The organism is Herbaspirillum sp. NPDC101397 (assembly GCF_044767325.1).
Taxonomy (GTDB): domain Bacteria; phylum Pseudomonadota; class Gammaproteobacteria; order Burkholderiales; family Burkholderiaceae_D; genus Herbaspirillum.
In genome coordinates this window covers 1-230686 of the sequence record NZ_JBIWNS010000007.1, presented here as the reverse complement: position 1 = coordinate 230686, position 230686 = coordinate 1, and the positions used below count along the sequence as shown (strand labels likewise).

The following is a 230686-nucleotide window of genomic DNA, read 5'->3' as shown; positions in this document are numbered from 1 at the left end:
CGCTGAACCGCTCGCACGTGGTCATGTATGGGCTGATCAACGGCCTGCCGGGATTCATCACGCGCGAAGCGGATGACATCTTGCAGAGCACGGCGTTGCGGATTGAGGAGGGAAAGATCGCGGAGGTGTATGTGGTGCGGAATCCGGATAAGCTCAGGCATCTGCAGGCGGATGGGACGATGCACTGAGCAGGCGATTCCTCAACCGGGATCGCGCTGAACGGCAGCCTCCCCTTGAGCCGCCTGCGCCACCACCTCCTGCGCACTGCGATTCTGCCGATGAAAGGCCATGAAGGCCTCCGCCGGCATCGGCATCGCATACAGCCAGCCTTGCGCGTAGTCGACTTTTTGCCGGCGCAGGTACTCGGCCTGTTCTTCGGTCTCCACGCCTTCGGCGACGATCTTGAGGAACAGCGTGCGCGCCATGCCGATGATGTGGGGCGTCACGCTGCTGATGGCGGAGTCGGTGCCGATGGTGTCGATGAAGGATTTGTCGATCTTGAGTGCGTCCAGCGGCAGGCTTTGCAGGTGCGACAAGCTGGAGTAGCCGGTGCCGAAATCGTCGATCACCACGGCGTGGCCGAGGGCGCGCGCGTTGCCCAGCGTGAGGCGCGCCGGCAGCACGTTGATGAAGCCGCGCTCGGTGGCTTCCAGCCAGATCTGCTGAGCTTCGACGCCGCTGCGGGCGAGCGCGTGCTGCAACACATCGATGACGCGGCCGGTGCGGATGTCGTCGGCGCCGAGGTTGATGGCGATGTGCACGCTGCGGTCGTTGATCAGCAGTTCGCGCAGGTCTTCCATCACGTGGTCGATGACCTGGTCGGTGATGGCCATGATCAGGCCGCTGTCTTCGGCCAGCGGGATGAACAGGTCGGGTTGCACCAGGCTGCCGTCGGGACGCAGCCAGCGCACCAGCGCTTCGGCGCCGACGCAGCTTCCGCTGGCCAGTTCGATGATGGGCTGGTAGTGGACGATGAATTCGCGTTTCTTCACGGCGATCTCCAGTTCGCCCAGCGGCGACAGCCGGCGCCGCAGGCTCCACATCACCAGGCCGACCATCAGCACGCTGAGCACCACGCCGATGGGCACCAACCGCAGTTCTTCCTCGCGCATGCGTTCAAACAGGAAACTGCGCGGCTCCATCGCCACCGCGACCAGGCTGTCGCCGCGCGCCACTGCAATCAGGCGCTCGTCGTCGATGCCGTTGACCGGATTGGCGACCACGCGGCGCACCACCTCGGGGTCTGGCGCATTGAGGTCGCCCAGGATGAGGCCGCTGCCGGTGGCGACCGCCAGGCGCATGCCGGGGTCGACGATCACGTCGGAGAACCGCGACGGCACGGTGAGCACATTGTGCGAGCGGTACTGCAGCGCCATCATGGCGTTGCCCTGGGTGATCAGCGGCTGCATGCGCAGCGTGACTTCAAGGCCGTCTTCGGTAACGAAGTCGGCCGGCGTCTGCTGGACGCGCTCGTTCACCAGGCCCCAGGAAGTGCATTTGAGCAGGCCGTTTTCGAAGTAGCCGATTTCATCGACCGAGCGGGTGTTGATGGTCAGGCGGCGCATGCGGGCGATGTGGTCGGGCGAGCAAGGCAGCAGGTTGAGCGGCTCGACCGCGTAGAGCGCCGAGCGGATCTCGCGCAGGGAGATGGTGGCGCGCTGGATGGCGCGCCGGGCGAACAATTCGAGGCGGGCCTGCTCCTCGTTGACGGCGCGGGTCCAGGCCAGGTACATCACGCTGCCCAGTGGCGCGGCGATGGAAACGATGACCAGCACGGTGGCGATGACGATGGCGCGGGAACGGTCCAAGATAGGCTCCTTCCATGGACATGGCAGGGGCGAATGTCCCTGCTGTCTCCCAGTGTAGGCACAAATCCCGGGTGTTGTCTTGTTGGCAACATCGATGTGTTGTTAAACCACCGACGAACCGCGCATGCCAGGCCGGTCAGGGCCGCGCCAGGCCGTCGTCGTCGTCGTCCACGACTTCCGGCGCCTGGGCGCGGTTGAGCCGGTAATAGGCGATGAAATCCGCTGCCGGCATCGCCTTGGCGTACAGCCAGCCTTGCACGTATTCGACCCGGTGCTTGCGCAGATAGTCGGCCTGTTCCCGTGTCTCGACGCCCTCGGCGACGATCTTCAGGCCGAGCGTCTTGGCCATGCCGATGATGTGCGGCGTGACGCTGCTGGTGGCGGAGTCGGTGCCGATGGTGTCGACGAAGGACTTGTCGATCTTGAGCGTGTCCAGCGGCAGGCTTTGCAGATACGACAGGCTGGAATAGCCGGTGCCGAAATCATCGATGGCGACCGCGTAGCCGGTGTTGCGCGCATTGGTCAGCGTGACGCGCGCCGAATTGACATCCATGAAGCCGCGTTCGGTGGCTTCCAGCCAGATCTGCCTTGGCTCGATGCCGGTGTGCTTGAGTACCGCCGCGACCGAGTTCAAGGCTCGTCCGCTCTTGATGTCGTCAGCGCTCAGGTTGACTGCGATGTGCAGGCCGCGATCAGCCACCAGCAGCGCATTGAGTTCGCTCACCACGCTGCGGATCACCTGGTCGGTGATCGGCAGGATCAGGCCGCTTTCTTCCGCCAGCGGGATGAACAGGTCGGGCCGCACCATGGTGCCGTCCGGACGGCGCCAGCGCACCAGCGCTTCGGCACCGACGCAGCGGCCGCTGGCGAGTTCGATGATGGGTTGGTAATGCACCACGAACTCGGCGCGCTTGACCGCGAGGCTCAGTTCGCCCAGTGGCGACAGACGCCGGCGCACCCCCCAAATCAGCACACCGACCAGCAGCGCCGCCACCAGGATGCCGACCGGCACCAGTAGCAATTGCTCCTGGCGCAGCCGCTTGAACAGGAAATTGCGCGGCTCGATGGCGATGGCGATCAGCCCGGCGGAATGGGCGGTCGCAACGAGATAGCTGTCATCAACGCTGTTGACCGGGTTGGCGATGATGTCGCGCACCAGCATCGGATCGGGCGAATTCTGCTCGCCCAGCACGAAGCCCTGGTCGGTCGCGGTCGCCAGCTGGATGCCCGGATCGACGATGACGTCGGCGAAGCGCGACGGCACCGTCAGCACATTGTGCGAGCCGTACTGCACCGACATCATCGCGCTGCTCTGGGTGACCACGGGCAGCATGCGCAATGTCACCTGCAGGCCGTCCAGGGTGACGAAGTCGGGCGGCGTTACCGTCACGCGCACATTGGTGCGGCCCCATGAGGTGCATTGCAGCAAACCGTTGCGGAAGTAGCCGATCTCTTCCACCGAGCGCGTGTTGACGGTCAGCTGGCGCATGCGCGCGATGTGCGCGTCGGAGCAGGGCGGCAGGTTGAGCGGCTCGATCGCATGCAGCGCCGAGCGAATTTCAGTGAAGGAAATGTTGGCGCGCGCAATGGCGCGCTCGGCATATTGGGTCAGGCGGGTCTGTTCTTCGCTGACCGCGCGCGTCCACGACAGGTACAGCATGCAGGCCAGCGGCAGCACGGCGCACAGGATGGTCAGCACCATGGTGATAAGGATGACGCGCGATCGTTTCAAGGCCGCTCTCCCCGCTGTTGTTGTCTGGAGCTGCTCCGCTTTGAGATGAGTGTAGGGCAAATTCCCGCGCGCGTGGCGACGTCCGTGGCGGCCGGAACACGCGTTTGCCTATTCTTGCATTTAACTCATGGATGAAATGACATTGATGCTGTTTTAATGCGGGCACCGAAGCGCCACAATCCACTCCGTCAATCAATTCATCAACGGATCAACGGAGAACACCATGTACGCAATTACCGGAATCACAGGCCAGGTCGGCGGCGTCGTCGCGCGCCAATTGTTGGCGCAGCACAAGGGCGTGCGCGCGGTCGTGCGCGATGCCGCCAAGGGCGCGCAATGGGCGGCGCAGGGCTGCGGCCTGGCGCTGGCCGATATGAACGATGCAGCCGCGCTGGAACGCGCCTTCCACGGTGCGCAGGGCGTCTTCATCCTGCTGCCGCCGACCTTCGATCCGACGCCGGGCTTCCCGGAAGCGCGCGGCTGTATCGCCGCCATTCGCCAGGCCTTGCTGGCCGCGCAGCCGAAAAAGGTGGTCTGCCTCTCGACCGTCGGCGCCCAGGCCAGCCAGGAAAACCTGCTCAACCAGCTCGGCCTGCTGGAAGAAGCGCTGAGCGACTTGCCGATGCCGGTGGCCTTTCTGCGCGCCGGCTGGTTCATCGAGAATGCCTTGTGGGATGTGGCCGCCGCGCGCGCAGGCGCCATGCCGAGTTACCTGCAGCCGCTCGACAAGCCGGTGCCGATGGTCGCCACCGCCGATGTCGGTCGCGTCGCGGCGGAGTTGCTGCTGGAAGACTGGGCGGGCAAACGCGTGATCGAACTGGAAGGACCGAAGCGCATCACACCGCTGCAACTCGCAGCAGGCTTCGGCAAGTTGTTCGGCCGCGAGGTCGAAGCGCAGATCGTGCCGCGCTTCACCTGGGCCGACCTCTTCCGCGCGCAGGGCATGGGCAATCCCTTGCCGCGCATGCAGATGCTGGACGGTTTCAACGAAGGCTGGATCGAGTTCGAAGGCGGCCGCGCCGGTTCGCGCAAAGGTGAAGTCGAACTGGATACCGTACTGCGTGAACTGATTGCCCGCGCAGCTTAAGAGCGGCTAACAAAACGCCGCTGGCGGCGTTGCTTCTCCCGGTTCAACTTAACTGAGGTACTTTCGTACTGTCTTCGTCGGCGCGCCTTGCCATCGACGTTTTGGTAGCCGCACCAGGTCGCCTCAGCGCGCGCTGCGCTGGCCCCAGATCACTCCGGCCAGCACCAGCGCACCGGCCAGCGCATGATAGGCGTGCAGCTGTTCGCCCAGCAGCGCCCATGCCGCCAGCGCCACCAGCAAGGGCAACAGGTTGGCGAACAAGGCGCTGCGCGGCGCGCCCAGGTGCTTGATGGCGTTCATCCACAGGAACGGCGCACCGATCGACGCCAGCAGGCCGGCGTACATCACCATCGGCAGGTTCTGCGCCGTCAGCGGCGAGGCCGGCGCCGCCAGCCAGAACGGCAACAGGATCAGGCTGCCGAAGATGGCCTGCACGTACAGCTGCGTCCACGTCGTCAACGGCAGCGACCAGCGCTTCAGCAATACGCCATACAAGGCATTGGACGCCACCGCGATCAGCATGAGCGCGTCGCCGGTATGCAGGCCGCCGCTGAACAGTTTGGCCGGCGCACCGTGCGTGCTCAGCACGATCAGACCCAGCAGTGACACCAGGCCGCCCGCGATGCGCGCCGTCGACAGCCGTTCGCCGGACAGCATGCTGCTCAGGCATGCAGAGATCAGCGGCATCAGCGCCACCGTCACGCCCATGTTGACGGCCGAGGTGCTGTGTGCCGCTTCATACGCCAGTCCCTGATACATCGCCATGCCCAGCGCGCCGAGCAGCATCAAGCGCGCCCAGTTCCAGTCGGCGGCAATCGCCGCGCGCTGCCGCCATGCGGCGCGGCCGAGGAAGGGCGTCATCACCAGCACCGCCAGCACCCAGCGATAGAAGGCGATGGCGGCCGGCTCGATCGCCGTCGAGGCAGCCTTGGTGACGATGGTGTTGCCGGACCAGATGCAGACGGCCAGCAGGGGCAGCAGGTAGAACTTGCCGCCGGCGTTCGCGGATGGAGCGGAAGCGGCGGAGGTGTTTTGCGCAGGCGCAGCCAGCGCGGAAGTGCGATTCGACATGATGGCTCCTTGGAAGTGTTGCACCATCGTGCGCGTTTTCCATGCATGCATAAAGTGATATTGTTGCAGTTCATCAGTGCAATTGATGCAGCATTTCATTCAGCATCATTACCGCGGCAGCATTCACTTTTTGCAGGAGCATCTCTCATGCGCGATCTCGACTTCAACATGGTGCTCGACCTCGAAGCATTGCTGCGCGAAGGCAGCGTGGTCGGCGCCGCGCGTCGCCTTCATCTGTCGGCGCCGGCGATGAGCCGGCGCCTGGCCAACCTGCGCACTGCGGTCGGCGATCCCCTGTTCGTCCCGGCCGGGCGCGGCCTGGTGCCGACCCAGCGTGCGCTGGAACTGCGCGAGAAAGTGGACGCCCTGGCGCAGGAAATGCGCAAGGTCTTCATGACCGATCAGGTCGACCTGTCGACGGTGGAACGCACCATGGTGTTGCGCACCAATGACGGCTTTGCCGGCGCCTGGGCGGCCAAGCTGGCGCAGCGCGTGGCGCAGGAGGCGCCGGGTATTTCATTGCGCTTTTCGCCGCGCACCGACAAGCACGTGGCCGGCCTGCGCGACGGTCTCATCGATCTGGAAGTGGGGGCCCTGCATGAGGGCGACGACACCTCGGAAGAGCTGCATCGCCAGGTGCTGTTCCGCACGCCCTTCGTCGGCGTGGTGCGCGCGGATCATCCGCTGGCAGGCAAGAAAATCAGCCTCGCCAACTTCATCGCCTGGCCGCACATTTCGGCCTCGCGCCACGGCCACGACAGCGGTCCGATCGACGATGCGCTGGAAGCGCGCGGCCTGCAACGCAAGGTCAGGCTGGTGGCGCCGGGATTCCAGTCGGCGATGATGATGGCAGCCTCGTCCGACATGGTCGCCGCCGCGCCCGAACTGTTCGCTCGCTGGGCCATGCAGCATTTGCGCCTGCATACGTTCCGCTTGCCGCTGGCGACGCCGGAAGTGGAGGTCTCGCAGAGCTGGCATCCGCGCCGCCACGCCGACCCGGTGCATAAATGGCTGCGCGGGCTGGTGCGGGAATTGTGCAGCGATGTTGAAGGTGCCGGCTAATCAGGCCCGCAGCAGCAGGAAAATCAGGCGGACGGTGTTTCCCACGCAGACGGGAGACTTGCGCCGGCCGCGTGGTCAATCATATACAGCCATGATCCGTCGGCTTGACGCCGCACCACTTCGACAGAGCTGGCTGCGAAGGTTATTTCGCCCTCATGCCGTCCAATGCAATCGCCGCGCACCACGGCGATGTCGCCGTTGACCGCGCAAAAATTGATCCTGGTTTCAATCTTGCCGGGCATCTCCACCAATGGGGTCAGCGCCTTGCGAATCGCCTCATGGCCGACCACCGGGTCCGGACCGCCGAAGTAAAGAATCGCATCAGGCTCGTACAGGGAAATCCAGGCGTCCAGGTCGCGGCCGTTGTTGAATATCTCCGCAAAAGCCATGCTCATCTGAGTGGGATCGGTCACTTTTTTATATCGGGTATCGGGCATCTGCAATTCCTCGGGTGGTGAGAGATTATTCTTTGCACAGCGTTGTCAAAGCGGAGCCAAGCGACCATCCGGTACGAACGTCGCTCATTCAGCCCTGGAGCCAGAGAAAGCATCGCTTTGCCAGCTGCTGCGGATTCTAATGTTGCATCCCTGGTCAGGCTAGTACGCACATTTTTGTACGTGTGGCCATGGTCGGAAGAAACCGTCGCATCTGGATAAAATTCAGTCTGCATGTACGCCCAATGCGGCCAACGCAATGGAGTTTTATCCGGGATTCGGTGGATTTTTATCGAGGCGAGCCGCCGGCATCGGAATGCCAGCGGCTGTGGGATGGAGGTTCTTGCTTCAATACGACGGTCGCTACAGGAGCGGTATCAGGCCAGCGTGGTGGTGACTTCCGTCTTGACGCTGGTCATCAGTTTTTGCACCGGGCATTTCTCCGCCACGGCCAGCAATTCCTGGCGCTGCGCTTCGGTGAGGTCGCCGCCCAGGCTGATCGATGCCGCCAGGCGGTAGACGCCCTGGCGCTCTTCGCTATTGTCGCGGTCGATGCTGATCTGGATGTCTTCCACCGGGATGTTCTTGCGCTTGGCGTACCACACCATCGTCAGCGCCTTGCAGGCACCGAGCGCGGCGTCGTACAGGTCATGTGGATTGGGGCCGGCGTCAACGCCGCCTTCGTCCACCGCGCCGTCGACCGAAATCACGTGGTTGCGCACGTGGACGATGTGGCGCATGGCGAGCGACTGGTCGCGCTTGATCTGGATGGACATGGACGTTCCTTGCAATGAATTGGGGGAACGCCAAATGTAGCGCAGTTTTTAACGCTGCGGCATTCCTTCCTCAGGCGCGATAGCGGAACGGCGCCTTCAGCAGATCCTCGATCTTTACCGGCAAATCGCGCACGCGCACGCCGGTGGCGTGATACACCGCCGCCGTCACCGCCGGCGCCAACCCGGCGATGCCGATCTCGCCGATGCCGCGCGCGCCGAGTTCGTCCAGCGCCTTGTCCGGATAGTCGAGGAACACCACGTCCATGTCCGGCGAGTCGGCATTGGTCACCATCACGTAATCGGCGAGGTTGTTGTTGACCGGCTTGCCGTTGCGCTGGTCGTAGTGGGTCTCTTCAAACAGCGCCATGCCCAAGCCCATCACCACCGCGCCCTCGATCTGGTTGCGCCCGGTGCGCGGATTGATGATGCGGCCGGCGTCGATTACGGTCACCACGCGGCTCACGCGCAGGCGCGCGATGTCGGGTTGCCAGCGGACCTCGACGAAATGCGCGCCGTAGGAGTGGATGGAAATCTTGTCGGCGCCCGGATCGCTGCTGCTGGCGCCGGACTTGCCCTTGCCTTCGACGCCGCTCAGCTGCGCCGCGCGCAGCACGTCGGCGAACGCCACGCCGCTTTGCGGCGACTGGCCGCGCCGGTGGATGCGGCCGCCGGAGAAGGTCAGTTCTTCCGCACGGGTCCCGCGCAAGGGCGACGACGGATGTTCCGCCGCCACCGCTACCGCCTGCTGCATGGCGGCGCGCGCGGCTTGCGCCACGGCCGGCACCATCGATGCGGTGGCCATCGAGCCGCCCGACATCGGCCCCGGCGGCAGCTTGGTGTCGCCGATGGCGACGATGATGTTGGACATCGGGATGCCGGTGGTTTCCGCCACCATCTGCGACACCACGGTATAGGTGCCGGTGCCGATGTCCTGCACCGCCGACGACACGCGCGCGTTGCCGTCGCTGCCCAGCGTCACCGATACTTCCGCGCCAAGCCGTTTGGCCATCCACGAACACGCCGCCACGCCCCAGCCGATGATTTCGCCGTCCTGCTGCATGCTGCCCACGGCAGGATTGCGGCGCTCCCAGCCGAAGCGTTCGGCGCCGGTCTGCAAAGCTTCGCGCAGATGACGTGATGAAAACGGCGCGTTGATGCTCTGGTCGGTGGCCGGTTCATTGAGCAGGCGCAACTGCACCGGATCAATGTTGAGTGCAATGGCCAGCTCATCCATCGCCGATTCGGTGGCGAACAGACCCGGCACCGCGCCCGGGCCGCGCATGGAGGTGTTCGGCGCGATGTGGCGCTTGACCGGCGCACCGGTGACGCGCAGGTTGTCCGTGCCGTACAGATAGGCGGTGGCTTCGCCGCAGTGTTCGACGCTGGCTTCGACCTGCGCCACGTGGAACAGGTAATCCTGCTGCACCGAGGTCAGCTTGCCGCCCGCTGTGGCTGACAGGCGCACGCGTTGCTGGGTGTTGGTGCGATGGCCGACGTTGTGGAACATCATGTCGCGCGACACCACCAGCTTGACTGGCCGGCGCAGGTTGCGCGCCGCCTGCGCCGCCAGGAGGCTATGCCCCCACGGCCACAACTTGCCGCCGAAACCGGAGCCGAGGTATTCGGTGATGATGCGCATGTTTTCCGGCGGTACGCCCAGCATCTGGCTCATCACGCCGCGATGGTTGACGATGGCCTGCGAGGTCTCGTACAGCGTGAACGATTGCGACAGGCTGTCGTACAGCGCCACCGAGGCGTGCAGCTCGATCGGATTGTGCGTCTCCACCGGCGTGGTGTAGACCTGGTCGATGCGCACCGCCGCATTGGCAAAGACCGCATCGGGACTGCCGCGTTCGCTGTCGACCTTGGGTTTGCCGTCGGCCGTCAACTCCTTGCGCACATCGTGTGCTTCCTTGCGGTAGTCGACGCGCACTGCGGCGGCGGCGGCGGTCGCCTGCTCAAAGGTATCGGCCAGCACCAGCGCCACGTATTGCCCGTAATAGCGCACCGTCGCGTCTTCCAGCGGCGGGCGCTTTTCGTCGGTCTTGACGCCCGAGGACGGATTGATGTGAAAAAAGCGGCCGATGTTGTCATGCGTGTAGATCATGCGCACGCCTGGCATCTTCGCGGCCGTCGCGGTATCGATGGCGCGGATGTCGCCGTGGGCGATGGTGGCGCACACCGGCACCGCGATCAGCATGTCGGGATAGCGATGGTCCGAGGTGTAGCGCGCTTGGCCGGTGACCTTGAGCGGGCCGTCGATGCGCGGCAGCGCCGCGCCGACGCCGGTCTGGAGAGAAGGATTCTGGGACTGGACGGGTGAGGGCATCATGCGCTCCTTCGATTGGCGTCGGGGGTGGCGGCCGTGCAGGTACGGAGAGCCTGCACCAGGCAGCGTTGGATCAGGTCTACCTTGAACACGTTGTCGCGCAGCGGACGCGCATCGCGCACCGCGGCGGCGGCTGCGCGGGCGAACACGTCCACCGTCGGCGCGGCATCCTGCAGCACGGCTTCAGCTTCGAGAGAACGCCAGGGTTTGGTGCCCACGCCACCGAGCGCCACACGCGCCCGCGAAATGCGACCGCCATCGATGCTCAGCTGCACCGCCGCCGAAGACAGCGCAAATTCATACGAAGCGCGATCGCGCAGCTTGAGATAAGTCGATCCGGCGTTGGCCGGCGGCGGCCGCAGCGTGACATGCGTCACCAGTTCGCCCGGCGCCAGCACGGTCTCGCGCTGCGGCGTGCTGCCCGGCAGCAGATGGAATTCATTGATCGGCACGATGCGCGCGCCGTTCGCACCCTGCAGGTGGATGATGGCTTCCAATGCGACCAGCGCGACGTTCATGTCGGACGGATTGGAGGCGATGCACTGCGCGCTGGTGCCGAGGATCGCCAGGTTGCGGTGGAAGCCTTCCTGCGCCGCGCAACCGCTGCCGGGCTGGCGCTTGTTGCAGGCCGTGGCGGTATCGCGGAAGTAAACGCAACGGGTGCGCTGCAACAGGTTGCCGCCGGTGGTAGCCATGTTGCGCAGCTGCGCCGACGCGCCCGAGAGCAGCGCCATGCTCAGCATCGGATAACGCTGCACGATCAGCGGATGATTGGCGAGGTCGCTGTTGCGTACCAGCGCGCCGATCTTGAGGCCGCCGTCGGCGGTCTGCTCGATCTGGTTGAGCGGCAGGCGATTGATGTCGATGACTTGTTGCGGCTGCTCGACGTCGAGCTTCATGAGGTCGACCAGCGTGGTGCCGCCGGCAAGGAAACGCACCGGCTGCGGCGCTGTATCCATCGATGATGAAGCGAGGCGCACGGCCTCGTCGGGACTTTGTGCGCGCAGCATCTGGAAGGTGTGCATGGCGGCTCCTGAATGAGGTGGTGAGAAGGGTGTGGCGAGAATCAGCCGGCGTCGCGCACCTGGCGGATGGCGGCGACGATGTTGGAGTACGCGCCGCAGCGGCAGATGTTGCCGCTCATGGCTTCCTTGACGTCGGCATCGGCGCGCCCGCACGGTTCGGTCAATAGCGCCGCCGCCGACATGATCTGACCCGAGGTGCAATAGCCGCATTGCAAACCGTCGTGGGCGACGAAGGCCGCTTGCAGCGGATGCAGGCGATCAGGCGTGCCGAGGCCTTCGATGGTGGTAACGCTGTCGCCCTCGTGCATCGCCACCAGGCTCAGGCAGGAGTTCACGCGACGGCCGTTGACGTGCACCGTACAGGCGCCGCACTGGCCGTGATCGCAGCCCTTCTTGGTGCCGGTGAGCTGGAGGTTTTCGCGCAGGTAGTCGAGCAGGCTGGTGCGCACGTCGACCTTGGCTTCCTGCGCGATGTCGTTGACGGTCAGGCGCACCGTGACCAGTGAGTCGTCCACTGCACCGACCGGCGCCGAGGCCGCGACCGGGGCCGCCAGCGCCGCCGCCGGCAAGGCTCCCAGCGCGCCGCTGGAGCCGACCCACATCAGGAAGGAGCGGCGCGTGAGTTGCGGTGCGCCGTTTTCATCCCGGTGCGCGCTTGTGGATTCGACAAGTACGGAAGGGGAATTGCCTTGAGGGGAGGAAGAGGGGGAAGGGCGGCGATCGGACTCGCCGCGGGCTTCTTCTTGCTGGTTTTCATTCATGATGGACTCATCGAAAATTGGCTGGAAGCAGACCAGTTTGGCCGCATGCTTACAACGAAAGTTCAACCAGGCCCTGTAAAAAACAATGCTGCGCGATAGGGCATTGCGCTGACGTCAAGATGCTGTTTTGTCTGACTGCGCACCGCTGCCGGAGGGCGCGTAATGGCACGTTAACGGCATCGCTATATTTTTATAAATATCACGCGATGCGAACGTAATCTCCTCCGCCGACAATCCCGTACGCTTACGCCGCCAGAGCCTGCTGGTGGAACGGATAGTCGGTGTAGCCGACTTCGGTGCCGCCAAAGAACGACGGACGGTCGTAGGCGTTGAGCGGCCAGCCGTTGCGCAGGCGTTCCGGCAGGTCGGGATTGGCGATGAAGTCGCGGCCGAAGGCGACCAGGTCGGCGTCGCCGGCTTGCAGGATCGCTTCGGCGCTGTCCCGCTTGAAGCCGCCGGCGGCGATGATGAGGCCGGGATAGTGACGGCGCATCAGTTGCGCGGCCACCGGCGCCGGATCTTTGCTGTCGTCGTCGACGTTGCCCAGCACGCGCGGCTCGATCAGATGCAGGTAGGCGAGGTCGAGCGGCGCCAGTTGGCGGGCGACGTAGGAAAACAGTTCCTGCGGATTGCTGTCGGACATGTCGCCCCAGGTGCCGCTCGGCCCGAGTCGCACCGCCACGCGCTTGTTGCCCCACACCCCGATCAGGGCACGCGTGACCTCAAGCAGGAAGCGGCTGCGATTTTCGTAGGAGCCGCCGTATTGGTCGGTGCGCCTGTTGCTGCCGTCCTGCAGGAACTGGTCGAACAGGTAGCCGTTGGCGGCGTGGATTTCAACGCCGTCGAAACCGGCGGCGACGCCGCGCACGGCTGCGTTGCGGAAGTCTTCCACCAGGCCGGCGATTTCTTCCGTGCGCAATGCGCGCGGCGGCGTGTTCGGCACCCATCCCGATTCGGTGTAGGCGACGCCGCCGTGTTCGATTGCAGATGGCGCGACCGGTTGTCCGCCGCCTGGCTGCAACTGGCTGTTGGACTGGCGTCCGGCATGGTAGAGCTGCAGGAAGATGCGGCCGCCCTTGGCGTGCACGGCGTCGGTGACCAGTTTCCAGCCGGCGATCTGATTGTCGTCATACAGGCCGGGTGCGCCGAGGTAGCCGTTGCCGTTGGCGGCGGCGATGGTGGCTTCGCCGATGATCAGGCCGCCGGCCGAGGCGCGTTGCGCATAGTAGTCGGCCATCAGCGGACCGGGTATGGCGCCGGCTTCGGCGCGCATGCGGGTCAGCGGCGCCATGACGACGCGATGGGACAGGCGGAGCGGACCGATGACGAGCGGGGTGTGCAGGGTGGACATGATGTTTTCCGTAAATGAGATTGAAGAGGCTACGAAGGCGAAGCAATCTGTTTCGCCGGTGTAGCCAATATAGGTCTTCGTCCTCACAAGAAAAATAGCCCGCAGTTCGCAACATATCGGACAAGCATTCCGCAATCGACAGGTGTTGATCGGAACATGCAGTGAAATTGTGGGCCGGCGATAAATCGGCTAAGGTGCGCTCAGGGCAGGTAAATCATTTAAAACAACAGGGAATCATGGATAGCCTCAGTGGCATCGCAATGTTCGTGCAGGTCGCGGAAACGCGCAGTTTCACCGAGGCGGCGCGCCTGCTTGGCGTGTCGTCGTCGGCGGTCGGCAAGAGTATTGCCCGTATGGAAGAGCGCCTGCACGTGCGGCTGTTCCATCGCAGCACGCGCAGCATCACGCTGACGTCGGAAGGCGCCCTGTTCCTCGAGCGTTGCCGCCGCATCCTCAGCGAAGTCGACGCCGCCGAGGCCGAACTGTCGGACGTCGCCGGCAATCCGCGCGGCCGACTCAAAGTCGGCGCGCCGCAACTGACCGGTTTGCTGATGCCGGTGTTCGACAGCTTCATGCAGCGCTATCCCGACATCGATCTCGACATCGACATGTCGGACCGTATGGTGGACGTGATCGAAGAAGGTTTCGACATCGTCATCCGTACCGGCGAGCAACATGATTCACGCTTGGTCGCGCGTCGCATCGGCGCTTGTCCGCATGTGCTGGTGGCCACGCCCGGCTATCTGGCGCGCCACGGCGAACCGGCCCATCCGAGCGAACTCACGCATCACGCCTGCCTGCAACATCGCTTTCCCGCTACCGGCAAACTGGAGCGCTGGCCCTTGCGGCGCGAAGAGTCGGAACCGGAACTGGCGCTGCCCGAGACCATCACGGTCAACACCATCGAGCCGCTGGCCTATTCGGCCCTGCAAGGACGCGGCATCGCCTTCCTGCCGACCTTCCTGGTGCGCGAGGCGCTCAGCACCGGGCAGCTGCGCACGGTGCTGGACGATTACCTTGAGCGCACGGTCACGTTCTGGATGCTGTGGCCGGCCAGCCGTTATGCGTCGCCCAAGTTGCGCGTCTTCATTGACCACCTGAGCCAGCACTTGCGCATCTGACCATCCGGGCGCCGGCCACTGGCACGCAAGTCAAATTGCCACGCCCAAAGTTCATGGGCATAATGGGCCGGATAAGGGGCAGAGCAGGGCCGGCGTCTTGGCGCAATATCCACAAAGCCTCAGGCTTCCGCCATGGCCATACCCGCAGCCGAACCCCGCCACAGGATTGCCGACAGGAGAATGCATGCGCAGGGCGAAGGGAAATCCGCATTACTTTTTGGCGCAATTCCTGCCCTTGGCAGCGCTGGTGCTGGTGGCCGCCGGTTTTCTCTATCACAACCGCATCGACGCCGAAATGCGCCGCCTGCAACTGGAGCAGCGCGAACGCGTATCGCTCGGCGCCGCCTCGCTCGCCAACGACCTCGACGCGCCGCTGCGCCATCTCAGCATCCTCACCAGCGAAGCGCCGATCGCGCGCGCCATCAACAATCCCACGCCCGAGAATCTGGCGCTGATGGCGGAGAATTTTTCCACATTGATGCTGCGCAACCCCTATTACGACCAGGTGCGCTGGATCGATCAGGACGGCATGGAAAAGGTACGCATCAACATGACCAGCATGGGGCCGGCGGCGTTGCCTGCGACGCTGCTCCAGAGCAAGAAGGACCGGCCGTATTTCAACGATACCGTAGCGCTCCAGCGCGGCCAGATGCTGGTGTCGCCGATGGACCTCAACGTCGAGAACAACCGCATCGAAGTGCCGCACAAGCCCACCGTGCGGATGTCGGTATCGGTCGCCGCCGCCGACGGCACGCCCCGCGGCATCGTGATCATCAACGTGCTGATGGCGCCGCTGCTGGATCGATTTTCCAATCAGGTGGAACGCGGCGCCAATCGCGCCATGTTGCTCAACGGTGACGGCTACTGGCTGTACAGCACCAATTCGGCCGATGAGTGGGCCTTCATGTTCAAGCGTGAAGAGACTCTTGCCAAACGCACTCCCAACGTCTGGAAAGCCATTTCCGCCCAAGCGACGGGCACCATGGTCGAAGACGGCATCTGGTCGTGGCAGCGTGTCGACCTCGACGCCAGCACCGGCCGCTACGGACTGCATCAGCAATCGCCCTGGACGGTGGTGCTGTACCTGCCCGAGAAGCGCGTCCAGGTCGACAACTCCAACATCCTGCTGCGCCTGTGCCTGTTTGTTGGACTGATCCTGCTGGCGTTGGCCATGCTGAGCTGGCAACTGGCGATCAACCGCCGCCGTCGCGAGGCAGCCGTGCACGACCGGCTCAAGACCGAGGCCGAGCTGAGCGCCAGCGAGGAGCGCGTGGCCGATTTACTGCGCCATCAGGAAACCCGCTCCATCCTGGCCTCGATCGTGGCGTCGTCGGAAGACGCCATCATCGGCAGCGGCCTCGACGACGTCATCAACAGCTGGAACCCGGCCGCCGAAAAACTGTTCGGCTACCTGTCGCGCGAGGTGCTCAACCAGTCGGCCTACATCCTGGTCCCGCCGGAGCGCAACGGCGAGGCGCGCCACATCACCGACCAGATCATGGAAGGCAAGACCGTCGCCAACTTCGAAACCGTACGCTGGCACAAGGATGGCCGCCTGCTCGACATTTCGGTGACGGTTTCGCCCATCCTCGACGGCGACAAGAAGATCGCGGGCATCTCCTATATCGCGCGCGACATCACCAATCACAAGCGGCTCGAGAAAGAGCTCAGCCAGTACCGCCAGCATCTCGAAGGCCTGGTCGAGCAGCAGACCCGCACGCTGCGCGACACCAACAAGAACCTCGAACTGGCGCTGAGCAAATCGGAGTCGGCCACGCGCGCCAAGAGCAGCTTCCTGTCCAACATGAGCCACGAAATCCGCACACCGATGAACGCGGTGCTCGGGCTGACCTACCTCCTCGAGAAGACGTCGCTGCAATCCGACCAGCGCGACCTGGTGCGCAAGATCATCGTCGCCGGTCATTCACTGCTGGGCATCATCAACGATATCCTCGACGTTTCCAAGATCGAGGCCGGCCGGCTGGAAGTCGAACACGTGCCGTTCCGCCTCAGCGCGGTGCTGGAAAACGTCGTCAACGTCACCGCGCCGAACATCGGCGACAAGGACGTCGAGCTGGTGGTCGGCTTCAACGATGTCGGCGTTGAGCATTTGTACGGCGACGCGCTGCGGCTGGAACAGATCCTCACCAACCTGACCAGCAACGCCATCAAGTTCACCGCGCGCGGCGAGATCAGCATTCATGTCTCTGTTGTCAGCGAAATCGGCGACAAGGTGATGCTGCGCTTCGCCGTCACCGACAGCGGCATCGGAATCCCGCCGGAACGCCAGCAAGACATCTTCCAGGCCTTCACGCAGGAAGACACCTCGACCACGCGTCGCTACGGCGGCACCGGACTCGGCCTGACCATCTGCCGCCACCTGGTGCAACTGATGAACGGCGAGATCGGCCTCACCAGCGAGCCGGGCAAGGGCAGCCAGTTCTGGTTCATGCTGCCGTTCCAGGCGATGCCGCCCGCCGCCGTCCAGTTGCCGGCGGACGGCCCGCTTTGCGTGCTGGTGGCCGACGACAACGCCACCGCGCGCGCCATGCTGTCGGACACCATCAAGTCGATGGGCTGGCAGGTCGACGTGGTGGACTCGGGCCAGGACGCGGTGTCCAAGACCATGACGCGGCTGCGTCACAACCTGTATTACGACCTCTACCTGCTCGACTGGAAGATGCCCGGCATGGACGGGCTGGCGGCGGCCAGGGCGATCCGCGAAGCGTCCTCGCCGCAAGGCCAGCCGCCCATCGTGATCATGGTCACGGCGCATGCGCGCGACGAGGTGCTCAATGCGCCCGACGCCGAAATGGTCGACGCCGTCATCACCAAACCGGTGACGCCGTCGACCTTGTACAACACGATCATCCACGTGCGCCGGCACCGCAGCGAAGCCAAGGACCGTGGCAATAATGAAGCCGCGCCGCAAGCGTCTGCCGCGCGCGACAACCGCATCACCGGCGTGCGCGTGCTGGTGGTCGACGACAGCGAAATCAACCGCGAAGTCGCCAAGCGCATTCTCGAAGCCGACGGCGCCGAAGTGTTCGCCGCCGCCGACGGCCAGGAGGCGGTCGACTGGCTGCGCGAACGCCCGCAGGGCGTTGACCTGGTATTGATGGACATTCAGATGCCGGTCATGGACGGCTACACCGCCACCTATGAAATCCGCGATACGCTGCAACTGCGCGAGCTGCCCGTGATCGCACTGACCGCCGGCGCCTTCAAGGCGCAGCAGGAAGCGGCGATGGCGGCCGGCATGAACGGGTTCCTGTCCAAGCCTTACAACGTCGAACAGATCATCTCGGTGGTGCGCCAGCACATCGCGCACTTGTCTGCGGATGAACTGGAACGACGCCGGGCCGCGCCGGCCGCGTATCCGTCGGCGACGGTCTCCACCGTCTTCCCAAGCGCCACCGTCGGCATGGGAACTGCCGGAGTCGCCGCTGCATCGGCGCAAGACCTGTCCGGCATCGACGTCGCCGTCGGCCTGGAAGCCTGGGGCAGCGAAGACATCTACCGCAAGTTCCTCGGCAAGTTCGCCGAGCAATACGGCAAGACCGGCAGCGACATCCTGGCCCATCTCCAGGCCGAGGAATTGCCGCAAGCCAAAACCCTGGCGCACAAGCTGCGCGGCAGCGCTGGCACGCTGGCGCTGATCGACGTTCACCGGCTGGCCGGTGAACTGGAGGGCCTGCTGTCGGGCGCTGCTTCCGCCTCCGATTGCAGGGTCAAGGCGGCCGAACTGGACGCCGCCCTGACCATCGCCCGGCGCGCCATCGCCAGCTATGCCGGGACCGCCTGACGCCATTTTTTACCGTGGAGATGGTCCGGCACTGTCACGGATTTGCCGATTCGATTAAGCTGGCGCACGTGCGCAGAAGTTCGTCTGCGACGTTGAATCAGGGAAGAAAGGGATGCACGTTGTCCGCCATTGAAGACCATACATTGCTAGCCGACATTGCAGCTGTCGCCAGAATCGACGCCGTGCCGATGATTCTCGACGTCGTGTGTCGCACCACCGGCATGGGTTATGCCGCCGTCGCACGCGTGACCAAGGATCGCTGGATCGCCGCCGGCGTGCTCGACAAGGTCGCCTTCGGTTTGCCGGTGGGCGGCGAACTCAAGGTCGACACCACCATCTGCGACGAGATCCGCGACAGCGGCGAACTGGTCGCAATCGACCATGTGGCCGAGGATGCGCGCTTTTGCAATCACCACACGCCCCGCATGTACGGCCTGCAAAGCTACATCTCCGTGCCGATCTACTGGCGCGACGGCGAATTCTTCGGCACGCTGTGCGCCATCGATCCGAAACCGGCCAAAGTCAATACGCCCGAAGTGATCGACATGTTCAAGCTGTTCGCGCAACTGATCGGCACGCATCTCGACAATCATGAGCGTACGGTCGTCAGCGAAGCCGCCTTGCTCAGCTCGCAGGAAGCCGCCGACTTGCGCGAGCAGTTCATCGCCATCCTCGGTCACGACTTGCGCAATCCCTTGTCGGCGATCCTGTTGGCGACGCGCCTGCTGCGCGTCCAGGCGACCGAGCAGGGACTCAAGACCGTGAGCCAGATCGAGCGCAGCGCCACGCGCATTTCCGGCCTGGTCGACAACATGCTCGATTTTTCGCGTGCGCGGTTGGGCGGCGGGTTCGTGCTGGACCAGACCGTCGACAATACGTTGCAAGAGAGTCTTGAAGAAATTCTCACCGAAATGCGCCAGGTCTGGCCCGGCCGCGACATTCGCGCCGATATTGCGCTGGCCGAACCGGTCTGCTGTGACAGTGCGCGCATCTGCCAGCTGTTGTCCAATCTGATGTCCAACGCACTGACCCACGGTGCGCGTAATGGCGTGATCACGGTCACGGCGACCAGCCGTGACGGCGAGTTCGCGCTGAGCGTGCGCAACCAGGGTGTGCCGATCGCGCCGGACATCCAGCGCCGCCTGTTCCAGCCGTTCGTGCGCGGCAGCGACCGCACCGAAAAAAACAGCCTCGGTCTCGGCCTTGGCCTGTACATCGTCGCCGAAATCGCGCGTGCCCATGGCGGCACGCTGAACGTCGAATCGACGGCGGAACACACGACGTTTTCATTCAGGATGGCATCGGGCGGAGCTGCTTGAAATTGATGGGATCAAGGTAAGTACGATATGAGCACAACAAGGCAATCGCAGCCCGTTCCAAAGCAAACTTCCTCCGGCATTACCAGAACCACCCGCACCATCGGCGCCGCCCTGGTCCTGATTGCCTTGTCCTACGCCGCCACCGGCGTGGCGCGCCTGCCATCGCCGCCGGCATTGATCGGGCTGGCGCTGGACTGGCAGCCGCCTTCGCGCAGCTGGGAATATTTCGACGCTGCGCCGGTGGCGGCCGCCCCCGTGCCGGCCGTGTTTGACGAGCGCAAGATCGATCTTGCGCCCGAAGTGGCGTGGCGCGACGGCGGTCGCATCGACTTTGCCGGCTTCCTCCGCGACACCCATACCAATGCCTTGCTGGTGGTGCGGCACGGTCGCCTGGTCTACGAGCACTATCCGCTGGGCGCGCAGCGCGCCACGGTGTTCCCGTCGTATTCGGTGGCCAAGTCGATGCTGTCGGACCTGGTCGGCGTGGCGCTGGCCGAAGGCAAGATCACGGCGTTGTCGGATCCGGTGCGCAAGTATGTGCCGGACCTGCCGGAGAAATTCGCGACGCTCACCGTCGACGACCTGCTCAACATGCGTTCCGGCGTGCGCGTCGAAGAGAAGTACGACAGCGTGTTTTCGCAGATCGCCTTCATGTACATCACCACGGATCTGAAGCGTTTCGTGCGTGGGCTGGACAAGACTGCGTTCACGCCGGGACAGGGATTCACCTATCGCAGCGTCGATTACCTGCTGCTCGGCATGGTGCTATCGGCGGCCACCGGCGAGCCGGTTACGCGCTATCTTGAACGCAAACTATGGCAGCCGATGGGCGCAGCCTACGGCGCCAGCTGGAGCGTCGACAACAAGAAGCATGGCGTGGAAAAAAGCTTTTGCTGCGTGAATGCCCGCGCCGTCGATTTCGCCCGTTACGGCCTGCTGCATTTGCGCCAGGGACGCGCCGGTGGCGTCCAGGTATTGCCGGCGGCATGGATGCAACGGCCGCCGGAAGTCGGCGCGGCCGATGCCGATTTCGCTTACGGCCGCGGATGGTGGCTGCCGCGTCAACCCGCCGCGCGTGATGGCGGCAGCGCACCGCGCGACTACACCGCGATCGGCATTCACGGCCAATACGTCTACATCGATCCGGTCAGCGACACCATCATCGTCAAGCTCAGCGACCACGGCAACGAGCAGGACGAGGCACTGACGGTAGCGGCCTTCCGCAGCATCGTCGCGGCGCTGCCGGCCGGCGATTGAACGACTGAGCAGGGTCAGGCCGCCCAGGCCGAGCCGCGGATCACGCCGCAGAAATTGCCGGGTGCAAATGCCGGTTCCTTGTCGGCGATGACGTCGCCTTTGACGTTGCCGAAAGTGGTGGCGGGTTTGTGGCGGATGCCGTCGTAGAAGGTCTGGATGATGTCTTCCTTGAAATTGTCGCCGCGCGGGTGCGCCAGCACGACCGCCTCGCGTTCGGCATCGCTGTATTCCTCGTACTTCATGCCCAGCACGTCCATTTCCACGCCGGCCGTCACCAGCGCCACCACCGGGTGCATGTGCTGCGGGATGCCCGGCGTGGTGTGCAGGGCGATGGCGTTCCACACGGTGTCGATGTCGCCTTGCCCGATGCCGCGGCTGTCGAGGAAGTCGCGCGCGGCGTTGGCGCCGTCGACTTCAAAGCGCTCGCAGGCGCTGCTGTGTTTGTGGCTCAGGCCCATGTCATGGAACATGCAGCCGCAATACAGCAGTTCCGGGTCGAACTTGAGGCCGCGCCGGCGTCCGGCCAGCGCCGCGAAATAGAACACGCGGCTGGAATGGTGGAACAGCAGCGGCGACACGGTGTCGCGCACGGCTTCAGTGATTTCGCGGGCCAGCTTGCTGTCGGGAATGGCGACGTCGCCGATGTTGAGGGTCATGATGTGCTCCGGTTAAAAAGTCAGGTTGAGTCGGACGGGCTTTGGAGATTTCATTCTCGGCGCTGGGCCGCGCCTGCTCAAGCAAGGCCTGGCGCGGATTGCTGCCATTCTGGCGCGCTATACGGACAGCGGCGGCGGCAAGTTTTTCTGAGTGGGCGCAAGGGCGGGAAATGGCGGTGGTTTGGCAGGATTTGGACGCCGATGACCGCTTCGTCGGGCAACCGGACGCCAAAGATGCAGTCCGGCAAGGCATTCTTCGAAGCCTTCAGGCCCGGTCTTCAACGGTTTTCGACGGTTTCGGGCTAAAATACCGGTTGTTTTTGTGTTGGTGCTCAGGCAGTGGCAGCAGGAAACGCCCTTGCTTCCTTACAGGTTCATGAAAGGAAGTGCCAATACAATATGAAGTTGTTGCAACATCAATCCGACGCATTGCGCCGTCGGGCAGGCAAGCCAGGTACTACCCGTATCGTCCGCTTCGCCTCGTCCGGCCCCCTTGATGGTGCGGCAGCCTCCCAGACGGCTCATCAAACACCAACCCCGCAAGGACATCACCGTGACTACTGATAATTCCACCATCATCTATACGCTGACTGATGAGGCGCCACTGCTGGCGACCTACTCTCTGCTGCCCATCATCAGAACGTTCACCGCGCCGGCCGGCGTCAACGTTGTTGAAAGCGATATCTCGGTGGCCACGCGGATTCTGGCCGAATTCCCGGACCGTCTGACACCTGAACAACGCGTTCCCGACAACCTCGCCGCACTGGGCAAGCTGACCCAGGACCCAAGCGCCAACATCATCAAGCTGCCGAACATCAGCGCCTCGGTGCCGCAGTTGCAAGCCGCCGTGCGCGAACTGCAATCGCGCGGTTACGCCATTCCTGATGTGCCGGAAGATCCGAAGACCGACGAAGAAAAAGAAATCCTGAAGAGCTACTCCAAAGTGCTCGGCAGCGCCGTCAACCCGGTCCTGCGCGAAGGCAATTCCGATCGCCGCGCACCAGCATCGATCAAGCGCTTCGCCCGCAAGCACCCGCACAGCATGGGCGAATGGAGCATGGCATCGCGTTCGCACGTGGCGCACATGACCCACGGCGACTTCTATCACGGTGAAAAGTCCATGACCATCGGCGCCGCACGCGACGTCAAGATGGAACTGATCGGCAAGAGCGGCAAGACCACGGTCCTGAAGGCCAAGGTTGCCCTGAAAGCCGGCGAAATCATCGACAGCATGTTCATGAGCAAGAAGGCGCTGTGCGACTTCTATGAAGAGCAGTTCGAAGATGCACGCAAGACCGGCGTGATGCTGTCGCTGCACGTCAAGGCGACCATGATGAAGGTCTCGCACCCGATCGTGTTCGGCCACGCCGTCAAGATTTTCTACAAGGAAGCGTTTGCCAAGCACGGCAAGCTGTTCGACGAACTGGGCGTGAACGTCAACAACGGCCTGGTCAACCTGTACGAAAAGATCGAGTCCCTGCCGTCGTCGAAGAAGGAAGAAATCATCCGTGACCTGCACGCCTGTCACGAACACCGTCCGTCGCTGGCCATGGTCGACTCGGCCAAGGGCATTTCCAACCTGCACGCGCCGAACGACGTGATCGTTGACGCATCGATGCCGGCCATGATCCGTATCGGCGGCAAGATGTGGGATGCCAACGGCAAGCCGCAAGACACCAAGGCGGTGATCCCGGAAAGCACCTTCGCCCGCATCTACCAGGAAGTCATCAACTTCTGCAAAACCAACGGCAACTTCGATCCGACCACCATGGGCACCGTGCCTAACGTCGGCCTGATGGCGCAAAAGGCGGAAGAATACGGTTCGCACGACAAGACATTTGAAATCGCCGAAGACGGCGTGGCCAACATCGTCGACCTGGCAACAGGCGAAGTGCTGCTGACGCAAAACGTCGAGCAAGGCGACATCTGGCGCATGTGCCAGGTCAAGGACGACCCGATCCGCGACTGGGTCAAGCTGGCCGTCACCCGCGCCCGCAACTCCGGCATGCCTGCCGTGTTCTGGCTCGACCCGTACCGTCCGCACGAAGCTGAACTGATCAAGAAGGTCGAGACTTACCTGAAGGATCACGACACCAAGGGCCTGGACATCCAGATCATGTCGCAAGTGCGCGCCATGCGTTACACCCTGGAACGCGTCATCCGCGGTCTCGATACCATTTCGGTGACCGGCAACATCCTGCGCGACTACCTGACCGACCTGTTCCCGATCATGGAACTGGGCACCAGCGCCAAGATGCTGTCGATCGTGCCTCTGATGGCCGGCGGCGGCATGTACGAAACCGGCGCGGGCGGTTCGGCGCCGAAGCACGTCAAGCAACTGGTGGAAGAAAACCATCTGCGCTGGGATTCGCTGGGCGAGTTCCTGGCCCTGGCGGTGTCGCTGGAAGACATGGGCATCAAGACCGGCAACAAGAAGGCGCAAGTGCTGGGCAAGGCGCTCGACGACGCGACCGGCAAGCTGCTGGACAACAACAAGTCGCCTTCGCCGAAGACCGGCGAGCTGGACAACCGCGGCAGCCATTTCTACCTGGCGATGTACTGGGCGCAGGAACTGGCAGCGCAAAAGGAAGACGCCGAACTGGCGGCGAAGTTTGCGCCGCTGGCCAAGACACTGACCGAGAACGAAGCCAAGATCACCGGCGAACTCAAGGCAGTGCAAGGCAATCCGGTCGACATCGGCGGCTACTTCCTGGCCGATCCGAAGAAGGTCAGCGAAGTCATGCGTCCGAGCGCCACGCTCAACGCGGCACTGGCTTCGGTGAAGTAAACACGTTTGAAACAAGCCTGACATCAGCCCGAAGCCGGGCTGAAGCAAGGCGAAAAAAAGCGGATCTGCGCAGTACGGCAGATCCGCTTTTTTATTCTCTCTGCGTTATTCGCTGCGCCGGCTTGTTCACGCCGCGAGGGCGAACAATTCCTGCGGCGTTGCATTGGCCGGACGCGGACGACCGTACAAATAACCCTGCACTTCATCGCACGACCACTGGCGCAGCCATTCGCGCTGCTCGGGCGTCTCCACGCCTTCGGCGATCACTTCGACGCCGAGGTTGTGGCCGAGGCCGATCACGGCCTGGACGATGGCGGCGTCTTCCGACTGCGGGCGCAGTTCGCGGATGAAGGACTGGTCGATCTTGAGCTTGGTGATCGGGAAGCGCTTCAGGTAGGCCAGACTCGAATAGCCGGTGCCGAAATCGTCGATCGACAGTTTCAGGCCCAGTCCGCGCAACTTGCACAGCAGCTCGATGGAGCGCTGCACGTTGTCCATCATGACGCCTTCGGTGATTTCCAGTTCCAGGTTGTGCGGCGCGATGCCGGTGTCGGCCAACGCGCGCCGCACCATGTCGAAGAAGCCGGGATGATTGAACTGGCGCGGCGAGATGTTCACCGCCATGGTCAGGTCGTTGCCGGTGATGCGCTTCCACAGCTGCCCTTGCAGGCAGGCTTCGTAGAGGATCCATTCGCCGATGCCGATGATCAGGCCGGTCTCTTCGGCGAGCGGGATGAACTTGTCCGGCGCCACCAGCTCGCCGTTGCGGCGCCAGCGCACCAGCGCCTCGAAGCCGACCAGACGGTTGCTGCTCAGCGATTGCTGCGGCTGGTAATGCAGTTCCAGTTCGCCGCGCTCGACCGCGTGCCGCAGTTGCGCTTCCAGGTCGAGGCGCAGGTCGGCCTGGGCGTTGAGGTCTTCCGAATAGCCCACCCGCGCATCGCCGCCCGACTGGCGCGCCGCCTGCAGAGCGGCATCGGCGTTCTTCAGCAGGCGCGCGGCCTCGGCGCCGTGGCGCGGATATTCGGCGTAGCCCAGGCTCAGGCTGGACACCACTTCATGGCGCTCGCTGATGAAGGGTGTGCGCATCTGTACCTGCAAGGCATGCAGCGCTTCCTCGAACGAGGGATGACTCTGCGACGTGCGGAACAGGATCGCGATATTCGCGCCATCGAGCCGATAGACTTCGGCGCCGAAGTTCTCGGCGCACACGCGTATGCGTTCGGCCACGTCCTGCATCATGCGGTCACCGAAGGCATGGCCGAAGCCGCCGACCACGCGTTCGAAACGGTCGATGGTGCCCAGCACCACGGTGTGCGCATGCGCCGGCAACTGGCGCAGGCGGCGTTCGAAGGAACGCCGGTGGGCGAGGCCGGTGAGCGGATCGTGATCGGCCTGGTGCGCCAGCTGCGACTCGGTGCGCAGGCGCGCGCGGATGTGATAAATCATGAAACCGGCAGTCAGCACTGCGAGCAGGTCGAACAGATGCACCAGGCGCGTGATGCGCATGACGTCATTGGCGGTGCCCATCATCAGGGCGCTGGCGCTGTTGTCTTCCAGGCTGGCGCCGTCCGGCGCATGGTCTGCGGCGATCTGTTCGGTGCGGTGGCGGATGTCGCCGACGGTGCGCTCCATCACCACCGACAAGGCGATGCTGGCGCCGATTACCAGCAGCAGCAGCGCGTAGATCGACCAGCGCGAATGACGCCGCAGGAACTGCCATGACAGTCCGGCGGCGGCCGCCTGAAAACGTTGGCCGGGCAGGCGTCGCGGCGCCAGAGTAGTGGACAGGAAACTGCGCGCCTGGACGTCGAAAGTCATGATGGATCCTTGTCATGTTGCCGGTCCGGCGCAACTGTATCTGCAACTGTATCTGCGGCCAGTGCACGTTCTATGCAACTGACCAGTTCGCCGGCGTTGAAGGGTTTGCTGAAAAATCCGCTGGCGCCGGCCGCCATGGCGCGCCGGCGTATGCTGTCCTCGGGAAAGGCGGTGATGAAAATCAGCGGCAGCCGGCAGCCGTCGGCCAGCAGCTGGTCCTGCATCTCGAGGCCGCTCATGCCGCCCATCTGGACATCGGTGATGGCGCAGTCGACGATCTCGAAACCGCGCTGCTGCAGGAATTCCTCGGCCGAAGCGAACGCCTGCGCCTGCATGCCGAGCGAGCGCACCAGGCGGGAAACGGCAGTGCGCACAAAGGGATCGTCATCCACTATGCCGATGGTACGTAGGTTGGGTGTGGTCAATTGAAGCATCCGGTTGCATGGACGGAGCTGAAGAGCTCCATCGCTTGCAATCAGAATAGAGGGTTTGCTACGGCGGCGAAATCATACGATGGTATTAGGGCCGAAAAGCCGCTTCCGGCGTGGCTTTGCGGTGGGCCGTGCTGGTCAGGAAGGCAGTCCCAGCGCCTGCGCCATCTTCACCAGATCGGCGAAGCTCCTGGCCTGCATCTTCTTCATCGCATTGCCGCGATGGATCTTGACCGTGATTTCGCTGGTGCCGAGTTCGCCGGCGATCTGCTTGTTCATCAGGCCGGAAGCGGCCAGGCCCATGATTTCGCGTTCGCGCGCGGTCAGCGTGGCGAAGCGCCCGCGCAGGTCGGCGCTGTTCTTGTCCTCGGCCAGGCTGGCGCGGTTGCGCTCAAGAGCGTGGTTCACGGCGTCGAGCAGATCTTGGTCGCGGAAGGGCTTGGACAGGAAGTCGACCGCGCCGGCCTTCATCGCTTTCACGCTCATCGGGATGTCGCCGTGGCCGGTCATGAAGATGATCGGCAGGGCGTTGCCGCTGCGCTGCAATTCCACCTGGAAGTCGAGCCCGCTGACGCCCTGCAGGCGCACGTCGAGCACCAGGCAGGCCGGGCCAGGGTAGGGCTTGCGCTGCAGGAACTCGGCGGCGGAAGAAAAGGTTTCGGCCTGCAGACCGCACGAGCGCAGCAGGTTGCTGACCGCCTTGCACATCGCGGCATCGTCGTCGACCACGAACACCATGGCGCTGTCGGCAAGCTTGTCGGAGGTAGTCACGGCGGTCATGGCGGTCAGGTTAACAATGAAATCAGATGGACGGCAGCGAAAACTGCAGCGCCGCGCCGTGGTCGACGCCGTCGATCACCTTGATGCGCCCGCCGTGCGATTCGATGATCGAGCGGCAGATCGGCAGGCCCATGCCCATACCTTCGGCCTTGGTTGAGAAGAACGGATCGAACAGCTTGTCGCGGTGTGCCGGCGCGATGCCGTGGCCGCAGTCGAGCACCGTGACGGCGACGCGGTCGTCGCCGATCAGCGAGGTTTCCAGCACCAGTTCGCGCTGAGGCGCGGGGATGTCTTCCATGGCCTGCATGCCGTTCATCATGAGATTGATGATGACCTGTTGCAGCTGCACGCGGTCGGCGTGCACCAGCGGCAGGCCGTTGGTCAGGCGCTGCGTCAGGCGCACGTCGTGGCGCGCCAGTTCGCGCTGCACCAGGGTCGCGCTTTCGGCGACGATGGCGTTGATCGCCAGCGGCGCGTAACTCGGCTCGCTCTTGCGCGACAGCACGCGCACGCGGCGGATCACTTCGCTGGCGCGGGTGGCGTCTTCCAGCATGCCGACCACCGAGGCGCGCACTTCCTGGAGTTCCGGCTGGGGCCGGTCGATCCAGCGCAGGCAGGCTTCGCCGTTGGCGTTGATGGCCGCCAGTGGTTGATTGACTTCATGCGCGATCGAGGCCGCCAGTTCGCCCAGCATGGTGACGCGCGTGACATGGGTCAATTGCGCTTGCGCGCGACTCAGCGCCTCCTCGCGCAACAGCAGGCGGCTGGTGGCGGCCTGGCCTTTGAGCGCCAGGAAAGTGGTGACGGCGATGGCGACGATGCTCACCAGCATGCGGGCGAAGGAGCCGCCGACAATCGCGAAGCCGTAGGAAATGACATAGGCCGCCACCGTCAGCAACATGCACCCGGCCATCACCACCAGCGTACCGCGGCGCGGCCAGGCGGTCACGGCGATCAGCATGACGGCGACGTACAGCACGGCAATGGCAATATCGAGCGGCGTCAGCGCGTCGACCAGGAAGATCGCCAGCGCGAGCACACCGGCCATCAGCTGCAGCAGCGACATACGTTCCGGTTCCGACATGGAGGAGACTCTCTGGGATTTATTGTTGTCTGCACGCTTGCGAAGCTGGCGCTGCTCTTGGGAAACACGAGTCAGGAGTCCGCCGGCGGTCAGTGTTGCGGGCCAGTATAAAGCAAGCAATTCGCCGGCGATAGACGACTTAAACCAAAGTATAGGTAGCCGGAATCCGGATTGGATCGGGAGGCATGTTTGTGATTCTGTGACGCCGTGACCGGCAGGCGACGGTCAGGATGGATGATGCGGCCGGCGCGCGCTGATGTCTACCCATCACGCGCGCCACAGCCGCTGGTGTTGCCTTTGCCGGTTTCGCATCACGTACCGCGAAGCCGGAGTCTTCCGTTACTGATCAGTCATCAGGCGCCGGCGTACGTGGCGTCGTCATGCATGTTCTGCGCGTGCTGCAAATCCTGGCGCACGTCCTGGCGGCTCAGATGCGATGACGCTTGCGTGGTGGCGGGATAGTTGTCGCCGTCCGCAATCTGGCCTTGCTGCTCGGCCTGGATCAGTTCCTGTTTGACCTGGGCGCGGCTGACGCTGGAAACGAAGGGCTGGTCGACCGGATAAGGGGCTTCGGCGTAGGCGCCGGCAGCGGTAGTGAGGGCCAGGGCGGCGAAGGCGAGGGATAATTTACGCATGGTGTGTTCTCCAAAAAGTCAGGCGACGACCGCAGTCAGCCATGCAGACTGCAGGGCTAGAGGGGGTAATGTGAAGGGGGGCCGCGGTCATCGTGGAACACATTCTGCGCCGCGCTGTCGGACAGAAGCATGACGAACATATGACAATCCGGTCATGCGGGCGTCAGGTTTTTCTCAGCATGTGTTCAGCTTGGGGATGCCGTCCGGAATCATGCGATCCGCCGCAGCCGCCCACGCGGCGCATGGTGTCCGCGACACGGCGGTGTACCATGGCCCGACGGTGTTGCAAGCAAAAAGTGTCAGCCTCGGAGGGCCGGCATCCAAAAAGGGGGAGTCAACGATGATGGAATTGTTTTATCAGATCAAGCGATCTCATAGGCGCGTTCAAACGGCCTTGCTGCCGTTCTTGTTGGTTGCCGCCGCGTTTGCGGCGCCTTCTGCACGCGCCGCCGAACCGAGTTGCGATTGCCAGCAGAGCGTGGGCACGTGCTCCGCTTCAATTGCGGTCAAGCCGGTGGAGGCGACCACCCTCGGTTCGTATGCGTCGGAGTTGCGCTTTACCTCGTCCGCACCGGCTTGTTCGAAGGTCAACTATTACGTCGACGGCACGCCGTATTTCAACGTGCTGGTCAACGGCAATACCGGCGTCGACACCATCTGGGGCCAGAAGCAGATCAGCCGCGCCAACATCACCGAGATCACTTGCCAGGTATGCAAGCAGGTCGCGATGACGCCCGTGCCGGTGGAAAAGAAGCCCGAGAACCCCGAACTCAAGCCGACGCAGTTTGACGGCCAGTGGGCCGGCGCCGGCAACAATTCATTCGGCTCGGCGCAGCGCTGGACGCTCAGCTTTGCCACCACCGCGGCGGGCAAGGCCGCCATCACCGGCACCATGGAAGGCAACTTCCCGACCGTGCCGATCAGCGCCAGCGGCACCGTCAGCGGCAGCACGCTGAGCTGGCTCGACCAGCAGACCACGTGTACTGCCAAGCTGCTGACCGACGTCTCGCTGGCGTTCGAATGCCACGGCCAGGGATCGGTGCAGATGGTGATGCGGCGGCAGTGAATCGCATGAACGAGCAGGGCGGTCGCGTCCGCACATTTTTCTTCATCGCGGTGTGCCTCCTGCTCAGCGTGCTGACCACGCTGGCCGGCGTGTGGGCCGGCTTCGCCTTGTGGTATCAGTTGCAGGCGCCGGCGCAGATCCGGACGGTCGCGGTCGTCGTTCTGGTGTTGGCGGTGCTGGCTGCGCTCAATGGTTTGTGGCGGCGACGCTGGCGGCCGCTGCTCGGCTTTGCCGTGCTGTTCGCGGGCATGCTGGGCTGGTGGAGCACGCTCAAGCCCTCGCATGAGCGCGTCTGGGCCGACGACGTTGCGCGCCTTTTGCACATCGACATCGACGGCAACCACGCGCGCCTGACCAACGTGCGCAACTTCGACTGGCGCAGCGAGACCGATTACACCGTGCGCTGGGAAACCCGCGACTACGATCTCAACCGCCTGGTCACGGCCGATCTGGTGCTGTCGTACTGGATGGGACCGGCGATTGCGCACACGCTGGTGTCGTTCGGTTTCGACGACGGCCGCTACCTGACGTTTTCGGTGGAGATCCGCAAGGAAAAGGGCGAGAGTTTTTCGGCGCTGGGTGGCTTCTTCCGCAAATTCGAGACGGTGCTGGTGGCCAGCGACGAGCGCGACATCGTGCGCGTGCGCAGCAATGTACGCGGCGAGGATGTGTATTTCTATCGCCTGCAGGTCGAGCCGGCCACCTTGCGCAAGCTGTTCGTCGGCTATGCCGGTGAAGCCGCCAAGCTCGAACGCGAGCCGGCCTTCTACAACACCCTGACCAGCAATTGCACGACCATCGTGTTCGATCTGGCGCGCGCCATCAATCCGCAATTGCCGTTCGACTATCGCCTGCTGGCTTCAGGCTACCTGGCGGAATACGCCCATGACGTCGGCGGTCTGGCGCCGGGATTCGACTACGCCACGCTGCATGCGCGCGGCCGCATTACCGAGCGTGCGCTGGCGGCAGGGAACGATGCGCGCTTTTCGGAATTGATCCGCGTCGGCATTCCAGGCGTCCCATCCGTAAAAAAATAACTCAGCGCGCCGGCCAGCGTGCCGCGCTGCCCACCGCCGCCGGCATCGCCTCGCGCATGGTGTCGATGAAGTAGCGCAGCCGCGCCGGATAGAAGCGCGCATACGGATAGATGATCGAGACCGGCAGCGGCGCCGCTTCCCACTCGGGCAAGAGCGGCACCAGCCGGCCGTGCTCCATGTGCTCCGCCAGCAGCCAGGCCGAGCCGAGCAGCAGCCCCACGCCTTCGACCGCCGCGTTGGTCAGCGCATACAGGCTGTCGGAACTGAGGCGCGGCTGGAACGCCACCTCGGCGACTTCGCCGGTGACGGTATTTTTCAGCGTGACGTCGCGCCGGTAGAACTGCGGGATCGCCAGCCACGGCATCGCCGCCAGGTCGCGCGGGTGAGCCGGCGCCGGATACTGCGCCAGCAGCGCCGGCGCGATCGCCATCATGCGCGGCACCTCGGCCAGCCGGATTGCCACCACCGAAGGATCGCTGACTTCGCCGACCTGAATCGCGCAGTCAATGCCGTGCGCGATGAAATCGGCGACGCGGTCGTACAGCAGCCATTCCACCGTGATGCCGGGGTGGCGCCGCATGAATTCGGCCAGCGGCGCGATCAGCTGCCGTTGCCCGAAGGCGTTGGGCACCACTACGCGCAGCGAACCCTCGGCCTCGACGCCGGCGCCGCGCACGTCGAACTGGAAGGATTCCCAACCGGCCAGCAGGTCGAGCGCGCGCTCATAGCAACGCTCGCCGTCCTCGGTCAGCTTCATGGCATGGGTGGAGCGTTGCAACAGACGCACCCCCAGCGAGCGCTCCAGCAGCTGCAGGCGGCGGCTGATGGTCGGCTGCGTGGTGCCGAGCTGGCTCGCAGCGGCCGACAGGCTGCCGGCCTGGACGATGCGCACGAAGGTCTGGATCAGCTCGATGCGGTCGGCGGTGCTGGAAGACGGCGGAAGGGCGGCCGAAGCCGAAAGGGTCGCTTTGCTCATACGTAGAGCGTATAACAATTCTGCATGCGATGCCACTACCGCAGCGCAGCAATGGCGCGCAAACTCCACTCCGTCAAACCAATAAAGGGGTAGCCATCATGTCTTCCATTCAGAACACGCATACAAGTCACAGCGCGACGGCCGTGCCCGCCGCGCCTGTCAACCAGCTGCCGGCCTCGCTGATGCTGCTGTTGTCGTCCGGCGCCGGCCTGGCCGTGGCCTCGCTGTATTACTCGCAGCCCATGCTGGGCATCCTCGGCGCCGACATCGGCGCCTCCGACCGCGCCATCGGCATGGTGCCGATGCTGACCCAGCTCGGTTACGCGCTCGGCATCCTGCTGCTGGCCCCGCTGGGCGACCGCTACGATCGCCGCCGCATCATCCTGATCAAGGCCGCCGTGTTGACCGGCGCCTTGCTGCTGGCCGGCGCATCCTCGGGTATCGCGGTGCTGCTGGTCGCCAGCCTGGCGATCGGCTTGTCGGCCACGCTGGCGCAGGACATCGTCCCGGCCGCCGCCACGCTGGCTTCGGAGCAACATCGCGGCAAGGTGGTCGGCACCGTGATGACCGGTTTGCTGCTCGGCATCCTGCTGTCGCGCGTGCTGAGCGGCTTCGTCGCCGAGCATTTCGGCTGGCGCAGCATGTTCGTGGCCGCCTCGGTCAGCATCGCCCTGATCGGCGTCGCCGCATGGCGCGGCCTGCCGCGCTTCAAGGCCACCACGCACCTGTCGTACGGCGCCTTGCTGGGCTCGCTCGGCAAGCTGGTGCAAAAGCATCCGGCGCTGCGTCGTGCCGCACTGGCGCAGGGTTTGCTGTCGGTCGGCTTCAGCGCCTTCTGGTCGACGCTGGCGGTGATGCTGCATGCCGCGCCATTCCATCTGGGCAGCGCCGCCGCCGGCGCCTTCGGCCTGGCAGGCGCGGCCGGTGCGCTGGCTGCACCGCTGGCCGGCCGCATCTCGGACAAGAAAGGTCCTGAGCTGGTGACCCGCCTTGGCATCGGCCTGGCGATCCTGTCCTTCGTGGCGATGGCGTTCGGACCGGCCTTCTCGACCAGCGGTCAGTTGTGGTTGCTGGCGCTGGCGGCAATCGGCTTCGACCTTGGCGTGCAGGCCACCCTGGTGGCGCATCAGACCATCGTCTACAGCATCGAACCGGGCGCCCGCAGCCGTCTTAACGCCGTGTTGTTTGTCGGCATGTTCGTCGGCATGGCGGCCGGTGCGGCGCTGGGCAGCCTGCTGCTGGCGCAATGGGGCTGGATCGGCGTGGTCGGTCTGGCAACGGTGGCCTCGCTGGGCGCCTTGCTGGTGCGCATGCTGCCGGGCAAGAATCGCGACCGTTGAGCGGTTCCATACAGTGGTGAAGCAAGCGCGGCCTTCGGGCCGCGCTTGCGTTTACAACAAAAAACGCCGCTCCGGGCTTGAAGAACCGCGGGCCAGCCTGAAATAAACGGAGCCCCGTTGTAAGATAGGCGGTTGCGCCAAATTACGGCGCCAGGCAATTACATAGGTTCATCATGTCGTCACCAGAAAACATCGAAACAGACGTCGTCATTCCGGAAGAAAACCTGGAATTCGTCAGCTCCTGCGCATTACCGATGCCGTGGGCCACTTTCCAACTGCACGCCTTCGTCGACCACGTTTCCGGCAAGGAACACCTGGCCCTGGTGCTGGGCGACGTCGGCAACGGCGAACCGGTGCTGGCGCGCGTGCATTCCGAATGCCTGACCGGCGACGCCTTGTTCAGCCAGCGCTGCGATTGCGGCGCGCAACTCGAAGCCGCCCTGCGCCGCATCGCCAGGGAAAAGCGCGGCGTGGTGTTTTACCTGCGCCAGGAAGGCCGCGGAATCGGCCTGCTCAACAAGGTGCGCGCCTACCATCTGCAGGACGGCGGCGCCGACACGGTCGAAGCCAACCTGCAGCTGGGCTTCCCGGCCGACATGCGGCGCTACACCATGGTGGTGCCGATGGCCGAACATCTCGGCATCAAGGGCCTGCGCCTGATGACCAACAACCCGCGCAAGGTCAACGCCCTGGTGGAAAACGGCATCGAGGTGCTGGAACGCGTGCCGCTGGTGGAAAACCGCAATCCGTTCAACATCCGCTACCTGCGCACCAAGGCCACCAAGCTGGGCCATTTGCTGCCGTCGCACGACAATGACTGAAGCGGACCCGCGCATGACACAAACGACCCAAGACACGCCCGCACTGATCCCGATTTCGCTGCTGACCGGTTTTCTCGGCAGCGGCAAGACCACGCTGCTGAACTATCTCGTGGCCCAGCCCGAGTTGAAGGACACGCTGGTCATCATCAACGAGTTCGGCGAAATCGGCCTCGACCATTTGCTGGTGGCGCACAGCCAGGATGAAGTCGTGGTCGAGATGAGCAGCGGTTGCCTGTGCTGCACCATCCGCGGCGACCTCAAGAAAACCCTCAAGGACATCACCTGGCGTTTTGCCGAAGGCGGCAAGCGCAAGTTCAACCGCGTCATCATCGAAACCACCGGACTGGCGTCGCCGATCCCGATTTTGCACACCTTGATGACCGACAATTTCATTGCGTCGAAATACCGGCTCGATGGCGTCATCACCACCGTCGATGCGGTCAACGGCGACGCCACGCTGGACAACCATATTGAAGCGGTGCAACAGGCTGCCGTTGCCGACCGCTTGCTGCTGACCAAGAGCGATTTGGCCAATGCGGCCGCGCTGCAAGATCTGCAGGCGCGCCTGAAGCAGATCAATCCCGGAGCGCAACAAATCCTGTCGCAGCAAGGCCAGGTGGCGCCGCAGCAACTGCTCGACGCCGGCCTGTTCCGCGCCGCCGACAAGACCCCCGACGTCGAACGCTGGCTCAGCGAAGAAGCGTACGAGCCGCCGCATGCGCACGACCACGATCATGCGCACGGCCATCATCACCATGGCCACGACCACGGTCACGACATCAACCGCCACGACGATCACATCCGCGCCTTCTGCTTCAGTTTCGACCAGCCGATCGCGCCGCATCTGTTCGACGAATGGCTGAGTCTGCTGGTCGGTTTCAAGGGCCAGAACATCCTGCGCATCAAGGGCATCATCAATCTCGAGGGCGAAGACAAGCCGACCGTGATCCATGGCGTGCAGCACATCTTCCACCCGACCGTGACGCTGCCTGCCTGGCCGTCGGAAGACCGCCGCACGCGCATCGTGTTCATCACCAAGGACATCGAGCGCGCCACCATCGAACGTTCCTTCACGGCATTCATGCAGGCGCAGGCGATTGAGCAAGAACAACGGCAGACTAGGGCCTGATAACAACCCTTCGGGAACGGTTGCAGGCGTCGCCTGCCGAAGTTGCAACTCCAAGGTGTTGCAACTTCGGTAGCACCGCTACGACGCGTCGCTGCGCCCAGGCAGTCAACGCCTGCCGCGCGTTCGCATTCGTAAATTGATTGTTAACAGGCCCTAAGGCAAGCACGCTGCGTGGTAAAAATGCCGCAGTTGCAGCATTGCGCCTGTCAGTAAACTTTCCTGCAGGACACAACAGCGCGCCGCATTTTGTGGCGCGTTTTGCATTGCGGCGCGCCCCGTTCTGGTGAGGTGCTGCACCGGCCCGGAGTTTTCTCTGTAGGACAGCCCTGCGCAGTTTTAGTGAAGCCTTCCGGCGCTCCCATCGCGGTAAACTTTCCTTCAATAAAGTTGGAAAAAAATTAATCAATAATGCGTCTGCGCAGAGGGTGGCGCGTTTATGATGGCTTCATACCGGTCACGAAAAATGTCATCCCCGCATGTACAAAGCGATCAAACGCGTAGGAGCCTCGATCTCGGTGTCGCTGACACTGGTCATCGGCTTTGGCGTGACCGCCTTGCTGTTCCTCGCGACATGCAAGCTGGAAGATGATGCCTTCAATCTCGACTTCGAGCGGCGCGCGCTGCTGCGCGTGACCACGCTGCAACGCGGACTGGAAGAAGCGGTACAGGTGCTGACCGTCATCAACCGCCTGTTCGCCACCGTCGACAATCCCACCCGCGAGCAATTCCACACCTTCACCGCGCCGTTGATCGAGAAGTACTCGCACGTGCAGGCGTTCAGCTTCCAGCGCTTCGTCACACGCGGCGAGCGCGCCGGTTTCGAGAACGCCATGCAGGCGCGCTACCCCGGGTTCGGCATCAGCGCGCTGGTGGAAGGCAAGACTGTGCCTTCGCCGATCCGCGAGCGCTACCTGGTGGTCGACTACCTCGAACCGCTGCAAGGCAACCGTCCCGCGCTCGGCCTCGACATGTCGGCCAACGCCACCGTCATGCAGGCGTTGCAGCAAGCCATCGACAGCGGCAAGCCGGTATCGACCGGCGCGTTCCGGCTTGCTCAGGCATCCACCAATGAACGCGGCCTGCTGGTGCTGATGCCGGTGTACCGCGCCGGCATGCCGCTCGACACCCTGGCGCAGCGCCAGGCGGCGGTGATCGGCGACACCACGGCGGTGTTTCATGCACGCGTGTTGCTGCAACGGATTTTCAGCGCGGTCGGCCCGCTGCGACGCGAAGACGTCGACGTCAGCGTCTACATCGGCGAGCACGCCGATCCGGCCGACCTGGTCTACCGCAGCGACAGCACCGCCGCCAAAACATTGCTGCCGTCGTGGCTCGGTTACCGCAAGCCGGTGCGCATCCGCCGCACCTTCAACATCGCCGGCCAGCCCTGGCATCTGGAAGCCAAATCGGCGCCGATCCCGCTGACCGCCAATCATTCCAGCTCGCTGCTGATCCTCGGCGCCGGTACCTTGCTCACGCTGCTGGCGGCGGCCTATTTGTACACGCTGTCGATGCGCTCGCGGCGCATCCAGCGCACCGTCGACGAACGCACCGCCGAGCTGCGCCTGACCAATGTGCTGCTCAAGGAAGACATTCAGGCGCGCCAGCAGGCTGAGCACGCGCTGCAGCTGCGCCAGCGCGCCATCGAAGCGAGCGCCAACGCCATCATCATCATGCAGGCGACTGCGCCCGACTATCCGATCGAATACGTCAATCCGGCGTTCGAGCGCATCACCGGCTACAGCGCCGGCGAAGTGATCGGGCACAGCATCCGCCTGCTGGAAAGCGACAACGCCGATGGCCATGCCCACGGTTTCGAGGAAATCTGGAGCGCCATGCGCGAGCAGCGCGAAGGCAACGTCGTGCTGCGCAACCACAACAAGAGCGGCGCCGAGGTGTGGAATGATCTGTACATCGCGCCGGTGAAGAGCGAGCAGGGCACGGTCACGCATTTCGTCGCGGCGCTGTACGACATCACCTCGATGAAGCGCTATGAGGCGGAGCTGGAATTCCAGGCCAACCGCGACGTGCTGACCGGCCTGGTCAATCGCAACATGCTGCGCAAGGTGCTGGAAGAAGCGATGGCCTACGCCGAGCGCTACCAGCGTTCGCTCTGGGTGGTGTTCGTCGACCTCGACCGTTTCAAGTTCGTCAATGACACGCTCGGCCACAAGGCCGGCGACCTGCTGCTGAAAACCATCGCCGGTCGCCTGCGCGCCGCGGTGCGCGACACCGACACCATCGCGCGGCTGGGCAGCGACGAGTTCGTCATCGTCATGTCCGAATACACCGGCATCGGCCTCGACACGCGCCACCTGCATCGCATCCAGGAGGCCGTGGCGGCGCCGATGACGATCGAGGGCCATACCTTCTTCCCGACCTGCAGCATCGGCGTGGCGGCCTATCCCGATGACGGCCGCGAAGCCGAGGTGCTGGTCAAGCACGCCGACATCGCCATGTACCGCGCCAAGCAAAGCGGCCGCGACAACTATCAGTTCTACACGCCGGCCATGAACGCGCAGGCGCTGGAGCGCTTGCGCATCGAAGGAGATTTGCGCATCGCGCTGGACCGTAATGAATTCCTGCTGCATTACCAGCCCAAGATCAATCTGCGCAGCGGCCGCATCGTCGGCATGGAGGCGCTGATTCGCTGGAACCATCCGGAGCTGGGCATGGTGTCGCCCGCGCGCTTCATCAGCCTGGCCGAAGAGACCGGCCTGATCCTGCCGATCGGCTCATGGGTGATCCGCACCGCCTGCGCACAGGCGCGCGCATGGCAGGAAGCCGGGCTGGGAACTCTGCGCGTCTCGGTCAATCTGTCGGTGCGCCAGTTCGTGCAGAAGGACCTGGTCTCGTCGATCGCCAAGGTGTTGCAGGAGACCGGGCTGGACGCTGACTTCCTTGAACTGGAACTGACCGAGAGCCTGGTGATGACTGACGTCGAACACGCCATCGGCATCCTGCGCGAACTCAAGGACCTCGGCGTGCATCTGTCGATCGACGACTTCGGCACCGGCTATTCAAGCTTGTCTTACCTGAAGAAATTCCCGATCGACGTGCTCAAGATCGACAAGTCCTTCGTGCGCGACATCACGCTCGACGCCGACGATGCGGCGATCACGGTGTCCATCATTTCGCTGGCGCACAGCCTCAAGCTGCACGTGATCGCGGAAGGCGTGGAAACCGAGGAGCAGCTGTCCTACCTGCGCCAGCACGGCTGCGACGAGATGCAGGGTTATCTGTTCAGCCCGCCGGTGCCGGCCGAGCGCTTCGCCGAGCTGTTGCAGGAAAAGAACGACACGCTCGTCACCACGCTGGAGTTCAGCGCGCGCTGAGTCCGGCCATCCGCTTCTTCTTCTTCTTCTTCTTCTTCTTCTTCTTGCCTAGATCTCGACCACCAGTTGCGGATTGAAGGCCGGATTCTCCCACTCAATATCTTCCAATGTCGCCGCCTGCTTCAGGTTGAGCGCATAGCCGCGCGGGTTGGTCACGACGCGGCAGCCTGCCACCGTGTAATCGAAACTGTCATGCACATGGCCGTGCACCCACAGATCCGCCCGCGCCAGCAGCGGCGTCAGATCGCTGATGAAGCCGGGGTTCAGCGCCGAGCCGGCGAAGCGCTCATGGATGGATTGCGGATGCGGACCATGGTGCGTGATCACCACGGTCTTGCCGTCGAAAGGCTGCGCCAGTTGCTGCTCCAGCCAGGTGCGCGAACGCCGGTGCAATTGCAAGGCATCCTGCGGCGTGAACAACGCGCCGCCCGGCATGGTGATCACGCGATGGTCGAACAGGATCTTGCCGGCTTGTTCCATCGCCGCGTCCAGCGTCAGCGATGGCGTCCCTTCTTGTTGCAGGGCATAGTCGGTCCACAGGCAGCAGCCGAGGAAGCGTATGCCGTCTTCGATCACAACCGAATTTTCGAGATGCCGCACGCGCCCGTCCGAGGCTTGCGCGCTGCGGCCGATATCTTCGACCACTTGCGGGTACTGTGCGTCATAGGCCTCGTGGTTGCCGTGCACATACAGCACCGGCACCGGCCAGCCGGCGAAGGCGGCAATCGCTGCATCGCCATTGTGGATGTCGCCGGCGATGATCAGCAGGTCGGCGTCGGTCGGCTCTATGGCGCGATAGCCGGGGAACGACGGCGTCATGCGTTCGAGATGCAGGTCGGAGGCGATCTGGATTTTCATGCGAAAGAAATTCCTCAATGTGCTATCCACGCCAGGATCAGCGAGATCGTGAGCAGCGACGTGGTGGTGGAAATCAGGATGGCGCGTGACATCAATGCCGCTTCGCGCCGGTACAGCTCGGCCAGCATGAACGGGCCGGTGCCGATCGGCATGGCCGACAACAGCAGAGCGGTGTCGGCCCACATCTTCGGCAGCGGCAAAATCCAGTAGGCGAACAATGCCGTGATGGCCGGATGCAGCAGCAACTTGAAGCCGACCAGCAGGCTCACCGAACCGGTCTGCTTATTGTCGATCGGCTGCGCCAGGAACAGGCCCAGCGACACCAGCGCACAGGGACTGGCGGCGGCGCCCAGCAGCTTGAACAATTGCTGCACGCCGGTCGGCAAGACATAACCGCCGGCCGCCACCAGGCTGCCGAGGATCGGCGCGATCAGGATGGGATTGCGGATCAGCGAGTGGCCGGTCTTGAGCAGGCTGCGGCCGATGTGCTTTTCGGCGTGCAGGCAGATTTCCAGCAGCACGATGGCGATGGCGAACAGCAGGCAGGCGGTCATCACCATGGCGATCACGGCCGGCGGCATGCCGTCGCGGCCGAAGGCCAGCAGGCACAGCGGAATGCCGATGAAGCCGACGTTGGCGTACGACGTGCCGAGGCTGTCGATGATGATGTCGCCGGCCGCCGCGCCCTGGCGATACTTGATCCAGGCGGTCAGCACGAACACCACCGCAATGCCGATGGCGAACACGGCGATAAAGCGCAGGTTGCTGAAGTCGGCCGGCGTCAGCCGCGCAATCGAGTCGAACAGCAGCGCCGGCAAGCCCAGGTAGATGACGAAGCGGTTCAGCTCGCTGGCGGCGTTGACGCTGAGGATATTGCGCTTGCGGCACAAATAGCCGAGGAAGATCAGCGCAAAGACCGGGAAGACGACATTGAAGATGGCGAGCATGAAGTGAACGCAGGGCGGCTGGCTGCATGGATGACGGGTGCGGACGATTTTAAAGGGTTTTGCCGCACCCGGTTTTTCCACCGCCGCGCAAGTACCTTGCGAGTACTGCGCGCACTGCATTTCTACAAGCCTGCTTTCAGCTGAGCGCCGCCGTCAGCATGCCCGGGCTGTTATCGGCCGGCTTGTCGTTGATGGCGAAGTGCAGCAGCGCCGCCAGCAAGCCGGCCGCCACCGTCGCGCCCCACACCATCGTGTACGAACCGGTCAGGTCAAACATGTAGCCGCCCAGCCAGGCGCCAAGGAAGGAGCCGATCTGGTGGCTCAGGAAGCACACGCCGAACAGCGTGCCGAGGTGGCGCGTGCCGAACACCTTTGCCACCAGTCCGCTGGTCAGCGGCACCGTGCCCAGCCAGGTCAGGCCCATCACGGCGGCGAACACCATGACCGAGGCGCTGGTCTTGGGCAAGGCCAGGAACGCGGCGATGGCGCCGCTGCGGATCAGGTATAGCCAGCCCAATACATACTGCTGGCGGAAATGTCCGCCCAGCCAGCCGCAACCCCAGCTGCCGGCCATGTTGAACAGGCCGATCAGCGCCAGCGCGGTTGCGCCCAGGCCGAGCGGCATGTGGCACAGCGTCAGGTAGCCGGGCAGGTGGGTGCCGATGAAGGCCAGCTGGAAACCGCAGGTGAAGAAGCCGATGGTCAGCAGGCGATAGCCGCGGTGGCGGCCGGCCAGGGCCAGCACTTCTTTCAGCGATGACGTGGCCGGCTCGGCGGCGGTGTGCGCTGCTGATACAGGCGCACAGGATTTTTTGCGACCCCGGTCCAGGATCACGCCGGCCGGCGCAATCGCCAGCGCGATGGCAGCCAGCACGAACAGCGAGACCGATACGCTTGCGCTTTCGCGCAACGTTTGCGCCAACGGCACCAGCAACACCTGGCCGAGCGAACCGCCGGCGCTGGCGATGCCCATCGCCATGCTGCGCTGCTGCGGCGTGGCGACGCGGCCGACCGAGGCCAGCACCACGCCGAAGCTGGTGCAGCTGATGCCGATGCCGACCAGCAGGCCCAGCCCGATGATCAGCAGCAGGCCGGACGGCGCCACCGCCGCCAGCGCCAGGCCGGCGGCAAAAGTGACGGCGCCGAACGCCACCACCGGCGTGGCGCCGTAACGGTCGGCAGCGGCGCCGGCGAACGGCTGCGCGAAGCCCCACACCAGATTGTGCAGAGCGATGGCGAAGGCGATCACCGTCACCGGCAAGCCGCGATCGTAGGAAAACGGATTGATGTACAGACCGAAGGTCTGGCGCGTGCCCATGACGACGCTGAGCACCAGTGCGGCAGCGATGACGACCCACAGCGCGGGATTGCCGGCGCGGGAAAGGGGAGCCGGGGTTGGCTCGATTGGCCCGATGGATGCTGACATGATGGATGTCTCCGTTGCGATCACAGAACCGCACATTAGCAGCGGCGCAATCCGGCGACAAAGGAAAGGATTTTGACGATGAGTGAGCGGGGCTCACTCATGCCGCGCACCCTCGTTCAGTGAGGTGAATCCGCGTGCGCCGCCCCCTGCGCCTCGGCCAGCAGCCAGCGCCGGAATCCGACCACGTCGGCACGCTCAGGGGCGTCCTCGGCACTGACCAGCCAGTAGGCCGTTTCGGCGTCGACCAGTCCGGTGTGCAGCTCCTTGCTCAGCTCCACCAGAACGCCGCTGGCGAGATCGCGGTCGACCAGCGGACGCCGGCCGAGCGCCACGCCGAGGCCGCTGATGGCCGCTTCGAAAGCCAGCTGGATGGTGTCGAGATGCAAGCCGCGAAGGGCGTCGACGCCGCCGGCGCCGGTAGGTGTGCCGGTGCGGGCGAGCCAGGTTTGCCAGTCTTCGCTGGCCTGGGTGACGTGGATCAGCGTGGCGCGGCGCAGGTCGATTTTGCCGTCGTGTCCGCGCAGGCTGTCGCGACAAGCAGGACTGCAGACCGGCACCAACTGCTCGCCGAACAGTTTGCGCCATGCCGGATCGGCGACCGGCGCGCGGCTCATGCGGATGGCGAAATCGAAGCCGTCGGTCGGCAGATTGACCTGGCGCGGCGAGGTGTCGACGGTGACGTTGGTGTCCGGCCACAGCGTGCGGAAGTCCTGCAGGCGCGGCAGCAGCCAGCGCGACGCCAGCGTCGGCGCGCAGCTCACCGAGATGCTGCGGCCGTGGCGGTCGGGCAGGCGTTGGGTGCCGGTGGCGATCAGCTCGAAGGCCTTGGAGATGTAGCGCAGGTAATCGGCGCCGGCCGGGGTCAGCGTCAGGCGGCGCGGCGCGCGGATGAATAATTCCACGCCCAGGGTTTGTTCGAGGCTGACGATGCCGTGGCTGACGGCGCTGGGAGTGACGTTGAGTTCGGCGGCGGCGAGCTTGAAACTCTGGTGGCGGCCGGCGGCTTCAAAGAAGCGCAGGGAAGAAAGCGGTGGCAGGCGAAGCGGCATGACAGGTGTCCCCAACGGCGGTCTGGCGGAGGCGAAGGTGATAGACCCGGCCGGCGCCTGCCGCAACGTGATGGAGGGACAGCGTATCATATTGCTGCTGCGGCCGATGGCCGCTCCCGAACCGTGAATGCCTGCATGACTCCAGTCGCTTTTCCCTCCGCCGGTTTTACCGATGACGCTTTGCGTGGGCATTGGTGCGGGCATGCGATTTATACAATTTTGCAGACCGGTTACAGCAATGCTTTCCTGCAAGCCTGGGCGGCGTTGCGCGAGCAGGCCGGCCGTGCCGATGGCGCTGATGCTCCGCAGCGGCTGCACTATGTGCTGATCGATGCTGCACCGCCGACGGCGCAGCAATTGCGTGTGATGGCGCCGACCAATGCACTGGCCGACCAACTGGCCAACGCCTGGCCGCCGTTGACGCCCGGCTATCACCGGTTGTTGCTGGAGCAGGGCCGCGTGGTGCTGACCCTGATTATTGGTGACATCGCTGCGAGCCTGGCGCAGCTCGATGCACGGGTTGATCTGTTCCTGTTGCATGACGATGCCATGTGGACCGCGCCGCAGTTGAAACGACTGGCGCGACTGGCTACGCCGCGCGCGCAATTGCGCGTGGGCGCGTGGCATGCGACATCCATCGAGTTGGTTGCCGCAGGTTTCACGGCCGATGAAGACGACAAGTCGGTCGCGCATTTCACCCCACGCTGGAAGGTAACCGAGCGCGCCGTTCCGCAAGACCGCCACGCGCTCGTGATCGGCGCCGGCCTGGCCGGCAGCGCCGCCTGCGAAGCGCTCGCCGCACGCGGCTGGCAGATCACGCTGATCGAGCGGCATGCGCACGCTGCGCAGGAAGCTTCCGGCAATCTGGCCGGCGTCGCCATGCCGGCAATTTCACGTGACGACAATCCGACCGCGCGCCTGACGCGAGCAGCCTTCCTGTTTGCGCAGCAAGCATGGGCACGCGCCGGCGTGTTTGACGGTGAGCAAAACAACGGCAAAGCCTGCGGCGTGCTGCAGGTGGCGCGCGACGCCGAACAGGCCGAGGCATTCGTGCAGGCGGCGCGACACTGGAATTATCCGCATGACTACGCGCAGTGGTTATCGGCAGAGGAAGCAAGCTTGCGACTCGGCATGCCGACCGGCAGCGGCTGGTTCTTTCCACGCGGCGGCTGGCTGCGTCCGGCGGCGGTGTGCGACGCCATGCTGCGTGCCTGCGGTGATCGCCTGCAACGTCGCTTCGGAAAAGAAGTAAATTCTTTGCGCCGCGTTGAGGGGCAATGGCAGGCGCTCGACGCCGACGGCAAGATTATCGCCGCCGCGCCGGTGGTCATCCTCGCCAACGGCATGCAGTCGACCGGACTGGCTCAGGCGGCCGCGTTGCCGTTGCACACGATACGCGGACAGGTCAGTCATTTGCCGGCGGCGTCGTTGCCGGACTTGCCGTTCGTGCTGTGCGGCGACGGTTACCTGACCGGCGCAGTCAATGGGTTGATCAGCGTCGGTGCAAGTTATGATCGCGACGATCACGATACGGCCTTGCGCGCCGACAGCCACGCCGGCAATCTCGACAAGTTGCGGGAATTGCTGCCGGGTGTGTCGCCTGAGATCGACCCGGATACCTTGCCGGGACGCGTCGGTTTCCGCTGCGTCTCGGCCGACCGGTTGCCGCTCGTGGGCGCCTTGCCCGATCAGGAAAAACTCGCAGCGGGCGGCGAAGTCCAGCTGCGCGATGCCCCGCGCTGGCCGCAGCTGTACGGCTTGCTGGCTTACGCCTCGCGCGGACTGATCTGGGCGCCGCTGGCGGCAGAGATCGTGGCCTGCGCGCTGGAGGACGAACCGGCGCCGCTCGGCAAGGACTTGCTGGCCTTGCTGGATCCGGCGCGATTTGCGCTCAAGGCGCACAGGAAGAATTAAGCACAGGAAAATCCAAGTACAGGGAGAGCCGCATCATGTTGGCAGACGCGCAATTCGACATCACTTCCGTGGCCGCGCTGGAGGCGCTGTTCGGCCAGCCGGCCCAGGCTTCGCTGGCCAAGGAACTGGACCACATCAATGACCACTACCGCCGCTGGATCGCAGCCTCGCCGTTCCTGGCGCTGGCGACGGTGGGCGAGGGCGGCCTCGATTGTTCGCCGCGCGGCGATCCGCGCGGTTTCGTCGACGTGGTTGATGCGCATACGGTGGTGATTCCGGACCGGCGCGGCAACAACCGCATCGACAGCCTGCGCAACCTGGTGGCCGATCCGCGTGTGGCGCTGCTGTTCCTGATTCCGGGCCAGGGCGAGACGCTGCGCATCAACGGCCGCGCCCGCATCAGCAGCGATCCGGCCCTGCTGGCGCGCTATGCGGTGGACGGCAAAGCGCCGCGCGTGGCGCTGGTGGTGGCGGTGGAAACGGTGTTCTTCCAATGCTCGCGGGCGGTGGTGCGCGCGGGTTTGTGGGATGCCGCGCGCCACGTCGAAAAGGGCAGCCTGCCGACGCCGGGGCAGATCCTCGAACAGGCCAGCCGCGCCGCCATTGATGGCGCCGCTTATGACAGTGCGTTGCCGGAGCGGGTGCGCACGACCTTGTATTGATCTTCTGAAATACGTCCTGAAGAATAAAAAAAGGCCTGCAGTAAAAGCAGGCCTTTCTTCTTTCTTCATGGGTGATGCCGACTCAACGACCCCAGCCGCCGCGGTTGAAGCGCCAGCCGTCCGGTTCCTGGTGCCAGCCCGGCGGCGCGTAATGGCGACCGCGACGTACGCGTTCCCAATGACCGCCGACCCAGACGTGGCGATGGCCGTTCCAGGCCCAGTAGCCCGGCGCCCAGACGTAGCCGCGGCGCGGCGGCGGCATGCGTTCATAGCGCGGCGGTGGCGGCGGCGTGCCGATGCGAATGTCGACCGAGGTGCGTGCCTGCGCTTGCGCGACCGGCGCCACCAGGACCGATGAGGCTGCGCCGGCGGCGATGACGACGGCGAGGATGATGTTCTTGTAACGCATGATGTGCTCCCTTGTGAAGCGACGTGTGCAAGCATGTCGCGATGGCTTCAATGTAGATCAGGGTGCGCGCGGCAACTGTAATTTTGTGTTTCGCCGCAGGCGCGAAACCGCAAAACGGAAACGCCTCGAAACAAATTCGCCTTCAGCCGTCTGTCAGATATAAGCAACTGTCGCAGGTCGTTACGGCGTTTCGGAAGCCGTGCGCCTTGTCCATAGCCGAGTGCGTGTGCGACGATAGATGCATCTGATCCAGGGAGGGAACATGAACAAGTCATCGGCAAAAAAGCCGCTCACCGGCCTGCTGCGCGTACGCGACGGACATGAGGCGCGCGTCTCCTTCGTGGAATTGTTCTTCGACCTGATCTACGTCTTCGCGGTGACCCAGCTGTCGCACCGGCTGCTGGAAAACCTCACCCTCGCCGGCGCCGTCGAGACGCTGGTGCTGTGGTTCGCGGTGTGGCTGGCGTGGCAATACACTTCCTGGGTCACCAACTGGTTCGATCCCGAAACGCTGCAGATCCGCGTGCTGCTGTTCGCCATCATGCTGGTCGGCCTGCTGATGGCGGCGGCGATTCCCGAAGCCTTCGCCGGGCGCGGCCTGGTGTTCGCCATTGCTTATGCTGCAATCCAGGTCGGGCGCACGCTGTTCGTGCTGTGCTGCCTCGGCAAGGATCACGCGTTGACGCCGAATTTCCGCCGCATGTTCGGCTGGCTGTTCATCTCGGCGGCGTTCTGGATCGCCGGCGGCCTGTCGCAGGAACACCGGCTGGCGCTGTGGATCGTTGCCGTGGCCTGTGAATACTTCTCGCCGATGATCGGCTTCGCGCTGCCCGGACTGGGCCGTTCGGACACGCGTGAATGGACCATTGAAGGCGGCCACCTGGCCGAGCGTTGCCAGCTGTTCGTCATCGTCGCGCTGGGCGAAGCGCTGCTGGTCACCGGCGCCACCGTGGCGCATGCGGCGCAGTGGGAGGCGCCTGTGATGGTGGCGTTCGTGGTGACCTTCGCGAGTGCGCTGGCGATGTGGTGGCTGTACTTCGACACCAGCAGCAAGGACGGCAGCGACGCCATCGTGCATTCCAGTGATCCGGGCCGCATCGGCGCGTATTTCCACTACGTCCACGTGATCATCGTGGCCGGCGTGATCGTCTCGGCGGTCGGCGCCGAACTGGTGATCGCGCATCCCGACCAGCGCATCGCACCGACTTCGCTGCTGGTGCTGATCGCCGGACCGGCGCTGTACCTGCTGGGCAACGCGGTCTACAAGAAAGTGGTGTATCGCCGCCTGCCGCTGTCGCATCTGGCCGGGATGGTGCTGCTGGCCTTGCTGGCGGCATTCGGCTTCGTGACCGACCTGCTGATGGTGGGCGGCCTGGCGGCGGCGATCCTGATCCTGACCGCCGCCTGGGAAAGTTGCTCACGCCGCAAGACGGCGCTGGCATATCAGGACGAGCACGCCTCTCAATGGTGATGTGGTGATCTGCTGATTCGCCGGAATTAGACACCGCTGAACCAGTTGTAGCCTTGGTCTTCCCAGTAGCCGCCCGGATTCTGATTGGTCACGTAGAGGGCGACGACGTGCTTCGGGTTCTTGAAGCCGAGCTTGGTCGGCACCCGCACCTTGAGTGGAAATCCGTAGGACGTGGGCAGCGCTTCGTTGCCGAAGTCGAGCGCCAGTATCGTCTGCGGATGCAGGGCGGTCGGCATGTCCAGGCTTGAGTAATAGCGGTCTGCGCATTTGAAGCCGACGTACTTCGCCGTCATGTCGGCGCCGATGGCCTGCAGGAAGGTCCGCAGTGGTATGCCCGACCACTGGCCGATGGCGCTCCAGCCCTCGATGCAGATGTGGCGGGTGATCTGGGCCGCCTGCGGCAGCGTGCGCAGACGTTCCATGGTCCATGGCTGCTTGTCGCTCACCATGCCCGAGACCTCGAGGCGCCAGTCGGCGACGTCGATGTCGGGCGCGTTGACCTCGTCATAGAAAGCATTGAAGGGGAAGGGATTGGTGATCTGGCTTGCGGCGTACGTCGGCGCCAGCTTGTCGCCGCGGAAGAGTGCGGCCTGCACCCGGTCGTTCCAGCGCGACATGGCCCACAAGACCTTGTCCACCTGGTCGTTGTCCTGCAGATCGCAGCCGGACAGCATCGACAGCGCGCCCACCGACAACGAGGCCCGCAGGGACGATCGCAAAAACAAACGCCGTTCGAGTTTTACCAGCGCGGTACGGTGGTCCGCCAGGCGGATGCCGTCAGGCTTGCGCGGCGGTTTGTCATCCTGTCGGCTCATGGCAGATTCTCCGCGTGCCCGTTGACACGTCCCCGCCCGGTGATCATGGGCAGCAGGGTTTTGGGGACCAGCGCCACCAGCAGCAAATGAATCACGACGAACGCCGCGATGCCTGCCATGGCGGCAAAATGCACCTTGCGTGCGAAGTCGAAACCACCGAGCAAGTCGCACAAGGTATCCAGTTGCACCGGCTTCCAGATGGACAGTCCCGATAGCACGGCCAGCAGGCCCAGCGCGATCACGCCCCAATACAGCAACTTCTGGACGGCGTTATAGACGCCCGGCCGGTGCGGCAATTTGAAGCGCAGCGCCTGGCGTGCATCGCCGACCACGTCGCGCGCATGCAGCGGCAGCAAATGCCTGCGGAAGTGCCCGCTGGCCACGCCATAGACGACATAGAACACGCCGTTGGCGAACAGCAGCCACATCGCCGCGAAATGCCAGGCAATCGCACCGCCCAGCCAGCCGCCCAGGGTGGCCCACAGTGGAAACTTGAAACCGAAGAGCGGCGAGGCGTTATAGATGGCCCAGCCGCTCATCAGCATGCAGCCGATGGCAAAGGCGTTGAGCCAGTGCGCGATGCGCACGGCCAGCGGGTGAAGCAGCACGTTCTTGCGCATCGGAGACCTTCTTACATTGGCGGCGCGACGCCGTTCTTGCCGGCGCTGATCGATGCGGCGGTCAGGCTGCCGTCCGGATTCTTGCGCGCGCGCACGACCACCTTGGCGCCCACCACCAGCAGGGAGCGGTCGCCGGCTTCGATGTTGACGATAGGCACGTCTTCAGGAACGATGATTTTCTTTTCGCCGCCCTTGTACTTGAGCGTGAGCGTGCGGCCGTTGCTGGCGACCACATCGCCGACGGTGCCGTTGGTCATGGTGCTGTTGGGCGCCAGGTCGAACGGACGATGGCCGTCGCCGGTGCCGGCCAGGGCCGGCGGGAACACGTGCACTTCCAGCGCCTTTTGCGAACCGTCCGGCTGCGGAATGGCGGCCGCGCCGATGTAGCTGCCGGGCTTGATGTCGTTGATGTTGGCCAAGGAAATCGCCGCGACGCGGGTGTCCTTGTCGAGCTTGACCGCCTGTTCGGCGCCGCGATTGGTCTTGACGACCAGGTTGTCGCCGCTGACCGAGATAATCGCACCGCGCACGCCGGTCGGCGCCGGCGTCTGTGCGAAGACGGCGGGGGCGATGAAACCAGCTGCAAGGATGGAGACTGCCGCGCCGCGAAGACGCTTCTGGAGGGAGGCATTCATAGGTGGGAGTGGGACCGGTGGGTTGAGATAAGGTCATGGTAGGCAAGCTGGCTGCCAATCTGATGACATTTGCATGACAAAAATGTCAGATTGCGGCGATCCCATGGCGCCGCGCGATGCCGGCAGGGCAAGGGTGGATGGGGCCCTTGGAGTAAAATGCCGGCTGCTGCAAAAAAAGCCTGAAGCGACGGCCATGCAGCGTTTCTCAACTGAAAGACTGCACATGCTGCGAATAAGCGAAATACAACTCCCCCTCGACCATCCCGAAGCCGACCTGCGCGCCGCCATCCTCGCGCGCCTCGGCGTGCCCGACGCGGACCTGTTGAGCGTGAGCCTGTTTCGCCGCAGCTATGATGCCCGCAAGAAATCCGCCGTCACCCTGAATTACACCGTCGACGTCGAAGTGCGCGACGAAGCGGCCGTGCTGCAAAAGCAAAGCCTCAAGGACAAGTCGCCGATCGTGCCGACGCCCGACACCAACTACCATTTCGTCGCGAAAGCACCGGCCGGACTGAGCAAGCGCCCGATCGTCATCGGCACCGGCCCGTGCGGGATTTTCGCCGGCCTGATCCTGGCCGAGATGGGCTTCAACCCGCTGATCCTGGAACGCGGCAAGACCGTGCGCGAACGCACCAAGGACACCTGGGGCCTATGGCGCCAGCGCGAACTGAAGCCGGAATCGAATGTGCAATACGGCGAAGGCGGCGCCGGCACCTTCTCTGACGGCAAGCTCTACAGCCAGGTCAAGGACCCCAAACATTACGGCCGCAAGGTGCTGACCGAGTTCGTCGCCGCCGACGCGCCGCCGGAAATCATGTACGTCAGCAAGCCGCACATCGGCACTTTCCGCCTGGTGAAGATGGTGCAGCTGATGCGCGAAAAGATCGTGTCGCTGGGCGGCGAATTCCGCTTCGAGCAAAAGGTCGACGACCTCGTCATCGAAGACGGCCAGGTGCGCGGCGTGACGCTGGCAAGCGGTGAACACATCGAAGCCGACCACGTCGTGCTGGCGATCGGCCACAGCGCGCGCGACACCTTCCAGATGCTGTACGACCGCGGCGTCTACATGGAAGCCAAGCCGTTCTCGGTCGGCTTCCGTGCCGAACATCCGCAGTCGCTGATCGACAAGTGCCGCTTCGGGCCCAGCGCCGGCCATCCGATTCTCGGCGCGGCCGACTACAAGCTCGTGCATCACGCCTCCAACGGCCGGTCGGTCTACAGCTTCTGCATGTGCCCGGGCGGCACCGTGGTGGCGGCGAGTTCGGAACCGGAGCGCGTGGTCACCAATGGCATGAGCCAATACTCACGCAATGAGCGCAACGCCAACAGCGGCATCGTGGTCGGCATTTCACCGGCCGACTATCCCGGCCATCCGCTGGCCGGCATCGAATTCCAGCGCAAATGGGAGTCGCGCGCCTATGAACTGGGCGGCCGCAACTACGACGCGCCCGGCCAGCTGGTCGGCGACTTCCTGGCGAAGAAACCATCCACCCAGCTCGGCAGCGTGACGCCGTCGTACAAGCCGGGCGTGCTGCTGGGTGAGCTCGATCAGTCGCTGCCCGACTACGCCATCGACGCCATCCGCGAAGCGCTGCCGTTCTTCGACAAGCAGATCCGCGGCTATGCGATGCACGATGCGATGCTGACCGGAGTCGAGACGCGCACCTCTTCGCCGGTGCGCATCCGCCGCAACGACGACACGCTGCAAAGCCTCAACACCAAGGGTCTGTATCCGGCCGGCGAAGGCGCCGGTTATGCGGGCGGAATCATGTCGGCCTCCATCGACGGCATCAAGGTGGCCGAAGCGGTGGCGCTGGCGATTGTGGGGAAGGTGGGCGCGTAATCTCGCAATGAGATTACGCCGGGGCCTTGCCTAAGTCAGTGCAGCGCCGATTGCAGAATTGATTGCAGACTCGCGTCGAGTTCATCGACGGAGACATAACCCGGACTGAGGTTCATCAGCTCGCCGTCCTTTTCCAGGAACAGCGTCGGGAAACTCTGCACGCCCAGCGCACGGGCCTGGCGGAAATCGCTGCGCGCAGCGGCGATGGTGCTTTCCTCCGACCACACGCGATAAAACGTCCCGGCATCGATCGCATGGCCGTCGAGCGCCAGCGCATCCGTGGCCAGCCGGCTCAGGATCGGGCCGTCGGTGGTGTCCACCGCTTCCACATAAAAGCCATGTTGCAGCGCCCGGAACACCGCCAGCAGATCAGCCTCGGGCGCAAGGATGCGGGCGGCAACCACGGCGCGGCAGATCGGCTCGGTGTCGTACACGAAGTTCTCGCGCGCCAGCAGGCCCTCGCGATTGAACGGCAAGCCGCTGGCGGCTTCCACACGCGCCCAGTGCATCAGGCGGAATTGCTTGCCGGCTTCGTCAAGCACATCGGTGGCGCCGGCGCGCAGGCCGCCGACCACGATTTCGACCGGCAGATCGGGATGGCGTTCGGTCAATGTGGTGAGCTCCTTGCCGAAGCCATAGCACCATGAGCACATGGGATCGCCTACATACACGAGCTTCATTTCTTGTCCTGATTTTCGATGGACTTTGCGGCTTTTTCGGCGGCCTGGCGCTGGCGCAAGCTGGTCACGTTTTCCATGCCGACACCCCAATTGTCGGTATCGACTTCATCGATGACGACAAAGGTTGAGGAGGGATGCTTGTTGAGCACGCGTTCGAGCAGCGCGGCGGTGCCCTGGATCAGTTCCAGTTTCTGTGCGGCGGTGATGACGCCTTCGCGGGTGACGCGGATGTTGACGTAGGGCATGGCGGAACTCCTTGGGTCGTGAGGTGATGGGAATCATCAGGTTCACGACGGACTATACCGATGCCCTCCGCATTGATAAATACGGAGCACTGCAATTGAGTTAATACACAGTGTAATGAATGCCTGAATACGCACCGCCGGGACCGGCAGCAAGAGGAGAGGGAGGCAGGTGATATAGCCTTAGCGCGGCTGCCGGTACAACTGCACCAGCATCAGTTCCGCCGCATCCGAGATCAGCAGGCGTTCTTCGTCCGCATCGCGGAACAGCACGGCGTCGCCGGCGTGCACCCTGGTCTCGTTGGCCAGGCTGCAATTGCCGTTGACGACGTAGACCAGCGCGGTGTCGCCCGTCGCCGAGAGCACCGTGGTTTTGGTGATGGTCAGCTGTTCCACCGTGTGGGTGAACGCGGCCCGGCGCGTCATGACGTTGAAGTCGACGATGCCGCCGCCGATCAGCGTACAGTGGATCGCGGTCTCGCCGTCGAAGCGGTAGACCGGATCGCGCGGCGTCAACTCGCGTTGCTCGACCCCAAGCTCGCCGGCGACGTCGAGCAGGATGCCTTTGCCTTCCAGGATCGCCAGCGAGCGATCCACGCCCGGGAACAAGGAAAACTCATTGGCCTGCTGCACCGTGGCGACGCTGATGCGCCAGTCGAAGGAGTCGAGCGAGCTGTCCTGCGGAAAGCGCTGGATCTCGCACGTCATGCCGCCGCCGTTTTTCCAGCGCATCAGGCGTTGTTGCGATTGCGGGATCAGGACGGACATGGATGAGGCCGGTTGGAAAGAGGGTAGGCGATAGGTGGAACAGGGGTGCTGCGGCCGCAAGGCGCGCAGCACGCTCTATTCTATGCCGGTTGCAGGATCAGGTGGGCCAGTCGTGCCGCGACCTTGGCGGTCATGCCGTCGCGGTCGTAGACCGGATTGCATTCGGCGATGTCGGCAGCGATCAGTTTGCCGCTGGCGCGGATGGAGGAGACCAGCTTTTCGACCTTCTCCAGCGCCATGCCGAAGGCGGCCGGGGCCGACACGCCGGGCGCCTTTTCACCGGGCAAGACGTCAAGGTCGATGGTCAGGTAGACGTCGGTGACGTCTTCCAGGCGCAGGCGCAATTGCGCGTCGAGTTCGGCCAGGCTGCGGGTGGCGACGTCGGTGTCGCTGACGTAGTCCACGCCCAGTTGCTGCGCGCGCGTGAACAGCGCCGGCGTGTTGCCGAGCTGGCTGATGCCGAAGCACATATAGTGGAAACCGACGTCGGCCCATTCGCACCATTCGGCGATCTGCTTGAACGGCGTGCCCGAGGTCGAGCGTTCGGCTTCGCGCAAATCGAAATGGGCGTCGAAGTTGATGATCAGCAGCTTGCGCTGCGGCATCGAGCGGCCGAGGTGGCGCATGATGCCGAGGAAGCTGCCGTACGCCACTTCATGGCCGCCGCCCAGCACCAGCGGGAACACGCCTTGCGCCATGACGTCGGCGATCTTGCCGGCCAGCCGTTGCTGCGCCTGTTCGAGGTCGCCGTCGTTGCAGTCGATGTTGCCGGCGTCAGCCAGTTGCGTGATGCGATGGGCCGGCAGATTCGCCAGCATGCGGCGGATCGCGTCCGGACCTTGCGCGGCGCCGACGCGGCCGTGGTTGCGGCGCACGCCTTCATCGCTGGCGAAGCCGATCAGCGCGCCGCCGCCCTTGACGTCATTGCTGAACGGCACCACCAGTTGATGCAGGCGGCGGGTGTCGCCGGCGCTGTCATGATCGATGCGGCCGTTCCAGAGAGTGTGATCCATGCTCAGATAAATCCTATGCTGCCGTTGAGTTATTGCGGGTCAACACCGCCTGCAGGAAGCCGCGGGTGCGCTCCTGCACCGGATTGACGAAAATCTGTTCGGGTTTGCCGGCCTCGACGATGCGGCCCTGGTCCATCACCACGACGACGTCGGCGACCTCGCGCGCGAAGCCCATTTCATGTGTGACCACGATCATGGTCATGCCTTCGTTGGCCAGCGCCTTCATGACTTGCAAGACCTCGCCGACCAGTTCCGGATCGAGCGCCGAAGTGGGTTCGTCGAACAGCATGACCTTCGGTTGCATCGCCAATGCGCGGGCGATGGCGACGCGCTGCTTCTGGCCGCCCGACAGGGTGGCGGGCATGGCGTCGGCCTTGGCGGCCAGGCCGACCTTGGCCAGCAGTGCGCGCGCCAGGTTGTCGGCTTCGTCCTTGGGCGTGCCGCGGATCTTGCGCGGACCGACCGTAACGTTGTCCAGCACCGACAGATGCGGGAACAGGTTGAACGACTGGAACACCATGCCGACCTGCGTGCGCAGCTCGTTCAGGGCGTGGTCGGCGATCATCTTGCCGTTCACCAGCAGGTCCTGATTGCAGATCGAGATGCTGCCTTCTTCCGCTACTTCGAGACCGTTGCAGCAGCGCAGCAGCGTGCTCTTGCCGGAGCCGCTGGGGCCGATGATGACGACCACCTGCGAGGTCGCGACCTCCAGGTCAATGCCGTGCAGGATGCGATGGCCGGAGAAGGATTTGCCGAGTTTGGAGACGTTGATCATGGGTGCAGACATAGGCGTGGACATCAGACGGCTCCCCCTGCGCGCAGGTGTTTCTCGACCCGCTGCAGGGCCATGCTGGTGAGGCTGGTCAGCACCAGGTAGACCAGCGCGACGGCGATATAGACTTCCAGCGAACGGTAGGACACGCTGATGATTTTCTGGCCTTCGTGCATCAGGTCGGCGATGGTCAGCAACGACACCAGCGCCGAGTTCTTGATCAGCGCGATGAACTCGTTGCCCAGCGGTGGAATCATGCGCACGATGGCTTGCGGCAGGATGATGGTGCGCATCGCCTTGCCCGACGACATGCCAAGCGAGCGCGCCGCTTCCATCTGGCCCTTGTCGATCGACTGGATGGCGCCGCGCACGATTTCCGACACGTAGGCGCCGGAATAGATGCCCAGGCCCAGTACGCCGCACAGGAAAGCCGGCAGCAGGATGTCGAATTGCGGCAAGCCGAAGAACAGCAGGAACAACTGCACCAGCAGCGGCGTGCCGCGGATGAAGGTGACGTAAGCAGTACAGATGCCGTAGACCAGGCGCTTGCTGCGATCCAGCCGGCCGAGGCCGACCAGCAGGCCGAGGAAGCAACCGAGCACCAGCGAGATGGCGGTAATTTCCACCGTCACGATGGCGCCATGCAGCAGGTCCGGCCAGCCCTCGAATACGGGCACAAAATCTAAACTCATCTGATCTCCTTACGTCTTTTTTATTAAATTACTTGGCCGACGACGACAGCCACTTCTGCACCAGCTTGTCGTAGCTGCCGTCGAGCTTGACCTTCTTGAGCGCGGCGTTCATTTCTTCTGTCAGCTGCGGCAGGTCCTTGCGCACGGCGTAGCCGTACAGCTCAATGCTGACCTGCTTGTCGAGCACCTTCATGCCGGGACGGGTCTTGGCGTATTCGATGGCGGCCGGCTTGCCGGTGACGGCGGCGTCGGCGCGGCCGATTTCAACCAGGTTGAACATTTCCTGGTTCTTCTCGACTTCGATGCGCTCGGCTTGCGGGTAATACTCTTTCAGGTAGTTCGCGGACTTGGTGCCGACCTGCACCGAGACCTTCTTGCCGGCCAGATCCGACGGCTGCTTGATCGCGGTGTTGCTGGCCTTGGTCAAGACCACCAGGCCGCCCGGATAGTACGGATCGGTGAAGTTGACCACGCGGCGGCGTTCTTCGGTGATGTAGATGGCCGACGAGGCGACGTCGAAGCGGCGCGACACCAGGCCGGGAATCAGGCCCTTGAAATCGATGTCGGTCCATTCGACCTTCTTTCCCATGGTCTTGCCGAGCAGCTCGATCAGTTCGATGTCGAAGCCGGTGCGCTTGCCGTCCTTGAAGAACTCGAACGGCGGGAAGGTGGCATCGGTGGCGACGCGGATGACGTCAACGGTCTGCGCACAGGCCAGCGCCGGGGCAACGGTAAAACCGGCGGCGAGACTGACGGCGGCGAGCATGCGGATGAGGCGGCGGCGGTGGTTCATGGTTTCTCCCTCAGATGGACAACTTATGGACGACTTAATGGACAACTTGTAATGGACCTGCAACAGACTTCTGGTGAACGGATTAAAACAAGGCAAGACGTTCGCTGATGGTCGCCGCCGCCTGGACCGTGGCGGCAATCAGCTCGCGCTGCCGCTCTTCGGCCCGGATCGCCGGGGCCATCAGGGTAATCGCGCCGGCCGCCTGGCCGGGCTTGTAAAACACCGGGGCGCTCACGCCCCACACGCCCCAGTCGACTTCGCCTTCGCTGACCGCATAACCCTGGTTGCGGATGGCGGCGAGTTCGCCGTGCAGGCGCGCGATGTCGTCGTCCTTGCCGTGCAGCTGGCGCTCGACGATGTTCTCGGCCATGGCTTGCGGCAGATGCGCCAGTACCGCCTTGGCCGAGGCGCCGCGCGACAGCGGGTGCGAGCGGCCCTTGGAGAACGAACAACGCAGCGATTGCTCACTGTCGACCATGTCGAGGCAGGTGACCTGGTCGTTGACCGCCACCATCAGGCCGACGCTCTCGCCGCACTTCTTGGCCAGCTGCAGCATTTCGGGCTGGGCGTTGCTGACCAGGTAAGAGGTATGGTCGAAGCCCCAGGCCAGCTGCACGCTGAGCGGGCCGGGCGCGTAGAAATTGTCCTGCTCCTGCACCAGGCCCCATTTTTTCAGCGGCAGCAGATGGCGGTACAGCGTGCTCTGCGGCAAGCCGGTCAGTTCCTTGAGCTTGCGCACCGCGATCGGCTTGCCGTGACGGGCAATCACCGACAACACCATCAGCGAACGTTCGCTGGTGGCGACGGCGGGCGGCTGCGTCAGATGAGATGAGGCGGGAGAGTTCATGGCCGGATGATTCCTCATTTTTCTCATATTCAGAAATTGAATTCTCACAAAACGGGAATTTAATTGTAAATCCGGGGAAGGCGATGTGGTGTGGAAGGTTGGTTAAAAGCGAGAAATTTCTCATAACGACGAGATGTCATTCGCAGATTCGACGAGGAAACCGCCATGCCGCAGGTTTAAGAGGACGCGCCGGCACCAGTCGCTTCACGCGGGGGGGGGGGCCACGAGGGATCCTGCCTCTCTCCGAGACAAGCTTGGGGGGCGGCCAACATGAGGAGAGATTCTGTTGCGGCTTGGCTGACGACTGCTTACCAGACCGTCAACATCCGTGCGTTTTAATGGAGATACATCTTTGACGCCAGCCAAAGAATGCTAATCTCGTAACTGCAAATTACGTCAACGATGTACAAAAAAATAAATGTTGCCGCATCCGGGAAATGCCGTGGAGGGAAGGCGTTTCGTTGCCACTTCGATAAGCGCATCTGTTCATTTACAAGTATCTCGATATTGCATCACCGTGGGGAATCCTGGGCAGACCGGGCGCGGCGCCTGCGAAAAATGCAGGAATATGAATAGCTACATCACGTCACCTTTTGGGGGCAACATGAAACTCTCACAGTTAAAAATCTCCGCGCGCCTGGCAATCGGATTCACGCTGGTCTGCGTGTTGCTTATTGTCGTGACACTGCTCGGCATCATCCAGATGGCGCAACAGAAGCAGCGCATGGATGAGATCACCAAGATCAACAATGTTGAAGCCAGCGAAGCCTCGTCGATGTACCTTTCCATCACCGAACGCGCGCTGGCTTTGCGTAACATGATCCTGCTTGGCGAGAATCCACCGGAAATCGACGCCGAAATGAAGCGTGTCGATACGCAGGCAAAGAAATATGCCGCGGCGGAGAAAAAACTGGAGGCGATGCTCAAGAGCGAAAGCACGACAAGCCCGGAAGAGCGACAACTGTTCGCCGCCATCAGCGAAACCGCCAAGGTCGCCAACGGCTATGTCAAACAGGTAACGGAACTGATCCTGGCGGGCAAGCGAGAGGAGGCGTACGCGGTCCTGCGCAATGAATTCCGGCCTGTCCAGCGGAAATGGTGGGATCAGCTCAATAACTTCATCGTACTGGAAAACAAGCAGAACGAGGACGCTTCGAACAATGCTGATATTGCCTACGTCAACGCACGTTTCATGATGCTGCTGTTCGGCGGACTTGCGCTGGTCGTCAGCATCATGGCGGCCTATCTGATCACGCGCAGCGTATTGAGCCAGCTCGGCGGAGAGCCTTCCTATGCGAATCAGATCGCGACCCAGATCGCGCATGGAGATCTCACCGTCAACATAGAAACGAAGCCGAGCGATCAGGACAGCCTGTTGTTCTCAATCAAGAGCATGCGTGACGCGCTGGCGCAAATCGTCGGCCAGGTACGCGCCGGGACCGATACGATTGCGACCGCGTCCAGCCAGATTGCCAAAGGCAACCTGGACTTGTCGTCGCGCACGGAGCAGCAGGCAAGTTCGCTGGAGGAAACGGCATCGTCCATGGAAGAACTGGCGTCGACGGTGAAACAGAATTCCGGCAGTGCTTTCCAGGCGCACGAACTGGCGGTGTCGGCATCGGACGTCGCGTCCAAAGCCGGCGAAGTCGTTCAGCAAGTCATCAACACGATGGGTTTGATCAACAACTCGTCGCACAAGATCGTGGACATTATTTCGGTCATTGACGGCATTGCCTTTCAGACCAATATTCTCGCGCTGAATGCCGCCGTGGAAGCGGCGCGCGCCGGCGAGCAGGGGCGTGGTTTCGCCGTTGTCGCGTCGGAAGTGCGCAACCTTGCGCAACGCAGTGCGACTGCGGCAAAGGAAATCAAGATGCTGATCACCGACTCCGTGAAGCAAGTCGATATCGGGCGCTCTCTGGTTGAACAGGCCGGTACGACGATGGGCGAGGTCGTCGGCAGCGTCAGGAAGGTCAATGGCATGGTGGCCGAAATTTCACAATCCAGCCGCCAGCAAAGCGAAGGCATTGAACAAATCAACGATGCCGTCGCACAAATGGACAATGTCACCCAGCAAAACGCTGCGCTGGTCGAGCAAGCCGCCGCAGCCGCACAATCCTTGCAAGAGCAGGCGGCAAAGTTGTCTGCTCTGGTCGGCATTTTCAAACTGGGGACGTTGCCGATGTTGAAGGGGAGTATCGATATCACGCCGGGTCGTCTGGAGCTTACCTGACGGGCCGGGAGAGCAGAAAATCCTGCCTTGCTGAAACAATGATTGGAATGAAAAAAGCCGGCGTCAGGCGCCGGCTTGATTGATGCTCCTGCGTATTTAGCAGGCGATCCCTTTATCAGAATGCACTTTTGATCACGCCGCCATCGACACGCAGCGCCGCGCCGGTGGTGGCGGATGCCAGCGGACTGACGACGTAGGCCACCAGCGACGCCACTTCCTGCGGCGTGCCGAAGCGCTTGATCAGCGATGTCGGACGAACGTGGTCGAAGAACTCCGCCTCGACCTGTTCGAAGGTCTTGTCGCTCGCGCGCGCCATGTCTTCGACGAAGTCGCCCACGCCGCGCGATTTGGTCGGACCGGGCAGGATGCTGTTGACAGTGATGCCGGTGCCGGCGACGGATTCCGCCAGCCCGCGCGACACCGCGAGTTGCGCGGTCTTGGTCATGCCGTAGTGGATCATTTCGGTGGGGATCTGCACCGCGCTTTCACTGGAAATGAAGATGATGCGGCCCCAGTTGGTACGCTTCATTTCCGGCAGCACCAGGCGCGCCAGGCGCACGCCGCTGAGGACATTGACGTCGAAGAAGCGCAGCCAGTCTTCGTCGGGAATATCTTCAAAGGCCTTGGGCTCGAAGATGCCGAGGTTGTTGACGAGGATGTTGATGCCGGGATGACGCTGGATGACTTCATTTGCGGCTTCGGCTTTGCTCAGGTCGCCGGCATAACCCTGCACCGTGCCGCCGGTTTCCGAACGGATGCGCTCCGCCGCTTCGTCGACGCTTGCCTGCGACCTGCCGTTGACGATCACGTTGGCGCCTTCCCGGGCCAGCGTCTGTGCGATTGCGTAACCGATGCCGGCCGTACTGCCGCTTACCAGGGCCGTCTTGCCTTTCAATTGCAAGTCCATGTCGATCCTTCCAGGTTGGTTGCGAAAAATGCTGCCACGCCACTATATCAAGAAGTCTTGCCCGGCATCCGCCATGGAAAAAGCCGGCAACACATGCCGGCCTGGAGAGTGGATTTAGCGCTTCAGATCCGGCGTGTCGGCGTTGGCCGCATCGGACAACGCACGGGAAAAATCGCTTTCCCCGACGTGCGGCTCTTGCGGCGCCTGCTGCTGTTTTCTTGCGCGCCGGTCGGCGGCCTGAACCTCGGAGACCAGCCGCCACTGATCCAGATGACGAAAGTAGGTGGAGCCGCTGTCGACGCGTCTGATCGCGCCGACAGCGTCGACGGGTTGAACCGGTGTTACGGGATTGCGTGCCATCTGTTTCTCCTCAGGCAAAACCGACGCCGCACGGCGTCAGCTTGATTATGCTCGTATGCGTGCGGCCTTGCCTTGCCTGCGCAAATACACGATCTGGATGATCAGTCCGCCGACCAGCATGGCGAACAGCGCGCCCTGGAAGCCAAGCAGCAGCGGCGACTTCAGGTCGGTCACGAACGGATGGCCGTCCGGCACCCGGCGCAGCGTTTCCGAGACGGTCGGCACCATGAGCAGGAACGCCGTGACGCTCAGGAAGATCGTTTCCGCATAGACCGCTGCGCTGCGCGACGTCGGCAATCTTCCGACACCGTAGCCGGCAAGGAGAAAGACCAGCGTGGCCACGGCGATGCCGTAACTGACCGCCTGATGCGCGACCAGGAAAACGCTGACGGCGCCGATCAGCATTGACACGAAATAAATGCCGCCGGCGGTGGAACGCGGCACGATGCGGCCATGGCGCGCGAACATGTACACCGCCGCCGGAATGGCCGGCAAACTGCCCAGGGTGTGCACCCAGCCGAGATGAGAAATTCCAAACATGGAGCTATCCTTTATTAAAAATGGTTGAGGAGTGCATCGACCTTGTTCCGGAAGTGCAATTCCTGCAAATTAACTACCTACTAATCGGTAGGCAAAATGGCCGAACGTTGAAACAGTCAATGCGCTTCTTAAACTCTATCCGTCAAGTTTGATTCATCCAGCCTTCAGCCTTCAGCCTTCAGCCATCAGGCCTGATGTGCGACGCGCGCCAACACCGGATTGACGATGGCGCCGAACATTTTTGCATCTCCGTAGGCTCGCGCCGACAACATGGCGCCGTGGACGGTGGCCATGAAGATGTCCGCCTCGGCTTCGGCCGATGCGGTCAGCGCAAGGCGGCCTTGCTCTGCGCCGCGTGCGAAGACGCCGGTCAGCCAGGCCGCCAGCGCCTTGAAATGCGCGCGCACTTCGAGCGCGATTTCCTCGGGAAGAATCGGCATCTCACTTGCCAGCAGGGCGCAGACGCAAAATGAAGACGCCGCGTCGGCGATGCAACCCTCCCAGAATCCGGCATAGGCGCGCAGCAGTTCCAACGGATCGGAGACGTGCTGCTCCAGCTTAGCGACGCCGGCCTGCATTTCCTCGCGATACCGCGCCACCAGCGTGCGAACCAGCACCGCCTTGCCGGGGAAGTGGTGATGAATGCTGGCGTTGCGGATGCCGATGACCTTGGCGATGTCGGCATAGCTGAAGCCGTTGTAGCCGCCGGCGATGATCAGGGTTTGCGCGCAGCGCAGGATGCTGTCGGCAGTGTTGGGAGAATCAGTCATGTGCATAGCCTACCTTTTAGTAGGTAGATCGTCAAGCGATGATTGGCAATCCGATGGGAGGGATACTGCCGCCCTGCAAGCCGGGTGCGGTGAGCGGCGTTAAAATAGCCGGGCCCCTTTTCACCAAGTCTCTTTGGGCAAGCTTAAGCACCCCTCGTTATCCATGGCACTCGATCCCTCCAGCATCCTCATTCTTACCACCGCCCTGTCTGCGGCGGCCGCCTTTTACCTGACCGTGGAGTGGAACAGCGTGCGCGAAAAATCGCTGCTGTTCTGGAGCGCCGGCTTTGCGGTCATCACCGTGGGTTCGGCGCTGGCGCTGCTGCGCTCCAGCGGCTTCTTGCTGATCGGCATCTGGTTTGCCAACGGCCTGCTGATCGTCGCGCATTGGTTGTTTCTTGCAGGCGTGTCCCGCTTTACCAACACCCGGCTGTCGCGCGGCTGGTGGTTGATCGGCGTGGTCTGGCTGGCGATGTTGCTGGTGCCGGCCGAGCCTTGGTGGTCGAGGGCCATGCTGTGTATTCAGTCATTGCTGGTTGCGGGCGTCACGCTGCGCGCGAGTTTCCTGCTGCGTCCGCATGGCGTGTCGCTGAGCGTGGGCGCGGTGCAGTTGCGCTATGTCCTGCTGGTGCACGGACTGTTCTATGTCGCCAAGGCCGGTTCCACCGTGGCGCTGGGTGCGTTCGTCGACCTGGCGGCCTTCCGCGGCGAAGTGATCCAGATCTCGCTGGTGGAGGGCGCCATGGCGATCATGCTGATCGCCTTGTCCATGACCGGGACCGAACGCCACCGCCGCGAAGAGCGCATCGAACAACTGGCCGCGCGCGACCCGCTTACCGCGCTGTACAACCGCCGCGCGCTCGACATGCGCGCCCCCGCCTTGCTGGAGCAGGCCACGCCGGCAAGTCCCGGCGCCTTGCTGCTGATCGATATCGACAATTTCAAGCAGGTCAACGACCTGCACGGCCACAGTGCCGGCGACCGGTTGCTGGTGGCGCTGAGCGAGATGATCCGCGACGCTTTGCCGCGCGGTTCGCTGGCGGCGCGGCTGGGTGGGGACGAGTTCGTGATTCTGCTGCGTGAGACCAGCGGCGACAGCGTCGTGGCGCTCGGCAACAGCTTGCGCGAAGCGTTCGGGCGAATGGCGCGCGAGACGTTTGCGACGCCGTCGGCGGTGACGCTGAGTGTGGGCGCAACGCTGTTCGGCCAGCCACCGGCGGATCTGGCGACCTTGCTGGAACGCGGGGATACGGCGCTGTATGAGTCCAAGCGCGGCGGGCGCGATAGTGTGAGGGTGGCGCCTGCAGTTTAAGCGGGCGGTTCGAGCTTGCAGTTCCAGCCTGCATTTTCAGGCTCGACATGAAACCGGCCGGCCAATAAAAAACGGACCGCATGGCGGTCCGTGAATGCTTGCTGCTGGTGCTACTGGTACTGCTGATTACTTCTTGCGGCCGGCAGTCTTTTCAGCGACTTGAGTGAACTGCTTGGCAGCGTTGCTCAGGTGACCTTCCAGTGTTTCCACGGCTTGCTTGGTGTTCTTGGTCAGTTGCTCGTAGCTGGCATTGGCGTTGCCGATGGCCGACTTCAACAGGGCGACTGCGTTTTCCGAACCGGCTGGTGCGTTCTTGGCGATTTCTTCAACCAGGGCGGTGACCTTGCGGCTGGTTTCAGCGACTTGCGCTTCAGTAGCCTTGGTCAGTTCAGCTTGGGTAGCCGACACGATGCTGGCCAGGTGACGACCGTAAGCGGCAGCCTTTTCAGCTGTCGGTTGGGCTTGCGCTTGCGCCAGGGCCAGCAGTTCTTGCGGGTCCTTGATGGATGCGAATTGCTGGGCAGTAGCGGCGGACTCTTCCAGCGATGCCTTGGCGGCGCTCAGGTTCAGTTCAACAATCTTTTCCAGACCTTCGAAAGTCTTGGTGGTGATGGTGTTGATCAGATCCAGTTGAGCTTGGAAGTGGGTCTTGGTTGCGGCGGAAAATTGATCTTGGTACGAAAACATGGACTTCTCCTTTGGTTTCAAAAACAGTGATGGACTGGCGGCTTACGTCTCGAATTACTATTTTTGTGCGCCGCAACAATTACTATTTTACGCACTTATTTGGTGAGGTCAAGAACTTTTTGTGCGGCGCACAAAATGTCGGGGAATTGCAATTTTAACAATATAATTTGTTATTGCACAGCACCAATTGTTTCCCCCTTGCAACGGCGTCCTCAACCCGTCGCAACCTCCACCACGGGCGGCAATTCGTGCACCACCACACCGGTGTCAGATACCTTGAACGGACAGCCCTGGCTGACTTCAATGCCGCGCAGGGCGTCCTGATAGCCTTGTTCCCAGCGCCATTCAATCGAACCGCGCGAGAAATTGACGTCCTTGGACGCCATGTTCCAGTCGCGCCCGGCATATGGCAGGCGCACGATATGGATGGTGGTGTCGGCACCCAGCTCGGCTAATTGCTTGCGGTCGGACGGCTTGCGCAAATCCGCCGGCATGCGTTCATACAGCTCACGCGCCATCTTGCGCAGCTGGTGCTGCTTCAGGTAAGCGTCGATGTGGCGCTGCGAACGCGAGGCGAAGGTGACGTCTTTCTGGCGCGTCTGCACTTCTTCATAGGTGCGCGGCTCCGGGCCGTCCGCATGCCACAGGTCGACCATCATGCACAGCGTATCCTGGCGCGGCTCGTCGCTGAGAACCGCTTCCAGCGGCGTGTTCGAATACAGGCCGCCGTCCCAATAGAGGTCGCCGTCCACCCGCACCGGAGGAAAGCCCGGGGGCAACGCGCCGCTGGCCATCACGTGCTCGGCGCCCAGGGTCTGCAGCGAGGAGTCGAAGCTGACCAGCGAGCCGCAGGTCACCTTGACCGCGCTGACGGTCAGGCGGACGCCATCGGACTTGTCATTCAGATAATCGAAGTCGACGTACTTGTTGAGCGTGGTGCGCAGATCCTCGGTGTTGTAGAAGCTGGCTTCCTCGGGCGGCACCGGCAAGCCGATGGCGAAAGGACTGAACTGGCGCGGCGCGAAAAAGCCTGGAACGCCGCGGACGAACGTGTCCATGGTGGTGGCCCAGGTCATCAGCTGGCGGGTGGCGTCGGGCACGGCACGCATGTCGATGGCGTCGTCGTGCGACACGCTTTCCCAGAACGCACGCAGGCGCGGGATGCGGTCTTCGCGGCGGTTGCCGGCGATGATGGCGGCGTTGATGGCGCCGATTGAGGTACCCACCACCCAATCGGGCGTCAGGTCGTGTTCATGCATGGCCTGGTAGACCCCGGCCTGGTAGGCGCCCAGCGCACCACCGCCTTGCAGCACCAGCGCAATACGCGGCTTGGGCGAGGAGGAGGAAGAGGAACGCGAAGAAGAACGCGGAGAAGGGAGACTATTGGCGTCGGGTTTGCGTCGCATCGGGATCCTTGCGGTGAGAGTACGGAGAGACTGCGCGCCGGAAAGATCGTTCCGCAGCGCGTCATGCAAAAATCATACGCCACAAATGCGACGGGCGCGTTGCGGATGCAGGGTGGGGGATCAGGCGCCCTGGCCGGCCCGCGCCTGGCGCCATGCGTCGAGCAGCTGGCGCGGCTCCTGGCCGATGACCTCGGCGGCGATGCTGTGCAGATGCTCGATGATCATCACCGCGTAGACGTCGGCCAGCGCATTGACTTCAGGCGACAGCGCACATTCCTCGCCGGTGGCGGGGCGCTGGATACGCCAGTAGTTGATTGCTTCTTCCAGTTCCGTCAGGGAAATAGTGGGTTCGCTCATGCCGGTCATTGTACGCCCGCCGCCATCGGGCTCAAAAACACAGCACGATCCGGTTGGCGACGTCGAAGATGAAATCAGGCCGCAGGTACGCGAGGAAGGTCGCGCCCAGCACCACGCCCAGCGATGCCAGGATGGCGATTCGCTTGAGGCGCGGACGGAGGAAGGCGTTCATGGCGCGAGAACCTTAAGATGCCGCCAGCGGCGCGCGCCGGATGGCCTTTTCACTGATCGGCAAATTCATCACTGTGGCGAACAGGCCGAGCCCGATGGTGATCATCCAGACCGTGTTGTAGCTGCCTTCGCGCGTGAACAGATAACCACCCAGCCAGACGCCCAGGAAGCTGCCGACCTGATGCGACAGGAACACGAAGCCCGATAGCATCGACAGATGCTTGAGCCCGAAAATGCCGGCGATGATGCCGTTGGTCAGCGGCACCGTCGACAGCCACAGCAAGCCCATTGCCGCCGAGAAGATATACACCGACCACGACGACAGCGGCGCCAGCAGGAACAGGCTGATGGCGATGGTGCGCGAGAAATAGATGGTCGAGAGCAGATAGCGCTTGGGCAGGAAGCCGCCCAGCTTGCCGGCATAATACGAACCGAAGATATTGAACAGGCCGATCAGCGCCAGCGCCGCTACCGCAATATTGGGATCCATCAGACCCTTGTCCTTGAGATAGGACGGCAGATGCGCACCGATGAACACCACCTGGAAGCCGCACACGAAATAGCCGGCGATCAGGAACTGGAAGGGCCGGTACGCGAATGCCTCGCGCGTGGCCTCCCAGATGCTTTGCTCATGCTTGCCGCTGTGCACCAGCTTCGGCTCGCGCAGGCGGAACGCCATCGGCACCATCACTGCCACCACCAGCGCGGACAACCAGTAGAACGCCTGTTGCCAGCCGGTCACGGAAATCAATTGTTGCTCGACCGGCATCATCACGAACTGGCCGAAGGAACCCGCCGCCGACGAAATCCCGAACGCCAGCGAGCGCTTCTCCGGCGGCGCGCTACGGCCGACGATGCCGCTGATCGCGCCGAAGGCGGTACACGACAGAGCTGCGCCGATCAGCACCCCGGAGCCGACCGCGAACAGCATCGGCTGATCCACCAGCGCCATCCACAGCAAGCCGGACATGTACAGCAGCGCGCCGAGGATGATCACCCGCGCGGTGCCGTAGCGATCCGCCGCCATGCCGGCGAACGGGCCGAACACGCCCCACATCAGATTTTGCAGGGCGATCGCCAGCGAGAAGGTTTCGCGCGTCCAGCCGTGCGCCTGCGAAATCGGCTGCAGCCAGAAGCCGAGGCCGTGACGCACACCCATGGCCAGCGTCAGCACCAGGCCGCTGGCAAGCAAGACGGTTTTGAAATCGGGCGCGCGCTCGGAATGGAACATGATGTCGTCTCTCGGCTATCTGTTATTAAAATAATTTCGACAGTTTAGCGCAAGGATTCGGCCGTCGCCGGACGCCCCGATTTTTAGCAAACGATAAATATCCCGAGACTCGTCGCGGTCCATGTCGATGACTTTCGAGCGGTCGCTTGGCATCCGTCAAGGAAAGCGGAATATCTGCACAATCCGGCCCGAAAGCATTGCCTCACACCATGCCGCAAAACTATATTCGCAGCGCCGATCACCGCATCGCGATGTTCCCGTCCGCAGCAGCCCGCCCCTCTATCCAGACAGCCAGTCAGTTTCGCGCAGCGCGCCATCGTTCCGGCGTAATCGGTCCTGATCGTCACTTACCACTGGGATTTCCATGTCTATCTACATCAAGAGCAAGAAATACGGCGCCGCCGGCCGTCTGGTCACTTTACGTTCGTCATTGGCGGTGTCGACGCTGGCGCTGGCCGCACCATTCAACGTCGCCGCAGAAAGCCTGCCCGAGGTCAATGTCAACGAGCGCAACGAGTCTTACAAGGCCGAGCGCGTGAGCTCACCCAAGTTCACGCAGCCGCTGGTCGATACTACGCAGACCATCACCGTCATCAAGAAGGAACTGCTGCAATCGCAACTGGCGACCACGCTCACCGAAGCACTGCAAAACAGCGCGGGCGTCGGCACCTTCAGCACCGGTGAAAACGGCAGCACCGCCACGGGCGACTCGATCTTCATGCGCGGCTTCAGCACCGCCAACAGCATCTTCGTCGACAACATCCGCGACCTCGGCGGCGTGTCGCGCGACCTGTTCAACATCGAGCAGGTCGAAGTGGTCAAAGGCCCGGCCGGCGTCGACAACGGCCGCGGTGCACCGACCGGTTACATCAACATGGTGACCAAGCAACCGATGCCGGAGAACGCCTATTCCGGAACCGCGACCTACGGCACCGGCGACCAGAAGCGCATCACCGCCGATCTCAATCGCCATATTGAAGGACTCAACGGCGCGGCGTTTCGGCTCAATTTGCTCAAGCAGGACAGTGGCGTGCCGGGACGCGACCGTGTACAGAACAATCGCTGGGGCATCGCGCCGTCACTCGCGATCGGACTCGGGACGCCGACACGTATCTTCTTGAACTATGTGCATTTGGACAGGGACAACGTACCGGATGCCGGCATCCCGACCATCGGCACACCGGGCTTCTTCAACGCATCGACTGCGGGTAAACCGATGCGGCCGGTGGCCCGTAGCAACTACTACGGCATGGCCGGCGACTACGACAAAAGCACTACCGACATGTTCACTGCCATCTTTGAGCACGATCTCAGCGCCGGCGTGACGATTCGCAACATCACGCGCTACGGCAAGACCAAGCAGAATTATCTGATCGGCAGCCCGTACACCATCGATGGCAGCAATGCCAATCCCGCCAACTGGACCGTAAGCAGACTTCTGCAAACCAGGGATCAGGAAAATGAAATCTTCACCAACCAGACCAATGCCCTGATTAAGTTCAACACGGGGCCCGTCAAGCACGCCATCACAACCGGACTGGAGTTCATCCGGGAAAAACAGACCTCGATTCTCTACACAGGTCCGACACTTGCCAACGCCAATTTGTACGCGCCAAATCCGTATGCCCCTGCAAGCGTCCAAGTGCGTCCAAGCGGTGCCCGCAACGACGGTACAACCAATACCATCGGCGCGTATCTGTTCGATACGCTTGAATTGACTCCTGCCTTCCAACTGAATGGCGGCGTGCGACTGGATCGTTACACCACCGACTTCAGCGGCATCGGTTTGTCGACCGCTACCAGCAATCCGACCTTGCCCGTCGGCACCTTGGTGCCGACTACGCTGAGCAAATCCGACACCCTGCTTAACTGGAAGGTCGGCGCGTTGTACAAGCCCGCGCCCAACGGCAGCATCTATGCAGGCTACGCCACTTCTCAGCAGCCGCCGGGAGGCGCCGCGTTCGCGCTGAGCAGCAGCGGCAGCAGCGCCGACAATCCCAACTTCACGCCGCAAAGAACCAAGACCGTGGAAATTGGCAGCAAATGGGAGGTGTTCGATAAGAAACTGCTGCTCTCGGCGGCCTTGTTCCGCACCGAAGTCAGCAATGAAATCAAGCAGGACGCGGTCACCGGAAACTCGTTCACGCAAACCGGTAAGAAGCGCGTCGACGGCATCGAGCTGGGTGCCTCCGGTGAGATTGTGCGCGGATGGTCACTCAACGCGAGCGCAGCACTGATGAATGCAAAAGTTTCGGACGGCACCACCAACGCGTCGGCAACCAGCAATCAGAACAATGCCGCAATGAGCTTCTCTCCGAAAAAAACCATGACCTTGTGGAGTACCTATCAACTCCCCGCCGGCTTTACTGTCGGTGGCGGAGTACGTTATATCGATACGATGGCGCGCACTGCGAGCACCACCATCAACGGAGCTACCAACACGCCGTACGCGCAAAGCTATTGGATCGCGGACGCCATGGCGGCGTATCAGTTCAGCAAGAACGCCACGGTGCAGCTGAACTTGTACAACCTGGCCAACCAGCGTTATGCGGCTTCCATCAACAACAGCGGTGCGCGGTACATCCCCGGGACGGAACGCTCCGCAAAGCTCAGCCTGAATCTGGCGTATTGAGTCGCCTATCCGTTTCGGGAGCAACAGCCCCGCCGGTGACGGCGGGGTTTGTCATTAAACCGCCTCTTCTTCAATCACGATAAAAGGAGCACAGCGTGCTGCTGCACATCCCGCAAGTTCTCAGCGCCGATCAGGTGGCGTTGATCCGCAAGCAACTCGACGCCGCTGACTGGAGCGACGGGCGCGCCACGGTCGGTTCGCAGGGCGCGCGCGTCAAGCGCAACCGGCAGTTGCCCGAACAATCCGCCGTCGGCAGGGAACTGGCGCGCATCGTCATGGCGGCGCTGGCCGCTCATCCGACTTTCTTCGCCGCTGCCTTGCCGGCGCGCACCATGCCGCCGCTGTTTAACCGCTATGAAGGCGGCGAGCAGTACGGCGTGCACATCGACGGCGCCGTCCGCAACGTGGCGGGCACGGCGCCCGGCATTGACTATCAATTACGCACCGACGTCTCGTCGACGCTGTTCCTGAGCGAGCCTGAGGACTACGACGGCGGCGAACTGGTGGTGCATGACACCTACGGCGCACATGAGGTCAAGCTGCCGGCCGGCGACCTGATCCTGTATCCCTCAAGCAGCCGACACGAAGTTACTGCCGTCACGCGCGGCTGCCGCATGAGTGCTTTCTTCTGGACCCAGAGCATGATCCGCGACGACCAGCGGCGCGGCATGCTGTACGAACTGGATCAGGCCATCCACACGTTGCGGCAAAGGCATGGCGATAGCGATGAAACCGTGGTGCTGGCGGGCCACTATCACAACCTGTTGCGCCTCTGGGCCGAAACGTGAGCGTTCGGAGATTGACCAGGCGGTCGGTCAAATCAGCATGATGATGCGCGTGTTCATGCAATTTACGAACTAAGAAATGCGAAATGCTTCGTTCTGCAAAAACACGGATTTTGATTTAATGGCCCATCATTAATCTTGTCTGCGCTCGCCGCGCTCTGTGCAATTTTCTGCGGCGCGGTCAATCTCGCGGAGCCATTCCATCATGTCAGCGGTCATCGACCAGTCGATCGCGGGCGCAGCCGTCTCTACTTCCCGTGCGCCGGCGCACCGCATACTCAGTGAAACAGAAGCCATCGAGACCGCGCACAAGCTGGCGCAGGAATTTGCCGTCGAGGCGGCTGAACGCGACCAGCAACGGCGTCTGCCGCATGCGGAGATCGAGCGCTTCTCTTCCAGCGGACTGTGGGCCATCACCGTGCCCAAGGCCTACGGCGGCATCGGCGCGTCGTGGGTGACACTGGCCGAAGTGGTCAGGATCATCTCCGCCGCCGACCCGTCCATCGGGCAGATTCCGCAAAACCATTTCGGCATCCTCAACGTGCTGGCGCAAACCGCCACGGAAAGCCAGAAGCACTACTTCTACAGCGAAGTCCTGAACGGCGCACGCTTCGGCAACGCCGGGCCGGAGCGCACCAGCAAGAACGTGCTCGACATCCGCACCCGCATCACCAAGGATCCCGGCAGCGTCGACTATCTGCTCAACGGCACGCGCTTCTATTCCACCGGCGCGCTGTACGCCGACTGGGTGCCGACACGTGCGCTCGACGATGACGGCAAGAGCGTGTTCGTGTTCGCCGGACGCCATGCGCCGGGCCTGAGCGTGGTCGACGACTGGTCCGGCTTCGGCCAGCGCACCACCGCCAGCGGCACTGTGATTTTCGACAACGTGCGCGTGTCTGCGGGGCACGTCGTGCCTCTGCATCAATTGGCTGAACAAGCCAACAACATCGGACCGGTGGCGCAGCTGATCCAGGCCGCCATCGACGCCGGCATCGCGCAAGCGGCGGTGGACGATGCGGTCGCCTTCATCCGCCAACGTTCACGCCCCTGGGCTGACAGCGGCGTCGAGCGCGCCGGCGACGATCCCTTGACGATCAACCAGATCGGCGACCTCAAGATCCGCCTGCACGCCGCCGAGGCCTTGCTCGAACGCGCCGCACGCACGCTCGACAACTCGCCGCTGCCGATCAGCTACGAGCAGATGGCGCAAGCCTCGGTCGCCGTGGCGGAAGCCAAAGTGCTGACGACGGAAATCGCGTTGCACGCCAGCGAAAAATTGTTCGAGCTGGCCGGCACGCAATCGACCTTGTCCGCACACGATCTCGACCGTCACTGGCGCAATGCGCGCGTGCACACGCTACACGATCCGGTGCGCTGGAAGTACCACGCCGTCGGTAATTACTACCTCAACGACGCGCCGCCGCCGCGTCATAACTGGTCCTGATTCCGTTTTCAGAACATCTCTCCGAAAGCATTCCCATGAGCCAATCCGCTATCGCTGCCGCAGCAGCAATCTCCACGGAACACGCCACCGAGCCACGCATCGTCGCGCGCATCCGCGATGACGCCGAAGCATTGGCCGTCGCCCGCAAGCTGGCCGTCGAACTGGCGCGTGAAGCCTCGCAGCGCGACCGCGAACGCCGGCTGCCATGGGCGGAGCTGGACCGCTACGTGCGCTCCGGCCTGTGGGGCATCTCGGTGCCGAAGGAATACGGCGGCGCCGGCGTCTCCTACGTCACGCTGGCCCAGGTCACGGCCATCATTGCCGAAGCCGACGGCTCGCTCGGCCAGATTCCGCAAAACCATTTCTACGCGGTCGAAATCATCCGCGTCAACGGCAGCGATGCACAGAAGCGCTTCTACTTCGAGCGTGTATTGCAGGGCGACCGCTTCGGCAACGCACTGGCCGAGATCGGCACCAAGAATTCCGCCGAGCGCAAGACGCGCCTGACCAAAGACGGCGCCGACTACCGCATCAACGGCCGCAAGTTCTACGCTACCGGCGCGCTGTACGCCGACTGGGTGCCGACTTCGGCCATCGACGACGACGGCGTGCAGCAACTGGCGCTGGTGCCGCGCAATGCGCAGGGACTGAGCATCGTCGACGACTGGTCCGGCTTCGGCCAGCGCACCACCGGCAGCGGTTCGGCGATCTTCGACAACGTCCGTGTGGACGGCGGTGCGGTGCTGGGATTCCAGGCTTCGTTCGATCGTCCGACCACAGTCGGTCCGCTGGCGCAATTGCTGCACGCGGCCATCGATCTCGGCATCGCGCGCGCTGCCTATGCCGACCTGATCAGCTTCGTCTCGACGCGTTCGCGCCCATGGATCGACAGCGGGGTCGAACGCGCCAGTGATGACCCCTTGACCATCCGTGAAGTCGGCGATCTCACCGTGCAATTGCACGCGGCAGAAGCGCTGGTGGACCGCGCCGGCGCCAGGGTCGACATCGCCGCCGCCGATTCCAATGCCGACACCGTAGCGGCTGCATCGATCGCCGTGGCCGAATCGCGCGTGCTCACCAACAATGTCTCGCTGGCCGCCGGCAGCAAGCTGTTCGAACTGGCCGGCACGCAGTCGACGCTGGCCGAAAACAATCTTGATCGTCACTGGCGCAACGCGCGTACCCATACGCTGCACGATCCGGTGCGCTGGAAATATCACGCCATCGGCAACTACTACCTCAACGACAAGAAGCCGCCGCGTCACGGCGCGCTCTGAACGTTCTGATTTTGAATTCTTCGTCTACACAACAAGAAAAGACCTCCATGCGTAATCGCTTCATCGTTTCCCTGATCCCGGGTTTGCTGGCTGCGGCATTGCCGTTCCTGGTGGCGGCACAGACACCGAAGTCCGGCGGCACCCTGGTCGCCATCGTCCAGCCCGAACCGGTCACGCTGACCGGCGCGGTCAACACCGCCCAGCCGACCTCGCTGATCGCCACCAACGTCTACGACGGCCTGCTGTCCTACGACAACGACCTCAAGCCGCACGGCCAGCTGGCCGAAAGCTGGGAAGTGTCGAAGGACGGCCTCGCCATCACCTTCCACCTGCGCAAAGGCGTCAAGTGGCACGACGGCAAACCGTTCACTTCGGCCGACGTCAAGTGGTCGGTGGAGAACGTCTGGAAGACCATCCACCCGCGCAACAAGGCCATCCTGGTCAATCTGACTCAGGTCGATGCGCCGGACGCCAACACCGCCATTTTCCGTTTCACCAAGCCTTCATTGGCGCTGTTGTCGACGCTCAATTCGTGGGGCGCGCCGGTGTTGCCGAAGCATCTGTATGAAGGCACCGACGTGCTGAACAATCCGAACAACAACAAGCCGGTCGGCACAGGTCCGTTCGTGTTCAAGGAATGGAGCCGCGGCAACTACATCACGCTCGAGCGCAATCCGAATTACTGGGAGAAGGGCAAGCCCTACCTCGACAAGATCATCTTCAAGGTCGTGCCTGACGCCGGCGCGCGCGCCGCCACGCTGGAAAACGGCGACGCACAATACGCCGTCTTCAGCCCGGTGCCGCCGAAAGAAGCCCAACGCCTGGCCGACTCCGGCAAGGTCAAGGTCGAAACCAACGGCTACCAATGGTCGTCGCCGGTGCTCTATCTCGACTACAACCTCGGCAACAAATACCTGAAGGACGTGCGCGTGCGTCGCGCCATTGCCCACGCGGCCAATCTGGAAGGCTTGAACAAGGTGGTCTGGTACGGCTACGGCAAGCCGTCGGTGAGCATCGTGCCGACCACGCTGTCGCAGTTCTTCGACAACACCGTGCCGCGTTATCCGTACGACACCAAGAAGGCCGAGGCGCTGCTCGATGAAGCCGGCTTCCCGCGCGGCGCCGACGGCGTGCGCTTCACCATCAGCAACGACTACCTGCCGTACGGCGACGACTATCGCCGCACCGCCGAGTACCTGAAGCAATCACTCAAACGCGTCGGCATCGAAGTCAACATCCGCAGCCAGGACACGGCCGCCTTCACCAAGCGCGTCTACGGCGACCGCGATTTCGACACCGCGATTACGTGGAACGCGTCCTTCCCCGATCCGCAGATCGGCCTCACGCGCATGTACTGGTCGGGCTGGGTCGGCAAGAACATCCCGTGGACCAATAGCTCCGGCTACAGCAATCCGGAGGTCGATCGCGTGATCGAACAGGCGCAGGGTGCCGCCACGCAAGCCGAACGCATTGCGCTGTTCAAGAAATTCCAGCAGATCACGCAGACCGAATTGCCGACCCTGCCGCTGATCGAGCTGCACTTCTTCACCGTGCATTCGCCGCGTCTCAAGGGCATCACGCAGGACGGCGACCAGTCGCAGGGTTCGCTGAAGAACGCCTGGCTGGAATCGGCCAAGGCTGCGCAATAACAATAAAACAACGACAAAACAACGAGGGAAAACAGAACATGAACAAGACTGTATTCAAACTGCTGGCGGCCACGGCCATCACATTGGCCTTCAATGCGAGCGCGTTTGCCCAGACGCGCGGTGGCACGCTGACCGCGATCATCCAGCCCGAGCCGGTGATCCTGACTTCGGCGCTGAACACCGCCGCGCCGACCGGCTTCTTCAGCGCCAACGTGTTCGACGGCCTGGTGGAATACGACAACGACTTCAAGCTGCGCCCGGCGCTGGCGGAGAGCTGGGACGTCTCCAAGGACAGCAAGACGCTGACCTTCCATCTGCGCAAGGGCGTCAAGTGGCATGACGGCAAGCCGTTCACGTCGGCCGACGTCAAGTGGACGCTGGAGAATGTCTGGAAAAAATTCCACCCGCGCAACCAGATCATCTACGGCACCGTCACCAGCGTCGACACGCCGGACGACTACACCGTCATCATCCGCTTCAGCGAACCGTCGCTGGCCGTGCTGAGCTCGCTCAACAGCAACGGCGCGCAAGTGCTGCCCAAGCATTTGTACGAAGGTACCGACATCCTTAACAATCCGTACAACAACAAGCCGGTCGGCACCGGCCCGTTCGTGTTCAAGGAATGGAGCCGCGGCAACTACATCACGCTGGAACGCAATCCCAACTATTGGGACAAGACCAAGGGCGTGAGCAAGCCTTACCTCGACAAGATCATCTTCAAGGTCGTGCCTGATGCCGGCGCGCGCGCCGCTGCGCTGGAAAAGGGCGAAGCGCAATATGCGCCGTTCTCGCCGGTGCCGCTGAAGGACGCCGAGCGTCTCGCCAAACTGCCCGGCCTCAAGCTGGAAACACGCGGCTACGACTGGATCTCGCCGTGGCTGTTCCTCGACGTCAACGTCGATCGTCCTTACTTCAAGGATGCGCACGTGCGCCAGGCGCTGGCTTACGCGATCGACCTGAACGCCTTCAACAAGGTGGTCTGGTACGGTTTCGGCAAGCCGGCGGTCAGCCCGGTGGTGTCGACGCTCAAGCAGTTCCACACCGACGACGTGCCGAAGTACGGTTACGATCCGAAGAAGGCCGAAGCGCTGCTCGATGAAGCCGGGCTCAAGCGCGGCGCCGACGGCACCCGCCTGCGCATCAACCTCGACTACCTGCCTTACGGCGACGACTACAAGCGCAGCGGCGAATACATCAAGCAAGCACTCAAACGCATCGGCATCGACGTCAACGTCCGTGCACAAGACACGCCGACCTACACCAAGCGCGTCTACGGCGACCGCGATTACGACTTGTCGGTGGTGTGGTTCGCCGGCTTTGCCGATCCGCTGGTGGGCGTGACGCGCGCCTATTGGAGCGATTCGGTCGGCAAGAACATCCCGTGGAGCAATGGCTCCGGTTACCGCAGCGCCGAAGCCGACAAACTGATCGAACAAGCCCAATCCTCGGCCAGCCAGAGCGAACGCGTCGCGCTGTTCAAGAAACTGCAGCAACGCGTGCAGACCGATCTGCCATCGATCCCGCTGCTTGAGCTGCACTTCTTCACCATCCAGGCCGCCAACCTGAAGGACACCGTTGCCGGCGTCGACCAGATCTACAGCTCGCTCAAGAACGCCTGGTTCGACAGCGCGCCCAAGGTCGCCAACGCGGCGCAAGCTGCAGCATCGGCCACACCACAGGCCGCCAAATGAAGATCAGCAACATCGTCGTGCGCCGCCTGCTGCAACTGGTCAGCGTGGCGCTCGGCGTAACCATCATCAATTTCTTCCTGCTGCAACTGGCGCCCGGCGACGCCGCTCAGGTGCTGGCAGGGGAGGCCGGTGCGGCGACGCCGGAATACATGGCGGCGCTGCGGGCGCAGTTCGGCCTCGACCAGCCGCTGCCGGTGCAGTTCTGGAAATACATACTCAACCTCGCGCATTTCAATCTCGGCTACTCGTTCCGCCACGGCATGCCGGTGGCGCAACTGATCGCCGAACGCGTGCCGGCGACTTTGCTGCTGATGGGCGCGAGCATTCTGTTCGCGGTCGTGGCCGGCGCCACGCTGGGAGCGATCGCCGCCTACCGCGCGGGGCGCATTGCCGACGTCGTGATTTCGACGCTGGCGCTGGTGTTCTTCGCCACGCCGCTGTTCTGGATCGGCCTGATGCTGGTGGTGGTGTTCTCGGTCTGGCTCGACTGGCTGCCGGTCGGCGGCATGTTTACGATCGAGGCCGGCTACACCGGCTGGAAATACATCGTCGACGTCGCCCGTCACCTGGTATTGCCGGCGGTGACGCTGGGCCTGTTCTACATGGCGGTGTACACGCGCCTGATGCGCGCCACCATGGTCGAAGTGCGGCGTCAGGATTTCGTGCGCACCGCCGTCGCCAAGGGCGCGCGACCGCCGCGCGTGCTGTTCGCGCACGTGCTGAGGAACGCCTTGCTGCCGCTGGTTACGATGCTGGGCGTGCAGGTCAGCTCCATCATTGGCGGCGCGGTGTTGGTGGAAACCGTGTTTTCCTGGCCCGGTCTGGGACGGCTGGCGTTCGAGGCTCTGTTCCAGCGCGACTTCAATCTGCTGCTCGGCATTTTGCTGTGCAGTTCCATCGTCGTGATCGTGGTGAACTGGGTGGTCGACTTTGTCTATACCCGTCTCGATCCGCGCATCCGTTTTGCCTGAATGGTTTTGCCTAATAAGCTGAAAGTGAATCTGCAATGAGCGAACTTGTTTCGACGCTGGCGATTACTCCGGTCACTACCGCCGACGCCCCTGCCAGCCTGATCGCCGCACCGACCACGCGCGGCTGGTTCGCGCGCCTGCTGCGTTCGCCGTCGGCGCTGGTCGGCGGCGTGCTGTTGTTGCTGGTGGTGCTGATGGCGCTGTCGTCGCCCTTGCTGTTTCCGGGCGATCCGCTGGACATGGTGGCCGAGCCTTTCCTGCATCCCGGCGTTGACGCTGCACATTTGCTCGGCAGCGACATGCTTGGTCGCGATCTGTTGAGCGGCATCTTCCATGGCGCGCGCGTGTCGCTGCTGATCGCGGTCGTGTCGACCCTGCTTGCGCTGGTGCTGGGCATCAGCGGCGGCTTGCTGGCAGGTTACTACGGCGGCCTGGCCGATGCGGTGCTGATGCGCGTGACGGAATTCTTCCAGACCATTCCGTCCTTCCTGTTCGCACTGGCGATCGTGGCGGTGGTGCAGCCGACCCTGGTGACGATTGCGCTGGCCATCGGCGTGACCGCCTGGCCGAGCCTGGCGCGGCTGGTGCGCGCCGAAGTGCTCAAGCTGCGCCACAGCGAAATGGTGCAGGCCAGCGCCGCCCTCGGCGCCACCGATCTGCGCATCATGCTGCGTGACATCTTGCCCAACACGCTGACGCCGATCCTGGTGTCGACTTCGCTGATGGTGGCCACCGCCATCCTCACCGAATCCAGCCTGGCCTTCCTCGGCCTGGGCGATCCCAATGCGGTGAGCTGGGGCAACATGGTCGGCTCGGGCCGTGAAGTGATCCGCACCGACTGGTACATCACGACGATTCCGGGCATCGCGATCGTGATCACGGTGCTGGCATTGAATTTATTAGGCGACGGATTGGCCGACGTGCTCGATCCGCGCGACAGAAAATAGGAGAAACACCATGGCACGCGTATCCACTCTGCTTTCCAATCAACTGCCCGAGGGGCCGGCCCGCACGATCTTCGAGAAGGTCGAAAACGAATACGGCGCCTTCGGCAACATGCTCGGCGTGCTGGCGCATCGTCCGGCCTCGATCGAGCACATCTATGGCCTGCTGCTGCAGTTCGCCGCCGAAGGCAATATCTCCAAGCTGCATCTGGAGATCGTGCTGGTCACCGCCTCCAAGGCCAACGAATGCAGCTACTGCGTCTCGCACCATGCACCCAAGCTCGTAGCGCAGCACGTGTCGGCGGCGACCGTCGAGCACATCCTCGACGCCGACGTGCCCGGCCTCGGCCCGGTTGAATTGCTGGTGCGCGACTATGCGCTGGCGGTCACGCGCCAACGCGTCGGCGACAGCCTGGTGACGCGCCTGCGCGAGCATTTCTCGGAATCGCAGATCGTCGAACTGACCTTGCGCGCCGCACTGTGCGCCTTCTTTGCGCGCTTCAACGAAGCGCTCGACGTTCAGCTCGAACCCGAATACGTGACCGCGGATGCAGCATGAGTAAAAAGGAAATTCGCCTCAACGCATTCAACATGAATTGCGTGAACCACATCAACCACGGCTTGTGGACGCATCCGCGCGACCGCTCGCAGGATTACACCGACATCGCTTACTGGACCGACCTGGCCAAGCTGCTGGAGCGCGGCAAGTTCGACGGCTTGTTCCTGGCCGACATCGTCGGCGTCTATGACGTCTACCAGAACTCGGTCGACATCACGCTGCGCGAGTCGATCCAGTTGCCGGTCAACGATCCGCTGCTGCTGATTTCGGCGATGGGCTTCGTCACCGAACATCTCGGCTTCGGCATTACCGCCAATCTGACTTACGAAGCGCCGTTCCTGTTTGCCCGGCGCATGTCCACGCTCGACCACCTGACCAAGGGGCGGGTCGGCTGGAACATCGTCACCGGCTACCTCGACAGCGCTGCACGCGCGATGGGCCTGTCGGAACAGCTGGAACACGACCAGCGCTATGACCGCGCCGACGAATTCATGGAAGTGGTCTACAAGTTGTGGGAGGGCAGCTGGGAAGACGACGCCGTCATCCGCGACCGCCAGAAGCGCATCTACGCGCAGCCGGACAAGGTGCACAAGATCCACCACAGCGGCGACTACTACAAGGTCGAGGGCTACCACCTCAGCGAACCGTCGCGCCAGCGCACGCCGGTGCTGTACCAGGCCGGTTCGTCCGGTCGCGGCCAGGCCTTCGGCGCGCGCCATGCGGAATGCGTGTTCGTGTCCGGCCAGAGCAAAGAGGCCGTGCGCAAGCTGGTCACCGGCATCCGCGAAGGTGCGGTGAAGGAAGGCCGCCAACCCGATGACGTCAAGGTCTTCATGGGTCTGACCGTGGTGGTCGCGCTGACCGAAAAAGAAGCGCGCGAAAAGTACGCTGAGTACGCGCGCTACGCCAGTCCCGAAGCCGGCTTGGCGCATTTCTCCAGCGGCACCGGCATTGATTTTTCGCAGTACGAACTGGACGAGCCGATCCGCCAGGTCAAGACCAACTCCATCGAATCGCTGGTCAAGACCGTGACCAATCCCGAGCTCAACTGGACCAAGCGCAAGCTGCTGGAACAACTGGAGCTGGGCGGCCGCTACGCCACCATCGTCGGCTCGCCGCAGCAGGTGGCGGATGAACTGGAAGCGTGGATACGCGAGACCGACATCGACGGTTTCAATCTCACGCGCACGGTCACGCCGGAGAGCTTCGAAGCCTTCGTCGACCTGGTGATTCCGGAGCTGCAGACGCGCGGTTCCTACAAGCATGAGTATGCGCCGGGCACTTTGCGCGAGAAGTTGTTTACCGGCAGCGGCGCACGCCTGCCGCAGCAGCACGCTGGTGCGAGCTATCGTACGAATAAACGCACCGACGTGCCTGCATGAGCACAAGCATCACCACAGAAAGAACCCCATGAGCCAGCTCCTCGACATCCGCAACCTCAACGTGTCCTTCCCCGGCCACGACGCCGTGAAGGATCTCAGCTTCGGCATCGCCGCCGGCGAGACGCTGGCGCTGGTGGGCGAATCCGGTTGCGGCAAGTCGACCACGGCGTTGTCGCTGCTGCGCCTGCTGCCGGCGAGCGCGCAGGTGTCGGGCAACATCGTGTTCGAAGGACGCGACTTGCAGGCGCTGCCGGAGGAAGAGATCTGTGCGCTGCGCGGCAATGCGATTTCGATGATCTTCCAGGAGCCGATGACCTCGCTCAATCCGGTGCTGACCATCGGCCAGCAAGTGGTCGAGGCGATCCGCCTGCATCAACCGCTGTCGCCGCAGGCCGCAAAAGCGCGCGCGATCGAGTTGCTGGAACTGGTGCGCATCCCGGAGCCGCAGCGTCGCTTCAATGACTATCCGCATAATCTCTCCGGCGGTCAGCGCCAGCGCGTGATGATCGCGATGGCGGTGTCCTGCCACCCGCGCTTGCTGGTGGCAGATGAACCGACCACCGCACTGGACGTCACCATCCAGGCGCAGATCCTCGAATTGCTGGGCCAGCTGCGCCGCGACCTGTCGATGGCGGTGCTGCTGATCACGCACGACCTGGCCGTGGTCGAGCAGTGGGCCGACCGCGTCGCCGTCATGTACGGCGGCCGCAAGGTGGAGGAGGCGAGCAGCGCCATCCTGTTCGAGCGTCCGCAACATCCTTACACGCGCGGCCTGCTCGGCGCGTCCTTGCAGATGGAGCAGGACTATCACTACCGCGACGGCCGCCTGCCCGAAATCCGCACCGAACTCGACGCCGGCGAACGCATCTTTACGCTGACCGAACGCGCACATGCGCAGCCGCTGCCGCCGCTCGACCCGGATGCAAAAGCCTTGCTGTCCTTGCAAGATGTCCATACTCATTACCGTTCACGCAACGGCGTGGTGCACGCGGTCAAGGGCGTGTCGTTCGATATCGCCGCCGGTGAATCGGTGGGCCTGGTCGGTGAATCCGGCTGCGGCAAATCGACGCTGTCGAAGACCATCGTGCGCCTGGTCGATGCCAGCGCCGGCAAGATCCTGCTCGACGGCGACGATATCGCCCAGCTCGACGGCGCACGCCTGCGTCCGTATCGCCGCCGCGTACAGATGATTTTCCAGGACCCGTACGCCTCGCTCAATCCGCGCCACACGGTGGCCGAAATCCTTGATGCTGCGCTGGTGATCCATGACGTCAGGGACAAGAGCGAGCGTCGTCGCCGCATCGAGCAGATCGTCGACCTGGTCGGCCTGCCGCAGCGCGCCTTGCGCAGCTATCCGCATCAGTTCTCCGGCGGCCAGCGCCAGCGCATCGGCATCGCGCGTGCACTGGTGCTGAAGCCGGCGCTGGTGATCTGCGACGAGCCGGTATCGGCGCTCGACGTCTCGGTGCAGGCGCAGATCCTGAACCTGCTGGTCGACCTCAAGCGTGAATTCGGCCTATCGTATCTGTTCATCTCGCACGACTTGTCGGTGGTGCGCTACATCGCCGACAAGGTGCTGGTGATGAACGGCGGGCGCATCGTCGAGTCGGGCGATCACAACAGCATCTGGCAGTCGCCGCAGCATGACTACACGCGGTCATTGATTGCCGCCGTGCCTTCTGCCGCCGCGCGCAGGCAGGTGCAGGAAGCGCCACGCGAGTTGCTGATCGCCTGATTGATCGTCTGACTTTTGACGCGATTGGAAAGCGCATATTCAAGCGCCAAAAGATTCGTTTTGTTCGTGGCGGGCGGCAGATAAATTAGCGCTATTTGAGGAAGATTCATGGCGCGATTTTTCACCCGTGTGCTCACGGCTGGTTTTGCCGGTTTATTGTTGGCGAGCGTTGCAACAATTTTTTCCGCGACTGCCGCGGCGCAGGACAAGACCTTGAAAGTCGGCGTCACCAGCGGCCCGCACGCGCAGATTTTTGAAGTGGTCAAGCGCGTCTTCGAGCGCAGCAATCCCGGCTACAAGATCCAGATCGTCGAGTTCAACGACTACATCCAGCCGGATGCCGCGCTCGATGCCGGCGAGCTGGACGCCAACAGTTTCCAGCATCGTCCCTTCCTCAATGCGCAGATCAAGACGCGCGGCTACAAGCTGTTCGGCACCGGGCGCACCTTCATCGGGCCGATGGCGATCTACTCCAAGAAATATCGCAGTCTGAATGACATTCCGGCCGGTGCCAAGATCGGGATTCCGAATGATCCGGCCAACGAGAGTCGGGTCTTGTTGCTGTTGCAGAAGCATGGGGTGATCAAGCTGCGTGCGGGGATCGATCCCTTGACCGGCGTCAATGCGACGCCGATCGATATTGTCGAGAATCCTAAGAAGTGGAGATTTATTGAAATCGATGCGGCGCAGTTGCCGCGCACTTTAGACGATCTGGATGCGTCGGCGGTGAATGCCGACTATGCGGCGAAGGCTGGTTTGCATCCGGTGCGCGACAGTCTGGTCGTGGAGAATGGGGATAGTCCTTATGCTTGCCTGATTGCGGTGCGGGAGAAGGATAAGGATCAGGTTTGGCTGCCCAAGCTGGTGAAGGCTTATCAGTCGGATGAGGTGAAGAAGTTTATTGATGCGGAATTTAAAGGCGGGATTTTGGCGGCTTGGTGATACAGGCGTCGGTTGTTCCTTCGGGCTGGTCGTTTAATAAGTTGTGTGTGTCTTCGGACGACCAAGCCGGGGGCGGCCCGGCAGCCGCTCACTTTTCTTGCTTCGCCAAGAAAAGTAAGCAAAAGAAGGCGACCGCAAGTTCGCAGCCCCTTCGGGGTACCCGGCGTCGTCAGGCACAAATCGGGAGGGGAAACAAACTCGCTGCGCTCAGACAAGTTTCCCCTCTTTATCCGATTTGCACCTGCCGCCACCGGCTGCTCGCAAGCGGGAATTCGAGACTGGCTCGCTGCGCCTCGCCAGGGTAGGGAGGTGGAGTGATGGTCTACGTTCTTCGCTACCTTCACAGACGTGACAATTGCGATGCCGAAGGCGAGCGACCCTTGGCGATGCGCAGCGCGAGCCAGTCTGGCCGGTCCGCTTATGAGTCGCCGTTGGTGACGCGCACAAATCGGAAAAAGAAGGGAAACTTGTCTGAGCGAAGCGAGTTTGTTTCCCTTCCCGATTTGTGCGTGGCATCAACGGGAACCCCGCGCAGCGGGGCGGCGAATCGCGGTCGCCTTCTTTGGCTTACTTTTCTTGGCGAGACAAGAAAAGTGAGTAGCTGCCGGGCTACCCCCGGCGAAGGGTTGATCGAAGAAAGAAAAGACGAGATGAGTTAATACGGTAGTCGGAACAACACAAGACTCACCGCTGCATGCCCCATCGCTTAACAGTCAACCTCTCAATAGTATTAAACCCAAAATTCTCCACCACCAACCCAATCAGAATCACCATCGCCAACCCCGCAAACACCTTGTCGGTATACAGCTCATTGCGGTTCTGAAAGATATACCAGCCGAGTCCACCCTTGCCGCTCGAAGCCCCAAACACCAGCTCCGCAGCAATCAAGGTACGCCACGCAAACGCCCAGCCGATGCGCAATCCGGCAAGGATCGAAGGCAAGGCCGCCGGCACCAGCATGAACAGTACGAACCGCAAGCCGCGCAAACCATAATTGCGCCCCGCCATCCGCAAGGTATCCGACACGCCCAGAAATCCCGCATAGGTATTGAGAGCCAAAGCCCACAACACCGAATGCACCAGCACGAAAATCAGACTGTTCTCGCCGAGTCCGAACCACAGCAAGGCCAGCGGCAACATCGCAATTGCGGGCAGCGGATTGAACATCGACGTCAGCGTGCTCAGCAGATCGCGGCCGAGTTGGGTCGACACCGCCAGCGTGGTCAGCGCGAACGCCAGCGCAATGCCGATCAGGTAGCCCTTGACCAGCACCTTGAGCGAAATCCAGACCTTGCCGATCAGTTCGCCCGTGACGACACCGTCAACAAAAGCGTGCGCAGTCTGCACGAAGCTCGGCAAGAGCAGATCGTTGTCCTGGATGCGCGCGATGATTTCCCAGATCAGCGCCAGCACCAGCAGGATCACTGCCTTGCGCACCCAGCTTTGTTGCCAGATGCGTTGCGGCAATGACAAGGTGCGTTCCAGCGGGACGTCGTCGAGCGGCGTCAGGGCGATTTCGTATTCGTCGCGGATGGGAGGGGAGAGGTGCATGGCGGATTCAACCCTGTCGATTGTCGACTCTTGTTAAAAATTGTCCAACATAACGGAAGTCGAATATGCCGGAAACGAATCATTTCGCACAAACAAATGCGAATTTCGTATATGGCTGCAAGGATGAAAGCGACGGGGAGATAGGCGGGCGTCAATCACCGCCGGCGCCATGCGTGCGCATGGCCGGACCGGCGGGAAGAATGCGCTACAGCAGGACAGGGACGTTGGGCGGAAGCTCAGCTCGGGCGACCGTGGAAAGCCTTGTTGGCGATCTTCCAGCCGTCGGCCGTTTTCAGCAGCACGAAATAATCGGTGAAGGTGACCGGGCCGTGCACCAGCGTGATCTTGGCGCAGGCCGAAAGACCGCCCACGTCGATCCACTCCACGATACGGCGGCGGCTTGCCTCGTCGGCGGCCGGCGTGCCCTTGAAGCGCTCGCAGTAGACTTCCAGCGGCCATGACGTAAATACGCCTTCGCGCATCGATTCGATGTGTGCCGTCGGCAGGAAGGCTTGTCGCATGTGCGCGGCGTCGTCGCGCGCATGGCCGAGGAAATATTGTTCGATGGGGACCAGCACTTCGGCTTGTTCGGCGCTGAAGGTTGGCGAGGGCGATGTTGTGGCTGTGGTCATGGGCGGACTCCTGATTGAAGTCGCCCATGATGCGTGAACGGCGTCGTCGTGTACAGCGCCGTCAGTGATAAGCGGTATATGCGAACCCGCATAGCACTACAAAAACCCTCTGCCTGCCACCCGTCTAGTACGAAAACCGCACGTCCTTGAAATTGACCTGCGCCGGTTCTTCCTGGCCTTCATTGAACAACAGGCGATGGATGCGCCGCGCGGTTTCCTGGAAGCCGACGCCGCCCAGGCTTTGCAGGTCGTACTGGTGGCTGTTGATTTCGGCGCGCACGCGGCCCGGATGCGGCGACAGCAGCAGGATGCGGTTGCCGACGACGAGCGCTTCTTCGATCGAGTGGGTGACGAACAACAGCGTGAAGCGGACTTCTTCCCACAGGATCAGCAGTTCTTCCTGCATCTTGCGGCGCGTCAGCGCGTCGAGCGCAGCGAAGGGTTCGTCCATCAGCAGGATCTTGGGCTGCATGGCCAGGGCGCGGGCGATCGCGACACGCGCCTTCATGCCGCCCGACAGCGTGTGCGGATAGGCGTCGGCGAATTTGCCGAGGCCGACCTTGTCGAGGTAGTGCAGCGCGCGTTCGGCCGCTTCGCGCTTGCCCAGCGTGCGCGAGGCCAGCAGCGGGAACATGACGTTCTGCTTCACCGTCTTCCACGGCGGCAGCTGGTCGAATTCCTGGAACACCACGATGCGGTCCGGACCCGGCTGATGGATTGCCGCGCCGTCCAGGCGGATCTCGCCGGCGGCCGGTTTGAGGAAGCCGGCGACGGCTTTCAGCAGGCTCGACTTGCCGCAGCCTGACGGTCCCAGCAGCACGAATCGATCGGCCGGATAGACGTCGAAACTGACGTCGTGCGTGGCCTGCACCACGGCGGTGGCGCTGCGGTATTGCAGGCCGACACGGTCAACCTGCAGCAGCGGCGTGTGTTCGCCGACGGCGCGCAGGATCGGCGTGTCTGGATTGTGCGGGTCAGCTGCCGGGCTGGGCATAGGCTTCTTCAAAAAAGTAATCTTTCCATGACGCCGCGCGGTTCTTCAGTACGCCGATGTCGTGCAGCTTGTCGGCATAGACGTAGCTGCGTTGCGGCGAGACGGTGAAGTCGATTTCCGGATCTTCGACGATCTTGCGCACGAACTCGGGCGCCAGCTTGGACTTCTGCACGCGGATGAAGGTGTCGGCCGCCTTGGCCTTGTTGGCGCGGATGAATTGCGCCGCTTCGACCAGGGCGTTGTAGAAGGCTTTATAGGTCTTCGGATTGTCGTCGTGGAATTTCTGCGTGGTGTAGAGCACGTTGAAGGTCGCCGGTCCGCCGAGGATGTCGTAGGAGCTGATGATCTTGTGGACGTTCTTGTTTTCCAAAGCCTGGTACTGGAACGGTGGGCTGGAGAAGTGCGTGTTGATCTCCGAGCCGCCGGAGATCAGCGCGACCGTGGCGTCTGGATGCGACAGGCTCACCGAGATATTGTCGAAGCGTTTGTAGTCGGCCTTGCCGAACACGCGTGCGGTTTCGATCTGCAGGGTGCGCGACTGGTAGCCGACGCCGGCGGCCGGCACCGCGATGCGGTCCTTGTCGCTGAGATCCTGCAGCGTTTTCACCTTGGGATTATTGGACAGCAGATAGTTGGGCATGGAGCCGAGCGAGGCGATCGCCTTGACATTCTGGCGTCCGCGCGTGCGGTCCCACAGCGTCAGCATCGGCGGCACGCCGGCCGAGACCACGTCGAGCGCGCCGGCCAGCAACGCCTCGTTCATGGCGGTGGCGCCGGAGATGCTGTTCCATTCGACCTTGATGTCGACGCCTTGCTGCTTGCCGTATTTCTCGATGAGTTTCTGATCCTGTACGACGTCGAGGATCAGGTAGCCGATGCCGAATTGCTGGGCGATGCGGATCTGGCCTTCGGCGTGGGCGCCGACGTTAACACTGAATGCAACAACCGCTGCCGCGATGAGGGAAGTGGCGCGCATCTCAGCTGCCTCCGTTGATGTGGGCGTCGTCGAAGAAGTAATCCTTCACCGAGGCCGGCTTGTTCTTGATGGCGCCGACGCGGTGCATGAATTCGGCCAGCGGATAGGTATTCTGCGGCGCGATCTTGAACTGCACTTCGGGATTCTTGATGATCTTCAGCAGCAGGTTGCGGTCGATCTTGGCGTTGCTGACGCGGATGTAGGTGTCGGCGGCCTTGTCGGGATTGGCGGCGATGAACTTGGCGGCTTCATCGAGCGCATCGAGGAAGGCCTTGTAGGTCTTGGGATTGTCCTTGCGGAATTTCTCGGTGGCGTACAACACCGTGGCCGACGACGGACCGCCCAGCACCTGGTAGGAGTTCAGCACGATGTGCGCCTTGGGATTGCCGGCCAGTTCCTGGTCCTGGAACGGCGGATTACCGAAGTGGGCGCTGATCTCGGTGCCGCCGTTGATGATCGCGGCGGCGGCGTCAGGGTGCGGCACGGCCACGCTGATCTTGTCGAGTTTGTTGTATTGGGCGTCGCCCCATTGCTTGGCCGAGGCCAGTTGCAGCACGCGCGATTGCACCGAGACGCCGACGGCGGGCAGCGCGATACGGTCCTTGTCGGTGAAGTCGGCGATGGTCTTGACGTTGGGGTTGTTGCTCACGAGGTAGTAGGGCAGGTTGCCCAGCGAAGCCACGCCGCGCACGTTCTGGCGACCGTGGGTGCGGTCCCAGATGGTCAGCAGCGGGCCGACGCCGGCGCCGGCGATGTCGATCGCGCCGGACAGCAGCGCGTCGTTGACGGCCGAGCCGCCCGACAGCTTGACCCAGTCGACCTTGATGTCGACGCCCTGGGCCTTGCCGTGCTTTTCGATCAGTTTCTGGTCCTGGGCGATATTCAGCAATAAATAGACGACGCCGAATTGTTCGGCAATACGTAGCTGCAGCTGGCCTTCGGCGCGTGCGGGGGCGGTGGCGGCGAGGCCGGCGGTCAGCAGGCCGAGGCTCAGCGCGGCGGAGAGAAGTCGTTTGGCAAACATGGATGCTCCGGTAAAAGCGGGGACCTCGTTCTGATGGAAGAGGGCTTAAGAACAAACATGGGTGGAAATGGCTGTTCTTTATGAGCTAGGAGTATATAAAGACGTTCGCAGAATGAAAAACGCGTTTATCGCATATCTTTATGCGGTTTTCGCTGCATTTTGGGAGCCATAGCCGCGACTTGCGTTTTTTGGCGAAATTCGCGGCGCGCCTCCGGGCCGCGATGCTCGCCGGCGCGCCGATGTCAAGGCCGCAGCACCGGGTAGATGCCTTTGCGCAACGCAGCATCCCGGCAGGGGGATAGTGCGATAAAGTACGCGCTATCCGGTTTCACCGGCGTAACGCGCATTCAAAGCTGCAGGTCAGCACGACGAAAAAACGACGACAAGCTCGCTGCAGACATGAGCATCAAATCAAATACGGGAAAACAATGAGTTCAACTCAGGTCAGACCAAATTATTCCTTCCGGTCGCAAAAACTCCACATCATCACCCTGGCAGCCCTCGGCGTCGTGTTCGGCGACATCGGCACCAGTCCGCTGTACGCGCTGAAAGAATGCTTCAGCCCCGAGCATGGCATCGCGTTTTCGCCCGACGCCGTGTTGGGCATCATCTCCATGCTGTTCTGGTCGATCACGATCGTGGTCTCACTCAAGTATGTGCTGTTCGTCATGCGCGCCGACAACAACGGCGAAGGCGGTGTGCTGGCGCTCATGGCGCTGTCGCTGCGCACGGCCGTGAACGGCTCGCCGCGCGCCAAGCTGCTGATGATGCTGGGCGTGTTCGGCGCCTGCATGTTCTATGGCGACGTGGTGATCACGCCGGCCATTTCGGTGCTGTCGGCGGTGGAAGGCATGGACATCGCGGTGCCGGGTACCTCCCACTACGTGATCCCGCTGACGCTGGTGATCCTGACCGGCCTGTTCCTGATCCAGCGCCACGGCACCAACCTGGTGGGCAAGCTGTTCGGGCCGATCATGTTTCTGTGGTTCATTTCGCTGGGCGCACTGGGCCTGTATCACATCCTCAAGGCACCGGACATCCTGGTGGCGATCAATCCGTATTACGCCGTGCATTTCATGATCGAGCATTCGCTGCAGGCCTTCATCGTGCTCGGCTCGGTGGTGCTGGTGCTGACCGGCGCCGAAGCGCTGTACGCCGACATGGGCCACTTCGGCATCCGGCCGATCCGCTTCGCGTGGTTGTACACCGTGATGCCTTGCCTGGTGATCAACTACTTCGGCCAGGGCGCCAACCTGCTGGCCAATCCGGAGGCAATCAAGAATCCGTTCTACCTGATGGTGCCGGACATGCTGCTGGTGCCGATGGTGGTACTGGCTACGTTCGCCACGGTGATTGCGTCGCAGGCAGTGATCTCGGGTGCGTTCTCGCTGACCAGCCAGGCCATCCTGCTGGGCTTCGTACCGCGCATGCGCATCCTGCATACCTCGGAAGACGAGCGCGGCCAGATCTATATTCCGCTGATCAACTGGATGCTGCTGGTGCTGGTGGTGGCAGTGGTGCTGGCGTTCAAGAAATCGGACAACCTGGCGGCGGCTTATGGCGTTGCCGTGACGACCACGATGGTGATTACCACGATGCTGGCGGGGGTGGTCATGCGCGCCGAATGGAAATGGCATCCGGTGCTGGTGACGCTGGTAATCGGCGCTTTCATCACGGTCGACCTGGCGTTCTTCACGGCTAACCTGCTGAAGATCGCCGACGGCGGCTGGTTCCCGCTGCTGCTCGGCGGCGCGGCGTTCTTCCTGCTGATGACCTGGTACTCGGGCCGCATGCTGCTGCGCATGCGCATCAAGGATGATGGCATTCCGCTGGAGCCTTTCGTCGAAGGCTTGCTGGCGCATCCGCCGCACCGCGTCGGCGGCACCGCAGTCTTCATGACCGGCAACATCAACACCGTGCCGGTGGCGCTGCTGCATAACCTCAAGCACAACCGCATCCTGCACGAGCGCGTGTTCTTCCTGAAGATCAGCATCTGGGACGTGCCTTACGTCTCCAACGAAGAACGCCTGACGCTCAAGGACCTGGGCGGCAATGTCTACCTGTTGCGCGCGGCTTTCGGCTTCAAGGAAGCGCCGGAAGTGAACAAGGTGCTGGACCTGACGTCTTCGCAATTCGGCATCGAGTTCGAACTGATGGACACGTCCTTCTTCCTGGCGCGCGATACGGTGGTGCCGAGCAAGTTGCTGGGCATGTCGCTGTGGCGCGAACAGCTGTTTGCGTGGATGTACCAGAACGGCGCCAAGCCGTCGGACTTCTTCCACATCCCGGCCAACCGCGTGGTGGAGCTGGGCACCAAAGTCGAGATCTAGTCGTCCTTGAAAACCGCTTGGGCTATCTGTGCCAACCCAGCACGATAGCGCCGAGCGTGATGACGATGCAGGCCAGGATGCGCCGCATCGTCAGTTTCTCTCCCAGGAACAGCGTGCCGATCAGGGCCGCGAACAGCACTGAGGTTTCGCGCAAGGCGGATACCGTTCCCATGGGCGCCAGCGTCACGGCCCAGATCACAATCCCGTAAGCCACCAAAGACATCACGCCGCCCGCCAGGCTGAGCCAGTTCTGTTTGCGCTCGGCGGCCATCGGCAGGCGCCGGTGCATCCACATGAAGATCAGCGCCAGCGGGAAACTGTCGAGCACGAACAGCCAGCCTGAATACGCCAAGGCGTTGCCGGCCGCGCGTGCGCCGATGCCGTCGGTGACGGTGTAGGCGGCGATGAAGGCGCCGGTGGTGAAGGCTGCGATCGGGCCGGACAGATTGTGGCGGTCCTTGATATTGGCCAGGCTGATGATGCCGATCGACACCAGCGCCACGCCCAGCCAAGTGTAGATGCTCATCTGTTCGCCGACGAAGATTGCCGCGCCGATCGACACCAGCATCGGCGACGAGCCGCGCGCAATCGGATAGGACTGGCTGAAATCGCCGATGCGATAAGCGCGGATCAGGAACAGGTTGTAGCCGGTGTGCAGGATCGCCGAGAGGATGATGTAGGGCCACGCGCCCGCATGCGGCAGCGGCGTGAACAGCACCAGCGGAATCGCGCCGATGCCGGCACCGATGGTCATGATGGTCAGCGAGGCGAGGCGGTCGCCGCTGCTTTTCAGCAAGGCATTCCAGGAAGCATGCAACAGGGCGGCGCAGAGCACCAGGGCGACGACGGCGAGGCTCATGCGGGCAGTCCGATGGGGTGGGTCATGAAGAAGGGTGCCGTAATCGGGGCGGCAAAAAAGGCCCTATGATACTGCGCCGAGCGCAAACCCGCCCTCAGCGGGAATGACTTTGCTGCGCAGGCAGTTCGGTGCGGCAGCGCCACAAGGCATGTCCCGAGGCGAGGTACTTGCGCTCGAACGGCGTGATCGGCGCGTCGGTGGTATAGGCTTCGCAGGCAGTCGTGTGCCCACTTACCTGCGTCAAGGCGGCAGCGAATTCTTCCACGTAAATCCGCCAGTTGCTGCGGCATTCGATGACGCCGCCCAGTGCAACGATGCTCGAGAACACCGCGTGGCCATGCCAGCGCCGCGCCAGGTGGCCGATCTTGGGCCAGGGATTGGGGTACAGCAGGTAGTGGCGCGCCGGGAAGATTTTTGCTTCCAGCAGCAGCCGCCAGTAGTCGACCAGGTCGGCGCGGATGAAGCACAGGTTGTCCGGCTGTGGCCCGTCCCATTGCGTATTGCGCCCGAGGCGATCTTCCGACTGGTCGATGCCGATGACGAAGTGATCGGGGTATTGCACCGCCAGGTTCAGCGTCGACAGGCCGACACCGCAGCCGGTGTCGAGGATCAGGGGGACGCCGCCGGCAGCATGCCAGGCGGCGATGCTCTCCTCGAATGCGCGTCGGTTGTAGTCGGTCACCGGCTTGCGGAACGGCGCGGTGGCATGGCGCGTCAGCAGCGCCGACAAGTGCTCGTGGACGCCGGTCTGGCTGCTGGTGATGGGCAAGGAATTCATTGAGGCGGATTTCAGGCGGAAGGATGCCGCGGCACGCGCCGCAAGCCTGAAATTATAAAGGGAGAAGCTATAGGAGGAAGCAAGGCCCCGACCGCGCCGTGTGCGGACCCGGGCAAACCGCAACGCTGCCGTCGCCGGCAGGTCGCAGCGTGGTTGGTTCAGTGCAGCGTCATCGGGTGACGCATCATCAAGTCGTACTTGCTGAGGAAGGTGTCGATGTCTTCCATCGACGGTTCCGTCGCGATCAGGTCCTGTACGTCCTTGCGGAACAGTTCGGCGGCGGGGCCGTCGATGTAGATCTCGCGCTGGCCGGATTTGTCCATGATTTCATAGCCGCCGAAACGCAGGGCTTCGTGGTCGCGGTCGGCACCGAATTCAACGACGCTGTATTGCTCACTGTTGTAGATCAGGTTCATAGTGGCTCCTTGTGCAAATGCTTAAGCTTTGGAAAGGAAGTGGCGTCATATCGGGGTATTTCAAGAGTCGCCCCAAGGCGGCCCTGGACGGTTTCGCTGTTGCGTTTCCCCTGCATATGGTTACGGCGCAATCAGCGATAACTTTTGCCCGAATGACAAAATGACATGAAGAACGGGCGAGCTTGCAGGGCGAAAGCGACCGGCCCTACAGGAATGGATGGAATGGACGCGAGAAGGTTCCTCAGAGGCAAGAGCAAGCCTGCCGGCAATCAGGCCGGGCGCGGAGGCGGCAGTAAAACTACGGTAAGGGACGGCAAGCGGGGAAACAGAGCCGGCAGGAAAGTATCGGCGAAACTGTAGGTGGACGTCCGACGGCATTGCGCCGTCGGTCGCAGATTGCTTACACGTGTTTCTTGGACAGTTTGCCCGGCTCGACGCCGAGTTGCTTGAGCTTGCGGTACAGGTGCGTGCGTTCCAGGCCGGTGCGCTCGGCCACGCGCGTCATGCTGCCGTTTTCGCGCACCAGGTGGTATTCGAAATAGGCGCGCTCGAAGGCGTCGCGCGCTTCGCGCAGCGGCAGGTCGAAGGAGATATTGGAGGCATTGTCGACGATCGGCGCGTAGGCCGGCGCGGCAGTCAGGCCGTGGCCATGATGCAGCGTGTCGGCTGCGCTGGGCGGCGCATAGGACGACAGCGGGCTGGCGTGATGATCGATGCTGTCGGCGCTGGCGGCGACGGTGGGTCGGATGTACGACACCGGACGCGCTGGTTCGCGGCTGTGCGACAAGCCTTGCTGGACTGCCTTGAGCAGTTTTTGCAGGGCAATCGGTTTTTCGAGGAAATTGAGGGCGCCGATGCGGGTGGCTTCGACCGCCGTGTCGATGGTGGCGTGGCCGGACATCATGATCACGGGCATGGTCAGCAAACCGTCACGCTGCCATTCCTTCAACAGCGTGACGCCGTCGGTGTCGGGCATCCAGATATCCAGCAGCACCAGATCGGGAACGCTGCCCGCTCTCAATTCGCGCGCTTGTTGCGCGTTCTCGGCGGTTGCTACGACATGTCCTTCATCGCCCAAAATTTCCGAGAGCAACTCGCGGATACCCATTTCGTCATCGACGACCAGGATGTTAGCCATGTGCCTGCTTTCCTCACTAGATATTTTTTGAGATTTTCCGTGCAACCGCTGAACTCTTTACAGCACTGCTGCAAAAATCAATCTGGCTGGGTGTATGACTGGACAGTACATGAAGTACGGCACGCAGACACACAATAACGCCGGGCTAATTCCGCAACCTTACTTGGTAAAGACCCATGTATCAACGGCAGCAATGAGAAAAATCTTAATCCTTATGCATCGGACGCTAACTTTAACAGCAAAATCAGTATTTTTGCGCCTCTTGTATCGCTACGATTTTGGATATCGATACGGCCTCCATGTTCGTCGACGATTTTCTTGACCATTGCCAAGCCCAAACCCGTACCTTTAGGTTTGGATGTTACATAAGGTTCGAACGCGCTGGCCAAGATTTTCTGGCTAAAGCCCGGGCCATTGTCGGTAATCGACAGCCGAACCGCGCTGCGCGCGGCGCCGTCGGAGCCCTGGTACTTGACCAGCTCGGTGACCACGTCAATGTGCGGCGCAATGTCGCCGTTCTCGGCGACCGCGTCCTGGGCGTTCTGCAGCAGGTTGTGGATGACCTGGCGCAGCTGGGTGGCGTCGCCCATCACCTTTGGCAGGTCCGGCGCCAGGCGTGCATGGATGGTGTCGCGGCCGTCGCCGGCGAGGTAGAGGTGCAGGATTTCCTCGGTCAGCGCATTGAGGTCGAGCGCGGACGGCTTGGCCGGCGGCGTCTTGGCGTATTCGCGGAAGTCGTCGACCATGCGCTTCATGGCGCTGACCTGGTTGACGATGGTGGTGGTGCTCTTGTCGAGGATGGCGGCATCCGCCGGCAGCAGCTTGTCGGCCAGGCGCATCTGCAGGCGCTCGGCCGACAGCTGGATCGGCGTGAGCGGATTCTTGATTTCATGCGCCAGGCGCCGCGCCACCTCGCCCCAGGCGATCGAGCGTTGCGCCGAGATGACCTTGCTGATGTCGTCGAACACCACGACGTAGCCGACGCCGCTTTGCACCGGCAGGTGCGAACCGCGCGCCAGCAGGATGGTCTTGCTGCCGTCCTTGCTGCTTTCGGTGTTGTCGCCGGCGTTGCCGGCGCCATTGCTGTTGCTGCCGCGGTGCGGCAGCTCGATCTGCTGTTGCCAGTGCAGGCCGTCTTCGGCGCTGTCGGCGAGGTGGGCGCGCTGCTCCGAGAAGGCCTTGATGATGGCTTCGGCAAACAGCGCCTGGCCGTCGATGGTGTGCAGCGGCGTGCCGGTGCTGCCGCTGAAATCGTAACCGAGGATGCGGCGCACCGAGTCGTTGACGCTGACGATGCTGAACTCGCTGTCGAGCACCATCACGCCGGCGGACATGTTGGCCAGCACGGACTCCAGGTAGGCCTTGGCGTTTTCCAGCTCGGCGCGGTTCTTTTCGACCGAGGTGCGTGCTTCCAGCAATTGCCGCGTCATGGTGTTGAACGACTGCGTCAGTGTGCCGAGTTCGTCGGAAGTGCTGACGATGGGGCGCGGCGAGAGGTTGCCTTCGGCCACCGCCTTGGTGCCTTCGGCCAGCAGCAGCAGCGGCTTGGCCAGGTCGCTGGCGATCAGGAAGGCGCTGGCGATGGCGCCGAAGATGGCCAGCAGCAGCGTCAGCGTGAGCGTGACGATATAGATCTTGCGCAGCCCCGAGCGCGCCACCGAGCGCTGCTGGTATTCGCTGTAAGCCAATCGCAAGGTTTCGGCGTTGGTCGCGAGGTAGTCCGGCACCGGCTGCAGGATCTGCAGGAAGCGGTTGTCATTTTGCAGGCCCATGGCCTTGGACGAGGCCGGCACCGCAATGACCACGTGCAGGCGCAGGTTACCGTCAGCGTCGGACTCGCCGTTGAGCGGACGCGAGTCGTCGCTTTCCACCACCGAGAAGCCGCGCGAGAGGCGCGCCTGGCGCATCATCGCCGAGGTCGGCAGGATGGGCGTGAGCACGCCGATACGGCCGCCCACGGCAGCCAGCACCTGGCCGTTGGCGTTGACCACGGTGATTTCCATGCTCTGGTCGCGTTGGCGCGACAGGTAGGTGACCTGTTCCGACTCCGACATGTCGGACAGTTCCTGCGCCATCGAACGCCCGCGCGCAGCAAGCTCGGTCAGGGAAGAGTCGAGCGCATTGCGGCCGAGGTTGAGGCCGGACTCCAGCGCGGCTTCCATGCGGACGTCGAACCAGGATTCGATCGAGCGCGACACGAACTGCACCGACACCAGATAGATGACCGCCCCCGGCAAAATCCCGATCAGCGCAAACAGCATCACCAGCCGCGCCAGCAACTTGGAGCCGAACTTGCCTCGCCGGTAGCGCTTGTAGAGCCGCGTCAACAGCAGGATCACCAGCAGCAGCAGGGCCACCGCGGCGAGCGCGTTGAGGCCCAGCAGCCACGGGTAGTGTTGGTCGAACAGGGCGGAGTTTTCAGAGGCGGAGGCCAGCAGGAACAGCAGGATGCTGATGACGCCGCCGCCCACCACCAGCAAATAGCGCAAGGTACGGGTCATTCGACTTTGAAGGTGAATTCTCGCCAGTCGGAGGAAAGCCGCCAGTCGCTATTGTTGAGCGCGTTGATCTGGAACGGTTTGGGCAATTGCGCGACATCCAGGCGCATGCGCAGGCCGACATTGTAGATATCGCCGGACTTGAGCGTGTTCTTGTCGGCGATGTTCCAGCGCGGCGGCCGGCGGATCAGCGACATGGCGTCTTCCAGCGAGGCAAAACTCTGTTGCAGCTGGCCGCTGGTGGATGCATGGTATTGCCGCGTCAGCACGTTATACGAAATGCGCACCGTGCGCGACACCGAGATGGAGACCTCGTCGAACCAGTACCAACGTCGCCGCGTGAGCTGGACGTCGGTGGTGAAATACAGCGGCACCCCGCGCACCAGGGCGTCTTCCAGGCTGCGGTTAAGTTCGAAGGCGTACGATGCCGACAAGCGGTAGCCGTCGTCGGTGGCTTCCAGCCTGGCTTGGGTGATGTCGATTTCCGCAGCCTGGACACCGGCCTGGCAGAACAGCAATACCAGCGCCAGCAGCACGCGCTGCAGCCATCGGGACGGATGTAAGGATGCGGCCGGGGCCGCCGGTGGAAGTTGGCGGAATGACGGCAGATGCGTGGAAATAAGAGCCGATTGCGTCAATTCAAGGTCCAGTTTTTTGAAACAGCGCATAGAACAGGCCGTCATGGTCGGTTTCTGCACTGGCGGTCGGCAGCAATTGACCTGGAGCTGGCAGTCGGACGGCGCGCGGGCCGGCATCATCTTCGTTACCCTGGTGGCGTCGGGCGAACGCAGCCGCTTGTTCTTCCGATTCCTGGGGCCACAACGAGCATGTCACCAGCAACAATTTACCACCCGGCTTTAGCATCTGCCAAAGATTGTCGAGTATTTGGGCGGAAAGTGTTGTGAGTTGCGCCGTGTCGGTTTTGCGGCGCAGCCAGCGAATATCGGGGTGGCGGCGCACGATTCCCGAGGCCGTACAAGGAACATCGGCGAGGATTCGGTCGAATTGCTTGCCATCCCACCAATCATCGCCGTTGCGGGCATCGCCGGCCTGCAAGTGGGCCTTGAGTTGCAGGCGCTGCAGGTTTTCCTCGATCCGGCGCAGGCGTTTGGGATCATGGTCCAGCGCGATCAGATCAAGTTCGGCGCATTCCAGCAGATGGCCGGTTTTGCCGCCGGGCGCCGCGCAGGCGTCCAGCACGCGCATGCCGTCGTGCACGTCCAGCAGCGGCGCCGCCATTTGCGCAGCGGCGTCCTGCACTGACGCCAGGCCGTCGGCAAAGCCGGGGATCTGGCTTACCGGCAGCGGCTTGTCGAGCCGCACGGCGTCAGCACCGACCTGGCGTGCACCGATGCCGTTGAGGGCCAGCAGATGCAGGTAATCGGGGACGTTCGACTTGCGGCGGTTCACGCGCAGTGTCAGTGGCGGCGCGACGTTGCCGGCGCGCAGGATGTCTTGCCACTGAGCCGGATAGGCGCCCTTGAGGCGGTCGACCCACCAGGTCGGATAATTCCAGGCGCCGGGCGGCGTCTTTTCCACCTGCGGCAGCAGCGCCGCGCGCTCGCGCAGGAAGCGTCGCAGGATCGCATTGACCACGCCCTTGGCATGGCTCATTTCGGCGTCGGCGGCAGCGGCTTCGACGGCCTGATTGACCACGGTGAAGGCGTCGTAGGCCGGATTCTCTTCGTCCAGCAGCAGGCTCAATGCACAGGTCAGCAGGCCGTACAGTATTTCCGGTTGCGGCGGCTTGTCGGCGAGCAAGGCCAGTACGCCGTCGGCCATGCCGAGCCGGCGCATCGACAGGTAGGACAGGTCCTGAATCGCGCCGCGCGCCTGCGGCGTCATGTCGGACCGGGCGAACTGGCGCGCCAGGGCTTGCGGCAGCGCGGTGCCTGCGCGCACGTCGACGATGGCGCGCGCAGCGCCGTGCAGGCCATGGGCCAGGGAATCGATTTTCAGGGAAAGGTGGTTCACATTATTGCTTGCTAAGGGCCGGTTTGACGCCGAGGCCGATGAAGGCGCCGCCGATCACGCGTTCCAGCCATGTTTTAAGACGCGAACTTGACGATGCCCGGGCGCCCATGCGGAGCGTCAGTGTACCAGCCGCGAAGGCGGTGGCGCTATTCCAGAACGTCGACGTGACGAGAAAGTCCGGCCAGGCAGCAAAAAGTCCGCGACAGCAGTCAGACTGGCCCGAAAAGCCGGCCTCGGCAGGATCCGGTCAATTCGGCTACAGTGTGCTCCTCGTTTTCGACCAAAGGCACCGTCTCATGGGCACCGCAGCAGCTTTGCAAAGCAAGCAACAGGATATCGCCGGCTGGATGATCACGCTGCTGGCGGCCGCCTGCGGCATCATCGTCGCCAACCTCTATTACGCCCAGCCGCTGATCGGCCCGATCGCCGTCGCCACCGGCATCTCGCCGGGCGCCGCCGGCCTTATCGTGACCCTGGCGCAGATTGGCTACGGCCTCGGCCTGCTATTCATCGTGCCGGCCGGCGACCTGATCGAGAACCGCAAGATGGTGCTGGTGCTGCTGGCGATCACCTGCGTCGCGCTGGTCGGCGCCGCTTATGCGCAGAGCGCCGCGCAATTCTTCCTGGCCGCGTTCGTGATCGGCGTCAGTTCGGTCGGCGCCCAGGTGCTGGTGCCGTACGCCGCCCACATGTCGCTGCCGGAAACGCGCGGGCGCGCCGTCGGCAATGTCATGAGCGGCTTGCTGATGGGGATTTTGCTGGCGCGGCCCTTGTCGAGCCTGGTGGCGGACCTGCTCGGCTGGCACGCCATCTTCGGCATCTCGGCCGTGGTCACCGCCTTGCTGGCATTGGTGCTGGCGCGCTACCTGCCGGCGCGCCGTCCGCCGGCCGGCATGCACTATTTCGCCCTGCTGGCGTCAATGTGGCATCTGGTGCGGACCACGCCCATCCTGCGCCGCCGCTCGGCGTATCACGCCATGATGTTCGCGGCGTTCAGCCTGTACTGGACCACGTCGCCGTTGTTCCTGGCCGGTCCGACCTTCAACATGTCGCAAAAGGGCATCGCGCTGTTTGCCTTCGCCGGCGTGATCGGCGTGATTGCGGCGCCGATTGCCGGGCGCGTGGCCGACCGCGGCTGGAGCCGTCCGGCCACCTGCGTGGCCATGCTGGCGGTGGCGGCTTCGTTCCTGATGACGCATTTCTGGAACGGCGGACGTGAATCGTCGCTGGCGGTATTGCTGGCATCGGCGATCCTGCTCGACTTCGGCGTCTCGGCCAACCTGGTGCTGAGCCAGCGCGCCATCTACGCGCTCGGCGGCGAAATCCGCAGCCGCCTCAACGGGTTGTTCATGGCGACTTTCTTCGGCGGCGGCGCGCTCGGTTCGGCGCTGGGCGGATGGATTTATGCGCAGGGCGGCTGGAGCGCCACTACCTGGCTGGGTTTTGCGTTCCCCACGCTGGCCTTGCTGTACTACTGCACTGAACTGGGCGCTCCCCGGAAGTAATTCTCTTCAGCCCGCTGAAACGACTGCAGGAGCCATCGGCTCCTGCAGTGTGGTCCTACGGCAATGGGTCTGTCTGACTCAGACGCCCCACAGCACGTCGTAATTTCCCTTCTTCGCTTCACGCAGCATGTCCAGCAGCGGATAGGCGCGCGCCGAAAACGTCACCGGCTCGATCTTTTCATGGCCGTTGTCGTCGCCGTTGGCGTTGTGATGCGCGTGCACATCGCGCTCCAGGGCCTCGGCAGCTTCATGCGACTTGCTGTTGTCGATCTGCTTCTCGATCAGCGCGACCGCGTCGGCGCTTTCGGCTGCGGTGATCACGCCGCGCTTGATGTCCTTGTGCAGCAGGTCGAGGATGGGCTTGGCATGGGATTCATACATGACAACATCTGCAGCCGCTTTTGATTTGAACGTAACCAGCATATTTCCTCAGGGTATTGGTGTTGATGAGAGCGTATCCGCCTGTTTCCTTCCGGATAACGCATTGTTGCTTAACTTTGGTGCTTGACTATTGCCTAATGGTTTACGGCAGACCGACAGAATACCCCGGACGCGCCGCCCTTGTCATCTGCGCCGCCGCCTCAGGCGTGTCAGCTTGGAGCAAACGAGGTGAAAAAGGTTTCGGCGTGTTCAGCTTCGATGGACTTCTCCGGACCAACGATCAGCACCTGGTAGATGCGTTTGTCGCGCGCCAGCAGCCGCGCCATGAGCCGCATCGGCTGGCCGCGCGCCACGCCGGCGGCAACCACGTCGAGCGCGCGGTCGCCGGCGGGTTTGCCGGGAATCGTCGCCGCGGTCGGCGTGCCGCCGATATTGTTGAGCAGCGCGGTGCGCATCGCTTCCAATGCCTTCGGCGTCTGTGCCGCGTCGGCCAGCTCGGCGGCGCCGACCGCGAAGGTGACGCCGTCAATCTCGGCTGCAGTCATGGTCATGGATACCGGCAGGCCGTCCAGGTCGATCTGGCGCGTGAACGAGGCCGGTTTGGCCGGCAACAGAACGGTGAACTGGATCTTTTCGCCGTGCGCTTCGCGCCAGTTGTATTTTGGCGAGCAGGCCGTCAATACGCAGACAAAGACAGCGAGCAGGGCGAGGGAAAAGGCGGAGGATACCTGGCGCATGGTCATGGAAGAATCAGGATGAATGGGAAACCGCAGGCCGGCGCGAAAACGTCCGCACGCCGTAGACCACGCCGATGCACAGCAGCACCGCACCGGCCAACACGCGCAGGTCCGGGGCAGTGCCACGCAGCAGGAAAGCATACAGCAAGGCGGCCAGTGTTTCGAACACGATCAGCTGCGCCACCAGCGCGGTCGGCAGCAGCTGGCTTGCCTTGTTCCACAGCAGCGTACCCAGCCACGACGCCGACAGTCCGATCACCAGCATCATGGCGACGAAGAAGCCCGGGCGGGGGCCCAGCGGGAACGCGTATTCGCTGCCTGCGGCGGCACCGTAAATCCCGAACAGCGCAAAGCCCATCAGCGCCATCGGCAGCGTGGCGAGTCCTTGCGCGGTAGCCCAGGTGACCGAGTTGATGTGGGTGTGGGTGCGCAAGTAGCGTGAATTGACGATCGGATACCAGGTCCAGGCGGCGACGGCGCAGACAGCGATGATGCAGCCCAGCGCATAGTCGGTCGTGGAGCGCGCGTTGCCGATGGTGTTGCGCAGGTGTTCCAGTTCGCTGCTGTTGACCAGCGTCAGGCCCAGGCCCAGGATCACCAGCGACGGCGCCAGCCGGCCCCATGCAACCGATTCCGAGACGTGGCCGGGGCGCCAGTTGGCGCACACCGAAATCACGATCGGCAAGGTGCCGATCAGCATCGTCGGCAACGGCGCATCGGCCAGCTGGATCGCGGTGGCCAGCATGGCGTAGTACAACAGGTTGCCCACCAGGGCGAGCTTGAAAGCGACGGTCCAGTCCTGCCGGCTGAGCAGTCCGATGCGGCGGCGGTCGAACCAGGCCGGCACCAGCGCGATCAGGCCGAAGGCGACATAGCGTCCCAGCGACAAGACGACGCCGGGATAGTCGCCGAGCAGCAGCGGCGTGACGAACACCAGGCCCCACATCAGGCCGGCGCACAGCGCGCAAAGTATTCCAATGAACATGGGTCGGGATCAGGTAAAAGCCCGCAGGCGTAACCCGCAAGTGTCGTCTTTTATTGGCATTCGCGCTGGAATTGTTCTTCCGCTTTGGCGCGCCGGCCGTATTCGATATCGCCGGAAGGACGGCCTCCCAAACTGTTGGAAGACTGTACCTGCAGGCCGGGCATCGGTGACGGCGGCGGCATCGGCGCCGCTCGCCTGCCGTCGCGTCGCGGGCCTTCCGGATAGACGTCGCGCGGCGCTTCGGGCGGGGCATGCCGGGCGCGGTCGATATCGGCACGCAGCTGGCGGCAGCGCGGGCTCAAGGGCGGGGGCGACCCCTTGTCAGCAGGATTTTTACCGCTGTTGCCGAGGTCGAGGTTGAGGCCTTTTTGCACGCCGGGCGGCAAGGGATTCATGGCCTTGTCGATGTCGCGTTCACTGGCGATGCTGTCGGCGGCGTTTGAACTTGCGGCACCGAATGCGGCGCCGCTGGTCAAAGCCAGCAACAGGGAGGCAACGGCAAGGCGGGCGAACTGATTCATGGCGGCGGAATTTTTACGAAGAACCTCATGATAGCAAACGGCGCCGCAGCGGCAGACGGGGAGAAATGACGACAGATCATTCCAACCGACCAACCGCAACTCAAGAAGGAGACATTCCCCATGCCTTATCCCAATCATCCCGCTTCTGCGCAACACAACATGGCGGAATTGACGGTGCGCGGCGTCATTCTCGGCGCGCTCATCACCATCGTGTTTACGGCGTCCAATGTCTATCTCGGGTTGAAGGTCGGTCTGACCTTCTCGTCGGCCATCCCGGCGGCGGTGATTTCAATGGCGGTGCTGCGTCTGTTCGGCTCCGCCAGCATCCTCGAAAACAACATGGTGCAGACCCAGGCCTCGGCGGCCGGCACGCTGTCGGCGGTGATCTTCATCTTGCCCGGGCTGGTGATGATCGGCCACTGGCAGGGTTTCCCCTACTGGCAGACGTTCGGCATCTGTGCAGCCGGCGGCATGCTCGGCGTACTGTTTACGATTCCATTGCGGCGGGTGATGGTGGTGCAGAGTGAACTGCCCTATCCGGAAGGACTGGCGGCTGCTGAGATTCTGCGCGTCGGCAACGCCGACACCGCCGGCGGTGGTGACGATGTGCGCAAGGGGCTCAACGACATTTGGGCCGGCAGCATCGTTTCAGCCGGGGTGGCGCTGGTTACCGGCGGCTTTCGCCTGTTGTCGGAGAGCTTGAATATCTGGGCCGGCGTCGGCAACGCTATATTCCGGCTGCCGTTGGGTTTTTCTCTGGCCCTGCTCGGCGCCGGTTACCTGATCGGCATCGTCGCCGGCGTGGCGGTATTGATCGGCGTGATCATCAGCTGGGCGTTCGCCGTACCGATTCTTAGCATGCTCACGCCCGCGCCGCAGGGCGCCGCCATCGCTACCTACGCCACGGGCTTGTGGAGCAGCCAGGTGCGCTTCATGGGCGCCGGCACCATCGGCGTGGCGGCGGTGTGGACCTTGATCACCTTGTTCCGGCCGATGGTGGCCGGTGTGCGCGAATCGCTGCGCAGCCGCAGCACGCTTGACGACGGCAGCGAGCGGCCGCTGACCGACCGCGATTTGCCGGTGCGCGCGATCGCCCTGATCGGCGTCGGCGTGATGGCGTTGCTGACGCTGATTTTTGCGATGTTCCTGATCGATGCGCCCCTGTCGTTGCCGCTGTTGTGCGGACTGGTGGCCATGAGCCTGGTGTTTTCGTGCGTATTCGGCTTTCTGGTGGCGGCGGCCTGCGGTTACATGGCCGGGCTGGTGGGCTCGTCGAGCAGTCCGATTTCCGGCGTCGGCATCATCGCGATGATTCTGGTGTCGCTGCTGCTGCTGGCCTCGGGCAGCGTCGATCACCTGCTCAATGCGCCCGGTGCCGGCAAGCTGCCGATTGCGCTGGCGATCTTTGTGACTTCGGCCATCATCGCCATCGCGGCCATCGCCAACGACAACCTGCAAGACCTCAAGACCGGCTGGCTGGTGGGCGCGACTCCTTACCGTCAGCAGATCGCACTGCTGATCGGATGCGTAGTCGGCGCTGCGGTGATTTCACCGATTCTTGAGCTGCTTTACAACGCCTATGGTTTCGTCGGCGCGCTGCCGCGACCTGGCATGGATGCTGCGCATGCGCTGGCGGCGCCGCAGGCGACGCTGATGACGGCGATCGCCAACGGCATCTTCACGCATCAGCTGAACTGGACCATGATCCTGATCGGCGTAGCTATCGGTGCAGTGCTGATCGTCATTGATATCGTCCTGGAAAGAGGCGGCAGCAAGGCGCGCGTACCCGCGCTGGCGGTCGGCCTCGGAATTTACCTGCCGCCCTCGGTCGGCATGGCGCTGGTGGCGGGCGCACTGATCGCCTGGGGCTTGCAGCTGCATCTGGCCAAACGCAAGGCGTCCGGCGACAAGGTCGGGGCCGAGCGCATCGAGCGGCGTGGTGTCCTCGTCACCTCCGGGCTGATCGTCGGCGAAAGCCTCATGGGTGTGATCCTGGCGGCCGTGATCGGCGCCACCGGACGTGATGATCCGCTGGCCTTGGTCGGCGCCGGTTTTGCCCCGGCGGCGCAATGGCTGGGATTGGCGGTGTTCGGGCTGGTGATCGCGTGGTTCGTGCGCAGGTTGCTCAAGGCGGCCTGAGAAGGGGGCGCGCTATTGTTCGCGCAGCGCGCGCCGATATTGAATCGCCTCGGCGATATGGGTTTTGCCGATCACCGGTTCGGCAGCCAGGTCGGCTACTGTGCGCGCCACCTTGAGCACGCGATGATAGGCGCGCGCCGACCAGTTCAGGCGCGTCATCGCGGTACGCAGCAAGTCTTCGCCGGCAGCGTCGGGTTTGCAGTGCAGGTCGATTTCGCTGGTCGACAGCAGATGGTTGCTTTTGCGCTGGCGCTGTTGCTGCGCCTCGAAACTGTTTGCCACCCGCGCGGCGATGTGCGCCGACGCTTCGCCTGCGGCTTGCTGCAGCAAATCGTCGTGGGCGATGGCGCCGACCTGGATCTGCATGTCGATGCGGTCCAGCAGCGGACCTGAAATCTTGCCCTGGTAATGGCCATCGTCACAATTAGGCACTTCCCTAAATCATATGGATTCAACCACTTATGGGAATGAACTCTATTTGTCGAGTGATCGTTATCGTCATAGTTACACCCTCAAAAGAACATTGATTGCTGTTGGGAAATTTTTTAGAAGTATATTAAGTGAAGAGAGTTGTTATTTTTCATAGTCAAAATCATCTCAATGAGAGCTCCAACTCAGGTGGTCGCTGGCAACATCACAGTACAGCCGGTGCGTTGAGATTGTCTGCAGGGCAAGACATTCAGGCATAAGCGGCATACGCCAGTTCTGAGGGCCTTCTCACAGCGGCAACGGGACGAAATGTCAATGTCGGAGCGGCGCATCAGGGAACTAGTGTAGATCAGGCGATTTATACGAGATCAAAAGGCTTACTGTCATCGTCGACTAGCCGCGTGATATCAATACGACAAACAGTGTTGGTATTCCCTTCTTGGGGACAGCGTAGAGCTGAGAATCGACAGTAAATAATGAATCATCAAAAAAGACGAGAGACTTTAAGCTGGAGTTTCTTGCGCTTATTCTGGTTTCGATAAGATTGTAAAAACACAAATAATTCGACATTTCCCCCACATCTTCCCCTATCTCTGCACAAGTATTTTATGTGCAGGAAGGAAATCAATTGCCATTGGAAAATGTTTTAGTATATAAATAGGCCTGCAAAGTAACATCTGGTTACCAAAAATTAACAATTGATAATTAACAGGGGTTGGCAGGGCCAAGAATAAAAGCAAGGTATTTAAGGGCTGCTGTAATAAGAAAAAAATGATCGAATACGCATGGCGTAGCGGGGGCCGAGAGTGAAGCCTGATCCCTCGCCTACTACGCAATATCCACGCAATAGCAGTAAAAACTTCAGTTTCAAGCACCCCCTCCGCAGCCTTCTTTTAGCAACATTCGCCTTGGTAGCTTGTCTTGGCGAAACATCCGTAGCACAGACCATCCCCCCAGATCAGGAATTTCAGCGCCAGCAAGAGCGCGAACGTGCTCTTCGTCGTCAGCAAGAACAGCAACCCGATGTGCGTCTACCGCGTAACGACGTTACGAGCCCTTCAGATCGCATTCCTGATAAAGAGACACCTTGTTTCACAATCACACGCATCGTTTTGCGTGGCGATCAAGCAGAAAAATTTTCTTATGTACTCAAGGCTGTCACCAGTGGCAAAGATCGTATTCTTGGCCGTTGCCTCGGTGTCACCGGCATCAATGTTGTGATGGCAAGGGTGCAGAATGAATTGGTTCAGCATGGTTATGTCACCACGCGTGTACTGGCCCCGCCGCAGGACCTGACGACAGGTCAGTTAGTGCTGACACTTGTGCCTGGTCACGTACGCACGATCAGCTTCGCATCAGATGCGAGTGTCAGGGGGACAAAATGGAATGCCATACCGATTCACCCAGGTGACATTTTGAATCTACGGGATATCGAGCAAGGACTGGAAAATTTTAAGCGCGTACCAACAGCCGAAGCCGATATAAAGATCGTGCCTACGACCGGCGATGATGCTCAGCCCGGTGATAGCGATCTGGTTATCCAATATCAGCAAGGTTTTCCTTTCCGTCTTGCCCTGTCGCTCGACGACAGTGGCACAAAGGCTACTGGCAAATATCAGGCTGGCGTCACTGTCTCCTACGACAACTGGTGGACTCTCAACGATCTATTCTACGTCAGTTTCAATCACGATCTTGGTGGCGGGCAATCTGGCGCTCGCGGCACCAGCGGCTACACCGTACATTATTCAGTACCGTTCGGTTACTGGACCCTGGGCTTTACCAGTAGCAGCAGCGACTACCATCAGACTGTCGCCGGCCTGAATCAAAGCTACATGTATAGCGGTAAAAGCGATACGGGCGATATCAAATTGTCGCGCCTGATCTACCGCGATGCCGTGCGTAAAACCACGCTCTCGATTAAAGCCTTCCAAAAGAGCTCCAGCAACTTCGTTGACGATACCGAAGTCGAGGTACAGCGCCGTCGCACCGGTGGCTGGGAATTGGGATTGGCGCATCGAGAATTTGTCGGCGAAACGACATTCGATCTGAATCTCGCTTATCGGCGCGGCACAGGTGCCTTTTCTTCACTGGAAGCACCTGAAGATGCCTTTGGAGAAGGTACCTCTCGCTACAAGATTGCTACAGCTGATGTGAACCTTGCCGTGCCATTCAATCTGTCCCTGCCTTGGGGAAAACAAAGCCTGCGTTACAACTTATCCGGGCGGGGCCAATGGAACGGCACGCGACTCACTGCACAGGAACGGTTTTCTATAGGCGGACGCTATACCGTGCGTGGCTTCGATGGCGAAATGACGCTGCTGTCAGAACGTGGCTGGTTTGTCCGTAACGACGTTGGCGTTGCGCTCGGCAGCAGCGGACAGGAAGCCTATCTTGGTGCCGACTACGGAGAAGTCGCCGGACCATCGGCAGCGCTGCTTGTCGGAACCCGCCTAGCCGGTGCCGTTATTGGCTTACGCGGAAACATCAAGAATGTTTCTTATGACGTCTTTGCCGGTGCACCGATTTCCAAACCGCAAGGACTACAAACCTCCCGCCTCACCGCTGGTTTTACTCTGAACTGGTCTTACTGACCTACGCATATGAATAAATTCCTGTATCGCGTCATCTTCAATTTTTCCTGCGGCCAACTGATGGTCGTTGCCGAGAATACCTCCCGTCAAAGTGGTAGCGGCGATGCAGCCGACGCTTCATCTCCATCAGCGGCATTGCGCTTTCCCATGGCGCGACTAACAGGAATTGCTTTTGCTGCTTTGATCATGGTTGGTGCCGTGATGAACATGCTGCCCGTAGCACAAGCGCAGATCGTTGCTGATCCTAATGCTCCAAGAGCGCAACAGCCGGTCATCGTCAATACCGCCAACGGTCTACCGCAGGTCAACATCCAGACTCCCAGCGCAGCCGGCGTTTCACGCAATACTTACACGCAATTCGATGTACAGAAGCAGGGGGCGATTCTCAATAATTCGCGTGTCGATGTGCAGACGCAGTTGGGCGGTTGGGTGCAGCGCAATCCCAATCTGGCCAACGGCACGGCGCGCGTGATTCTCAACGAGGTCAATTCCAGCAATCCAAGTTACCTGCGCGGGTTTGTCGAAGTCGCCGGCGATCGTGCGCAAGTCATTGTCGCCAATCCGTCGGGCGTGACGTGTGACGGCTGCGGTTTCATCAATGCCAATCGCACCACGTTGACCACCGGCACGGCGATCATGAACGGGGGTAGTCTCGACGGCTATCTGGTGCGCGGCGGCAGTGTGATCGTTCAAGGCGCGGGTCTTGACGCTAGCCAATCCGACTATACGGACATCATCGCGCGCGCCGTGCAGATCAACGCCGGGATCTGGAGCAAAGAGCTGCGCGTGACGGTGGGCGCCAACCAGGTCAATGCGGACAACACACAGGCTGTGCGCGTCAGTCCGGCCGCCACAGAAGCTGCCCCGCTATTTGGCGTCGACGTTGCACAACTCGGCGGCATGTATGCCAATAAAATCATCCTCGTCGGCAACGAAGCCGGCGTCGGCATGCGCAACGCCGGGAAGATCGGCGCCGCCGCCGGAGAAGTCATCATCACGGCTGACGGCCGGATCGAGAACAGCGGCGTCATCACTGCGCAAGACAAGCTGCAACTGAACGCGGGATCGCTCGGCAACAGCGGCAACGGTGTCATTAACAGCAAGACCGACGTCAGCGTCACATTGCAGGGAGACTTTCAGCAAACGGCCAATGCGTCACTCTCGGCAGATCGCGATCTGAGCCTGCGCGCTACGGGATCGCTGACCAACGCCGGCAAGCTCGGCGCTGCGGGAGCGCTCACGCTCTCTAGCAATCAGATGGACAATCAGGCCGGAGCGGCGATCAAGGCGCAGGACATCGGTCTGCAGGCAAGCGCGAGCCTGCGCAACGCCGGCGAAGTCAGCGCAACGAATCTGCTCGATGTGAGCGCCGACAGTCTCGACAATACCGGTACCCTGATTGGCGGCGACCTGAACGCACGCACGCAGGCGCTCAACAATACCGGACCCGGCGCCCTGCTCGGCGCGGCGCGCAGCTTCAGGTTTGCGGCCGCACAAATGAACAATCAGGCCGGGGCAACGATCCGGGCACGCGACATCAACCTCAAGGCATCGGTGAACCTGCGCAATGCCGGCGAAATCAATGCCAACAATCTGCTCGACATCACCGCAGGCATCTTCGACAACAGCGGCATCGCGATCGGCACCGATCTGATCGCGCGCGCGCAGACGCTCAACAACAGCGGGTCGAATGCCTTGCTGGGATCCGGCAACAGCATGTCGCTGTGGATCGGCAACACGCTCAACAACACCGGGAACGCGGCGATCTACAGTGTCGGCGACATGGCGATTGCAGCAGATGGTGTGCGCGACACCAACGGCCTGGTCAATCGCACGACGCAGATCAACAACGAAGATTCGACCATCGAAGCAGGCAACAATCTGGAGATCGCTGCGGTCGGCATCAAGAACAGCCGCAGCGGAGTCGCGGTGACAGGCGTGACAACAGTGGACGAGACGCGCTACATGGCCATGCCATCCTGGTGGCACAACGGACACAACAACGGTTACTACGATGCCGGCTCCTCCAACTACGTGCCGCATGAGTTCTACTACGTCAATCCGGCGGACATCCTGGAGATCGGCCAGTTTGTTACCCCGGACGGCAACACCATCGGCAGAGCCGTCATCAGGACGCACGCCAACGACTCCGCCTTCTATCAGGATTCCTCCGGCGCCTGGGGCGAGTATGGCGTGGTGCGGCGCGTCGGCACCAGCGACGGCACCCGGGTTCTCTACTTCACGTCGCGCGCGGACGGCATAGGCAATCCGGACAAGGTCGCCGGCGGCGACGACCTCTCCAATATCGGCAGGCCGATCAACTGGGGCGAGTTGCCGACCTATTCCAATCAATACGGATCCTGTACGACAAACTGCGTGCGATTCATGACGCAGCCCGGCTACGACGATCCCAACAGCATCATCGTCCGCGACACGCAACGTCAGCTCGCACCTGAGCATGATGCGCTGGAAACCGGGCGCAATGCGCACCACGTGGCCGTCGAAGACAGACTGGCCGCCGGTGCCGGCAAGGCCGCCGAGATTCGTGCGGGCGGCGATATGCGCATTGCAATCAGCCAGACTCTCTCGAACGAATACAGCAACATCGTCGCCAACGGAAAGTTGTTCCTCGACGGCAGCGGCGCCAATGTCGCCAATCTCGGGCAAACCTTGTATCGTACGCATAGTTTCGACGGCACCTGGTACACCACCGGCGGCGCTTCCGTGCACTACGACATGCCCAGCATTTCCGAAGTCATCGGCACTACCAAAGGCGCCATCGTCGGAACGCAGGGTCTGACGATCGTGGCGCGCAATTTCACCAACACTGACGCCGCCGCCGGCGGCGCCGCCAATATCCGCGACAGCGTCACGCTGACCACCGGCAGCGGGCAGGCCATGGACACCGTGATCGGGAATGCAGTGACCAGGCCTGGAGGGAATCCCGTCCCCGTGACGATAGGCGGATTGTTCCAGCAAGTGGGCAGCGGCAACTACCTGATCGAAACACGCTCGCAGTTTGCCAATCAGCGCAACTGGCTCAGCAGCGACTACCTGCTCAGCGCCATGAACGTCGATCCGGCGACGACGCAAAAGCGCCTGGGCGACGGCTTCTATGAGCAACGCCTGGTGCGCGAACAGATGGCGCAACTTACCGGACGGGTGAGCGGCGTCGCCAATGACGACAGCCAGTATCAGCAACTGCTCAACAGCGCAGTCAGCTACGCCCAGACGTGGAATCTGCGCCCCGGCGTGGCGTTGACTGCGGACCAGATCAGCCATCTGACCAGCGATATCGTCTGGCTCGAAAGCCAGACGGTCAGTCTTCCCGACGGTACGACGCAGGACGTACTGGTGCCCAAAGTCTATCTCGCCCATGTCGACGCCGACGCACTCAAGAGCAGCGGCGCCCTGGTGTCTGGAAGCAGTGTCACCATTCAGGCGGACAACATCACCAACAAGGGCGGGCTGATCGATGGTCGCAGCGCCAATGGCAGCGGCCGGACGATTCTGGTTGCCTCCAATGACCTCAGCAATCTCGGAGGCGGCATTCGGGGCGACGAAATCGCCCTGAGTGCCGGCGGCGACATCAGGAACGAAACATTGACCGTGACTGAGCGTTATTCAAATGCGCAAAACAACGGTACGTTCACTTCGCTGTCCAATCAGGCGACCATCGCCGCCGGCAGTAAGCTGACGATCAATGCCGGGCGAGACGTCACCGACGTGGGCGGCATCATTGCAGCAGGCGCCGGTGCGGCGCAAGGCACCGGCACGGTGAGCATCACCGCGGGACGTGACATCGCCCTGACAACAGCCAAGACCGGCAGTACCTATAACGCCGAGGTCGATGGCTACGTCACGCATAGCGGCGTCATCACCAATCAGGGATCGCAACTCAGTTCCGGCAGCGACATGTCGTTGGCGGCACAGCGCGATATCGCGCTGACCGGCGCGAACGTCAACATTGGCGCCAACGGCAGCGGCAACGGGACGGTGCTGGCGGGCAGAGATGTGATGGTTGCGGCTGCGCTGAATGAATCCATCCTGGATCAGCACAAGAACGAGAGCCGTTCCAACATGCAGGCGAATAGCCAAAGCCAGAGCGTGGTCGGCTCGACGATCGGGGCCACGGACGGGCTGTCAATCAGCGCCGGCGCGCTGGAAAAGGCGTCGCTCACCATCATCGGCAGCAGTGTTGCCGCGGGCAAGAACCTCGGCATGTCGGCCAGCGGGGATGTCAATATTCTGGCGGCTCAGGAAGGCAGCAGTACAAGTATTTACTCGCACAGCTCGTCGAGCGGATTCTTTTTCAGTCGCAGCAATACCGATTTTGAAAGCCGGTCGCAGACCAATTCCGTGGGCAGCTACATCAGTGGCGACAAGGTCAACATCACTTCCGGGAATGACATCGGCATGCAAGGCAGCTCCGTGGTCTCGGTCAGCGGAACCAGCCTCGACGCCACAAATAACATTTTCTTGTCCGCAGCCACCAATACATTCGCCGAGAGCAGCATGCATGAACAGAAGCGCTCCGGCATCTTTGGCGGCGGTGGTTTTGGCATCCAGATCGGCAGTAGCTCACGAAAGGAGAGCTATGACGGTGTCTCGGTAACGGAAAGTCAGAGTCGTAGCGCGCTGGGTGCCATCAACGGCAATGTCAGCATTACTGCCGGCAAGGACGTGAGCATCCGCGGCAGCGATGTGATCGCAGGAAAGGCTGCTGACGGCACCGGCGGCGACATCAGCGTGACGGCGCAAAACATCAGCATCGACCCCGCGCGCGACAGCGCCGACAGTAAACAAGCAATGGAAGCCCGACAAAGCGGGATTGGCATAAGACTAGTCGGGACGCCGTATGACACGGTTAAAAATATCAATGCGGTCGCCGGCGGCAATGGCAGCCAGGCGCAGAAGGGCAAGGGCATTCTGGATGAACTAGGGGCTTCCGCCTTGAGCGTGCCACAGCTTGCCGTTTCCATCGGTAGCAGTTCAAGCAATTTCCAGTCGACCATCAGCAGTCTGGCCAATCAGGGGAGTAATTTCACCGCTGCCGGAGATCTGAAATTGACGGCAACCGGTTCAGGCGTTGTGGACGCCAACGGAAAGGCCGTGGACGGCAACATCAACGTCAGCGGCAGCAATCTGTCCGCAGGTGGCGCCGCGATCCTGAACGCCATGCGTGATATCAATATTCTAGCGGCGACCAACCAGATACAGCAGAACAATTCCGCATCAAGCAGCAGCAACGGTATCAATTTTGCGGCTCCGGACTGGGGCACCTTGATCCGCAGTCTGACCGGCGGCCCCAATCAGGGCGGAACCACTCTTTCCCCGGTCTCTTTCTCGCACAGCACCGATAACGGCACGAGCACGATCAATACCCAGGTCGGCAGCAATATCAACGCCGATCGTGTTGTCATTAATAGCCGGACCGGCGACATCAATGTCGGCGGCTCAAGCGTTTACGGTAACAACGACGTCACCTTGCTCGCACAGCAGGGCCGAATCAATGTGAATTCCGGAGAAAATACCAGTGATCAGCATGAAGATCACAACAGCACCGCTTTTGGCAACCTGGGCAGTAGCAACAACGGCACCGCCACCAGCGTGGGATATCGCACCACCAGCGATACGATCGATAGCAATCAGCAACTGCAAAATCCTATCCGCAGTCAGATCAGCAGCGGGAACGGCAACCTGACGCTCGACGCCAAACAGGATATTTCCGTCCAGGGCAGCGACTTGTCCGCCGGCAATGACATCACCCTGATCGGCCAGAACGTGAATTTGGATGCCGGCACCGATGCCAGCCAGCAAAGGGAAACACACAACAGCAACCAGATAGGCGTCACGATGAGTGTCGGGGGCATTGCCGGTCAAATTACGCAAGCTGCCAACGCAGCGTTGGCGGCGCAGGCCAAAGGCGATAACCGATTGGCGGCACTATACGGTGCTCAGGCCGGCGTCATTGCCGCGACCGCCGCCAAAGGCATCACGACTGACGGGACCAGTACGCCTCAGCTGATCAAGGTGACAGTCGCGTTGGGGAGTAGCAGTAGCGAAAGCCAAAGCAGCAGCCAGGCGACGCAACAACGTGGCAGCACTCTTGCGGCAGGCAACAGCATGACGATTGTCGCTACCGGCAATGGCCAGACCGATGCACAAGGAAAGGCGGTGGATGGCGATATCAACATGGTCGGGACGCAAGTCAGCGGGAAAGATGTCAACCTGGTGGCGGCACGCGATATCAACGCCATCAGCGCGACCGACACGACAAACAATCGCAGCAGCAGCAATTCCAGTGGCGTCTCGATCGGCGTGGGCGTTGCCTTTGGTGGTGACCAGAACGGTATCACCCTGGAGCTTGGCGCTACTAAAGCGAATGCCATTGCCAACGGCGAATCGACGGTCAATCACAATACGCACATCACCGCCAGTGACACGCTCTCGATCACCACAGGACGAGACGCCAATCTGGCAGGCGCGCAATTGCGCGGCGATACGGTCACTGCGGATGTCGGACGCAATCTGAATATCGTCAGCCAACAGGACAGCGACACTTATCACAGCCAACAAAACAGCGAAGGCATTGGTGTGAGTTTGTGTATTCCTCCGTTCTGCCTCGGCAATACGGTATCCGCCAGCGGCAGTGCGGAGAGCGGCAACATCGACAGCACTTACAAGAGCGTCAATGAACAAAGCGGTATCTATGCCGGAAACGGCGGCTACAACATACACGTCAATGACAACACGGACCTGAAGGGCAGCGTCATAGCCAGCTCGGCAACGGCAGACAAAAATACACTGACCACGGGAACGCTGACGACCAGTGACATTGAGAACAAAGCCGAGTACAGCGCAAGCAATGGAGGCGCGTCGCTGAGTCTGACGACGGGCAAGGTAGGTGTGGCGCAGAACGTGCTGAACAATGTCGTGTCGAATGCGGCCACCAATAGCCAGAACCCGCAGGAGGGCAATGCCGAGAGCACGACGAAGAGCGCCATCAGCAATGGATCGATCGTGATTACGGACACGACAGCTCAACAGCAGAAGACAGGGCAAACTGCGGATCAGACCATTGCCGGCATCAACCACGATACCGCCAACGCCAGTGCGCCGATTGGCAAGATATTCGACCTGCAAAAGATTCAACGGGATCAGGAAGTCGCCAAGGCGACGAGCCAGTTGGCGCAACAGATTGCGCCGCTGCTGTATGAAAAAGTGGGAGATTGGTTGCAGACGAATGACGCCGATACTTCGACTAAAGTGGCTGTGCACGCATTGATAGGTGGCTTGATGACCAAGGCCATGGGAGGGGAGTTCGGTACTGGTGCAGCAGGTGCCGCGGCGGCTGAATTGGCAGTGCAAATGTTCGGTAAAGATATTTTGGGAATGGAAGACATAAGTCCCGAAGACAAAGCTGCATTGGTGCAATTACTAGGGCTGGTTGTCGCCAAGGCGACTACGCAACTTGCAGGTGGGACAGCAACAGACGGCAATGCTGCGGGGCTGACTGCAAAACTTTCAACAGAATTTAACTACCTGAGGCATCAGGAACGTAAGGATCTGAACAAAGCAAAGAGCGATTGTTATGCCAAGCGCGATAAAGACAGCTGTGGGACTGCAGCAGCGTTGCAGAAAAAAGATGAAGCATCTAATCGAGCTTTGGAGCAATCGATTGCTGCTTGCGAAGGAGAGGCCTGTAATAAAGTCGCCCAATTTATTAAAGATGAGATGGCCAAGTTGGGCTGTGCGATTCCCAATCTTTGTTCTGACAATGACACGCTCCAAGCTTATTGGGAGGCCGCGCAAGCCAAGGCTCAGGGACTAAGTCCTGTCTATGTAGAGGCTTGGCTGCTAGATGCTAAAGCTGCGTATGACGTGAGTAAAATTGCATTTAACGTCGTGAGAGCATTGGGTCCAGGAGCCACAGAGTTAGCGATTGCAGAAGCTATCGTTAAGGCGACAACTGACGCTGCTAAGAGTAATAATTTCTACCGGGATGGGGTAGAGCTTCCACAGGCGCTGAAGGCTTCTACCGGAAAAGCAATCCAAGCCAATCCGGATAAAACAACGACGGTTTTAGGTACCTGGATTGATGACACCAATAGTATTATTAACCAGCAAATTGGAATTCCAAAAAATATGGGATACCTTGATCCCAAAGTTGGAGGTTTTAATTTGTTAAACACACCAGATGAGTTATATAACGCGTTGCGCCCAACTCAATTTTGGGAGCAGGTAAATCGTCCATTTTTAGATGCTGCGATCCGCCGAGGCGATGATATCGTCTTGGCAACAAATCCAACGAGCTATGTGTTAGTTAAAAACGGCGTTCAAACGGGTTTTGGTAAAGAGTACCAATATCTACTGGCAAATGGCTATCGCTACGATGCCGCAACGGGCTACATGATTAAGAAATAAGGTGAAATTAAATTGAGTAATAGCGAATTGGATTCCGAAATAGCGAACGGTTATGTCTCGGCGGCTTCTCTGAGAGAATTTAGGGATGCTGAAATTTATGGAACAGCCGCGCCTATGCAGTGGCTTGAGAAGAGGCTTCATGTTCTGGAAAAACTAATTACAGAAGGGCAAAGTCTTAAGGTATACGATGGGACAAGGTATATGGTCATTCAAGAGAAGTCAGAATTCTATAGGTGGTCTGAAAATGTTTTGCCGGATGCCTCTAGGTGCTTTTCTGTTGATAAATAATGGCACCGTTAATTTGCCCGCAAAATGGAATCTCTTCAATTGATCCACCTAGAAGTGAACCGCACTAAATGGGTGACGTATTCGCCGCATAATTCGGATCAAGAATTGCCTCACGTTGAGAACGTGTTTTTCCTACAAACAGGAACGAGTGCTTCGCGCATCGCCAAGAAGAGATAGTCGAGCTAGTGCTAGGCCGTCTCCGAACCAAAGCTTCCGTCATTGGAGATCTCTATCATTCAAGGGACTTGGTAAATCTTCGAGAGCAAGGCTTGGACGACAGGCAGCTTGAGCTCGCTCTTGCGTTCCAGAAGGAACCGAAGGAACTCGTCGTCCTGAGGCTTGGGGAAATAGTGTGAAGGCTGCAGGTCGAACTTCCACGCATCGTGCCCTACCAGTTTCAACGCGACATAAATCCGTTGGGCGGCGTTGTTCGGCGCGTGACCCCAGCCCGTGGAAAGGAACATGGCGGATTGTGCGGCCGGCCGAGTACATAAAAGACGCGCCGGTGCCAATTTCTCATCTCCGAACAATTCATGGTCGATGAAGCCACCGAGGCCATAGATGATTGGCGCCGCAGTGGAAGTCGCGCGCGTTGCCGTGGTGATTCCCTCGGCACTCGTCTTGAATGTGTGAAGAGCAAAAAACAAGGCTACATCGATGTCATGCGTGACGTCCAATCCTACGCTTGGAAGGCCATAGTGCTGTGCTGTCGCAAAGCCCCACATCCGATAGCGATAGGAATTTACGAAATTCAGTAGCTCCCGCTGCGTCCCCTGTTCTCTCATGCGCTCGTGAACATAGAGATCCAATAATGCGGACCATGCGCCGAAGCTGTTCGGAAAGTACAAGTCAGTTCTTGCTGCGGAAGGCAGCAGTGAGGGCTCATCAACGTCTTCCGCTCCGTACAGCCGGAGCAGCTCATCCTTCGTGCGCCCCTTTTTCTCCGTCGTGTAGTGACTGGATTGCCCGCGCCATACACCCCTGAAGTTTGGATCACCTGATTTCACGTTCCTCGCGATAGCGCGAACTTCCTCAATGGAACTGACCTCAATGACAGGCACTCGGCGGAACGGTACCCGTAAGAATGTTCCATTTGATAGTTTGTCCAGGGGGCCGACTGGCAGCTGATCTGTGCGCCCGTAGACGGCGGCACCGTGGGCTGGAGTCCAGCTCCAGCAGTTTCCATAAAGTGGATCCTCGTATCCCGGCGTTCCTGCACTCTTGTTGACTTGTTCGATGTCACAGGCAGGGGAGACTCTATCTCCAATCGGATTAATATTATGTAAGTGGGCGAAGAGCTGATCAACGGAGCGCATCGAGCTTCCTTTGACTGGCCTGAATTGCGATTTTCAATAAAGCTGGGTCTACTGGGGGGAGCGTTTGCACATTTACGGCTCGGTAAGCATTGTCGATGCTAGCCCTATCCGGCGATGCAAATTGTGTTCCAACCTCGAAGCCAAACGCATAGAAACACCCTGCTTCGATAAAGCTAGGCAGGCAAGCATCTGAATAGGGTCTATGAAAGATAGTGGGGCGCCCTCCGGTCTTCGCTTCAGCTTCGGCAGCTATGTCGCGCGAACGCTTGGTGTATTCGTATTTATCCACATAGAGACCCATGAGACAGTTCAAGGGTGCTCGTATAAGTTCAATCGCAGCCGGCTGATCCTGGATGAAGAATGCTCGCTTGTCGGGGAGTTGGGGAACCCTACCCACATGAACGGTGGGGTTAAAACGCAGAGATTGCAAGGCAGCTCCGGTGGTCTCAGTGATCTGAGGATCCAAAGCGCGACACACGGCAACCTTCTGAGAAGGCACCACGTATCCATCTATCAAGTACCCAAGCAGGATTGCAAAGATTTGCTCGAACTCAGGCTCTGCATGCTCAAGAGGCATCAGCAACAAGCTCTTGGGTTCATCGCCCGGAATGGTTCGTTCCTCAAGGATGCGCGCCGCGACCATGACGTCGGCTACGGACGTCCAGGCAGACAGCTCGCCCAATATCTCGGTGCTCCTTACTTTTGGAAAAAGCTCGTCGCTCGTCACACCTCTCCCCTCTTATAGCAGTTACGCGGCAATTCTGGCTCTGTGGCCGAGTTTACTTATGGCCTCCGTCACAAGACATCTTGTACCCACAGCCGCGAGATGAGTGGACGCTCTTACTCGAACTCGGCCGTTGGTCGCCAAGAATAATATCTTATCCATTCGGAAAATATTCGAAATATCACCAGTCGCGTTTGCCGCACCTAGCTTTGAATTATGAGAATGAGTGGTTGAAGCGATGAGAATATTCGGTCGAGACGACACGGCGTACAGCCGAATCGGGCCTAAGCAAGGAGAGGTGCAAAGGCCCAAAGAAAAACCTACGTAGTAGGTATAAGTAGTATCTAGCAACCGCCGATTTCTTGCTCATTTTCTAAGTAGAATCCATGCGCCTCTAGAACCTTCGTGATACAGTTTTTGAGACGTGGTTAATGAAAACAATTCAATAGGGGGGGCAGTGGCTATATCGATTCAGCAGCTCATAGAAGAAATCGTACCCGAGAGAACGGTCCTTGTTTTTGGAGCAGGGGCTTCCGTTGATTCAGATGCACCGTCAGCCGCTCAATTAATTGAGCTCATTGGAAGTGAGTTCGGTATAAGAGGAGAAAGTCTTACGCTTGCCGAAGTATCAGGGCTGGCGGAACGTAAAAGAAGTCGAGTTGATCTTATCTCGTGCTTGAGAAAAGCGTTCAAGGGAGTGAGAGCAAAAGGGGCGATTCTGAATTTGCCACTCTACAACTGGAAAAGTATATTTACGACCAACTATGACGAAGTCGTAGAAGATGCCTATAAGCGTAAATTAAAACCTCTGACTGTTTTTTCTTCCAACTTCGATTTCACTGTTCATGCCGATCCTGCAGCTGTTAAATACTTAAAGTTACACGGCACTATTGGGAAGGACATTGCGGACGGCCATGTCTCGAGAATGATCATTACTGATCTCGACTATGATCTAACACAAGACTATCGGGAAGCACTTTATATACGATTCTCCGCAGATCTTACCGATGGCAGTCACATAGTAATCATTGGCCAATCATTGGCTGATCCAGATTTACGAGAAGTGATTCAAAAAGCCCTTGCAATTCATCAGAAATCGATGAGCGGTGGTCGCATAACGTTACTTCTTTACACTCGGGACGAAAGCAGAGCATCCCTATTTGAAGCAAGAGGAATCCGAGTAGTCTTTGGAGGCGTGGATGATTTCTTCTTAGCTCTTGCCAAAAGAAACTCAAGCACCGTCATGGCGTTTGAGGACACAGGAGACTTCCTGGAGCATACACCGCGCCTTCGTCCTGTGACTATCAACGTAGCAGACGAGGTAGATGCGGATAAGGCAAACTTGAGTGCCATATTTAACGGCTGGCCCGCGCGCTACGGGGACATTACTAGAAACTTTACGTTTGACAGGACGGTTGCGGCAGAAATAGCGGAATACCTTCGTAGTTCGGACAACCTCTGTGCGTTGCTACTCGGCGCGAGCGGGGTGGGGAAAACTACGGCGGCAAGACAGGCCGTAATTCGCCTACGGAATGCACAATATTTAGCTTGGGAACACAAGAGCGATCATGCGCTTATCGTTGACGACTGGGTCTCGGTGGCGACACGGCTGAAGAATGCATCAAAAGTAGGTGTACTTTTTATAGATGATGCTCACGCTCACTTGATGTCGGTAAACGATTTGGTGGATGCATTAGTAGGGGCGAATATATTTTCACTGAAGATAATATTGGTGTCCACACGGAGTCATTGGAATCCAAGAGTAAAAACTCCTAATATCTACCTCAAAGGAGTTGAGCGCCATCTCTCGCAACTGTCGGGCGCTGAGATTGATCGGTTGCTTACGTTAGTCGAAACTGTACCGCAAGTTAGGTCTTTAGTTGAGAGCGGATTTGGCGGTTTTTCAAGGTATGAACAACGACGCCGACTCCTTGATCGATGCGAGGCAGATATGTTTGTCTGTCTAAAAAATATATTTGCATCGGAAAAATTCGATGACATCATTCTGCGCGAGTTCGCCGGATTAGATCCGGATCAGCAAGAAATATATAAACTCGTCGCAGCGATGGAACATGCTGGGATTAGGGTTCACCGTCAACTTGTGATGCGCCTTGCATCTATTTCTGCTCATCAGGTCGCCTCCAGCTTACAAAGTCTGACGGACATCATTCATGAGTATGGTGTAAATGAAAAAGAGGGAATCTATGGTTGGAGAGTGAGGCATGCTGTAATCGCATCGATTGTCTCGCGATACAAATTCTCTGACGTAGAAAAAATAACAGAATTGTTCACCAAAGTTATAAATCAAATTTCTCCAACATATGACATAGAAATTCGGACCATTCGAGAGCTGTGCAACATCGAATCTGGTCTTGCGGTCATTCCAGATAAACACATTCAGAACACGTTACTTAGACGCATGATGTCTATCGCGCCAGCGGAGCGCGTACCACGGCATCGTCTAATTCGAAATTTGATCGAACAAGGCGACTTCGATCAGGCTGAATCGGAAATACGTATCTTTGAGAAAGACTTTAGACGAGACGGTCCCATCGTTAGATATCGAATTCTGTTGATGATAGCGCGCGCCATAGAAACACCGGGACTTATGCGGGAAGATAGAGAGGCGATCTTGCAGCAGGCTTGCGATCTAGCGGTGGTAGCGGTGGAGCAGTTCGAGTCTAACAAGACCGTCCTGAGTGCTTACTGTGAGTTGGGGGTGGAAACCTATAAGTTGACAGGAAACGCCGCTGTCTATGATGCGGCTATTGAGAAATTGAAAAAGGCCGAGGGGCGCCTAGCCGATCCTGAAATTACAAAAATGGTCGCGCGTTTTCAGCGCCGAATAACTAGCCAATCTATGGTCCAAATTAGCCAGGCCGAATGACATAGAAGATAAGAAAAGGTTAATAGTGAAAATATTTCTTGGAAAAGTATTTGCAAGTCTCCTCGCTACCAAAGGGGCCGAAATTAAGACGAGGAGTCAACTTCTCGAGATCGCCTTTGACGCGCTAGCTAAATCAGAGCGCCCGGACCTCAAGCGATCAGGGGTGAGCTCCGCTGTGGATGCGCTCCTACAAGATTTTCTTAGAGATAGGAAAATAGTGCGGATTCGGCGAGGTGTCTATGGTTTTGGAACTAACTATAGCCGAGTGGCAGAGTCTGTTCAGCAATACGTAGTGCCTAGCCCGCAAAGTATTGGGCGCACGTCCACTCAGGATGTATATGCCTTAGCTGAATTGCAGACCAACGTATTGGAACTTAGGAGAGAGAATTCTCTATTTCAGGAAAAAAATGATGCTTTAACAAAGGAATTGCAGCAATTGGCAAACATGCAGAAACTTCCTAGCAGTGTATTAGAGTGGGTTGAACACGATAGCTTGCTTTGCATTTCGCAAGAAGAGTTCGCCGCGCTCTTGACCTATCAAGGAGCTAGCCTCTGATGAAAAAAATTGCGAAAGATTCTGGATTGGCACTTCTGGCATTCAAGATTGGTCAGCATCAGTTTGATATCAATAGGGGGCTCACTTACATCAGTATGCGTGATCAGATAATTCGCGCACGCACGCTTATCCATACTGCACATAGCGCCGAAATTTTTAGCCAAACCGACTCGTCGTTGTCCAAAGAGGATTCCCCTCCCAATGTAGATGTGTTGATCATCGGTGGCGGAGTAGGCGGAATTTCCGCTGCGCTCGCGGCGGTGGAGCTAGGTTTGACAACTGTGGTTCTTGAAAAGAATGAGGTTCTTTTTCCGCTTCTCCGGAAAGGATCAGATCGCTTATTGAGTGCGACAGTTTACGATTGGCCTTCTCTACATTTCTGTGAGCATAACTTTCCCAATATCTCAGCCCTTGCTGCCGATTCCTCGCCAAAGGAAGACAGTTTGTCTATCCTTAATTTTCCTGACGCTCCTATATCACCAATAAATCTGGCAGCGCATCTTGATCAACAGGTGGCGAAATATGAGAAAGAATATCCAAACACATTGGTAATAAACCGAAACACTGCAATTCCGCTCGAGTCGCCTTTTTCGTGGAAAGAGAATAGAAAGCGTGTTGTGGTTAGCCTTGCTGAACCCATCAAGTTAGCCGGCGCTGTATCAGCGCATAATTTTCATACTCGAATAGTTGTATTTGCAGTCGGTTTTGGCTCTGAGAAAGTAGAGATTGATCATCACCAAGTTGCAAATGATTCGTTCTGGGGATACGAAAGTTTAGAACAAGATATTCAAAAATATAAAGATGAAAGGATATGTAACATCGTCATTGAAGGAAGTGGTGACGGTGGACTCCAAGAGGTACTTAGAGCCGCATTACTCCCTAAGTATCACGATCTATCGTTGGCTATAAAACTATTAGAAGATGAGTTTGGGGCAGATCTTGGGTGCTGGCACCGTTCTCTCATCGATATACAGTGCGCTGAAAACAATGCGGGTCGTGCGTACATGTGGGGATACGACGGCTCAGAAATTTTTTCAAGGTTGGACGCTGTTCATGACAAGGTGATCCAAAATCTCTGCAAAGATCACAAAAAGGAACTCCAAGCATGGAGGAGGCGAGTCACCCGTCCGCAGCCTAATCTCGTAATTAATCTTGTAGACAGCCATAAGACGTCAGCTCGAGTTTATCCATTAAACCGGTTTTTAGCGAAACTCCTTGAAGAGACAAGTGATTGGGAGTCTGGGGTAGTAGTGAAGAGAATGACCGATTCGTCAACCGCTGGAAAACCGACATTTGCTCCAATTAACCGATCGGGCTTGGAGAAGCCGTCAGATCAATTTGGGACGGCAACATCTGATGACTATCTCCGTCGCTCCGTATTTCGATCAATTCCCAATCACTATAGTGTGATTGAATAGCGCGTCAGCGAGTCGATAACAAAGGTCCTGACCTGAAAAGAAGCTGGGAGTTAGCAAGCCGCTATTGAGTACAAATCCATTGCCGTGGTTTATATGAATATAAAAAGAACTCTCCTCGAAGAATTTCCACCCGCACCAATTGATCCGAACGAAATTATTTGCGTAAAATGTATCGGTGACGTAGTTTTGAAACGGTTAATGAATGGTCGATCGAAAGAAATTTGTTCGGTCTGCGGTAGTGGTGAAAATTTCTGCGTAGACGCCTATTTTTTAGCCAAGATATCTCAGGATGTAATTCGCAAGAATTTCAAGATTTGTACGAAAGTACCGAGTGAAAACAATTTCCATTTGAGGGAAATTGTTTCAAAAGTGATTCAAATTAAAGATGAGAGATTCTCTCAGATTGTCGCGTCTTATCTCGAGACATCAGAAGGAAACTCTAAAGGTGATCAATTCTTTTGCAAAAGCTATAGCTATTCGGCGCTAACACTTCCTTTTAAGTCAAAAAGAAAAGAACAGGACTATTTGCAGGAACAATGGGATGCAATCGCACTAAGCCTCACACATCGACAAAGATATTTCAACGATGAGGCTGCTCGATATTTCGAGCTTCTCTTCGACGAAGCAGTAAAGACGGAACACAAAGGACTTTTTAAAGTGGCACTTGCAACGGTGACCATACTAAAGGCTGGCTTTATTTTTTATCGAGCACGGAAAGTGGAAAACCAGGCGGATAAGGGGGAGATGCAAAAATTTCCGGACCGGGCGTTGGGTGCGCCGCCTAAAGAGCGCGCAGCACACAATCGAATGAATAGTTCAGGGGTTCCGCTTTTCTACGCGGCGTCTGATAGAAATACGAGTATTGCGGAAGTGCGGCCTTCTATTGGGGACGAAGTCGCCATATGTCAATTCCAGAGTGAAAGGGCGTTGAAGTTCTTCGACTTCTGTGGATTGAATATGCACAGGTCCCATCCACTACTTAGCTATTTCATAGATGATTATGCTGAACGTAAAGATAGGCGGAATTTTTTAGCTTATCTGCATGAAACTATCGCACACCCAGTTACCTCAGAGCCGAGCCGTTATATCGTGACGCAAGCGATGGCTGAATATCTCCGCTACAAACACAAAGAGAATTTTGATGGGATTATTTTCAAATCAGTACAACATAGTGGTGGCATTAACTACGTAATATTTGATGAAAGCCGCAGCCACAAAGACGTAACAAAATTAAACTGGCAACCTTCATTTGCTGTGAAAGCAAAAGGGAAAACCGAAATTGTCACGATAAGTAAAATTCAATATTCAGGAAATTGGATTTGAGTCCATTTTAGTGGGGGCTAGAAAGGCTCTCTAAGGCTCTACATTAAAGCTCAAAAATTTCTGAATAGAGATCTGTATCGTATATTCCAATGTTTGATAAATCTCCTGCACTGTCGTATTTGTCTTTCCCCATTCTCCTATTTTCCACTTCAATGCGGCGCACAAGCGAGCTGCCAAATGATCCAGTACAGCCTCATTGCGGAATAGAGGATGCTAGCCGCACGCTGGTCAGATTGAGCCGCATCGGGAGCAAAGACTACTCTCGTGCTCGGGCAATCAGATCACGCGCTAAGTTTTTTACCTGGACTGCTTCGTCAAGATTCGAATTCAAATACGAATCTTCGACACGGCGACTCAGCGTGGCTAGCGCTCCACTGAGTTGAGTGATGTTGGAAACAAATCGAAGCAATTCCTCACGCATCGCGAGCTGAACTTCCTTTTCTGTTGCCATTTTCTCCCTCCGTTACTTGATGTAGTAATAACAACAATCTAACAGATACTATTGAGAACGTTAAGCGGGATTTTCCTTGCTTATTGAAAGCAACATTCGATGTAGCGTGGGGCAAGCAGAAAAAAATTCGTGATGAATAGACGAGCCATCGAACGGCTTTAAGCCATAACCGAGTCCGGTATTTATTATTGATTCACTCGCTTTGATAGTAGTGCTATATGCTTGTCTAATATCAACTGCAGTTTGCCTTCACGGCGCATATTATCCAATTGAAGATTTAAAGCCTTCAGGTGTTTGATGCATGGACTTGACTTAGTTATGGCAATGAAATTGTCAGATTCCGAGACGTACGGCTTTATGGCAACAAAGGTGTCATTTTGTCCCGAACCAGCTAAGTAGGCTAATCCTGTGTAATACCCGGTAACCAAGTAGTCGATACGACGTAGCTCCAGTTTCTTAAAATTCATATAGGTTTTTTGCTCGGCCTCGACCTGCAAATTCCCTCTCAAAAATTCATCGAAGCCATTCCCGAACTGATTGCCAACCGTCACGCCACCCTTTTTTCCGATCAGATCGTTCCATCCCGCGTAACTAAAGATCCTGTCCTTTGCAACAAATATAGCAATGGGATTGGAAAATAGCGCAACATTTGTATAGGTCAGATATTCGCGTCTCTCGGGGGTGTCTTTGAGAGACGAGATCATGTCGATTTCACCTTCTTGTGCGCTTTTCAGTACACGGTGAAAAGGGCCGACATAGCGGACTTCGTAGGGGATGCCGATAGCAATCAAGGCTGTTGTCGCGATCTCGATACTGGCGCCCGTCAGATTTTTCCCGTCGTACCAATGCAAGGGCGCATAGTCGGAGTCGGCCGAAATAACCACTTTTCGACATTCCTTCTCTTGCGAAAAAGCAGCCAACGGCACTAGTGCAAGAAACAAGACGTATCGGATCAAAATAGGCATACGCGGTCTCCCAGCGGATTTTATGTAATATTCTGCCGTATTGTTTTTGCACTATACCCCGTATAAAACCAATGGTAGAGACTGAAGTTCAAAACTGTTGGGAAGTAGATTTTTTTCTCGGAAGGTCAGTCCTTACTCCGATTCTTGGCAGAAATCGGAATGTCCCGGACCTGCCACGAAGGGGGGCATATTCAAGTGAATTTAGTCGCATAGTTCAACAACATGGACATCGACTGTCCAGCAACTCGGACAGTCGACCAAGTGAATAGACGTGCTTGAAAGACAGATACTTGAATTAGTTTTCGAAATCCGCAATCGTCCAGAAGCGGACGCTCTCCCTGCTTTGATCTCCATCTGTTTGCCGTGTCAAAATGAGGCCGTCATTGGGGCTACGAGTGGCGCTGACCAGCGTCGGTGTCACCACATCATCGTAAATCCTTCTTCGGTGGACGACGGAAATTATGTAGTGCTGAAGCGCTCCGCACCAGCTACCGGCTTCCAGCCCTGCAAAGGTGTGGCGAAGTGAGTCTCGAATTCACGCTTGTCAAAAGCCCAGCGTCTGTCGCGCCGGCTAAAGACGTCACGGTACTAGCTGCTGACCTGAACTGCGTCCATAGATGGAGCTGCATGCGGCCCTTTACTTCCGGCCTAACCTTCTGCCGTTCTCTGGCTTCTGATCGGTCCGTTTCCGCCATCTTCCTGAACCGCGGCACTCTCCCGAGCCTTCGCTTGAGCGTTAAGTACAGTGAACTTCTCCAAAAATTCGGTTCGCTCATCGTTTTGTAACTCCGATGCTAGATCAAGCAATGCAGAAAGATTATCTATGATGGCGTTCTCCCGGATTGCCGTTAGTTGAGCTAGCGAGAAGAGCGCATACAATTCTGTAATTTCTGAAGACGTCAGATCTATATCCAACAGGGCCGTCAATACGGCGTTAGTAACGGCCTTCCGGTCGGGCACAACACACGTGTCACTACTTGTCCGAATATGCGTATAAGAGCCAAATGCCAGTTGGAGCAGGTATTTGATCGTTGTTGCTTTTCTTTCCCAGGAGGTCGCTGATTCGGTCGGGGCACTGTTTTCGGTATCACTCATTTTGGGAGCCTCTCATGTGGATGCCAAAGGGGGCCAGCGCCATCAACCGCGCAAAAAAATCACTTCTATTTCGATGTATCGAAGTGGGATTGTTATCTAAAGGAACTAGGTTTGCCGTCACTTTTGATATCGATGGATTCCTTTGCCTCCATCACGGCATATTGAAGAGCATCCTGTCGATATTTGATTGGGGCACGCCGCTCTGACGCCAGACGAATCCGATTAATATCCGTCTGCCACAGCCATCCGCCTGTCAGTGGCTGAACCATTTGGATTTTGACTTGCTGACCTTTGTATTCGAATTCTTCGTCTGACATGATCACCCTCCTAAGGGTTAGGTCTTTTTTAGTTGTATGAAGCCTTTGATTACTTCAACAGTTTTTTCCATAAAGACAGTGGCATCTGCCGACGGAACAAGAGTAGCTTCAATCGTATCAAGCTGCAGCTGCAAAACCGCATGAAACTGTTGCGATTGTTCTGTCGTCTGTATTGCACAGAGCGAGTAAAGAACGGCTTTTAAACCGGTAATTTCCCCTCGCACCTTATCCCATTCAAGGTTAGTCATTCATCGGCCTCCATATGTAGAAGTGGCTGTCGTCACGCCAATACAAAATGAATAGTTGCATGTAATTGCCAGACGATGCAATTCTCTTTTATCTATTGCGTTAGATGTGTATCCAGAAGTTGCGAGACGGCCCAAGCTACTTTTGAACATGGAAATCTATAGCTAACTTGAAGCGCAATTTTGCGGCTGCTCAGTGAATAAGCGTTCCGCGTTTTCTGATTCCAATTTCCACAGGGAAAATAATTTTTTCCTCTCCAGCGCGCTTCTTTTTCGGTTAAATTAAACACAGCAGGGCTCAGCTGGGGCTGCAAACAATACTTGGGGGAAAGAAGATGCCTAAGACCGACCAACACTTCCTAGTCGTCGATGATTTTTCGACGATGCGCCGAATTGTAATGGGCCTACTCAAGGAACTTGAGTACACCAAGATGACCGACGCGGATGAAGGATCCAGTGCTTGGAAGCTCCTAGAGTCAGGTTCGGTCCCCGCGTCGTTTGTCATCACGGATTGGAATATGCCCGTCATGGATGGGCTTACGCTACTCAAGAAAACTCGCAGCACCCCAAAGTTTGCGAATTTACCCGTTCTGATGATTACTGCCGAAGCCAAAAAAGAGAACATCGTCATGGCAGCGGAATCAGGTGCGGATGGCTATATCGTGAAGCCCTTCAATGCCGCTACATTGAACGACAAGATTGAGAAGATTGCCGCACGTCGTGCTCAGCTGGCATCGTGACTTCCCCACGCCGGCAAAGCCACCACGCTCACCACCTTGCCGGGAGGCCTCGCTTAGCAGCCTATTGCTCACACATTTACGCATGGAGCAGAACATCTATTCGCTCAGCTGGGAAATGTTCTCCAGCAGTTGGTGAAAGAGAGATCTGACAAATAAGGAGAGAGGCACATGGAACAAGAGGAATTTAACTACAAGGACCGGAAAGTCCTAATTCAGCTTGTACAACCTCAAACAGGAAAATGGCTCTATCGAATTTCGATAGATAACTGCTGGCGCCCAACTGCCAAACGAAGCCCCATGAGCTATAAAGAAGATGCTCTTCGTTTTGGTATCGAAGCAGCAAAGAAATGGATCGACAAAATGCCTGCAGAGGCTGAGTGAACTCCATACACTGCGTAGGCTGAGAGTATTGGCAAGAGCATCTTGACTATCTCGAGTTCCATCGTTTGAAAATGGCGGAGAGTTTACGCTAGCTCTGTGATGGCGCTTAGCTATTCGATTCTTATGAATCGACTGTATCTTCTTCCAAAATTAGAAAGCCCCCAGATCTCCGATTGGGAAGAGACCTAGGGGCTTGGCCATGAGGGGATGGCCGGCTGTTGGGGAACAGCTAAGACAACGATAGTCGAGTGCCAACCTAAACGAACCCGCGATCAGACGCAAAATTCCAATCTATATTACGGGTTTTCAGGCGGCAACAATTCAGTTGACGGCTGCAGCGCGAGGATTTTTAGAGCGGTCGTGGGCTTGCCAAACATATCAATCGCTCCTAACGCGCCACGATTTCTCTCGCTCTCTATAATGAAAACAAAACTGAGATTATCGTGTGGGAGAGAGTGGATGTCTGATATATCGATCGTGCGGCGATCTGTCGCGCTGATCCAAACATACGCGATCGTTGCCGAAGAAGGCGATCAGGTCGACGAAAAGGTACGTAGGGCAGTTTCCGATGCGTGCAATCAATTCCGCATTGCGGTTGGAGAAATCCCTGAAGAGCTTCTCTCGGAATTTCGGACCCAACTGAAAACGACTAGGCAAGCCTTGTATCCACCTAAAAGCAGAGCTACTCAAGTTTTTGACTTGGCTCTCGCTATCCTGCCTCGAACGATATAATTTTTGCAGACTAAGAGCATTCCTGCCGCAATCAATGTTTATCTCCAGTGAATTTCTTCAATCGTTTTGCTCTTCGTCCTAAAGGTTGAGTTGAGAAAAGAAATCGAAAGACATCGACGCTCCGCCAAAGAGTTTGATCCAATGGCGCCATCATCAAGGTGATGCGTGACCGAACAGAGTGTCCCTTCAATTCTGCTCCGAATCTTGAAGCGAAGCCTTGAGTCCCGTTGGGTTTCATTTTCCATGGGTACTCTTGGAGAAGATCATATGCCTTTGCCAAAAGAGACCTGTAGAGGTCATTGTCCCTGCGTTGTTCTGCTTGGAGCCGGCTAAGTACCCTCTCTTTAGTAAGTTCACATATTTCCTCAATAGTGCCGCCAAATAAGACTGACAGTAAAAAGATGAGGTAGTCACGTTTAACGGAGGCCAATGCGGTTCTGCGGGTTGGGGTCGTAAGAGTGAGTTCCTCAAATATATCCCGCATTGCCAAAAGATCTTGTTGAGTGGCGTGGCGGCGCTGGCTCATCAAGTCATTTAGCACCGCGCTTTCAGAAATCCCCAACGCTCTTCTGACATCGGCTTTGGTTGTCTTGGGATTCGTGGATTTGAGACGGTCGATCATCTCTGTAGCTTGGTTCAGACTGATCGCCCGGTAGTGGCGGACGGTCAGATTTTCGCTAACGATGGTCTGAAACCAGGCCGGCGCGATATGAAGAATTTCTCCGAAATGATGTCGCTGTACACCGGAATGTTGAGCGACTTCTACAAAACGGTGAGGCCAAGATTCAAGAAGCCAGGTTGCGGCCTGAATTACAGGTTGTCTTTGTATAACATTTAGTTGCTCGATCGTATGCACTTTAAAGTAATCGATGGCTAGTTCTGGGGAAATGGACTGCCGTAGCTTGTCGCGAAGTTTCTCGGATCGGCGCCGGATAAGGAATTGTGAGACAACCCAAAGACCTTGAAGATAATCATATCTGTTCGATGCCTGGGCTATGCTATTGGGCAGTTGATCGCTGCGCAGTGCCGGCCAGACAGACCGAAAATTACCTGGCTGTTCAATAGAGAAAAAGGTGCTCAGATCAGATCGACAGCTTGAGCAGTAATGAACCGGGAGCCATCCCTTGCGCCGCTTAAATTCACTTGCTGTCGGCCATATACGTTCTCGGCATTGCGGGCACCGATCAAGAAGTGTTCTACCGTGTGTGTGACAAGAGGTAACGAAGGCAAATCGCCAAGCGATTCGATAGTAAGGAGTTACATCTTCTCGCAGGCACATTGGGCAAAACATTGAGCCGGAAGAGATAGAATTGCCATTGGCCTCTAGTGCAATTAGCCACCGAATTTTTCCGGAGAGTCGAGATTTTGCATTGCCAATCCAATAGTCGGCCGTCATTCTTTCTAACGATTGACGCTCCACGGAGAACGAATGTTGGATCCAATCGATATCTCTTTCTTCTGGAAGCCTGTCAGGATCTTTATTTTTTTCATTCCGATTCAACGGGAATCGATGAAATCCATTCTCGAGGCCCGAGCGCTGCCGCCATGATGAGAGGGATTCATCGAGCAATGGTGACTTCCGTATCAAGAACATGGCAATCTCAATCCGGCACGTAAGAAAGGGCAGACCGAAGTTCTTCTATGACGGGGGCCAAAGCTGGTAGTGACTTTTGCCAAGGGGAATTGAGATACATCGCGCGGTCCACATTGAAGTTTTTCAATCTCAAGCAGATCTTCTCCATAAAATTATTTGGCCAGTTCTCTATCAACACTTCTAATTCGCCCAAATCATTCGGCCCAAACTGCGGATACGCCACCTTCGCTGTGACAGAGGGGCTGTCAATTAGCACTCCTTGAAGAAATCGCCCGATTTCATATTCGAGTTCTGCAATACCCGCCGGCATGGTTTGCCCTGGCAGCCGCCAAGGGGCAAAAATTTTAAAGAACTGCGGAAGCCATTCGGGCACACCAATGCGTTCGGTGGTCGTTAGGTCGGCGCCGCACGGACAATGCTGACGTTTTGTCCGTCGATAAAAAAGATAGTCGGAACACGCATGGCACGTGTTGTGTAGAAGGAGTTGATGAGCTGCACAGAAAAATTCGAAACCTAGGTTGAACGATGGGGGAGTTGGGATTCTAGAAGCAACGCATTCGGGGCAGATTTTTGAGCGCCCTCCCAAGCCGATACGATTTAAATCGTATCCATGTGCACGCGCTACCAGTTTGCATTCAACGAGAGAGCATTTGCCGTCAATTGCAGCAACAAGAATCTCCGTAGGTGTCGTTACCAAATCGGCATAGCTTACGCCCAGGATCTTATTCAGCATCTGAAAACTGGGAAGATGATTGTCTTCGACGATAGTCATCAAGTAGTCTTGCCGACATTGCTCTTCGAGCGGACGAGGTCTGACTAAGAGCGGCTTTCGGTTTGGTCGTTTTTTGGGACGAGAACGGTAGGGCATTCTTGAATCTCTCATGGATGTAACCCTCTCGGTGAGCGCAGGGGGGGATTGGATTTATCGAACCAATTGAAAAATGGTTCATATTCCTGTGTTAGTGGTCGCTTTGGGCCTGTAGGAAGAAAAGGATTGAGACCCAAAGCCAATGCATCCTTGTGAATGAGGGGAAATGCGTTGGCAAAGTCTTCTTGGCAAAGATGTTCCCGCCCAGAAGCCACCGCCAGTGCTACTGCTTCGATGAATAGCTGAAAGATGTAATCAGGTATGCCAAATGTCGCGTAGTGAATTTCCTTTACGAGAGACTCATCTAGATCGCTCGCTGGATTCGCTAGAGGAAGAGCGGCATAGAGATGGCGCAGGAAGCGTGTGAACAGTGCTAAGTGACGATCCGTGTTTGTGTAAAAGTAGTCGATATGGAGCTGCTTTACCGTTCGCCGTCTTAGTTGACTATTCGAGTACACAATCGGCATGGCGGCAGACGTTCCCAGCAAAACGACTGTGCGCTTACTCGACTCAATTAAATTACGTATCCAGTTTCCGATCAGTTGTATGCCCTTGACTCCCCGTCTGTCAGGGACATCATGAACGTTATCGACCAAGATAACTTTTGTCCCAATTTTAGGGAGCAGTGTTCGAATTCTTGAATCAAGTTCTATCGCGGTACCTACGTTCCATGTTGGATCTCCCATGGCAGCCAGCATGGCTCGTCCCATCGATCGATCTGATGGGCTTGGAGGTATATCAAATTTCACGACCGGTACACGAGTGATGGCGTCGCCGACCTCGTCTGGCCATCGCGACTTGAGAAAGCGACAGAGATGCGTCTTCCCAGCGCCGGACGGTGCTAAAACGAGGATGCCGGCGCCGGCATTTTCATTTTCACACCTTAGGGAGCGGCGTCGGATTTCGTTTGCTGCCAGAACAAAATCAGGGTGATTTACATGCATTGAATTTGCCATGTAGTGCTGTCTCTCTAAAATAGAGACGCCTCGCCAATCTCGATGTTCAGATATTTGATCCACGATTAGAAATCCTCTGGAAAATCCCACGCATCATCGAGTTTTCCGAGCTCGATCTGAGAGATCTGATTGATTTGATATTCAAGCTCACTGACGAATTCTGGGGTGCCAGCCGGTTCGTCAGATGAGCCTTCAGAAGCTGAGATTGGCCCAATCGTATTTGCCCAGCGTCGGTCTTTTCTGTTCTTTGACATGCCGGCTTGAGACGTTAGTAGTCGCAATTCTTCTCGAGCGTCCAAGAGTTGCAAAATGGCCGGATTTCTCTGGCCCCTATCTCGTGCCATCTTGCGAATCCATTTGTGTTGCGACAGGGTTAAGTTATTCGTATAGGAGGGGGTTGTGCTATGGACGATGAAATAAGTTTTGCTTCGGGGGTCTAAAACGAAGACTTTGGAAAGTACGTTCGGGTGAAAGCGAAATGTCACTCTAAATTTACTTCCACAGCTCCGTTGTAATTCAATTAGTTCTGGACTCTGATAGCAAAGACCTGTGAACTCCAATCCTGATGGCCGCAACTGAACGCTATGTTCGACAGTGAAAATGAAATCAAACTGGTTCAGATTACTGGGGAGTCTTTGGTGTACATGACGCATTTCTGAATGCCAAAGTTGGCGAGGTGTCAATCCGTCATTTCGAGGGGTATTGCAGTAGATTTCGTATGCCCATTTTTGCAGCCTTTGCTTAAAAGCTAGCAGGCTCATATTTGCGCTGGCAAGTGCATGCTGTTCTCCATCAAGCGAACGCTTTGTTCCAACAAAACCTGGCGTCTCCGCAAACAGCCCCGAATTCATTCGGTCATTGAAATCTTCAACAATAGATTTTTCAGTTCCTGTCTCTGGTGTCGCCCAGGCGGAAATAGATCCGGATGATTCCAATGTCGCCCGCTCAATAGCTTTTGAATGGTTATAAAGCGCATTGTCGAAAATTGCGACGGAACAGATGCCGAAGAATTCTGGAGCGTTTTTAAGATGAGCGAACTCGATATCCGATAAGGACTTCGGTAGTATTGCTCGCCTAAAGGCATCTAGAGCGGAGACTGTGCTTCTGTGCTTGTCTCCGATCGACAGGCCAAGTGGAACAGCGCTATATTGGTCGACACCTGAAGTGACAAAGGCGCGACCATAAGGAAGTCCAGATCGGTCGTCTATCAGAAAGACTCTAGTATCCTTATCATCAAATTCGACAACCTCTAAAGGCGATTCAGCTCGATCCCTGGGGAACCAGCTATGGAAGATCTTCTTTGCATATCGGGCACCATGATTGCGGAAACAGATCGTGTAATTACCGAATTCTCTCTTTGTGAGCCGCTCAATGGTCGAGCGACTTGGCATCATTGTAAAAATATGCGTGTGATTTCCCATACTGAGTAGTTGCTTCTTGAGATCTTTTTCGATCTCAAAGAATCGAATCTTGCTTTCAGGATCATTTCTGATTCGGTTCCAAATATTTTCTAAGGCATTCATCGCCTCCGTTGAAATACGCCCTCGGCCAGGGCCTCCGCGCTTGGCGAAATTAGGAATAACAACCCGCATGTCTCCATCAACAGCATCCAGCTTACGTGACCATCGATAGATGGTATCGAGCGAAGGGATTGTGATATCGAGAGTGGCCTCGGACTTAATCACTGCGTCTGAGATTTTTGCATAGTCGAGTGCCAACAACGGTGTCGGTCTTAGATTCGCATGGCCTAAGGCGCGAAGTGCTTTTATGAAGTAGGACACCGAAATTCCATGTTTTATTGCCGCAGAGCTCTGACTTTCTATTTGTTGTCTCTTAAACGTATTCTCATGGATCTGGATTTCTGAGAGATGCATGTCTGGAGGAGCTTCTCTCAACGGAATGATCTCTTCGGTCAAATACATCTGGTAGAGCTGATCCATTGCAATAAGTTTTCTCTCTAGAGATCGGAAGTTCTCGATTACGCAATGCGCCTCTCGCCTTTCTATGATCATAAAGACAGTGAGATCTCGTTCAAATTTTTGACCAGGAGAGAAAGAAAAGTTGTTTGAAGAAAGACCGTGGAGGCGGACTTTGGCTGTCAAGGATATCGGCATGGCTAGCATCCCTCCAAGGAACTCCACCAGCGATCACTGTCACTTCTGCTGTCCAAGAAGACTGCGGGAATATCAATCATCGGTCGCGTTGAGATAGACGTAGTTGCAGTGAATTCCTTCGTGATAGTGAAAAACGTTTTACCGGACCAAGTTGCGGCGTAAATGACTCCGTAGTCGTAACCATGCTGCTGGATTTCTTCCACAGACAAGGAGCCAAATGCTTCAAGATGCTCCACAAACGCAATGCATTCATCTGGTTGCATAATGTTGGAGTGCCGCAGCATGTTAAGCAGGTTGTGCCGTGTCGCCACGTTGAGAGGGTGTTGGTCTGTCCAACAAACATAAGCAAGTCCGGCCTGTTGAAAGACTTCGCGATTCCTGTCCAGCGAGGCTTGTATGAAGGGGGTAATAAAACGAGCGCTTTTTATCTCAATGACATATATCTTCTTGCTCGGAGACACCGCAATGAAGTCAGGCACGATCTGCGCGCCGAATGTCTGGGGTTCTGTTTTGAATGGCTGTTCTTTAAATTTACTTATGTAGCCGAGGGTAATGAGGTATTCCAAGGTCAATGCAGCGAGTGCTTCATTTCTTCCTTGGCTACCGACATAGCGCCCAAGGCTATGCGACCAGAACTGATGATATTGAGTAAATTTGGAACGGCCCTTGAGGGCTCGCACCGGTGGGGTGTGAAAAACATGGTCTAGCCAACCTGGCGAACCAAGCGAATGGATTTCTTTAGGCATAGGGTCTCCCTTCCACGGCAGGCGCGGAATAATGCGGCATTTCAGCAAGCAGGGGGTTGACCTTCGGGCTAGAGAACGATATCTTCGAATTGCGATGTCAGAGATATCAATCTTTGGCCAAAAGGCGGCGGATCTCGAATTGTGGGGTTCGTCGCTTTTTACTTTTTTACATAGTTATTTTTCCTCCAATATTGCGCGGATTCGATGTAGCTTGGCCGCCGGCAAATTTAACGCACTGCTTATAAAATCGAATTGCTCGGCCGCACTCTCGGTGGCCTCAAGTCGATATGGTTTCAACCAATCCATGCGGGCCAGTTCAAACAATTTCTGTCTTTCCAATTCCGTAAGCCGAAGCGCCGCCGAAATACGTTTTAACGTATTTGGCGGAGGCGCCGCACGACGAGCATTCTCTATCTGCGAGTAATAACCTCGATTTAATCGAGCATCATTCGCCACGTCTGCTTGAGTCAGACCTCTAATAACTCGAAGTCTAAAAAGCTCGCCGCTAAAGCTAACCAATTCGGAAGAGGGGTCGCGGTGGCTCATTTTGCGTGCCGATGCGTGGGTATGTTAACGATCTGGGAATCGTAACTGAAATAGATGGATGTTGCAAATAATCGTTTAAAATCAACTACTTAGTTCGTATCGTTAGTGCGATACGTAATTGGCGCATTAAGATGTTCTTCTATTGAAAGGGATGAAATTCGTTTAGCGAGTGAGTTTGCGATGTAGAGCATCTTCAACAGCTTCATCGAATCCGACCTCGGGATCGACCAAGATTAAATTTCGACATCCTGGAGGAAAAAGCCACTCGCTGTCGTCTAGAGCGATCCAACCCTCATACTCACGCCCCGCATCGCGTAGCCACAGATCGATCTCGGCCTGGCGCAAATATCGATTATCTAGATGATCCAAAACTGGCGTCACGTCTAGGATTCGCCTCTGTATGTCATCGGAGAAATATGTACGCAATTGAGTCAGCGAATATTCTTGTCTCCAGGCGCTAGAGATAACTATGTCTATCTCATTAAATTTCCGAAGAGTGATCTCAAGTTGTGGGAGGCGTGACAGTGTTCCTTCCTCTCGATTGAGCGGATGCAAAACGCCATCAAAATCCAAAAATAAAATCATAGCCTTGGGATTAAAGACGATTCAAAAGGAAATACGGTAGCCGGTTGATCACACGATCTGATCCCAATGATAGTGCAAGGAGATCATTGGGCAACCTGAAGTAGAATTTCTCATTCGGACTATAAAAACAAGAGGAGATGTGTGATTTCAAGCTTTTGGCCACAAACACTTGTCGATTGGGCTCAAGTGATTTCCGCGATAGCGACTGCAGCGTCTGTAATGGTCGCACTTCGACTAGCCTCTCGAAATGAGCGCGAGCGACTTGACCTAACGACGATAAGGCATCACGAGATCACTATAGGTGGGGCAGAGCAGGGCGCAAGTGCTCGCCTCAATCTGGTGACTAGGATAACGAATATAGGCCAGCGTCCCGTAGAAATTGCCAGCGTAAGTATTTTTCAGCCCCTCGCGAGAACAAAGTGGCGATGGTTTTTATGGGACTTGGGTTGGTCAACACGCCAGATACCAGTTTTATTTCGTCGTATGATCGGCACGTATATCGTATGCCATTCGATGACACCTATTCGTCGCTCCAATAGCGGCACTAATTTGATCGCTTTTGGTGAAGGTTTGGAGTGTATTTTCGACGTAGATCGCCTACAAATTAGCGGTCAGATTGAAGAGTGTGTTAATCGATGTGTTCTAGTGGTACAAACGGCCTCACATCACATAAAGTATCGGCGCTTTGACGCCCAACAGACTGAAAGCATCAGCCAGCACATTAAAGATAAACTAAGCGCCTAAACTCCTTAGGTCTAAGTTTTGGGTTAGCAAGGCATGTCCGCTTCTATGACCATTCAGTTTATGGTACCGAAGTACTTGTAGAAAAAATCTGTTAAAAGCATTTCGGGGTGAACATTTATTGCTGCTGCGGGCAGAACTCATTTCCTCATTGAAACTGTTAGTGAAGAGCGCCAGACGATTATTCGTTACGCATTTTCTAAAAACGCGGCTGCAAGAAATGCAGTCATCGCATAGATTTTGATAGGAACAATAAATGGCAAGTAAGAAGCCGTCGTCGCCCCAACAGGCAAACCTGAGTCCAGAACAAATGCGGAAAGCAATTCCCCGCTTGCAACGGCTAATTGCTGACATCGAAACATTCGATCCGACCAAACTGACTGATCGATTCAGTGGAGAACAGACGGCCCTTGAGACTCAAATTGAGGGTACTTTGACTTCAGTTTTTGGTCATGACACGGTCGAATATCGTCGCTACTCACATGCAACCCAACTAGACCACGGGGCGATATATATGTCGTTGGGGGAGTACGTAGACAATGGCCGCGAGGCACGCGAGCATGTTGCAAAGGGAAAGATCGATGCCATCCGGACTTTAAACACTGCGATCAAGTGGCTCGAAGATGAGGTCGGCGATGCGGAAAATCCCGTGAAGCCGGTAGCTTCAAGTATGTCATTGTCATCGAAAGTCTTTGTGGTTCATGGACATGATGATGCAGCTAAGCAATCAGTGGCGCGCTTCATTGAGCGTATCGGACTTGAGGCAATTATTCTGAGCGAACAGGCTAATCAAGGGCGCACGATTATCGAGAAAATCGAGGCGAATAGTGACGTTGGTTTCGTCGTGGTTCTGTTAACGCCTGATGATGTCGGGGGAAAGTCTGCTGATTTACTGCGGCCACGTGCACGTCAAAACGTTCTATTAGAGTTGGGATACTTCATCGCGCGTTTAGGCAGGGAGCGTGTGTGTGCTTTAGCGAAGGGCGATCTAGAGATCCCGACGGACTTCGCTGGCGTAGTATGGACAACCTTAGATGATGCTGGAGCTTGGAAGGTTGCATTAGCAAGAGAGTTGGGCGCAGTGGGCTATTCCATCGATTGGAACACGGTCATGAAGAGCTAAAGGAGGCGTTATGAGCGAGTGGGAAAAAAAGGTGTCTCTGAAAGAGGGTGAAACACTTCGACACGATCGTTCTTTCTTGAAAGGGTTCATGCAAGAAGAGGACGTAGATCTGTATACCATCGTAGGTTGTGACGGTACGGTCAGAGGAAATGTGAAGGTCACAGATCATACTGCGGTTAAAGGATTTCGCCGAACAGTAACAGTTGTTCAAACAGACCCTGAAGGAAAGACCGTATTTCAGGAGAGCTGGAATCCATAGTGAATGCAAGAACTGCGCGTAGACGAAAGTGATGCCAATGGAAATAGTACTCGTTGCCCACTAGCGAAGAGCTTACGCAGAAGATTTTTCAGTTGATCCTCAAAATCGAAAACGGGAAACTGGCCTGCTCTCGTTTAGATAAGGATCGCTATTTTTGTTCCAGTTCGCGTCATGGGCTAACGGAAAGATGCGACCTAAATAAAATAGCGTTCTCTATGAAATGGCGTGCTCTATATCTTTGAGACCTTTATTGCTTAATGTACTTATTTAAAATATAAAAATATGAGTGATGAAATTAAACCAAGTGCGGCTGCAAGTAAGGAGGCTTTTCTTCTTTCTGAGGAGATATTACGGAATATCGAACTTTCAGAGATCCCGTTGACAAATGTAGTGCTCAAAACATCTCGGTTAGCCAGATTGTTGAATGAATTCGACTTTCAAAAAATTTTTGAGTACGAAGCTGGAGGATACCCTGTGGGGCCCGGTGGGTTCAAACCGGACATCTGGAAATATCTGCAGTTAGCGGGGCGCGTGTATCAGAAGAAAAATAAAGAAGAAGTTATCACCGAATATGGCATCTCAGAGTCAATTGAAAACCTTGAGTCTGAAATTGAGGCAACAAAAATTGGTATCGATGCGGCGAGAGATGCAAACGTATCAATATCATCTGCAAATCCGAATCAGTTTGTGCACGCCAATGCTGGGAATTTAATAGAACGCCGGGGACTACATGATTCTCTAAAAGAGTCTGTTAAGAAACTAGGGTCTCGACGTTCTTTTATTCATAGCTATGTTGTTCAACGGAACCTAGAACTTAAATTTTCAGGCATAGCGAGTGACGTATTTTCGCGGATTCGTGACCTTGTAGATAAATCTATCGGCGATCTCATCCCTTCCGCGGTTCAAAAATTTAGTGCTATTTACGAAAATCTTCAGTCGGAAAATCCTGAAGATTGGTCGAATGCGGTGCATGGATGCCGTCGAGTTCTTCAAGACCTTGCAGACGCCGTATTTCCGGCGACAGATCTGCCTCGTAAAATTGAAGGGGGAGGAAAGACCCGCGAAATTAAACTCGGTCCCGACAACTATATAAATCGTCTGATTTGTTTTGCTGAAGATAACTCATCTTCGGAACGTACGCAGGCGATCATCGGATCACAAATGGCTTTTCTCGGTGATAGGCTAGACGCGCTTTTTCAGGCCGCACAAAAGGGATCACATGCAACAATTACTAGTCGGCAGGAGGCTGATCGATATGTGATCTACACATATATGGCTATCGGAGATATCTTGCAACTACGTCCTAACCAAGGCAAAAATCCTGGGTAACACATTCCAAAAGGCGGAGTGACGATGTAGTCCATAGTTCTAAGTGGATTAATTGTCCTACAAAAACATATGTTCAAGAATCTGGCAATTATTCTGGGAGTCACGAATTATCAATCTCCCAACCGTCCTTTACCCGCGTGTACTAACGATGTCGCACTGATAGAGGCATTGGCTCGCCGAGGTGGTGAGTTTCAAGATGTCGTTGTTCTCCAATCTCGCGATGCCGAAGCTGTGAAGATGGAGCTGGCCGAGGTTATTCGGAGATACGAATATGACGACATCGGTCATCTTTTTTTTTATTTTACTGGTCATGGTGAGGAAGTTAATGGGGAGTTCTGTTATTTACTGCGGAACTATGACAAGTCGTGTGCGGCGCAGACATCGATTTCTAATTCGGACCTCGATCAAATGCTTTTGAGTCTGTCGCCAGTTCTATTTGTAAAAGTGGTTGATGCATGTTATTCGGGAGTCGCGTATATCAAGGATGGATCGAGTCGCTTTGATAGCTACAAAGATTTCATCAAGGGAAAGCATCCGAAAATATACTTCATGGCAAGTTCGGAAGGTGATCAGCGTTCTTATGCGGACGTTCGAGGAAGTGACTTTACCAACGCTTTTGCGCGCGGAGTAGTGAGTCAATCCTCCGAACTGGTGAGATATAAAGCGATAGCTGATTTCGTTACGGATGCTTTCGAAAATAAAGGAGGCCAGGTGCCCTACTTTATTGTGCAAGGGAATCAAACCGAAACGTTTGGTACATATGCTGCAGATGTCAAAGAGCTCATTAAGGATATGCTGCCACCTGCCGATCAATTAGGTGATGTGAATATAGCCGTTATAGAAAATGAGGACTGCGAAATGGATGAGCCTGTCGAATCGGCCTCTACTAATGCAAGAACTACCAATTTAGTTGAGTTGGTGCGACAGCGTGCGGCGTTGTATGCCACGATGGCCGAGGCTCAGCAATACATTGATCAATTACATACGCTATTAGGTACGCCATTAGTTGACCCAACTGTCGAACAACTGTTTGAGGTTTCGGTGGATTTCTCAGCTAGTTACGACGGTTTGTACGGAAAAGAAATTGCGCAATGGTTATTGCAAAATCAAGACAGAAATTACTTCGCAAGTCCGACTCACACTACAGAAGAATTTGAAACAACCGTGAATCCATTATTTGGCGGCCTCGCGGCATTTACTGGCGAAGAACCCAAAAAAGTAGTCAAAACCCGGAGAGTCCTATCAGGGGTTTCCAGTCCTTTATCCAAAGACATGTCCTTTTCCGTGTGCTGGATTGGATTGAAACCGAAATTTCAAAATCTCACGAAATTCGGTGCCGACTTTACTTATTTAGTATCAAAAACGCATATCCAAATTTTTTATAGATTTAAAAAATACGTCGAAAAAGCGTGGGGAGATTTTAGTGTCGATCGCTATAGCGATTGGCAGCGAACTGAACATGCAACGCGAGACTCGGGACAGGCCACCAATGTAGTTAGCGAGTTTTACACTTCTTTGTATGCTTGGGTCCTTGAAGATGTGGGCCACACTTTTACCGACGATAGAAAGATTTCCGAAGAGAGCTAAACAAAGTCTCTTTGCTTGGGCTTCGGTGAAATTTAATATCTATATTGCTAGGATTAAATTCCGTTAGACCTACCATTTTGATGGACAGCGTCCAATATCTCGCCTTCATAATATTCCAGCTTACTAGCGTGGAACACATTTCATAAAAAGCTATGAGATGTGTTCATGCTATCCCCACTTTGTTGCAACTACATTGATTTGTACGCCTGTTGCAGGACGGGCAATTACATAGCATTTACTGTTTAACAATGTGAAATCGTCAGAGTTAGGCGCTAATTTTAATGATTTGTGTGTCTAACTTTGACGATGGCCAGTAACGCGTCACCTGATCTGGCGTGCAACGGCATTCGCGATGAAGCGCGCCGAGGTAGCCGCAGGGGCAGGGATTCATGGCGGCAATCAATTGGAAGCGCGCCGGAAAATCAGCCTGGCGCGCCGCGCGTGAAATTGTAATCTGACCCGATTCCAGCGGCTCGCGCAATACTTCCAATACCTTGCGATCGAATTCCGGAAGCTCATCAAGGAACAGCACGCCCCGGTGCGCCAGCGAAATTTCACCCGGACGCGGCGTACCGCCGCCGCCCACCAGCGCGACGCCCGATGCGGTGTGATGCGGCGAGCGGTAAGGACGCACCTTCCAGCGCGCGGCGGAAAAACCGCCGGTCAGTGATTGCACTGCTGCCGATTCCAGCGCTTCTTCATCGGTCATGGGCGGCAAAATACCTGGAAAGCGCGCCGCCAGCATCGACTTGCCGGTGCCGGGAGGGCCGACCAGCAACACGCTGTGACCACCGGCCGCGGCGACTTCGAGCGCGCGCTTGGCCTGCAACTGGCCTTTGACGTCGGAAAAATCGAGATAGGCAGGTGCGGCAGGCTTGATCGCCGGCCGGTGCTGCGTCAGCCGGGCATCGCTGTCGGCGCCGCGCGCGGCGAAATGCGCGCATACCTGCAGCAGCGAATCGGCGGGGAAAATGGTGGCGTCGGCGACCAGCGCAGCTTCGTCGGCATTGTCGCGCGGCAGGATGAAGATACGTCGGCGACCGTCGCTGTGATGCGAGGTGCGCATGGCGTACGTCATGGCCAGCGCACCGCGGATCGGACGCAGATCGCCCGACAGCGACAGCTCGCCTGCGAATTCGTACTCGTCGAGGCCGTCGCCGGGCATTTGTCCGGAAGCAGCCAGGATGCCCAGCGCAATCGGCAGATCGAAGCGGCCCGATTCTTTGGGCAGATCGGCCGGCGCAAGGTTGACGGTGATTCTCTTGGCGGGGAATTCAAAGCGCGCATTCTGCAATGCGGCGCGCACGCGATCCTTGGATTCCTTGACCTCGGTTTCCGGCAAGCCCACGATGGTGAAGGACGGCAGACCGTTGGCCAGGTGTACTTCCACCGTGACTTGCGGCGCATGCATGCCCGCCAGCGCACGGCTCTTCAATACAGCAAGGCTCATCGTGACCGGATCAGGAGGCTTTCTGGCGCGCTTCGAGTTCGGCCACGCGGGCTTCCAGCTCTTCCAACTTGGCGCGGGTCTTGGCCAGCACCTGCGCCTGGATGTCGAATTCTTCGCGGGTGACCAGGTCCAGTTTGGAGAAACCCTGGCTCAGCATGGCCTTGACGTTCTTTTCGATATCCTTGGCCGGAGAGTTCTCGATAGCCTTGTTGATTTTGGATTGAATATCTTCGAAGAATTGTGGCTTATCCATGATGCTTCCTTTTATTAGTAGTGACGATCCGACAAGTGTAGCGCTTTCGTTGTCCTGCGGGAAAACAAAGCGGCGCAAAAGGCGGCCATGTGATCGGCGTGATGGCGTTACCTGTCAGAATCGCGTCGCGCGGAAACGTTCATCACCGGTCCTGCGAAGGGTTGACGGCCTGTCCAAATATAAGAAGGCGACCACCGAAAATCCCGCGTAAGATCGTTGCAGGGCATTGCATTTTTGCAACAGTTTCTTGCGTGCTCAACTGGGTGGCAAAACCGCGCCCAGCCATGCACCATAAAAAACAAAAATTTCCCAGTGGAAAATGTTATGTTGAAATTGTTGCGCACTATTGTTGTGCGCCAAGGTTTGTGTTTCACTCTAATGCACTGTTTTTGGGAAAAAAAGAAAAAATGCCTAATTGGAATGTTGATTTGCGCTAAAAAAAGTAACGCAAACCGCCAAAAAAGGGTTGGCATGGCTCCTGCTATACAAGTTGTGCAGAAATGAACAATTTGTTGTTTAACAGAAACCTAGAGGGACGCCATGAAAAAATTGATTCTTGCAACAGCAGTCGCAGCATCGTTAGTCGCCAGCTTCGCCCATGCGGAAGACGCACCTAAGCCAGACAATGAAGTTACCTTCAATGCTGCCGTCGTCAACGACTACCGCTATCGCGGCCTGACTCAGACGCGCTTCGACCCGGCTTTGCAAGTTGGAGCTGATTACACGCACAATCCAACCGGTCTGTATCTCGGCACATGGCTGACCAACATCAAATGGATCAAGGATGCAGGCACGCTGACCGGCACTAACACCAAAGGCAATGTCGAGTGGGATATCTACGGCGGCAAACGCGGCGATATCGGCGGTGGCTTCACTTATGACGTCGGCGGTCTGTACTACTACTACCCAGGCAACACGCTGTCCAACAGCGGCGCCAAGAACGCCAATACATTCGAACTTTACGGCCAGGTGGGCTACGGTCCAGCGTACTTCAAGTACTCGCAATCGCTGACCAATCTGTTCGGCAACGTTAGCAGCAAGTACAGCCAGTACTTCGATCTGGGCGCCAACATCGACACTTGGTATGGCGTGATCCTCGGTCTGCATGTCGGTCGTCAGAACGTCAAGGGCAGCAACAACGGCGTCTCCAATGACCAATACAGCTACACCGACTGGAAAATCGGTCTGAGCAAGTCGTTTGACGAACTGGCCGGTGTTACCTTGGGCGTTGCGTATCTGGGCACCAATTTGAAGGATGGCGTGCAAACAACCCCTGTTTCCGATGGTTCCAAGAATGTCGGCAAGAGCGGCTTCGTCGTTTCCCTCAGCAAAACTTTCTAATTGAGGTCGGTATGAAACTGATTACAGCGATCATCAAACCATTCAAGCTCGACGAGGTGCGTGAAGCCTTGTCGGCAATCGGCGTGCAAGGCATTACCGTGACGGAAGTCAAGGGTTTCGGCCGCCAAAAAGGCCACACCGAGCTGTATCGCGGTGCGGAATATGTTGTGGATTTCCTGCCGAAGACCAAGATCGAAGCCGCAGTCGACGATTCCATCGTTGAGCGCGCGCTGGAAGCGATCGAGGCTGCAGCACGCACAGGCAAAATCGGCGACGGCAAGATCTTCGTACAGGATCTGCTGGACGTTATCCGCATCCGTACCGGCGAAACCGGCAAAGACGCTCTTTAAGGGGGAACAGTAATGAGTATTAAAAAAATGTTTTCAAGTGCGCTTGCAATTGGCACCTTGTTGTTGGCGGTAAGTTTCGCCGCACCGGTCCAGGCGCAAGACGCACCGAAGCCGGAAGCTGCAGCTGCAGCTGCTCCTGCGGCGGAAGCGCCGAAGGCTGACGCACCGAAAGCCGAAGCACCTGCAGCAGCTCCGGCTGCCGCCGCTGCTGCTCCTGCCGCCGCTGCAGCCCCGGCTGCTGCCGCAGCTGCACCCGTGCTGGTCCCTAACAAGGGCGACACGGCCTGGATGCTGGTATGTACTGCATTCGTGATCCTGATGACCTTGCCAGGCCTCGGCCTGTTCTACGGCGGCCTGGTCCGCAGCAAGAACATGCTGTCGGTGCTGATGCAATGTTTCGTGATCTTCTCGCTGATCTACATCCTGTGGTTCGTCTACGGCTACAGCATCGCATTCACTGAAGGCAACGCGTTCTTCGGCGGCTTCGATCGTCTGTTCCTGCATGGCCTCAACGGCGACTCGACCACTGCCACCTTCAGCAAGGGCGTCGTGATTCCTGAACTGTCGTTCGTGGCCTTCCAGGGCGCGTTCGCAGCCATCACCGTGGCGCTGATCATCGGTTCCTTCGCAGAGCGCGTGAAGTTCTCCGCCGTGATCGTGTTCTCGATCCTGTGGTTCACCTTCTCGTACCTGCCGATGGCCCACATGGTCTGGTTCTGGCCTGGTCCGGATGCATTCACCGACGCTGCCGCTGCAGAAAAGGCGACTGCGATTTCGGGTTGGTTGTTCCAGAAGGGCGCGCTGGATTATGCCGGCGGCACCGTGGTGCACATCAACGCTGCGATCGCCGGCCTGGTCGGTTCGTATGTGATCGGCAAGCGCGTCGGTTACGGCAAGGAAGCCTTCAAGCCGCATAGCCTGACTCTGACCATGGTCGGCGCTTCGCTGCTGTGGTTCGGCTGGTTCGGCTTCAACGCCGGCTCCGGTCTGGAAGCCAACGGCGGTGCAGCGTTGTCCTTCGTCAACACCATCCTGGCAACTGCTGCTGCAGTGCTGTCGTGGAGCTTCGGTGAATGGATCGGCAAGGGCAAGCCGTCGATGCTGGGTGCAGCGTCGGGTGCCGTCGCCGGTCTGGTGGCGATTACTCCTGCAGCCGGTTTCGTCGGTGTCTGCGGTGCGGTTGTGATGGGCCTGCTGGCCGGTCTGCTGTGCCTGTGGGGTGTCACCGGTCTGAAAAAGCTGCTGGGTTCGGACGATGCGCTGGACGTCTTCGGCGTGCACGGCGTGGGCGGTATCCTGGGTGCGATCCTGACTGGCGTGTTCGCTGCGCCTAGCCTGGGCGGCACAGGTATCTATGACTACGTCGCCAACGCAGTCGCTCCCGACTACTCGATCGGCGGTCAGGTCTGGATTCAGTTCCAGGGCGTGCTGACTACCGTGATCCTGTCGGGCGTGGTCTCCTTCATCGCCTACAAGCTGGTCGACATCGTGATCGGTCTGCGTGTGACGGAAGAAGAAGAACGCGAAGGTCTGGACATCTCCAGCCACGGCGAATCGGCTTACCACTCCTGATTGTTTCCCGGGGGCCTTGCGCCCCTTTCAGAAGCGCCCGCGACTCCGGTCCGGGCGCTTTTTTTATGTCTCTTTAAAAAAACGACAACGCCGCCATGTAAAAGGCCTCTCCACCAGATATTGCCGTGTGGCGGGCGACGTAATAGCCAGAATCCCGCTAAAATGGCCGGTTCCTGTCGGTTTTGTTATCGGTTGTTTCCATCGATCACCGGCCGCTATTTCGTCCAATCGCTACCCAGCACGCGCAGAAGGTCTTTTATGGTTCCGCATCTTGTCACCGCCCTCAACGGTCCGCTTCTCGACCTGGAAAAGAAAATCCTGGGCGCAACTCCCGCGATCGAGCGCTGGTTCCGCATGGAGTGGCAAGAGCACACGCCGCCGTTCTATTGTTCGGTCGACCTGCGCAACGCCGGCTTCAAGCTGGCGCCGGTAGACACCAATCTGTTCCCGGGCGGCTTCAACAATCTGTCGCCGGAAATGCTGCCGCTGGCCGTGCAGGCCGCGATGGCCGCGATCGAAAAATATTGCCCTGACGCAAAGAACCTGCTGCTGATCCCCGAGCATCACACGCGCAACAGCTTCTACCTGCAAAACATCGCGCGGCTGATGCAGATCTTCCGCCAGACCGGCCTGAATGTGCGCCTCGGTACCCTGGAAGACATCAAGAAGCCCAAGCAGATCGATCTGCCCGACGGCAGCACCATCACGCTGGAGCCGCTTGAGCGCTCCAAGAACGGCCGTCGCCTGGGTCTGAAGAATTTCGATCCCTGCACCGTGCTGCTCAACAACGACCTGTCGATCGGCATCCCGTCGGTGCTGGAAAACCTCGACGAGCAAAATGTCCTGCCGCCGCTGCACGCCGGCTGGGCGGTGCGCCGCAAGAGCAACCACTTTTCCGCCTACGACGACGTCGTGAAGAAATTCGCCAAACTGGTCGACGTCGATCCATGGATGCTCAATCCGCTGTATGCCAAATGCGGCGAGCTCAATTTGCAGGAAGACGCCGGCTCCGATTGCCTGGCCGACAACGTCAGCAGCCTGTTGTCGAAGATCCGCAAGAAGTACAAGGAATACGGCATCAAGGAACAGCCGTTCGTGATCGTCAAGGCCAATGCCGGCACCTACGGCATGGGCATCATGACGGTCAAGGACGCCAGCGAGGTCAAGGATCTCAACCGCAAGCAGCGCAGCAAGCTGGCGGTCGGCAAGGAAGGCCTGGAAGTCAACGAACTGGTGATCCAGGAGGGCGTGCATTCGTTCGAACGCATCAACGAAGCCGTCGCCGAGCCGGTGGTCTACATGATCGACCGCTACGTGGTGGGCGGTTTCTATCGCGTCCACGCCGACCGCGACATCAACGAAAACCTGAACGCCCCCGGCGCCCATTTCGTGCCGCTGGCGTTCCAGCAGCAGCATGCCTTGCCGGACTTGCAAGCCAAGCCCGGCACCGCGGCGCCGAACCGTTTTTACATGTACGGCGTGGTGGCGCGACTGGCGCTGCTGGCGGCGTCGCTGGAAATGGAAAAGACCGATCCGAATCCGGAAGTCTATTAATCTTATTTGGCTGACATTTTTGACGGACATTTCATGAAAATCGCTTTCCTCGCCGACCCGCTCGATACCTTCAAGACCTACAAGGACTCTACCTTCGCCATGATGCGTGAAGCTGCTCGCCGCGGCCACGCCATCTACGCGTTCGAGCAGACCGACGTCGTGCTGGAAAGCGGCCTGGTCACCGCCAACGTCGCGAAGATCACGCTCACCGGCGAGGCCGACGACTGGTACCGCGCCGACAAGCCGGTCTCGACTTTCCTGTCGGAGTTCGACGCCATCGTGATCCGCAAGGATCCGCCGTTCGACATGGAATACATCTACACGACGTATCTGCTGGAGCTCGCCGAGAAGCAGGGTGCACGCGTCTTCAACAAGCCCGAGGCGATCCGCAGCCACAACGAAAAACTGGCGATCGCGCAGTTCCCGCAATACACCGCGCCGACCCTGGTCACGCGCGACGCCAAGCGCTTGCGCGCATTCCACGACGAACACAAGGACGTGATCCTCAAGCCGCTGGACGGCATGGGCGGCATGGGCATCTTCCGCATCGGCCAGGACGGCATGAACCTCGGCTCGGTCATCGAAACCCTGACCGACAACGGCAACCGGACCATCATGGCGCAGCGTTTCATCCCGGAAATTTCCAAGGGCGACAAGCGCATTTTGCTGATTGGCGGTAAAGTGGTGCCGCATGTTTTGGCGCGCATTCCGCAAGGCGGAGAAGTGCGCGGCAATCTGGCGGCCGGCGGTCTCGGCGTGGCGCAACCGATTTCGCCGCGCGAGCTGGAAATCGCCGAAGCACTGGCGCCGGTATTGGCGCAGCGGGGGTTGTTGCTGGTAGGATTGGACGCTATTGGCAATTATTTAACAGAAATCAATGTCACCAGCCCGACCTGTTTCCAGGAAATCACGCAGCAAAGCGGCTTCGATGTTGCCGCCATGTTCGTCGATGCGCTGGAAGCTGCGGTCGCAGGCAGCTGAAGCAATCAATCCGGCGCCCGGTCTGGCAACGTACATATAAGCAAGCAGAAATTCATGGTCGGTATCCTTCTCCTCACGCATGCCCCGCTGGGTCAGGCTTTCATCGCAGCGGCCACGCATGTCTTCCGCGGCTTGCCGGAACGCATCGAAGCAATCGACGTCATCGCCGACCAGAACCCGGCGGAAGTGCAGCGCATGGCGGCTGACGCCGTGCATCGCCTCGACGACGGCAGCGGCGTGCTGGTCATCACCGACGTCATGGGCGGCACGCCGTCCAACTGCACCGGTTACCTGTGCGCCATCGACAATGTCGAAATCATCGCAGGCATCAGCCTGCCGATGCTGCTGCGCGCGCTGACCTACCGCAACGACACGCTTGACGTCGTCATGGAAATGGCCTTGGCCGGCGGCCAGAGCGGCGCCGTCCGGATCGACAACCGCATTCGCGTTTCATCCCAATAAAAGCACAAAGAAAGAATTGCCATGATTCAAAAAGAACTTGAGATCATCAACAAGCTCGGTCTGCATGCGCGCGCGTCGGCCAAATTCACGCAACTGGCGTCGAAGTACAAGTGCGAAGTCTGGATGACCTTCAACAAGCGACGCGTCAACGCCAAGTCCATCATGGGCGTGATGATGCTGGCCGCCGGCAAGGGCACCAAAGTGCTGCTGGAAACAGAAGGCGCCGACGAACAGGATTGCTTCAATGCCTTGGAAGCGCTGATCCTGGACCGATTCGGCGAAGGCCAGTAATCCCCGTAAAGTCGTAAGTCTTCGAATTTCTCTCGTTTGTTTTCCTCTTGTTTTGCCGCACGATTGCTAAATGATGCGTTGTCCGGTAAGGTTTTGAGAGCTACCGCGCATGAACACAGATGACGGCATAACAAAATAACGCAGGAGACAAACGCGATGGCATCTTTCACCTTACACGGCATTCCTGTTTCCAAGGGGATCGCCATCGGCCGCGCGCATCTGCTCGCGCCGGCCGCGCTGGACGTCAAACATTATCTGATTCCCGAGGAGCAGGTCGAAGCCGAAGTCCTGCGCCTCAAGAGCGCGATTGCCGCCGTCCATCAGGAACTGCAAACCATCCGCGACGACTTGCCCAAGGAAGCGCCGCCCGAACTGGGTGCTTTCATCGATGTGCATGCGCTGATCCTGTCGGACCCGATGCTGGCCGAAGTGCCGCTCAACATCATCCGTCACCGCTATTACAACGCCGAATGGGCGCTGGTGACGCAGATCGACGGCTTGTCGGCGCAGTTCGACGAGATTGAAGACCCTTATCTGCGCGAGCGCAAGGCCGACATCCAGCAGGTCGGCGACCGCGTGCTCAAAGTGCTGACCGGCAGCGCCATCAGTCTGCCGCCAGCGGCAGGAGAGGGCGCCGCCGCCAGCATCATCGTTGTCGCACACGACATTTCGCCGGCCGACATGCTGCAGTTCCGTGACGGCGCCTTCGCCGGTTTCGTCACCGACCTCGGCGGCCAGAATTCGCATACCGCCATCGTCGCGCGCAGCCTCGACATCCCGGCCGCAGTCGGCATGAACAACGCTTCGGTGCTGGTCAAGCAGGAAGACGTGCTGATCATCGACGGCGACGCCGGCGTGGCCATCGTCAATCCGTCGCCGCTGGTGCTCGCGCAATACCGCGCGCGCCAGGAGCGCATGCTGCGCGACCGCAAGAAACTCGGCCGTCTCAAGAAGACTCCGGCGATCACCCAGGACGGCACCGAAATCACGCTGCTGGCCAATATCGAGTTGCCCAGCGACAGCGCCCCCGCGCTGGAAGCGGGCGCCAACGGCGTCGGCCTGTTCCGTTCCGAATTCCTGTTCATGGGCCGCGCCGGGCATCTGGAAAAATTCCCGTCCGAAGACGAACAGTTCGATTCATATTGCCAGACCGTGGTGTCGATGAAGGGGCGCCCGGTCACGATCCGCACGCTCGACGTCGGCGCCGACAAGCCGCTCGACGAAGATGAACAGACTGCGCTGAATCCGGCGCTGGGTTTGCGCGCGATCCGCTATTGCCTGTCCGAGCCGCAGATGTTCCTGACGCAGCTGCGCGCGATCCTGCGCGCCTCAGCCTTCGGTCCGATCAAGCTACTGATCCCGATGATGGCGCACGCGTTCGAAATCGACCAAACGCTGGCGCTGATCGAGCAGGCCAAGGAACAATTGCGTCAACGCAAGCAGAAGTTCGATGAAGACATTGAGATCGGCGCGATGATCGAAATCCCGGCAGCCGCGCTGGCCTTGCCGATGTTCATCAAGCGTCTCGATTTCCTGTCGATCGGCACCAACGACCTGATCCAGTACACGCTGGCGATCGACCGGGTCGACCACGAGGTGGCGCATCTGTACGACCCCTTGCATCCGGCCGTGCTGTTCCTGCTGTCGAGCGTCATTTCAATGGCGCGCAAGGCCGATATCCCGGTCGCGGTGTGCGGCGAGATGGCGGGTGACGTAAAGTGGACGCGGCTGTTGCTCGGCATGGGCCTGCTGGAGTTTTCCATGCATCCTTCGCAACTGTTGTCGGTCAAGCAGGAAATTCTCAACAGCGACCTGACCTTGCTGGAGCCGCAGGTCAAAAAGGTGTTGAAGGCATCCGAGCCGGCCGCCATCGAAGCCGCCATGGCGCAACTGCGCGCCATCACCAGCGAACCGGAAATGAAGGCCACCGCCGCACGGCGCCGCTAAACCTGTTCACGATCTCACTGCGAGGCCATGATCCGGCGTCGTGCGGTACTCGGAATCCTCATGTACTAAAGTACACTCCAAGGCGTGTAACTGAGCTCCGTTCCACCGCCGCCGGCTGATGGCCTCTCGTACAGGTCGTGAACAGATTCGGAATGGATACGCTTTCACCGTGGTTTGACGGCATGCCCCGACTTGGTTATTCTTACACCACTGCGCCGATTTGAATGGTTTATCCAAACCTCAGCTTGCGGGCGCCGGAACCTTGGGTTCCATCTAAATACGGCTAAAGCGAGCTTGGTGCAATACAAGACAAGCCCAGAATTTAGCCCGTGAGCGTAAGCTCCGGGCTTTTTTGTTTTCGGGCCCCTGAATCGGTAGACGGACATAACCGCAAGATAACGAAGAGAGCCCATGTCGATCGGAATCGTATCGCCGCAAATCATGCATTTTCCCGAGCCGCTGCCGCTCAAGAACGGCACGGCGCTGGCCGACTACGTGCTGATGTATGAAACCTACGGCACGCTCAATGCCGACAAATCGAACGCCGTGCTGGTGTGCCACGCGCTCAACGCTTCGCACCACGTCGCCGGCGTCTACAAGGACGACCCCGACAACGTCGGCTGGTGGGACAACATGGTCGGTCCCGGCAAGTCGCTCGACACCGACAAGTTCTTCGTCATCGGCGTCAACAACCTCGGCTCCTGTTTCGGCTCTACCGGTCCGATGCATACCAACCCGGCCACCGGCAAGCCGTACGGCGCGAGCTTCCCGGTGGTGACCGTGGAAGACTGGGTCAACGCCCAGGCGCGCCTGGCGGACCAGCTCGGCATCGCCCAGTTTGCCGCGGTCATGGGCGGTTCGCTGGGTGGCATGCAGGCGCTGGCGTGGAGCATCATGTATCCGGATCGCCTGCGCCACTGTGTGGTGATCGCGTCGACCCCAAAACTGTCGGCGCAGAACATCGCCTTCAATGACGTTGCACGCCAGGCGATCCTGACCGATCCGGACTATCACGGCGGCGACTTCTATGCGCACGGCGTGGTGCCGAAAAACGGCTTGCGCGTGGCGCGCATGGTCGGTCACATCACCTACCTGTCGGACGACGACATGGCCGAAAAATTCGGCCGCGACCTGCGCTCGGGCGAATACCAGTTCGGCTACGGCGTGGATTTCGAGATCGAATCCTACCTGCGCTACCAAGGCGACAAATTCTCGACCTACTTCGACGCCAACACCTACTTGCTGATCACCAAGGCGCTCGACTACTTCGATCCGGCGCGCGACTTCGGCGGCGATCTGAACAAGGCGCTGGCCGGCACCAAGGCGCAATTCCTGCTGGCCTCGTTCACCACCGACTGGCGCTTTTCGCCGGAGCGTACCCGTGAAATCGTGCAGGCGCTGGTCAGCAACAAGCGCCGCGTCAGCTATGCCGAAATCGACGCGCCGCACGGCCACGACGCCTTCCTGCTGGACGACGAGCGCTATATGAAGTTGCTGCGCGAATACTATCAACGCGTCTGGGCGGAAATCGCCATGGAGGAGAGCGCATGAATTTCCCTGAACTGAGCGTATTGCGCCCCGACCTGGCGTTCATCGCGCACTGGATTCCTGCCGGCTCGCAGGTGCTTGACGTCGGCTGCGGCGACGGCGTGATGCTCGATTACCTGCAGACTGACAAGGCCTGCAGCGGCTACGGCATTGAAATCGACGACGCCCGCATTCCCGAATGCGTGGCGCGCGATGTGTCGGTGATCCAGCAAGATCTGGAAGGCGGCCTGGCCATGTTCGAAGACAACGCCTTCGACAACGTGCTGTGCCTGTCGGCGCTGCAAATGGTCAAGGACGTCGAAGGCATCCTGCGCGAAATCGCCCGGGTCGGCCGCGAAGCGACGGTGTCCTTCCCCAACTTCGCTTACTGGACGCACCGCATTGCGCTGTTGCGCGGCCGCATGCCGGTGTCGAAATCGTTGCCTTACGAGTGGTACGACACGCCCAACCTGCGTTGCGCCACGATCAAGGACTTCGAAGCGCTGGCCAACGAGGTCGGCCTCGACGTGCTGGAATGCGTGGCGCTGCACGACGGCAAACCGGTGACCTTCCTGCCCAATTGGCGCGGCAGCCTGGCAGTGTTCCGTCTCAAGAAGAAGTAACCCGCCCTGTCGATCGCCCGCGCCGCCGCAGGAAAAATCGTACCGGCGCCGGCAAATTCCTTATACTCCGCAGACGTCTCCGCCCAGGTGTCCCGCGGGCGGAGTTCTTCCTGTCCGTACTGACGTCTCGCTTTCTCTTTTTATGACCGACAACCGCATTTCGTGGCACAGCTATCTCAACCGTCGCATGCTGATTTGCGTGTTTCTCGGTTTCACGTCGGGGTTGCCGCTGTTCATCCTGCTGAGCCTGTTGCAGGCCTGGCTGGCCAAGTCCGGGCTCAACGTCAAGGCGCTCGGCTTGTTCGCACTGGTGATGTTCCCCTACACCTGGAAATTCCTGTGGTCGCCGCTGATGGATCGTTTCCACTTCGGTCGCATGGGGCGCCGACGCGGATGGATGTTCTTCACCCAGATCGGCCTGTTCGTCGGCATCGGCGCCATGGGCATGCTGGATCCGCAGACCCAGATCGGTACGATCGCCCTCATGGCGTCGGTGGTGGCCTTCCTGTCGGCCAGCCAGGACATCGTGATCGACGCCTATCGCCGTGAAATCCTGCCGGAAGAGGAGCTGGGCCTGGGCAGCGCCATCCACGTCAACGCCTACAAGCTGTCGGGCATGGTGCCAGGGGCTTTGTCGCTGGTGCTGGCCGACCTGATGCCGTGGCAGACCGTATTCTGGATCACGGCCGGCTTCATGCTGCCGGGTTTGCTGTGCACGCTGGCGGTCAAGGAGCCGGTGGTCTACGGCGTGCCGCCGAAGAATCTGCGCGAAGCCGTAGTGCTGCCGTTCCGCGAGTTCGTCACGCGCGGCGGCTGGAACAAGGCGCTGTGGGTGCTGGCCTTCATCTTCCTGTACAAGCTCGGCGACAGCATGGCGACTGCGCTGGCGACCAAGTTCTACATTGACCTCGGATTTTCCATGACGCAGATCGGCGTGGTCTCGAAAACCACCAGCCTGTGGGCCAGCGTGGCGGGCGGCATTGTCGGCGGGGTCTGGATGATCCGGCTCGGCATCAACAAGGCGCTGTGGGTGTTCGGCGTGATCCAGGCGGTGGCGATCCTCGGTTTTGCCTGGCTGGCCCATGTCGGCGCCAGCACCGTGGCGCTGGCGGTGGTGATCGGCATCGAAGCCTTTGGCGTCGGCCTCGGCACGGCGGCTTTCGTCGCCTACATCATGCGCGAGACCGATCCACGCTACACGGCCACGCAATTTGCCCTGTTCACCAGCCTGGCGGCGGTGCCGCGCACTTTCGTCAATTCTTCGGTCGGGTACATCGTCGCCTATATGGGCTGGTTCAATTTCTTCATCCTGTGCTTCATCCTGGCCTTGCCCGGCATGGTCATGTTACTCAAAATTGCTCCGTGGAATCACGTCGAGCATCTTCCGGAAGCGACAGTCGAGATCCCTAAATAGCCGGCAGCTAAAAATATTGCGTCGGCTTTCGTATTTTAGTTGACAAGGGAAAAGTATTCGCCTATAGTTTTGAGTTCCCTGCGCGGAGAGGTGGCCGAGTGGTTAATGGCAGCAGACTGTAAATCTGCCCTCTTACGAGTACGCTGGTTCGAATCCAGCCCTCTCCACCATTTTGGGAGCAGTCTTAAAGTTGTTGCGGCTGTGAAGTGATAAGTGTTCGATGGCAGTTCCTCGCGGGTGTAGCTCAATGGTAGAGCTGAAGCCTTCCAAGCTTATGACGAGGGTTCGATTCCCTTCACCCGCTCCAAAGTTTTTTGTCCGGTTGCATCGTTTGGCAGTTGGTGCGATCGGCAGGTATGCCCTTGTAGCTCAGTGGTAGAGCACTCCCTTGGTAAGGGAGAGGCCACGTGTTCAATCCACGTCAAGGGCACCAGTTGTATAGCAGGTAGCAGGTGTTTCACCGTAAGCGCTGCAGCAAGTCAGCAAGTCGATCGGGCGCGTTGCCTGAACATTCTCATAATCGTTAGGAGTCTAAGATGGCAAAAGGCAAATTCGAGCGGACCAAGCCGCACGTGAACGTTGGCACGATTGGTCACGTTGACCACGGCAAGACCACACTGACAGCCGCAATCGCGACCGTGTTGTCGAAGAAATTCGGCGGCGAAGCGAAGGCCTACGATCAAATTGACGCAGCGCCTGAAGAAAAGGCACGCGGCATCACCATCAACACTGCGCACGTTGAATACGAAACGGCAAACCGTCACTACGCGCACGTTGACTGCCCAGGCCACGCCGATTATGTGAAGAACATGATCACCGGCGCCGCGCAGATGGACGGCGCGATCCTGGTTTGCTCCGCAGCAGACGGCCCGATGCCGCAAACACGCGAACACATTCTGCTGTCGCGTCAAGTTGGCGTTCCTTACATCATCGTGTTCCTGAACAAGGCCGACATGGTTGATGATGAAGAGCTGCTGGAGCTGGTCGAAATGGAAGTGCGCGAGCTGTTGACCAAGTACGAATTCCCAGGCGACGACCTGCCAATCATCAAGGGTTCGGCGAAGCTGGCCCTCGAAGGCGACACTGGCCCGCTGGGCGAGCAAGCGATCATGGCCCTGGCAGAAGCGCTGGACACTTACATCCCGACACCGGAACGTGCTGTTGACGGCGCTTTCCTGCTGCCAGTGGAAGACGTGTTCTCGATCTCCGGCCGCGGTACCGTTGTGACCGGTCGCGTTGAGCGCGGTATCGTCAAGGTCGGCGAAGCCCTGCAAATCGTCGGTATCCGCGACACACAAGACACAGTTTGCACCGGCGTCGAAATGTTCCGCAAGCTGCTGGACCAAGGTCAGGCAGGCGACAACGTTGGCGTGCTGCTGCGCGGCACCAAGCGTGAAGACGTGGAGCGTGGCCAAGTGTTGGCCAAGCCAGGTTCGATCAAGCCGCACAAGCACTTCACCGGCGAGATCTATGTGTTGTCGAAAGACGAAGGCGGCCGTCATACTCCGTTCTTCAACAACTATCGTCCACAGTTCTACTTCCGTACAACGGACGTGACTGGTTCGATCGAGTTGCCGAAGGACAAGGAAATGGTCATGCCAGGCGACAACGTGTCGATCACCGTGATGCTGATCAACCCGATCGCGATGGAAGAAGGCCTGCGCTTCGCTATCCGTGAAGGCGGTCGTACCGTCGGCGCCGGTGTGGTTGCCAAGATCCTGCCAGACGCGTAATAAGAAGAGTAGCAATCGCCGCGATTCGGGAAATTCCCGCCTCGCGGCGTTGATGTCTGAGCGGCAAGCATAAGTTGGCTGGCCAAGCCGTTCAGATCAGTGTTTTGATCGTAGGGGTGTAGCTCAATTGGCAGAGCGCCGGTCTCCAAAACCGGAGGTTGGGGGTTCGATGCCCTCCGCCCCTGCCACCGATTCAGGTGAGTAGGGTACTGAAAGTAAATAAATGTCTAACCAGCCTGTACAAACCGTCAATACATCAAGCGACAAGCTCAAGGTTGCCCTGGCAATCGTAGCGGTCATCGCGGGTGTGGTCGGTTTTTTTGTGTTGTCGGGTCAATCGACTCCGGTGCGCGCACTGGCCCTGGTGGCCGGCTTGCTGGTGGCGGTAGGTTTCGCCTGGACATCTTCGCAGGGTCGCGGTTTCGTCGGCTTTGCCAAAGAATCGGTACGTGAAACCAAAAAAGTTGTCTGGCCTACCCGCAAGGAAGCGACGCAGATCACGGCGATCGTGTTCGCCTTCGTGCTGATCATGGCGATCTTCCTCTGGGGTACGGACAAGTTGCTCGAATTCCTGTTGTATGACGTAATTTTGGGCTGGAAATAAAAATGAGCGATAGCACACAAGACAGCGCACCGATTGGTGCGCAAAGCGTTTCAAGCGCAAGTAAAAAGCGCTGGTACGTTGTGCATGCCTATTCCGGCATGGAAAAGAGTGTGCAGCGTGCACTGACCGAGCGCATCGTCCGCGCCGGCATGGAAGAACAGTTCGGCCAGATCCTGGTGCCGACAGAAGAAGTCGTGGACATGAAAAATGGCCACAAGTCGGTGACCGAGCGTCGTTTCTTCCCGGGCTACGTCCTGGTTGAGATGGAAATGACGGACGAAACCTGGCATCTGGTGAAAAACACCAGCAAGGTGACCGGTTTCATCGGCGGCAAGTCCAATCGCCCGACGCCGATTCCGCCGCATGAAGTCGACAAGATCATGCAGCAAATGCAGGACGGCATCGAAAAGCCGCGTCCAAAGGTCTTGTACGAAGTGGGCGAGCTGGTTCGCATCAAGGATGGTCCTTTTACCGATTTCAACGGCAACGTGGAAGAAGTGAATTACGAAAAATCCCGCGTGCGCGTCTCCGTGACCATTTTCGGTCGTGCAACACCGGTCGAACTCGAGTTCGGCCAAGTCGAAAAAGTCTAAGCAGCACAAGTCAAGCGCCCGCAGGAGCGCGGCGAAATGCAAGTTTCCCCAAATCCTGCAGCAGCAGAGGAGCCTCAGTAAAACGCCGCAAGGCAGATGAACAGGCGCTAACACTCAATCAACGTAGGAGCCATCATGGCAAAGAAAATCATCGGTTTTATCAAGCTGCAAGTGCCAGCTGGTAAAGCAAATCCATCCCCACCGATCGGCCCTGCGCTGGGTCAGCGCGGTCTGAACATCATGGAATTCTGTAAGGCATTCAATGCCCAGACTCAAGGCGTCGAGCCAGGTCTGCCGATTCCAGTCGTGATCACTGCATTTGCGGACAAGTCCTTCACCTTCGTGATGAAGACTCCTCCAGCAACCATCCTGATCAAGAAGGCTGCCGGTATTCAAAAGGGTTCTGCCAAGCCGCATACAGACAAGGTTGGCAAGATCACTCGTAAACAAGCGGAAGAAATCGCTACCCAGAAGAAGCCGGATCTTACCGCTGCTGATCTGGAAGCGGCTGTGCGCACCATCGCTGGTTCGGCACGTTCCATGGGCATCACGGTGGAGGGTCTGTAATGGCTAAGTTGACAAAACGCGCTAAGGCGCAAGAAGGCAAGATCGATAGCACCAAGGCTTATCCTTTCGATAACGCACTGGCGCTGATCAAGGAATTCGCAACAGCGAAGTTCAACGAATCGATCGACGTGTCCGTCCAGCTGGGCGTTGATGCGAAGAAGTCGGACCAAGTGGTCCGCGGTTCCGTGGTGTTGCCGGCTGGTACAGGCAAGACCGTCCGCGTCGCCGTGTTCGCTTCGGGTGAAAAGGCTGAACAAGCTAAAGCAGCTGGCGCAGACGTCGTCGGTATGGAAGACCTGGCTGAACAAGTCAAGGCCGGCAACATGCCGTTCGACATCGTGATCGCTTCGCCGGACACCATGCGTATCGTCGGTACCCTGGGTCAGATCCTGGGCCCACGCGGCCTGATGCCTAACCCGAAGGTCGGCACCGTGACTCCTGACGTTGCTACCGCCGTCAAGAACGCCAAGGCTGGTCAAGTGCAATACCGTACCGACAAGGCCGGCATTATTCACGCCACCATCGGTCGCAAGTCGTTCAGCGACGCAGATCTGAAGTCGAATCTGGTTGCGCTGATCGATGCGCTGAACAAGGCCAAGCCTGCCACCAGCAAGGGTGTTTACCTGCGCAAGGTGTCGCTGTCGTCCACCATGGGCGCTGGCGTCCGCGTGGATCAATCGACCCTGTCGGCTTAAGTAAAGAATCAAGTCCTCGTTTCCTCACGGAAGCGGGGCGCATCTTTGGGCTGGAGCATTTTGCAATTGTGAAGTGCTCCAGGCAATCAAAGACCGTTGGGCGGCGTGCAGCAGGCAGGCACAAAGTTAAAACGCCGGAAACTTCCGTTTCCGGTTACCCAGCGCAGATGGTGACCCCGAACAAGTTTTGCAGTCTCACACAGCGTTTCATGTTTCACGAAGCGTTGCACTGAACTCCTAACGTCGGACGCCGTGTTCGAACCGATGTAAGGCAAGCAGGTTTTTCGCCTGTGTCGTCGCCAAGCATCATTTTTGGAGGTTGATCTTGAGTCTCAATCTGAATGACAAAAAGGCCGTTGTCGCCGAAGTCGCCGCAAAAGTAGCAACTGCGCAGACTATCGTCGTGGCCGAATACCGTGGCATCCAGGTTGGTCACTTGACGCAACTGCGCGCCAAAGCGCGTGACCAGGGCGTGTACCTGCGCGTGTTGAAAAACACACTCGCACGTCGTGCCGTTGAAGGTTCCGCGTTTGCTGACCTCGCTTCTGAAATGACCGGCCCGCTGATCTATTCGATCTCGGAAGATGCCGTTGCTGCAGCTAAAGTCATCTCTGACTTTGCTAAGACCAACGACAAGCTGGTTGTCAAGGCAGGTAACTATGCAGGCAAGCCGCTGGATAAGGCTGCTGTGACTGCATTGGCAAATATCCCGTCCCGCGAAGTTCTGCTGGCCCAATTGCTGGGCATGATGCAGGTTCCGGTTGCTGGTTTTGCGCGTGGTCTGGCTGCTCTGGCAGCCAAGAAAGAAGCCGAAGCAGCTTAAGAACGCCGGCCGCAGCAATGTGGCGGTGGTTCGTGAGCGCTTTGACCTCTGCGTCAGTACCGATTAGATGTTATTACCGAAATAAATTAGGAGTTTCAAATGGCAATTAGCAAAGACGATATCTTGGAAGCCGTAGGCGCCTTGACCGTGTTGGAATTGAATGACCTGGTGAAGGCATTCGAAGAAAAGTTCGGCGTTTCCGCCGCAGCAATGGCTGTCGCTGGTCCTGCTGGTGGTGGCGCTGGCGCCGCTGCTGCTGAAGAGCAAACTGAGTTCACCGTTGTTCTGTCCGAAGTCGGCGCGAACAAGGTTGGCGTCATTAAGGCAGTTCGCGAAATCACCGGTCTGGGCTTGAAAGAAGCCAAGGATCTGGTTGACGGCGCACCGAAGCCAGTTAAAGAAGGCATCGCCAAGGCAGACGCCGAAGCAGCCAAGAAGAAGCTGGAAGAAGCTGGCGCGAAAGCTGAACTCAAGTAAGTTTTACTTGAGCTGGAATATCGCCGGTTCGCCGGCGCATCGTTCCACCGGAGTCAAAGTGCAGAATCCTTTGAAAGAAGGATTCGGCTTTGGCTCCTTTGTCGTTTCGTAATTTTGTATGTGAATTTGAGTCCGATTCGAATTTGCGTCGAATTCAAGTTCGTTAATGGTCAGCAGTTTCTTGCCAGCTTCGCCGGTGAAGCAAGAGAAGGCGCCAACCAAGACTGAAGGGCTGAGACTTGAGGTTTCGCTGCTAACGGGTTGCAGCAACAAGGCAACAAGCAATCCGGGCGAGTCCTGAACTCTCTATCCTTCCTGTCACTCACGGAGTGTCCATGCACTACTCATTTACTGAGAAGAAGCGTATTCGTAAATCCTTTGCGAAACGCGCTAACGTCCACAACGTTCCGTTCCTGCTAGCGACTCAGATCGAGTCATACCAGACATTCTTGCAGACGGACAAAACAACGTCCCAACGCAAGAACGAAGGTCTGCAATCGGCCTTTACATCGATTTTCCCTATCGTTTCGCACAATGGTTTTGCGCGTCTCGAGTTCCTGTCCTATGTGTTGGGCGCGCCGCCGTTCGACGTCAAGGAATGCCAACAACGTGGCCTGACCTTCGCGTCGCCGCTGCGTGCCAAAGTACGTCTGGTGATCCTGGACAAGGAATCGCCGACCAAGCCGGTCATCAAGGAAATGAAGGAACAGGAAGTCTACATGGGCGAATTGCCGCTCATGACGACGACCGGTTCGTTCGTCATCAACGGCACTGAGCGCGTCATCGTGTCGCAGCTGCACCGTTCGCCTGGCGTGTTCTTTGAACATGACCGTGGCAAGACTCACTCGTCCGGCAAGCTGTTGTTCTCCGCTCGTATCATTCCTTACCGCGGTTCGTGGCTGGACTTTGAATTCGATCCGAAGGACATCCTGTTCTTCCGCGTCGACCGTCGCCGCAAGATGCCGGTAACGATCCTGCTCAAGGCCATCGGCATGACGTCCGAACAGATCCTGGCGAACTTCTTCGTGTTCGACAACTTCACGCTGCACGCTGAAGGCGCCGAGATGGAATTCGTCTCGGAGCGTCTGCGTGGTGAAGTTGCGCGTTTCGACATTCTCGACAAGTCCGGCAAGCCGCTGGTCGCGAAAGACAAGCGTATCAACGCCAAGCACGTGCGTGACATCGAAGCTGCAGGCATCAAGCAAATTTCCGTGCCGGAAGACTATCTGCTGGGCCGCGTATTGGCGAAGAACATCGTCGACGGCGACACAGGTGAAGTCATTGCCTCGGCCAACGACGAGCTGACGGAAGAACTGCTGGCTCGCCTGCGCGAAGCAGACATCGACGCTATTCAGACGCTGTACACCAACGACCTGGATCAGGGTGGTTACATCTCGCAAACATTGCGCACCGACGACACAGCGGATCAGACTGCTGCGCGCGTGGCAATCTATCGCATGATGCGTCCTGGCGAACCGCCGACCGAAGACTCGGTGGAAGCGCTGTTCAACGGCCTGTTCTACAGCGAAGACCGTTACGACCTGTCGGCAGTCGGCCGCATGAAGTTCAACCGCCGTATCGGTCGTGATGAACTGACCGGCGCCATGACGTTGTCGAACGAAGACATCCTGGCCGTGATCAAGATCTTGGTGGAACTGCGCAATGGCCGCGGCGAAGTCGATGACATCGATCACTTGGGTAACCGTCGCGTCCGTTGCGTCGGCGAACTGGCGGAGAATCAATTCCGCGCCGGTCTGGTCCGCGTTGAGCGCGCCGTCAAGGAACGCCTCGGCCAAGCCGAAGCGGACAACCTGATGCCGCATGACCTGATCAACTCGAAGCCGATCTCGGCAGCGATCCGCGAATTCTTCGGTTCGTCGCAGTTGTCGCAGTTTATGGATCAAACCAACCCGCTGTCGGAAATCACGCACAAACGCCGTGTTTCCGCCCTGGGACCTGGTGGTCTGACCCGCGAACGCGCCGGCTTTGAAGTCCGCGACGTGCACCCGACCCACTATGGCCGCGTGTGCCCGATCGAAACGCCTGAAGGCCCGAACATCGGTCTGATCAACTCGCTGGCGCTGTATGCGCGCCTGAATGAATACGGCTTCCTGGAAACCCCATACCGCAAGGTTGAGGGCAGCAAGGTTACCAACCAGATCGACTATCTGTCGGCAATCGAAGAAGGCCGCTACATCATCGCTCAGGCGAATGCGACCATCGACGCCTCGCTGAAGCTGTCCGATGAACTGGTCTCGGCGCGTGAAGCCGGCGAAACCATTCTGGTCTCGCCAGAGCGCGTCCAATACATGGACGTGGCCCCAGGCCAGGTCGTGTCGGTGGCGGCATCGCTGATTCCGTTCCTCGAACACGATGATGCGAACCGCGCATTGATGGGCGCCAACATGCAACGCCAGGCTGTGCCTTGCCTGCGTCCGGAAAAGCCGCTGGTCGGCACCGGTATCGAGCGTACCGTTGCAGTTGACTCCGGTACGACCGTGCAAGCGCTGCGTGGCGGTATCGTCGATTACGTCGATGCAGGCCGTGTGGTGATCCGCGTGAACGATGAAGAAGCCCAGGCTGGTGAAGTCGGCGTCGACATCTACAACCTGATCAAGTACACACGTTCGAACCAGAACACCAACATCAACCAGCGTCCTATCGTCAAGGTTGGCGACCGTGTTGCCAAGCATGACGTGATCGCCGACGGCGCATCGACCGACCTGGGCGAACTGGCTCTGGGTCAGAACATGCTGGTGGCGTTCATGCCATGGAACGGCTACAACTTCGAAGATTCGATCCTGATCTCCGAAAAAGTCGTGGCTGACGACCGCTACACCTCGATCCACATTGAAGAGTTGTCGGTTGTTGCACGTGACACCAAGCTCGGCGCGGAAGAAATCACCCGCGATATTTCGAACCTGGCGGAAAACCAACTGGCGCGTCTGGACGAGTCCGGCATCACCTACATCGGTGCTGAAGTCGAAGCCGGCGATACGCTGGTCGGTAAAGTGACGCCAAAGGGCGAAACCCAGCTGACACCGGAAGAAAAGCTGCTGCGCGCGATCTTCGGTGAAAAGGCTTCGGACGTTAAGGACACCTCGCTGCGTGTGCCTTCGGGCATGGTCGGCACCGTCATCGACGTGCAAGTGTTTACCCGCGAAGGCATCCAACGCGACAAGCGCGCACAACAGATCATCGACGATGAACTGAAGCGCTATCGCCTGGACCTGAACGACCAGTTGCGTATCGTTGAAGGCGATGCCTTCCAGCGTCTGGAAAAGATGTTGATCGGCAAGGTCGCCAACGGCGGTCCGAAGAAGCTGTCGAAGGGCACCAAGCTGGACAAGGCGTACCTGGACGATCTGGACAAGTACCACTGGTTCGACATCCGTCCTGCGGATGACGACATGGCGACTGCACTGGAAGCGATCAAGGAATCGATCGCCGAAAAGCGTCACCAGTTCGATCTGGCGTTTGAAGAAAAACGCAAGAAGCTGACACAAGGCGACGAGCTGCCGCCGGGCGTGCAAAAGATGGTCAAGGTTTACCTGGCCGTGAAGCGCCGCCTGCAACCAGGCGACAAGATGGCGGGTCGTCACGGTAACAAGGGTGTGGTTTCGCGCATTCTGCCGATCGAAGACATGCCGCACATGGCCGACGGTACACCAGCCGACATCGTGCTGAACCCGCTGGGCGTGCCATCGCGCATGAACGTCGGTCAGGTTCTCGAAGTCCATCTGGGCTGGGCAGCCAAGGGTCTGGGCCTGCGCATCGGCGAAATGCTGACCGCACAGGTGAAGATCGCTGAGCTGCGCAAGTTCCTGACGACCATCTACAACGAATCGGGCAAGAAGGAAGCGCTCGACGAGTTCAGTGATGAGGAAATCCTGGAACTGGCATCCAACCTGAAGAAGGGCGTTCCGTTCGCCACGCCGGTGTTTGACGGCGCGCACGAAGACGAAACCCGTCGCATGCTGGATCTGGCGTACCCGGATCACATCGCCAAGCAACTGGGCATGACGCCGTCGAAGAATCAGGTCACCATGTATGACGGCCGTACCGGCGAAGCTTTCGAGCGCACCGTCACTGTCGGCTACATGCACTACCTGAAGCTGCATCACTTGGTTGATGACAAGATGCATGCACGTTCGACCGGTCCTTACTCGCTGGTTACTCAGCAGCCTCTGGGCGGTAAGGCGCAGTTCGGCGGTCAACGCTTCGGTGAAATGGAAGTCTGGGCATTGGAAGCCTACGGCGCATCGTATGTGCTGCAGGAAATGCTGACCGTGAAGTCCGATGACGTGAACGGCCGTACCAAGGTTTATGAAAACCTGGTCAAGGGCGACCACGTGATCGACGCCGGCATGCCGGAGTCCTTCAACGTGCTGGTCAAGGAAATCCGTTCGCTCGGTATCGACATCGATCTCGAACGCGACTGATGTTCCCAAGGGCAAGGCGGCGTGGCCGTCTTGCCCTGTTTCATCGTCTGATCCTGCCGCCGGCAACAACGGCGGCAACGCAGTAAAGTAAAGCAATACAGCAGTTCAGCAAGCAGCTACAAGCAATTGTAAGCAGTCAAGGACGACCAAGTCTGTCCCGGTACATGCGGAACCCGGCGCAAGCCACGGCTCTCCCGCAGGTGCGAACAGGGTGTGCGCAGATTGTGGTGCGGCCGTCTCGATATACATAGCATTACCTAGCGTTCTCACGCCAACCTGGAGTGATACATGAAAGCACTGCTCGATCTATTCAAGCAAGTTCAGCAAAACGAACAATTCGACGCGATCAAAATTGGTCTGGCGTCCCCGGAAAAAATCCGTTCGTGGTCCTACGGCGAAGTAAAAAAGCCGGAAACCATCAACTACCGTACTTTCAAGCCTGAGCGCGACGGTCTGTTCTGCGCCAAGATCTTTGGCCCGATCAAAGACTACGAATGCCTCTGCGGCAAGTACAAGCGCCTCAAGCACCGCGGCGTCATCTGCGAAAAATGCGGCGTTGAAGTCACGCTGGCCAAGGTGCGTCGTGAACGCATGGGCCACATCGAACTGGCTTCGCCAACTGCGCACATCTGGTTCCTGAAATCGCTGCCGTCGCGTCTGGGCATGGTCCTCGACATGACCCTGCGGGACATCGAACGCGTGTTGTACTTCGAAGCCTACGTCGTGACCGATCCAGGCATGACTCCGCTGAAGAAGTGCCAAATCATGTCGGAAGACGACTACGCCGCCAAGTACGAAGAGTACGGCGACGACTTCACCGCATTCATGGGCGCCGAAGGCATCCGTGAACTGCTGCGCTCGATTGACATCGACCGCGATGCAGAAACTCTGCGCGTGGAACTGAAAGAATCGAAGTCCGAAGCCAAGATCAAGAAATACGCCAAGCGCCTGAAAGTGCTGGAAGCGTTCCAACGCTCGGGCATCAAGCCTGACTGGATGATCATGGAAGTGCTGCCGGTGCTGCCACCGGAATTGCGCCCACTGGTCCCGCTGGACGGCGGCCGTTTTGCGACCTCCGATCTGAACGATCTGTATCGCCGCGTCATCAATCGTAACAACCGTCTGAAGCGTCTGATGGAATTGCGCGCTCCGGAAATCATCACGCGCAACGAAAAGCGCATGCTGCAGGAAGCGGTTGACTCGCTGCTGGACAACGGCCGTCGCGGTAAGGCGATGACCGGCGCCAACAAGCGTCCGCTGAAGTCGCTGGCCGAAATGATCAAGGGCAAGGGCGGTCGTTTCCGTCAAAACTTGCTGGGCAAACGCGTCGACTACTCCGGCCGTTCCGTCATTGTGGTGGGTCCGCAGCTCAAGTTGCATCAGTGCGGTCTGCCGAAGCTGATGGCGCTGGAACTGTTCAAGCCGTTCATCTTCAACAAGCTGGAATTGATGGGTCTGGCAACGACCATCAAGGCAGCCAAGAAGCTGGTCGAAATTCAAGAGCCGGTCGTCTGGGACATCCTGGAAGACGTGATCCGCGAACATCCGGTCATGCTGAACCGCGCGCCGACGTTGCACCGTCTGGGTATCCAGGCGTTCGAGCCGGTCCTGATCGAAGGCAAGGCGATCCAGCTGCATCCGCTGGTGTGCGCCGCGTTCAACGCCGACTTTGACGGCGACCAGATGGCGGTCCACGTTCCACTGTCAATCGAAGCACAGATGGAAGCGCGTACGCTGATGCTGGCGTCGAACAACATTCTGTTCCCATCGAACGGCGAACCGTCGATCGTGCCGTCCCAGGATATCGTGCTGGGTCTGTACTACGCGACCCGTGAAGCGATCAACGCCAAGAACGAAGGCATGTTGTTCCAGGACGTCTCGGAAGTCATCCGTGCGTACGACAACAAGGAAGTCGAACTGGCTACCCGCGTCACCGTGCGTATCGTCGAAAATCCAAAGGATCCGGTCACCGGCGAATTCGTGCGTACCGTCAAGCGTTACGAAACGACTGTCGGCCGTGCCATCCTGTCGGAAATTCTGCCGAAGGGCCTGCCATTCTCCGTGCTGAACCGCGCGTTGAAGAAGAAGGAAATTTCGAAGCTGATTAATACTTCGTTCCGCAAGTGTGGTCTGCGCGCAACCGTTGTGTTCGCCGACCAGCTGATGCAATCGGGCTTCCGCCTGGCGACACGCGCCGGTATCTCGATTTGCGTGGACGACATGCTGGTGCCGCCACAAAAGGCGACCATCATTGCGACTGCAGAACAAGAAGTGAAGCAGATCGAACAGCAATACTCGTCCGGTCTGGTTACCGCCGGCGAACGCTACAACAAGGTTGTGGACATCTGGGGCAAGGCCGGCGACGACGTCGGCAAGGCCATGATGGACCAGCTGAAGGTCGAAGACGTGGTCCGCCGCGACGGCACCAAGGGCACGCAAGAGTCGTTCAACGCAATTTACATGATGGCCGACTCCGGCGCCCGCGGTTCCGCAGCGCAGATTCGTCAGCTGGCAGGTATGCGTGGTCTGATGGCGAAACCGGACGGTTCGATTATCGAAACGCCGATTACCGCGAACTTCCGCGAAGGCCTGAACGTGTTGCAGTACTTCATCTCGACGCACGGTGCCCGTAAGGGTCTGGCCGATACCGCGCTGAAGACTGCGAACTCCGGTTACCTGACACGTCGTCTGGTTGACGTGACTCAGGATCTGGTCGTGATCGAAGATGATTGCGGTACGTCCAACGGCGCGTCCATGAAGGCAATGGTTGAAGGCGGCGAAGTCATTGAAGCGCTGCGCGACCGTATCCTCGGCCGCGTTGCAGCTACCGACATCATCAATCCGGAAACCCAGGCTACGCTGTACGAAGCCGGCACCCTGATGGATGAAGACACCGTTGAAGAAGTCGAACGCCTCGGCATCGACGAAGTCAAGGTTCGCACTCCGCTGACTTGCGACACGCGCTACGGCCTGTGCGCCAAGTGCTACGGTCGCGATCTGGGCCGCGGCGTGCTGGTCAACAGCGGCGAAGCAGTCGGCGTTATCGCTGCACAGTCGATTGGTGAGCCAGGTACTCAGCTGACCATGCGTACGTTCCACATCGGTGGCGCGGCATCGCGTGCAGCAGTGGCCTCGTCGGTGGAAGCCAAGTCGAACGGCACCATCCGCTTCACGGCGACCATGCGTTACGTCACCAACGGCAAGGGCGAGCTGATCGTCATTTCCCGTTCGGGCGAAGTGCTGATCACCGACGATCTCGGCCGTGAGCGTGAGCGTCATAAAGTACCGTACGGCGCGACCCTGATCGTCAAGGACGGCATGATCATCAAGGCCGGTACTGCACTGGCGACATGGGATCCGCTGACACGTCCGATCATCACCGAGTACACCGGTACCGTGAAGTTCGAAAACGTCGAAGAAGGTTCGACCGTCGCCAAGCAGATCGACGAAGTGACCGGTCTGTCGACACTGGTGGTTATCGATGCCAAGCGCCGCGGTTCGTCCGCTGCCAAGGTGTTACGTCCGCAGGTCAAGCTGCTGAACGAGCAAGGTGAAGAAGTCAAGATCGCCGGCACCGAACACGCAGTGACGATCGGCTTCCAGGTCGGCGCGCTGATTACTGTCAAGGACGGTCAGCAAGTGCACGTTGGTGAAGTGCTGGCACGTATCCCGACTGAATCGCAAAAGACACGTGATATTACCGGTGGTCTGCCGCGCGTTGCCGAACTGTTCGAAGCGCGTTCGCCGAAGGATGCCGGTATGCTGGCTGAAGTCACAGGTACTGTGGCGTTCGGTAAGGAAACCAAGGGCAAGCAACGTCTGGAAATCACCGACATGGACGGCGCCAAGCATGAGTTCCTGATCACCAAGGACAAGCAAGTCCTGGTGCATGACGGCCAGGTGGTGAACAAGGGCGAAATGATCGTCGACGGTCCTGCCGATCCGCAAGACATCCTGCGCCTGCTGGGTATCGAAGCGCTGGCGCGTTACATCGTCGACGAAGTTCAGGACGTGTACCGTTTGCAAGGCGTGAAGATCAACGACAAGCACATCGAAGTCATCGTGCGTCAGATGCTGCGTCGCGTGCAGGTTGTGGATCCGGGCGATACCAACTACATCACCGGCGAACAGGTCGAACGTTCCGAACTGCTGGACGAAAACGACCGCGTCAATGCAGAGACCAAGATCCCTGCAACGTACGAAAACGTCTTGCTGGGTATCACCAAGGCATCGCTGTCAACCGATTCGTTCATCTCGGCTGCATCGTTCCAGGAGACCACACGTGTCCTGACCGAAGCGGCGATCATGGGCAAGAAGGACGGCCTGCGCGGTCTGAAGGAAAACGTCATCGTTGGTCGTCTGATCCCGGCTGGTACCGGTCTGGCGTTCCACCGTGCACGCAAGGAAAAAGACGCATGGGAAGCCGACGAGCGCGCAGCGCTGTTGGAATCCGAGCGTGTGGCGCGTGTGACCGAAACCGAAGCGCATCCTGCCGAGACTTTCGGCGGTGCGGACGGCGAAGCGTGATGATGCAATAGCAGCGCATCTGCCCTGAAGGGTGGATACGTGGCAAAGAAGAGCGGCGTCGGAAGAAATTCCGGCGCCGTTTTTTTATGGACGGAAACATTGCAGCGCACTTGAGCGCGGGCTGTCATGTAGCGCCGTGTAAATGCTGACGAATCAACTTGAGATGATTCAGGTTTTGTCCTACAATCTTTGAATAAGAATTATTCTTATTAAAAATAATCCGCCTCAGGAATGCCCGACGGTACTCCCACCCGTTTCATCGGACCGGACGTCGGCCGTGACCAAAACAAAAACGACTCTGCGCGATCAACGTGTCGCGGTGCAGTCGCGGGGCAGGCAAAAATCTCGTACTAACATCCAGGTAGCCAGCTAGCAGCATGCCAGTAACCGAACTCACTCAGGGGAATGGTTATCATGAAGCTATGCAAGAAAAAACTGGTCTTGGCAACGGCTGTCGTACTGCAACAATGGGCCATGGCGCCCGCCACCGCGCAGCAAGCCACGCAGCAACTGGCGGCGCTGAATCGCCCGCTCGATGAAATCACCGTCACCGCCACGCGCGGCGTCGACAGTGACCTGAACCGGGTCGCCGCCACCGTTTCGGTGATCACCGCCGAAGAGCTCGAACAACAGAACGCCAAGGACATCAAGGATGCGCTGCGCTATGAACCGGGCGTGGAAGTGCGCCGTTCTGTATATCGCGTCGGCGGCGTGACCGGTGCGTCCGCCACGATGGGGCGGGGCGGCAACGAAGGCATCAATATCCGTGGCCTGGAAGGCAATCGCGTCATGTTGCTGGAAGACGGCGTGGCCTTGCCGCGTGCATTCAGCCAAGGCACATTGAGCGCCGGTCGTGGCGCCTACACCGATACCGACCTGTATCAGCGTATTGAAATCCTGCGCGGTCCGGCGTCATCCATGTACGGCAGCGATGGTCTGACCGGTGTGGTCAACTTCGTCACCAAAGACCCGCAGGATCTGCTCAACGTCTTCGGCAAGAGCAGCTACTTTGCGCTGCGTCCTTCCTATGATTCGAGCGACAGCAGCTATGGCGCTACCGGCACCATGGCCTTTGGAAATGATCGCGTGCAAGGCATGCTGGTGCTCAATGCGCGTCATGGCAATGAGACCGAAACCAAGGGCAGCGTCGGCGGCACCGGCGCCGCGCGCACGAAGGCCGATCCACTGACCTACAACAATCGCTCGGCGCTGGGCAAGCTGGTGTTCAAGATCGATCCGCGCAACCTCCTCAAGCTGAGTTTTGAAACGGTGGAAAACAAGTTGCGCGGCGACAGCCTGTCCGCCGTCGCCGCGCCGACGATCACCGGTTATCGGAGCACCAGCGACGTCAAGAGCAACAAGCTGCAACTGCAATTCGAGCATGACGACGTCGACAACCCGGTGTTCCAGAAATTGCGCGCCAACATTTACTACCGCGATTCGAAGACCAATCAATACTCCTTCGAAAACGGCGCTGCGCCGACGCGTCCTCGTTTCCGCGATATCACGTACCAGGACGACATCCTCGGCGGCGGCGTGCTGGCCGAGAGCGGCTTCAGCACCGGCATCGTCAAACACAAGATGACCTATGGCGTCGACCTCAGCGTGGCCAAGTTGCAGATGGCGGCATCCGGCACCGGCTGGACGACCTGCACCGGTACGCAATACTGCGAGTATTTCCCGAAAACCGAGTACAGCGTGTTCGGCGCCTACCTGCAGGACGACATGCGCATCGGCGCATTGAGCATCGTGCCGGGTCTGCGTTACGACGCCTACAAGATCAAGCCGGAAGCCAGCGCCAAGTACGACGCGCAGGCCGTCGCCAACGGCCAGCCGGCGTCGACCAGCAAGGACAGCGCATTCTCGCCGCGCCTGGCCTTCATCTACGAAGTCGCACCCGCATTTGCGCCGTACATCCAGTACGCCCGCGGGTTCCGTTCGCCGTCCCCGCACGAGGTGAACTCCTACTTCAACAACGCGTCGCAGGGCTATTCGCAAATCGCCAATCCGGCTCTCAAGCCGGAGACCAGCAATTCGTATGAAATCGGTTTCCGCGGCAAGCTGCCGACCTCAGCCGGCCTGTTCAGCTACAGTACCGCAGCCTATGCCGGCGAGTATCGCAACTTCATCGACTCGGTGTCGGTGGCAGGCGCAGGAACGGTACTCAACCCGACCATCTTCCAATACGTGAATGCAGCCAAGGCATCCATCCACGGCTTCGAGGGACGCCTCGACTGGCGTATGGAAAACGGTATCTCGCTGAAGAGCGGCTTCGCCTACACCAAGGGCACGACCACCGACCGGACGGGCAAGAAGACCGGGCTGGAGTCGGTGGCGCCATTGTCCGTGGTCGCCGGCGTGCGCTACGAGCCGAGCCAGGTGTGGTTCGTGCAGAGCGACGTGGTCTACAACGCCGCCAAGAAAAAGGAAGACATTGCGACGCCGACCAACTTCGTCTCGCCATCCTTCTTCGTCATGGATCTGAGCTCCGGCTATCGCTTCAGCAAGAACGCTGTGCTGTATGCCGGCATCCGCAACCTGTTCGACCGCAAGTACTGGAATTGGACCGACATCCGTGGTCTGTCGCTGGCCGACAGCGCCACCAACAAGGACGCCTACACAGAACCGGGCCGCAGCTTCAACGTCAGTATGAAGTTCGAATACTGACATCAGCAAAAAAAACGCCGCAAGGCACTTAACCGAAAAGAGGCATGAAATGAAATACACCAAACTGGGCGCGTTGCTGCTGGCGGCAGGCGTCATCAGCATCGCCGCATGTTCGACCACGCCGAACAGCAACCTGGCCGAGCGCTGGTCGGCATTGCGTGCGGAACAGCCAAAGCTGCAACCGCGCGACGCCGCGCAGAAGCTCACCGTCTCGGAAGCAGAGCTGGTCGCCACCAATGTCGGCAAGGGGACGACCCGCCTGCGCGACGGCGGCGTCTCCTACAAGGCGGTGTACGACCGGCTGCACGAGCTTGGCCAGATCAAGGCCATCACGCGCAATGACACCGCCGTGCTGGAGCGTGTCGGAACGGTCACGCAGGCAAAGCTCAATGCGGACGGCCGCGTGATTCCAGGTACCGGATTCGCCGGGGGCCCCATTGATCTACGCTTCGGCACCGATCAATGGCGCTCGGCGTTCGCCGTGGTGCAGCCCGGCCGCGAAGGCAAGATCAGCCGCAGTCTGCAGTTCTTCGACGTGCATGGCAACGCGGTGAACAAGGTGTACCTCGACAACGAAGCCGGCGTGGCGGCGTTCGACAAGCTGGTGGCGGACTTCAAGGCGCCCGAGCAGCCTGCCTACCTGAGTGTCGACAAAGCGCCGGCCAAGGTCGTCAAGAAGCCGAACGGCGAAGTCGACGTCAAGGAGTTGCGCGACACCTGGAACGAACTCAGCGACGTGCATGAATTCCCGCGTCTGCTCAAGGACCTGGGGATTACGCGTGAGCAAGCGCTGGATCTGATCGGCAAGGATGCCGCCTATCGCATCAGTGCGCAGTCGGTGCAGACCCTGCTCGACAGCGCCGCTACGCAAGGGCAGCCGATCATGGTGTTCGTGAGCAATCCGGGCATGACGCAAATCTTCAGCGGCAAGATCACGAAAGTGAAGGCGACCGAAGAGTGGTACAACGTGCTGGATCCGGATTTCAACCTGCATCTGCGCCAGGCCGGTATCGACCATGGCTGGGTGGTCAAGCGTCCGGCCAAGGACGGCATGATCACCTCGGTGGAGTTCTACGACGCCAAGGGTGAGCAGGTCGTCAACTTCTTCTCGCGCCGGGACCGCAACAAGGAGGAGACAGCCGCCTGGCGCAATATTGTTGCCAGTCTGGCAAAATCGTCTTGACGCGGGATGCCGCTTGATGAAAAAAGTGGCAGAAACGTCGTAAAACGGACACGGGGGTCAGGGCGCAGGGAGCTGCCCTTGACCCTTTTACGTTTTTGGCATACACTCGCGAGTTCTCGAATTTGGGCTCTCCTGAGCTTAAGCGTTCTTTGGTCTGCTTCCGGCTTTCTTCGGCGCTTCTCTCGTTTTCTCTAAAATCGGTGTGCACAGGTTTCTTTCGTGCAAGTTTCTTGTTTAATTCCAAGCAACCGTTCCTGGAATTAATGTTATTAACGTCGTAAATTTTGTTGGATATAAAACGATGCCAACCATCAATCAATTGATTCGCAACCCACGTGTCTCCGCGACCGTGAAAAGCAAATCGCCGGCGCTGGAAAACAGCCCGCAAAAACGCGGCGTATGTACCCGTGTTTACACAACGACTCCTAAAAAGCCAAACTCCGCTTTGCGTAAAGTTGCAAAAGTGCGTTTGACCAACGGCTTCGAAGTGATTTCGTACATCGGTGGTGAAGGCCACAACCTGCAAGAACATAGTGTCGTGCTGCTGCGCGGCGGCCGTGTGAAGGATTTGCCGGGTGTGCGTTACCACATGGTTCGTGGTGCTCTGGATACCCAAGGCGTCAAGGATCGTAAGCAGGCTCGCTCGAAGTACGGTGCTAAGCGCGCCAAGGCCGCTAAGAAGTAATTTGTTTTTTGTCGGGCGCAAGCCTGGTGAAATGTGTCGGTCCGTAACGGGCCGAGTAAGTGGTTGGCTATGATGGCCGTCCGCGAGTGCGGCAAGAGTTTATCTGCGCGCTCAACTGAAGACTGAAAGGAATTGAAATGCCACGTCGTCGTGAAGTACCCAAGCGGGATATCCTGCCTGATCCAAAGTTCGGCAATGTTGAAGTTGCTAAGTTCGTCAACGTGTTGATGTTGTCCGGCAAGAAGTCGGTCGCTGAAAACATCATCTACGGTGCGTTCGACCATATCCAAACCAAAACCGGTAAAGACCCGCTGGAAGTGTTCTCCGCTGCGCTGAACAACTGCAAGCCGCTGGTCGAAGTGAAGTCCCGCCGCGTTGGTGGCGCCAACTACCAGGTGCCGGTGGAAGTGCGTCCTGTCCGCCGTATGGCGTTGTCGATGCGTTGGTTGCGCGAAGCCGCAAACAAGCGTAGCGAAAAGTCCATGCCGCAACGTCTGGGTGGCGAGTTGATCGAAGCGGCTGAAGGCCGTGGCGGTGCGATGAAGAAGCGTGACGAAGTTCACCGTATGGCTGAAGCGAACAAGGCGTTCTCGCACTTCCGCTTCTAACAAGACTGTGCGGGGCTTTCCGGGCTTTTTGGAAAGACTTCGCTTGTATCTAAAATTTGTTCGAGCCGAGCGACTATTTTACAAAAATGGCGCTCGGTTTCGCGCATTAAAGACTTAGGAATAAATCATGGCTCGCAAGACCCCCATTGAGCGCTACCGCAACATCGGTATTTCCGCTCACATTGACGCCGGTAAGACAACGACGACTGAGCGCGTTCTGTTCTACACGGGCGTGAACCACAAGATCGGTGAAGTGCATGATGGCGCCGCCACCATGGACTGGATGGAACAAGAGCAAGAGCGTGGCATCACCATTACCTCGGCTGCGACGACCTGTTTCTGGAAGGGCATGGCGAACAACTTCCCGGCTCACCACATCAACATCATCGACACCCCGGGCCACGTTGACTTCACCATTGAAGTTGAGCGCTCGATGCGCGTGCTCGACGGCGCCTGCATGGTCTACTGTGCAGTCGGCGGCGTGCAGCCACAGTCGGAAACAGTCTGGCGTCAAGCGAACAAGTACAAGGTTCCACGTCTGGCGTTCGTCAACAAGATGGACCGTACCGGCGCGAATTTCTTCAAGGTGTACGATCAAATGCGTGCACGCCTGAAGGCCAACCCGATCCCTATGCAAGTGCCTATCGGCGCCGAAGACAACTTCGAAGGCGTGATCGATCTGGTCAAGATGCGTGCGATTTATTGGGATGACGCCAGCCAGGGCATGAAGTTCGACTACCGTGATATCCCTGAGCATCTGAAGGCAGAAGCTCAAAAATGGCGCGAGAACATGGTCGAAGCGGCTGCTGAAGCATCCGAAGAACTGATGAACAAGTACCTGGAAGACGGTGATCTGAGCGAAGAAGAGATCAAGGCTGCGATCCGTCAACGCACCATCGCCAGCGAAATCGTTCCGATGATGTGCGGCACCGCGTTCAAGAACAAGGGCGTGCAAGCCATGTTGGATGGCGTGATCGAATACCTGCCGTCGCCGGTCGACATCCCGCCTGTTCCAGGTCTGGATGAAGACGACGAGCCGGTCGTGCGTAAAGCAGAAGACACCGAGAAGTTCTCGGCGCTCGCATTCAAGATCGCAACTGACCCGTTCGTTGGTCAGCTGTGCTTCATTCGTTGCTACTCGGGCACCCTGAATTCGGGCGACACCGTGTTCAACTCGGTGAAGTCCAAGAAGGAACGTATTGGCCGTATCGTTCAGATGCACGCCAATCAACGTGAAGAAATCAAGGAAATGCTGGCAGGCGATATCGCTGCCGTGGTCGGTCTGAAAGACACCACAACCGGCGACACCCTGTGCGACGACAAGGCTGTGGTCGTGCTGGAACGCATGGTCTTCCCTGAGCCAGTGATTTCGCAAGCTGTCGAGCCAAAGACCAAGGCTGACCAGGAAAAGATGGGCCTGGCGCTGAACCGTCTGGCTGCAGAAGATCCGTCGTTCCGCGTGCGTACCGACGAAGAATCGGGTCAAACGATCATCGCCGGTATGGGCGAGTTGCATCTGGACATTATCGTCGACCGCATGAAGCGTGAATTCAACGTCGAAGCGACCGTCGGCAAGCCACAAGTTGCTTACCGCGAAACCATCCGCAAGACTTGCGAAGAAATCGAAGGCAAGTTCGTCAAGCAATCCGGTGGTCGTGGTCAGTACGGTCACGTGGTTCTGAAGATCGAACCGCAAGAGCCGGGCAAGGGCTTCGAATTCGTTGACGCGATCAAGGGCGGTACCGTTCCTCGCGAATTCATCCCTGCAGTTGAAAAGGGTGTGCGTGAAACACTGAACACCGGCGTGTTGGCCGGCTATCCAGTGGTTGACGTCAAGGTCACTCTGTTCTTCGGTTCCTACCATGACGTCGACTCGAACGAAAATGCGTTCCGCATGGCCGGCTCGATGGCGTTCAAGGATGGTTGCCGTAAAGCCAGCCCGGTCATTCTGGAGCCGATGATGGCCGTTGAAGTTGAAACACCGGAAGACTACGCCGGTACCGTGATGGGCGATCTGTCGTCCCGCCGCGGTATGGTGCAAGGCATGGATGAAATCGCCGGCGGTGGCGGCAAGATCATCAAGGCTGAAGTGCCGCTGTCGGAGATGTTCGGTTACTCGACTTCGTTGCGTTCGGCAACACAAGGTCGTGCGACATATTCGATGGAATTCAAGCACTACTCCGAAGCACCGAAGAACGTCATCGACGCGATCGTTACTTCCAAGACCAAGTAATTTAGTTTTGCGCATTCCCTGCGTTGGCAGGGGATGCGCTTTTAATTGTTGAGAAAATCGTTCTTTTTGAAGGAAATGCAAAATGGCAAAAGGTAAATTCGAGCGGACCAAGCCGCACGTGAACGTTGGCACGATTGGTCACGTTGACCACGGCAAGACCACACTGACAGCCGCAATCGCGACCGTGTTGTCGAAGAAATTCGGCGGCGAAGCGAAGGCCTACGATCAAATTGACGCAGCGCCAGAAGAAAAGGCACGCGGCATCACCATCAACACTGCGCACGTTGAATACGAAACGGCAAACCGTCACTACGCGCACGTTGACTGCCCAGGCCACGCCGATTATGTGAAGAACATGATCACCGGCGCCGCGCAGATGGACGGCGCGATCCTGGTTTGCTCCGCAGCAGACGGCCCGATGCCACAAACACGCGAACACATCCTGCTGTCGCGTCAAGTTGGCGTTCCTTACATCATCGTGTTCCTGAACAAGGCCGACATGGTTGATGATGAAGAGCTGCTGGAACTGGTCGAAATGGAAGTGCGCGAGCTGTTGACCAAGTACGAATTCCCAGGCGACGACCTGCCAATCATCAAGGGTTCGGCGAAGCTGGCCCTCGAAGGCGACACTGGCCCGCTGGGCGAGCAAGCGATCATGGCCCTGGCAGAAGCGCTGGACACTTACATCCCGACACCGGAACGTGCTGTTGACGGCGCCTTCCTGCTGCCAGTGGAAGACGTGTTCTCGATCTCCGGCCGCGGTACCGTTGTGACCGGTCGCGTTGAGCGCGGTATCGTCAAGGTCGGCGAAGCCCTGCAAATCGTCGGTATCCGCGACACACAAGACACAGTTTGCACCGGCGTCGAAATGTTCCGCAAGCTGCTGGACCAAGGTCAGGCAGGCGACAACGTTGGCGTGCTGCTGCGCGGCACCAAGCGTGAAGACGTGGAGCGTGGCCAAGTGTTGGCCAAGCCAGGTTCGATCAAGCCGCACAAGCACTTCACCGGCGAGATCTATGTGTTGTCGAAAGACGAAGGCGGCCGTCATACTCCGTTCTTCAACAACTATCGTCCACAGTTCTACTTCCGTACTACGGACGTGACTGGTTCGATCGAGTTGCCGAAGGACAAGGAAATGGTCATGCCAGGCGACAACGTGTCGATCACCGTGATGCTGATCAACCCGATCGCGATGGAAGAAGGCCTGCGCTTCGCTATCCGTGAAGGCGGTCGTACCGTCGGCGCCGGTGTGGTTGCCAAGATCCTGCCAGACGCGTAATACGTAGTTATTTATCATTGCCGCGGATGGTTGTCATCCGCGGTTCGTTCTTTAAAGGAAAACCATGTCAGTTCCTAGCCAAAAAATCCGTATCCGCCTGAAGGCATTCGACTACCGTCTGATCGACCAATCCGCACAGGAAATCGTCGACACGGCAAAGCGCACCGGCGCCGTCGTCAAGGGTCCAGTTCCGCTGCCGACACGCATCCAACGTTTCGACGTTCTGCGTTCGCCACACGTCAACAAGACCTCGCGCGATCAATTCGAAATCCGCACGCACCAGCGTCTGATGGACATCGTTGATCCGACCGACAAGACAGTCGATGCACTGATGAAGCTGGATCTGCCGGCTGGCGTTGATGTAGAAATCAAGCTGCAATAAGCTTTTGCGGCAGGTGTTGTAAAAAGTATGACCGGGTAGGACTTTGACATACCACGACACTGTCGGGTATTGCAAATAAAAATTTACCCGGTTATACTGATCGGCTTCGGTGGAGTCGCGCTGGCTTTTTGCCTCGGCGATTTCACATATTTTAGTAGTACAAACATCAGCCCCGCCCAATCGCAGGCGGGAATGGAGAAAAACAATGAGCCTAGGCCTTGTTGGTCGCAAGGTTGGTATGATGCGTATCTTCACGGAAGACGGGGATTCTATTCCTGTGACCGTGTTGGATGTGTCGAACAACCGCGTGACCCAAATCAAAACGCCTGAAGTGGATGGCTATTCCGCTGTTCAGGTCGCATACGGTCAGCGTCGCGCCTCGCGTGTGACTAAAGCTGCTGCCGGTCACTACGCCAAAGCTGGCGTTGAAGCTGGTACCGTCCTGAAAGAATTCCGCATTGACGCAGCCAAGGCTGCCGAGTTGAAAGCTGGCGACGTCGTCGCTGCAAGCTTGTTCGAAGCTGGCCAGAAAGTGGACGTGCAGGGCGTGTCCATCGGTAAGGGCTACGCTGGTACGATCAAGCGCCACAACTTCGCATCCGGTCGCGCATCCCACGGTAACTCCCGTTCGCACAATGTTCCAGGCTCCATCGGTATGGCGCAGGATCCAGGTCGTGTTTTCCCTGGTAAGCGCATGACCGGTCACCTGGGTGACGTTACCTGCACAGTGCAAAACCTCGAGATCGCACGCATCGACGCTGAGCGTCAATTGCTGCTGGTCAAGGGTGCCGTGCCAGGCGCGAAGAACGGCCAAGTGGTCGTGTCGCCGGCAGTCAAAGTTAAAGCCAAGAAGGGAGCCTAATTCATGGAACTCAAGCTCCTGAATGATCAAGGTCAAGCCGCATCGAACGTCGCTGCCCCTGACACGATCTTTGGTCGTGATTACAACGAAGCGCTGATTCATCAAGTCGTCGTGGCTTATCAAGCCAATGCTCGCAGCGGTAACCGCAAGCAAAAAGACCGTGAAGAAGTGCACCACACAACCAAGAAGCCATGGCGCCAAAAGGGTACTGGCCGCGCTCGTGCCGGTATGTCGTCGTCGCCACTGTGGCGCGGCGGTGGTCGTATTTTCCCGAACTCGCCTGACGAAAACTTCTCGCACAAGGTCAACAAGAAGATGTATCGCGCAGGTGTCTGCTCGATTCTGTCCCAGTTGGCTCGCGAAGGTCGTCTGTCGATCGTCGAGAATTTCTCGGTCGAAGCACCGAAGACCAAGCTGCTGTCCGAAAAGCTGAAGGTCATGGGTCTGGACTCCGTGTTGGTCATTACTGACAACCTGGAAGAAAACCTGTTGCTGGCATCGCGCAATCTGCCGAACGTGCTGATTGTCGAGCCGCGTCAAGCTGATCCAGTCTCCCTGGTGTTCTACAAGAAAGTGCTGATCACCAAGCAAGCACTGGCCAAGATTGAGGAGTTGCTGGCATGAACGCAATTAAACATAGCGAAGAGCGCTTGCTGAAAGTGCTGCTGGCGCCGGTGATCTCTGAAAAGGCAACCTTCGTCGCCGAGAAAAACGAGCAAGTCGTTTTTCTGGTGACGCAAGATGCGACCAAGCTGGAAGTCAAGGCTGCGGTCGAACTGCTGTTCAAGGTCCAAGTGGAGTCCGTTCAGGTCGCGAATCGTCAAGGTAAGCAAAAGCGCTCCGGCCGTTCGGTTGGTCGCCGCAACCATACACGTCGCGCATTTGTCAGCCTGAAGCCTGGTCAAGAGATCAACTTCACCGAGGAGGCTAAATAATGGCACTCGTAAAAGTTAAACCAACCTCGCCTGGTCGTCGTGGCATGGTCAAGGTCGTCAGCGACCTGTACAAGGGTCGTCCGTTTGCCGGCCTGATCGAAAAGAAGTCCAAGACTGCTGGTCGTAACAACAACGGTCACATCACCACCCGTCATATCGGTGGCGGCCACAAGCAACACTACCGCGTTATCGACTTCCGTCGTAACAAGGACGGTATCGTTGCCAAGGTCGAGCGTATCGAATACGACCCGAACCGTACTGCGCACATTGCTCTGCTGTGCTACGCAGACGGCGAACGCAAGTACATCATCGCTCCCAAGGGCATCGCAGTCGGCGATCAGCTGATCAGCGGCTCGGAAGCGCCGATCAAGGCTGGTAACTCGCTGCCGATCCGCAACATTCCTGTCGGTACGACAATCCACTGCGTGGAAATGTTGCCAGGCAAGGGTGCTCAGATCGCTCGTACCGCCGGCGCCGGCGTTGTGCTGATGGCGCGCGAAGGTACTTACGCTCAGGTGCGTCTGCGCTCCGGTGAAGTGCGCCGCATTCACATCGAATGCCGAGCAACCATCGGTGAAGTCGGTAACGGCGAACACAATCTGCGCAAGATCGGTAAAGCTGGTGCCATGCGTTGGCGTGGCGTTCGTCCGACAGTGCGTGGTGTGGTCATGAACCCGGTCGATCACCCGCACGGTGGTGGTGAAGGTAAGACTGCAGCAGGTCGTCATCCAGTTTCGCCGTGGGGTCAACAGACCAAGGGCAAGAAGACACGCAGCAACAAGCGTACGACTTCAATGATTGTCTCGCGCCGCGGCAAGAAATAAGGATAAAACATGACACGTTCATTGAAAAAAGGTCCATTCTGCGACGCTCACCTGGTCAAAAAGGTTGAGGCCGCTCAAGCGACTAAAGACAAGAAGCCAATCAAGACATGGTCCCGTCGTTCGACAATCATGCCGGATTTCATCGGCCTGACGATCGCGGTGCACAACGGCAAGCAACACGTGCCGGTGTATGTGTCCGAAAACATGGTTGGTCATAAGCTCGGTGAATTCGCGCTGACCCGTACGTTCAAGGGTCACGCCGCCGATAAGAAGGCTAAGAAATAAGGTCCTATGATGGAAACTAAAGCTACCCTGCGTGGTGTGCATCTGTCGGCCCAGAAGGGCCGTCTGGTTGCAGACCTGATCCGCGGCAAAAAAGTTGATCAAGCACTGAATATCTTGGCCTTCAGCCCTAAAAAGGGTGCGGTCATCATCAAGAAGGTTCTGGAGTCCGCAATCGCGAACGCCGAACACAATGATGGCGCCGACATTGACGAGCTCAAAGTCACGACTATTTATGTGGAAAAAGGTACGGTCCTCAAGCGCTTCACAGCGCGTGCAAAAGGCCGTGGTGATCGTATTTCCAAGCAATCCTGTCACATTTACGTGACTGTCGGAAACTAAGGAGTCACGATGGGACAGAAGATTCATCCAACCGGTTTCCGTCTGGCGGTTACACGTAACTGGGGATCGCGCTGGTATGCAGGCAATAACAATTTTGCCGACATGCTCAACGAAGATCTGAAGGTTCGTGCTTACCTGAAGACAAAACTGAAGAACGCTTCGGTTGGTCGCGTCGTTATCGAGCGTCCGGCGAAGAATGCCCGCATCACCATTTACAGCTCCCGTCCAGGCGTTGTGATCGGTAAGAAGGGTGAAGACATCGAAGTGCTGAAGGCAGCGCTGGGTAAATTGATGGGCGTGCCCGTGCACGTCAACATCGAAGAAATCCGCAAGCCGGAAGCCGATGCGCAATTGATCGCCGATTCGATCGCTCAGCAGCTCGAAAAGCGTATTATGTTCCGTCGCGCCATGAAGCGTGCGATGCAAAACGCAATGCGTCTGGGTGCTCAAGGCATCAAGATCATGTCGTCCGGTCGTCTGAACGGTATCGAAATCGCCCGTAAGGAATGGTATCGCGAAGGCCGCGTGCCTCTGCACACCCTGCGCGCTGATATCGACTACGGCTTCGGCGAAGCACAAACCACATACGGCATCATCGGTATCAAGGTTTGGGTTTACAAGGGCGATCGTCTGGCTAACGGCGATGCACCAGTGTTGGTCGGTGAGCCAGAAGACGACAAGAAGCGTCGCGGTCCACGTCGTGATGATGGCAAGCCAGGTGCTCGTCCTCGTCCGAAGACCGCCGGTGCTCCAGCAGGTGCGGGCGCCAAGCGTGCTCCACGTCAAGCTGCCGATGCCGGTGTGTCGGCTGAGAAAGCAGGAGAATAATCATGCTGCAACCAGCACGTAGAAAATATCGTAAAGAACAAAAAGGTCGCAATACGGGTATCTCGCACTCGCGTGGTACAGCCGTATCGTTTGGCGAATTTGGTCTGAAGGCAGTTGGCCGTGGTCGTATCACGGCGCGTCAGATCGAAGCCGCTCGTCGTGCTATGACCCGTCACATCAAGCGTGGCGGTCGTATCTGGATCCGCGTTTTCCCGGACAAGCCGATTTCCCAAAAGCCTGCTGAAGTGCGTATGGGTAATGGTAAGGGTAATCCAGAATACTACGTGGCTGAAATTCAGCCAGGTAAGATGCTGTACGAGATGGATGGTGTTGACGAAGCTCTGGCGCGTGAAGCGTTCCGCTTGGCAGCAGCCAAATTGCCACTGTCGACGACTTTTGTTGTTCGTCAAGTCGGTCAATAATAGGAGCGGAATATGAAAGCATCTGAACTCCGTGGTAAAGACGAAGCGGCTCTGGCCAAAGAACTGAATGAGCTGCTGAAGGCTCACTTCAGCTTGCGCATGCAAGTGGCTACGCAGCAACTGAACAATACTGCGCAACTGAAGAAAGTACGTCGCGATATCGCACGTGTGAAAACAGTCATCAATTCGAAGGGTCAACAATGAACGATCAAGTGAAACAAGCGCTCAAGCGCACGCTGATTGGCAAGGTTGTGTCCGACAAGATGGATAAGACTGTTACCGTTCTGATCGAACGTCACGTCAAGCATCCTCTGTACGGCAAAATCATCGTGCGTACCAACAAGTACCACGCTCATGATGAAGCCAACCAGGCGAAGACTGGCGACACCGTCGAGATCCAGGAAGGCCGTCCAATCTCCAAGACCAAAGCTTGGAGCGTGACACGCGTTGTACAAGTGGCACAAATAGTTTAAGTAGTGCTTGCTTACTCAGCATTATGGCGTCATAATGCTGAGCTCTCCTTTGCTTCTTGGTGTTTGGCAAGGCCGAGAGGCAAGATGCAGTTACGTAGCTTAATCGTCCCCTAACTAGCAGGTTCGCTTGCTAACAGGACCAAGACTGACCGCGATTCACATTGTGTGATTTAAGCGGATTAAGTTGGGAAAGAAAATATCATGATTCAAACTGAAAGCCGGCTCGAAGTGGCCGACAACACCGGTGCGCGCGAAGTTTTGTGCATCAAAGTCTTGGGTGGTTCCAAGCGCCGTTACGCAGGCATCGGTGACGTGATTAAAGTTACCGTGAAGAGCGCAGCTCCACGCGGTCGCGTCAAAAAAGGTGAAATTTATAACGCTGTCGTCGTTCGTACCGCCAAGGGCGTGCGTCGTCAGGATGGTTCCTTGGTCAAGTTCGACAGCAATGCTGCTGTCCTGCTGAACGCCAAGCTTGAGCCTATCGGTACCCGTATTTTCGGGCCAGTTACTCGTGAGCTGCGTACAGAGCGCTTCATGAAGATCGTCTCTCTGGCGCCTGAAGTTCTGTAAGGAGTGGTCATGGGAAAGATTCGTAAGAACGATGAAGTCATCGTGCTGACCGGCAAAGACAAAGGTAAGCGCGGTGTGGTAACTCAGCGTGTCAGCGCTGATTACGTTGTTGTTGACGGCATTAACGTCGCTAAAAAAGCGACCAAGCCTAATCCAATGACTGGTGCAACTGGCGGCATCGTCGATAAGCTGATGCCAATTCATGTGTCGAACCTCGCATTGTTCAATGCGACGGCCGGCAAGGCAGATCGCGTGGGTTACAAGAACGTGGACGGCAAGAAAGTCCGCGCTTATAAATCCAGCGGCGAAGTTGTTAAGGTTTAATAGATCATGGCACGTCTCCAAGAGTTCTATAAAGAAAAAGTCGTTGCCGACTTGACTGCTAAGTACGCTTATAAGTCGGTAATGGAAGTTCCGCGCATTCTGAAGATCACATTGAACATGGGTCTGTCGGAAGCTGTTGCGGATAAGAAAATCATCGAGCACGCTGTCGGCGATTTGACCAAGATTGCTGGTCAGAAGCCGGTCGTGACCAAGGCGCGTAAAGCGATTGCGGGTTTCAAGATCCGTGAAGGCTACCCGATTGGTTGCATGGTGACCCTGCGTGGCGCCCAGATGTACGAGTTCCTGGATCGTTTCATCACCGTGGCTCTGCCGCGTGTGCGTGACTTCCGTGGTGTCTCCGGTCGTGCTTTCGATGGTCGTGGTAACTACAATATCGGTGTGAAAGAGCAAATCATTTTCCCCGAAATTGAATACGACAAAATCGATGCGCTGCGTGGCTTGAATATCAGCATCACGACAACCGCGAAGACCGACGACGAAGCGAAATCGCTCCTCGCCGCATTTAAATTCCCGTTCAGAAACTGAGGCTGCCATGGCAAAACTGGCACTGATTAACCGTGAACAAAAGCGTGCAGATCTGGTGAAGAAATACGCCGGCAAGCGCGCTGAGTTGAAGGCAATCATCGACGACCAATCCAAGTCGGAAGAAGAACGTTACGAAGCGCGCCTGAAGTTGCAAGCGCTGCCACGTAACTCTGCTCCGACCCGCCAACGTAATCGTTGCGCACTGACAGGTCGTCCACGTGGCACATTCCGTAAATTCGGTTTGGGCCGTATTAAGGTCCGTGAAATCGCCATGCGTGGCGAAATCCCGGGTTTGACTAAAGCCAGCTGGTAATAGGAGAACAAGCAATGAGTATGAGCGATCCTATCGCCGATATGCTGACCCGTATCCGCAATGCGCAAGTTGTGCAAAAGACGACCGTAGCAATGCCGTCGTCGAAGGTCAAAATCGCAATTGCTAACGTCCTCAAGGACGAGGGCTATATCGAAGACTTCGCCGTGGCAGAAGCCGGCGGCAAAGCAGAACTGAAAATCGGCCTGAAGTACTATGCCGGTCGTCCGGTTATCGAGCGCCTCGAGCGCGTGTCCCGTCCTGGCCTGCGTATTTACAAAGGCAAAGACGAGATTCCTAACGTGATGAACGGCCTGGGTGTGGCAATCGTTTCCACTCCACGTGGCGTCATGACAGATCGCAAAGCGCGCGCTACCGGTGTCGGTGGCGAAGTGATTTGCTACGTGGCCTAAGGAGTGCAATATGTCTCGTGTTGGTAAAATGCCGATTGCACTGCCAGGTGGCGCGGAAGCGACCATTACTGCAGCGCAGATCACAGTAAAAGGCCCGTTGGGCTCGCTTTCCCAGCCATTGACTGGCCTGGTGAAAGTTGCAAACAACAATGGCACGCTGAACTTCGAAGTGGCAGATGACAGCCGCGAAGCGAATGCAATGTCCGGTACCCTGCGTGCGTTGGTCAATAACATGGTCAACGGTGTCACTAAGGGTTTCGAAAAGAAGCTGAACTTGGTTGGTGTGGGTTTCCGCGCTCAAGCACAAGGCGACAAGCTGAATCTGTCGCTGGGCTTTTCGCACCCGATCGTTCACCAGATGCCACAAGGCATCAAGTGTGAAACCCCGACTCAAACCGAGATCTTAATCAAGGGTATCGACCGCCAAGTAGTTGGCCAGGTCGCCGCTGAAATCCGTGCATATCGTCAGCCAGAGCCTTACAAGGGCAAGGGCGTTCGTTATTCGGATGAAGTGGTTGTACTCAAAGAAACCAAGAAGAAGTAATAGGGGTTGACGATGGACAAGAAACAATCACGTCTGCGCCGCGCGACTCAAACCCGTGCCAAGATCGCAGAATTAAAGGTCAATCGCCTGGCCGTGCATCGTACCAACACGCACATCTACGCGAGCATCATCGGCCCCGACGCAAACGTCCTGGCTTCGGCATCGACGTTGGAAGCGGAAGTTCGCCAACAACTGGCTGGCCAATCGGGCAAGGGCGGCAACGCTGCTGCCGCGACATTGGTAGGCAAGCGCGTCGCCGAGAAGGCACTGAAAGCTGGAGTCACCGAAGTAGCGTTTGACCGCTCCGGTTTCCGTTATCACGGCCGCGTCAAGGCGTTGGCTGAAGCTGCGCGTGAAGCCGGCCTGAAGTTCTAAGGAAAATCATCATGGCAAAAATGCAATCGAAAATGCAAAGCGACAAGCCGGATGACGGCATGCGCGAAAAAATGATCGCGGTCAACCGTGTCACCAAAGTGGTGAAGGGTGGTCGTATCATGGGTTTCGCAGCGCTGGCAGTTGTTGGTGACGGCGATGGCCGTATCGGCATGGGCAAGGGCAAGTCGAAAGAAGTGCCAGTTGCAGTGCAAAAGGCAATGGAAGAAGCCCGTCGCAAGATGATCAAGGTCACCTTGAAGAACGGTACTCTGCAACACACAGTGACCGGCAAGCATGGTGCGTCGTCGGTTCTGATGTCGCCAGCCAAAGACGGTACCGGTGTGATCGCCGGCGGCCCGATGCGCGCAATTTTCGAAGTGATGGGCGTGACCAACGTTGTTGCAAAGTCGAATGGTTCCACCAATCCTTACAACATGGTCCGTGCAACACTCGACGGTTTGGCCAAAATGAACACTCCAGCAGAAATTGCAGCCAAGCGCGGCAAGTCTGTTGAAGACATCCTGGGCTAAGGTAAAACAGATGGCAAACACAATCAAAGTACAACTGGTCAAAGGTTTGATCGGTACTCGCCAAGACCACCGTGCAACAGTGCGCGGTCTGGGACTGCGTCGCGTTAATTCGGTCTCCGAATTGCAAGACACCCCATCGGTTCGCGGCATGATCAACAAAGTGTCCTATCTTGTGAAAGTGGTTTCGTAAGCCTTGGGCTTGCGAACGGAGCAAATCATGGAATTAAACACAATCCAACCAGCTGATGGCGCCAAGCACTACAAGCGTCGCGTCGGCCGTGGTATCGGTTCTGGCCTGGGCAAGACAGCCGGTCGTGGTCACAAGGGTCAAAAATCGCGTTCGGGCGGCTTCCATAAAGTCGGCTTCGAAGGTGGTCAGATGCCTCTGCAACGTCGTCTGCCAAAGCGCGGTTTCAAGTCGCTGGCAGCGCCGTACAAGGCTGAAGTCCGTTTGTCCGACCTGGAAAGCCTGCCGGTTACCGAGATCGATATCCTGGCATTGAAGCAAGCCGGCGTCATCGGCGAACTGGCCAAGGTTGTCCGCATCATCCTGTCGGGTGAGCTGACCAAGAAAGTAACAGTCAAGGGTTTGATTGCTACCAAGGGCGCAAAAGCAGCTATTGAAGCTGCCGGCGGTTCGGTAGCTTAATCTGACGTTTGACGCGGAGCATTAATTGGCGACTACACCTCAACTTGCTAAAGGCGCTGCAAAAGGATTCCCTTGGAACCGTTTGTGGTTTTTGCTGGCGGCATTAGTTGTATATCGCATCGGTGCTCACATTCCTGTTCCAGGAATTGACCCGACGCAGTTGGCGCAATTGTTCAAACAAAACCAGGGCGGCATCTTGGGCATGTTCAACATGTTCTCCGGCGGCGCCCTGTCGCGTTTCACAATTTTCGCTCTTGGGATCATGCCGTATATTTCGGCGTCGATCATCATGCAGTTGCTGTCGGTGGTATCGCCGCAGCTCGAGGCGTTGAAAAAAGAAGGTGAAGCCGGGCGTCGCAAGATTACCCAGTACACCCGCTACGGCACTCTGGTGCTGGCAACGTTTCAGGCGCTGGGTATTGCTGTTGCACTGGAATCGCAAGCTGGTCTTGTGTTGGATCCGGGTCTGGCGTTCCGCCTGACGACGGTCGTGACGCTGGTGACCGGTACGATGTTCCTGATGTGGCTGGGCGAGCAGATTACGGAGCGCGGTTTGGGTAATGGCATTTCGATCATTATCTTCGCCGGTATCGCAGCTGGTTTGCCGAACGCATTGGGTGGCTTGTTTGAACTGGTTCGTACAGGTTCGATGAGCGCATTGTCGGCGATCCTGATTTGCGTGATCGTGGCGCTGGTGACGTTCCTGGTGGTGTTCATTGAACGCGGCCAACGCAAGATCCTGGTGAACTATGCGAAGCGTCAGGTCGGCAACAAGATCTACGGCGGGCAAAGCAGTCATTTGCCGCTGAAGCTGAACATGGCTGGTGTGATTCCTCCCATCTTCGCTTCGTCGATCATCTTGTTCCCGGCGACGATCACGAGCTGGTTCACTTCCGGCGATACATCGAATCCTTTCATTCGTTTCCTGAAGGATTTGGCTGCATCGATGGCGCCGGGCGAACCGATTCATGCGCTGCTGTATGCGATTGCAATTGTTTTCTTCTGTTTTTTCTACACTGCGTTGGTTTTCAACAGCAAAGAAACGGCAGATAACCTGAAAAAGAGCGGTGCGTTTGTTCCTGGTATTCGTCCTGGTGACCAGACTGCCCGTTACATCGACAAGATCTTGATGCGCTTGACGTTGGCCGGTGCGGTGTACATCACATTGGTTTGCTTGTTGCCTGAATTTTTGATCGCACGTTGGAAGGTGCCTTTCTACTTCGGTGGAACCTCTCTTCTGATTATTGTGGTCGTCACCATGGATTTCATGGCGCAGGTCCAGAATTATGTAATGTCTCAGCAGTATGAATCGTTGCTTCGCAAGGCAAATTTCAAGGGCGGTATGACTTCACGATAGGTGAAGGGTAGCGCCCAAAGGAACAGACGATCGAATGGCAAAAGACGACGTTATTCAGATGCAAGGCGAGATTCTGGAGAATCTGCCTAATGCGACATTCAGAGTTAAGTTGGAAAACGGACATGTTGTACTCGGCCATATTTCCGGGAAAATGCGGATGAACTATATTCGCATCCTCCCAGGAGATAAGGTCACGGTGGAACTGACTCCTTATGATTTGAGCCGGGCACGTATCGTGTTCCGTACCAAGTAGTGTGAAACGAACCTAGTATCGAAAGAAAGAGGGCCACAATGAAAGTGCTCGCATCAGTCAAGCGGATCTGCCGCAACTGCAAAATCATCAAGCGCAAAGGCGTAGTTCGTGTTATCTGCACAGAACCGCGTCATAAACAGCGCCAAGGTTAATTTAACGTTATTGATCGAGGAATAACGCATGGCACGTATTGCAGGGGTCAACATCCCCAACCATCAGCACACTGTAATCGGCTTGACAGCCATCTACGGTATTGGCCGTCCACGCGCGCAAGATATTTGCGTCGCCACCGGTGTCCCGACCAATAAAAAGGTCAAGGATCTGGACGATAACGAACTGGAAAAGCTCCGTGACGAAATTGCAAAATTCGTCGTCGAGGGTGACCTGCGTCGCGAACTGTCGATGAACATCAAGCGTTTGATGGACCTGGGCTGCTACCGTGGTATGCGTCACCGTAAGGGCTTGCCTTGCCGTGGCCAACGTACCCGCACCAATGCGCGTACTCGCAAGGGTCCACGTAAAGCCGCACAATCGTTGAAGAAATAATCCCGGCACCCGCTAGTCGATTACCGGATTCAAGGAAATAATTATGGCAAAGAGCCCAAATAACGCCGCAGCAGCACGTGTGCGCAAGAAAGTTAAGAAGAACGTTGCAGAAGGTATCGCTCACGTTCACGCTTCGTTCAACAATACCATCATCACGATCACCGATCGCCAAGGTAATGCTTTGTCTTGGGCGACTTCGGGTGGTGCCGGTTTCAAGGGTTCGCGTAAATCGACTCCGTTTGCTGCCCAGGTCGCTGCTGAAGCTGCCGGCAAGGTTGCAATCGAATGCGGCATCAAGAATCTGGAAGTGCGCATCAAGGGCCCAGGCCCAGGTCGTGAATCGGCTGTGCGCGCACTGAACAATCTGGGCATCAAGATCACCCAGATCCAGGACGTGACTCCGGTCCCGCACAACGGCTGCCGCCCACCAAAGCGTCGTCGTATCTAATCTGTAGTATAATCTTGCGCTTTCGCAGAACATGCGAAAGCGTTGGAAATCACCCGCCAATGACCTTGGCGGGTTTTGTTCTTAAGCCCACTGTTTGATTGCACGCAGATCAAACTAGCGTTCAGGCCGGCGACGGTCTTGGAACGTCATTCAATTAAAGGAAATACCGTGGCACGTTATATCGGACCTAAAGCAAAACTTTCCCGCCGTGAAGGCACCGACCTGTTCCTGAAGAGCGCACGCCGCTCGCTGGATTCCAAGTGCAAACTGGATTCCAAGCCAGGTCAACACGGCCGCACTTCCGGTGCTCGCACTTCGGATTACGGCAACCAATTGCGCGAAAAGCAAAAGGTCAAGCGTATCTACGGCGTGCTCGAGCGCCAATTCCGCCGCTACTTCGCAGAAGCCGACCGCCGCAAGGGCAACACCGGCGAAACGCTGCTGAAGCTGCTGGAAGCTCGTCTGGACAACGTCGTTTATCGTATGGGTTTCGGTTCGACCCGTGCTGAAGCGCGTCAACTGGTTTCGCACAAGGCGCTGACCGTCAACGGTATCGTCGTGAACATCGCTTCGTACCAGGTCAAGGCTGGTGACGTCGTCGCCGTCCGCGAAAAGGCCAAGAAGCAAGTGCGTATCGCCGAAGCCCTGTCGCTGGCTGAGCAATCCGGTTTCCCATCGTGGGTTTCCGTCGATGCCAAGAAGCTGGAAGGCACTTTCAAGACTTCCCCGGACCGTAACGAAATCGCCAACGACGTCAACGAATCGCTGATCGTCGAACTGTATTCGCGTTAATCCGTATCCTGCGTTTTCCCTGTGCCCACCTTCTTGGTGGGCATTTTTCCGACATGCCATCAGCCTTATCGGTGTAACGAACCGAGGGTATTGAAGAGGACATTTCATGCAAAATAGTTTGTTGAAGCCACGTATCATCGAAGTTGAAGCACTGGGCGCCGGTCACGCGAAGGTCGTGATGGAGCCGTTCGAGCGTGGCTATGGCCACACCCTGGGCAACGCGCTGCGTCGCGTTCTGCTGTCGTCGATGATCGGTTACGCCCCGACCGAAGTCACCATCGCCGGCGTCGTACATGAGTATTCCTCCCTCGACGGCGTGCAGGAAGACGTCGTTGACATCCTGTTGAACCTGAAGGGCGTCGTGTTCAAGTTGCATAACCGCGACGAAGTCACACTGACCCTGAAGAAAGAAGGCGAAGGCGTTGTTCTGGCATCGGATATCGATCTGCCGCACGATGTCGAGCTGATCAATCCGGATCACGTGATCGCCAACCTGACCGCAGGCGGCAAGCTGGACATGCAGATCAAGGTCGAAAAGGGCCGTGGCTATGTGCCGGGCAACGTTCGTCGTCTGTCCGAAGATGCCAACAAGACCATCGGTCGCATCATCCTGGACGCGTCGTTCTCGCCAGTCCGCCGTGTTTCCTACGCTGTCGAATCGGCACGCGTGGAACAACGTACCGATCTGGACAAGCTGGTCATCAACATCGAAACCAACGGTGTGATCACACCGGAAGAAGCGATCCGTCAATCGGCCCGCGTCCTGGTTGATCAACTGAACGTGTTCGCCGCCCTGGAAGGCACCGAAGCGACTGCCGAAGCTCCATCGCGCGCACCGCAAGTCGATCCTATCCTGCTGCGTCCGGTCGACGATCTGGAACTGACTGTCCGTTCGGCAAACTGCCTGAAGGCCGAAAACATCTACTACATTGGCGATCTGATCCAACGTAGCGAGAATGAACTGCTGAAGACGCCGAACCTGGGCCGCAAGTCCCTGAACGAAATCAAGGAAGTTCTGGCATCCCGCGGTCTGACCCTGGGCATGAAGCTGGAAAACTGGCCGCCAGCCGGCCTGGAAAAGTAATTTTGCAATGATGGTGAGCGGTTGAAAGATCGCTCACCGTGCAAAGCGAAGCAGTAAAAAGCAGCACCGTAGAGCAGCACCAAGTCCTGGCAACAGGCAATAACCCAATCGATACCGGTCCGCGGCAAATAGACACTGCCGATAGAAGAACTGGATTAAAACTGTAATCTGAAAGGAAATATCATGCGTCACCGTCACGGTCTCCGTAAACTGAATCGTACTTCCTCGCACCGCCTGGCAATGCTGCGCAACATGACAGTATCCCTGCTGCGCCACGAAGCCATCAAGACAACTCTGCCAAAAGCCAAGGAACTGCGCCGCGTCGTCGAGCCTATCCTGACTCTGGGCAAGACCGATACACTGGCCAACAAGCGCCTGGCATTCTCCCGCCTGCGCGACCGCGAAATCGTCGGCAAGCTGTTCTCCGAACTGGGCCCACGTTACGCAGCACGTAACGGCGGCTACCTGCGCATCCTGAAAATGGGTTTCCGCGTCGGCGACAATGCTCCTATGGCTTTCGTTGAACTGGTTGATCGTCCGGACGTCTCGGAAGAAGCGCCAAGCGTCGAGTAATCACGCTGCTGCATGCTGACATCGCGTCAAGCACGATGGAAGAAAAAAGCCAGGCCATGCCTGGCTTTTTGCATTTCCGGGACATTGCAATACCGCGCAGTTTGCTCTGCCGAACTTGACCGCCCCGACTGCAACAAGCACACGTAAATACGGTCGAACCGCTTGTTGCAAGTCGGGCGGATCGGACGAACCGTCGCAGCTACATCAACGGCATGCCCGGCGCAACCAGCCGGCATGCCGATACGCCAACCACGAAGCGCCCGCGCGGCGCTAGGAACGATATGACGGAGCCATCGATACTGTCGGTCAGCAAGCTGCACAAGGCATTCGGCGCCGGCGACCAGCGCGTCGCCATCATCAACGACTTGAGCTTCGCCCTGCGTCCCGGTGAATGCTACGGCCTGCTTGGCCCCAACGGCGCCGGCAAGACCACCACGCTGCGTCTGTGCCTCGGGCTGGCCACGCCCGACAGCGGTGAGATCCGGCTCGGCGGCAAGGCCATCCCGGAACAGGCGCGCGGCGCACGCATGCGCGTCGGCGTGGTGCCGCAGGCCGATAACCTCGATCCCGACTTCACCGTGCAGGAAAACCTGCTGGTGTTCGCGCGCTACTTCGGCATCACCGATGCGACGATGGCGCAGCGCATTCCCGAGTTGCTCGAGTTCGCCAACCTGACGGCAAAGAAGGATGCCCGCATCGCTGAGCTGTCCGGCGGCATGAAGCGGCGACTGACGCTGGCGCGCGCGCTGGTCAACGATCCCGACCTGATCTTCATGGACGAGCCGACCACCGGCCTCGATCCGCAGGCGCGCCACATGATCTGGGAGCGCCTCAAGAACCTGCTGGCGCGCGGCAAGACCATCCTGCTGACCACCCACTTCATGGACGAAGCCGAGCGGCTGTGTGACCGCCTGGCGGTGATCGATCACGGCAAGATGATCGCGGAAGGTTCGCCGCAGGACCTGATCGCGCAACACATTGAAGCCGAGGTGCTCGAGATCTACGGCGAGAATGCCAAATCATGGGCCGAGCAGCACGGCCGCAGCCATGCCTCGCGCGTCGAATACAGCGGCGAGACCGTGTTCTGCTATACCAACGATGCGCAGGCGTTGCTGGCCACCCTGCAGCACGTGCAGGGGGTGCGCTACATGCACCGCCCGGCCAATCTCGAAGACCTTTTCCTCAAACTCACCGGCCGCGAAATGCGCGATTAGGCCTCAGGAAAATCACATGACGACAATCTACGCACCGCCGGTGTTTTCGCTGCGCTTCTATCCGATCTGGCGCCGCAATTTCCTGGTCTGGAAAAAGCTCATGGCCGCCAGCATCATCGGCAACATCGCCGAGCCGCTGATCACGTTGATCGCCTTCGGTTACGGCCTCGGCAGCATCCTCAAGGAAATCGACGGCATTCCCTACATCCACTATCTCGCCTCGGGCTCGATCTGCATGTCGGTGATGATTGCCGCGTCGTTCGAGGCGCTGTATTCGGCCTACTCGCGCATGAGCGTACAGCGCACCTGGGACGCACTGATGAACGCGCCGCTGGCGCTCGACGATATCGTTCTCGCCGAGCTGCTGTGGGCCGCCACCAAGTCGTTGTTCAGCGGCGCCGCCATCCTGTGCGTGATGTTCGCGCTCGGCATCGGCCTGCATCCGCAGGTGGTGCTGGTGCTGCCGGTGCTGTTCCTGGTTGGCATGACGTTCGGCGCGTTGGGTCTGATCATGAACGCGCTTGCCAAGGGCTACGATTTCTTCACGTATTACTTCACGCTGGTGCTCACGCCGATGACCTTCCTGTCGGGCGTGTATTATCCGGTTGCGCAGTTGCCGTCATGGTTGCAAACAGTGTCGCAATTCCTGCCGCTGAGAGCCGCCGTGAACCTGGTGCGCCCGCTGGTGCTGGGGGGCTGGCCGCAGACGCCGTTGCTGGATCTGGCGGTGCTGGCGTTTTACTGCTGCGGCGGATTCTACGCCGCGGTGATCTTCACGCGGCGGCGCTTCTGAATATTGAAGAAAACCGGAGAGATGCCATGGAACAAGCGCTGATCGTACTGACCAATCTGCCCGACGCCGAGCTGGCAAAATCGCTGGCGCACACGCTGGTGGAACGCCGCCTGGCGGCCTGCGTGAACATCATGCCTGCGGTACAGTCAATATATCGGTGGCAGGGCGCCGTCGAGCATGCCAGCGAGATAAGCTTGATGATCAAGAGCACGCAGGCGCGCTATGCCGAACTGGAAGCGGCGATCGTCGCCGCGCATCCTTACGACGTGCCGGAAATCATCGCACTGCCGATTACCGCAGGCTTGCCCGCCTACCTGAATTGGATCGTTGCAGAAACCGGGAAAGAGATGAATGTTTAAGCGTTTGCTGGTCGCCGTACGTGGCGGCTTCTTGATGAAATTATTGCTGGCCGCCGTGTTGGCCGCTTCGCTGGCGCCGGCAAGCGCGTCGGCGGAAGAGTATCTCGCGCCGGAAGCGGCCTTCCGCTTTTCCGCCGTGATGGTCGATGCGGGTACATTGCAGATCACCTACGCGATCGCCGACGGCTACTACATGTACCGTGATCGCTTCCATTTCAAGGCCGACGGCGCCACGCTGGGCCGGCCTGATTTTCCGCATGGCAAGGTCAAGTACGACGAGAATTTCCAGAAGGAAGTCGAGACCTATCGCAACAGCGTCAGCATCCGCATCCCGGTTGAGGTGTCCACATCCCCTGGCGCATTCAAACTGGTCTCGACCGCACAGGGCTGCGCCGACAAGGGCTTGTGCTATCCGCCGATGGATACTGCTGTGGACATGTCGGCCAGCGCTGTCGGCAAGGTCGTAGGACCGGCGGATGCATCCGGCAACGTCATCGCTTCCAGCGGCTCGGACATGGACAGGATCACCGCTGCACTCAGGAGCGGCAAGCTGCTGACCGTCCTGTCGCTGTTCTTCCTGCTCGGCGTTGGTCTCTCGTTCACACCCTGCGTGCTGCCAATGGTGCCGATCCTGTCGTCCATCATCGTCGGCGAAGGCGCGCAGGCCAAACGCGGCCGCGGCCTCTTGCTGTCGGCCGATTACGTGCTTGGCATGGCGCTGGTCTACACTGCGCTCGGCATCGCCGCCGGCCTGATCGGCGAAGGCTTGTCGGCAGCGCTGCAGAATCCTTGGGTGCTGTCGGCGTTCGCGCTGCTGATGGTCGGCCTGTCGCTGTCGATGTTCGACTTCTATCAACTGCAAGTGCCGGCGGCATGGCAATCCAAACTGACGGAAGCGTCCGGGCAGGGCAGCGGCAAGCTGGCGGGGGTATTTGTGATGGGCGCGATCTCGGCCCTGATCGTCGGCCCCTGCGTCGCGGCGCCGCTGGCCGGCGCGCTGCTGTACATCAGCCAGACGCGCGACGTCGTGCTGGGCGGCAGCGCTCTGTTCGCGATGGCGCTCGGCATGGGCGTGCCGCTGCTGGTCATCGGCGCCTCCGCCGGCGCCTTGCTGCCGCGCGCCGGCGGCTGGATGGAATCGGTCAAGCGCTTCTTCGGCGTGCTGATGCTGGCCACCGCCTTGTGGATGGTGTCGCCGGTCATCCCGGCCTGGGCCTTCGTGGCCGGCTGGGCGGTGCTGGGCATCGCCTACGGCGCCTACCTGCTGTGGAGCAAGCGGGGACACTGGATGTCGCGCGCCTGCGGCATGGCGTTCGCTGCGCTGGGATTGTTGCAACTGGTCAATGTCGCTACCGGCGGTCGCGATCCGCTGGCGCCGTTGTCGCATCTGGGCGGCCCCAAAGCGGCGGTGCATACCGATTTCGTACGCGTGCGCTCGGTCGCCGAACTCGACGCCGCGCTGGCGCAGACCGGCGGCAAGCCCGCAATGCTCGACTTCTATGCCGACTGGTGCGTGTCTTGCAAGGAGATGGAAAAATTCACCTTCACCGATCCGCGCGTGCGTGAAAAATTCTCCCGCATGGTCCTGCTGCAGATCGACGTCACCGCCAACAACGCCGACGACAAGGCCATGCTCAAGCGCTTCCAGCTGTTCGGCCCGCCCGGCATCATCCTGTTCGACGGCCAGGGCCGCGAGCTGGCCGGCAAGCGCGTGATCGGCTACCAGAACGCCGATCAGTTCTTGCAAAGCCTGCAAGCTTTGGCGCCTTGAAATCGGTCGCCGCCGGCGGCGTTTTCATAGCGCGGCGTTATTTGGTTACTCGTTAATAATTGTTGGGTCGTGACGTCACTGACGTTATAGTGGACGTCCTGAATTTTGTTACCAAGGAGACTGACATGACACTACGTTTGGGCGACACCGCGCCGGATTTCGAGCAAGATTCCTCCATCGGCAAAATCAAGTTCCACGAATGGGCAGGCGACTCCTGGGTGGTCCTGTTCTCGCATCCGGCCGACTTCACGCCGGTCTGCACCACAGAGCTGGGCCTGACCGCCAAGCTGAAACCTGAATTCGACAAGCGCAACGTCAAGGCCATCGCCCTGTCGGTCGACGGCGCCGAAGCGCACACCCAATGGATCAAGGACATCGAAGACACGCAGAAGACCGTGGTCGGTTTCCCTATCGTCGCCGACGTCGACAAGAAAGTCGCCGGCCTGTATGACATGATCCATCCGAACCAGTCCGAAACCGCGACCGTGCGCTCGCTGTTCATCATCGATCCGAAGAAGAAGGTGCGCCTGATCATCACTTACCCGATGAGCACCGGCCGCAACTTCGATGAAGTGCTGCGCGTGCTGGATGCGCTGCAACTGACCGACGGCTACACCGTGGCCACACCGGGCAACTGGAAAGACGGCGACGACGTCATCATCCCGTTGTCGGTCAAGGATGAAGAAGTGATCAAGCAAAAGTATCCGAAGGGCTACACTTCACCGCGTCCCTACCTGCGCATCACGCCGCAGCCGAACAAGTAAGCAGGTTCGGAAAATATCGAAAGCGCTCCCTTCGCGGGGCGCTTTTTTTACGCCTCTTCCTTCGGCGTCTCGCTGAATTCGTCGATGAACAGCTGCGCCACCGACGAACGCATGCTGCCGTGGCGCGTCACCAATTGATACGGCTCGCTGCGCGAATGCAGCGGCAGCGGCAGGATCGTGGTCATGCCGAAGCGCGTGCAGAACTGCGCCACGTCGACCGACATCAGCGCTACGAACGATGGATTTCTTTGCAATAGCGACAAGGTGGTGAAGGCCGAGGTGGTTTCCAGCAGATGCAGTGGAAAGCGCAGGTTGGCCTCGTGGAATTCGCGCTCCAGCAGCAGCCGCATCGGCATGTTGGCCGAATACACCACCCAGCGCGAATCCGCCAGGTCGGTCAGCTGCAGTGTCTCGCGCCCCGCCAGCGGGTGGTGGATGTTGGCCACCACCGCCAGTTTCTCGTTATGGATGTCGATGCTGTCGTACAGGTGCGGCTGCTGGCTGATGCTGGTGCGGCAGATCGCCATGTCCAGCCGGCCCTGGTCGAGCAGGCGCAACAGCCGCGCGCTGGTGTCTTCGACGATTTCCACCGACAGCGCCGGGCGCTTTTCCAGCAGCCGCGTCAGGGCGTCGGTCAGCAGCGGCACCGCGCCCATGATGACGCCCAGCGCCAGCCGGCCGCCATGGCCCTGCAGGATGCCGATCATGTCTTCGCGCAGGTGTGCCAAGTCGGTCTGGATCAGGCGCGCGTAGCGGATCACGCAATGGCCGAGGTCGGTGGCTTCCAGGCCGCGGTTGGTGCGCACGAACAGCTGTGCACCCAGGGTGGTTTCGATCTCCTGCAAGGCCTTGCTGGCGCCTGGTTGCGTCAGTGCGACCTGTTCCGCCGCCTTGAGCAGCGAACCGTGGTCGGCCAGTGCAATCAGCAGGCGCAGCTGTTTCAGATGCAGGCGGGAAGTGATGGAGCTCAGCGAGGGGATTTCTTGCATTGTGGATATGAGTGTTGGTTATAGCTGTATCAGCAGCTCTCATTAGGCAAAGCCTGCCGATTGGCATACAGTTTTGCCTCTAAAGCTTGAATCGCTCAGGGAAACCGCCTGATGCGCCGTGTTGTTGAAGCTGCCGGCTCCGCAACACGCTGCAAGTATATCTATAACTTTAAGGCTATGTACGATGGCATTGATTAACTACATTACCCAAGTCCAGTTCGACTTCGGCGCACTCGCGCTGCTGCAGCAGGAATGCGACCGCATCGGCATCCGCAAGCCGCTGATCGTCACCGACATGGGCATTCGCAATGCCGGCATCCTCGACAAGGTCGTGGCCCAACTGAAAGACGGCGCCCAGGTCGCCGTGTTTGACCAGACGCCGCCGAATCCAAATGAAACCGCCGTGCGCGCTGCGGTCAAACTGTTCCGCGACAGCGCCTGTGACGGCATCATCGCCGTCGGCGGCGGTTCCTCGATCGATCTTGCCAAGGGCGTGGCCGTCTGCGGCACGCACGAAGGCTCGCTCAAATCGTTTGCGCTGATCGAAGGCGGCCTCGCCAACATCACCGCCAAGACCGCACCCGTGATTGCCATCCCGACCACTGCCGGCACCGGCAGTGAAGTCGGCCGCGGCGCCATCCTGATCCTCGACGACGGCCGCAAGGTCGGCGTGTTGTCGCCGTACCTGGTGCCGCGCCTGGCGATCTGCGACCCCGAACTGACGCTGAATCTGCCGGCCATGATGACCGCCGCCACCGGCATGGACGCCATCGCCCACTGCCTGGAAACCTTCATGGCGCCGTCCTTCAACCCACCGGCCGACGGCATTGCGCTGGACGGCCTGTGGCGCGCCTGGGCGCACATCGAACGCGCCACCAAGGAACCGCACGACCGCGAAGCGCGCCTGAACATGATGAGCGCATCGATGCAAGGCGCCATGGCCTTCCAGAAGGGCCTCGGCTGCGTGCACAGCCTGAGCCACTCGCTGGGCGGCATCAATCCGCGCCTGCACCACGGTACCCTGAACGCCATCTTTCTGCCGGCCATCATCGAATTCAACAAGGATTCGGAATCGGTCATCAAGGAAAAGAAACTGGCGCGCATCGCGCACGCCATGGGACTGGCGAACGAAGCCGACATCGGCCCCGCGATCAAGGACATGAGCAAGCGCCTCGGCTTGCCGACCGGCCTGGCCGAACTCGGCGTGACCGAAGACATGTATCCGAAGATCATCAAGGGCGCACTGGCTGACCACAGCCACAAAACCAATCCGCGCGTGGCGTCGGAAGACGACTACGCTCGTATGCTCACCCAATCGATGTAACAGGAGAACGATAAAAATGACTCTGCTCGGACATAACTATATCGGCGGCGGACGCAGCGGCGAAGGCGACGTCAAGTTGCTCAGCATCGCAGCGGCGACCGGCGAGGCACACGCCGTCCCATTCCTGACCGCGACCGAAGCCGAAGTCAGCGCTGCGGTCGACGCCGCCAGCGCGGCTTATCCCGCTTATCGCGCCTTGTCGGCCGAAGCGCGCGCCAAATTCCTTGATGCCATCGCGGAAGAAATCGACGCCCTCGGCGACGACTTCATCGCGGAAGTTTCGCGTGAAACCGCCTTGCCTGCAGGTCGCCTGCAAGGCGAGCGCAGCCGCACCAGCAACCAGATGCGTTTGTTCGCCAAGGTCCTGCGCCGCGGCGATTTCTACGGTGCCCGCATCGATACGGCGCTGCCGCAACGTCAGCCGCTGCCGCGTCCCGACCTGCGTCAATACCGCATCGGCGTCGGTCCGGTGGCCGTGTTCGGCGCCAGCAATTTCCCATTGGCGTTCTCGGTGGCCGGCGGCGACACCGCCGCTGCACTGGCGGCCGGCTGCCCGGTCGTGTTCAAGGCGCACAGCGGCCATCTGATCACCTCCGAACTGGTGGCTGACGCCATTGAGCGCGCAGTCAAGCGCAGCGGCGTGCCGGCCGGCACCTTCAACATGATTTACGGCGATCGCGTCGGCGCGCAACTGGTCAAGAGCGCCGGTATCCAGGCGGTCGGTTTCACCGGTTCGCTGCGCGGCGGCCGTGCACTGTGCGACATGGCGGCGGCGCGTCCGCAACCGATCCCGGTGTTCGCCGAAATGTCGAGCATCAACCCGATCATCGTGTTGCCGCAAGCATTGGCCACACGCGGCGACGCGATTGCCCGCGACCTGATCGGCTCGGTCGTAGTCGGCGTCGGTCAGCTGTGCACCAGCCCGGGCCTCGTGCTCGGCGTGCGTTCTCCGGAACTGACCAAGTTCATCGAACAACTGCGCGAAGCGACACTCGCACAATCGCCCCAGACCATGCTCAACAGCGCCGGTCTGAAGACCTATGGCGGCGGTGTGGAACGCCTGAGCAAAGTCCCCGGCGTAGTCGTTCTTGCCGCCGGCGGCAGCAGCGCTACCCAGGCTGTGCCGCATCTGTTCAAGGCGGAAGCGTCGGTGCTGTTCACCAAGGAAGCGCCGCTGGAAGAGGAAGTCTTCGGCCCCGCGACCGTGATCGTCGAACTGGAAAGCCGCGAGCAACTGATCGATTTCGCCCGCAACATGCACGGTCAGCTGACCGCGACCTTGCAGGCGCAACCGGAAGACCTGCGCGCTCACCAGGACCTGATCGCGCTGCTGGAACAAAAGGCCGGCCGTCTGCTGGTCAACGGCTTCCCGACCGGCGTCGAAGTGAGCGATGCGATGGTGCATGGTGGTCCGTATCCGGCCACTTCCGACGCGCGCGGCACCTCGGTGGGCACGCTGGCGATCGACCGCTTCCTGCGTCCGATCTGCTACCAGAACTATCCGGACGAGTTGTTGCCGGCTGCACTGCAAAACGCCAATCCGCTCGGCCTGCTGCGTCTGGTCGACGGCGAGCCGACCAAGGCGGTGGTGAACGATCCGCGTACTGCACAATAATTTGAATTGAACAGGGAGGCGGCGCGCAATTCCAGGTTGCGCGCCGCGGCAGGACCATAACAACAGAGGAGACGGGTTTGAAAAAATTTCTGAAAATGGCGGCAATGTCCGCCGCGATGTGCGCTGCGTTCAGCGGTAACGCCAATGCAGCCGGCGACACCATCAAGATCGGTTTCATCACCGACTTGTCCGGTACCTACGCCGACATGGACGGCCAGGGCGGCATCGAAGCGATCAAAATGGCGATCGCCGATGCAGGCGGCACCATCAACGGCAAGAAGGTCGAATTTGTTTTTGCCGATCACCAGAACAAGGCCGATATCGCCGCCAACAAGGCGCGCGAATGGTTTGACCGGGACGGCGTCGACATGCTGGTCGGCGGCGTGAATTCCGCAGCCAGCCTGGCCATGGGCAAAGTAGCCGGTGAAAAGAAAAAGGTCTTCATCTCGGTCGGCGCCGGTACCACGCGCCAGACCAATGAAGAATGCAACGCCTACACCGTCCAGTACGCCTACGACACCACGGCATTGGCGCGCGGCACCGGCGCTGCCATCACCAAGCAAGGCGGCAAGTCGTGGTACTTCGTGACGGCCGATTACGCCTTCGGCACCTCGCTTGAAAAAGATACCAGCGATGTGGTCAAGGCCGGCGGCGGCACCGTCGTCGGCCAGGTGCGCGCTCCATTGGCGACGTCGGACTTCTCGTCCTTCCTGCTGCAGGCGCAATCGTCCAAGGCGCAGATCCTGGGTCTCGCGGTTGCCGGCGGCGACGTCATCAACGCCATCAAGGCGGCCAATGAATTCGGCGTGAACAAGACCATGAAGCTGGCCGGCCTGCTGATCTTCATCACCGACACGCACTCGCTGGGCTTGCAAGTCACCCAGGGCATGTACCTGACCGACGGCTGGTACTGGGACATGAACGACCAGTCGCGCGCATGGGGCAATCGCTACTTCGGCAAGATGAAGAAGATGCCGACCATGTTCCAGGCCGGCGACGCATCGGCTGTGGGCCAATACCTGAAGGCGGTCAAGGCAGTCGGCGGCACAGATGCCGACAAGGTCATGGACTACCTGCGCAAGAACAAGATCAACGACTTCTTCACCTCCAACGGCGTGGTCCGTCCGGACGGCCGCATGGTGCATGACATGTACCTGATGGAAGTGAAAAAGCCGTCCGAATCCAAGCGCCCATGGGATTACTACAAGCTGGTGCAGACGATTCCCGGCGACCAGGCGTACATGACCAAGGCGGAGTCGAAGTGCTCGCTGTGGAAGTAACCAGAAGCCTGGCAAAGACAGATTTGAAGCAGTAACGTTTCTGAGCAGAAGTCGGCGCAAGCCGATGCATTTCAGCGCATCTCGACTCACGTCGGGGTGCGCTTTTTTTATGCGGCGTTCAGCTTGGTGGAGTCGTCCTGCGCGCGCCAACAGTCGCGCGTCGGTGTGTCGCAAATCCATGCAAGGGAGAATGCGGCGTCGCGCTGAGGGCGACGCCGGCGGGATTGCTTCTACTGCGTTATTTCTTCAGGTAGCGCGCAATGTCGCGTGCGAAATACGTCAGCACGCCGTCGGCGCCGGCGCGCTTGAAGGCCATCATGGCTTCCATCATCGCCTTGTCGTGATCGAGCCAGCCGTTTTGCGCTGCCGCCTTGATCATCGCGTATTCGCCGCTGACCTGATAGGCGAAGGTCGGCACCTTGAATTCATCCTTCACGCGACGCACGATGTCCAGGTACGGCATGCCGGGTTTGACCATGACCATGTCGGCGCCTTCCTGCAGGTCCAGCGCCACCTCGCGCAAGGCTTCGTCGCTGTTGGCCGGATCCATCTGGTAGGTGCTCTTGCTGCCCTTGCCGAGATTGGCGGCCGAGCCGACCGCATCGCGGAACGGACCGTAGAAGGCCGACGCGTATTTGGCCGAGTAGGCCATGATGCGGGTGTAGATGAATTGCTCCGCTTCCAGCGCGTCGCGCACCGCACCGATACGGCCGTCCATCATGTCCGACGGCGCCACGATATCGACACCGGCCCGGGCCTGCGCCAAGGCCTGGCGCACCAGCAGTGCGGTGGTTTCGTCGTTGAGCACGTAGCCGTTGTCATCCATCACGCCGTCCTGACCATGGCTGGTGTACGGATCGAGCGCGACGTCGGTGAGGATGCCAAGTTCAGGGAAGCGCTGCTTGAGCGCCGCCACCGCGCGCGGCACCAGGCCGTCGGGATTGATGGCTTCGATACCGTCGGGCGTTTTCAGCGCGACGTCGATGACCGGGAACAGCGCCAGCACCGGAATCCCGAGCGCGACCGTCTCTTCGGCCACGTGCAGCAACTGGTCAATCGACAGGCGTTCAACGCCGGGCAGGGAGCCGACCGGCGTACGCAGGTTCTGGCCTTCCTGGATGAAGACCGGATAGATCAGGTCGGCGGGCGTGATGACGTTTTCCTGCATCATGGCGCGCGAAAACGCATCCTTGCGCATGCGGCGCATGCGGATGGCGGGGAACTGGGCGGAGGTGGAAGTCGATGACATAGTAAGTGCTCGCTAAACCGCAAGGAAAGGCTGCCACGGACAGATGGCTGGCGGTATCTGCCAGCCTTCGCGGCACGATGTTGCCGGCCTTTTAACTGCGGACAAATTTAAACAATTTCAATTAAAAAATAGTCAAAAGACGATAATTAAAAAATCGATTCGTCCTCTGAAACTTTTCTCCCGGGAGGGGTTCTGACGCATAGGCAATGTATGTTGCCTCCCGCTTCCCCTTCCCTCCCTGAGCGGGGCTCATCGTGCAAACGATAGGCGTTTGCCCTGGAAAGGTTTCCCCCCTTCCAGGGCATTTTTATTTACGGTATTGATTCGCTGTCAATTCGCTGCTAATTCTCTTCATTGCCGATATCGTCGGGCGCATTCGATGCATCCCATTCGGTATCTTCATCATTCGACAATCCCGCCAGTTCCAGAATCTTGTCGTTGGCCTCTTCGAGGCCGGTGCGCTTGAGTGCGGAAAACAATTGCGCCGTGAATGGAAACGGCTGGCCGTTCGCATCGACGTAGCTGGACAAAAAGGTATGCGCCTGCCGCAATGCATTGGTCGCATCGTTGCGGTTGAGCTTGTCGGCTTTGCTGAGGATGCAATGCAGCGGCTTGCCGGTGGGCGCAAACCATTCCACCATCTGGATGTCCAGGTCTGTGAAAGGCCGGCGCGAGTCGACGATCATCACCAGCGCAGCGAGTTGGTCGCGGCGGCGCACGTAGTCGCCCAGCAGTTCCTGCCAGTGCAGCTTGGCCGACCCGGACACTTGGGCGTAGCCATAACCGGGCAAGTCGACCAGCAGCGCGCGGATTTCATCCACTTTTGTCTCATCTTTGCGATGCTGCGCGACATGCGCGCCGCCGATCGAGAAATAGTTGATATGCTGTGTGCGTCCTGGCGTTTTTGATGCAAAAGCCAACTTTTTTTGATTGCACAGTACGTTGATGGCCGTGGATTTGCCGGCATTGGAGCGACCGGCAAAGGCGATCTCCGGTACCTGAGTATTTGGCAAATCACGGAGATGATTCACCGTGGTGAAGAAGCGGGCTTGCCAAAGTTGGGACATAGTAGGAGGAAAATGCATTGAAAGTGGGCAAAAATGCCGAAAAGCTATTGTACAATAAGGGGTTGTCTCTTGTTGTGTTGTACTGGGGGAAACACTTTTCGGATGTGCACTTTCAAACGTGCCTGAAAAGTTAGGGAAAGAGGAATCGCGTCGCCAACCTGGCAATTTATTATCACAATCAAGTCTCAGGGTGTTTGAATGAATCGTGCCTTTTCGCCGTTGTTGAAATCCTTGTTCATTGCAATGCTGGCGGTATCTTCCGCAGCGTTTGCAGCCGAAGAAAAAAAACCCGAGCCCGTCGCCAAGGTTGATCCGGCCAAAGGCGAAACGCTCTATACCAACGGCGACGCGGCGCGCAACATCACCGCCTGCGTTTCCTGTCATGGTGCCGCGGGTAATTCGACCATTACCGCCAATCCGCGCCTGGCGGGCCAGCATACTGCCTACATCGTCAAGCAATTGACCGATTTCCGCAGCGCCGGCCGCAGCAACCCCATCATGTCGCCGCTGGCCAAGGCCTTGTCGGATGAAGACGTGAAGAACATCGCCGCCTACCTCAATGCCCAGGCACCGAAGCCGGGCGCCGCCAAGAGCAAGGACACCCTTGACCTCGGCAAGCAGATCTGGCGCGGCGGCATCGCCTCCAAGAACGTTCCGGCCTGCGCCGGCTGCCATAGCCCGAACGGCGCCGGCATCCCTGCACAGTATCCGCGTCTGGCTGGCCAGCATCAGGATTACACGGTAACCGAATTGACGGCATTCCGCGGCGGCGCGCGCAGCAACAGCCCGCAGATGACGACCATCGCGGATCGCCTGTCGGACAAGGAAATCAAGGCTGTGGCAGACTACATCGCCGGCCTGAAGTAAAGAATCCGCTTTAAAGAGTCCGTTGTAAAAAATCCGATGTAAAAATTCGGTCGCAACAAATTGGAGGGGGTGGCTGCGAAGCCGCCCCCTTTGCATTTCCGCCCTGTCAGGCAAACTCAACCCGGCAGGCGAGGCAGCCGCTGAGAATTGCACCGCAAAAAACAGCACCGCAAGCAGCATCGAGCATCGATAAAGGTAGCACTTATGACAGGCAGTACCGCAGGCATCCAATTGAAGACCCGCCAACGCTGGGTCGCCGAAATCGTCGAGCTGTTTTCCTCCATGCGCTTTGCCATCAGCCTGCTGACGCTGATCGCGGTCGCCTCCATTATCGGCACCGTGCTGCAGCAGAACCAGCCGATGCCTAACTACGTCAACCAGTTCGGGCCGTTCTGGTTCGAGGTGTTCGGCAAGCTCGGGCTGTACGCCGTGTACTCGGCCTGGTGGTTCCTGATGATCATGGGTTTCCTGGTGCTGTCGACCTCGCTGTGCATCGCGCGCAACGGTCCCAAGATGCTCAAGGACATCGGCAGCTGGCGTGAAAACGTGCGCGAGCAATCGCTGCGCAATTTCCACCACAAGGCCGAATGGACCGCCGCCACGCCGGTGGCCGGGCTGGCGCAGCAACTGGCGCAGCGCATCGGTGCCAACGGCTACAAGGTCAAGCTGGTGGAAAAAGACGGGGCTACGCTGATCGCCGCCAAGAAGGGTGCGGCCAACAAATGGGGCTACATCTTCGCGCACTCGGCCATCGTCATCATCTGTCTCGGCGGCTTGCTCGACTCCGACCTGCCGATCCGCTTCCAGCAATGGTTCTACGACAAGACGCCGTTCGCCGGCAACGGCGTGATTTCGCAGATTCCGGCCGAGCACCGGCTGGGCCTGGGCAATCCGACCTTCCGCGGCAACACGCTGATCCCTGAAGGCGCCAGCAGCAGCACCGCCATCATCCCGCAGCAGAATGGCGTGATGATCCAGGACCTGCCGTTCACGATCCAGTTGAAACGCTTCGTCATCGACTACTACTCGACCGGCATGCCGAAGCTGTTCGCGAGCGACGTGATCGTGCGCGACAACGCCACCGGCAAGGATTTCGCGGCCACCATCAAGGTCAATGAACCGCTGATCTACAACGGCATTGCGGTGTACCAGTCGAGCTTCGAGGACGGCGGCAGCAAGCTGCGCCTGACCGGTCACGCCATGACCGGCGCCGACGACAAGCGCTTCGAGATCGCCGGTGAAGTCAACGGCAGCACCCCCTTGTCGGCGGCCAAGGACAATGAGTACACGGTGGAGTGGAGCGGTTTCCGTCCCTTCAACGTGGAAAACATGAACAACAGCGGCAATGGCGGCAACGGCGCCAGCGGTGGCGATGTCCGCAGCGTCAACAAGGGTGTGAACAAATCGTTCGCCGAAGGCCTCGACAAGCACCTCGGCTCGGGCGCCAAGAACGCCAACAGCAAGGACCTCAAGAACGTCGGCCCGAGCGTGCAATACAAATTGCGCGACAAGACCGGCCAGGCGCGCGAGTTCCTGAACTACATGCAGCCGGTGCAGGTCGACGGCGCCTATGTCTTCCTGGCGGGCGTACGCGACATGCCGGACGAGCAATTCCGCTACCTGCGCATCCCGGCCGACGACGAAGACAGCGTCGACGAGTGGATGCGCCTGCGCGCCGCGCTGGCCAACCCGGCGTTGCGCACGGAAGCCGCCGCACGCTATGCGCGCCAGGCCATGAAAGGCGATGGCGCCAACGCCCAGCAGTTGCGCGACCAGGTGCAGCAGTCGGCCTTGCGCGGTCTGAGCATTTTTGCCGGCGACGGTAAGGAGTCGGGTTACATCGCGGTGTCGCGCTTCATCGAGAAGATTCCCGCCGCCGAGCAGGAAAAGGCCGCCGACATCTTCATGAAGATCCTCAACGGCAGCATGTGGGAGTTATGGCAGGTCGCGCGCGAGAAGGCCGGCCTCAAAGCCATGGGCACTGACGAGAAGCATGCACGCTTCCTGCAACTGGCGATCAACGCGATGGCCGATGCCGGCTTCTACCATGCGCCGGTGTACCTCAAGCTGAGCGGTTTCGACGAGATCAAGGCTTCGGTGTTCCAGGTCACGCGTTCACCCGGCAAGAAAGTGGTCTACCTGGGCTGCCTGTTCCTGGTGCTGGGGGTCTTCTCGATGCTGTACATCCGCGAACGTCGCCTGTGGGTCTGGATCCGCCCGCAAGACGATGCTGGATCGCATGCGCTGATGGCCATGAGCACCCAGCGCAAGACGATGGATTTCGACAAGGAATTCGAATTACTGAAGGCGAAGCTGACGCAAACGGCGTAAGCTAGCGTCGGACATAATATAGGCATGGGCGTTTAACGCTTATGCCCGCAACGACATATCTCCCCCACGCCAGACGGGTAGGATGTCGGAGGGCCTGATGCCGCGACGATGCGCGGCGGCCCCAGGATTGAACTGGAGATCGTAATGGAATTGAGCCAAACCCACGCCTATTCGCAGGATATCGGCTTTTTCAAGCGCCTCAGCGTGCTTGACTGGATTTACGCGGCTGCGCTGGTGGCGGCGTCGCTGTTTGCGCTGAGCCGCTACGGCGGCCACATGGATTACTACGAAAAGGCCGTGCTGCTGCTGGCGGCGCCAACCTTCGCCTGGCTCGGCTGGCACTGGAAATCGGTGCGCTGGCTGATGGCGGTGCTGGCGGTGCTGGCGTTGTCGGCGATCGCCATGTACGGCGGCGCGCTGGAGATGGCCGACAAGAAATTCTTCCTCAAATACCTGCTCTCGAGCCAGTCGGCCATCCTGTGGATGAGCGCGCTGTTCGTGTTGTCCACGCTGTTCTACTGGGTCGGCCTGGTGGCGCGTTCCGGCACGGGCGCAGCACTCGGCTCCAAGCTGTGCTGGGCGGCAGTGGTGCTGGGCTTCACCGGCATGCTGGTGCGCTGGTACGAGTCCTACCTGATCGGCCCGGACATCGGTCACATCCCGATTTCCAACCTGTATGAAGTGTTCATCCTGTTCTGCATGATCACGGCGCTGTTCTACCTGTATTACGAAGATCGCTACGCCACCCGCCAGCTTGGCGCCTTCGTGCTGCTGGTGATTACGGCGGCGGTCGGTTTCCTGCTGTGGTACACGGTCTCGCGCGACGCCGCCGAGATCCAGCCGCTGGTGCCGGCGCTGCAAAGCTGGTGGATGAAGATCCACGTGCCGGCCAACTTCATCGGCTACGGCACCTTCGCGCTGGCGGCGATGGTGGCGGTGGCCTACCTGCTCAAGTCCAAGGGCTATCTGGAAGATCGCCTGCCGTCTCTGGAAGTGCTCGACGACGTCATGTACAAGGCCATCGCGGTCGGCTTCGCCTTCTTCACCATCGCCACCATCCTCGGCGCGCTGTGGGCGGCCGAAGCCTGGGGCGGCTACTGGTCGTGGGACCCGAAGGAAACCTGGGCGCTGATCGTCTGGCTCAACTATGCGGCATGGCTGCACATGCGCCTGATGAAGGGCCTGCGCGGCCAGGTTGCGGCCTGGTGGGCGCTGGTGGGTCTGCTGGTCACAACCTTCGCCTTCCTCGGCGTGAACATGTTCCTGTCCGGTCTGCATTCTTACGGCGAACTGTAGGCGAACCATGCTATGAGCAAAGCACTGCCCGGCATTGACCTGATCCTGTTCGACTGCGACGGCACCCTGGTCGACAGCGAAATCGTCGCCGCCGATGCTTGGGTCGAGCACAGCGCACGCTTCGGCGTCAGCATCACCGCGGTCGAAGCGCTGGAGAAATTCAAGGGCGTCAACATGGCCGACTGCGTGGCCGAGATCGAACGCCTCGCCGGCAGCCCCTTGCCGGCCAGCTTCGTGACCGAACTGCGCGATCTCATGGCGATCATGTTCCGCGCCCGCCTGCAACCGATCGCCGGCGCGCTGGAACTGGTGCAGTCGCTGGCCGTATCGTTCTGCCTGGCCTCCAATGCGCCGCGTGAAAAGATCGAGCTGTGCCTGCGCGTGACCGGCATGCTGCCGTATTTTGAAGGGCGCATTTACAGCGCCTACGACGTCCAGAAATGGAAGCCGGATCCGGCCTTGTTCCTGCACGCTGCAGCCGCCATGGGCGTGGCGCCGGCGCGCTGCGCCGTGGTCGAGGACAGCCTCCCGGGAGTCAAGGCCGGCCTGGCGGCAGGCATGACGGTGTTTGCGCTGCAGTCGGAAGACCATGTGCTGACCTTGCCCGACGGCGTGCACGTGATCCGCGAACTGGCGGAATTACCGGGCCGCCTGGCGCCGGTCGTCCATCCTTCCTGAGATTCTCCTGAGCTCGGCCGCTGCCGGCACAATCAAATTGGCGAACTTCTGTAAGATGGTGCGGATCAACGCGACCAACGGTCGTCAATGACCGTCACAGGAGATTCCATGTTCATCAAGCGCCAGATCCGCAACATCGACGTCCCGCTGTCTTCCGAGATCACGCCGCGCGCGCTGTTCGAATCGCGCCGCGATTTCATGCGCCACGTCGCGGTCGGTTCCATCGCCGGCGGCGCCTTGCTGGAAACCCTGACGCAACCCGCGCTGGCGCAGACGCCGGGCGCGCAAAAGCTGGCCGCCAAGGCCAATTCCGCCTACGTCGTGATGGACAAGCAGACCAGCTTCAAGGACGCCAGCACCTACAACAACTTCTATGAATTCGGCACCGACAAGGGCGATCCCGCGCAAAACGCCGGCACGCTGAAGACACGGCCCTGGACCATCGCCATCGAAGGCGAGGTGAAGAAGCCGCTGACGCTCGACATCGACGCGCTGCTCAAGCTGGCGCCGCTGGAAGAGCGCATCTACCGCCTGCGCTGTGTGGAGGGCTGGTCCATGGTGATTCCGTGGATCGGCTATTCACTGTCTGAACTGATCAAGAAAGCCGAGCCCACCGGCAACGCCAAATACATCGAATTCGTCACCCTTGACGACAAGAAACAAATGCCCGGCGTCTACGAGCGCGTGCTGCAATGGCCGTACACCGAAGGCCTGCGCCTGGATGAGGCCAATCATCCGCTGACGCTGCTGACGGTGGGCATGTACGGCGAAGTGCTGCCGAACCAGAACGGCGCGCCGGTGCGCGTGGTGGTGCCGTGGAAATACGGTTTCAAGTCGGCCAAGTCCATCGTCAAAATCCGCTTCCTCAAGGAACAGCCCAAGACTGCCTGGAACGTCTCGGCGCCGCAGGAATACGGCTTCTATTCCAACGTCAATCCCAACGTCGATCACCCGCGCTGGTCGCAGGCCTCGGAGCGCCGTATCGGCGAAGACGGCTTCCTGTCCCGCAAGCGCAAAACGCTGATGTTCAACGGCTATAGCGAAGTCGCGCCGCTCTATGCGGGCATGGACCTGAAGAAATTCTTTTGAGCGCGCCCATGAATGTGCTGCGCAACCTCAAGCCGCGCCAGGTCGGCATCCTCAAGGGCGTGCTGTTCGTGCTGGCGCTGTTGCCGTTCGTGCGGCTGATCGTCTTCGGCTTCCTGGAGCGGCTCGGCGCCAACCCGATCGAATTCATTACACGCAACACCGGCGACTGGACCCTGTATTTCCTGTGCATCACGCTGGCGGTGACGCCGCTGCGGCGCCTGACCGGGTGGAACTGGCTGATCCGGCTGCGCCGCATGCTGGGGCTGTTTTCGTTCTTTTACGTGGTGTTGCACTTCATGACGTTTTTCTGGTTCGACCATTTCTTCGACGTGGAAGAAATGTGGCGCGACGTCCTCAAGCGGCCGTTCATCACGGTCGGCTTCATTGCCTTCGTGTTGCTGATCCCGCTGGCCGCCACCAGCACCAACGCCATGGTGCGCCGGCTCGGCGCCAAGCGCTGGCTGTGGCTGCACCGGCTGATGTATCTGATCTTGCCACTGGGCATCTTGCACTTCTGGTGGATGAAGGCGGGCAAGAACCTGCTGGCGCAGCCGATACTTTTTGCAACAATTGTTACGATTCTGCTGCTACTGCGTATGTTCTTCAAATACCAATCGAGAAAAACGCCGTAAAGCCTTGTAAAGACTGAAATTTTCAATTTGCTGCGCCGCCGCAAACATGGCGGCGTTTTGTTTTTTCTTGCTACTCCCTGACAAAAATTCGGATTTTGCGTATTCCAAATCGAATTTGGTGCGTTAGTTGACTTACAGCGCGCCAAAAACGCGCAACTGCGATGGCGCCGCAAGGTGTTGATCGTCGCAGAACGCCACGAACGGGAACGTCATCAGACGTGTAAGGACAGGGTCATGCAAGCAATCGAACGCAATATCGCAGTCAAGAATGCCAAGAACGGCGCCGCTCATCACCAGCAATATGTGCTTGCGGCCAAGGAAGGCCGTTTCAGCAAGGCAGGAAAATCGTTCCGCGCGAAAGAGCGCGAAGACGATTGCTCGGTCTACGACAAGCTGCCGAAGCAGATCGACGACATCGTCGAGGGCGAGTCGCCCAAGCGTTTCAAGCGCCCCAAAATGGAGAGCGATATCGTCGCACGCTAAGTTTTCAGCGTCGCAGCAGCGGGACTGAGCGCCAGGCGCCAGTCCCGTTTTTCATCGGCCCGTGGTTTTGCCCGGCGTCAATTTTCAGTTGTTCAGTTCTCTTCGCGCGGATCGCGCGACAGCAGCTGCGCCACCATTTCCTGTACCGAAACCCCATCGAACAAGGCCCCGGCCACCGCATCGGTGATCGGCATGTCGATGTTCAGCTCCTGCGCCAGCGAGCGTACCGCCTGCGCGCAGCGCACGCCCTCGGCGACATGCCCGAGTTCGGTCACGATGGCGTCGAGCTTCTTGCCCTGCGCCAGGCCGAGGCCGACACGGCGATTGCGCGACAGGTCGCCGGTGCAGGTCAGGATCAAATCGCCGACGCCGGACAGGCCCATGAAGGTTTCGGCGCGGCCACCCAGCGCGATGCCGAGCCGGCTGATTTCCGCCAGCCCGCGTGTGATCAATGCCGCGCGCGCATTCAACCCCAATTGCAGGCCGTCGGCCGCGCCGGTGGCGATGGCCAGGATGTTCTTCACGGCGCCGCCGATTTCCACGCCGATCAGATCGTCGCTGGAATACACGCGCAGGTTGCCGCCGTGCACCGCGCCGACCACGCGTTCGCACAGGGCCTTGTCGTGGCTGGCGATGGTCAGGGCGCAGGGCAGGCCGCGCGCCACTTCCTGGGCGAAGGACGGGCCCGACAGTGCGCCGGCCGGGATCTTGTCGCCCAGCACTTCGCGCACGATCTGATGCGGCAGCAGGCGGGTTTGTTCTTCCAGGCCCTTGCACAGCCAGACGATGTTGGGGATCGGATGTGCGCGCAAGGTCTCGGCCAAAGCTCGCAGGCCGGATACCGACGAGGCGACGATCAGCAGGCTGTCCTGGCTGGAAGTGACGTGGTCGACCGCATGGGTGAAGTCGGCGGTCACGACAAGCGACTCCGGCAGATGGAAGCCGCGCAGATAGGCCATGTTTTCGCGTTGCAGGGAAGCTTCCTGCATGGCCTGGCCGTTGCGGCCCCACAGCACGACCTGATGGCGCTGCGCCAGCACGATGGCCAGCGCCGTGCCCCAGGCGCCGGCGCCGAGTATGGAAATATTCATGAAGATTCGCTTGTAGAGGCCGGAAAGGGGTGAGTATGCGCCCGCTGGTCCGGCTTAGTCGCCCCAGACCTCGGACGCCTTGACGAAGCCGCTCTGGCCGTCGCGATGCCTGACCTTGACCCAGCCGCCGGACACCGGGGTCGCGTCCGTCAATTCCAGCAGCACGTTCTTGTCGGCGCTGAAGACGGTGGCGCTGTTGTCATCGGCTGCCGCATGAATCTTGGCATTGGCGACATTGACCACGACGTTGCGCTTGGTCGCCAGCGATTTGGACATGACCCACGACAGCGTGCCGGCCGCATCGCGCACCTTGCTCCACTCGCCGTAGGTCAGCACCACTTCGACCGGCATGCCGCGCGGCGCCACGAAGACGCGCCGGCCTTTTTCGGAAGGAGCGTCATACAGCACGGCCGGCGCTGCACCGACCGACTTGAAGTCGAGCGCATAAGCGGGTACTGCTGCAGCCGAACCGAGGATCAGAGCGGAAAGGACGAGAGGGGAAAATTTCATGGACTTGCTCCGCTGAAGAGGTTGAGGCCGTGCGTGGCGCGGATGGTCGCGGTGCGCGGCATCGGATAGCAGGATACGACGAGGGTGAGACGTTGGTAAGGCGCCGACCGCTGCGCGCTCCGCGCGGAGCGGAGCAGCGTGCGGCGGATGGAGCGAGATCAGTTGACCGTGGTCGTGCCGGTGACCAGCGTGCCGTCGGTCTGTTGTTCGGCCAGCGCCTGCAGGCGTTGTTGGTAGAACACTTCGAAATTGATTTCGGCCAGGTGGATCGGCGGGAAGCCGGCGCGGGTGATCACATCGGCGATGTTGGCGCGCAGGTAAGGATAGATGATGTTCGGGCAACCGATGCCCAGCAGCGGATCCAGTTGCTCGGCAGGAATGTTGCGCACTTCGAAGATGCCGGCTTGCTTGCCTTCGACCAGGAACGCGACCTTGTCCTTGACCTTGGCGGTCACGGTGATGGTGACGGTGGATTCGAAGATGCCGTCGGCCAGCGCTTCGGCGCCGACGTCGACTGCCACTTCGATCGCTGGCGCATCCTGTTCCAGGAAGATCGCCGGGGAGTTCGGTTGCTCCAGCGACAGGTCCTTGAGGTAGACGCGCTGGATCTGGAATACGGGTTGCTGTTCAGCTTGTTGGTTCTCTTCCGCCATGGAATGCTCTCGTTTCAGGTTGGATTAATACGGATGGTAAAAATGCGAATGGATCAGTTCGGAACGGCTCAGCCCTGCAGCAGCGGATCAAGACCGCCGGCGCGGTCCAGCGCGCTGAGGTCGTCGAAACCGCCGACGTGGGTGTCGCCGATGTAGATTTGCGGCACCGTGCGGCGGCCGGTCTTCTCCATCATGATGTCCTTCTGCTGCGGATCGAGGTCGATGCGGATCTTTTCGATGTCCTCGACGCCCTTGCTCTTGAGCAGGCGCTCGGCCATCATGCAATACGGGCACACGCCGGTGCTGTACATGAGGACGCGCGCTGTCATTTTGCCGCCTTCTGGCTGGCGGTCGGCAGGCCTTGCGCCTGCCAGGCCGCGATGCCGCCGGTCAGGCCGTGCACTTCGGTGAAGCCGGCCTTCTTGAGGATGCCTTCAGCCTTGGCTGTTTGCGTGCCGGACTGGCACACCACGATGACGTTCTTGCCCTTGAACTTGTCGAGTTCGGCGATGCGTTGCGACAGGTCCTTGAGCGGGATGTTGCGGGCGTCGCGCAGGTGGGCGGCGTTGAATTGCTCCACGTCGCGCACGTCCAGGACCAGGGTCTTGCCGGTATTGATCAGTTGGGTGGCTTGCAGCAACGTCAGCTTGCTGCCGCGCTGTTGCAGGAAAGGAACGAGCAGCGCGCCACCGGAAATGATGACCAGGCCGATCAGGAAAATATTGTCTACGATGAATTTCACGGGATCTCAATGGGTTTACTGAATCCTGGCATTATAAAATAGAAGCTGACACGCTATTTGATTCTTCCTTTGCTATTTTCTGTTCGCTTCCCGTTTCTTCTTATTTCTCACGAATCCACACTATGTACAAAATCGTTTTCATGCGCCACGGCGAGTCAACCTGGAACCTCGCCAACCGTTTCACCGGCTGGGTTGACGTCGATCTGACCGAAAAAGGCGTGGCCGAAGCAAAGCAGGCCGGCAAGCTGCTCAAGGAAGCCGGTTTCACCTTCGACCTGGCTTACACCTCGGTCTTGAAGCGCGCCATCCGCACGCTGTGGACCACACTCGACGAAATGGACCTGATGTATCTGCCGGTGCAGCACGACTGGCGTCTTAACGAACGCCACTACGGTGCGCTGCAAGGCCTGAACAAGGCGGAAACCGCCGCCCAGTACGGCGATGAGCAGGTCTTGGTATGGCGTCGCAGCTATGACACGCCGCCGCCGCCGCTGGAGCAGGACGATCCGCGCGCATCCTATAACGACCCCCGCTACGCCGGCCTCAAGCGTGAAGAAATCCCGCTGACCGAATGCCTCAAGGACACCGTGGCGCGCGTGCTGCCGGCCTGGAACGACACGATTGCGCCGGCCATCCGCGCCGGCAAGAAGATCATCATCTCGGCTCACGGCAACAGCCTGCGCGCACTGATCAAGTACCTCGACGGCATCAGCGACAACGACATCGTCGGCCTCAACATCCCCAACGGCCAGCCGCTGGTGTATGAATTGGATGCCGACCTCAAGCCGATCAAGAGTTACTATCTGGGCGACCAGTCGGCCATCGACGCGGCGCTCAAGGCCGTGGCAAACCAAGGGAAATCGAAATAACTAAGCTTTTTTGCATGACTGAAGGATTGCGGTGCTGGCGCGCCGGCAGACCGGCGGCTCTCGGCGCTGCGGCATTGGCCGCAGCGTTGTGCATGCTGCCGCCGCCGGTCGCCGCCCAGGTCACTGAACGCGCCAAGCAAAAGCAGGCGGCCGAGAAAGAGCGCGCCGACCTGCAGCAAAAGCTGGCCAACCTCAAGCGCGACATTGACAAGACCGAGACCGCCAAGGGCAACGCCGCCGATGCGTTGGCCGAGTCGGAGCAGGCGATTTCCAAGGCCAACCGCTCGCTGCGCGAACTGAGCCAGGAGCAGGCCGGCACCGAGGCTAAGCTCAACGTGCTGGTAAAGCAGCAGGCCGACCTGTCCGGCGTGGTCAACAGTCAACAGGCGCAATTGTCCAAACTGCTGCGTGACCAGTACGTGGCCGGCAACGAGGATCGCATCAAGCTGCTGCTGTCGGGCGACAATCCCAATCGCATCAACCGCGAGCTGCAATACATGGGCTACGTGTCGCAGGCGCAGGCGAAACTGATCGAAACGCTGCGCGTGAACCTGCAGGCCATCAAGGACAACAAGGCCGCGACCCAGAACGCCAAGTTCGAACTGGAAGAAATCGCCCAGGAAGAGAACGAGCAAAAGAAACTGCTGGAGAAGGAAAAGGCCAAGCGCGGCACGCTGCTGGCGCAACTGTCGACCAAGCTGAACTCGCAGCGCAAGGAAGTCGGCAATCTGCAGCGCGACGAACAGCGCCTGTCCGGACTGGTGGACAAGCTGGCGCAACTGATCGAAGACCAGAAGAAGGCTGAAGCCGCGGCGCGCGAAAAGCGCCGCCAGGAACAATTGGCCAAAGCGAAGGCCGAACACGAACGGCGTGCGGCTGCTGCAGCTCAGCAAGCCAAGGCCGCGCCGGGAACCAAGGCCAGGCCGGCGCCGTCGGACACCATTGACGACGATGAAGCGCCGCAATCGCTGGGCCGCAACGAAGCCACGCCGTCGCCGGAAGAAAATTTTGGTAAACCTTTCGCCAGCCTGCGTGGCCAGCTGCGCCTGCCGATACGCGGCGACCTGATCGCCAAGTTCGGCGGCAAGCGCGGCGACGGACCGAGCTGGAAAGGCTTGTTCATCCGGGCGCCGGAAGGCACGGAAGTCAAGGCTGTGGCGGCCGGGCGGGTAGTGTATGCGGACTGGCTGCGCGGTTTCGGCAATCTGCTGATCGTCGACCACGGCAACCAGTACATGACCATTTATGGCAATAATCAGTCCGTTCTGAAGCGGGCAGGGGATCTCGTCAAAACCGGGGATGTCATCGCCAGCGCAGGCAATAGCGGCGGCAATGAGCAATCGGGTTTATACTTTGAAATGCGGCATCAGGGCCGTGCTTTCGACCCACTGGGCTGGGTAACTACTAGGTGAAAAATGGGCAGCAAACTCAAGAACGTTGGACTTATCAGTTTGGGCATGATTGCGGGTGTAGCGGCTTCGATGCAATTCGACGCCATCGCGCAAAAAAATGCGACGGCGCCGTTGCCGTTGGAAGAGTTGCGGCAACTGACCGACGTGTTCGGTCTGATCAAGTCCGATTACGTTGAGCCGGTAGAAGACAAGAAGCTGCTCACCGAAGCAATTTCCGGCATGGTCGCCTCGCTCGACCCGCATTCCGCCTACCTTGACAAGAAGGCCTACAAGGAGCTGCGCGAAGGCACGATGGGCAAGTTCGTCGGCCTCGGCATTGAAGTCGGCATGGAAGACGGCTACGTCAAGGTGATCTCGCCGATCGAAGATTCGCCGGCCTACCGCGCCGGCATCAAGGCGGGCGACCTGATTACCCGTCTCGATTCGACGCCGGTCAAGGGCCTCACGCTCGATGAAGCCGTCAAGAAGATGCGCGGCGAACCGAACACCAAGATCACGCTGACCATCGCCCGCAAGGACGAGGACAAGCCGATCATCCTGAGCATCACCCGCCAGGAAATCCGCGTGCAAAGCGTCAAGTCGAAAGTGGTCGAACCCGGCTACGCCTGGTTGCGCGTGACGCAATTCCAGGAACCGACGGTCGACGACATGGCCAAGAAGATTCTGGCGATCTACGCCCAGGAGCCGAACCTCAAGGGCCTGGTGCTCGACCTGCGCAACGATCCGGGCGGCGTACTGCCGGGTGCGATCGGCGTGTCGGCCACCTTCCTGCCGAAGGATGCCGTGGTGGTGACCACCAACGGTCAACTGCCGAGCTCCAAGTCGAGCTTCCTGGCCAAGCGCGAGTTCTACGCCGCCAACCCGCTCAACGACCCGTTGTCCAAACTGCCTGACGCGATCAAGAAGGTGCCGCTGGTGGTGCTGATCAACTCCGGTTCCGCTTCGGCCTCCGAAATCGTCGCAGGCGCACTGCAGGACTACAAGCGCGCCACCATCATGGGCACGCAGTCGTTCGGCAAGGGCTCGGTGCAGTCGGTGATCTCGCTGCCGCCGGACAAGCTGACCGCGGTCAAGCTGACCACGGCGCGCTACTACACGCCGAACGGCCGCTCAATCCAGGCGCGCGGCATCGTGCCGGACATCATGGTGGATGAATACGCCGACGGCGATGGCCTCAACGGCCTGCGCCTGCGCGAAGCCGACCTGACCAAGCACCTGACCAACGACAAGGACGCCAAGGAAGTGAAGGCCTCCACGGTTGACGAGAAGGAAGAAGAACGCCTGATCGCGCTGGAAAAGAAGCGCAAGCCGCTGGAATTCGGCAGCAAGGAAGACTTCCAGCTGGCGCAGGCGCTCAACCACCTGAAGGGCCAGCCGGTCCAGGTGTCCAAGGTCAAGCCTGAAATCCGCGACGAGTCCAGCAAGGACGACAAGCCGGTCAAGGACATCCGCAAGGACAACAAGGCGCCGCCGGAAAAGATTGAAAAGGCTCCAGCAGAAAAGATCGAAAAGAAGTGAAAGAAGCAAAGCAAGGAATTGCGTTACATTAAGAGGGCTGCAGAGATGCAGCCCTCTTTCATTTCATCGCCCCACAAGGTAGTCAGCCCCGCCACGCCATGAACGACCAGCAACTGCTGCGCTATTCGCGCCACATCCTCCTCGACGAGATCGACATTGCCGGACAGGAAAAACTGCTGGCCGGCCATGCGTTGATCATCGGCGCCGGCGGACTGGGGTCGCCGGCAGCCATGTATCTGGCCTCGGCCGGCATGGGCAGGATCACGCTGGTGGATGATGATAGCGTCGACCTGACCAACCTGCAGCGCCAGATCATGCACACCACTGGCCGCGTGGGTCAGCTCAAGGTGTTGTCGGGGCAGCAGGCGTTGGAGGAGATCAATCCGGACATCGACATCGTTGCGCTGGCTGAGCGCGTCAGCGACGCGCGCTTGGGTGAACTGGTGCGCAACGCCACGGTGGTGCTCGATTGCAGCGACAATTTCGATACTCGCCACGCCGTCAACCGCGCCTGCGTGGCCCACAAGGTGCCGCTGGTGTCGGGCGCGGCGATCCGCTTCGACGGCCAGGTCAGCGTGTTCGATCCGCGTTCGGGGACGGCGCCGTGCTACGCCTGCCTGTTTCCGCCCGACCAGAAATTCGACGAGGTGCAATGCTCGACCATGGGCGTGTTTTCGCCGCTGGTGGGAATCATCGGCACCATGCAGGCGGCTGAAGCACTTAAATTGACGGCGGAGATCGGCGAATCGCTGGCCGGCCGGCTGCAGATCCTCGACGCCCGCAACATGGAATGGACCACCATCCGGCTGGCGCGCAACCCGGCTTGCCCGGTGTGCGGCGCAGTACATCCAGCCTGACCGTACCGGGCAGGCCTCAGGCAGGCGCAAGCAGTGCGTGAAGTGCTATTTATGCGCCAAGTTCTGGTATACACTGTATTGGATTTGCGTGCCGGATGACACGCTTCCCCATCTGCGTGTCATGGCGTGAGCCAGGCACGATCGTCGATTGACCAGATAACCGGGAGTTTCGGGGGGAGGATACATGGGCGTCACCGCAAAGAAGGATAGTTCCAAAGCCACCGCGGCCAAAAGTGCAGCCAAGAAAGCCGGCGCCACTGCCGCAGCGGTCAAAACGCCAAGGGCGGCAACTGAAAAGCTGAAGCCGAAACCAGCCAGCCGGGCGGCGACGCCGGCCCGCAAAACCGCTGCAGTCAAGACTGCACCGGCCACGCAGCCCAAGGCCGGCAAGGCTGCGCCGAAGAAGACAACAACTTCATCGGCAGCCAATGTTGTTGTAGTAAAATCCCTGACCGTTAAACAAACGGTATCGGCGACCGCCGGGTCCGGCACAGGGAAGGGCGCCGGCAAGGCAGTCGGCGCGCGTCTCAAAAAGCGCCCGCAACAGCGTCAACACCGGCAGCAAGGGAAGTGGATTCAAAAGCGACCAAATCCGGTCAGCCTGGCGGCAGCAAAGCCAGCGGCAGCAAGGCAGAAAAGCAGGATGCAAGCGCCGGATTAAAGGATAAAATTGAAAAACCCGTAGTATTGAAAGTAAGCGAAGTGGCAACTAAAACTCCCAAAACTACCCCTGATACGCAAACCTTGCTCACCGAGGAACAAATCCTCAAGATGGGCGAGAAGGACTACATGAACGAAGCGCAACTTGCTTTCTTCAAGGCCCGTTTGCAACAGCTGGAACGAGATCTGCTCAAGAACGCCGGCGAGACCACCGAGCATCTGCGCGAAACCGTGCTGGTGCCTGATCCTGCCGACCGCGCCACGATCGAAGAAGAACACGCGCTGGAATTGCGCACCCGTGACCGCGAGCGCAAGCTGCTCAAGAAGGTGCAGCAATCCATCGTCTCCATCGACGGCGGCGAATACGGCTGGTGCGAAGAAACCGGCGAACCGATCGGCATTCCGCGTCTGTTGGCGCGTCCTACCGCGACACTGTCGCTGGAAGCGCAACAACGCCGCGAACTCAAGCAAAAGCTGTACGGCGACTGAGTTCCTGCTGTGATCACAAGCAATGGCGCCGCGAGTCGGCGCCATTCGCTTTTGTTTTCCACGTCTTTCATTGTGCGTGTCGTTTCCGCGCGGCGTTGGTGACGCGGTCATCACGTTCTCGTCGAGCCCTCGTTGGCTTCTCTCGCGGCTTCCTTTCGTCGTATTTTCCTTCTGCGCTTCCCCGGTTTCACCAGGGCGTAAACGGGCGGCGGGCGATACATTCGTAAATGCAACAGTGTTGCAATTGAGTGTTATAATTCGCGCTCTCCGGCACGCCGCTCGCACGCGCTCGCCGAACCATCGTTGACCTACCTGAACCTCATGGCCGTCGCCACCGCCACATTGCTGCGTATTGACCATCCGGCCCGTCCCGCCGGCGTCTTTGCCCGACGCAGTCGCAGCGGCCGCATGGGTTTGGCGCTGGCATTGGCGGCGATGCTGTTGTTCTCGCAATGGCTAGGGCTGTCGCACGGCATCGCTCACGCCGGTTGGCCGGGGCAAGAACATGTTTCTTCGGTTGCCTCCTTCAATGCCGCACTGTTCAACTATGTCGACGTCGGCACCGCTAATTCAGCCTCTTCTGCCGACGGCAAGCACCACGCCGCCCATGAAAAATCGCATCATTCCTGCGTCGAATACGACGCCGCCGCCGGCGCGGCCGGTATCCACGCCGCTTTCTTTTCTCCTCCACTGATTCCCGGCACGCAAGTGCTGGCGCTGTGGCAGGCCTTCGCCTCCTGGGATGCGCCGGCCGTTTGCCACTTTTCCTCACGCGCGCCACCGCGCTGACATCTGAACGCAATGATTTCCCGGCCGGACCGCTTCACGCGGATCCGCGTCCGGACGCACGCCATTCTTTCATTTGTCAGTCAAGGAACACCATGCAAGCCCAGCCAACCCTGCTGGCCAGCGCCGTCCTGTCCGCGCTCGCCGTCATGTCCACCGCCGCCTTCGCACAGACCGTGCAAACCACGCCGCAGCAATCACAGCAACTGCAGGAAGTCGTCGTCACAGCCAGCCCCTTCGCCACTGAAGAAAACGCCCAAATCCTCACCCCCGCCAAAGTGCTGGCCGGCGATGAGCTGCGCAACAAGCTCGGCAATTCGCTCGGCGACACGCTGTCGCAAGAGCTCGGCGTCTCGGCCTCCGCCTTCGGCGCCGGGGCGTCGCGTCCCATCATCCGCGGCATGGAAGGCCCGCGCGTATTGATGCTGCAAAACGGCATGTCGACCGCCGACGTCTCGACCGTCTCCAACGACCACGCGGTCGCCACCGAAGCCGCCACCGCACGCCAGATTGAAATCCTGCGCGGTCCGGCCGCGCTGCTGTACGGCTCGGGCGCCATCGGCGGCCTGGTCAACGTGGTCAACGACCGCATCCCGACCGAGCTGGTGGGCAAGCCGACCGGCCAGGTCGAGGCGCGCTACGGCACCGTTGACGGCCAGAAGAACACGTCATTCTCGGTCGACGGTTCGGCCGGCCAGATCGGCCTGCACGTTGACGGCAACTATCGCGACACCGACAACTACAAAATCCCCGGCAACGCCAAACAGGGCGACGCCACCACCGCATCCGGTCGCCTGCCGAATTCCTTCACACATGAAAGCAGCGTCGGCGTCGGCGGTTCCTACATCGCCGACTGGGGCCACATCGGCGCGTCGGTATCGTCGCTGGACGATCACTACGGCATCCCAACTGCGGAGAAATCCTTCATCGACCTGCACCAGACTCGCTACGACATCGACAGTCTGGTCAAGGAGCCGTTTGCCGGAATGGAGTCCTTCAAGTTCAAGCTCGGCTATACCGACTACACCCATACCGAGAAGAAGGAAGACGGCACCGCCGACACCGTGTTCTCAAACCGCGCGTTGCAGACGCGCTGGGAGCTGGCGCACAAGCCGCTGGCCGGCTGGCGCGGCAATTTCGGCATCCAGAGCGAGCAAAACAACTATTCAGCCTTGTCGGCCGTCGACGGTTCGCCGCAACTGACGCCCAAAACCAAGTCCAGCACCTTCGCCGGCTTCCTGGTCGAGGAGCGCAAGTTCGGCTCGGTGCTGGCCAGCGCCGGCCTGCGCCTGGAGTCCGTCAAGCGCCGTCCGGAAGGCCTGCAAAACCGTGACTTCAACCTGTTCTCATGGTCCACCGGCGCTTTGTGGAGCTTCGTGCCAGGCTACGGCCTGGGCGCGACCTATTCGGTGGCGCAGCGTGCGCCGACCGTGGAAGAGCTGTATTCCAACGGCCCGCATGAATCGACCTCGACCTTCGACATCGGCAACGGCAGCCTGCAAAAGGAAACCTCGCACAACATCGAACTGAGCCTGCAAAAGACCGAAGGCCTGATGCGCTGGAAGGGCAACCTGTTCCAGAACAAGGTGAAGAATTACGTCTACGGCCGCACCAATGGCCAGGTCGACGCCACCGGCAATGCCGATCCTGCCGGCGAATTCCTGCAGCGCTTCTGGTCGCAGGGCGACGCCACCATCCACGGCGCCGAAGTCGAAGTCAGCTACAACCTGAACAACGAAGGATTCTCGGTGCGCGGCTTTGCCGACACCTCGCGCGGCACGCTGGACAATCAGGGCAGCCTGCCGCTGCAACCAGCCACGCGCTACGGCGTCGACCTCGGCTGGAAGCAAGGTCCGTGGGCCAGCGGCGCACGCGTGCTGCGCGCCCTCAAGCAGGATCGCCTGGCCGCCTTCGAATCCAGCCAGACGCCGTCCTACACCCAGCTCGACGCCAATCTGTCGTACACGCAAAAGCTGCAGGCGATGCGCGTGACCTGGTTCGCGCTGGTGAAGAACCTGCTCAACCAGGACATCCGCTATTCCACCGCTGTGCTCAAGGACACCGTGCCGCAGTCGGGGCGCAACCTGATCGTCGGGGTGCGTACGCAGTTCTGACCGGACCCGTTTGCGTGGCGCACGGCCCCTGAACCAATCAAAACCGGCAAAAGGCATGCTCTTTTGCCGGTTTTTCACCAATGCGCGGCGACGTATTGGGCTATTCTTGGCAGAGTCACCGGCAATGCCGCCGGCACCGCCAGTCCCGGCCCGAGGAGCGCATGCCACCTGTTCGCATCATTGCAATTGCAACAGCCTTGTCCTTGCTGTCCGCCTGTGCTTTTGCGCAAGAGCGACAGGTGGTCAAGCTCGGTTTCAGCAGCCCGCTGTCGGGGCCGCAGGCCGCCGCCGGCAAGGATGCGCTGAACGGTGCGCAGATGGCGATCGAACGCCTGAACCAGCAAAACCTGCAGCTGGACGGCAAAGTCATTCGTTTTGAGTTGCTGGTGCGCGACGACAAGGCCAGCATGCAGGAAGGCGCCGCAATCGCGCGGGAGCTGGCGGGGGCCGGGGTCCGGGCGGTGCTGGGACCGTTCAATTCCGGCGTGGCGCTGAGCGTTGCGAAGATCTACAACGACGCCGGCGTGGTGTCGCTCACCGTCGCCTCCAATCCCAAAGTCACTCAGGCCGCGCTGACGTACGTGTTTCGCATTGCCGCCAGCGACGCCGACATGGGCGGCAAGATGGGCCTGTATGCGGCGCGCCATCTCAAACTGAAAAAAATCGCGGTCATCGACGACGGCTCGCTCTACGCGCGCGGACTGATCGACGAGTTCGAGCGGGTCGCCAAAATGAACGGCGTCCAGCTGGTGTACAAGGAAGTGGTCGGCGACAAGGTGGAGGAATTCGGTGCTGCACTGAGCGCCGTCGCCGCCGCCAAAGCCGACGGCGTCTTCTTCGGCGGCTACGTGCCGCAGGCCGGCGCATTGCTGCGGCAAATGCAGCAGCGCGGCATGCCGATCGCCTTTCTGGGCGGCGACGCCTTATGTTCATCGGCCATGCTGGTACAGGCCGGCAGCGCGCTGGGCGATCGTACTTACTGCGTGCAGGGAGGCGTGTGGCTGACCAGGGTGTCGGACGGCGCCGTCTTTGCCTCCGCTTACCAGGGCAAATACGGCAGCATGCCGGATGTCTATGCGCCGACCTTCTACGACGGCGTGCTGTTGCTGTGGCAGGCGATGAAGTCGGCCAATTCGATTGACCCGCGCGTCTTTGCGCCGGTGCTGGCGCGCATGCGCTACAAGGGGGTGACGGCCACCTATGAGTTCACGCCACGCCACGACATGACCGAATCGACCGTGACCATCTTGCGCTTCAAGGATGGCAAGCTGGCGCCGCTATCGAGTTTTTGAGACGGCTCGTCCGTGATTTATTTGATCGGCAGACGGATCGTATTCTTGACCTCTTCCATCACCGCGTAGGTATGCGTTTCGCGCACGCCCTTGAGCTGCAGCAGCGACTTGCCGAGGAATTCGCGGTAGGCGTTCATATCCTTCACGCGCGACTTGACCAGATAATCGAAGCCGCCCGCGACCATGTGGCATTCCATGATTTCGGGGATGCTCTGCACACTTTTCTTGAAGGCTTCGAAGACGTCGGCCGTGGTACGGTCCAGCACTACCTCGATGAACACCAGCAGCGATACGTCCAGCAATTCCGGATTGAGCTGGGCCGCATAGCCGAGGATGTAGCCGGCGTCTTGCAGCTTGCGCACCCGTTCCAGGCAGGCCGCCGGCGACAGATTCACGCGTGCGGCCAGGTCGACGTTGCTGATGCGGCCGTCGTTTTGCAGTTCGGAGAGTATCTTTTTGCTGATTTTATCAAGCGTAGCCATAGAATCTGAATTTTCTTCTGTTTAATGAAGAATTGCTGAATTAAATTCTGATTATAAGGGCAATTATCGGGACTAATATCATCAAAGAGTAAATAGAATCGAGCACCATAAAAAGTAGTTGCGCCGGACCACCGGACGCAACGGGCCGACCAAAGCACAGAAGAGAGACTCACCCGCCATGCCTATCTGCAGTTGCGCTTGCGACCGTCTTGCCTTTTTGCCGCCGCGGCTTGAATTCAGTGTTTTAACGCAAGCCTGACCTTCAACCAAGAGAGGAAACAACATGTATAACCGCATGCATATCATCGCCGCTTCACTTGCCATCATCCCGGCATTCGCATCTGCTCAGGAAGTGCAAACAGTGAAGATCGGTTTCAGCAGTCCGCTGACCGGGCCACAAGCTTCGGCCGGCAAGGATAACCAGGGCGGTTTGCAAATGGCGGTCGAGCGTCTGAATACGCAAGGTCTCGTCATCGGCGGCAAGAAGATCAAATTCGAAATCGTCGCGGAAGACGACCAGGCCGATCCGAAATCGGGCGTGGGCGTAGCGCAAAAGCTGGTTGACCAGGGCGTCAAGGCCATCGTCGGTCCGTACAACTCGGGCGTCACCATTCCTGCTTCGCGCGTCTACAACGACGCCGGCATCGTGACCGCGACCGTGGCCTCCAATCCGAAGATCACCCAGCAAGGTTTCGCCACCCTGTACCGTGTTGCAGCAAGCGACAGCCAATTGGGCGGCAAGATGGCGCTGTACGCAGCCAAGGAACTGAAGATCAAGACCGTGTCCGTGATTGATGACCGCACCGCGTATGGCCAAGGCCTGGCGGAAGAATTCATCAAGATCGCCCAAGCCAACGGCATCAAGGTCGTCAGCAAGGACTTCACCAACGACAAGGCAACCGACTTCACCGCCATCCTGACCTCGATCAAGGGCAAGAAGCCGCAAGCCGTGTTCATCGGCGGTTACGCGCCACAAGGCGGTCCGATCAAGCGCCAGATGAAGCAACTGGGCATCGACGCGCTGCTGATGGGCGGCGACGGCATCTGCTCGCCTGAAATGGGCCGTCTGGGCGGCGACGCCATCGGTGAAAGCGTCTACTGTACGCAAGGCGGCACGATCCTCGAGAAGGCCAAGGAAGGCAAGGCATTCGCCGACGACTATCAAAAGAAATTCAGCCGTCCCGCAGAAGTCTATGCAGTCTCGTTCTATGACGGCATGATGGTCATCGCCCAGGCAATGAAGGCGGCCAACTCCGTCGAACCAAAGGTGTACGGCCCTGCGCTGGCTAAAATCAAATACAAAGGCGTGGCAGGTCAGTACGAGTTCGACGACAAGCATGACCTGAAGCAATCGCCAGTGACGATCTTCCGCTTCAAGGACGGCGTGCCGGTTGCTCTGACCAGCTACTGATCGCTGCGTCGTTTCATCGCCAGTTCCATTTCATTTCTGCCAGGGAACAATCGCAGCCTTGCGATTGCTTCCCTGAAATGATCCCCTGGTAATTTCCGTAGTTCATCCCCGGCCCTCTGCAGTGCAGCAGGGCCGGCGATCGCCATAGCCTCATCTTTCCGATCAGGCACGGCATTGATGCATCCGTATCACCAATACAGCGCACGCAAGGTGAAATGCAATACACTGCCCCTTGCACTGGTTTCCTGTATTTCGCAGAAGGAAGTTTCATGCTCAGTTACACCCGCACCGTCCAGACCATCGACGCCCACACCGGCGGCGAACCCTTGCGCATCCTGGTGTCCGGCTTGCCGCAAGTGCCCGGCGCCACGATCCTCGAAAAGCGCACCTGGCTGAAAGAAAACCGCGACGACCTGCGCCAGTTCCTCATGAACGAGCCGCGCGGTCACGCCGACATGTACGGCGCATACCTGTTTCCGCCACTGACGCCGAATGCCGATTTCGGCGTTATTTTTATCCACAACGAAGGCTACAGCGACATGTGCGGCCACGGCATCATCGCGCTGGGCAAAGTGCTGGTCGAAATGGGCTATGTCGAGCGCACTTCACCGGTGACGCGCATCTGCTTCGACGCGCCGGCCGGCTTCATCGACGCCAGCGTGGAGTGGGACGGCCAGCGCGCCGGCAAGGTCACCTTCAAGAACGTGCCTTCCTTCATCTATCAGCGCGACGTCGAAGTCGATACCCCGAGCTTCGGCAAGATCACCGGCGACATCGTCTTCGGCGGCGCTTTCTACTATTACATCAACGCCGACCAGGCCAAACTGACCGTCAAGCCGGAACAAGTGCGCCAGCTGATCCAGCTCGGCGCCGAGACCAAGGCCGCGGTCAAGGCCAAGGTGCAGATCCAGCATCCGCTCGAGCCGGGTTTGAATACGCTGTACGGCACCATCATCGACAGCGCCCCCAATTTTCCCGGCGCTGATCAGTCCAACGTCTGCATCTTCGCCGACCGCGAAGTCGACCGTTCGCCGACCGGCACCGGCACCTCCGGCCGCGCGGCGCAACTGTTCCTGCGCGGCAAGCTGGACCTCAACCAGGACTACGTCAACGGCAGCATCGTCGGCAGCAACTTCAGCGTGCGCGTCACCGGCACCACCAAGGTCGGCGAGCTCGATGCGGCTTTCACCGAAGTCACCGGTTCGGCGCACATCATGAGCACCAACCAGTGGGTGCTGGAAGAGTCCGACCCGTTCCCGACCGGCTTCTTCCTGAGGTAAATCGATGCATATTCTCGACGCCCAACAAACCGCCGCCGCGCTGCCGTACAGCCGCCTGGTTTCCGCGCTGGCACAGGCCGCACAGGAATTCGCCGACGGCCGCATCACCGCGCCCGAACGCCAGGTCGTGCCGATCGACGCCAACAGCGTGCTGCTCAGCATGCCCGCCGTCAGCGCCGATCTCAGCGTCACCAAACTGATTACAGTCCACGGCGACAACGCCAAACATGGCCTGCCGGCGATCCAGGGCGAAGTCATCGTCTTCGAGACCCAGACCGGCCGCCGCATCGCCTTGCTGCATGGTCCAACCGTTACTGCACGTCGCACGGCCGCAATGACTTTGCTCGGTATCCAGACGCTCGCGCCGGCCAAGCCGACATCGGCGCTGCTGATCGGCACCGGCGTGCAGGCGGCGGCGCATGCCGATGCGCTGGTGGAGTTTTTTGGCGTCACGCAATTCTGGATTGTGGCGCGCGACGTTGCCCGCATGCAGGCGTTCTGCAGCGAGCTCAGCACGCGTCATGCCGAGCGCGGCATCGTCGCCAGTCCGCTGGCGGCTGACGCCATGCAAAAGGATGTGCCTGCGACCGATGTGCTGATCGCACTGACCACTTCGCGCACCGCGGTGATTCCGGCCAGACTTGCACCGCACACGCTGGCCATCGGTGTCGGCGCGTTCAAGCCCGACATGGTGGAATTCCCGGCAGCGCTGCTGGCCGAACGCACCATCGTCGTCGACGACCTCGGCGGCGCGAAGCATGAAGCCGGCGACCTGATCCAGGCCGGCGTCGACTGGAGCCGCGTACGCGCCATCGGCGACATCCTGGCCGGTCGCGGGGAAAAGCTGCAGCCTTCGCAGGGTTTGCCGGTCTTCAAGACCGTCGGCCAGGCGTCATGGGATTTGGCGGCGGCGCGCGTGGCGCGTGACTCGCTGCAAAGTTGATCTGACAGAAATTCAATCCACAAAGATTTACACAGAACCGCTCTGCAACAAGCAGCGTGGAAAAAAAGGGAGCTTAGGAGACATATGGACATATTCATCCAGCAAATCATCAACGGCCTGGTCTTGGGGAGCATGTACGCCCTGATCGCCCTGGGCTACACGATGGTGTACGGCGTGCT

Annotated in this window: 212 protein-coding genes, 4 tRNA genes and 2 pseudogenes (1 of these 218 cut by a window edge); 135 read left to right on the top strand and 83 right to left on the bottom strand. The window is 59.2% G+C overall.

The genetic code is table 11. The annotated features are described in order from the left end of the window. Nucleotides 1-188, top strand: the end of a protein-coding gene (locus ACIROW_RS18355; protein WP_402278047.1) for a sigma-70 family RNA polymerase sigma factor. The gene continues 694 nt to the left of window position 1, outside the view; 188 of the gene's 882 nt are visible here — the last part of the coding sequence; its start codon lies beyond the left edge, outside the window; its stop codon occupies nt 186-188. A 12-nt stretch (nt 189-200) separates the two neighbouring features. On the opposite strand, the gene ACIROW_RS18350 is transcribed toward ACIROW_RS18355, so the two are convergent. Together ACIROW_RS18350 and ACIROW_RS18345 are read right to left on the bottom strand one after the other, a co-directional pair. After that, a complete protein-coding gene (locus ACIROW_RS18350; RefSeq protein ID WP_402277885.1) occupies nt 201-1808 on the bottom strand; it encodes an EAL domain-containing protein in 1608 nt (535 codons plus the stop codon). A gap of 136 nt (nt 1809-1944) precedes the next feature. Further along, nucleotides 1945-3540, bottom strand: coding sequence for an EAL domain-containing protein (locus tag ACIROW_RS18345; RefSeq protein WP_402277884.1), 1596 nt, complete (start codon nt 3538-3540; stop codon nt 1945-1947). A gap of 223 nt (nt 3541-3763) precedes the next feature. Here ACIROW_RS18345 and ACIROW_RS18340 point away from each other — a divergent pair, with 223 nt between their 5' ends. Beyond that, nucleotides 3764-4627 (top strand): NmrA family NAD(P)-binding protein, encoded by an 864-nt coding sequence (locus tag ACIROW_RS18340; RefSeq protein ID WP_402277883.1) that lies wholly within the window; start codon nt 3764-3766, stop codon nt 4625-4627. A gap of 123 nt (nt 4628-4750) precedes the next feature. Here the strand turns inward: ACIROW_RS18340 and ACIROW_RS18335 are convergent, their stop codons facing one another. Beyond that, complete coding sequence (locus ACIROW_RS18335; protein ID WP_402277882.1) at nt 4751-5698, bottom strand: DMT family transporter; 948 nt, start codon at nt 5696-5698, stop codon at nt 4751-4753. A gap of 147 nt (nt 5699-5845) precedes the next feature. Here ACIROW_RS18335 and ACIROW_RS18330 point away from each other — a divergent pair, with 147 nt between their 5' ends. Beyond that, on the top strand, nt 5846-6760 hold the full coding sequence (locus ACIROW_RS18330) for a LysR family transcriptional regulator (protein WP_402277881.1): 915 nt from the start codon (nt 5846-5848) through the stop codon (nt 6758-6760). A gap of 23 nt (nt 6761-6783) precedes the next feature. On the opposite strand, the gene ACIROW_RS18325 is transcribed toward ACIROW_RS18330, so the two are convergent. From ACIROW_RS18325 to ACIROW_RS18300, 6 genes are all read right to left on the bottom strand, one after another. Beyond that, complete coding sequence (locus tag ACIROW_RS18325; protein ID WP_402277880.1) at nt 6784-7197, bottom strand: YybH family protein; 414 nt, start codon at nt 7195-7197, stop codon at nt 6784-6786. A 374-nt stretch (nt 7198-7571) separates the two neighbouring features. Beyond that, entirely contained in the window at nt 7572-7970 is a 399-nt protein-coding gene (locus ACIROW_RS18320; protein WP_402277879.1) for an OsmC family protein, read from the bottom strand. Nucleotides 7971-8040: 70 nt separating this feature from the next. Next, nucleotides 8041-10299 carry a xanthine dehydrogenase family protein molybdopterin-binding subunit gene (locus ACIROW_RS18315; protein ID WP_402277878.1) on the bottom strand — a complete coding sequence of 753 codons (2259 nt, stop codon included), beginning with the start codon at nt 10297-10299 and terminating at the stop codon, nt 8041-8043. Beyond that, nucleotides 10299-11324, bottom strand: a complete 1026-nt coding sequence (locus tag ACIROW_RS18310) for an FAD binding domain-containing protein (RefSeq protein ID WP_402277877.1) — start codon at nt 11322-11324, stop codon at nt 10299-10301. Before ACIROW_RS18310 ends, ACIROW_RS18315 begins: the two co-directional genes overlap by 1 nt. A gap of 41 nt (nt 11325-11365) precedes the next feature. Next, complete coding sequence (locus tag ACIROW_RS18305; RefSeq protein ID WP_402278046.1) at nt 11366-11926, bottom strand: (2Fe-2S)-binding protein; 561 nt, start codon at nt 11924-11926, stop codon at nt 11366-11368. 403 nt (nt 11927-12329) lie between these two features. Then, nucleotides 12330-13436, bottom strand: coding sequence for an alkene reductase (locus ACIROW_RS18300; RefSeq protein ID WP_402277876.1), 1107 nt, complete (start codon nt 13434-13436; stop codon nt 12330-12332). A gap of 236 nt (nt 13437-13672) precedes the next feature. Here ACIROW_RS18300 and ACIROW_RS18295 point away from each other — a divergent pair, with 236 nt between their 5' ends. From ACIROW_RS18295 to ACIROW_RS18280, 4 genes are all read left to right on the top strand, one after another. Continuing rightward, a complete protein-coding gene (locus tag ACIROW_RS18295; protein ID WP_402277875.1) occupies nt 13673-14557 on the top strand; it encodes a LysR substrate-binding domain-containing protein in 885 nt (294 codons plus the stop codon). Between the two features lie 184 nt (nt 14558-14741). Continuing rightward, a complete protein-coding gene (locus ACIROW_RS18290) occupies nt 14742-18362 on the top strand; it encodes a response regulator (protein WP_402277874.1) in 3621 nt (1206 codons plus the stop codon). A 119-nt stretch (nt 18363-18481) separates the two neighbouring features. Further along, a complete protein-coding gene (locus tag ACIROW_RS18285) occupies nt 18482-19681 on the top strand; it encodes a GAF domain-containing sensor histidine kinase (protein ID WP_402277873.1) in 1200 nt (399 codons plus the stop codon). 27 nt (nt 19682-19708) lie between these two features. After that, a complete protein-coding gene (locus ACIROW_RS18280; RefSeq protein WP_402277872.1) occupies nt 19709-20938 on the top strand; it encodes a serine hydrolase domain-containing protein in 1230 nt (409 codons plus the stop codon). A gap of 14 nt (nt 20939-20952) precedes the next feature. On the opposite strand, the gene ACIROW_RS18275 is transcribed toward ACIROW_RS18280, so the two are convergent. Then, on the bottom strand, nt 20953-21594 hold the full coding sequence (locus ACIROW_RS18275; RefSeq protein WP_402277871.1) for an HD domain-containing protein: 642 nt from the start codon (nt 21592-21594) through the stop codon (nt 20953-20955). Between the two features lie 553 nt (nt 21595-22147). Here ACIROW_RS18275 and ACIROW_RS18270 point away from each other — a divergent pair. Then, entirely contained in the window at nt 22148-24382 is a 2235-nt protein-coding gene (locus ACIROW_RS18270; protein WP_402277870.1) for an NADP-dependent isocitrate dehydrogenase, read from the top strand. Nucleotides 24383-24508: 126 nt separating this feature from the next. Here the strand turns inward: ACIROW_RS18270 and ACIROW_RS18265 are convergent, their stop codons facing one another. From ACIROW_RS18265 to ACIROW_RS18245, 5 genes are all read right to left on the bottom strand, one after another. Further along, nucleotides 24509-26203, bottom strand: coding sequence for a putative bifunctional diguanylate cyclase/phosphodiesterase (locus tag ACIROW_RS18265; protein ID WP_402277869.1), 1695 nt, complete (start codon nt 26201-26203; stop codon nt 24509-24511). Further along, on the bottom strand, nt 26200-26628 hold the full coding sequence (locus ACIROW_RS18260; RefSeq protein WP_402277868.1) for a response regulator transcription factor: 429 nt from the start codon (nt 26626-26628) through the stop codon (nt 26200-26202). The genes ACIROW_RS18265 and ACIROW_RS18260 overlap by 4 nt, the downstream gene beginning before the upstream one ends. A gap of 144 nt (nt 26629-26772) precedes the next feature. Further along, nucleotides 26773-27414 (bottom strand): response regulator transcription factor, encoded by a 642-nt coding sequence (locus tag ACIROW_RS18255; protein WP_402277867.1) that lies wholly within the window; start codon nt 27412-27414, stop codon nt 26773-26775. A 22-nt stretch (nt 27415-27436) separates the two neighbouring features. Then, the gene (locus tag ACIROW_RS18250) at nt 27437-28498 is read right to left on the bottom strand and encodes a sensor histidine kinase (protein ID WP_402277866.1); all 1062 of its coding nucleotides are present in this window, start codon (nt 28496-28498) and stop codon (nt 27437-27439) included. A 353-nt stretch (nt 28499-28851) separates the two neighbouring features. After that, nucleotides 28852-29133 (bottom strand): DUF4148 domain-containing protein, encoded by a 282-nt coding sequence (locus ACIROW_RS18245; protein WP_402277865.1) that lies wholly within the window; start codon nt 29131-29133, stop codon nt 28852-28854. Nucleotides 29134-29473: 340 nt separating this feature from the next. Here ACIROW_RS18245 and ACIROW_RS18240 point away from each other — a divergent pair, with 340 nt between their 5' ends. Both ACIROW_RS18240 and ACIROW_RS18235 read left to right on the top strand, forming a co-directional pair. Then, complete coding sequence (locus tag ACIROW_RS18240; protein ID WP_402277864.1) at nt 29474-30199, top strand: hypothetical protein; 726 nt, start codon at nt 29474-29476, stop codon at nt 30197-30199. Nucleotides 30200-30204: 5 nt separating this feature from the next. Continuing rightward, the gene (locus ACIROW_RS18235; protein ID WP_402278045.1) at nt 30205-31236 is read left to right on the top strand and encodes a DUF4105 domain-containing protein; all 1032 of its coding nucleotides are present in this window, start codon (nt 30205-30207) and stop codon (nt 31234-31236) included. A gap of 1 nt (nt 31237) precedes the next feature. On the opposite strand, the gene ACIROW_RS18230 is transcribed toward ACIROW_RS18235, so the two are convergent. Next, entirely contained in the window at nt 31238-32212 is a 975-nt protein-coding gene (locus ACIROW_RS18230) for a LysR substrate-binding domain-containing protein (RefSeq protein WP_402277863.1), read from the bottom strand. A 98-nt stretch (nt 32213-32310) separates the two neighbouring features. Here ACIROW_RS18230 and ACIROW_RS18225 point away from each other — a divergent pair, with 98 nt between their 5' ends. The 4 genes from ACIROW_RS18225 to ACIROW_RS18210 all read left to right on the top strand — a co-directional run bounded on the left by ACIROW_RS18225 (nt 32311) and on the right by ACIROW_RS18210 (nt 38837). After that, nucleotides 32311-33552 carry an MFS transporter gene (locus ACIROW_RS18225; protein WP_402277862.1) on the top strand — a complete coding sequence of 414 codons (1242 nt, stop codon included), beginning with the start codon at nt 32311-32313 and terminating at the stop codon, nt 33550-33552. Between the two features lie 173 nt (nt 33553-33725). Then, nucleotides 33726-34373, top strand: coding sequence for a GTP cyclohydrolase II (gene ribA / locus ACIROW_RS18220; protein WP_402277861.1), 648 nt, complete (start codon nt 33726-33728; stop codon nt 34371-34373). A gap of 13 nt (nt 34374-34386) precedes the next feature. Then, nucleotides 34387-35502, top strand: coding sequence for a CobW family GTP-binding protein (locus tag ACIROW_RS18215; protein WP_402277860.1), 1116 nt, complete (start codon nt 34387-34389; stop codon nt 35500-35502). Nucleotides 35503-35978: 476 nt separating this feature from the next. After that, nucleotides 35979-38837 (top strand): EAL domain-containing protein, encoded by a 2859-nt coding sequence (locus tag ACIROW_RS18210; RefSeq protein WP_402277859.1) that lies wholly within the window; start codon nt 35979-35981, stop codon nt 38835-38837. Between the two features lie 48 nt (nt 38838-38885). Here the strand turns inward: ACIROW_RS18210 and ACIROW_RS18205 are convergent, their stop codons facing one another. From ACIROW_RS18205 to ACIROW_RS18190, 4 genes are all read right to left on the bottom strand, one after another. Next, nucleotides 38886-39695: a metallophosphoesterase gene (locus ACIROW_RS18205; protein WP_402277858.1), complete on the bottom strand. Its 810-nt coding sequence runs from the start codon at nt 39693-39695 to the stop codon at nt 38886-38888. A 14-nt stretch (nt 39696-39709) separates the two neighbouring features. After that, on the bottom strand, nt 39710-40642 hold the full coding sequence (locus ACIROW_RS18200; protein WP_402277857.1) for an AEC family transporter: 933 nt from the start codon (nt 40640-40642) through the stop codon (nt 39710-39712). Nucleotides 40643-40778: 136 nt separating this feature from the next. After that, on the bottom strand, nt 40779-42068 hold the full coding sequence (locus tag ACIROW_RS18195; RefSeq protein ID WP_402277856.1) for an MFS transporter: 1290 nt from the start codon (nt 42066-42068) through the stop codon (nt 40779-40781). Between the two features lie 116 nt (nt 42069-42184). Then, on the bottom strand, nt 42185-43117 hold the full coding sequence (locus ACIROW_RS18190) for a LysR substrate-binding domain-containing protein (protein WP_402277855.1): 933 nt from the start codon (nt 43115-43117) through the stop codon (nt 42185-42187). A gap of 135 nt (nt 43118-43252) precedes the next feature. On the opposite strand from ACIROW_RS18190, the gene mnmC reads away from it, so the two are divergent. Together mnmC and ACIROW_RS18180 are read left to right on the top strand one after the other, a co-directional pair. Then, a complete protein-coding gene (mnmC, locus tag ACIROW_RS18185; RefSeq protein ID WP_402277854.1) occupies nt 43253-45031 on the top strand; it encodes an FAD-dependent 5-carboxymethylaminomethyl-2-thiouridine(34) oxidoreductase MnmC in 1779 nt (592 codons plus the stop codon). Between the two features lie 35 nt (nt 45032-45066). Then, entirely contained in the window at nt 45067-45693 is a 627-nt protein-coding gene (locus ACIROW_RS18180; protein ID WP_402277853.1) for a pyridoxamine 5'-phosphate oxidase family protein, read from the top strand. An 82-nt stretch (nt 45694-45775) separates the two neighbouring features. Here the strand turns inward: ACIROW_RS18180 and ACIROW_RS18175 are convergent, their stop codons facing one another. Continuing rightward, nucleotides 45776-46102: a YXWGXW repeat-containing protein gene (locus ACIROW_RS18175; protein WP_402277852.1), complete on the bottom strand. Its 327-nt coding sequence runs from the start codon at nt 46100-46102 to the stop codon at nt 45776-45778. Nucleotides 46103-46364: 262 nt separating this feature from the next. Between ACIROW_RS18175 and ACIROW_RS18170 the strand changes: the two genes are divergently transcribed. Beyond that, nucleotides 46365-47573: a low temperature requirement protein A gene (locus tag ACIROW_RS18170; protein ID WP_402277851.1), complete on the top strand. Its 1209-nt coding sequence runs from the start codon at nt 46365-46367 to the stop codon at nt 47571-47573. 26 nt (nt 47574-47599) lie between these two features. Here ACIROW_RS18170 and ACIROW_RS18165 read toward each other — a convergent pair whose 3' ends face one another. The 3 genes from ACIROW_RS18165 to ACIROW_RS18155 are packed head-to-tail and all read right to left on the bottom strand — an operon-like array spanning nt 47600 to nt 49643. Beyond that, nucleotides 47600-48388, bottom strand: a complete 789-nt coding sequence (locus tag ACIROW_RS18165) for a molybdopterin-dependent oxidoreductase (RefSeq protein WP_402277850.1) — start codon at nt 48386-48388, stop codon at nt 47600-47602. Next, nucleotides 48385-49008: a cytochrome b/b6 domain-containing protein gene (locus tag ACIROW_RS18160; RefSeq protein ID WP_402277849.1), complete on the bottom strand. Its 624-nt coding sequence runs from the start codon at nt 49006-49008 to the stop codon at nt 48385-48387. Before ACIROW_RS18160 ends, ACIROW_RS18165 begins: the two co-directional genes overlap by 4 nt. Before the next feature lie 11 nt (nt 49009-49019). Next, nucleotides 49020-49643, bottom strand: coding sequence for a DUF5666 domain-containing protein (locus ACIROW_RS18155; RefSeq protein WP_402277848.1), 624 nt, complete (start codon nt 49641-49643; stop codon nt 49020-49022). Nucleotides 49644-49866: 223 nt separating this feature from the next. Between ACIROW_RS18155 and ACIROW_RS18150 the strand changes: the two genes are divergently transcribed. Continuing rightward, nucleotides 49867-51486, top strand: coding sequence for an NAD(P)/FAD-dependent oxidoreductase (locus ACIROW_RS18150; protein ID WP_402277847.1), 1620 nt, complete (start codon nt 49867-49869; stop codon nt 51484-51486). A 35-nt stretch (nt 51487-51521) separates the two neighbouring features. On the opposite strand, the gene ACIROW_RS18145 is transcribed toward ACIROW_RS18150, so the two are convergent. The 8 genes from ACIROW_RS18145 to ACIROW_RS18110 all read right to left on the bottom strand — a co-directional run bounded on the left by ACIROW_RS18145 (nt 51522) and on the right by ACIROW_RS18110 (nt 57293). Next, nucleotides 51522-52166 carry a DsbA family protein gene (locus tag ACIROW_RS18145; protein WP_402277846.1) on the bottom strand — a complete coding sequence of 215 codons (645 nt, stop codon included), beginning with the start codon at nt 52164-52166 and terminating at the stop codon, nt 51522-51524. Beyond that, the gene (locus ACIROW_RS18140; RefSeq protein ID WP_402277845.1) at nt 52163-52411 is read right to left on the bottom strand and encodes a 2-hydroxymuconate tautomerase family protein; all 249 of its coding nucleotides are present in this window, start codon (nt 52409-52411) and stop codon (nt 52163-52165) included. Before ACIROW_RS18140 ends, ACIROW_RS18145 begins: the two co-directional genes overlap by 4 nt. Before the next feature lie 180 nt (nt 52412-52591). Next, nucleotides 52592-53176 carry a HutD family protein gene (locus tag ACIROW_RS18135; protein ID WP_402277844.1) on the bottom strand — a complete coding sequence of 195 codons (585 nt, stop codon included), beginning with the start codon at nt 53174-53176 and terminating at the stop codon, nt 52592-52594. An 80-nt stretch (nt 53177-53256) separates the two neighbouring features. Continuing rightward, nucleotides 53257-54189: a formimidoylglutamase gene (gene hutG, locus ACIROW_RS18130; protein WP_402277843.1), complete on the bottom strand. Its 933-nt coding sequence runs from the start codon at nt 54187-54189 to the stop codon at nt 53257-53259. A 13-nt stretch (nt 54190-54202) separates the two neighbouring features. Beyond that, a complete protein-coding gene (locus tag ACIROW_RS18125) occupies nt 54203-54976 on the bottom strand; it encodes an amino acid ABC transporter ATP-binding protein (protein WP_402278044.1) in 774 nt (257 codons plus the stop codon). An 11-nt stretch (nt 54977-54987) separates the two neighbouring features. Continuing rightward, nucleotides 54988-55653, bottom strand: coding sequence for an amino acid ABC transporter permease (locus ACIROW_RS18120; protein ID WP_402277842.1), 666 nt, complete (start codon nt 55651-55653; stop codon nt 54988-54990). A gap of 28 nt (nt 55654-55681) precedes the next feature. Further along, the gene (locus ACIROW_RS18115) at nt 55682-56446 is read right to left on the bottom strand and encodes a transporter substrate-binding domain-containing protein (RefSeq protein ID WP_402277841.1); all 765 of its coding nucleotides are present in this window, start codon (nt 56444-56446) and stop codon (nt 55682-55684) included. Nucleotides 56447-56528: 82 nt separating this feature from the next. After that, the gene (locus tag ACIROW_RS18110) at nt 56529-57293 is read right to left on the bottom strand and encodes an IclR family transcriptional regulator (RefSeq protein WP_402277840.1); all 765 of its coding nucleotides are present in this window, start codon (nt 57291-57293) and stop codon (nt 56529-56531) included. Between the two features lie 418 nt (nt 57294-57711). On the opposite strand from ACIROW_RS18110, the gene ACIROW_RS18105 reads away from it, so the two are divergent. Continuing rightward, a complete protein-coding gene (locus ACIROW_RS18105) occupies nt 57712-59526 on the top strand; it encodes a methyl-accepting chemotaxis protein (RefSeq protein WP_402277839.1) in 1815 nt (604 codons plus the stop codon). Between the two features lie 115 nt (nt 59527-59641). Here the strand turns inward: ACIROW_RS18105 and ACIROW_RS18100 are convergent, their stop codons facing one another. The 4 genes from ACIROW_RS18100 to ACIROW_RS18085 form a co-directional block, all read right to left on the bottom strand. After that, nucleotides 59642-60433, bottom strand: a complete 792-nt coding sequence (locus ACIROW_RS18100; RefSeq protein ID WP_402277838.1) for an SDR family NAD(P)-dependent oxidoreductase — start codon at nt 60431-60433, stop codon at nt 59642-59644. Between the two features lie 114 nt (nt 60434-60547). Continuing rightward, the gene (locus ACIROW_RS18095; RefSeq protein WP_402277837.1) at nt 60548-60793 is read right to left on the bottom strand and encodes a hypothetical protein; all 246 of its coding nucleotides are present in this window, start codon (nt 60791-60793) and stop codon (nt 60548-60550) included. A 45-nt stretch (nt 60794-60838) separates the two neighbouring features. Next, nucleotides 60839-61333 (bottom strand): hypothetical protein, encoded by a 495-nt coding sequence (locus ACIROW_RS18090; protein WP_402277836.1) that lies wholly within the window; start codon nt 61331-61333, stop codon nt 60839-60841. A gap of 185 nt (nt 61334-61518) precedes the next feature. Next, the gene (locus ACIROW_RS18085) at nt 61519-62103 is read right to left on the bottom strand and encodes a TetR/AcrR family transcriptional regulator (RefSeq protein ID WP_402277835.1); all 585 of its coding nucleotides are present in this window, start codon (nt 62101-62103) and stop codon (nt 61519-61521) included. Between the two features lie 163 nt (nt 62104-62266). Here ACIROW_RS18085 and ACIROW_RS18080 point away from each other — a divergent pair, with 163 nt between their 5' ends. Beyond that, entirely contained in the window at nt 62267-63415 is a 1149-nt protein-coding gene (locus tag ACIROW_RS18080) for a diguanylate cyclase domain-containing protein (protein ID WP_402277834.1), read from the top strand. A 126-nt stretch (nt 63416-63541) separates the two neighbouring features. On the opposite strand, the gene phaP is transcribed toward ACIROW_RS18080, so the two are convergent. The 5 genes from phaP to ACIROW_RS18055 all read right to left on the bottom strand — a co-directional run bounded on the left by phaP (nt 63542) and on the right by ACIROW_RS18055 (nt 67267). Continuing rightward, complete coding sequence (gene phaP / locus ACIROW_RS18075; RefSeq protein WP_402277833.1) at nt 63542-64102, bottom strand: TIGR01841 family phasin; 561 nt, start codon at nt 64100-64102, stop codon at nt 63542-63544. A gap of 212 nt (nt 64103-64314) precedes the next feature. Further along, nucleotides 64315-65508, bottom strand: a complete 1194-nt coding sequence (locus ACIROW_RS18070) for a patatin-like phospholipase family protein (RefSeq protein ID WP_402277832.1) — start codon at nt 65506-65508, stop codon at nt 64315-64317. Between the two features lie 120 nt (nt 65509-65628). Next, nucleotides 65629-65874: a DUF3717 domain-containing protein gene (locus ACIROW_RS18065; protein ID WP_402277831.1), complete on the bottom strand. Its 246-nt coding sequence runs from the start codon at nt 65872-65874 to the stop codon at nt 65629-65631. 22 nt (nt 65875-65896) lie between these two features. Beyond that, nucleotides 65897-66037 (bottom strand): hypothetical protein, encoded by a 141-nt coding sequence (locus tag ACIROW_RS18060; RefSeq protein WP_402277830.1) that lies wholly within the window; start codon nt 66035-66037, stop codon nt 65897-65899. 12 nt (nt 66038-66049) lie between these two features. After that, on the bottom strand, nt 66050-67267 hold the full coding sequence (locus ACIROW_RS18055; protein ID WP_402277829.1) for an MFS transporter: 1218 nt from the start codon (nt 67265-67267) through the stop codon (nt 66050-66052). A 364-nt stretch (nt 67268-67631) separates the two neighbouring features. On the opposite strand from ACIROW_RS18055, the gene ACIROW_RS18050 reads away from it, so the two are divergent. The 12 genes from ACIROW_RS18050 (at nt 67632) to ACIROW_RS17995 (ending at nt 83281) form a co-directional block, all read left to right on the top strand. Then, on the top strand, nt 67632-69899 hold the full coding sequence (locus ACIROW_RS18050; RefSeq protein ID WP_402277828.1) for a catecholate siderophore receptor Fiu: 2268 nt from the start codon (nt 67632-67634) through the stop codon (nt 69897-69899). A gap of 95 nt (nt 69900-69994) precedes the next feature. Further along, entirely contained in the window at nt 69995-70687 is a 693-nt protein-coding gene (locus tag ACIROW_RS18045) for a Fe2+-dependent dioxygenase (protein ID WP_402277827.1), read from the top strand. Nucleotides 70688-70889: 202 nt separating this feature from the next. After that, nucleotides 70890-72131 carry an SfnB family sulfur acquisition oxidoreductase gene (locus ACIROW_RS18040; RefSeq protein ID WP_402277826.1) on the top strand — a complete coding sequence of 414 codons (1242 nt, stop codon included), beginning with the start codon at nt 70890-70892 and terminating at the stop codon, nt 72129-72131. Nucleotides 72132-72166: 35 nt separating this feature from the next. Then, entirely contained in the window at nt 72167-73408 is a 1242-nt protein-coding gene (locus ACIROW_RS18035) for an SfnB family sulfur acquisition oxidoreductase (RefSeq protein ID WP_402277825.1), read from the top strand. Nucleotides 73409-73455: 47 nt separating this feature from the next. Continuing rightward, nucleotides 73456-75057, top strand: a complete 1602-nt coding sequence (locus ACIROW_RS18030) for an ABC transporter substrate-binding protein (protein WP_402277824.1) — start codon at nt 73456-73458, stop codon at nt 75055-75057. A gap of 38 nt (nt 75058-75095) precedes the next feature. Continuing rightward, entirely contained in the window at nt 75096-76748 is a 1653-nt protein-coding gene (locus tag ACIROW_RS18025; RefSeq protein WP_402277823.1) for an ABC transporter substrate-binding protein, read from the top strand. Continuing rightward, on the top strand, nt 76745-77719 hold the full coding sequence (locus ACIROW_RS18020; RefSeq protein WP_402277822.1) for an ABC transporter permease: 975 nt from the start codon (nt 76745-76747) through the stop codon (nt 77717-77719). The genes ACIROW_RS18025 and ACIROW_RS18020 overlap by 4 nt, the downstream gene beginning before the upstream one ends. A gap of 35 nt (nt 77720-77754) precedes the next feature. Then, nucleotides 77755-78666, top strand: a complete 912-nt coding sequence (locus tag ACIROW_RS18015) for an ABC transporter permease (RefSeq protein WP_402277821.1) — start codon at nt 77755-77757, stop codon at nt 78664-78666. 10 nt (nt 78667-78676) lie between these two features. Beyond that, on the top strand, nt 78677-79222 hold the full coding sequence (locus tag ACIROW_RS18010) for a carboxymuconolactone decarboxylase family protein (RefSeq protein WP_402277820.1): 546 nt from the start codon (nt 78677-78679) through the stop codon (nt 79220-79222). Further along, a complete protein-coding gene (locus tag ACIROW_RS18005; RefSeq protein ID WP_402277819.1) occupies nt 79219-80604 on the top strand; it encodes an LLM class flavin-dependent oxidoreductase in 1386 nt (461 codons plus the stop codon). Before ACIROW_RS18010 ends, ACIROW_RS18005 begins: the two co-directional genes overlap by 4 nt. A 28-nt stretch (nt 80605-80632) precedes the next feature. After that, on the top strand, nt 80633-82339 hold the full coding sequence (locus ACIROW_RS18000; protein WP_402277818.1) for an ABC transporter ATP-binding protein: 1707 nt from the start codon (nt 80633-80635) through the stop codon (nt 82337-82339). A 108-nt stretch (nt 82340-82447) separates the two neighbouring features. Further along, nucleotides 82448-83281 (top strand): MetQ/NlpA family ABC transporter substrate-binding protein, encoded by an 834-nt coding sequence (locus tag ACIROW_RS17995; protein WP_402277817.1) that lies wholly within the window; start codon nt 82448-82450, stop codon nt 83279-83281. Between the two features lie 684 nt (nt 83282-83965). Here ACIROW_RS17995 and ACIROW_RS17990 read toward each other — a convergent pair. From ACIROW_RS17990 to ACIROW_RS17970, 5 genes are all read right to left on the bottom strand, one after another. Continuing rightward, a complete protein-coding gene (locus tag ACIROW_RS17990; protein WP_402277816.1) occupies nt 83966-84832 on the bottom strand; it encodes an ABC transporter permease in 867 nt (288 codons plus the stop codon). Nucleotides 84833-85068: 236 nt separating this feature from the next. Continuing rightward, nucleotides 85069-85464, bottom strand: coding sequence for a nuclear transport factor 2 family protein (locus tag ACIROW_RS17985; RefSeq protein ID WP_402277815.1), 396 nt, complete (start codon nt 85462-85464; stop codon nt 85069-85071). A gap of 124 nt (nt 85465-85588) precedes the next feature. Further along, nucleotides 85589-86458, bottom strand: a complete 870-nt coding sequence (locus ACIROW_RS17980) for an ABC transporter ATP-binding protein (protein ID WP_402277814.1) — start codon at nt 86456-86458, stop codon at nt 85589-85591. Further along, nucleotides 86439-87434, bottom strand: a complete 996-nt coding sequence (locus ACIROW_RS17975; protein WP_402277813.1) for an ABC transporter substrate-binding protein — start codon at nt 87432-87434, stop codon at nt 86439-86441. The genes ACIROW_RS17980 and ACIROW_RS17975 overlap by 20 nt, the downstream gene beginning before the upstream one ends. Nucleotide 87435: 1 nt before the next feature. After that, entirely contained in the window at nt 87436-88458 is a 1023-nt protein-coding gene (locus ACIROW_RS17970; RefSeq protein WP_402277812.1) for an ABC transporter substrate-binding protein, read from the bottom strand. A 428-nt stretch (nt 88459-88886) separates the two neighbouring features. On the opposite strand from ACIROW_RS17970, the gene ACIROW_RS17965 reads away from it, so the two are divergent. Further along, nucleotides 88887-90788: a potassium transporter Kup gene (locus ACIROW_RS17965; protein ID WP_402277811.1), complete on the top strand. Its 1902-nt coding sequence runs from the start codon at nt 88887-88889 to the stop codon at nt 90786-90788. 22 nt (nt 90789-90810) lie between these two features. Here ACIROW_RS17965 and ACIROW_RS17960 read toward each other — a convergent pair whose 3' ends face one another. From ACIROW_RS17960 to rsmB, 7 genes are all read right to left on the bottom strand, one after another. Next, nucleotides 90811-91647 carry a DMT family transporter gene (locus ACIROW_RS17960; RefSeq protein WP_402277810.1) on the bottom strand — a complete coding sequence of 279 codons (837 nt, stop codon included), beginning with the start codon at nt 91645-91647 and terminating at the stop codon, nt 90811-90813. A gap of 94 nt (nt 91648-91741) precedes the next feature. Beyond that, nucleotides 91742-92425 carry a tRNA (guanine(46)-N(7))-methyltransferase TrmB gene (locus ACIROW_RS17955; protein ID WP_402277809.1) on the bottom strand — a complete coding sequence of 228 codons (684 nt, stop codon included), beginning with the start codon at nt 92423-92425 and terminating at the stop codon, nt 91742-91744. A gap of 158 nt (nt 92426-92583) precedes the next feature. Continuing rightward, nucleotides 92584-92841 carry a DUF3567 domain-containing protein gene (locus ACIROW_RS17950; protein ID WP_016836074.1) on the bottom strand — a complete coding sequence of 86 codons (258 nt, stop codon included), beginning with the start codon at nt 92839-92841 and terminating at the stop codon, nt 92584-92586. A 400-nt stretch (nt 92842-93241) separates the two neighbouring features. Continuing rightward, nucleotides 93242-93979, bottom strand: a complete 738-nt coding sequence (locus tag ACIROW_RS17945) for a response regulator (RefSeq protein ID WP_402277808.1) — start codon at nt 93977-93979, stop codon at nt 93242-93244. Between the two features lie 212 nt (nt 93980-94191). Continuing rightward, on the bottom strand, nt 94192-96480 hold the full coding sequence (locus ACIROW_RS17940; RefSeq protein WP_402277807.1) for an ATP-binding protein: 2289 nt from the start codon (nt 96478-96480) through the stop codon (nt 94192-94194). Then, nucleotides 96477-97145, bottom strand: coding sequence for a DUF4390 domain-containing protein (locus ACIROW_RS17935; RefSeq protein WP_402277806.1), 669 nt, complete (start codon nt 97143-97145; stop codon nt 96477-96479). The genes ACIROW_RS17940 and ACIROW_RS17935 overlap by 4 nt, the downstream gene beginning before the upstream one ends. After that, a complete protein-coding gene (gene rsmB, locus ACIROW_RS17930) occupies nt 97117-98451 on the bottom strand; it encodes a 16S rRNA (cytosine(967)-C(5))-methyltransferase RsmB (protein ID WP_402277805.1) in 1335 nt (444 codons plus the stop codon). The genes ACIROW_RS17935 and rsmB overlap by 29 nt, the downstream gene beginning before the upstream one ends. A 296-nt stretch (nt 98452-98747) precedes the next feature. Here rsmB and ACIROW_RS17925 point away from each other — a divergent pair, with 296 nt between their 5' ends. Continuing rightward, nucleotides 98748-99956: an MFS transporter gene (locus tag ACIROW_RS17925; protein ID WP_402277804.1), complete on the top strand. Its 1209-nt coding sequence runs from the start codon at nt 98748-98750 to the stop codon at nt 99954-99956. Between the two features lie 78 nt (nt 99957-100034). Here ACIROW_RS17925 and ACIROW_RS17920 read toward each other — a convergent pair whose 3' ends face one another. Continuing rightward, the gene (locus ACIROW_RS17920; protein WP_029363895.1) at nt 100035-100379 is read right to left on the bottom strand and encodes a DUF1840 domain-containing protein; all 345 of its coding nucleotides are present in this window, start codon (nt 100377-100379) and stop codon (nt 100035-100037) included. On the opposite strand from ACIROW_RS17920, the gene ACIROW_RS17915 reads away from it, so the two are divergent. Further along, complete coding sequence (locus ACIROW_RS17915; RefSeq protein ID WP_402278054.1) at nt 100336-100464, top strand: hypothetical protein; 129 nt, start codon at nt 100336-100338, stop codon at nt 100462-100464. The two genes, ACIROW_RS17920 and ACIROW_RS17915, sit on opposite strands and share 44 nt — an antisense overlap. A gap of 82 nt (nt 100465-100546) precedes the next feature. On the opposite strand, the gene ACIROW_RS17910 is transcribed toward ACIROW_RS17915, so the two are convergent. The 3 genes from ACIROW_RS17910 to ACIROW_RS17900 are packed head-to-tail and all read right to left on the bottom strand — an operon-like array spanning nt 100547 to nt 102580. After that, nucleotides 100547-101080 carry a hypothetical protein gene (locus tag ACIROW_RS17910; protein ID WP_402277803.1) on the bottom strand — a complete coding sequence of 178 codons (534 nt, stop codon included), beginning with the start codon at nt 101078-101080 and terminating at the stop codon, nt 100547-100549. 7 nt (nt 101081-101087) lie between these two features. Next, nucleotides 101088-102059: a DMT family transporter gene (locus ACIROW_RS17905; protein WP_402277802.1), complete on the bottom strand. Its 972-nt coding sequence runs from the start codon at nt 102057-102059 to the stop codon at nt 101088-101090. A 50-nt stretch (nt 102060-102109) separates the two neighbouring features. Then, nucleotides 102110-102580 (bottom strand): hypothetical protein, encoded by a 471-nt coding sequence (locus ACIROW_RS17900; RefSeq protein ID WP_402277801.1) that lies wholly within the window; start codon nt 102578-102580, stop codon nt 102110-102112. Nucleotides 102581-102700: 120 nt separating this feature from the next. On the opposite strand from ACIROW_RS17900, the gene ACIROW_RS17895 reads away from it, so the two are divergent. Beyond that, nucleotides 102701-104719, top strand: a complete 2019-nt coding sequence (locus ACIROW_RS17895; RefSeq protein WP_402277800.1) for an OPT family oligopeptide transporter — start codon at nt 102701-102703, stop codon at nt 104717-104719. A 12-nt stretch (nt 104720-104731) separates the two neighbouring features. Here ACIROW_RS17895 and ACIROW_RS17890 read toward each other — a convergent pair. Then, nucleotides 104732-105127, bottom strand: a pseudogene (locus ACIROW_RS17890) (ATP-dependent protease); the annotation flags it as partial. Nucleotides 105128-106056: 929 nt separating this feature from the next. On the opposite strand from ACIROW_RS17890, the gene ACIROW_RS17885 reads away from it, so the two are divergent. Then, a complete protein-coding gene (locus tag ACIROW_RS17885) occupies nt 106057-107739 on the top strand; it encodes a ShlB/FhaC/HecB family hemolysin secretion/activation protein (protein WP_402278043.1) in 1683 nt (560 codons plus the stop codon). 9 nt (nt 107740-107748) lie between these two features. Then, on the top strand, nt 107749-116166 hold the full coding sequence (locus tag ACIROW_RS17880) for a hemagglutinin repeat-containing protein (RefSeq protein WP_402277799.1): 8418 nt from the start codon (nt 107749-107751) through the stop codon (nt 116164-116166). A gap of 524 nt (nt 116167-116690) precedes the next feature. On the opposite strand, the gene ACIROW_RS17875 is transcribed toward ACIROW_RS17880, so the two are convergent. Then, a complete protein-coding gene (locus ACIROW_RS17875) occupies nt 116691-117770 on the bottom strand; it encodes an FRG domain-containing protein (RefSeq protein ID WP_402277798.1) in 1080 nt (359 codons plus the stop codon). Then, nucleotides 117757-118497: a hypothetical protein gene (locus ACIROW_RS17870; RefSeq protein ID WP_402277797.1), complete on the bottom strand. Its 741-nt coding sequence runs from the start codon at nt 118495-118497 to the stop codon at nt 117757-117759. The genes ACIROW_RS17875 and ACIROW_RS17870 overlap by 14 nt, the downstream gene beginning before the upstream one ends. A 454-nt stretch (nt 118498-118951) precedes the next feature. Here ACIROW_RS17870 and ACIROW_RS17865 point away from each other — a divergent pair, with 454 nt between their 5' ends. The 4 genes from ACIROW_RS17865 to ACIROW_RS17850 all read left to right on the top strand — a co-directional run bounded on the left by ACIROW_RS17865 (nt 118952) and on the right by ACIROW_RS17850 (nt 124678). Beyond that, the gene (locus ACIROW_RS17865; protein WP_402277796.1) at nt 118952-121381 is read left to right on the top strand and encodes an SIR2 family protein; all 2430 of its coding nucleotides are present in this window, start codon (nt 118952-118954) and stop codon (nt 121379-121381) included. Between the two features lie 25 nt (nt 121382-121406). Continuing rightward, nucleotides 121407-121937 (top strand): hypothetical protein, encoded by a 531-nt coding sequence (locus ACIROW_RS17860; protein WP_402277795.1) that lies wholly within the window; start codon nt 121407-121409, stop codon nt 121935-121937. Further along, nucleotides 121937-123355: an FAD-binding protein gene (locus ACIROW_RS17855; RefSeq protein ID WP_402277794.1), complete on the top strand. Its 1419-nt coding sequence runs from the start codon at nt 121937-121939 to the stop codon at nt 123353-123355. Before ACIROW_RS17860 ends, ACIROW_RS17855 begins: the two co-directional genes overlap by 1 nt. A 93-nt stretch (nt 123356-123448) precedes the next feature. Then, on the top strand, nt 123449-124678 hold the full coding sequence (locus tag ACIROW_RS17850; RefSeq protein ID WP_402277793.1) for an RES family NAD+ phosphorylase: 1230 nt from the start codon (nt 123449-123451) through the stop codon (nt 124676-124678). Nucleotides 124679-124934: 256 nt separating this feature from the next. On the opposite strand, the gene ACIROW_RS17845 is transcribed toward ACIROW_RS17850, so the two are convergent. From ACIROW_RS17845 to ACIROW_RS17825, 5 genes are all read right to left on the bottom strand, one after another. Further along, entirely contained in the window at nt 124935-125129 is a 195-nt protein-coding gene (locus ACIROW_RS17845; RefSeq protein ID WP_402277792.1) for a hypothetical protein, read from the bottom strand. A gap of 185 nt (nt 125130-125314) precedes the next feature. Continuing rightward, entirely contained in the window at nt 125315-126094 is a 780-nt protein-coding gene (locus tag ACIROW_RS17840; RefSeq protein WP_402277791.1) for a substrate-binding periplasmic protein, read from the bottom strand. 648 nt (nt 126095-126742) lie between these two features. After that, the gene (locus ACIROW_RS17835) at nt 126743-127189 is read right to left on the bottom strand and encodes a hypothetical protein (protein WP_402277790.1); all 447 of its coding nucleotides are present in this window, start codon (nt 127187-127189) and stop codon (nt 126743-126745) included. Nucleotides 127190-127281: 92 nt separating this feature from the next. Continuing rightward, nucleotides 127282-127506: a hypothetical protein gene (locus ACIROW_RS17830; protein WP_402277789.1), complete on the bottom strand. Its 225-nt coding sequence runs from the start codon at nt 127504-127506 to the stop codon at nt 127282-127284. 17 nt (nt 127507-127523) lie between these two features. Beyond that, nucleotides 127524-127754 (bottom strand): hypothetical protein, encoded by a 231-nt coding sequence (locus tag ACIROW_RS17825; RefSeq protein ID WP_402277788.1) that lies wholly within the window; start codon nt 127752-127754, stop codon nt 127524-127526. A gap of 332 nt (nt 127755-128086) precedes the next feature. On the opposite strand from ACIROW_RS17825, the gene ACIROW_RS17820 reads away from it, so the two are divergent. Further along, nucleotides 128087-128491, top strand: a complete 405-nt coding sequence (locus ACIROW_RS17820; protein WP_402277787.1) for a response regulator — start codon at nt 128087-128089, stop codon at nt 128489-128491. 168 nt (nt 128492-128659) lie between these two features. Next, nucleotides 128660-128872: a hypothetical protein gene (locus tag ACIROW_RS17815; protein ID WP_402277786.1), complete on the top strand. Its 213-nt coding sequence runs from the start codon at nt 128660-128662 to the stop codon at nt 128870-128872. A 763-nt stretch (nt 128873-129635) separates the two neighbouring features. On the opposite strand, the gene ACIROW_RS17810 is transcribed toward ACIROW_RS17815, so the two are convergent. From ACIROW_RS17810 to ACIROW_RS17780, 7 genes are all read right to left on the bottom strand, one after another. After that, complete coding sequence (locus ACIROW_RS17810) at nt 129636-131198, bottom strand: TniQ family protein (protein ID WP_402277785.1); 1563 nt, start codon at nt 131196-131198, stop codon at nt 129636-129638. 7 nt (nt 131199-131205) lie between these two features. Beyond that, entirely contained in the window at nt 131206-131970 is a 765-nt protein-coding gene (locus ACIROW_RS17805; protein ID WP_402277784.1) for a hypothetical protein, read from the bottom strand. Nucleotides 131971-132077: 107 nt separating this feature from the next. After that, nucleotides 132078-133085 carry a TniB family NTP-binding protein gene (locus ACIROW_RS17800; protein WP_402277783.1) on the bottom strand — a complete coding sequence of 336 codons (1008 nt, stop codon included), beginning with the start codon at nt 133083-133085 and terminating at the stop codon, nt 132078-132080. Between the two features lie 2 nt (nt 133086-133087). Beyond that, complete coding sequence (locus tag ACIROW_RS17795) at nt 133088-135136, bottom strand: Mu transposase C-terminal domain-containing protein (protein WP_402277782.1); 2049 nt, start codon at nt 135134-135136, stop codon at nt 133088-133090. Nucleotides 135137-135138: 2 nt separating this feature from the next. Further along, nucleotides 135139-135882, bottom strand: coding sequence for a hypothetical protein (locus ACIROW_RS17790; protein WP_402277781.1), 744 nt, complete (start codon nt 135880-135882; stop codon nt 135139-135141). Nucleotides 135883-136056: 174 nt separating this feature from the next. Beyond that, complete coding sequence (locus ACIROW_RS17785; protein WP_402277780.1) at nt 136057-136428, bottom strand: helix-turn-helix domain-containing protein; 372 nt, start codon at nt 136426-136428, stop codon at nt 136057-136059. A gap of 162 nt (nt 136429-136590) precedes the next feature. Then, nucleotides 136591-137013 carry an HAD domain-containing protein gene (locus tag ACIROW_RS17780; protein ID WP_402277779.1) on the bottom strand — a complete coding sequence of 141 codons (423 nt, stop codon included), beginning with the start codon at nt 137011-137013 and terminating at the stop codon, nt 136591-136593. Between the two features lie 997 nt (nt 137014-138010). Here ACIROW_RS17780 and ACIROW_RS17775 point away from each other — a divergent pair. The 4 genes from ACIROW_RS17775 to ACIROW_RS17760 all read left to right on the top strand — a co-directional run bounded on the left by ACIROW_RS17775 (nt 138011) and on the right by ACIROW_RS17760 (nt 142052). Continuing rightward, nucleotides 138011-138877, top strand: a complete 867-nt coding sequence (locus ACIROW_RS17775; RefSeq protein WP_402277778.1) for a TIR domain-containing protein — start codon at nt 138011-138013, stop codon at nt 138875-138877. A 10-nt stretch (nt 138878-138887) separates the two neighbouring features. Further along, nucleotides 138888-139136, top strand: a complete 249-nt coding sequence (locus tag ACIROW_RS17770) for a hypothetical protein (protein WP_402277777.1) — start codon at nt 138888-138890, stop codon at nt 139134-139136. 282 nt (nt 139137-139418) lie between these two features. Then, nucleotides 139419-140465, top strand: coding sequence for a hypothetical protein (locus tag ACIROW_RS17765; protein WP_402277776.1), 1047 nt, complete (start codon nt 139419-139421; stop codon nt 140463-140465). Between the two features lie 69 nt (nt 140466-140534). Beyond that, nucleotides 140535-142052 (top strand): caspase family protein, encoded by a 1518-nt coding sequence (locus tag ACIROW_RS17760; protein WP_402277775.1) that lies wholly within the window; start codon nt 140535-140537, stop codon nt 142050-142052. Between the two features lie 265 nt (nt 142053-142317). Here ACIROW_RS17760 and ACIROW_RS17755 read toward each other — a convergent pair whose 3' ends face one another. Next, nucleotides 142318-143502, bottom strand: coding sequence for a YifB family Mg chelatase-like AAA ATPase (locus tag ACIROW_RS17755; RefSeq protein WP_402277774.1), 1185 nt, complete (start codon nt 143500-143502; stop codon nt 142318-142320). Nucleotides 143503-143512: 10 nt separating this feature from the next. Further along, nucleotides 143513-143755: an accessory factor UbiK family protein gene (locus tag ACIROW_RS17750; RefSeq protein ID WP_016836063.1), complete on the bottom strand. Its 243-nt coding sequence runs from the start codon at nt 143753-143755 to the stop codon at nt 143513-143515. Between the two features lie 540 nt (nt 143756-144295). Here ACIROW_RS17750 and ACIROW_RS17745 point away from each other — a divergent pair. The 64 genes from ACIROW_RS17745 (at nt 144296) to ACIROW_RS17430 (ending at nt 198498) form a co-directional block, all read left to right on the top strand. Further along, on the top strand, nt 144296-145096 hold the full coding sequence (locus tag ACIROW_RS17745) for a TorF family putative porin (protein ID WP_402277773.1): 801 nt from the start codon (nt 144296-144298) through the stop codon (nt 145094-145096). Between the two features lie 11 nt (nt 145097-145107). Next, nucleotides 145108-145446, top strand: coding sequence for a P-II family nitrogen regulator (locus ACIROW_RS17740; protein ID WP_007884397.1), 339 nt, complete (start codon nt 145108-145110; stop codon nt 145444-145446). 12 nt (nt 145447-145458) lie between these two features. Further along, entirely contained in the window at nt 145459-147018 is a 1560-nt protein-coding gene (locus ACIROW_RS17735) for an ammonium transporter (RefSeq protein WP_402277772.1), read from the top strand. Between the two features lie 258 nt (nt 147019-147276). Next, nucleotides 147277-148572, top strand: a complete 1296-nt coding sequence (gshA, locus tag ACIROW_RS17730) for a glutamate--cysteine ligase (RefSeq protein WP_402277771.1) — start codon at nt 147277-147279, stop codon at nt 148570-148572. A gap of 33 nt (nt 148573-148605) precedes the next feature. Continuing rightward, nucleotides 148606-149553: a glutathione synthase gene (gshB, locus tag ACIROW_RS17725; RefSeq protein WP_402277770.1), complete on the top strand. Its 948-nt coding sequence runs from the start codon at nt 148606-148608 to the stop codon at nt 149551-149553. A gap of 54 nt (nt 149554-149607) precedes the next feature. Further along, nucleotides 149608-150015, top strand: coding sequence for a PTS sugar transporter subunit IIA (locus ACIROW_RS17720; RefSeq protein ID WP_029363889.1), 408 nt, complete (start codon nt 149608-149610; stop codon nt 150013-150015). Nucleotides 150016-150036: 21 nt separating this feature from the next. Next, nucleotides 150037-150306 (top strand): HPr family phosphocarrier protein, encoded by a 270-nt coding sequence (locus ACIROW_RS17715; protein ID WP_402277769.1) that lies wholly within the window; start codon nt 150037-150039, stop codon nt 150304-150306. A gap of 156 nt (nt 150307-150462) precedes the next feature. Further along, on the top strand, nt 150463-152253 hold the full coding sequence (ptsP, locus tag ACIROW_RS17710) for a phosphoenolpyruvate--protein phosphotransferase (protein ID WP_402277768.1): 1791 nt from the start codon (nt 150463-150465) through the stop codon (nt 152251-152253). Between the two features lie 411 nt (nt 152254-152664). Continuing rightward, nucleotides 152665-153804, top strand: coding sequence for a homoserine O-acetyltransferase (locus ACIROW_RS17705; RefSeq protein WP_402277767.1), 1140 nt, complete (start codon nt 152665-152667; stop codon nt 153802-153804). Next, nucleotides 153801-154403, top strand: coding sequence for a methionine biosynthesis protein MetW (gene metW, locus ACIROW_RS17700; protein ID WP_402277766.1), 603 nt, complete (start codon nt 153801-153803; stop codon nt 154401-154403). Before ACIROW_RS17705 ends, metW begins: the two co-directional genes overlap by 4 nt. Nucleotides 154404-154545: 142 nt before the next feature. After that, entirely contained in the window at nt 154546-155817 is a 1272-nt protein-coding gene (locus tag ACIROW_RS17695) for an AmpG family muropeptide MFS transporter (protein ID WP_402277765.1), read from the top strand. A gap of 84 nt (nt 155818-155901) precedes the next feature. After that, a tRNA-Tyr gene (locus tag ACIROW_RS17690) sits at nt 155902-155987 on the top strand. Between the two features lie 63 nt (nt 155988-156050). Further along, a tRNA-Gly gene (locus tag ACIROW_RS17685) sits at nt 156051-156124 on the top strand. 51 nt (nt 156125-156175) lie between these two features. Next, nucleotides 156176-156250 (top strand) — tRNA-Thr (locus ACIROW_RS17680). Nucleotides 156251-156353: 103 nt separating this feature from the next. Further along, nucleotides 156354-157550, top strand: a complete 1197-nt coding sequence (gene tuf / locus ACIROW_RS17675) for an elongation factor Tu (protein ID WP_016836040.1) — start codon at nt 156354-156356, stop codon at nt 157548-157550. A 112-nt stretch (nt 157551-157662) separates the two neighbouring features. Further along, nucleotides 157663-157738 (top strand) — tRNA-Trp (locus ACIROW_RS17670). A 35-nt stretch (nt 157739-157773) separates the two neighbouring features. Continuing rightward, the gene (gene secE / locus ACIROW_RS17665) at nt 157774-158154 is read left to right on the top strand and encodes a preprotein translocase subunit SecE (RefSeq protein ID WP_016836053.1); all 381 of its coding nucleotides are present in this window, start codon (nt 157774-157776) and stop codon (nt 158152-158154) included. Between the two features lie 2 nt (nt 158155-158156). Further along, nucleotides 158157-158747 carry a transcription termination/antitermination protein NusG gene (gene nusG / locus ACIROW_RS17660; RefSeq protein WP_029363887.1) on the top strand — a complete coding sequence of 197 codons (591 nt, stop codon included), beginning with the start codon at nt 158157-158159 and terminating at the stop codon, nt 158745-158747. A 135-nt stretch (nt 158748-158882) separates the two neighbouring features. Further along, nucleotides 158883-159314: a 50S ribosomal protein L11 gene (gene rplK / locus ACIROW_RS17655; protein ID WP_007875265.1), complete on the top strand. Its 432-nt coding sequence runs from the start codon at nt 158883-158885 to the stop codon at nt 159312-159314. Then, on the top strand, nt 159314-160009 hold the full coding sequence (gene rplA, locus ACIROW_RS17650; RefSeq protein ID WP_402277764.1) for a 50S ribosomal protein L1: 696 nt from the start codon (nt 159314-159316) through the stop codon (nt 160007-160009). The genes rplK and rplA overlap by 1 nt, the downstream gene beginning before the upstream one ends. 325 nt (nt 160010-160334) lie before the next feature. Further along, complete coding sequence (gene rplJ, locus ACIROW_RS17645) at nt 160335-160832, top strand: 50S ribosomal protein L10 (RefSeq protein WP_094565773.1); 498 nt, start codon at nt 160335-160337, stop codon at nt 160830-160832. A gap of 99 nt (nt 160833-160931) precedes the next feature. Then, nucleotides 160932-161309, top strand: a complete 378-nt coding sequence (gene rplL / locus ACIROW_RS17640) for a 50S ribosomal protein L7/L12 (protein ID WP_402277763.1) — start codon at nt 160932-160934, stop codon at nt 161307-161309. A 335-nt stretch (nt 161310-161644) separates the two neighbouring features. Beyond that, on the top strand, nt 161645-165751 hold the full coding sequence (gene rpoB, locus ACIROW_RS17635; protein WP_402277762.1) for a DNA-directed RNA polymerase subunit beta: 4107 nt from the start codon (nt 161645-161647) through the stop codon (nt 165749-165751). Nucleotides 165752-166039: 288 nt separating this feature from the next. Next, nucleotides 166040-170278: a DNA-directed RNA polymerase subunit beta' gene (rpoC, locus tag ACIROW_RS17630; protein WP_402277761.1), complete on the top strand. Its 4239-nt coding sequence runs from the start codon at nt 166040-166042 to the stop codon at nt 170276-170278. A 414-nt stretch (nt 170279-170692) separates the two neighbouring features. Continuing rightward, entirely contained in the window at nt 170693-172945 is a 2253-nt protein-coding gene (locus ACIROW_RS17625) for a TonB-dependent hemoglobin/transferrin/lactoferrin family receptor (RefSeq protein ID WP_402277760.1), read from the top strand. 49 nt (nt 172946-172994) lie between these two features. Next, nucleotides 172995-174128 carry a hemin-degrading factor gene (locus ACIROW_RS17620; protein ID WP_402277759.1) on the top strand — a complete coding sequence of 378 codons (1134 nt, stop codon included), beginning with the start codon at nt 172995-172997 and terminating at the stop codon, nt 174126-174128. Between the two features lie 301 nt (nt 174129-174429). Beyond that, nucleotides 174430-174813: a 30S ribosomal protein S12 gene (gene rpsL, locus ACIROW_RS17615; protein WP_053200552.1), complete on the top strand. Its 384-nt coding sequence runs from the start codon at nt 174430-174432 to the stop codon at nt 174811-174813. A gap of 137 nt (nt 174814-174950) precedes the next feature. Further along, a complete protein-coding gene (gene rpsG / locus ACIROW_RS17610; RefSeq protein WP_016836042.1) occupies nt 174951-175421 on the top strand; it encodes a 30S ribosomal protein S7 in 471 nt (156 codons plus the stop codon). Nucleotides 175422-175548: 127 nt separating this feature from the next. Further along, a complete protein-coding gene (fusA, locus tag ACIROW_RS17605) occupies nt 175549-177654 on the top strand; it encodes an elongation factor G (RefSeq protein WP_402277758.1) in 2106 nt (701 codons plus the stop codon). 82 nt (nt 177655-177736) lie between these two features. After that, a complete protein-coding gene (gene tuf, locus ACIROW_RS17600) occupies nt 177737-178933 on the top strand; it encodes an elongation factor Tu (protein ID WP_016836040.1) in 1197 nt (398 codons plus the stop codon). A gap of 64 nt (nt 178934-178997) precedes the next feature. Then, nucleotides 178998-179315: a 30S ribosomal protein S10 gene (rpsJ, locus tag ACIROW_RS17595; RefSeq protein WP_016836039.1), complete on the top strand. Its 318-nt coding sequence runs from the start codon at nt 178998-179000 to the stop codon at nt 179313-179315. Nucleotides 179316-179520: 205 nt separating this feature from the next. Continuing rightward, the gene (rplC, locus tag ACIROW_RS17590) at nt 179521-180177 is read left to right on the top strand and encodes a 50S ribosomal protein L3 (RefSeq protein WP_053200846.1); all 657 of its coding nucleotides are present in this window, start codon (nt 179521-179523) and stop codon (nt 180175-180177) included. A 3-nt stretch (nt 180178-180180) separates the two neighbouring features. After that, complete coding sequence (rplD, locus tag ACIROW_RS17585; RefSeq protein WP_016836037.1) at nt 180181-180801, top strand: 50S ribosomal protein L4; 621 nt, start codon at nt 180181-180183, stop codon at nt 180799-180801. Beyond that, the gene (gene rplW / locus ACIROW_RS17580; RefSeq protein ID WP_016836036.1) at nt 180798-181112 is read left to right on the top strand and encodes a 50S ribosomal protein L23; all 315 of its coding nucleotides are present in this window, start codon (nt 180798-180800) and stop codon (nt 181110-181112) included. Before rplD ends, rplW begins: the two co-directional genes overlap by 4 nt. Next, nucleotides 181112-181936 (top strand): 50S ribosomal protein L2, encoded by an 825-nt coding sequence (gene rplB, locus ACIROW_RS17575; protein ID WP_265216066.1) that lies wholly within the window; start codon nt 181112-181114, stop codon nt 181934-181936. Before rplW ends, rplB begins: the two co-directional genes overlap by 1 nt. Before the next feature lie 9 nt (nt 181937-181945). Next, complete coding sequence (gene rpsS / locus ACIROW_RS17570) at nt 181946-182221, top strand: 30S ribosomal protein S19 (protein ID WP_007875308.1); 276 nt, start codon at nt 181946-181948, stop codon at nt 182219-182221. Nucleotides 182222-182227: 6 nt separating this feature from the next. Continuing rightward, nucleotides 182228-182560 carry a 50S ribosomal protein L22 gene (gene rplV / locus ACIROW_RS17565; protein WP_016836033.1) on the top strand — a complete coding sequence of 111 codons (333 nt, stop codon included), beginning with the start codon at nt 182228-182230 and terminating at the stop codon, nt 182558-182560. Between the two features lie 9 nt (nt 182561-182569). Continuing rightward, the gene (rpsC, locus tag ACIROW_RS17560) at nt 182570-183388 is read left to right on the top strand and encodes a 30S ribosomal protein S3 (RefSeq protein WP_053200843.1); all 819 of its coding nucleotides are present in this window, start codon (nt 182570-182572) and stop codon (nt 183386-183388) included. A 2-nt stretch (nt 183389-183390) separates the two neighbouring features. Then, complete coding sequence (gene rplP / locus ACIROW_RS17555; protein ID WP_007875315.1) at nt 183391-183810, top strand: 50S ribosomal protein L16; 420 nt, start codon at nt 183391-183393, stop codon at nt 183808-183810. 12 nt (nt 183811-183822) lie between these two features. Continuing rightward, complete coding sequence (gene rpmC / locus ACIROW_RS17550; protein WP_016836031.1) at nt 183823-184014, top strand: 50S ribosomal protein L29; 192 nt, start codon at nt 183823-183825, stop codon at nt 184012-184014. Next, entirely contained in the window at nt 184011-184283 is a 273-nt protein-coding gene (rpsQ, locus tag ACIROW_RS17545; RefSeq protein WP_016836030.1) for a 30S ribosomal protein S17, read from the top strand. The genes rpmC and rpsQ overlap by 4 nt, the downstream gene beginning before the upstream one ends. 201 nt (nt 184284-184484) lie before the next feature. After that, nucleotides 184485-184853 carry a 50S ribosomal protein L14 gene (gene rplN / locus ACIROW_RS17540; RefSeq protein WP_016836029.1) on the top strand — a complete coding sequence of 123 codons (369 nt, stop codon included), beginning with the start codon at nt 184485-184487 and terminating at the stop codon, nt 184851-184853. A 9-nt stretch (nt 184854-184862) separates the two neighbouring features. After that, the gene (gene rplX, locus ACIROW_RS17535; protein WP_402277757.1) at nt 184863-185177 is read left to right on the top strand and encodes a 50S ribosomal protein L24; all 315 of its coding nucleotides are present in this window, start codon (nt 184863-184865) and stop codon (nt 185175-185177) included. Between the two features lie 6 nt (nt 185178-185183). Beyond that, nucleotides 185184-185723, top strand: a complete 540-nt coding sequence (gene rplE / locus ACIROW_RS17530; protein ID WP_016836027.1) for a 50S ribosomal protein L5 — start codon at nt 185184-185186, stop codon at nt 185721-185723. Between the two features lie 7 nt (nt 185724-185730). Continuing rightward, nucleotides 185731-186036, top strand: coding sequence for a 30S ribosomal protein S14 (rpsN, locus tag ACIROW_RS17525; RefSeq protein WP_007875333.1), 306 nt, complete (start codon nt 185731-185733; stop codon nt 186034-186036). A gap of 14 nt (nt 186037-186050) precedes the next feature. After that, nucleotides 186051-186446, top strand: coding sequence for a 30S ribosomal protein S8 (gene rpsH, locus ACIROW_RS17520; protein WP_007875335.1), 396 nt, complete (start codon nt 186051-186053; stop codon nt 186444-186446). Between the two features lie 10 nt (nt 186447-186456). Beyond that, a complete protein-coding gene (gene rplF / locus ACIROW_RS17515; protein ID WP_016836026.1) occupies nt 186457-186990 on the top strand; it encodes a 50S ribosomal protein L6 in 534 nt (177 codons plus the stop codon). A gap of 12 nt (nt 186991-187002) precedes the next feature. Beyond that, complete coding sequence (gene rplR / locus ACIROW_RS17510; protein WP_016836025.1) at nt 187003-187365, top strand: 50S ribosomal protein L18; 363 nt, start codon at nt 187003-187005, stop codon at nt 187363-187365. 11 nt (nt 187366-187376) lie between these two features. Next, on the top strand, nt 187377-187895 hold the full coding sequence (gene rpsE / locus ACIROW_RS17505) for a 30S ribosomal protein S5 (RefSeq protein WP_016836024.1): 519 nt from the start codon (nt 187377-187379) through the stop codon (nt 187893-187895). Nucleotides 187896-187905: 10 nt separating this feature from the next. Continuing rightward, nucleotides 187906-188085, top strand: coding sequence for a 50S ribosomal protein L30 (gene rpmD, locus ACIROW_RS17500; protein WP_007875342.1), 180 nt, complete (start codon nt 187906-187908; stop codon nt 188083-188085). Nucleotides 188086-188112: 27 nt separating this feature from the next. Then, a complete protein-coding gene (gene rplO, locus ACIROW_RS17495; protein ID WP_029363883.1) occupies nt 188113-188544 on the top strand; it encodes a 50S ribosomal protein L15 in 432 nt (143 codons plus the stop codon). A gap of 25 nt (nt 188545-188569) precedes the next feature. Then, on the top strand, nt 188570-189901 hold the full coding sequence (gene secY / locus ACIROW_RS17490; protein WP_029363882.1) for a preprotein translocase subunit SecY: 1332 nt from the start codon (nt 188570-188572) through the stop codon (nt 189899-189901). Between the two features lie 34 nt (nt 189902-189935). After that, nucleotides 189936-190154 (top strand): translation initiation factor IF-1, encoded by a 219-nt coding sequence (gene infA / locus ACIROW_RS17485; protein WP_005663428.1) that lies wholly within the window; start codon nt 189936-189938, stop codon nt 190152-190154. A gap of 38 nt (nt 190155-190192) precedes the next feature. Next, nucleotides 190193-190306: a 50S ribosomal protein L36 gene (gene rpmJ / locus ACIROW_RS17480; RefSeq protein ID WP_014004415.1), complete on the top strand. Its 114-nt coding sequence runs from the start codon at nt 190193-190195 to the stop codon at nt 190304-190306. A gap of 28 nt (nt 190307-190334) precedes the next feature. Beyond that, the gene (gene rpsM, locus ACIROW_RS17475) at nt 190335-190700 is read left to right on the top strand and encodes a 30S ribosomal protein S13 (RefSeq protein WP_016836021.1); all 366 of its coding nucleotides are present in this window, start codon (nt 190335-190337) and stop codon (nt 190698-190700) included. A 43-nt stretch (nt 190701-190743) separates the two neighbouring features. Then, entirely contained in the window at nt 190744-191148 is a 405-nt protein-coding gene (gene rpsK, locus ACIROW_RS17470; RefSeq protein ID WP_016836020.1) for a 30S ribosomal protein S11, read from the top strand. A 168-nt stretch (nt 191149-191316) separates the two neighbouring features. Next, a complete protein-coding gene (rpsD, locus tag ACIROW_RS17465) occupies nt 191317-191940 on the top strand; it encodes a 30S ribosomal protein S4 (protein WP_402277756.1) in 624 nt (207 codons plus the stop codon). 106 nt (nt 191941-192046) lie between these two features. Beyond that, on the top strand, nt 192047-193024 hold the full coding sequence (locus ACIROW_RS17460) for a DNA-directed RNA polymerase subunit alpha (protein WP_007875351.1): 978 nt from the start codon (nt 192047-192049) through the stop codon (nt 193022-193024). A gap of 183 nt (nt 193025-193207) precedes the next feature. Beyond that, complete coding sequence (gene rplQ, locus ACIROW_RS17455) at nt 193208-193597, top strand: 50S ribosomal protein L17 (RefSeq protein ID WP_007875352.1); 390 nt, start codon at nt 193208-193210, stop codon at nt 193595-193597. Between the two features lie 281 nt (nt 193598-193878). After that, the gene (locus ACIROW_RS17450; RefSeq protein ID WP_402277755.1) at nt 193879-194811 is read left to right on the top strand and encodes an ATP-binding cassette domain-containing protein; all 933 of its coding nucleotides are present in this window, start codon (nt 193879-193881) and stop codon (nt 194809-194811) included. 16 nt (nt 194812-194827) lie between these two features. Further along, nucleotides 194828-195604, top strand: a complete 777-nt coding sequence (locus ACIROW_RS17445) for an ABC transporter permease (RefSeq protein ID WP_402277754.1) — start codon at nt 194828-194830, stop codon at nt 195602-195604. Between the two features lie 26 nt (nt 195605-195630). Then, entirely contained in the window at nt 195631-195963 is a 333-nt protein-coding gene (gene cutA / locus ACIROW_RS17440; RefSeq protein WP_402277753.1) for a divalent-cation tolerance protein CutA, read from the top strand. Then, complete coding sequence (gene dsbD / locus ACIROW_RS17435; RefSeq protein ID WP_402277752.1) at nt 195956-197734, top strand: protein-disulfide reductase DsbD; 1779 nt, start codon at nt 195956-195958, stop codon at nt 197732-197734. The genes cutA and dsbD overlap by 8 nt, the downstream gene beginning before the upstream one ends. 125 nt (nt 197735-197859) lie before the next feature. Continuing rightward, entirely contained in the window at nt 197860-198498 is a 639-nt protein-coding gene (locus ACIROW_RS17430; RefSeq protein ID WP_053200830.1) for a peroxiredoxin, read from the top strand. A gap of 47 nt (nt 198499-198545) precedes the next feature. Here the strand turns inward: ACIROW_RS17430 and ACIROW_RS17425 are convergent, their stop codons facing one another. Continuing rightward, on the bottom strand, nt 198546-199487 hold the full coding sequence (locus ACIROW_RS17425; protein WP_402277751.1) for a LysR substrate-binding domain-containing protein: 942 nt from the start codon (nt 199485-199487) through the stop codon (nt 198546-198548). Between the two features lie 184 nt (nt 199488-199671). Between ACIROW_RS17425 and ACIROW_RS17420 the strand changes: the two genes are divergently transcribed. The 3 genes from ACIROW_RS17420 to ACIROW_RS17410 all read left to right on the top strand — a co-directional run bounded on the left by ACIROW_RS17420 (nt 199672) and on the right by ACIROW_RS17410 (nt 203706). Further along, on the top strand, nt 199672-200811 hold the full coding sequence (locus ACIROW_RS17420) for an iron-containing alcohol dehydrogenase (RefSeq protein WP_402277750.1): 1140 nt from the start codon (nt 199672-199674) through the stop codon (nt 200809-200811). A gap of 16 nt (nt 200812-200827) precedes the next feature. After that, nucleotides 200828-202426 carry an aldehyde dehydrogenase (NADP(+)) gene (locus ACIROW_RS17415; protein WP_402277749.1) on the top strand — a complete coding sequence of 533 codons (1599 nt, stop codon included), beginning with the start codon at nt 200828-200830 and terminating at the stop codon, nt 202424-202426. Between the two features lie 95 nt (nt 202427-202521). Beyond that, the gene (locus tag ACIROW_RS17410; protein WP_402278042.1) at nt 202522-203706 is read left to right on the top strand and encodes an ABC transporter substrate-binding protein; all 1185 of its coding nucleotides are present in this window, start codon (nt 202522-202524) and stop codon (nt 203704-203706) included. Between the two features lie 238 nt (nt 203707-203944). On the opposite strand, the gene hemB is transcribed toward ACIROW_RS17410, so the two are convergent. After that, complete coding sequence (gene hemB, locus ACIROW_RS17405) at nt 203945-204955, bottom strand: porphobilinogen synthase (RefSeq protein ID WP_402277748.1); 1011 nt, start codon at nt 204953-204955, stop codon at nt 203945-203947. A 341-nt stretch (nt 204956-205296) separates the two neighbouring features. Then, a complete protein-coding gene (gene yihA, locus ACIROW_RS17400; RefSeq protein ID WP_402278041.1) occupies nt 205297-206022 on the bottom strand; it encodes a ribosome biogenesis GTP-binding protein YihA/YsxC in 726 nt (241 codons plus the stop codon). A gap of 198 nt (nt 206023-206220) precedes the next feature. On the opposite strand from yihA, the gene ACIROW_RS17395 reads away from it, so the two are divergent. The 7 genes from ACIROW_RS17395 (at nt 206221) to ACIROW_RS17365 (ending at nt 213398) form a co-directional block, all read left to right on the top strand. Then, complete coding sequence (locus ACIROW_RS17395) at nt 206221-206889, top strand: c-type cytochrome (RefSeq protein WP_402277747.1); 669 nt, start codon at nt 206221-206223, stop codon at nt 206887-206889. 204 nt (nt 206890-207093) lie between these two features. Then, nucleotides 207094-209220: a cytochrome c biogenesis protein ResB gene (locus tag ACIROW_RS17390; protein ID WP_402277746.1), complete on the top strand. Its 2127-nt coding sequence runs from the start codon at nt 207094-207096 to the stop codon at nt 209218-209220. A gap of 144 nt (nt 209221-209364) precedes the next feature. Next, nucleotides 209365-210516, top strand: coding sequence for a c-type cytochrome biogenesis protein CcsB (gene ccsB / locus ACIROW_RS17385; RefSeq protein ID WP_116436351.1), 1152 nt, complete (start codon nt 209365-209367; stop codon nt 210514-210516). Nucleotides 210517-210528: 12 nt separating this feature from the next. Further along, a complete protein-coding gene (locus ACIROW_RS17380; RefSeq protein ID WP_402277744.1) occupies nt 210529-211194 on the top strand; it encodes an HAD-IA family hydrolase in 666 nt (221 codons plus the stop codon). 108 nt (nt 211195-211302) lie between these two features. Beyond that, nucleotides 211303-212283: a protein-methionine-sulfoxide reductase catalytic subunit MsrP gene (msrP, locus tag ACIROW_RS17375; protein WP_402277742.1), complete on the top strand. Its 981-nt coding sequence runs from the start codon at nt 211303-211305 to the stop codon at nt 212281-212283. A gap of 8 nt (nt 212284-212291) precedes the next feature. Further along, nucleotides 212292-212915, top strand: a complete 624-nt coding sequence (locus tag ACIROW_RS17370) for a sulfite oxidase heme-binding subunit YedZ (RefSeq protein WP_402278040.1) — start codon at nt 212292-212294, stop codon at nt 212913-212915. A 234-nt stretch (nt 212916-213149) separates the two neighbouring features. Further along, on the top strand, nt 213150-213398 hold the full coding sequence (locus ACIROW_RS17365) for a hypothetical protein (protein ID WP_116436355.1): 249 nt from the start codon (nt 213150-213152) through the stop codon (nt 213396-213398). A gap of 92 nt (nt 213399-213490) precedes the next feature. Here ACIROW_RS17365 and ACIROW_RS17360 read toward each other — a convergent pair whose 3' ends face one another. The 5 genes from ACIROW_RS17360 to ACIROW_RS17340 all read right to left on the bottom strand — a co-directional run bounded on the left by ACIROW_RS17360 (nt 213491) and on the right by ACIROW_RS17340 (nt 216394). Beyond that, nucleotides 213491-214489 carry an NAD(P)H-dependent glycerol-3-phosphate dehydrogenase gene (locus tag ACIROW_RS17360; protein ID WP_402277740.1) on the bottom strand — a complete coding sequence of 333 codons (999 nt, stop codon included), beginning with the start codon at nt 214487-214489 and terminating at the stop codon, nt 213491-213493. A gap of 54 nt (nt 214490-214543) precedes the next feature. Further along, on the bottom strand, nt 214544-214999 hold the full coding sequence (locus ACIROW_RS17355; protein ID WP_402277738.1) for an SH3 domain-containing protein: 456 nt from the start codon (nt 214997-214999) through the stop codon (nt 214544-214546). A 158-nt stretch (nt 215000-215157) separates the two neighbouring features. Further along, entirely contained in the window at nt 215158-215652 is a 495-nt protein-coding gene (secB, locus tag ACIROW_RS17350) for a protein-export chaperone SecB (protein ID WP_402277736.1), read from the bottom strand. Nucleotides 215653-215720: 68 nt separating this feature from the next. Next, entirely contained in the window at nt 215721-215981 is a 261-nt protein-coding gene (gene grxC, locus ACIROW_RS17345; protein WP_016835992.1) for a glutaredoxin 3, read from the bottom strand. Continuing rightward, nucleotides 215978-216394: a rhodanese-like domain-containing protein gene (locus tag ACIROW_RS17340; RefSeq protein WP_402277734.1), complete on the bottom strand. Its 417-nt coding sequence runs from the start codon at nt 216392-216394 to the stop codon at nt 215978-215980. Before ACIROW_RS17340 ends, grxC begins: the two co-directional genes overlap by 4 nt. 122 nt (nt 216395-216516) lie before the next feature. Between ACIROW_RS17340 and gpmA the strand changes: the two genes are divergently transcribed. The 9 genes from gpmA (at nt 216517) to ACIROW_RS17295 (ending at nt 226391) form a co-directional block, all read left to right on the top strand. Next, nucleotides 216517-217263, top strand: coding sequence for a 2,3-diphosphoglycerate-dependent phosphoglycerate mutase (gene gpmA / locus ACIROW_RS17335; RefSeq protein ID WP_402277732.1), 747 nt, complete (start codon nt 216517-216519; stop codon nt 217261-217263). Nucleotides 217264-217277: 14 nt separating this feature from the next. Then, on the top strand, nt 217278-218675 hold the full coding sequence (locus ACIROW_RS17330; protein ID WP_402277731.1) for a murein hydrolase activator EnvC family protein: 1398 nt from the start codon (nt 217278-217280) through the stop codon (nt 218673-218675). Between the two features lie 3 nt (nt 218676-218678). Beyond that, a complete protein-coding gene (locus ACIROW_RS17325) occupies nt 218679-220193 on the top strand; it encodes a S41 family peptidase (protein WP_402277730.1) in 1515 nt (504 codons plus the stop codon). Between the two features lie 98 nt (nt 220194-220291). Beyond that, nucleotides 220292-221050: a HesA/MoeB/ThiF family protein gene (locus ACIROW_RS17320; RefSeq protein ID WP_402277728.1), complete on the top strand. Its 759-nt coding sequence runs from the start codon at nt 220292-220294 to the stop codon at nt 221048-221050. Between the two features lie 184 nt (nt 221051-221234). Next, the gene (locus ACIROW_RS17315; protein WP_402277726.1) at nt 221235-221711 is read left to right on the top strand and encodes a hypothetical protein; all 477 of its coding nucleotides are present in this window, start codon (nt 221235-221237) and stop codon (nt 221709-221711) included. Nucleotides 221712-221794: 83 nt separating this feature from the next. Beyond that, nucleotides 221795-222199: an RNA polymerase-binding protein DksA gene (dksA, locus tag ACIROW_RS17310; protein WP_116436363.1), complete on the top strand. Its 405-nt coding sequence runs from the start codon at nt 221795-221797 to the stop codon at nt 222197-222199. Between the two features lie 303 nt (nt 222200-222502). Continuing rightward, nucleotides 222503-222988 carry a hypothetical protein gene (locus tag ACIROW_RS17305; RefSeq protein ID WP_402277725.1) on the top strand — a complete coding sequence of 162 codons (486 nt, stop codon included), beginning with the start codon at nt 222503-222505 and terminating at the stop codon, nt 222986-222988. Between the two features lie 92 nt (nt 222989-223080). After that, nucleotides 223081-225099 (top strand): TonB-dependent receptor, encoded by a 2019-nt coding sequence (locus tag ACIROW_RS17300; RefSeq protein WP_402277723.1) that lies wholly within the window; start codon nt 223081-223083, stop codon nt 225097-225099. A 161-nt stretch (nt 225100-225260) separates the two neighbouring features. Next, nucleotides 225261-226391, top strand: a complete 1131-nt coding sequence (locus tag ACIROW_RS17295) for a branched-chain amino acid ABC transporter substrate-binding protein (RefSeq protein ID WP_402277721.1) — start codon at nt 225261-225263, stop codon at nt 226389-226391. 17 nt (nt 226392-226408) lie between these two features. Here the strand turns inward: ACIROW_RS17295 and ACIROW_RS17290 are convergent, their stop codons facing one another. Next, nucleotides 226409-226873: an Lrp/AsnC ligand binding domain-containing protein gene (locus ACIROW_RS17290; RefSeq protein WP_016832045.1), complete on the bottom strand. Its 465-nt coding sequence runs from the start codon at nt 226871-226873 to the stop codon at nt 226409-226411. A 283-nt stretch (nt 226874-227156) separates the two neighbouring features. Here ACIROW_RS17290 and ACIROW_RS17285 point away from each other — a divergent pair, with 283 nt between their 5' ends. The 4 genes and pseudogenes from ACIROW_RS17285 to ACIROW_RS17270 all read left to right on the top strand — a co-directional run. Further along, entirely contained in the window at nt 227157-228284 is a 1128-nt protein-coding gene (locus tag ACIROW_RS17285) for a branched-chain amino acid ABC transporter substrate-binding protein (protein WP_402277718.1), read from the top strand. Nucleotides 228285-228553: 269 nt separating this feature from the next. Continuing rightward, on the top strand, nt 228554-229564 hold the full coding sequence (gene lhpH / locus ACIROW_RS17280; protein ID WP_402277716.1) for a trans-3-hydroxy-L-proline dehydratase: 1011 nt from the start codon (nt 228554-228556) through the stop codon (nt 229562-229564). Between the two features lie 4 nt (nt 229565-229568). After that, entirely contained in the window at nt 229569-230507 is a 939-nt protein-coding gene (locus ACIROW_RS17275) for a delta(1)-pyrroline-2-carboxylate reductase family protein (protein ID WP_402277715.1), read from the top strand. A gap of 84 nt (nt 230508-230591) precedes the next feature. After that, a pseudogene (locus tag ACIROW_RS17270) lies at nt 230592-230686 on the top strand (branched-chain amino acid ABC transporter permease); the annotation flags it as partial.

What these genes read in the sequence shown, in the direction of transcription:
- ACIROW_RS18200 (WP_402277857.1), bottom strand. Translation starts at nt 40,642, where the DNA reads ATGCTCGCCATCTTCAATGTCGTCTTCCCGGTCTTTGCGCTGATCTTC.
- ACIROW_RS17705 (WP_402277767.1), top strand. Translation starts at nt 152,665, where the DNA reads ATGTCGATCGGAATCGTATCGCCGCAAATCATGCATTTTCCCGAGCCG.
- ACIROW_RS18060 (WP_402277830.1), bottom strand. Translation starts at nt 66,037, where the DNA reads ATGAACGCCTTCCTCCGTCCGCGCCTCAAGCGAATCGCCATCCTGGCA.
- secB (WP_402277736.1), bottom strand. Translation starts at nt 215,652, where the DNA reads ATGGCGGAAGAGAACCAACAAGCTGAACAGCAACCCGTATTCCAGATC.
- ACIROW_RS17855 (WP_402277794.1), top strand. Translation starts at nt 121,937, where the DNA reads ATGAAAAAAATTGCGAAAGATTCTGGATTGGCACTTCTGGCATTCAAG.
- ACIROW_RS17965 (WP_402277811.1), top strand. Translation starts at nt 88,887, where the DNA reads ATGAGTTCAACTCAGGTCAGACCAAATTATTCCTTCCGGTCGCAAAAA.
- ACIROW_RS17720 (WP_029363889.1), top strand. Translation starts at nt 149,608, where the DNA reads ATGGTCGGTATCCTTCTCCTCACGCATGCCCCGCTGGGTCAGGCTTTC.
- rplR (WP_016836025.1), top strand. Translation starts at nt 187,003, where the DNA reads ATGGACAAGAAACAATCACGTCTGCGCCGCGCGACTCAAACCCGTGCC.
- ACIROW_RS18305 (WP_402278046.1), bottom strand. Translation starts at nt 11,926, where the DNA reads ATGTGGGTCGGCTCCAGCGGCGCGCTGGGAGCCTTGCCGGCGGCGGCG.
- ACIROW_RS17900 (WP_402277801.1), bottom strand. Translation starts at nt 102,580, where the DNA reads ATGAATCAGTTCGCCCGCCTTGCCGTTGCCTCCCTGTTGCTGGCTTTG.
- rpsL (WP_053200552.1), top strand. Translation starts at nt 174,430, where the DNA reads ATGCCAACCATCAATCAATTGATTCGCAACCCACGTGTCTCCGCGACC.
- ACIROW_RS17695 (WP_402277765.1), top strand. Translation starts at nt 154,546, where the DNA reads ATGACCGACAACCGCATTTCGTGGCACAGCTATCTCAACCGTCGCATG.
- ACIROW_RS17425 (WP_402277751.1), bottom strand. Translation starts at nt 199,487, where the DNA reads ATGCAAGAAATCCCCTCGCTGAGCTCCATCACTTCCCGCCTGCATCTG.
- ACIROW_RS17995 (WP_402277817.1), top strand. Translation starts at nt 82,448, where the DNA reads ATGGCGCGATTTTTCACCCGTGTGCTCACGGCTGGTTTTGCCGGTTTA.
- ACIROW_RS17845 (WP_402277792.1), bottom strand. Translation starts at nt 125,129, where the DNA reads ATGGCAACAGAAAAGGAAGTTCAGCTCGCGATGCGTGAGGAATTGCTT.
- ACIROW_RS18070 (WP_402277832.1), bottom strand. Translation starts at nt 65,508, where the DNA reads ATGCGACGCAAACCCGACGCCAATAGTCTCCCTTCTCCGCGTTCTTCT.
- ACIROW_RS18065 (WP_402277831.1), bottom strand. Translation starts at nt 65,874, where the DNA reads ATGACCGGCATGAGCGAACCCACTATTTCCCTGACGGAACTGGAAGAA.
- secE (WP_016836053.1), top strand. Translation starts at nt 157,774, where the DNA reads ATGTCTAACCAGCCTGTACAAACCGTCAATACATCAAGCGACAAGCTC.
- ACIROW_RS17285 (WP_402277718.1), top strand. Translation starts at nt 227,157, where the DNA reads ATGTATAACCGCATGCATATCATCGCCGCTTCACTTGCCATCATCCCG.
- rplD (WP_016836037.1), top strand. Translation starts at nt 180,181, where the DNA reads ATGGAACTCAAGCTCCTGAATGATCAAGGTCAAGCCGCATCGAACGTC.
- gshB (WP_402277770.1), top strand. Translation starts at nt 148,606, where the DNA reads ATGAAAATCGCTTTCCTCGCCGACCCGCTCGATACCTTCAAGACCTAC.
- rplB (WP_265216066.1), top strand. Translation starts at nt 181,112, where the DNA reads ATGGCACTCGTAAAAGTTAAACCAACCTCGCCTGGTCGTCGTGGCATG.
- ACIROW_RS18175 (WP_402277852.1), bottom strand. Translation starts at nt 46,102, where the DNA reads ATGCGTTACAAGAACATCATCCTCGCCGTCGTCATCGCCGCCGGCGCA.
- ACIROW_RS17430 (WP_053200830.1), top strand. Translation starts at nt 197,860, where the DNA reads ATGACACTACGTTTGGGCGACACCGCGCCGGATTTCGAGCAAGATTCC.
- ACIROW_RS17300 (WP_402277723.1), top strand. Translation starts at nt 223,081, where the DNA reads ATGCAAGCCCAGCCAACCCTGCTGGCCAGCGCCGTCCTGTCCGCGCTC.
- ACIROW_RS17410 (WP_402278042.1), top strand. Translation starts at nt 202,522, where the DNA reads ATGGCGGCAATGTCCGCCGCGATGTGCGCTGCGTTCAGCGGTAACGCC.
- rpmC (WP_016836031.1), top strand. Translation starts at nt 183,823, where the DNA reads ATGAAAGCATCTGAACTCCGTGGTAAAGACGAAGCGGCTCTGGCCAAA.
- ACIROW_RS18340 (WP_402277883.1), top strand. Translation starts at nt 3,764, where the DNA reads ATGTACGCAATTACCGGAATCACAGGCCAGGTCGGCGGCGTCGTCGCG.
- ACIROW_RS17805 (WP_402277784.1), bottom strand. Translation starts at nt 131,970, where the DNA reads ATGACTATCGTCGAAGACAATCATCTTCCCAGTTTTCAGATGCTGAAT.
- ACIROW_RS17985 (WP_402277815.1), bottom strand. Translation starts at nt 85,464, where the DNA reads ATGACCACAGCCACAACATCGCCCTCGCCAACCTTCAGCGCCGAACAA.
- ACIROW_RS18245 (WP_402277865.1), bottom strand. Translation starts at nt 29,133, where the DNA reads ATGCGTAAATTATCCCTCGCCTTCGCCGCCCTGGCCCTCACTACCGCT.
- ACIROW_RS18235 (WP_402278045.1), top strand. Translation starts at nt 30,205, where the DNA reads ATGAACGAGCAGGGCGGTCGCGTCCGCACATTTTTCTTCATCGCGGTG.
- ptsP (WP_402277768.1), top strand. Translation starts at nt 150,463, where the DNA reads ATGGCATCTTTCACCTTACACGGCATTCCTGTTTCCAAGGGGATCGCC.
- ACIROW_RS18030 (WP_402277824.1), top strand. Translation starts at nt 73,456, where the DNA reads ATGCGTAATCGCTTCATCGTTTCCCTGATCCCGGGTTTGCTGGCTGCG.
- ribA (WP_402277861.1), top strand. Translation starts at nt 33,726, where the DNA reads ATGTCGTCACCAGAAAACATCGAAACAGACGTCGTCATTCCGGAAGAA.
- ACIROW_RS18255 (WP_402277867.1), bottom strand. Translation starts at nt 27,414, where the DNA reads ATGACCGCCGTGACTACCTCCGACAAGCTTGCCGACAGCGCCATGGTG.
- ACIROW_RS17920 (WP_029363895.1), bottom strand. Translation starts at nt 100,379, where the DNA reads ATGCTGGTTACGTTCAAATCAAAAGCGGCTGCAGATGTTGTCATGTAT.
- phaP (WP_402277833.1), bottom strand. Translation starts at nt 64,102, where the DNA reads ATGTTTTCGTACCAAGATCAATTTTCCGCCGCAACCAAGACCCACTTC.
- ACIROW_RS18195 (WP_402277856.1), bottom strand. Translation starts at nt 42,068, where the DNA reads ATGTCAGCATCCATCGGGCCAATCGAGCCAACCCCGGCTCCCCTTTCC.
- ACIROW_RS18095 (WP_402277837.1), bottom strand. Translation starts at nt 60,793, where the DNA reads ATGGCACGCAATCCCGTAACACCGGTTCAACCCGTCGACGCTGTCGGC.
- ACIROW_RS18310 (WP_402277877.1), bottom strand. Translation starts at nt 11,324, where the DNA reads ATGCACACCTTCCAGATGCTGCGCGCACAAAGTCCCGACGAGGCCGTG.
- ACIROW_RS17360 (WP_402277740.1), bottom strand. Translation starts at nt 214,489, where the DNA reads ATGAATATTTCCATACTCGGCGCCGGCGCCTGGGGCACGGCGCTGGCC.
- ACIROW_RS17795 (WP_402277782.1), bottom strand. Translation starts at nt 135,136, where the DNA reads ATGCCGATATCCTTGACAGCCAAAGTCCGCCTCCACGGTCTTTCTTCA.
- rplL (WP_402277763.1), top strand. Translation starts at nt 160,932, where the DNA reads ATGGCAATTAGCAAAGACGATATCTTGGAAGCCGTAGGCGCCTTGACC.
- ACIROW_RS17365 (WP_116436355.1), top strand. Translation starts at nt 213,150, where the DNA reads ATGCAAGCAATCGAACGCAATATCGCAGTCAAGAATGCCAAGAACGGC.
- rplA (WP_402277764.1), top strand. Translation starts at nt 159,314, where the DNA reads ATGGCTAAGTTGACAAAACGCGCTAAGGCGCAAGAAGGCAAGATCGAT.
- msrP (WP_402277742.1), top strand. Translation starts at nt 211,303, where the DNA reads ATGTTCATCAAGCGCCAGATCCGCAACATCGACGTCCCGCTGTCTTCC.
- ACIROW_RS18110 (WP_402277840.1), bottom strand. Translation starts at nt 57,293, where the DNA reads ATGAACTCTCCCGCCTCATCTCATCTGACGCAGCCGCCCGCCGTCGCC.
- ACIROW_RS17880 (WP_402277799.1), top strand. Translation starts at nt 107,749, where the DNA reads ATGAATAAATTCCTGTATCGCGTCATCTTCAATTTTTCCTGCGGCCAA.
- ACIROW_RS18010 (WP_402277820.1), top strand. Translation starts at nt 78,677, where the DNA reads ATGGCACGCGTATCCACTCTGCTTTCCAATCAACTGCCCGAGGGGCCG.
- ACIROW_RS17905 (WP_402277802.1), bottom strand. Translation starts at nt 102,059, where the DNA reads ATGTTCATTGGAATACTTTGCGCGCTGTGCGCCGGCCTGATGTGGGGC.
- ACIROW_RS17760 (WP_402277775.1), top strand. Translation starts at nt 140,535, where the DNA reads ATGTTCAAGAATCTGGCAATTATTCTGGGAGTCACGAATTATCAATCT.
- rpsQ (WP_016836030.1), top strand. Translation starts at nt 184,011, where the DNA reads ATGAACGATCAAGTGAAACAAGCGCTCAAGCGCACGCTGATTGGCAAG.
- ACIROW_RS17390 (WP_402277746.1), top strand. Translation starts at nt 207,094, where the DNA reads ATGACAGGCAGTACCGCAGGCATCCAATTGAAGACCCGCCAACGCTGG.
- ACIROW_RS17850 (WP_402277793.1), top strand. Translation starts at nt 123,449, where the DNA reads ATGAATATAAAAAGAACTCTCCTCGAAGAATTTCCACCCGCACCAATT.
- ACIROW_RS17770 (WP_402277777.1), top strand. Translation starts at nt 138,888, where the DNA reads ATGAGCGAGTGGGAAAAAAAGGTGTCTCTGAAAGAGGGTGAAACACTT.
- rpsK (WP_016836020.1), top strand. Translation starts at nt 190,744, where the DNA reads ATGGCAAAGAGCCCAAATAACGCCGCAGCAGCACGTGTGCGCAAGAAA.
- ACIROW_RS17445 (WP_402277754.1), top strand. Translation starts at nt 194,828, where the DNA reads ATGACGACAATCTACGCACCGCCGGTGTTTTCGCTGCGCTTCTATCCG.
- rplX (WP_402277757.1), top strand. Translation starts at nt 184,863, where the DNA reads ATGGGAAAGATTCGTAAGAACGATGAAGTCATCGTGCTGACCGGCAAA.
- ACIROW_RS18180 (WP_402277853.1), top strand. Translation starts at nt 45,067, where the DNA reads ATGTTGGCAGACGCGCAATTCGACATCACTTCCGTGGCCGCGCTGGAG.
- ACIROW_RS17980 (WP_402277814.1), bottom strand. Translation starts at nt 86,458, where the DNA reads ATGCCCAGCCCGGCAGCTGACCCGCACAATCCAGACACGCCGATCCTG.
- ACIROW_RS17460 (WP_007875351.1), top strand. Translation starts at nt 192,047, where the DNA reads ATGCAAAATAGTTTGTTGAAGCCACGTATCATCGAAGTTGAAGCACTG.
- ACIROW_RS17380 (WP_402277744.1), top strand. Translation starts at nt 210,529, where the DNA reads ATGAGCAAAGCACTGCCCGGCATTGACCTGATCCTGTTCGACTGCGAC.
- ACIROW_RS17780 (WP_402277779.1), bottom strand. Translation starts at nt 137,013, where the DNA reads ATGATTTTATTTTTGGATTTTGATGGCGTTTTGCATCCGCTCAATCGA.
- ACIROW_RS18225 (WP_402277862.1), top strand. Translation starts at nt 32,311, where the DNA reads ATGTCTTCCATTCAGAACACGCATACAAGTCACAGCGCGACGGCCGTG.
- grxC (WP_016835992.1), bottom strand. Translation starts at nt 215,981, where the DNA reads ATGACAGCGCGCGTCCTCATGTACAGCACCGGCGTGTGCCCGTATTGC.
- ACIROW_RS17735 (WP_402277772.1), top strand. Translation starts at nt 145,459, where the DNA reads ATGAGTATTAAAAAAATGTTTTCAAGTGCGCTTGCAATTGGCACCTTG.
- ACIROW_RS18115 (WP_402277841.1), bottom strand. Translation starts at nt 56,446, where the DNA reads ATGAACCACCGCCGCCGCCTCATCCGCATGCTCGCCGCCGTCAGTCTC.
- ACIROW_RS17945 (WP_402277808.1), bottom strand. Translation starts at nt 93,979, where the DNA reads ATGGCTAACATCCTGGTCGTCGATGACGAAATGGGTATCCGCGAGTTG.
- ACIROW_RS18240 (WP_402277864.1), top strand. Translation starts at nt 29,474, where the DNA reads ATGATGGAATTGTTTTATCAGATCAAGCGATCTCATAGGCGCGTTCAA.
- ACIROW_RS18335 (WP_402277882.1), bottom strand. Translation starts at nt 5,698, where the DNA reads ATGTCGAATCGCACTTCCGCGCTGGCTGCGCCTGCGCAAAACACCTCC.
- ACIROW_RS17315 (WP_402277726.1), top strand. Translation starts at nt 221,235, where the DNA reads ATGGGCGTCACCGCAAAGAAGGATAGTTCCAAAGCCACCGCGGCCAAA.
- ACIROW_RS18140 (WP_402277845.1), bottom strand. Translation starts at nt 52,411, where the DNA reads ATGCCCTACGTCAACATCCGCGTCACCCGCGAAGGCGTCATCACCGCC.
- ACIROW_RS18025 (WP_402277823.1), top strand. Translation starts at nt 75,096, where the DNA reads ATGAACAAGACTGTATTCAAACTGCTGGCGGCCACGGCCATCACATTG.
- ACIROW_RS17975 (WP_402277813.1), bottom strand. Translation starts at nt 87,434, where the DNA reads ATGCGCGCCACTTCCCTCATCGCGGCAGCGGTTGTTGCATTCAGTGTT.
- tuf (WP_016836040.1), top strand. Translation starts at nt 156,354, where the DNA reads ATGGCAAAAGGCAAATTCGAGCGGACCAAGCCGCACGTGAACGTTGGC.
- ACIROW_RS17325 (WP_402277730.1), top strand. Translation starts at nt 218,679, where the DNA reads ATGGGCAGCAAACTCAAGAACGTTGGACTTATCAGTTTGGGCATGATT.
- ACIROW_RS17790 (WP_402277781.1), bottom strand. Translation starts at nt 135,882, where the DNA reads ATGCCTAAAGAAATCCATTCGCTTGGTTCGCCAGGTTGGCTAGACCAT.
- ACIROW_RS18315 (WP_402277878.1), bottom strand. Translation starts at nt 10,299, where the DNA reads ATGCCCTCACCCGTCCAGTCCCAGAATCCTTCTCTCCAGACCGGCGTC.
- ACIROW_RS17835 (WP_402277790.1), bottom strand. Translation starts at nt 127,189, where the DNA reads ATGAGTGATACCGAAAACAGTGCCCCGACCGAATCAGCGACCTCCTGG.
- rpsE (WP_016836024.1), top strand. Translation starts at nt 187,377, where the DNA reads ATGGCAAAAATGCAATCGAAAATGCAAAGCGACAAGCCGGATGACGGC.
- ACIROW_RS18055 (WP_402277829.1), bottom strand. Translation starts at nt 67,267, where the DNA reads ATGTTCCATTCCGAGCGCGCGCCCGATTTCAAAACCGTCTTGCTTGCC.
- ACIROW_RS17620 (WP_402277759.1), top strand. Translation starts at nt 172,995, where the DNA reads ATGAAATACACCAAACTGGGCGCGTTGCTGCTGGCGGCAGGCGTCATC.
- rpmD (WP_007875342.1), top strand. Translation starts at nt 187,906, where the DNA reads ATGGCAAACACAATCAAAGTACAACTGGTCAAAGGTTTGATCGGTACT.
- lhpH (WP_402277716.1), top strand. Translation starts at nt 228,554, where the DNA reads ATGCTCAGTTACACCCGCACCGTCCAGACCATCGACGCCCACACCGGC.
- ACIROW_RS18205 (WP_402277858.1), bottom strand. Translation starts at nt 39,695, where the DNA reads ATGAAAATCCAGATCGCCTCCGACCTGCATCTCGAACGCATGACGCCG.
- ACIROW_RS18145 (WP_402277846.1), bottom strand. Translation starts at nt 52,166, where the DNA reads ATGAAGCTCGTGTATGTAGGCGATCCCATGTGCTCATGGTGCTATGGC.
- rpoC (WP_402277761.1), top strand. Translation starts at nt 166,040, where the DNA reads ATGAAAGCACTGCTCGATCTATTCAAGCAAGTTCAGCAAAACGAACAA.
- ACIROW_RS17290 (WP_016832045.1), bottom strand. Translation starts at nt 226,873, where the DNA reads ATGGCTACGCTTGATAAAATCAGCAAAAAGATACTCTCCGAACTGCAA.
- rplN (WP_016836029.1), top strand. Translation starts at nt 184,485, where the DNA reads ATGATTCAAACTGAAAGCCGGCTCGAAGTGGCCGACAACACCGGTGCG.
- ACIROW_RS18190 (WP_402277855.1), bottom strand. Translation starts at nt 43,117, where the DNA reads ATGCCGCTTCGCCTGCCACCGCTTTCTTCCCTGCGCTTCTTTGAAGCC.
- ACIROW_RS17940 (WP_402277807.1), bottom strand. Translation starts at nt 96,480, where the DNA reads ATGACCCGTACCTTGCGCTATTTGCTGGTGGTGGGCGGCGGCGTCATC.
- ACIROW_RS18155 (WP_402277848.1), bottom strand. Translation starts at nt 49,643, where the DNA reads ATGAATGCCTCCCTCCAGAAGCGTCTTCGCGGCGCGGCAGTCTCCATC.
- ACIROW_RS17355 (WP_402277738.1), bottom strand. Translation starts at nt 214,999, where the DNA reads ATGAAATTTTCCCCTCTCGTCCTTTCCGCTCTGATCCTCGGTTCGGCT.
- ACIROW_RS17785 (WP_402277780.1), bottom strand. Translation starts at nt 136,428, where the DNA reads ATGAGCCACCGCGACCCCTCTTCCGAATTGGTTAGCTTTAGCGGCGAG.
- rplQ (WP_007875352.1), top strand. Translation starts at nt 193,208, where the DNA reads ATGCGTCACCGTCACGGTCTCCGTAAACTGAATCGTACTTCCTCGCAC.
- rpmJ (WP_014004415.1), top strand. Translation starts at nt 190,193, where the DNA reads ATGAAAGTGCTCGCATCAGTCAAGCGGATCTGCCGCAACTGCAAAATC.
- ACIROW_RS17330 (WP_402277731.1), top strand. Translation starts at nt 217,278, where the DNA reads ATGACTGAAGGATTGCGGTGCTGGCGCGCCGGCAGACCGGCGGCTCTC.
- gshA (WP_402277771.1), top strand. Translation starts at nt 147,277, where the DNA reads ATGGTTCCGCATCTTGTCACCGCCCTCAACGGTCCGCTTCTCGACCTG.
- ACIROW_RS18320 (WP_402277879.1), bottom strand. Translation starts at nt 7,970, where the DNA reads ATGTCCATCCAGATCAAGCGCGACCAGTCGCTCGCCATGCGCCACATC.
- ACIROW_RS18035 (WP_402277825.1), top strand. Translation starts at nt 72,167, where the DNA reads ATGAGCCAATCCGCTATCGCTGCCGCAGCAGCAATCTCCACGGAACAC.
- rpsN (WP_007875333.1), top strand. Translation starts at nt 185,731, where the DNA reads ATGGCAAAACTGGCACTGATTAACCGTGAACAAAAGCGTGCAGATCTG.
- rplV (WP_016836033.1), top strand. Translation starts at nt 182,228, where the DNA reads ATGATGGAAACTAAAGCTACCCTGCGTGGTGTGCATCTGTCGGCCCAG.
- ACIROW_RS18015 (WP_402277821.1), top strand. Translation starts at nt 77,755, where the DNA reads ATGAGCGAACTTGTTTCGACGCTGGCGATTACTCCGGTCACTACCGCC.
- ACIROW_RS17370 (WP_402278040.1), top strand. Translation starts at nt 212,292, where the DNA reads ATGAATGTGCTGCGCAACCTCAAGCCGCGCCAGGTCGGCATCCTCAAG.
- ACIROW_RS18125 (WP_402278044.1), bottom strand. Translation starts at nt 54,976, where the DNA reads ATGTCTGCACCCATGATCAACGTCTCCAAACTCGGCAAATCCTTCTCC.
- ACIROW_RS17925 (WP_402277804.1), top strand. Translation starts at nt 98,748, where the DNA reads ATGGGCACCGCAGCAGCTTTGCAAAGCAAGCAACAGGATATCGCCGGC.
- ACIROW_RS17745 (WP_402277773.1), top strand. Translation starts at nt 144,296, where the DNA reads ATGAAAAAATTGATTCTTGCAACAGCAGTCGCAGCATCGTTAGTCGCC.
- ACIROW_RS17915 (WP_402278054.1), top strand. Translation starts at nt 100,336, where the DNA reads ATGACAACATCTGCAGCCGCTTTTGATTTGAACGTAACCAGCATATTT.
- ACIROW_RS18290 (WP_402277874.1), top strand. Translation starts at nt 14,742, where the DNA reads ATGCGCAGGGCGAAGGGAAATCCGCATTACTTTTTGGCGCAATTCCTG.
- rpsS (WP_007875308.1), top strand. Translation starts at nt 181,946, where the DNA reads ATGACACGTTCATTGAAAAAAGGTCCATTCTGCGACGCTCACCTGGTC.
- ACIROW_RS17740 (WP_007884397.1), top strand. Translation starts at nt 145,108, where the DNA reads ATGAAACTGATTACAGCGATCATCAAACCATTCAAGCTCGACGAGGTG.
- yihA (WP_402278041.1), bottom strand. Translation starts at nt 206,022, where the DNA reads ATGTCCCAACTTTGGCAAGCCCGCTTCTTCACCACGGTGAATCATCTC.
- ACIROW_RS18160 (WP_402277849.1), bottom strand. Translation starts at nt 49,008, where the DNA reads ATGCGCAAGAACGTGCTGCTTCACCCGCTGGCCGTGCGCATCGCGCAC.
- ACIROW_RS18330 (WP_402277881.1), top strand. Translation starts at nt 5,846, where the DNA reads ATGCGCGATCTCGACTTCAACATGGTGCTCGACCTCGAAGCATTGCTG.
- rpsG (WP_016836042.1), top strand. Translation starts at nt 174,951, where the DNA reads ATGCCACGTCGTCGTGAAGTACCCAAGCGGGATATCCTGCCTGATCCA.
- ACIROW_RS17960 (WP_402277810.1), bottom strand. Translation starts at nt 91,647, where the DNA reads ATGAGCCTCGCCGTCGTCGCCCTGGTGCTCTGCGCCGCCCTGTTGCAT.
- ACIROW_RS18105 (WP_402277839.1), top strand. Translation starts at nt 57,712, where the DNA reads ATGTTGCCGCATCCGGGAAATGCCGTGGAGGGAAGGCGTTTCGTTGCC.
- rplK (WP_007875265.1), top strand. Translation starts at nt 158,883, where the DNA reads ATGGCAAAGAAAATCATCGGTTTTATCAAGCTGCAAGTGCCAGCTGGT.
- ACIROW_RS18050 (WP_402277828.1), top strand. Translation starts at nt 67,632, where the DNA reads ATGTCTATCTACATCAAGAGCAAGAAATACGGCGCCGCCGGCCGTCTG.
- ACIROW_RS18165 (WP_402277850.1), bottom strand. Translation starts at nt 48,388, where the DNA reads ATGAGCCGACAGGATGACAAACCGCCGCGCAAGCCTGACGGCATCCGC.
- dsbD (WP_402277752.1), top strand. Translation starts at nt 195,956, where the DNA reads ATGTTTAAGCGTTTGCTGGTCGCCGTACGTGGCGGCTTCTTGATGAAA.
- ACIROW_RS18295 (WP_402277875.1), top strand. Translation starts at nt 13,673, where the DNA reads ATGGATAGCCTCAGTGGCATCGCAATGTTCGTGCAGGTCGCGGAAACG.
- ACIROW_RS17275 (WP_402277715.1), top strand. Translation starts at nt 229,569, where the DNA reads ATGCATATTCTCGACGCCCAACAAACCGCCGCCGCGCTGCCGTACAGC.
- ACIROW_RS17820 (WP_402277787.1), top strand. Translation starts at nt 128,087, where the DNA reads ATGCCTAAGACCGACCAACACTTCCTAGTCGTCGATGATTTTTCGACG.
- ACIROW_RS18170 (WP_402277851.1), top strand. Translation starts at nt 46,365, where the DNA reads ATGAACAAGTCATCGGCAAAAAAGCCGCTCACCGGCCTGCTGCGCGTA.
- ACIROW_RS18080 (WP_402277834.1), top strand. Translation starts at nt 62,267, where the DNA reads ATGGCACTCGATCCCTCCAGCATCCTCATTCTTACCACCGCCCTGTCT.
- rplO (WP_029363883.1), top strand. Translation starts at nt 188,113, where the DNA reads ATGGAATTAAACACAATCCAACCAGCTGATGGCGCCAAGCACTACAAG.
- gpmA (WP_402277732.1), top strand. Translation starts at nt 216,517, where the DNA reads ATGTACAAAATCGTTTTCATGCGCCACGGCGAGTCAACCTGGAACCTC.
- ACIROW_RS18215 (WP_402277860.1), top strand. Translation starts at nt 34,387, where the DNA reads ATGACACAAACGACCCAAGACACGCCCGCACTGATCCCGATTTCGCTG.
- ACIROW_RS17295 (WP_402277721.1), top strand. Translation starts at nt 225,261, where the DNA reads ATGCCACCTGTTCGCATCATTGCAATTGCAACAGCCTTGTCCTTGCTG.
- ccsB (WP_116436351.1), top strand. Translation starts at nt 209,365, where the DNA reads ATGGAATTGAGCCAAACCCACGCCTATTCGCAGGATATCGGCTTTTTC.
- ACIROW_RS17765 (WP_402277776.1), top strand. Translation starts at nt 139,419, where the DNA reads ATGAGTGATGAAATTAAACCAAGTGCGGCTGCAAGTAAGGAGGCTTTT.
- ACIROW_RS17895 (WP_402277800.1), top strand. Translation starts at nt 102,701, where the DNA reads ATGCCTTATCCCAATCATCCCGCTTCTGCGCAACACAACATGGCGGAA.
- ACIROW_RS18280 (WP_402277872.1), top strand. Translation starts at nt 19,709, where the DNA reads ATGAGCACAACAAGGCAATCGCAGCCCGTTCCAAAGCAAACTTCCTCC.
- infA (WP_005663428.1), top strand. Translation starts at nt 189,936, where the DNA reads ATGGCAAAAGACGACGTTATTCAGATGCAAGGCGAGATTCTGGAGAAT.
- rplP (WP_007875315.1), top strand. Translation starts at nt 183,391, where the DNA reads ATGCTGCAACCAGCACGTAGAAAATATCGTAAAGAACAAAAAGGTCGC.
- rplC (WP_053200846.1), top strand. Translation starts at nt 179,521, where the DNA reads ATGAGCCTAGGCCTTGTTGGTCGCAAGGTTGGTATGATGCGTATCTTC.
- ACIROW_RS18120 (WP_402277842.1), bottom strand. Translation starts at nt 55,653, where the DNA reads ATGAGTTTAGATTTTGTGCCCGTATTCGAGGGCTGGCCGGACCTGCTG.
- ACIROW_RS17910 (WP_402277803.1), bottom strand. Translation starts at nt 101,080, where the DNA reads ATGACCATGCGCCAGGTATCCTCCGCCTTTTCCCTCGCCCTGCTCGCT.
- ACIROW_RS18250 (WP_402277866.1), bottom strand. Translation starts at nt 28,498, where the DNA reads ATGTCGGAACCGGAACGTATGTCGCTGCTGCAGCTGATGGCCGGTGTG.
- ACIROW_RS17875 (WP_402277798.1), bottom strand. Translation starts at nt 117,770, where the DNA reads ATGCGCTCCGTTGATCAGCTCTTCGCCCACTTACATAATATTAATCCG.
- ACIROW_RS18275 (WP_402277871.1), bottom strand. Translation starts at nt 21,594, where the DNA reads ATGACCCTCAACATCGGCGACGTCGCCATTCCCGACAGCAAGCTGGCC.
- ACIROW_RS17775 (WP_402277778.1), top strand. Translation starts at nt 138,011, where the DNA reads ATGGCAAGTAAGAAGCCGTCGTCGCCCCAACAGGCAAACCTGAGTCCA.
- ACIROW_RS17830 (WP_402277789.1), bottom strand. Translation starts at nt 127,506, where the DNA reads ATGTCAGACGAAGAATTCGAATACAAAGGTCAGCAAGTCAAAATCCAA.
- ACIROW_RS18000 (WP_402277818.1), top strand. Translation starts at nt 80,633, where the DNA reads ATGAGCCAGCTCCTCGACATCCGCAACCTCAACGTGTCCTTCCCCGGC.
- ACIROW_RS17970 (WP_402277812.1), bottom strand. Translation starts at nt 88,458, where the DNA reads ATGTTTGCCAAACGACTTCTCTCCGCCGCGCTGAGCCTCGGCCTGCTG.
- cutA (WP_402277753.1), top strand. Translation starts at nt 195,631, where the DNA reads ATGGAACAAGCGCTGATCGTACTGACCAATCTGCCCGACGCCGAGCTG.
- metW (WP_402277766.1), top strand. Translation starts at nt 153,801, where the DNA reads ATGAATTTCCCTGAACTGAGCGTATTGCGCCCCGACCTGGCGTTCATC.
- ACIROW_RS17415 (WP_402277749.1), top strand. Translation starts at nt 200,828, where the DNA reads ATGACTCTGCTCGGACATAACTATATCGGCGGCGGACGCAGCGGCGAA.
- ACIROW_RS18085 (WP_402277835.1), bottom strand. Translation starts at nt 62,103, where the DNA reads ATGACTGATTCTCCCAACACTGCCGACAGCATCCTGCGCTGCGCGCAA.
- ACIROW_RS17815 (WP_402277786.1), top strand. Translation starts at nt 128,660, where the DNA reads ATGGAACAAGAGGAATTTAACTACAAGGACCGGAAAGTCCTAATTCAG.
- rpsH (WP_007875335.1), top strand. Translation starts at nt 186,051, where the DNA reads ATGAGTATGAGCGATCCTATCGCCGATATGCTGACCCGTATCCGCAAT.
- ACIROW_RS18230 (WP_402277863.1), bottom strand. Translation starts at nt 32,212, where the DNA reads ATGAGCAAAGCGACCCTTTCGGCTTCGGCCGCCCTTCCGCCGTCTTCC.
- rplF (WP_016836026.1), top strand. Translation starts at nt 186,457, where the DNA reads ATGTCTCGTGTTGGTAAAATGCCGATTGCACTGCCAGGTGGCGCGGAA.
- nusG (WP_029363887.1), top strand. Translation starts at nt 158,157, where the DNA reads ATGAGCGATAGCACACAAGACAGCGCACCGATTGGTGCGCAAAGCGTT.
- ACIROW_RS18150 (WP_402277847.1), top strand. Translation starts at nt 49,867, where the DNA reads ATGCTGCGAATAAGCGAAATACAACTCCCCCTCGACCATCCCGAAGCC.
- rpoB (WP_402277762.1), top strand. Translation starts at nt 161,645, where the DNA reads ATGCACTACTCATTTACTGAGAAGAAGCGTATTCGTAAATCCTTTGCG.
- hutG (WP_402277843.1), bottom strand. Translation starts at nt 54,189, where the DNA reads ATGGATCACACTCTCTGGAACGGCCGCATCGATCATGACAGCGCCGGC.
- ACIROW_RS18090 (WP_402277836.1), bottom strand. Translation starts at nt 61,333, where the DNA reads ATGTTTGGAATTTCTCATCTCGGCTGGGTGCACACCCTGGGCAGTTTG.
- ACIROW_RS17755 (WP_402277774.1), bottom strand. Translation starts at nt 143,502, where the DNA reads ATGAGCCTTGCTGTATTGAAGAGCCGTGCGCTGGCGGGCATGCATGCG.
- ACIROW_RS18020 (WP_402277822.1), top strand. Translation starts at nt 76,745, where the DNA reads ATGAAGATCAGCAACATCGTCGTGCGCCGCCTGCTGCAACTGGTCAGC.
- rplE (WP_016836027.1), top strand. Translation starts at nt 185,184, where the DNA reads ATGGCACGTCTCCAAGAGTTCTATAAAGAAAAAGTCGTTGCCGACTTG.
- ACIROW_RS17715 (WP_402277769.1), top strand. Translation starts at nt 150,037, where the DNA reads ATGATTCAAAAAGAACTTGAGATCATCAACAAGCTCGGTCTGCATGCG.
- ACIROW_RS17955 (WP_402277809.1), bottom strand. Translation starts at nt 92,425, where the DNA reads ATGAATTCCTTGCCCATCACCAGCAGCCAGACCGGCGTCCACGAGCAC.
- ACIROW_RS17950 (WP_016836074.1), bottom strand. Translation starts at nt 92,841, where the DNA reads ATGAACCTGATCTACAACAGTGAGCAATACAGCGTCGTTGAATTCGGT.
- ACIROW_RS17810 (WP_402277785.1), bottom strand. Translation starts at nt 131,198, where the DNA reads ATGTTCTTGATACGGAAGTCACCATTGCTCGATGAATCCCTCTCATCA.
- ACIROW_RS17825 (WP_402277788.1), bottom strand. Translation starts at nt 127,754, where the DNA reads ATGACTAACCTTGAATGGGATAAGGTGCGAGGGGAAATTACCGGTTTA.
- ACIROW_RS17625 (WP_402277760.1), top strand. Translation starts at nt 170,693, where the DNA reads ATGAAGCTATGCAAGAAAAAACTGGTCTTGGCAACGGCTGTCGTACTG.
- mnmC (WP_402277854.1), top strand. Translation starts at nt 43,253, where the DNA reads ATGACTCCAGTCGCTTTTCCCTCCGCCGGTTTTACCGATGACGCTTTG.
- ACIROW_RS17840 (WP_402277791.1), bottom strand. Translation starts at nt 126,094, where the DNA reads ATGCCTATTTTGATCCGATACGTCTTGTTTCTTGCACTAGTGCCGTTG.
- rplW (WP_016836036.1), top strand. Translation starts at nt 180,798, where the DNA reads ATGAACGCAATTAAACATAGCGAAGAGCGCTTGCTGAAAGTGCTGCTG.
- ACIROW_RS18135 (WP_402277844.1), bottom strand. Translation starts at nt 53,176, where the DNA reads ATGTCCGTCCTGATCCCGCAATCGCAACAACGCCTGATGCGCTGGAAA.
- ACIROW_RS17395 (WP_402277747.1), top strand. Translation starts at nt 206,221, where the DNA reads ATGAATCGTGCCTTTTCGCCGTTGTTGAAATCCTTGTTCATTGCAATG.
- ACIROW_RS18005 (WP_402277819.1), top strand. Translation starts at nt 79,219, where the DNA reads ATGAGTAAAAAGGAAATTCGCCTCAACGCATTCAACATGAATTGCGTG.
- ACIROW_RS17990 (WP_402277816.1), bottom strand. Translation starts at nt 84,832, where the DNA reads ATGCACCTCTCCCCTCCCATCCGCGACGAATACGAAATCGCCCTGACG.
- tuf (WP_016836040.1), top strand. Translation starts at nt 177,737, where the DNA reads ATGGCAAAAGGTAAATTCGAGCGGACCAAGCCGCACGTGAACGTTGGC.
- rpsC (WP_053200843.1), top strand. Translation starts at nt 182,570, where the DNA reads ATGGGACAGAAGATTCATCCAACCGGTTTCCGTCTGGCGGTTACACGT.
- ACIROW_RS18265 (WP_402277869.1), bottom strand. Translation starts at nt 26,203, where the DNA reads ATGACTTTCGACGTCCAGGCGCGCAGTTTCCTGTCCACTACTCTGGCG.
- ACIROW_RS17420 (WP_402277750.1), top strand. Translation starts at nt 199,672, where the DNA reads ATGGCATTGATTAACTACATTACCCAAGTCCAGTTCGACTTCGGCGCA.
- ACIROW_RS17750 (WP_016836063.1), bottom strand. Translation starts at nt 143,755, where the DNA reads ATGGATAAGCCACAATTCTTCGAAGATATTCAATCCAAAATCAACAAG.
- rpsJ (WP_016836039.1), top strand. Translation starts at nt 178,998, where the DNA reads ATGTCAGTTCCTAGCCAAAAAATCCGTATCCGCCTGAAGGCATTCGAC.
- ACIROW_RS17935 (WP_402277806.1), bottom strand. Translation starts at nt 97,145, where the DNA reads ATGCGCTGTTTCAAAAAACTGGACCTTGAATTGACGCAATCGGCTCTT.
- ACIROW_RS17320 (WP_402277728.1), top strand. Translation starts at nt 220,292, where the DNA reads ATGAACGACCAGCAACTGCTGCGCTATTCGCGCCACATCCTCCTCGAC.
- ACIROW_RS18210 (WP_402277859.1), top strand. Translation starts at nt 35,979, where the DNA reads ATGTACAAAGCGATCAAACGCGTAGGAGCCTCGATCTCGGTGTCGCTG.
- rpsM (WP_016836021.1), top strand. Translation starts at nt 190,335, where the DNA reads ATGGCACGTATTGCAGGGGTCAACATCCCCAACCATCAGCACACTGTA.
- fusA (WP_402277758.1), top strand. Translation starts at nt 175,549, where the DNA reads ATGGCTCGCAAGACCCCCATTGAGCGCTACCGCAACATCGGTATTTCC.
- ACIROW_RS18325 (WP_402277880.1), bottom strand. Translation starts at nt 7,197, where the DNA reads ATGCCCGATACCCGATATAAAAAAGTGACCGATCCCACTCAGATGAGC.
- ACIROW_RS18300 (WP_402277876.1), bottom strand. Translation starts at nt 13,436, where the DNA reads ATGTCCACCCTGCACACCCCGCTCGTCATCGGTCCGCTCCGCCTGTCC.
- ACIROW_RS17450 (WP_402277755.1), top strand. Translation starts at nt 193,879, where the DNA reads ATGACGGAGCCATCGATACTGTCGGTCAGCAAGCTGCACAAGGCATTC.
- ACIROW_RS18040 (WP_402277826.1), top strand. Translation starts at nt 70,890, where the DNA reads ATGTCAGCGGTCATCGACCAGTCGATCGCGGGCGCAGCCGTCTCTACT.
- hemB (WP_402277748.1), bottom strand. Translation starts at nt 204,955, where the DNA reads ATGTCATCGACTTCCACCTCCGCCCAGTTCCCCGCCATCCGCATGCGC.
- ACIROW_RS18100 (WP_402277838.1), bottom strand. Translation starts at nt 60,433, where the DNA reads ATGGACTTGCAATTGAAAGGCAAGACGGCCCTGGTAAGCGGCAGTACG.